Raw genomic sequence first — 230,686 nt, 5'->3', positions numbered from 1 at the left:
GGCATGCCCGCCAAATAAAGCAGTATTAAGTAGCCTTTGCGACACACCTTGCCGGTTCTGCAATAACCTGGCGGGAACACAACACTGCCGGTCGGCCCGAATTTGCCCCAAAATGCGGCAAAACCCGGCCGTCTGCTCCCGCCCGGCCTGACGTTGAATACGGGTTTTGGGGCTAGGCCCCGTGCGATATAACCCCCGCCATGTCGTACAAGGTCGCCGCATTTTATCAGTTCGTCGCGCTCCCGGATTTTGAGGCACTCAGGGAGCCATTGCGCAACATGTGCGTGGCACTCGATATCAAGGGCATCATTCTGCTGGCGGCGGAGGGCATCAACGGGACCGTCGCAGGCCGCGAGGCCTCTATCGATGCCCTGATGAACCAGTTGCAGAATGGCGCGCTTTTCAATGGCCGCCTCGACAATCTGGAACTGAAGTTCTCCAGCGCGAGCGAGATGCCGTTCAACCGGATGAAGGTCCGGCTGAAAAAGGAGATTGTCAGGCTCGGCGACCCGGAAACCGATCCCAACGCCCGGGTCGGCATCTACGTCGATGCCGCCGACTGGAACGCGCTCATCAGGCAGGACGACGTGCTGCTGCTCGACACCCGCAACGGCTTCGAAGTCGAGATGGGCACGTTCGAAGGCGCGGTCGATCCGAAGATCACCCGCTTTGGCGAGTTTCCCGATTTTGCCGGCCGCACACTCGACTCCAGCAAGCACAAGAAAATAGCGATGTTCTGCACCGGCGGCATCCGCTGCGAAAAGGCCAGTTCCTATTTGCTGTCGCAAGGCTTCGAGGAGGTCTATCACCTCAAGGGCGGCATCCTGAAGTATCTCGAGGAGATCCCCGAAGAGCAAAGTCTGTGGCGCGGCGAATGCTTCGTGTTCGACCAGCGCATCGCGCTCGGTCACGGGCTGAGCGAGCGTCAGGCCCTGCGTGGGGATGGAGCGGATCACACCGACGCGACAGAGATCGACATGAGCGAGCAAGCCGATGACTGAGCCCACCTCGCCCGCCACGCGCATCGACGCGCTGGAAATCCGCATCGCGTATCTCGACGAAACCATCGAGACGCTGAACAGTACCATTACCGCGCAATGGAAGCAGATCGACGCCCTGAGCCGGGAGATGCTGGCCCTGCGCGAGCGGCTTGATGACGCCGAGGCCAAATCGGGCTCACCCATCACGAACGAGCCGCCGCCCCATTACTGAGCGGCGTCAGGGCTGTGACACACGGCCGATCGATTACGGGCCGCAGGGAAATTTTCGCAAAAAAATTGGTAATTCCGATCCGTGTATGTATGGTCCGCCCTGAGGAAAATCGGGGAGGACAATAATGCGTAAAATTGCAATTCTCGCGGGCGTCGCCGCCGCGCTGGCCGTAGCACCGGCGTCAGCCGACGATCTCAAGATCGCGCTGATCTACGGCAAGACCGGACCGCTGGAGGCCTATGCCAAGCAGACCGAAAACGGCCTGCGTATGGGTCTGGAATACGCCACCAAGAACACGATGACGGTCGATGGCCGCAAGATCGTCCTGATCACCAAGGACGACCAGGGCAAGCCGGACCTCGCCAAGGCGGCGCTGGCCGAAGCCTATCAGGACGACAAGGTCGATCTCGCCATCGGCACCACCGCCTCTGGCGCGGCGCTGGCCATGCTGCCGATCGCCGAAGAAAACAAGAAGGTGCTGATCGTCGAGCCGGCGGTGGCCGACGCCATCACCGGCGAGAAGTGGAATCGCTACATCTTCCGCACTGGCCGCAACTCGTCGCAGGACGCGATCTCGAACGCGGTCGCTATCGGCAAGCAGGGCGTCACTGTCGCCACGCTCGGTCAGGACAACGCGTTCGGCAAGGACGGCGTCGCCGCGTTCAAGGAAGCACTCGGCAAGACCGGCGCGACACTGGCCGCGGAAGAATATGTTCCGGCAGCTACGACCGACTTCACTGCGGCAGCCCAGCGCCTGTTCGATGCGCTGAAGGACAAGCCCGGCCGCAAGATCATCTGGGTGATCTGGGCCGGCGGCGGCGATCCGCTGACCAAGATCCAGGACATGGACCCGAAGCGTTACAACATCGAGCTGTCGAGCGGCGGCAACATCCTCCCGGCGCTGGCTGCCTACAAGCGCCTGCCGGGCCTCGAAGGCGCAACTTACTACTACTACGCAATCCCGAAGAACCCGATCAACGACTGGCTCGTCGCCGAGCATCAGAAGCGCTTCAACGCGCCGCCGGACTTCTTCACCGCGGGCGGTTTCGCTGCGGCGATGGCGGCGGTGACCGCTGTTCAGAAGGCGAAATCGACCGACACCGAGAAACTGATCGCGGCGATGGAAGGCATGGAATTCGATACGCCGAAGGGCAAGATGATGTTCCGCAAGGAAGACCATCAGGCGCTGCAGAGCATGTATCACTTCCGCGTCAAGGTCGATCCGAACCTCGCTTGGGCGGATAACGAACTGGTCCGCGAACTCAGGATCGAGGACATGCAGATCCCGATCAAGAACAAGCGGTAACAAGCACGTCGTCATTGCGAGCGAAGCAATCCAATCTTCAAAAGCTGGATTGCTTCGCCGCTTCGCTCCTCGCAATGACGAACGACGAGACTCGAAACATGCCCCTCACCCTCGAGACCCGCGAGCTGACCATCCGTTTCGGCGGCCACGTTGCCGTCAACAAGGTGAGTTGCACATTTCGCCCCGGCGAACTGACCGCCATCGTCGGACCGAACGGCGCCGGCAAGACCACCTACTTCAATCTGATCTCGGGACAGTTACGGCCGACCGCCGGCGAAGTACTGCTTGCAGACGAGAACATCACGCGCCTGAGCGCGCCGCTGCGCACACGCAAGGGCCTCGGCCGCGCGTTCCAGCTCACCAATCTTTTCCCGAACCTGAGCGTCGAGGAAAATGTCCGCCTTGCCGTGCAGGCGGCCAGCGGCGTGCATTACGAGATGCTGCGTCCGTGGATGAAGCGCCGTGACCTGATCGAACGCGCCGATGCGATCCTCGATTCCATCGCGCTCGGCAACCGCCGCGCGGTCGCAGCAGCAGCCCTCTCCCATGGCGACCAGCGCAAACTTGAAGTCGCGCTGATGATGGCGCTGGAGCCGAAAGTCTTCATGTTCGACGAGCCGACCGCGGGCATGAGCGTGGACGAAGTGCCGGTGGTGCTGGATCTCATCGCGCGGCTGAAGCAGGACACCAGCAAGATCATCCTCCTGGTCGAGCACAAGATGGATGTGGTGCGCTCGCTCGCCGACCGCATCATCGTCCTGCACAACGGACAACTGGTCGCCGACGGCAAGCCAGCCGAGGTGATCGCCTCGCCGATCGTGCAGGAAGCCTATCTCGGCATCGCGCCCGGAAAGAGTGCGGCATGATGGATGTGGATAGCCTTGCCGACAATGGCACAGACCCTCGGCTCCATTGTTCTCTCCCCCCTTGCGGGGGAGAGACAGAGAGGGGGGTACAACGAACACAGCAGCGTGAGCTACCCCCCTCCCTAACCCTCCCCCGCAAGGGGGGAGGGAACAGACTGTGCTCGTGGCAAAGTAATGACCTAGCATCGCTTGAGGTGCACGCATGAGCGACATGCTGACCCTCACCGGCGTTCACACCCATATCGCGCAGTATCACATCCTGCATGGCGTCGATCTCAATGTGCCGGAAGGCCAGATCACCATGCTGCTCGGCCGCAACGGCGCGGGCAAAACCACCACACTGCGCACTATCATGGGCCTGTCACCGCCCTCCTCCGGCCAGATCAAACTTGCCCGGCAGAACATCGAAAAGCAGACGACTCCGGACATCGCCAGCCTCGGCGTCGGCTATGTGCCGGAAACCATGGCGGTCTTCTCGGATCTGACCGTGAAGGAAAACCTGATCCTCGCCGCGCGCGAAGGTCCACTCGACGACACGCGGCTGCAATGGATTTTCGGATTCTTCCCGGCGCTGAAACGCTTCTGGTTGTCGCGCGCGGGATCGCTGTCCGGCGGGCAGAAGCAAATGCTGTCGATCGCCCGCGCCATCGTCGAGCCACGCAAGCTGCTCCTCATTGATGAGCCGACCAAGGGTCTTGCGCCCGCCATCGTCGTCAACCTGATCGAATGTCTCGCTGAAGTGAAGAAGCGCGGCGCGACCATCCTGCTGGTGGAACAGAACTTCCGCGTGGCGCAGGAAGTCGGCGACAATGTACTGGTGATGGACAACGGCAAGATCGTGCATCGCGGCGCGATGGCCGACATCGCCAAGGATACCTCGTTGCAGGAAAAGCTGCTGGGTCTCAGCCTCGAGGCGCATCAATGACCGACACGACGACACCACCGGCTGCCGTTGAACCGCTGCCCCAAGCCAATCGCGATTTCATTCCGCTGTTGCTGCCAATCGCACTTGCCCTCGCCATGATCCCGCTGATCGGCTCGCCTTCGACCTGGGTGACGCTGACAATCGCGAGCCTCGCCATGGGCATGATGATTTTCATCATGGCCTCGGGGCTGACTTTGGTGTTCGGCCTGATGGATGTCCTGAACTTCGGACACGGCGCATTCATTGCGGTCGGCGCCTATGTCGCGACGCTGGTGCTGGCGCCGATGGCCGGATACGTCCAGGCCGACTCGCTGTGGCTCAATCTGCTCGCGCTGGCACCAGCCGCGCTGCTGTCGATGGCGGTCTCAGGCGCGCTCGGCCTCGTGTTCGAACGGGTGCTGATCCTTCCCGTCTACGGCAACCATCTCAAGCAGATCCTGATCACCATGGGCGGCCTCATCGTGGCTGAACAACTGCTCTATGCGCTGTGGGGCCCGGAGCGCATTCCGCTGCCGCTACCCTCGGCGCTGCGCGGGTCCTTCATTCTCGGCGACATTGCCATCGCCAAATACCGCGTGCTGGCGATGATCGTCGGCCTTGTGATGTTCGGCCTCGTGCTGCTGGTGTTGAACCGCACAAAGATCGGCTTGCTGATCCGTGCCGGTGTCGAAAATCGCGAGATGGTCGAGGCGCTGGGCTATCGCATCAAGCGGCTGTTTCTCGGCGTCTTCATGACAGGCTCCGCGCTGGCCGGCCTCGGAGGCATCATGTGGGCGCTCTATCGCGAGGAAGTTCACGCCTCTATCGGCGGCGAACTGACGGTGCTGATATTCATTGTGATCATCATCGGCGGCCTCGGCTCTATCGGCGGATGTTTCATCGGCGCGATCCTGGTCGCCATGGTCGCGAACTATGGCGGCTTCCTGGTGCCGAAGCTGGCGCTGATCTCGAACATCCTGCTGATGGTGGCAATCCTGATGTGGCGGCCGCGCGGACTCTATCCGGTGACAAATCGATGATGATCCTTTCCGGCGATCCGCCGCGCAGCCGCGTTCTCTCTCTCCTGCTCATAGTCATCGTGACGGTGCTGGCGCTGGCTCCGTTCCTGTTTCCTGGCGCCAAGGCGATGAATGTTGCCACCAAGATCTGCATCTTCGCGCTGCTGGTGGCGTCCTACGATCTGCTTCTCGGCTACACCGGCACGGTTTCGTTCGCGCATACAATGTTCTATGGCATCGGCAGCTACGGCATCGCCATTGCGCTCTACGCGATGGGGCCAACGTGGTCGGCGGTTGCCACCGGCATTGTCATTGGGCTGCCGCTGGCCGCGCTCCTCGCGCTTTGTATCGGACTGTTCTCGCTGCGGGTGCAGGCAATCTTCTTTGCCATGATCACGCTGGCCGTTGCGTCAGCGTTTCAGGTGCTGGCCTCGCAACTGTCGTGGCTGACCGGTGGCGATGATGGCCGCAGCTTCCGTTTGCCGGAGTTGCTGCGTCCCGGCACCGTGATCATTCCGAAAGATGTATTCGGCTTCGAATTCAACGGACGCATACTGACCTACTACATCGTCTTCGTGATCGCGTCTGCGCTGATCCTCACGCTGCTGCGCATTGTGAACTCGCCGTTCGGCCGCGTGTTGCAAGCGGTGCGCGAAAACCGTTTCCGCGCCGAGGCGCTCGGCTATCGCACCGTGTTTCACCTGACCTGGGCCAACGTGATTGCCGCTCTGGTCGCCGCCTGCGCCGGCGTGCTGAATGCGTTGTGGCTGCGCTATGCCGGACCGGAGACGCTCTCCTTCACGATCATGATCGACATTCTACTGATGGTGGTGATCGGCGGCATGGGCACGATGTACGGCGCGATCATCGGCGCGGCGATTTTCATTCTCGCTGAAAACTACCTTCAGGCGCTTATGGGTGCGGCCTCACAGGCGACCGCCGGTGCGGGCATTCCTGTGTTGCCTGCCCTGCTGCATCCCGACCGCTGGCTGCTGTGGCTCGGTCTGCTGTTCATCGCCAGCGTGTACTTCTTCCCGACGGGAGTGGTCGGCAAACTGCGCGGGAAAGGCTGACGAGAAAATGGCCGGGCGAGCCCGGCCATTTTCAATATCGTCCTCGCTACTTTCACCTCGCCGGGTCCGGATAAACCAGGCTGCGCCAGCCGCTGCGATCGAACGGCTTCCATTCGCCTTCCGCCTGCGCAAGACGATCGGCGACGGCATAAACGATCGCCGGATGGTGACCCATGCCGCAATGGCTGGCGCCCTGCACCTCGATGTTCTCGGCATACGTGCCCGGCTGCTCGATGCAGCTTTGCCACGCGCAAATGCCGTCGGTGCGGCTGAAGATCGCGGTGGTCGGCACCGGCGGTGTCCTCGCCATCTCCCCGCCGAAGGTCGTATCGTGCTGGTCGGCGCGGCGGCCGCTGACAGTCTCATAAGTGCGCCACGCATTGGTCGCCCGCGGACTCCCCGCGAACGGGCTGCCGAGCGTGATCACCGAGCGCACACGGTCCGGCATCATCTTCGACAACTGCCGTGCATAGATTCCGCCGAGGCTCCATCCCACAAGACTGACCTTGCGGCCGTGCGTCTCGTTGAGATCCTGCACGAGATTGATCATGGCGTCCTGCACACCGGCGCGCGGACCGAAGTTGCGGCCAAGGCCCCAACCGCTCACGGCATATCCGCGGCTCTTCAGGAACGAGCGCAGCGGACGCGTCGCGTTGTCGCTGGTGATCAATCCCGGCAGCACCAGCACGGGATGACCGTCACCCTTGGGCGCGAGGCTGAGCAACGGAAGCGCGCCGAGGAAGGCGCCGAATTCGCTAATGGCGCGCGCCTCCATCAGCATCAGCAATCTGGATGGTGGGCGAAGCGTCTGGGTAGCAACGGACATTCGATTTCCTTTTCGTCAGTACGTTTCCGGCTTTCGGCCGGCGCGACAAAATCAACTCCAATGCGAAACGAATCAGGACAACACGTCAATCAACGCACATTGATTCAAGCTATGGGTCAAATTCCGGCATTTCAAGCCGCCCTCGTCGCGTTTGAAACGAGTGTTGCAAATAGCCGACAGGCTGAATTTTCGCGTGGACTATCAGAGCGTTTTGACCACCACTTCCGCGGTGTGCAGTGCAACACCCGCGAGTCCTCCGATCAGTGCGCCATTGAATCGGATGTATTGCAAATCCTTGCCGATGTTGATCTCGATCAGGTTGATCAACTGCTTCATGTCCCACGACTTGACCTGATCGGCGATGAAACGCGACACGCCGCTCTTCTGGTCGGCGATGAAGCTGCGAAGCACAGCAACGATGCCACCGTTGATCTCTGCGCGCATTTCGCTGTCGGCAGCGAGTTGCCGGCCCGCCTCCAGGAACACGTTGGCGAGATGATGCTGCAGCACGTTGCTCTCGCCGCTCGCGCTTCGGTCAATGAATGCCTTGACGTTGGCCCAGATGTCGCGCGTCAGCGCAGCAAGCTCGGGACGCGCCAGCAGATCGCGCTTCAATCCGTCGATGCGATCTGCGTAAGTCTTGTCGTTCGCCAGCTTGTCTGGAAGTGTCAGCAGGATGCGATCGACCTCGCCGCGAAACGGATGCTGGGGATCAGAGCGCACTTCTTCAAAGAACGATGTGGCCGATGCCGCAACCCTCTTCAGCAGGAACTTGTCGGCGCGATAAAACTTCAGCAGCGTCGGAAGCTCGTTGCGGATTTTCTCCCGGATCAGTTCAAGCGTCTCCGGCTTGTTGATGGACTCGTGAACCGCCTGCAGCAGATCGTCGAGCATGCCCTTGTGGCGTCCCTCGGCGATAAAGCCGCGGAGCGTTCCCGCGGCTAATGGCGCGAGATCGACAGACTGAAGCTGCGTCACGATGCGGCGTGTGAAATACGACTTCAATCCCGAGGTTTCCGCGGCCGCAAGCGCCTCCGGCAACAGACGCAGAACGAAACGCGCCAGATCCGAACTTTTCTTCTGATCTGTCAGCCAGGCTGAAATGAACGATGCGAAATCGACCTCACGCAACTTCGCGTCGACCGGCGCGGGGCTCAGAAAATGCACCTCGATGAATTCGCCAAGTTTGTCAGCGATTCTGTGCTGATTTTGCTGGATGATGGCGGTGTGCGGGATCGGCAGCCCCAGCGGACGCCGGAACAGTGCCACCACGGCGTACCAATCCGCCAGCCCGCCGATCGTCGCTGCCTCCGCGAAGGCTGCGAGAAATCCGAATCCCGGATGCACGCGCTCCATCGCCTTGGCGATGATCAGCACGACGACACAGCCCGCGAGCACGAGCGTGGCGAGCATCTTGACCCGGCGCAGTTCCGCGGCGCGCGCGATGTCGCCGGTATCCGCGACCAGCACGAATTTTCCGTTGTCAGCCATGATCGATCCCGGTCAACCGACATTGCATCGCGAACCCGCTCCCGTCAAAGGAAGGAGGCACGCGGCAAACAAAGGCCCGCTCGAAGCGGGCCTTTGGTCGTCGAATTGTAGGGTGGTCGAGGCCGGCTATCAGGCCGACTTGGTGTAGGACGCGACCTTCGCGAAGTTGTCCTGCGCGGTCTTGGCACCGTCGGCGATCAGCTTGCCGAAGTATTCGGTGGTGGCCTTGGCGCGCGACATCACGACTTCGCCCTGAGCGCGGAGCAGATCGCCCTGGATCGTGACGGCTTCGTTCAGCGACTTCGCCGACGCCAGCTTGTCGATGCCCGAGAACAGCGCCTGCGCGTCTTCGTAAACGGCCTGCTGGATGCTGCGGGAGATCTTCGCGGTCTCGCTGACCGAACCGGCGACAGCGGTTTCGATAGCCGAGGTGACCTTCTCAGAACCGGTGTGGATTTCAGCAGCACGGTCCTTGGCGGTGCCGGCGGCCTTCTTCACGAACTCACGAGCAGCTTCAGGAACTTCCACGTTCGGGAAATTCTTCAGCGCGTCGGTGACGGGCGCGAAAGCGGTCTTCACGGTGTTCAGCACGGACTCGGTGTTGAAAGAATTCGTCATTGTCTGTCTCCATCCTCAGGGTTGCGAGCTATGGGCTCATCCCCGTCCGGTATGGCCCGGGGCAAGGTGGTTATGCCAAAGTCTTAGATGCACTGCAACAGAAATGTTGCACTGCGCCATCACGAGCCCGTGATAAGATCAAATTTAAGCTATTTCAATGGCTTAACCGACAGCTTCGGAGACCCCATAGGCCTCGAGCTGGGCACGGACCTTGGAGACATTGTGACCGAGAACCACGATATCGTGGGTTTTCCCGGCCAGGTCCCTCACCTGATCGTGCAGCAAGGCCTCCGCCTTGAAGCCGAGGCTCTCGAACAGGGCGATGGCGCCGGTCTGATCGACCGTCATCTGGGCCACGATTTTTTCCAGCCCTGATCCCAATGCGAGCGCGAAGGTTTCCTGCGATAGCGCACGGCCTACACCGAGACCGCGGACGTCCTTGGACACCACCATGCGGATTTCGCCGACATGCGGCGACCACGACAGAAGATCCCGGACGATGGTGCCGCAGCCCACCACCGTACTCCCCTTCACTGCCAGAAGACTCACCAAACCGCCGCGCTCGAGCTCCTTGATCCAGGCGGAGAGCACCTTCGGCTCGCTGATGTTGCGCGGAATGAAGAGCAGGTCATGAACCGGGAGTTTTTGCGCGAACGCAAGGACAGCCGCCTCGTCCGCCGCCGTCATGTGACGAAATTCGATCTCGCCGCCTTCGGTCATGACGCGACGCGGATAGGAACGCATTTCAGTGCTGCTCATGTTGATCGCTCACTTAACCAGGAATCGAGTTTGGGCCAAAGGCGCTTGATGGCATTCGCGCCGGCGACGAGACTGACATGACCACCCTTGAGAATGATCTCGGTCTTGTCAGTCGATCCGATCATCTGCATCAGATGCTTTGCCGCATCGTAAGGCACAATGTGATCGTGCTCAGCGACGGCGTGAAGCAACGGGACTTTGATCTTTGAGATGTCCGCGGGACGCCCGCCAACGGTCATCGTGCCGTTGAAGAGCTTGTTGTCCCACATGAGATCTTTCGTGGTCTGCCGGAAATATTCACCGGCCAGCGGCAGCGTATCCTGCCCCCAACGATCGAACATCTGGAAGGATTTCACGTACTCATCATTCCAGATGTTTTCCCAGAGCTGTATCTGCCCGACAGCGCGCGACGCCGGCCGCAGCATTTCAAACGACGACCGGATCATTTCGGGCGAGACATTGCCGGCTTTGTCGATCAGTCCATCTACGTCGAAATAACGCCGGTCGGCGAAATTCTGGAACAATTTCATCTGGCGGAAATCGATCGGCGTGGTGAAGCATACGAGGTTCTTCATTGGCCCATCGTTGAAAATCGAGCCGTAAAGCAACGACAGCACACCGCCGAAACAATACCCGATGACGTTGACATCGGTCTCGCCGGAATCCTCCTGCACGCGCTGAATGCACTCCGGAATGAAGCCGAGCACATAGTCTTCCATGCGCAGCGACTTTTCTTCCGGACGCGGCGCGTTCCAGTCGAGCATGTAGACATCGTAACCCTGCTTCAGCAGGAATTCGATAAAGCTCTGACCCGGCACCAGATCGAGGATGTAACCGCGGTTGGTCGTCGCCATCACGATCAGGATCGGGATGCGATAGATCTCATCCGCCAGCGGCCGATAGTGATAAAGATTCATCGTGCCTCTGGAGATCAGCACATCTTTCGGCGTCGATCCGAGCGAAGGGCCGGACGATGCGAAATACTCCACACCCTTGATGCTGCGCTGAATTGCACGCTGGACTTCGGTCTGAATGCGCTCTCCGATCTGCGCGACGTCCGGCAGAGCGCTTGCGTTGGCCTGCGCGTTCATGGCGTGCCTCCCTTGGCCGCAGATGGAGGCTGCTTGGTGCGCGGAGGCCGTGGCGCGGCCATCCCGTTGCTCTGGGCGACAGGATCACCATGCACGCGATTGAGAAGCGCCCTGATTTCGCTCAGTTGCCCTTCGATCGATTGCAGCCGGTCAGCCATATCGGTCATCTGCGCACGGCTGGGCAGGTTCATACTGACCAGATAGCGCTCCATCAGGTCGCCGACGGTTTTTTGCGCACCGACCGAAGCGCCGGTGAGCTGATGCGTGACCCGGCTGAACTGCTCCGAACCCATGACCTGATTGGCCATGGCGTTGAAACCTTTTTCCATCTCGGCAAGCATGGTGTGCCACACCTGCACCGGATCGGTGGGTTTGTCGGACATATAAGGCGCCCCTCCGGAAGCGTTAACGAATAGCCGTTGGGCCAGCTTTTTTTGCTATTCCATACCGTTGCGGGGGTTCGGTCAACCGACCCGTCGTTTAAAACAGGCGCGACACCGTTCCCGGCTTCTGCAAGGCCCAAAAGCATGTAATAGGGGTTTTAACTTTATTTCATTTCGAGAGGGACGACGTGGACGCAATTGCACACCAGCCTCCGCAGATGGCGAAGACCAACGGAATCGAACTTTGCTACGAAATCTTCGGTGCGCCGGATGCAGAACCGCTGGTCCTCATCATGGGTCTTGGCGCGCAGATGATTCACTGGGATGACGAGTTCTGCGAGCAGCTCGCCGGGCGCGGCTTTCGCGTGATCCGCTTCGACAACCGCGATATCGGAAAATCGACCAGGCTTTCGGGCGGAAAGCCGCTGCGTCCGATGGAACTGATCAAGCTCCGGCTTTTCAAGATCGCTCCTGAAGCGCCCTATAAGCTGTGGGACATGGCCCGTGACGTCGTAGGCCTGCTCGATACACTCGGAATCAGAAAGGCGCATATCGTCGGCGCGTCGATGGGCGGCATGATCGCGCAGGAAATTGCGATGCAGCATCCTGACCGGGTACTGTCGCTTACATCGATCATGTCATCGACGGGCAATCCCAAGCTGCCTCAGCCGACCCGTGAGGCGTCGGCCATTCTGTTCGCACCTCCGCCGACTTCCAAAGAGGAATATATCGAGCGTTTCGGCAAGACGTGGAAAGTTCTGCGCGGCGGTTCATTCCCGCAGGACGAAGCAAAAGACCTTCACCGCGCCGAGGCAACATATGCGCGCGGCCTCAATCCGGCGGGCGTCGGACGGCAACTGCGCGCCATTCTCGCCTCTGGCAATCGCAAGCATCGGCTGCGGTCGGTCAGGGCGCCGACGCTGGTCATTCACGGCACCATCGATCCGCTGGTGCGGGTGGAAGCCGGAAAAGACACGGCCGCGTCCATTCCCGGCGCGAAGCTGCTGCTGATCGACGGCATGGGCCATGCACTGCCGATTCCGATGTGGCCGACAATCATCAATGCGATCGCCGAACACGCGCGCGGAATCAACAGGAACTAACAAGAAAGCGTGCGGAGGCGGCCGGCAGAGATCCGGCCGGCGGAAATCTCAGCTCCCCGCCCAGACGTCGAGTACATAGCGGTTCTGCGTCCCCATGGTGTCGATCCATTGCAGGGCGGCGGCCTCGTCGGCTCCGGTCCGCTCGCGGTAGATTGTCGTGAGCACGCGCTTGACGTCCGGCTCCATCTTGCTGCCGTCACCGCACACGTAAATGATCGCGCCGGCCTCGATCAGTTTCCAGACCTTGTCCTTCTGGGCGGCGATCAAGTCCTGCACATAGCTCTTCGGCGTGTCCGCGCGCGAGAAGGCGACGTGAAGATCGGTGATCCCCTTCTCGGCATAACCCTTGAGTTCATCCGGATAGAGGAAATCCTGCTCGGGATGGCGGCATCCGAAGAACAGCATCGAGGGGCCGAGCGTCTGCCCCTTCTCCTTCATCGCCGCGCGTTCCTGCAGGAAGCCGCGGAACGGCGCGAGACCGGTGCCCGGGCCGATCATGATGATCGGCGTCAGGGGATTCTCGGGTAGCCGGAAGCCGGCCTTGGTTTCGCGAACGATGGCGTGAACCACATCGCCCGGACGCCGGCTGGCGAGATAATTCGAGCAGACGCCCTTGTAGATGCCGCGTCCGGAGGTCGCGGGCGCATCGACCACACCGACGGTCACGCTGCACTTGTTGCTACCGAGCGCCGCCGGCGACGACGAGATGGAGTAGTAGCGCGGCGACAGCAGCGAGAGCATTTCCAGATAGGTGTGGAACGGCAGCTCGCACGCCGGATATTCCTCCAGCAGGCTGTAGACCGACCTGCGCTTGCCCAGGATTTCCGAACGGTAGAGTTCGGTCGAGACAGGATCGTCACCGATAAAAGCTTCCAGCTTCGGTTTGGTCCTCGGGCAGCGCGTATTCTCCGCCATGATCTGGATCTGCTTGCGGGTCGCGATCTGCTGCAATTCCACGAACTCGGTCAGCAGCCGCCCGACCGACACGGCATTGTCGACCGGCAACTGCGCCCGGCGTCCGGCGGCGACATGCAGCCGCACCTGATCGGCAGGCAGGAAGCCGAAGCGCCGCGCCACGGCGTCCACCAGAACCGGGTCGTTCCGCGGAATGACGCTGAGGTGATCGCCGACGCGGTAGCTGATGCCTTCAGGCAATTCCACTTCGATATGCCGCGTCGAGCGCGTAGACGGATTGGCGCCGGATTGGTTCTGCAATTCGTCGTTGATGAGAAGCTTGACCGGCACGGCGCCGCCGGAGACTGCGATCGTGTTGACCGCACTATGCGCCACCGGTTCGATCTTGTAGAGCGGCTCATCGTTGGCTTCACGCGTGAACCCCGTCTCGATACCGGCTTCCTTCCCGGCAAGCTCGCGCACCGATTTGAACCATTTCTCGAATTGTCCATCGAGATCGTCGCGGGCATCGCCCTCTCCGCGCGGCAATCCAGCCTTCGCGCCATGGGCGGAAAGCTGCTCGTCAATCAGGCGCGGGATAGACTGGTAAGTCGCCAGCCAGTCGCTGTTGCCGCAACCGAACACGGTATAACGAACGCCCTCGAAGGCATCCTTCGGAAGATCGCTGCTGAGCCAGTTGACGAACTTTGTCGCATTGTCCGGCGGCGCGCCATTGTAGGACGCGCAGAAAATGATGACGTCGCCTTGATCCTTCAGGTTGCCGACATAATCGTCGAGCGGCGCAAGCTTGGTGGCAAACCCGTTGACTTCGGCCAAATCCGCAACGCGATGGGCCAGTTCCTCGGCGGTGCCGAGATTGGAGCCGTAGAGAATGAGCAGCGGCGTGTTGTGACCGGGACGAACGCGCGCCGGTGCGGCAGTCCCGGATGCATCTGCGACCGCAGCCCCGGGACGGTTGGCGACGATGGTGCGGTCCTTGTCCGAACGCGCCCGCACCTTAATCTTGAAGCCGTCGGGCTTGATCGTCAGCGTTTCTTTCAGATGCATCTGATAGCGCGTGTGGTCCAGCAGCTTGAAGCGCTGGAGGATCATGCCGAGCGCCAACGCGGCCTCATGCATCGCAAACCCGCGGCCGATACATGCACGCTGGCCGTTGCCGAACGGCTTCCAGGCATTCGGCGGACGCTTGGTCTCAGCCTCACGGCTAAAATTTTCCGGATCGAATACGTCCGGGTTAGGTCCCCACACCGAAGGATCGCGGTGCAGCGCCATCACCAGGATCGTAATGAAGGTGCCTTTCCGCAGCTTGTACTTGCCGCCAATGGTTTCATCCTTGAGCGGTGTGACGCCGTACGCCGGCGCCGGCGGCCACATACGCAGCGACTCTTTCAGAATCTGCGAAATGTATTGAAGCTGAGTGACCTGCTGGAACGTCGGCTTGGCATCAATGTCAGCACCGAGAACGCGATCGACTTCCTCGTATGCTTTCTTGAGCACCTCGGGGTGCTTGAGCATGGCATAGATCGCGCAGGATAAAAGGCCGCTCGTGGTTTCGTGGCCCGCAATCAGGAAGGTATTGATCTGGTAACGGATGTTGACGTCGTCGAGTTGTTCGCCGGTCACCTTGTCGACGCCGGTCAGCATCGCATTGAGCATGTCTTTCGTGCTCGCAGCGGCCTCGGCGTTCTTGCGGCGTTCGGCGACGATTTCGTCGACCATGTTGTTCATGAACGCAACGTCTGCCGCCATGTCGGTCCGGCGGGCGCGCATGAACAGCCCTTCCAGCGGAAGGCCGCGCGTCATCATGATCGTTTCCAGCGAACGCACCAGCGCGCCGACAAACGGGTGATAATCCTCCCGGTAAAATGAATTGAAACGATAGTCGAAACCGCACAGCCCAATGGTATCGAGCGTCAGCGCGGTCATGTCGTGCACGACGTCGATCTCGTCGTCGGCGTTGAGCCGTTCCCATTTCTTGACGAGCTGTTCGGCGATATCCACCATCATCGGGTGGTAGGACTGCATCGCCCGACCGCCGAACGGCGAGAGCAGGATGTTGTGCGCCTTGTTCCAGTTCGGCTCGGTCGTGTCAGCCGTGAACAGGCCATCGCCGCCGATCGCGCGCACCCGGCGCAGCGCTCCGCGTACCGCCTTGTCGAACCGCTTCTCGTCGCTCAACTCGTTGACAAGTTCGAAGCCCGAAACGATCACCAGCGGCTGGCCCATCATGTCGAGCCAGAAGATCGGACCAAGCTCCTTGGTCTTGCGTACCAGATCCTGCACAGGCGCTGTCGAGTCCAGCGACAGCATGTTGCCGACGACCGGCTTCTTCGGCGGATGCGGAATGGGATTCAGCTTGTTCTGAGACGCCATCGCTCGGATATCTCCTGCCCACGTGACTTATTGATGCCCGGCTGGCCCGGAGCTTTTCTCCGAAGCTACTGTTCCGGCGCATGTTTTGCAAAGAACTTATACTGCAAGGGCTTTGGCTGGCTCCCGGCGGCGTTACCCGAAACGCCGCCTCCGCCATTCGAGGATTTTGGTGCTGACCTCGCCGGGCTGCTCCTGCTGGGTCCAGTGGCCGCTGTCTCTGATCAGGTGTTTTTCGAGATCAGGAACAATATTCTCCATCCCGTCGCATGACGAGGGCGGAAGAACCGCATCGTTCTCCGCCATGATCATCAGCGAGGGCACGCGCACGGTGTGGTCGATATGCGCCGAACGCTCCCAGTTTCGGGTCATGTTGCGATACCAGTTGATCCCGCCAGTGAAGCCCGAGCCTTTGAAAGCATCCACGAACACCTGCATTTCCTCGGGCGTCAGGATTTTCTCGCGAGGATCGAGCTTGCCATCGTAACCCGCGACCATCTGCGGAAACGCCATGTTCAGCTTCGGTGACGCACCGAGACCCGCCGCTGGCGGCCCTTCGCCGGCTTCCGGCGCTTTCTTTTGCGGCATCGGCTTGCGCATGAAGAAGTCGAAGGTCTGCTCGACACGGCTGTCGAATATCTTGTCGGCGCGGCGTTCAGGGTCCTGAAACTGCGCGATATAAAGATGGTCGCCGTACCGCTGGCGCAGAAGTCCGATCGGATCGCTTGCCGTTCGCGGGGTGTGCGGCGTGTTGACGCCGATGACGCCTGCGACACGGGATGGATGCCGCAGCGGCATCTGCCAGACGATAAACCCGCCCCAGTCGTGGCCGACAAAGATCGCCTTGTCGATGTTGAGATGATCTAGCAGGCCGACCAGATCGCCGGTGAGGTGTTCAATATCGTAGGCTTCGACCTGGTCCGGACGGTCCGTCGCGCCGTATCCGCGCTGGTCTGGCGCAATAACCCGGACACCCGCCTCGCTCAGCGCCTTGATCTGATGCCGCCAGGAAAATGCGATCTCCGGCCATCCATGGCACAGCACCAGCGGCGGCTTGTCTGACTTGGGACCGGCTTCATAGAAGCCCATGCGTATGCCATTGACCTCGGCATACTGAAGCGGCGGCATTTCCATCATTGCAGGTGCCACGTCTCAGCTTGCCGCGCTTGCGTGATTGCCGGGCGCTACTGCTGCGGCGAGCAGCTCGAACTCCTTGGGCAGCATGTTTGCCAGCACTTCCACATGCGGAATGATGTTGGCTCCGGCGATGAAGCCGAAATCGAGCTGGTCGCGATAGCTTTGCACGGTAATGTTCAATGCGAGGCCATGGGTCGCGATCGAGACCGGGAAAATATGAAGCAATTCCGCGCCCACCGCATAAAGCGTCTGCCGCGGACCCGGCACATTCGAGATCGTGACGTTTGCACTCGGCGGAAGCACATCGGACAGATTCGAGCGGCTGTAGAGCAAGGCCAGCACCTGAATCAGGATCGGCGCGCCCAACATCGAAATGTTGGACATCGAGGGCATCAGCGCCCGCAACGGATGCGACATTTCCTTCGATTTGGCCGACTGGGCGATGATCGCCTGAAGGCGCTCCTTCGGGTCCTCGATATTGGTCGCCAGCGAGCAGATCATCCCGAACACCTGATTGTTGGCTTCAGTGTTGCCCTCCTCGCGCAGCGAGATCGGCACCGCTGCCGTCAGTGACCGGCTCGGCAATCCGCCATGCTCGAGCAGATACCTTCGCAGCACGCCGCTCGACAGCGCCATCACAACGTCATTGAGTTTGCCGCCGGCCTGCTTTGCGATCGCCTTGGCTTCAGGCAGCGAGACCGAGACGCCGGCGAAGCTGCGTTCCGACGAAATCGTCTTGTTCAGCATTGTCGATGGCGAGACCATGCTCGCCAGACTGTCCCGCGATTTCGGGTCGGAAACCTTCGCGATCATGTCGCGGATGCTCTTGACGGTTTCCGGCACTCCGCCAAGCATCCTGATGCCGCTCTCGATCTGGAACATCGCGTTGTCGAACAGAACGGACCCGAGATCGCTTTTGCCGCTGCGTGGCAGGTCGAAGCTTTTGGCCTTTGACGCATCGAGCGGCTGACGCCAGAGCTGGGTATAGGAATCCAGCATGTTGGCCGCGATGTCCCGCGGCTCGTTGGCGGGCTTGTTCGGAACGACCTTCGGAAATTCACGCGGCACCGGTGTGATGTCATAGATCATGTTGGTGAGCGCAGCGCCGGCGCCGCCATCGATGCAGGCATGGTGCATCTTGGAATAAAGCCCGATCTCGTTGTTCTCCATGCCCTCGAACACGTAAAACTCCCAGAGCGGACGCGCCCTGTTGAGCAGCTTGGCATGTATCCAGCCCACCGTTCGTTCCAGCATCGCCCGGTTATGCGGTGCCGGCAAACTCGCCCGGAAGATATGACGGTCGATGTCGAACTGGTCGTCCTCGACCCAGCTCGGATTGTCGATGTCTAGCGGAGCTTTCTCCAGCCGCGCTTTGAGGATCGGGGCAACATGAATCCGGTCCGCGATCATCTTCTTGAAGTCTTCGAAGAAATCGCCGTGATAACCGTCCTTCAGCTTGAAGATCGCCATGCTTCCGACATGCATCGGCATCTCGGGCGTCTCGAGATAAAGGAACGACGCGTCCATCGAGGACAGCTTCCTGGCGTGACTCATAGTACCCTCCCGTTTCAGGCGAGATCACGACGCCCCGGAAATTCGTTTTCCGTTCTCCTGCACCGTGCTCCGACGGCCGCCGTCGCCTTTCCGGCGATCTCATCCGGCAGTATTCTCTTTCTCCGGTCGTGCATAGGCCAGCGCGAACGGCCCCGAGCGATCGAACGGATGAAATTCCCCTTCTTTCTGCGCGAGACGATCAGCAACCGCCCACAGCGCAGCAGCATTCACGCCGATGCCGATATGGCTCGCGAGAGTGATCTCGATGTTTTCCGCTGTATCGGCTTCACGCACAAGGCAAGTCCGCCAGTTCACGATCCCGTCGGTGCGGGTATAGAGCGATGACGTCGGCACCGGCAAATCGCCGGACAACGCCTGAATATCCTTGATGTCGGCGTCTTCAATGGTTTCGCCCGACACCATCTCGTAGACGCGCTTGGCATTGGTCGCGGAGATGTCACCAGCGAAGGGACTGCCCAGCGTCACGACATAACGAACCATCTCTGGCATTCGGAGCGCGAGATCACGCGCGTAAACGCCGCCAAGGCTCCAGCCGACCAGGCTGACCTTGCGGCCGGTTGCGTTGTGAACGCTGGCGAGCAGCTTGCCGAGCTTGTCGCGCATGCTGTAGACGCCCCCGGTGTTCCGGCCGAATCCCCAGGGATGGGTCGAGAACCCGAGCAGATCGAGATAGCGCCGCAGGATGAGTGTCGAGACATCGCTTGCCAGCAGGCCTGGCAGGACCAGCACGGGATGCCCGTCGCCGCGGGGAGCCGTCAAAAGCGCGGGCGCCATCAACAACGTGGCGTTCAGTTCGAACACCCCTCGCCCCTCGGCAAGAAACAGACCGAGATTTGGCGGCCGTAATCGGCCCTTTGTAGCGAGGTGGCTCTCGTTAACTGTCATTGCGACCTGCCCGGGCAAACAGCTTCATCACACAACGCTCTTACTGCTTCGCACTGAGGCAGTCCGCATAGTCTAGAAGCATGTCGGGCCTCATGCCAATCGGGTTTCGGTGAAAACGGCTGCGTGGTGAATTTTATTGCTCTGCACCATGTTCTGTAACAAGGTGGACGCGGCGGCCGCCTGAGGAATCGCGGCATGCGACCTCATGCCCTTGGACCGGCACCGGCGCATTTGCCGCCCAATTGCGATAGCCTGTGACGACGATGGCCCGAGACCTTCCATGAGCACGTACCGCCTCGACCACCTGTTTTCGCCACGTTCGATCGCAATCGTCGGCGGAAGCTCGAAGCCCGCGTCCGTTGGCGGCGCAACGTTGCGCAACCTGCTCGCTGGCGGTTTCAGCGGACCGATCTACATCGTCAACCGCAAGCATTCCGAAATCGAAGGCATCAAGACGTTCCGCGACATCAAGGACATTCCAGAGATACCCGATCTCACGATCATCTCGACGCCGCCCTCCGCCATTCCGGATATCGTGAAAACCGCAGGCGCCCGCGGACACCCGGCCGCGATGGTGCTCTCCGCCGGCCTCGGCGTCGGCACAGGATCTTACACGGAGGCGATCGCACAGGCGGCTCGAAAAACCGGCTTGCGCCTGATCGGACCATCGCTCGGCGTTCTGGTGCCTCGCGTGAAGCTGAACGCCAGCTTTGGATCGCGTTTGCCACAAAACGGCGATCTCGCTCTGATTTCGCAGTCCGGCGCGATTTCGACCGCACTGGTCGAATGGGCCGCGAACCGTAATGTCGGTTTCTCCGCCATCGTTTCGACGAGTGAAAATCTCGACGTCGATTTTGGCGATCTGCTCGACTATTTCGCACTCGACTCCGACACGCGCGCCATCCTGCTCTACGTGGAGTCGATCAGCGACGTGCGAAAATTCATGTCGGCGGCGCGCGCCGCCGCGCGCGTCAAACCCGTGGTCGCCATCAAGTCGGGGCGTCATTCGCAAGGCGCGCGCGCGGCTGCAACCCATACCGGTGCGCTTGCCGGGTCGGATGCCGTCTACGATGCCGCGTTTCGACGCGCCGGCCTGCTGCGCGTGCTTGACCTCGACGAGCTTTTCTCCGCCGCTGAAACACTGGGACATTTGCAATCGTCCCATGGCCACCGCCTTGCGATCGTCACCAATGGTGGGGGCCTTGGCGTGCTCGCGGTCGATCGGCTGATCGACCTCGGCGGTGAGCTTGCGGGCTTGTCCGAAGACGTCAAGAAAAGCCTCGACAAGGTTCTGCCTGAGCGATGGTCCGGCGCAAATCCTGTCGACATTCTGGGTGATGCGGATGGCGAACGCTATGCGAAGGCCTGCGAGCTTGTGCTTGGGGATACGGCGAACAATGCGGTCCTGATCATGAACTCGCCCAACACGCTGGCCTCACCGGTCGAGTGCGCGAAGGGCGTGGTCGCCGCCGTGAAGAAGTTCCGCGCCGAGACCTATTCCCGCAAACCGGTCTTCGCCGCCTGGGTCGGTGACAACGGGGCCGCCTCCGCAGTGTTCGGGGAAGCGGGAATTCCGCATTTTCCCAGCGAAGCCGATGCCGTGCGCGGCTTCATGCACATCGTGCGCTATCGCGAAGCTCTCGACGTCGCGATGCAGACGCCGCCCAGCCTGCCGGAGGACTTCGTGCCGGATGTGGCGGCGGGGCGTGAGATCATTCAGAACGCGTTGCGAGACCGGCGCAGTTGGCTCAATCCGATCGAAATCAATGACCTGTTCGCAGCCTATTCGATCCCCATCGCATCCGCAGTGCTCGCGCAGGATCCGGATCAGGCGGCGCGTGCCGCGACACCTATCCTGGCAGAAGGCAATACAGTTGTCGTCAAGATCAGCTCGCCGGACATCTTAAACAAGTCCGATGTCGGCGGCGTGCGCCTGAACCTGACCAGCGAGCGCGCGGTTCACGACGCAACCGACGATATCCTGCAACGGGCCCGCAAGATGCGGCCGAAAGCCCGCATCGACGGCGTGACGATCCATCCAATGATCTTGCGTCCGCGCGCGCGAGAGCTGATCGCGGGTCTCGCCGACGACCCGACCTTCGGACCGGTGGTCGTGTTCGGACGCGGCGGTACGGCAGTTGAGGTCATCAACGACAAGGCGCTGGCGCTTCCGCCGCTGGACCTCAATCTGGCAAAGAGCCTGATTGCCCGCACCCGTGTCTCGCGGATCCTCAAGAGCTACCGCGACGTTCCTGCAGCGGACGAAGGCGCGGTCGCGCTGATCCTCGTCAAGATCGCGCAAATGGCAGCAGACCTGCCGGAAATCCGCGAACTCGACATCAATCCGCTGCTGGCCGACAAGGATGGCGTCATCGCTGCGGACGCACAGGTCTCGATCGCGCCGCTGAGCGAAGCGCTCCGCGGCTCAGGTCACTACCGCTTCGCGATCCGGCCATATCCGAAAGAATGGGAACGGCACACCACGCTGAAGGATGGCCGGCACATCTTCGTGCGTCCGGTCCGGCCCGAGGATGAGCATCTTTATCCAGAATTCTTTTCGCATGTTAGCCAGGAAGACATCCGGCTGCGGTTCTTCTCCGCGATGAAGGAACTCTCTCACCCGTTTATCGCGCGCCTGACGCAGCTCGACTACGCTCGCGCAATGGCCTTCATCGCTATCGAAGAAACCACCGGCAAGATGCTCGGCGTAGTGCGGCTTCACACCGAGGCCGACTTTTCCAGCGCCGAGTTCGCCGTGCTGGTCCGGTCTGACCTCAAGGGCGTGGGGCTTGGCCTGCTATTCATGAAAATGATTATTGAATACGGGAACGCGGAAGGCGTGCGTGCGATCCGCGGCCAGGTCCTGAGCCGGAACACCAGAATGCTCGATATGTGCCGGCGGCTCGGGTTTCAGATAGGGCCCGATCCGCAAAACTCGGACATCTCGCTTGTCGTTCTGCCGCTGGCGGAACGGGCCAAGTAGTTTGCGTCAGGGAACGAGCACAGCGCGGCCGACAAGCTTGCCCTTCTTCAGGTCGTTGAGCGCGGCATCGGCGTTCGTCAGCGGCATTCTGGTAACCGGAATCGGTGCGATCTTCTTCTCTCGCACCAGATCGATCAGCTCCTGCGTCTCACGCAGGTTGCCGACGTAACTGCCCTGAATCGTGATTGCCTTGATCGGAATCAGCGGCAGGGCCCACGGCGCGCCGCCGCCGAACAGCCCGACCATGACAAGCTTGCCGCCCTTGCTGAGACAATCGAAACCAAGCTGAGCCGTCGCGGCGTTGCCGACCAGATCGATTGCGCCAAGAACGGGCCTGCCTGCCTTCGCTGCAATCTGCTGCAAGGCATCCGGTGCAGCGCCATTGACGAATCCGAGCGCACCGGCGTCCTCGGCAGGCTTCCGCTTGCTCTCATCGATATCGACAACGATAGCGCCCTTGCCGCCCATGGCTTTCAGGATCGACAGCGCCATCAGACCCAGCCCGCCCGCACCGAAGATCACGATGGGCTGGTCCAGAATCGATTCAAGCTTCCTGATCGCACTGTACGTCGTCACGCCTGAGCAGGCATACGGCGCAGCCGTTACCGGATCGAGCCCCTTCAGATCGAGCAGATAACGCGGATGCCGTACCGTGATGTGATCCGCATAGCCGCCGTCGCAATACACACCGATCGAATTCGGCTTGACGATGCACATGTTTTCATCGCCTGCCTTGCAGGTCGCGCATTCGCCGCAGCCGAGCCAGGGATATACCAGCCGCACGTCGCCGATGGACACGCCCTTCGCGTCGGGCCCGAACGCAACGACTTCGCCAACCGTTTCATGTCCCATGGTCAACGGCAGCGATACTCCGCGATCCTTCAGGGACAGCGGCTTGCGGCCATGCCCCAGATCGTAGCCGCCCTCCCAGATATGCAGATCGCTGTGACAGACGCCCGCGGCTTTGACCTTCAGCAGAACCTGTGTGCCTTCAGGCTTCGGGGTCGCGATGTCCACTTCCGTCAACGGTGCGTTGAATTCAGTGACCTTGAAACTCTTCATCGCGTCTCTCCCTTTTCTTATGCAGCCGTCTGCGGCGCGGATGCTGTTCGGGCGCGAGTAGAGGCGAGCCAAGGTAACCCTGTCAATATGGCGCGGCACCCTGCCCGTCCCACTGCCAGATGAACCTTGGCCGCAGGCTCCTTATGGATTACCCAAGACTGGCCGGCACAACGCTTTAGTCTCGCCGGCGGCGACCGAGAGTAGCTGCAATGACCGACCAGTTTGACTGGAATCTTGTGCGATCATTTCTGGCCATCACGCGCACCGGCAGCATGACGGCGGCAGCGAAACGGCTGAAGATCGATTATTCGACACTCAGCCGGCGTATCGCCGCACTGGAAACATCGCTGGGCTCGCAATTGTTCGACCGCCGCACCAGCGGCTCGTCGCTGACCGAGGCCGGTGAGCGGCTGCTCGAAATGGCCGAGCAAATGGATCAGCTTGCGACCTCGGCCGCGCAATCGATCGGCGACTCGAAAGCGCAAGCCACCGGCGCGGTACGCATCGGCACGCCCGATGGTTTCGGAACCAAATTCCTTGCGCCACGGCTCGGCGAACTCAGCGATCGCCACCCGGATCTCACCATCGAACTCGTGGCGATGCCGCGCGAATTTAATCTCTCCCGCCGCGAAGCCGACATCGCAGTGAGCCTGACGCAACCGACCGAAGGACGGCTGCATGGGCGCAAGCTGACGGATTACGAACTCGGTCTCTACGCGTCGCACGACTATCTGGCTAACCATCCTGCCGTGGAGACGGCCGCAGACGTGCCGACTCATCGATTCATTTCATACATCGACGATCTGATCTTCTCGCCCGAACTGGAATACGCGCATTTCGTATCGCCGGATTTGCGCCCGGCGATCAAGAGCTCGAACCTTATCGCACAGCTCAACTCCACCCTCGCCGGCGCAGGCCTGTGCGTGCTGCCGTGCTTCATCGCGCAAACCGAGCCGGAGCTTGTGCGGGTGCTGCCCAATTTTCGTCTGATCAGGACATTCTGGCTGTTGCTGCACAGCGACCTGCGCAATATCGCGCGCGTGCGGGTCACCGCGGATTTCATCGCCGAACAGGCGAGCAAGGCTCAGGCGCTGTTCATGCCGAACGGGCAGAAGTAAACCGGCCGGCGTTCGTCCTGCGGTCTAGTAGCAATATCCGTAACAGCCGCCCGGATTTGTATTCGGGGGCGGGTTGACCTGATTGGTCTGGTTCGACTGCGACTTGTTTTTCGCGATGGCGTTGCCGCCGTCGAAGATCGAGAAATATCCGAGCGGATCCGTGCCGGGCGGCTTCGCAGGGTCAGTGACGATGGTCTTGCCGAAGCCGAGCCGCGCGGCCATCTGGTCGGTCGGCAGATCGGACACGCCGCCGGTCTGGCCGGGCCCGCTGGTCAGCGCGGCCATGATCTTCTGCAGCAGGAAATCTGGAATCGGGAACGGCTCAGGAATCGGATCATTCGGACCTGACACCCACGTCATGTATCCGGGGCGAACGATCACTGAGCCGACATTGTTCTTGATGACCACCGAGCCGACGTGGCCGATGACGATCTCGCCCTTCGCCTGTGCGAGCTTCGGATCGGAGCCGGCGAACCCCGGCGGGATCGGATAAACCACCGTCGCCACGCCGCCGCGGATGCCCAGCGTCGCAACCGGGGTGTTCACCGTAACGCCTGCGGTATGACTGATCTGCCCGCCGACGAAGCGCATCACGCCCTTGGAGACTGTCGCCACCATCTTGCCGGTCCCGGCAGCCGGATCGTAGACGTACTCGTCGATCACGATATTGCTGTTGCGGCCGACATTCAGGGTCGAGGTGTCGGGAAACATGATCTGCGTCGATCCCTGTGCCGACGTCTGAACCCGCTCCTTGTAGATGATGTTGGTGCCGATGGTGAGCGTGCGCGTTCCGGCGCCCGGCGGCGTCCCGGTTGCATCGAGATTGACGGCACCGACCCGTCCCGAGTTTTGTGCGTTAGCAGCCGGAATAAGCGCCGTCGTGGAGAGCAGCACCGTCAGAAACGACGTTAGATATGTCTCTTTGGAAAATAACATCTGCTGCTACCCTCAGAAACGAGCGGTCGGACCGAACATCACGGAGAAATTATCCAGGCGATAGTTCGGCAGCGAGGAATTGGTCTTGTCGTACTGAACCGCGGCCGAGATGCCGAAATTCTTCGTCACTGGCGCGTTGAACAGCGCACCGACCGACCACTGATGATCGGCGCGCGCGACCAGCGGATCGATGAATGGATTTGCCGCATCGAAGCGTGTGTCGATCCATCGTGCGAACGGCGCAATGCTCCAGTTGCGCGACATCCAGACGAACGGCGGCGCGAACTCCAGCGTCAAGGCCGCTTCAATCGCCCACTGATCGAATGACTGATACACCAATAGAGAGTCGCCGCGCCGGTAGAGTCCGCGCGCGTCGAGCTTGATCTGTTGCGCGATGTTCCAGCTCGCCGAAAGGCTGGTCGTATACCAGTCGCCGGAGTTGAAGCCCGCGACAGGATCAATGGTCCTGAAATCCGCACGGCGCCATTCGAAATCGGGGGCCAACGTGAATTTGTCGTTCACCGGAATTTTCAGGCCGACGCCGGCGCCGGCGGTCGAAAAGTACGAGGCCCCGCCAACCCAGGTGTTTCCGCCGACAACATAAGGCTTGATGGTCACGCCCGGCAGAAGTTCCGGCGCGAGCGCGAGCCGCGGACCAAAGCTGACATCGACGAAGCCGACGTTCAGATCCTTCAGGCGCGATTGCTCGGTGAGATATCCAATGGCGCGCGTTTCGAGAATGTCGCCGCGCTGGTTTTGCAAATCATAGTCGTGGCTCAGGCCGACCAGCCCGAACCAGTTGATGTCGGCCTTCCGCTGCGCGGTCGGCAGCAACGCCAGATCCTGACCGCCGAGGCGCAGGACACCGCCGCCAGGCGCGAAGCTCGCATTGCTCTGCGAGCGGATGCCGGTCTGCGCAAATCCGGAAAACCGGCTCGGTTGAAGCTGCTTCTCGGTGTCGGGCAGATAAGTTTCGATGCGCTCCTTGGTGATCGCATCGATGTCCGGGCTCGCGAGAGCTTCCTTGAAATACCGCTTTGCCATCTCATAGGAGCCGAGCCGGAAATAAAGCGCGCCAAGTTCGTATTTCACGCGCGTCAATCTGGTATTGTAGAACAGCAGCCGCTCGAGCGCGCCGATCGCGGCTTCGTAATCCCCGCGCGTGGTCGCAACCTTCACATAGGCAAACGTAATTTCGTGGTTGCCCGGATTGCGGACCATCTGCTGAAACAGGTTCTGCTGCTCAGACGCATCCTGCGCGCGTGCAAGTCCTGCATGGGCGAAAAAGACTAGTGCGCAAACAGCCCAGATGCTGCGGGCCGGCACGGGGTGCATCCGCGAAGCTGTCAAAAAAGGAAATACTCGAAACCACATTTCAAAAATTCCCGCCGTCAATGACTACGGAAAAACCATAAAAGCAGTCTTTGATCAACGCTGTACGGCCCGTATCCAGTGGCCGAATTGATACAGCCGGAAGAAAAACAGGCCGTATGGAACCAGGTTAATCCTGCCTCTGACGTACGCATTGGTACATGTGCGCCGTCCATCGGTTCAATTCGCGGAAAGAAATTTTCGCCGGGAAATCAGCGCCTAGGCCGTATTTCCGGATTTGGCTATCGAGGAAAGAGGCTTCGGGCGGAGCAAGATCGTGCGGTATCCCGGCACGCCGCCATGCGTCATCGTGAAGATGCAGGAACTGAAAATCGTTGCACAATCGACTCAATTTCTCGGCCCTGTCCGGATTGAACAAATCCGGCACGTCGAACCACGAGACGGGACCGAGAGGCATCCTGCCTAAAATTTTACCGTTCAGCTTATGCCGCTCGATGAGCAACGTGAGCAACGCCGAACCTGATTCTTCCCAGCCGTCCCATGAATCCGAAAGGCGTTCAGTTTCCGCGAGCGCTTCGGTGAGCAATCCATGTCCCACAGGAAATTTCAGAACACCTGTCGGCACGCGCCCGAAAACATCGAGCCCGGCGAAGAAAACATCGCCCGCTGGAAGATCTGCCTTGAGAAGAAGAACATCAGGATCAATCCACCATCCGCCCATCTTCCGAAGCAGCGCATACCGGAGGAGATTCGCGTGAATGGCGAAGGCGCCCTCCTCGCCTAACGGCCTCAGGACGAACTCGCGCGGGAGAATTTCCGCCGCATCCTCCACGGATATCCAGCTTGGGGCGTTCAGGTCGCGATTGTAGGAAAACACCTCAACGCGATGTCCACTCGCCGCAAAGCTCTTCAAACACATCAACTGATAGGGACTGATCGCGTCGCCATGCCAGAAAGTTCTGACCGTTTGCGGATCGGCGGCACACGGATGATCCGCCTGCTGCGAAATCCGAGTATGACCGAAGGGGCGCTGGCCCGGTTGCCAGCCGTTGATCTGGATGGATCGGGCCAGTTCATCCAGCGCATCATAGGGCACGCTTTGGGTAGAAAGCTTTTGCTTGAGCTCCTTCATCACCCAGAACTCGCGAAACCATCCTTCAACGGCCTCATATGATAGCCGTGCGCCCTGCGGAACATCGATTCCAAAGCGTTTGAACAGCAAATCCAGGAAACTGTCTTCGGGCGGCCCCAGATTTTTGGGGATGCGCAGCGCACGCCACAGATCATTCCAGAGATGCACGAAGTCGCTTGAAGCCAATCGTGCCAGAGCCGCCTCGCATTGAGCGGGATCGAAGAACATCAGGACTTCGTTGGGATGAATCTCGTACGCGCTGACTTTCGGGCGAACCAGATGATCGATCGCATACTCGGTCGAGAGGCGCGTGATGAGCTTCGGTCCGACGATGCCGTGATCGGCTCCCGGTGCGGCCGTACCTGCCGCCGGCAGCAACCTCATCGCCTCATCGATCGCAGCCGTCATGATCGGTGACCCTGCGGGAAACTTCATGACAGCGGCGTTGACGATGCCGTCCTCCTGATATGCAAGATAAATCTTGTCGTCGGGCAATGCTGCTTTCATCACCACGATGTCGAGATCCATATACCAGCCGCCAAATTTCTGGATGGCGAGATACCTGAACAGATCGGAATGCAAAGCGAGCGAAAGATCCCCGTCCTTGTGATGGAATTGATAGAGCGGGCCGGACAGAACCTCGCGCGCGTCAACAAGTTCAACGCCTTCAGGTACGATCAGATTTTTATTGTAGGTGTACAACAATACACGCGCACCCGACGCGACCGCGCTCCGCAGCGACAACTCTTCGTAGTAGCTGGGATTTGGTCCCGTCCAAAAAGTTCGCACTTCCTGGCGGGGCTTCATAGGAGAGGACGGCTGCATGCGATGTTCGATTGCCTTTTGATGCTCAGTCATTATAGCCAGTATTCCGGCCTGCGTTGTCAACGCAAAGTGGAAAGCAAAGCGCCGCTATGAAGACCGTTCTGTTTGCCTGGGAGCACGGCGGCGGGTTTGGCCATATCGCTAATCTGGGACGCTTCGCTGCGCTGCTGAAGCGGCCCGATGTGCGCGCGGTCTTTGCGCTCAAAAATCCGGAAGCAGCATATCTGCTGGATGCAAATGCAGAGGTTCTTCAGGCTCCGCCGTGGCCGACGGCACAATCATTCCGCTCAACTGCCACGATGCACGATCAACTGGCCTCGGCCGGTTTGAGTGATGAGCATGGCCTGCGATCGCTGCTGCAATCGTGGGACAACATCCTGAAAGCCGTCTCTCCCGATCTTGTCGTCGCGGACTATGCACCCGCTGTGAGCTTGATGGCGCGCGGCCGGATTCCGCTGATCATTGTCGGGAATGGATACACAGCGCCCCCTGGTGGCATGACCAGATTTCCGCCGCTCCATCGCGTTCATCCGCCGCGCTGGCGCGAGGAAGAAACGCTGGAGACGGTCAACCGCGTGCTGCAATCCCTGGCCCGGCCACCGCTCGAGCGGCTGCCGCAGATATTCGCCGGCGACGCGCAGATTGTTCTGACGTTTCCGGTGCTCGACCCCTACGATCTGCAAAGATCGGAACCTCTCGCGGGCCCGATCATCGACAGTCCGCCGCTTGAACCCAAGAAGAATGCAGATGACATCTTCGTCTACCTGTCGCGAGCCGTGTTATCCGCGCTACCCTTCGATCTTGTTTCGGCATTGCTCCCCGTTGCTGAACGTCTGGTCATTTCCGCTCCAGACCTCGCGAGCGAGCGGTCCGAAAATCTGTTGCGTCGCGGAGCACGTGTCTTCACGCAGCACCTGCCGCTCAGCGAAACACTGGCATCGGCGCGGCTTGCGATTCACTTCGGTGGGGGCGGACTGGCGGCGCATGCCATCGCCGCCGGCGTTCCTCAGCTGGTCGTTGCGACCCATATCGAACAGCTTCTGAACGGACTTCAACTCGAGAAGGCAGGCCTCGGAAAAGTCATCGACAGTTTCGTGCCGCAGGTCGACATCTCGAAGCCGCTGGAAGCGATCCTTACTGACGATCATATCCGACAGCAGACCGCGAAGGCCGGTCACGAACATCGCGACATGCTGAAAACAATGAAGCCGCTGGAAACATTTGAAGCCGCTGCCTTGAGACTTCTCGGCAATAGCTGAGCGCCGCTCAGCAACCCTGCATGCCCGCCCTTATTTTCCGGCGCAGGAAGGCCACTTGCCTCGGCGGGGAATACCTGCATAAAGTTAATCGACCAATTAACAAAAGCAAACGATCAGGGAGAGACTGCAGATGGCTGCACCTTCGCGCGCCTTGCCGGTGCCAACGCCCGAAACCCAGCATTTCTGGGACGGCACACAGTCAGGGGAACTTCGTCTGCAGCGCTGCGACGATTGCTCCAACGTCTATTTCCCGCCCCGCCCGTTCTGCCCGTCCTGTGCGTCGCGCAAGGTAAGCGTCTTCAAGGCCAGCGGCAAAGGCAAGCTCTACAGCTACGTGATCAATCATCGCCCCGCCGCGCCGGGATTTACGCCGCCTTACGCCATCGCCGTGGTTGAACTCGATGAAGGTCCGCGGATGATGAGCAATATTCTCGATTGCCCGCAGACGCCCGAAGCGCTCGTGCTCGACATGAAACTCGAAGTCGCATTCGAGAAAGTCAGCGACAAGATCACCCTTCCCCAGTTCCGCCCGGCGAAGGGTTAAGACCATGCGCAGAAATCAGGTTGCCGTCGTCGGCGCGGCCGAAACCACCAAACTTGGCGTCATCCCCGACATGTCGCAAATCCAGTTGCATGCGGACGCCGCGCTCAACGCGCTGGCGGATGCGGGACTGAAGCTGTCGGACATCGACGGTATCGCCACTGCGGTCGAAACGCCGCAACAGCTCGCACACTACCTCGGCATCACGCCGACCTGGGTTGACGGCACGTCGGTCGGTGGCTGTTCGTTCATGCTGCATGTCCGCCACGCCGCGGCGGCGATCGAGGCCGGCCTGTGCAAGACGGTCCTCATCACCCACGCAGAAAGCGGCAAGTCGATGATAGGCAAACTGCCGCGCTCGATTCCTCCCGACAGCCTGCAGGGCCAGTTCGAAGCCCCCTTCGGCGTCTACGGTCCGCCCAGCATGTTCCCGATTCCCGTGCTGCGCTACATGAAGACCTACGGCATCACCCACGAGCAGATCGCGATGGTGTCGGTGGTTCAGCGTGAATGGGCCGCGAAGAACCCGCGCGCGATGATGAAGGACCCGATCACGGTCGAGGATGTACTCAACTCGCGGATGATCGCTTACCCGTTCCGCATTCTTCAGTGCTGCCTCGTCACCGATGGCGGCGGCGCGCTGATCCTGACCAGTGCCGACCGCGCCAAGGATTTCCCGCGAAAGCCGGTCTACATCCTCGGCACCGGCGAGAGCGTTGAGACGCCGATGGTCAGCCAGATGGAAACGTTCAACTCGTCTCGCGCGTTCAAGGTGGCGGGCCCGACGGCGTTCCGCGAGGCCGGCATCGCCCACAAGGACGTCGATCACCTGATGATCTACGATGCCTTTGCGCATCTGCCGCTGTTCGGCCTCGGCGATCTCGGCTTCATGCCGCATGAGGAAACCGGCAAGTTCATCGCCGACCGCAACACCGCCATCGGCGGCAAGCTGCCGATGAACACCAATGGCGGCGGCCTCAGCTACATGCATTCGGGCATGTATGGAATGTACGCCTTGCAGGAAAGCGTGCGGCAGATGCGCGGCATTGCACCGGCACAGGTCCCGGGCGCGAAGATTTCGGTCTGCCATGGCGTCGGCGGCATGTTCGCCGCCAGCGGCACCATCATTTTCACCAACGAACGCTGACAGCGAAAACAGGAGCCAACATCATGTCGAACAAGAAATCGCTGGACGGCAAGGTCATCGTCGTCACCGGCGCAGGCCGTGGCATCGGCCGTGAGATCGCGCTGCTCGCCGCCGCCGAGGGCGCCAAGGTCGTGGTCAACGATCCCGGCGTCGCCGCCGACGGATCGGGCACCAACGCGGCACCCGCAGAGGAAGTCGTTGAGGAAATCAAGAAACGCGGCGGTACCGCCGTCGCCAACTTCGAGTCCGTTGCCGAAGCGATCCCCGCCAGCAAGATCATCAAGCAGGCCATCGACACTTACGGCAAGCTGGATGGCGTGGTGAACAACGCTGGCATCCTGCGCGACGCAATCTTCCATCGCATGAGCGTCGAGGCGTTCGAATCCGTCATCAAGGTCCACCTGCTCGGCTCATTCTACACCTCGCACGCGGCTGCCCGCATTTTCCGCGAACAGGAGAGCGGCGCGTTCGTGCACTTCACGTCGACATCGGGCCTGATCGGCAATTTCGGCCAGGCGAACTATTCCGCCGCCAAGCTCGGCATCGTCGGCCTCTCGAAGTCGATCGCGCTCGACATGGAGCGCTTTAACGTGCGCTCGAACTGCGTGTCGCCGTTCGCATGGAGCCGTCTGATCGGCACCATTCCGACCGAAACCGAGGAAGAAAAGGCCCGTGTCGCGCGCATGCAGCAGATGGGCCCGGAGAAGATCGCGCCGTTGTCGGTGTTCCTGCTCAGCGATGCCGCCAAGGACGTCACCGGGCAGATTTTCGCGGTCCGCATGAACGAAATCTTCCTGATGGGTCAATCGCGCCCGCTGCGCTCGATCCACCGCGATGGCGGCTGGACCCCGCAGACCATTGCCGAACACGGCATGCCCGCGCTGAAATCGTCGTTCTACAAGCTCGACCGCTCCGCCGACATCTTCTCGTGGGACGCGATCTAGGAGAACGGGCGGCCGGCCTTACCTGAAGGACCCGTGCCGCCCCTGTCCGCTGGCGAACCGTTTGGCGCCTTCCAGCGTTTCGCCGGAACCGATCACACCGAGACCACCCTGCATCTCGTCGTTGATCGCATCCTCTTCTTCGAGATCCCATTGACGCAGCGCCGAACGCTTGTCGTTGCGCAGGCAGGCCTGGGGAAACCGCGCCAATTCCTGCGCCAAAGCGACCGCATGCATCCGCGCCTCGCCTTTCGGCACAAGCCGATTGGCAATCCCGATGTCGAACGCTTCCTTGGCATCGACCGGCCGTCCGGTGAGGATCAAATCCATCGCGCGTGAATGGCCGATCAGACGCGGCAGCCGGATGGTGCCGAGATCGATCAGCGGCACACCGAAGCGGCGGCAGAAGATGCCGAAGGTCGCGCCCTCACCGACCACGCGCATGTCGGCCCATAGCGCCAGTTCCATGCCGCCAGCGACGGCGTGCCCCTCGACCGCCGCGATCACCGGCTTGCTGAGACGCAGACGGCTCGGCCCCATCGGCGCGATGGTGTCGTGGCCGCCAAGCTCCCGCTTCTTCTCGCGATCACCGATCGCCACAGCTTTAAGGTCCGCGCCGGCGCAGAACGCGCCGCCAGTGCCCGTGAACACCGCGACTGACGAATTCGGATCGGCATCGAAAGCGCGAAAGGCATCAAACAGTCGGCGCGCCGTGGCGCCATCGACAGCATTCTTGCGGTCCGGCCGATTGATGGAAACGATGGTAACGGGTCCCTCGTGCTCGACAAGAATGGTGTCAGTCTCGGTCATCGATACCTCCCGTTGTTATTGATTTTAGCCGCTGTTGCGCAGCCCCGCGGAAATTCCGTTGATGGTGAGCTGGATGCCGCGAAGCACCTGTTCGTCGGTGCTTTGCGACCGGTGCGCCTGTAACAGTTCGACCTGCACATGGTTCAGCGGATCGAGATACGGGAAACGATTGCGGATCGAACGCTCTAGCAACGGATTTCCCTGCAACAGCCGGTCGTGGCCCATGATGGTCAGCAGCGTCTCGATCGAACCATGCCACTCGGCGCGGATACGACCGAAGATCATGGTGCGCAGCTTCTCGTCCGGCACCAGGTCAGCATAGCGCGACGCGATGGCGATGCTACTCTTGGAGAGCACCATGTCCATGTTCGATAGCAGCGTCTGGAAAAACGGCCACTCGCGATAGAGTTCCTGAAGAAACGCGATGCCCTTGTCCGGATGCTGCTTGACCCATGCATCCACCGCGCTGCCGAAGCCATACCAGCCCGGCAGCATTAGGCGGCATTGCGCCCAACTGAAGACCCAGGGAATCGCGCGCAGGTCTTCGATCCTGCGCGTTTTGGTGCGCGAGGCCGGACGGCTGCCGATATTGAGCGTCGAAATCTCGCTGATAACGGTGGAGGCCCAGAAGTAATCCTCAAAGCCTTCGGTTTCATAGACGAGATTGCGATAGGCCGCATAAGCGAGATTGGATAGTTCCTCCATCGCGGCGATGTATTCGTCACGCGGAGCGGAATGCTTCGGTTGCAACAGACTCGCCTCCAGCGTCGCAGCGGCGAGAATTTCGAGGTTGTGGCGCCCGACATCGGCGTTCGAGTACTTGCTCGAAATGATTTCGCCCTGCTCGGTGATGCGGATCTGCCCGTTCACCGCTCCGCCCGGCTGCGCCAGGATCGCGTCGTAGCTTGGACCGCCGCCGCGGCCGACGGAGCCGCCGCGCCCGTGAAACAGCCGCAGGCGCACGCCATGACGTTCGAACACCTCGACAAGGCTGATCTCGGCTTTGTAAAGCTCCCAGCCCGATGTGACGAAGCCGCCATCCTTGTTGCTGTCGGAATAGCCGAGCATGACCTCCTGAAGACCGCCGCGACTGTCAACGAGACGGCGATATTCCGGCAGCGAGAACAGGCTGTCCATGATCTGCGCGCACTGCCGCAGATCGTCGATGGTCTCGAACAGCGGCACGATGTTGAGACGGCTGGTGCCGTCCGGCGCGACCAATCCCGCTTCCTTCAGGAGAACCGCGACCTCTAGCAGGTCCGACACGCCCTCCGTCATCGAGATGATGCATTGGGGAATGACCCCGCTGCCGAATGTCGCATGAGCTTCCGCCGCCGCGCGCAGCACGGCGAGTTCCTTGATCGTTTCCTCACCGTAAGCGACGAACGGCGAAGCCAGCGGACGCGCGGTGTTCAACTCGCGCGCCAGCAACGCGATGCGCGCGTCTTCCGGCATCTCTCGGTAGCTGGTGCCCGGTGCCGCGGCCTCAAACAATTCGGCGATGGTCCGCTCGTGCACGGCAGAATTTTGCCGCATGTCGAGCGTGGCAAGGTGAAAGCCGAAACAGTCCACCGCCCGGCGCAGATGCCGCAGACGTCCGCGCGCGATCACCAGCGAGTTGTTGGCAACCAGCGACGCATGCAGCACGTCGAGATCGCGCGCAAGTTCATCCGGACCGGCATAGGCCATCGCGGCACCAACCGGCGGCCGGCTGGTTTCGATCTTCAGTTTCAGCGCCGTTGCCGCCAGCCGTGCGTAGATGCCGGAGACCGCGAGCCGGTAAGGCTCGCCGCTGCGATGGGGCGACGGGTCCGGGGATTGCCCCGCAAGGGCACGCAGTTCGGGCGACACGTCCGCAAGGTGGGCTGCGAGCGACAGTTCCGCGCCGAGTTCATGCAGTTCCGCAAGATAGAAGCGAAGGATGCGCGTGGCGTGCAGATTGAGCGCACCGCGCATAACCTCCGCCGTTACGAACGGATTGCCGTCCCGGTCGCCGCCGATCCAGCTTCCCACTTTCAGGAATGTCGCAAGCTCCGGGACATCGTGCGCATCGACGGCAGTGCCGCCCTCTTCGGCCAGACGATCCTCCAGCGAACAGTGCAGCCGAGGCACCTCACGCAGGAACGTGTAGTCATAGAACGAAAGACCGTTGGAAACCTCGTCCAGCACCGTCAGCTTGGTGCGCCTCAAAAGATTGGTCTGCCACAGCGTCACCACGGCGCGGCGCAACTGCTCGTCGCTAGCCGCGATCTCGTCCGCGGTCATCTGGGTCCGGTCGCGGATATTGAGGACGGACGCGATCTCCATCTCGCGATCGATCGTGCTCTTGCGGCGGACTTCGGTCGGATGCGCGGTGAGAACTGGGCTGACCTGCGCCTTGGCAAAGAATCCCCGCAATGCATCGGCATCGATGCCCGCGTCCTGCGCGCGCATGAGCGCCCGCGTCAGGGTGCCCGGGCGCGCGGCGGTGCCCGCCATGTCCTGTGCGCGGCGCTGACGGATGTTGTTCTGGTCTTCGGCGATATTGGCCAGATGCGAGAAATAGCTGAACGCGCGAACGATACGGACGGTGTCGGCGATCGACATGCCGTCGAGAATGGCCTCAAGCTCGCGGCGGGCCGGCTTGTCGTCGTCGCGGTGGAAACGGATCGAGGTCTGCCGGATGCGCTCGACCAGATCGAAAACGTCCGCCCCTTCCTGGTCTCGGACGGTGTCGCCAAGAATGCGCCCCAGCCGCCGGATGTCCGCGCGCAGCAGCGCGTCGTCGTCGGAAGCGGCCGGATCGCCGCCGCGAAACTTTGCGTCCCGGAGATCGGGCTGTTTCGCTTCGTACGACATGACGCCATCCCGTGAAAGGTGTTCCGGTCCTTCTCAAGTCGCAATTTTTCCTCGCGGGCGCAAGCGCCGGAATGCTCATGTCGGGTGCATTCCGCGCAACGATTTTGCGCCCGGCTTTTGATTTTGTCGTGTTTTCTTCACGCCGCCCAAGACCCGCCTGAAACGGCCTAGATTTTGCGCCCCGCCCGCTCCCAATACGGATCGCGTAGCCGCCGTTTGAAGATCTTGCCGGAGTCCTCGCGCGGCAGGCTGGCCTGAACTTCGATGTGCTTGGGCACCTTGTAACCCGCCAGCGAAACCTTGAGTTGCTCACGGATCGCCGCGACGTCGAGCGTCGCACCCGGTTGCGGCTCGACCACCGCCATCAGCGCCTCGCCGAATTCGTCATCGGGAATGCCGAACACGGCACAGTCGTGAACGCCGGGAATTCCGTGCAGCACCGCTTCGATTTCCGCGGGATAGATGTTGACGCCGCCGGAAATCACCATATCGCGCTTGCGGTCACAGATAAAAACATAGCCGTCGGCGTCGATATAGCCAACATCGCCGCTGGTGATGAAACCGTCGCGCTCGATCTCGGACCGCTTCTCGGGCCGGTTGTGATAGGTGAAGTCCGGATTCGTAGCGATGCGTGAGTAGATCTCGCCGATCTCGCCCTGCGGCAGAATCCGGCCATCCTCGCCGAGGAAGCGCAATTCAGCGCCGGGGGAAATCCTGCCCACAGTACCGGGCTTCTTCAACGCATCTTCCGAACTCGCGAACGTCACCGCGCCGGATTCGGTGCTGCCGTAGAATTCGTAGATCACCGGACCGAACCATTCAATCATCGCCCGTTTGACGTCCGCGGGGCATGGCGCTGCTGCATGGATGACGTGGCGCAGCGACGAGACGTCATAGGATTTGCGGACCTGCTCGGGCAGCTTCAGAAGCCGGGTGAACATCGTCGGCACCATGAAGACGTTGTCGATCTTCTGCTGGTCGATGATCCGCAGAAACTCCTCGGCCTCGAAGCGCGGCATCAGGATCGTCACATCACCGAGCCGCCCGGCGCGCAGGCCGAACGCGTTCGGCGCCGAATGATACAGCGGCCCGGGCAGCAAGGCGCGCACGCCCGGCTTCAGTCCATAGATCAGCGCGCGCATCGCTTCCATCGATGCGCTCTGCTCTGGCGTCGGCGCATGGCGCTTCACGCCCTTGGGATGCCCGGTGGTGCCGGACGTGTAGATCATGTTCTGCGGCTGGGGCAGCGCGGGACCGTCGTAAGGCGTTTGCTGCGCGAGCCACGTATCGAAACCGACCGCTCCGCGCGCCGATGCACGCAACGCAGGATCGATCCGGTAGGTGGCAACGATTTCCGGCGGCGGCGGCACGCTGAGCATCGTGACACCCGCAGGAACCACGCCATCGAGCCCATGCAACAGATCGCTGTGACCGATCAGAACGCCCGCACCGGAATCGCCCATGACATAAGCGATCTCGTCCGCTTTGAAGTGCCAGTTGATCGGTACGGCATACGCCCCGAGCGTCATCACCGCATAAGCCGCTTCAAGGAACGCGATATCATTCCGCATCAGGATGCCGACGCTGTCGCCTTGCCTGATGCCGAGCCGCTCAAGCCCGCCCGCGATCAGGCGGGCGCGCTCATTGACCTCATCACGGGACTTGCGGCGATCGCCGCTGACTATCCCCGTCGCTAACGCCGGCGCTGACATGCCGCGTCCGTTCAGTTCGAGCCATCGGCAAATTTCGGCGCGCGCTTCTCGATATTGGCGCGTACCGCCTCGATCTGGTTAGGCGTTCCCATCACCTTCATCTGCTCAACGGATTCCGCCAGCAATGCCGGACCGGGATCGCCGCCAAGACCATTGAGCATCCGCTTGATGCCGCGAATGGCGTCCGGATTTTTGCCGGCGATCTCGCGCGCGGCCGCCAGAGCCTCCGTGCGCGGGTCGTCGCAAATCCGCGTCGCAAGGCCATAACTCATTGCCTCTTGCGCGGAGAAAATCCGGCCGGTGAAGGCAAGGTCGCGCAGGATGTCGTCGCGCACGAGACGGGCGAGGATCGGCGTTCCCGCCATATCAGGCACCAGACCCCATTTGATTTCCGTCACAGACATTCGCGTGTCAGGCGCGAGGAAACGCATATCTGCGCCGATCGCCAACTGGAAACCGCCACCGAATGCAACGCCATGCACGGCCGCGATCACCGGCACGGGCAGCTGCCGCCAGCCCCACACCGCCTGCTGCGAGTGATTGGCCAGACCGTGCGTCCGCTTGGCAAGATCGCGCAGATCGCTGGTGCCGTCGTTCATTGCGGCAAAACGCCCCATATCGAGGCCGGCGCAGAACGCACGGCCCTCGCCGGACAGCACCACAGCACGCAGATCTTTTTCGGTCCTGAACTGCTCAGCCGTGTCCACCAACGCATTGAACATCGCAGCGTCCAGTGCATTCATCTTGTCGGCACGGACCAGCCGGACATCGGCAACCCCCTCCGACATCGAAACCGTGATGCGCTCGCTGGTGGCTGTCATGGCGTTCTCCCTCAGTTTTTGATCTCTTCTCTTTACAGGGTTAGCCCACCCTGTTTTAATTAATCAACTAACTAATCAAACAATATCATTCAGGGCAGGATTGCACCATGTTCACAGATCGTCTTCTTGCGGGCCGCAAGATTCTGGTGACCGGCGGCGGCACGGGTCTCGGCAAGGCCATGGCGGCCAAATTCCTCAGCCTTGGCGCTGAAATCCACATTTGCGGTCGCCGCAAGGGCGTCTGCGAGGAAACCGCCGCCGAACTGATGAAACTGCATGGCGGCAAGGTTACGGCCCATGGCGTCGATATCCGCGACGCCGCCGCCGTCGACGCGATGATCGAGGAGGCGTTCAAGGACGGCCCCCTCACCGACCTGATCAACAATGCCGCCGGCAATTTCATCTCGCGCACGCAGGATCTGACGCCGCGCGGTTTCGACGCGGTCGCCAATATCGTGATGCACGGAACATTCTATGTCACCCATGCGGTGGGCAAGCGCTGGATCGCTGGCGGTCACCGCGGCAATGTCGTGTCGATTACAGTGACATGGGTGCGCAACGGCAGCCCCTATGTGGTTCCCTCGGCCATGAGCAAGTCCGCGATCCACGCCATGACCATGTCGCTTGCCGCCGAATGGGGCCGCTATGGCATTCGTCTCAACACCATCGCTCCGGGCGAAATCCCGACCGAAGGTATGAGCAAGCGCATCAAGCCCGGCGATGAAGCCGGCGCGCGGACCATCGCCATGAATCCGATGGGCCGTGTCGGCTCCATGGAAGAACTGCAAAACCTCGCGACTTTTCTGATTTCCGGGGGCTGCGACTGGATCAACGGCGAGACCATCGCGATGGACGGCGCCCAGGCGCTGGCCATGGGCGGCAACTTCTACCAGTTGCGCGACTGGAGTGATGCGGACTGGAAAGCCGCACGTGACGCCATCATGGCGCAAAACGAAAAGGACAAGGCGAAGCGCGCTTAAGCTCCGCCGCGTCTACAAAAATAATAGAAACAGGGAGACACCGAATGCGTTTGACGAAACCGCTATGCGCTGTTGTTACCGCAGGATTTCTGGTTGCCGCGACCGGAAGCGCCATGGCGCAGAAAAAATACGATACCGGCGCGACCGATACGGAAATCAAGATCGGCAACATCATTCCTTATAGCGGCCCGGCCTCGGCTTACGGCGTCGTTGGCAAGGCGATGGAAGGCTACTTCAAGAAGGTCAATGATGACGGCGGTATTAATGGCCGCAAGGTCAAATTCATTTCCTATGACGACGCCTACAGCCCGCCCAAGGCTGTCGAGCAAACGCGCAAGCTGGTCGAAAGCGACGAAGTGCTGCTGGTGTTCGGTGCGCTCGGAACGCCGTCGAACTCGGCGATCCACAAATACATGAACGCAAAGAAGACGCCGCACCTGTTTCTCGCCACCGGCGCGACCAAATGGAACGATCCGAAATCGTTCCCGTGGACCATGGGCTGGCTGCCAAGCTACCAGAGCGAAGCGCGCATTTACGCGAAGTATCTCCTGAAGGAGAAGCCGAACGCAAAGGTCGCCGTGCTCTATCAGAACGACGACTTCGGCAAGGATTACCTCAAGGGCGTCCAGGACGGCCTTGGCGACAAGAAGTCCATGATCATCGCCGAGGAAAGCTACGAACTATCCGAGCCGACGATCGATTCGCACATCGTGAAACTCAAGACCCTGAATCCTGATGTCCTGCTGATCTTCACCACGCCGAAATTCGGCGCGCAGACCATCAAGAAGGTCGGCGAGCTTGCCTGGAAGCCGGTGATGATCATTTCCAACGTCAGCGCTTCGACCGCCACGGTGATGAAGCCTGCCGGATTCGATAACGCGCAGGGCGTGATTTCCGCCGCCTACGCCAAGGATACGTCAGATCCGCAGTGGGACAACGATCCCGGCATGAAGGAATACAAGGCGTTCCTCGCCAAGTATGTCCCCGAAGCCAACGTCGCGGACAGTTCGGCCCTCACCGGCTATAACATGGCGCAGACCATGGCCGTTGTGCTGAAGCAATGCGGCGACAATCTTACCCGCGAGAACGTCATGAAGCAGGCGGCCAGCATCGGCGGAATCCAGCAAGGCGGCTTGCTGCCGGGCGTCCTGATCAAGACCGGCGAGGCCGATTTTGCCCCCATCGAGCAATTGCAACTGATGCGCTTCAAGGGCGAGCGCTGGGAATTGTTCGGTGAGGTTCAGGACGGCGAAGCCTCCAGCGTCAAGCGCTGATCTGCGTTCCGCGCTGACGTGATCTGATCAGGCGAGGCGGAATCCGTTTAATTTCGCCTCGCCATTCAGACGCCTCCCGTTATATTGGCATCAAAGCAGCCAACAAACGGGAGGCAATTTCGTGGGATCCAGTGAAGAACTCGTGCAGGCAACGGCCTGCGATATCGTCGAGCGGCTGCGCAAGAACGAGATTACACCCCACGACCTGCTCGACGCGCTGGAAACCAGAATTCGGAAAGTAGACGGCGAGGTCAATGCCCTCCCCATTCTCTGCTTCGATCGCGCCCGCGACCACGCCGACGAACTGATGAAAAAGCCGGTCGCCGAACGCGGCCTGCTCGCCGGTATGCCCGTCCCGATCAAGGACCTGACCGACGTCGCGGGTGTGCGGACCACCCAAGGCTCGCCGATCTTCAAGGACGTCGTCGCCAGCAAATCCAACATCGTGGTCGAAAATCTCGAGACCAACGGCGCGATCGTTTACGCCAAATCCAACACACCGGAATTCGGCGCCGGTGCCCAAACCTTCAATGAAGTGTTCGGCGCGACGCGAAACCCGTGGAATCTCTCCCGCTCGGCGTCCGGCTCGTCGGGCGGCGCGGCGGCCGCGCTCGCCAGCGGCACGGCATGGCTGGCGCACGGCACCGACGTCGGCGGCTCGCTGCGCAATCCCGCCAGCTTCTGCGGCGTGGTCGGCATGCGTCCCAGCATCGGCCGGGTTGCGCATTCGCAAGCGGCAAAAGTCGATCGCACGCTCAGCGCCGACGGGCCGATGGCCCGCAATGTCGAAGATCTGGCGCTGCTGCTGGATGCCATGTCCGGCGAACACATCGGCGACGCGTTGTCATTGCCACGCTTGCCGACCTCCTTTCTCTCTGCCGCACGTTCGGGCGCGAAACCGAAACGCATCGCCTACTCCGCCACACTCGGCATCTCGCCTGTTGACCCGGAGGTCGCCGAGAACACGCGAAAGGCCGCGCACCGCTTTGCAGAAGCTGGCGTGATCGTCGAAGAAGCGCATCCTGATTTCAGGGAAGCTGTGGAATGCGCCCATGTGCTGCGCGCCTATGACTATGTGCTGACCAAAGGCAAATTGCTCAAGTCGCATCGCGACCAGTTGAAGCCGGAAGTGATCTGGAACATCGAGGAGGGTCTAAAACTCACTCTTGGCGACATCGAGCGGGCAGAAGCACAGCGTGTCACCCTGATGAATCGCGCCATCGCCTTCTTCGAGACTTACGACCTGCTGCTCTGTCCGACCACCATCGTCGCACCATTCCCGGTCGAGCAGCGCTATCTCGCCGAATGCAACGGCGTAAAGTTCGACAACTATGTCGGCTGGCTCGCCATTGTGTCCGCCATCACGATTGCCTGCTGCCCGGGTCTTTCGATTCCCTGCGGGTTCACCCGCGAGAATCTGCCGGTGGGATTGCAGATCGTCGCGCCGCCGCGCGGCGAGGCTCGCGCACTTGCTGGCGGAAAGCTGCTCGAAACCATTCTCGGGCTTGGCGCCATCACCCCGATCGATCCGCGGCCGGGCAAGTGATTCCGGAGCGGCCTTGCAATCAACGGCTCTGCGTGAAAGATACGGCACCCGGCAACCAGAGAAGATAAATGGCAGCGCCCAAACCTCCTGCGTTCGACACGCTCAGCCTGCATGCGGGCCAGCATCCAGACCCCGTCACCGGCTCCCGCGCCGTGCCGATCTATCAGACGACATCCTACGTCTTTCAGGATGCCGACCACGCCGCGGCGCTGTTCAATCTGGAGCGCGCGGGCCACATCTACACACGCATCTCGAATCCGACCATTGCGGTGCTGGAGGAACGGCTCGCGGCGCTTGAAAACGGCGTCGGCGCGGTCTGCACCGCCAGCGGCATGGCGGCGCTACATCTGGCCATCGCCACGCTTCTCAACGCCGGCGATCATATCGTCGCATCCGCATCGCTCTATGGCGGAACGATCAACCTGTTGACCCATACGTTGCCGCGCTTCGGCATTACCACGACCTTCGTCAAGCCACGCGACCTCGACGGCATCAAGGCCGCGATCAAGCCGAACACCAAGCTTGTGATCGGCGAGACCATCGGCAATCCCGGCCTCGAAGTGCTGGACATTCCCGCCGTCGCGAAGATCGCGCACGATGCCGGCATTCCGCTGCTGATCGACAATACATTCGCGACGCCTTACCTCTCCCGCCCGATCGAGCTTGGCGCAGACATTGTGATGAACTCGATCACCAAGTGGATCGGTGGTCACGGCATCGCCATCGGCGGCGTGATCGTCGACGGCGGACACTTCGACTGGGAGAAGTCCGGCAAGTTCCCGACCCTGACGACGCCCTATGCCGGCTATCACGGCATTGTCTTCAGCGAGGAATTCGGACCGCAGGCGTTCATCATGCGCGCCCGCGCCGAAGGTTTGCGCGATTTCGGCGCGTGCCTGTCGCCGACCAACGCGTTCCAGATTTTGCAAGGCGTCGAGACCCTTCACGTCCGTATGCAGCGCCATGTGGAGAATGCCGTCGCCGTTCTGAAATTCCTGAAATCGAACAAAGCAGTCGAGTGGGTGCTGCATCCCTCGCTCGACAATCATCCTGATCATGAGCTTGCCAAAAAACTGCTGCCGCGCGGTGCGGGCTCGATCATCACCTTCGGCATCAAGGGCGGGCGCGACGCCGGCCGCAAGTTCATCGAAGCGCTGAAACTCGCCAGCCATCTGGCAAACGTCGGCGACGCCAAGACGCTGGTCATTCATCCCGCCAGCACCACGCATCAGCAGATGAACGCCGAACAGTTGAAAGTCGCGGGCATCGGCGAAGAACTGATCCGCCTGTCCATCGGCATCGAAGCCGCCGAGGACATCATTGGCGATCTCGGCCAGGCGCTTCGCTTTTCGCAGAAAGCTTGAGACATGATTCTGACGGTGGACGGCGCCAAGGTTTTCGCGACAACGGGCGGCAAGCCTTTCAATCCGGAACTGCCGCTGGTGGTTTTCCTGCACGGCGCCGGTTTCGATCATTCGATGTGGGCGCTGTTCAGCCGGTGGTTTTCCCATCATGGTTACAGCGTGCTGGCGCCGGATCTTCCGGGACATGGACGCTCCGAGGGACACCTCATTTCGTCTATCGGCGGAATGGCGGACTGGACAATCAAGCTGATCGAAGCGGCCGGTGCGAAGAAGGCCGGTCTTGTCGGTCATTCGATGGGCTCGCTGATCGCGCTCGATGCCGCGGCACGCTACCCGGACAAGGTCTCCTCTCTCTCGCTGATCGGGGTCGGCGGAGCGATGCCGGTCTCCCCTGACCTGCTCAACGCGGCGAAGGACAACAACCACGACGCCATCGACATGGTCTCGATCTGGGGTTTCGGATTCGCCGCGGGCCTCGGCGGCTCGCAGGCTCCGGGCCTGTGGATGCTTGGCGGCGGCATGCGCGTGCTGGAGCGCGATGCGCCCGGCGTGCTTCACAACGATCTTGCGGCCTGCAACGATTACAAGACCGCGATAGAGGCAGCCGCAAAGGTCACCGCCCCCACCACGCTCATTCTCGGAGAGCGCGATATGATGACGCCGCTCAAATCGGGCAAGCAACTCGCTGCCGCTATTGCGGGATCGAACCCGGTCGTGCTGCCCCGCGCAGGTCACATGATGACGGCGGAGCGGCCTGACGATGTGCTCAAGGCGCTGATCGCGTCACATGCCTAGATAGATGCGCCGCACTTCCGGATTGGACTTGATGTCGGCCGCGGGGCCGCTCATCACCACCTTGCCGGTTTGCAGCACATAGGCGCGGTCGGAGATTTCAAGACTCTCCGACAACCGCTGCTCGACCAGCAGAACGGTGACGCCGTTATTGCGGATCTGCTGCACCGCCTGGAAAATCTCATCGACCAGTTTCGGCATGATGCCCTGCGACGGCTCATCGAGCATCAAGAGGCGCGGCCGCGTCATCAGCGCACGGGCAATCGCCAGCATCTGCTGCTCGCCGCCGGACAGCGTCGCCGCTCGCTGCGACAGCCGCTCTTCGAGACGCGGAAACAGCTTGAACACAAACTCGAGCGGACTGTCGCGATCCGGGCTGCCGCGATGCAGATAGCTGCCGAGCCGCAGATTGTCGGCGACGCTGAGGCGCGGAAACAGCCGTTTGTTCTCCGGCACGAAGGCCAGTCCCCGCGCGGTGATCAGATGCGCCGGAATGGTATCGATCCGTTCACCGACGAAATTCACCGATCCTGACTTCGGCTTTTCCATCCCGGCGATGGATTTCAGCAAGGTTGATTTACCCGCGCCGTTCGCCCCCGCGACGGTGACGATCTCGCCGGAATCGACGTTGATCGAGATGTCGGAGATCGCGATCAGCCCGCGATAAGCCGTGGTGAGGTTCGCGACATCAAGCAACACGGTGACGATCCCCCAGATAGGCCGCGATCACCTTCTCGTCGCGCACGACTTCTTTCGGCAATCCCTCCGCCAGCACCTTGCCGAGATGCAGCACCACGGCGCGGTCCACCAGCGGCATCACAACCTCCATGACGTGCTCGACCATCACGACGGTGACCCCGGTGTCCCGTACCTTGCGTATCAGGTCGACGCCTGCCGCAGCTTCGCTGGGCGTGAGACCGGTCAGCACTTCATCGAGCAGCAACAGCTTCGGTTCAGTCGCCAGCGCACGCGCGACTTCAAGCCGACGCTTCTGCGGCGGGGTCAGGTCTCCTGCGGACGCGTCGGCATGCGCGGCAAGGCCAACGTAGTCCAGGACATCGAGCGCCTTGGCGCGGGCCTGCAACACGCCCGGATAGCGCACAAACGCGCCGACAGTGACATTCTCGACCACCGACATGGAATCGAACGAGCGCGGCACCTGATAGGTGCGCGCAATGCCGAGATCGCAGCGGTCGGCCGCAGGCAGCGGTGTAATGTCCCGCCCGTCAAATTCGATCACGCCGAAGGACACCGGAAACGCCCCCGCGATCAGGTTGAACAGCGTCGACTTGCCTGCGCCGTTCGGACCGATCAGCCCGAGGATTTCGCCGCGCCTGACATCGAGATCGATGGAATCATTGGCCACCAATCCGTCGAAGCGGCGTGTCACGCTACGGCAAGTGACAAGCGGCTTTTCGGTCATGCTGTCGCCTCGCGCTTTGCAGGCTTGATGATGCTGAGAATGCCCTCAGGCCGCGTGAGCGACACGATCATGACCAGCCCGCCATAGATCACGAGGTCAAGACCGGAGCCCGAACCGCCAAGATAGGAGCGCGTCAGCTCGGCCAGCGGAATCAGAATCAGCGCGCCGATCGCCGGCCCCCACAGCGATCCGACACCGCCGAGCACGGCAGGCAGCGCCATGAGCAGCGAGAAACGGAAATGCATCACGCTGTCCGGATCGATATAGGATACGAACGCGGCATAGAAGCCGCCGCCGACTGCGGTAAAAAATGCCGAGATCGCGGCGGCTGCCATCTTGGAGTGGAAGATCGTAACGCCGAGGCTTTCCGCCGCCTCCGCGTTGTCTTTCACGGCGCGCCACCAGTAACCCCACTTCGACTCGACGATGGCGAATGTCACCAGCCAGGTGACCGCGAACAGTGCGAGCGCGAAATAGAAGTAAGGCGCCTTGTCGCGCGCGAACTGCAACGTCCACCATGAGTCCGGAGTGAATGGCCACTGGATGCCGAGCGCGGCGCCGGCATAGTCCCAGTTATGAAACAGCAGGAGGCCAATTTCGGCGATGACGATGGTCGCGATCGAGAAATAGTGCCCCTTGAGCCGGAAGCACGGATAGCCGAGCGCCAGCGCGATCAGCGCGGCGATGATCCCGCCCGCGAGAAGTCCGCCCCATGGCGTGATGCCGAACTTCACATAGAGGATGCTGGTCGCGTAAGCGCCGATCCCGAAATACAACGCGTGTCCCAGCGACACCTGTCCGCAATAACCACCGAGCAGGTTCCAGCTCTGCGACAGCGCTGCGAACAGGAGCGTCAGGATCAGCACATTCATCATATAAACGTCGGTGACCAGACGCGGCACCAGCGCGATGACCACAAACACGGCGAGCGCTGTCAGAAGCTGCCGCCGCCGGCCACCGATGAACGAGGACATTGAGGATGTCGTGATGGTGTTCTGGGTCATCACAGCCTCCCGAACAGGCCGCTCGGCCTGACGAACAGAACCAGCAGATAGAGTGAATAGACGCCGACCGACTTCAGCGATGCCGGCAGGATCAGAGTCGTCAGCGCCTCGACCAGCCCGACGATCACGCCCGCGACCAGCGCGCCGAAGATACTTCCGAAGCCGCCAAGCGCAACGGTGACATAAGCGATCAGCGCAAAGGTGCCGCCCACCTGCGGATGGATGTAATAAAAGATCGCCAGCACCGCGCCCGCAATTCCGACCAGCGCGGCGCCAAGCCCCCAGCCAAGCGCAAACACGCGGTTGCGATCGATGCCGACCAGTGCCACCGCCCCCTGGTCCTCGCGCGTCGCTTCCAGCGCCTTGCCAAAGTCGGTGCGGGTAATCAGCCAGTACAGTCCGGCGAACACCGCCAGTGAGACCGCCCCGCCGAAAATCTGCGGCCACGGCAGAAACACACCGCCCACGTTGAGGGTCTTTCCGCCGAGCCAGGTGTTGGCGATGTTGCGATAGTCCGGCGTGAAGAAATACTGCGCCAGGCCCTGGATCAGCAGCGCTAGACCGAAGGTCGCGAAAATCTGCACCATGCCGGGATTGGCTTTGGCGCGCATCGCATAGCGAATGATGCCGGCATAGACCGACACACCCAGCACGAACATCAGCGCCACCACCAATGGCGCCAGCACGACGGGATCGAGTGCCGTCATGAAAACCAGCCCGAAGGTCGCGTACATCGCGAGCATCAGGAATTCGCCGTGGGCGAAGTTGACCACGTCCATCAGACCGAAGATCAGCGACAGGCCGACCGCAATCAACGCGTAGATCAGCCCCATCAGAAGGCCGCTCGCGATTACCTGAAGAAAGGCCTGTGTTGTCACCGGAAGCAATCCATCACGGGAAAGGTGCAAGGCGGCCCCGCCGCCGGGAACTACGGTCGCAGCATTCATGAAAAAGGCGCCGGCATGAAGCCAGCGCCTTGTCGCACCTTAGCCGTTCATCGGCCATTTCGGCTCAGCGATCGCGGCCTGTTCCGGAAACACGGTGACGAACTTGCCGCCGAGATATTGCAGCAGCACCGGATCGGCATCGTCGTTCTGGCCTTCGGCGGTGAACTTGATGCGCTTCCACGGCATGATCGTCTTCTCGCCGGGCGTATCGGTGGCAGCCAGCGCCGCGCGGATCTTTTCGCCGTCGGTGGACTTTGCACGATCGATGGCGTCGGCCAGAACAAGAATTGCGGTCAACTGCCGCGAGGTATTGTCGTTGAGATCGCGATTGGCGCGCGCCTTGAACATGTCGTTGACCTTGCCGACCGACGGGCGCTTGGCCGCAAGGTCGAGCGAGAAGCTGGCGCGCGAAATCATGCCGTTGAGCTTGTCGCCCACCGCGTCGAAGGTCGCCTTGTCCGAGAAGCCCGCCGCCTGCGCGAGAATGTTGTTCGGCTTGTAGCCGAGTTCGTCCATGGTCTTCATCAGGAGGATCGTATCGGTGGTGTAGCTCGACGGCAGCAGCACGTCCGGATTGGCGCTCTTGATCTGTTGCACCTCGGCGGTCAGCGACGGCGAAGAAGCGCGATACTTGATATCGACGGCGACCTTGTAGCCACGGTCGGCGGCGAGCTTGCGCTGCACGTTCGAGGAGTCGGTTCCGAAGATGGTATCCTCGTAGAACAACCCCACGCTGTCGATCTTCTTGCCCTTCTTCTTCAGCGCATCCATGAACTGGAACATCGCAAGCGAGAACATCTCGTCATGCGCGGCAGCCCGGAAGAAAAACTTGAGGCCGCGGCGATGCAGGCTGGGCGACGACGAGTCGGCCGCCAGATAGGGAATGCCGTAGCGCTCGCAGGATGCGCTGACCGTCGCCGACACCGATGAATGGAACGCGCCGCAGATGGCAACCACTTTGTCCTGGGTGATCAGGCGCTCGGCCTCGGCGCGGCCCTTCTGCGGATCCCCCTGATGGTCGGCGAAAACAAGCTTGATCTTGGCGTTGTCGAGGCCGGCAAGGCCCGCATTCTTCGCCGTTGGCAGGTCGAGATCGTGCGATCCGTTGACGATGTCCACTGCGGTTTCCAGGGCGTGGCGCGCATCGGCACCGATCTGCGCCGTCGGCCCCGTCAGCGGCCAGATGCAGCCGATCAGGATTTCCCCGCCCTGTGCGAAGGCGCGCGTTCCGACGGTACCGGCCAGAGACAGGGCAACACCGGACAACAATACTTCGCGACGATTCATCGACATTACTCCTGTGTGTGACGACGCCTTATTTCAGGCAAAGACTTTGTGGCTGGTTGGGCAAATTTCACTGAATCGAAAATTCCGAATTGCGGACGTCCGTCACCAGCATATGGCCCGGTGCATGAGTGATCGCGAAGTCAGGCCGCGATTGCAGAATGACCGATTGCGGCGTCACTCCGCACGCCCAAAATACCGGCACCTCGTCGGGCTGAATGCTCACTGCGTCGCCATAGTCAGGCTTGGAAATATCCTTGATGCCGATCATCTCCGGCTTGTCGAAATGCACCGGCGCACCGTGCACAGCCGGGAAACGCGTGGTGATCTGAATCGCGCGGATCGCTTCCGCAGGCTTGAACGGCCGCATCGAGACGACCAGTTGTCCCGCGAACGGACCCGCGGAGGCGCAGGGAACGTTGGTGCGATACATCGGGACGTTCCGCTTCTCCTCGATGTGGCGGATTTTCAGCCCGTCGGCGATCAGCGCTTCCTCGAACGAAAACGAGCAGCCGAGAACGAAGGCGACGAGATCGTCGCGCCAGTGCGCCATGATGTCAGTCGGCTCTTCAACCAGCTTCCCGTCGCGCCAGATCCGGTAACGCGGCAGATCGGTGCGCAGATCAAGATCGACGCCGAGCGCCGGAATGCGGGGATCGCCGATTTCGGACATACCGATGATCGGGCATGGCTTGGGATTGAGCTGGCAGAACCGGTGGAACGACGAAGCGAGTTTTTCCGGGAGGACGGCGAGATTGCCCTGAACGAAGCCCGGCGCAACGCCGGCCGTCACCCCCACCTTGCCGGACCGATAGGCCAGCCGCGCGTCCCGGCTCGGGAGATCAGCGCCCGAGCGCTGACCGGTTGGAGACGTCTGCTGGGCTGCCGAAAGCATAAGACCACTCCATTTCTCGCAGAAAAGAGTGGATCATTGCCGTTCGATAAAGTCTAGTCGTGTTTTCTTATAAGAAACGATAAGCTGAACTAATAGGTAGCGAGATAAACGGGCATGATCGATTTCAAGTCAATCGAGACGTTTCTCTGGGTGGTGACGCTTGGAAGCTTCGGCGGCGCAGCGCGAAAGCTCAACACCACCCAGCCAGCAATCTCTCAGCGCATCGCCCAGCTTGAAAGTGAGATTGGCGTGAAGCTTCTGCAGCGCGACAGCCGCACCGTGATGCCGACGCCGAGCGGACGGCAGATGATGCAGTATGCCGAGAAGCTGATCGCGCTGCGCTCCGAGATGCTGGCCGCGGTGATGGATCGATCCGCGATGCGCGGCATCCTGCGTCTCGGCGTTTCCGAGACGATCGTTCACACCTGGTTGCCGCAACTGATCGAACGCGTCGCAAGCACACATCCAAATCTGTCGCTCGAAGTCGAAGTCGACATCACGCCGAATCTTCGCGCGCGGCTGCTGGCGCAGGAGATCGATCTCGCCCTTTGTCTCGGGCCGTTGTCGTTCTCGAACGTGCGCAACCGCGTGCTGTGCGATTATCCGATTTCGTTTGTCGCCAGCCCCATGCTTGGTCTCGGCGACCGCGTGCTGACGGTGCATGATCTGGCGCAGTTCGCGATCATCACATTCGCACGCAAGACGCAGCCATATGAAATCGTAAGATCCTTGTTCAATCGGCCCGATCTGCCGCACACACGGCTGCACGCCAGCGCCTCACTGGGAACAGTGATCCGCATGGCGACCGATGGTCTGGGAGTCGCAGTGATCCCGACAGCGATCGTCGAGCGTGAACTGGCGGAAGGCCAGCTTCGTCTCCTGTCCACCGATCTGCATGTGCCGACGCTGACATTCGCGGCAAGCTGGTTGGCTTCACCGGACACACTAGCGGCTGAGCTGGTCGCCGATGTTGCCGCCAAGCTGGCGCAGGGCGAAGACGACCCTGCGGCGTCCCAGCGCGGTATCAGTGCCGCGACTGTGGCTCGTCCGGAATCTCAAGCGCTTCGCTGAACGGAAACTCAAGCACGATTTCGCCGGCTTCGTCGGTGACTTCGAGTGACGCCGACAGCAGGCTCGGTTCCTTGCCCTCTTCCTGAAGGATCTGCCGGATGGTCGCACGCGCGACCTCCCAGGCGTGATCCGGGTCGCGCAACTCCTCGCCCTCGGGGTCCGGAATAAGCGTCTCGCCAATACGGGTGTTGAAGAAATAGCGGGGCATGGCCGAGATGTATTGTCGCCATGGCAAACCCACAAGGGCGTCCTGCATTTCTGCGCGGCGATAGCAGTTGATCTGGACGGGCTTTTTGAGGCCTAAGTGAAAGCTATCTGACGGAATCATGACGTGCATACCATCATCACCGAGCCGTTGTTCTATTTCGTGGCGGTTCCGGCGGTGATCCTGCTGGGGCTGGCCAAAGGCGGTTTCTCGGGGCTTGGCATCGCGTCGACGCCGCTGCTGGCTCTTTATCTTCCGCCGCTGGAAGCCGCTGCGCTGATCCTGCCGATTTTGATCACGCAGGACGTGATCTCGATTTACGTCTACCGGCGCGATTGGGATGGATGGAATCTGAAAGTCATGCTGCCCGGCGCGATCGCCGGCATGGCGCTCGGCTGGTTGCTGGCCTCACATTTGTCCGACGCCCTTGTCCGCATCATCATCGGCCTCATCGGGCTCGCCTTTGTTGCCAACACCTGGCTGCGCCGCGGCCGGATCGAACCGCATCCGGCAACGGCGGTCAGCGGCGTTTTCTGGGGCGGGGTTTCGGGGTTCACCTCATTCATGACCCAGGGCGGCGGCCCGCCGTTTCAGGTGCACGTTCTGCCCCAGCGTCTGCCGAAGCTGACGCTGGTGGGCACGACCACGATCTTCTTCGCGGTCGTCAATGTCCTGAAGATCGGCCCCTATTTCATGCTCGACCAGTTCACCACGAAGAACTTCGCGACGTCGCTGTTGCTGCTGCCGATTGCGGTTCTCGCGAATTTCGCGGGCATCTGGCTGGTCCGCAAGACGCCGACCGGACTGTTCTACAACATCGCCTATGTGCTGCTGTTCATCATCTCGCTACTGCTGCTCTGGCAGGGCGTCGCGGCAGTGATCTAGAGCATTAGAGCATCGGCAGGCTGCGCGGTTCACGACCCAGGGGAAACGCCTTGTCGAGCGCCGCGATATCGCTTTCCGTCAAAGTGATGCTCCCCGCGCCGGCATTCTCGGCCGCATGGCTTGACGACGATGCCTTGGGGATCGCGAACATCGGCGGCTGCCGCGTCAGGAAACTCAGCGCCACCTGACGCGGCGTTGCATTGCACCTTGCAGCGATCTGTTGCAGGACCGTGCCGCCGGCCGACTGCGGAGCCGGAAAATCATCGTGTCCGAACGGCGAATACGCCACCACGGCCACGCCATGCGCCTCGCACCACGGGATCACCGAATGTTCGATGGCGCGTTCGTTCAGATGATGGAGCACCTGATTGCAGGCGATACGTCCCTCGCCCGCGACATCGGCCAGCTCCGCAAGGTCGCCCGCATCGAAATTGCTGACACCCCATGAGCCGATCTTTCCCGCACTGACCAGTTCTTCGAAGGCAGCGACCGTGTCTTCCAGCGGATACGATCCGCGCCAATGCAGCAGATAGCAATCCAGACGGTCGGTCTTGAGCCGCTTCAGCGAACGGTCGCACGCCTGGATCGTCCCCTTGCGCGAAGCATTGCTGGGCAGCACTTTTGAGACCAGAAACACCTCGTCGCGCCGGCCGTCGATCGCCTCCGCGACCACAAGTTCGGCATCGCCGTACATCTCTGCGGTGTCGATATGGGTCATGCCAAGATCGAGGCCGCAGCGCAGCGCCGTCACCGCCGATTTGCGGTCACCTTGATCGATGTACCAGGTGCCCTGGCCGATGACTGAGGTTTGCTGTCCCGTTTGGCCGAATGGCTTCTGCTTCATTCTGTGTTCTTTCTCAGTAACCCGTCATTTCAAGATAGCCGATACCTGCATGGCTGCCTTTGAAATTGATCGGGCCTTCCCAATAGGCGAAGCGCGTTCCCATCCAGCTTTTGGCATTGAGCGGCACGCTCTCGATCTTCAGCCCGCGATCCGCGATCGCAACAGTCCATGACGTCGGCAGCTTGCGGCTCTCGATGGTGGTAAATCCGGCCGGTGTCATGATGATCGAATCCGGCGCCAGCGGCACCGACCGTCCATCGTGTTCAATCCAGTTGCCGGCGAAGTAGTTCCGTCCGTCTTTCTGACGCAGACGAAACAGCATGACTTTCTCGCCTGAATTGAGATGCAGCGAGAACCAGTCCCAGCCGGTCTGATCGGACGCCAGCGGCTGACTGCTCCATTCACGGTCCATCCACGCGCCGCCGGTGACGGCGATCTGTTTCCCGCCAAGTGTGATTGCGCCGGATACAGTGAAATATGGCTGGCTGAAATAATACGAGGCCTGACCGCGCTCTGATTTCTTGCTGTAGCCGCCCTCGCCTTGCAGCACCAGCGGACGATCCGCCGCCAGATTCAGGGCGTAACTGAAATCCGCACCGGATGCCGAGACGGCGAGCGGCGCAACAGTCCGCGCGTTGAAACCATCGAGCCCGCGCATCTCCCAGGAATCGATCCAGGCATGAAACGGCGATGCGTCGGCGCCCGCCTGCCCAACGCCGCCACGCGCGAATTTCTCGGTGTAGCGGTGGACTTCCGCGCTGGTGATCGCCGCGTGACCCATCCAGATCTGCTGATTGGCCCAGCCATCTCGCTGTGCGCCCGGCGCCGTTGCCTGCCGGAACAGTGTCCATTGCGCGCCCCACTGCGCGCCGTTTGTGTCCTTCAGATTCGCCGTGAGATACCACCACTCGATCCGGTAATCCGGATGCGGACCGTGTTCGCGCGGAAACTCCAGCACCTTGCCGGGCACGACGGCTGCAAAGCCTTCGCTCTCACCGCCCAGTCCTGCAAACCCCTGCGCACGCGCGAGCGAGCCACCAAGGGTGGTGAACAGGCCGCCGCCGAGGAATGCCCGGCGGCTGGTGCGGAGATCAGCGCTCATTGGCGAATATCTTCGCAAGAGTTGCAGGTTGCAGGCGCATCAGACGCAGGATCGGCAAGCACGTCGCAAGCAGTGCGGCCAGCATGGCGATGACAAGCAGTTGCGCCAGTTGCGCCGGAAAGACATGGAACGGCAATCGCCATCCGAACGCCTTGACGTTCACCACCGCCACCAGACACCACGCCACCAGCAAACCGAGCGGCAGCGCCAGCAGCGCCGTGATGAACGCGACCGACATGGTTTTCAAAAGTTCGATCGCTGCGAGCCGCCGCCGCGTCAGCCCGAGCGCCCACAGCGGCGCCAACTGAGGAAGCCGGCTGTTGCTCAGCGTCAGCAGGCTGGTCAGCAGCGCCACGCCGGCCACACCGAGGGTGAATGCGTTCAGCGCGGTCGTGACCGAGAATGTGCGGTTGAAGATGCGCGTCGACTCGGCCTTGAGTGTCGCCTGATCCAGCAGGCGGCTGGTATCGAGACCGAATTTTGCGCGCATGACACCGACGAGTTCAGGCACGTTTGCCGGCATCACGCGCAGGCCGAACCGCGTCCGCGCAATGTCCGGCCAGTGCGTGGCGAGCGCATCGATGTCGATGCCGATCTGCCCCTTCGGGTTGCCATAGTCGGGATAAATCCCCGCAATCGCGACAGACCATTGTCCTGTCACCGCCGGAAGCACGATGTGATCGCCGAGACCGGCCTTCAGCCGCCGCGCGAGTTGTTCGCTGACCAGCAGGCCCTTGCCTGCCCGCACCTTGTCCCAAACGCCCGGCACTGACTCCAGCAATGGCCAGCGTTCGCGATAGGTGGCATGATCGGCGAAGCCAAGAACCTCGACCGGCAGCGTGTCCAGCGTCACATCGGTACGCCAGGCTGGGAGGATCGCCTCAACCTCGGGCCGCTGCCGCAGCCACGTTACGATCTCTGCAGCCTGCGCGTCATTGTTTGCGTTCAGATAGACCTCCGCCGCAAGCCGGTCATCGAGCCAGGTGGTAAACGTTCGCGAGAAGCTCTGCACCATGGTGCCGACGCCGACGTTCACCGCGAGCGCAAGCAGCAAAGCCATCAGCGCCAGGGACAGTCCGGGCAGTTGCTGCCGGCTGTCGGCCCAGAACCATTTCACGACAGGCTGAACGGTGCCGCGCTGACCGAAACTCAGCACCGCGCCAAGCAACACCGGCAGCACCAGCGCCGCCGAGAGCAGCATCCCCGCAAGCACCAGAAATCCCGACGTGAGCGAGTCACCGAAATAAAGACAGGCTGCAGCGACGAAAGCGACTGCCACGGCCATTGCGCCCTGCCGCATCAGCCATCGGTGCTGCGCCTGTTGCCAGGCATAAGGCTGCGCCGCGGCGAGAACCGGCAGACGATAAACACGATAGAGCCCCGCCGCTGCCGCAAGCAGCGCACCGAGCACGCTCATGCCGAGGCCCGACAGCCACCAGCTTGGCTGCAGCGACAGATGTCCGGGAATTTGCGCGCCATAAAGTCCGCGCAAACTGACCGCGACATCCGGCAGCAGAAACGCCGCGACGACATACCCGCAGATCAGTCCGATAACGCCGGACAGCAGCGCAAGCGACACCAGTTCGGTGATGAGCACAATGGTCAGCGCCCGCGCCGAGACGCCACAGGCGCGCATCGTGCGCAGCATCGGCAGCCGCTGCTCGAACGCGAGCCCGATCGCGGAATGAACGATGAAGAGACCGACCACGAACGACAGCAAGCCGAACGCCGTCAGATTGAGATGGAAGCTGCTGGTGAGGCGTTCGAGGTCGCTCGGCGCGCCTGCTTCGACCAGCAACAGTTTATTGCCGGTGACCTGCTCAAGCGGGGGGCGTTTGCTACTGCGCATGTCGCCGACCAGAAGCCGCGAAATCTGATCCGGCATTTTGAGACTGCGCTGTGCGACACCGATGTCGACCACCAGCACACCCGGCGCGAGACTGTCCTGGACTGCAAGTGGCGGCAGCGAGATGCCGCTCATCTGCGGCGATGCGCCCTCGGACAGCTTCAGGTCCGCAAGCGTTTCCGGCGCGACCAGCGTTTGCCCCGGTGGGGCGATAAATTTCTGCAAGTCCGCCTGCCCGAGCTCCGGCGCCGATCCCGCACCCGCGGGCAGCGAGAGAGGCTCGATCCCGAGCAGCCGGAATGAGCGGCCGCCGATAAGTACGCGGCCTTCGACAACAGGCGACACCGGCCAGTTGGCACGGCGCAGATCGACAAAGAGTTGTTGCGGGAATGCCGGGCTGTTGCGCCCGACCAGCATCGCGGTGTTGCCGCCGCCGAACGTCGCGGCCGCCCGATCGTAGCTGTTGCGCGCCTGCTGATTGAGCGCCTGCACTCCGCTCCACAGCGCCGTGGCGGAGATCAATCCGACCAGCAAGGTGGCAAGCTGCATCCGGTGACGTTTCCAGTGGCTCAACAGACCCACGAGAATCCAGAACGGACGCGTCATGTGATCCGCCCCGCGCTGAGATGCACCCGCCGGTCGAGCGTCGCGGCAAGCCGCTCGCTGTGCGTCACCATCAGGAAGCCGCAGCCTGTCCGCGCGACCAGATCGCGCGCCAGCGCCAACACATCGTCGGCGGTAGCTTCGTCAAGATTTCCGGTCGGCTCGTCAGCCAGCAGCACAAGGGGCTTGATCGCCAGGGCGCGTCCGATCGCGACACGCTGTTGCTGGCCGCCGGACAATTGCTCGGGATAGCGGTCGAGCAGCGTACGCAGGCCAAGCCGCTTCACAAGTTCGTCCTGCCATGCCGGATCGTGCCGGCCGGCGATGCGCGCCTGAAACGCGAGATTGTCACCGACCTGAAGGCTCGGAATCAGGTTGAACTGCTGGAACACGAGGCCGAGCCGGTCGCGCCGCATGGCGGCGCGGTCGCTATCGGACAGGTCGGACACCAGCGCGCCGTCGAGCCAGACCTCGCCGCTATCCGCCTTGTCGAGGCCTGCAATCAGATGAAGAAGGGTGCTCTTGCCGCTGCCGGACTCACCGGTGAGCGCCACGCTCTCGCCTGCGGCCAGCGCAAGATCGACGCCGCGCAAAACCGCAAGCTGCTCTTCCGACGTCCGATAGGATTTGGTGAGATTGCGAACGGTCAACATCATTGTGGCGATCATACACTCCGGCGAACCGGGCGTACAATCGCCACACCAAACCCTATTGACCCTGTCAGGTCATACTGAGTTCGTATTTCTCGATGTCCTTGGCACGCTGATTCTGCGCCGCCGCCCTGTGATCGGTCGCGAGCCAGGTGTAAACCGCCGGCAGCACAAACAGCGTAAACAGCGTGCCGACCGACATGCCCGCGACCACCACGATGCCGATCGAGAACCGGCTCGCTGCGCCGGCGCCGCTCGCGGTGAGCAGCGGCAGCAGGCCGGCGACCATCGCCGCGGTCGTCATCAGGATGGGCCGCAGGCGGACGCGCGCCGAATGCTCGATGGCGGTGCGCCGGTCCACACCCTCGTTGACCTGCATCTCGTTGGCGAACTCCACCATCAGGATGCCGTGCTTGCTGATCAGGCCGACCAGCGTCACCAGACCCACCTGCGTATAGATGTTGATGGTCGCGAGGCCGAAGAACAGCGGGATCAATGCACCCGAAATCGCCATCGGCACCGAGATCAGGATGACCAGCGGATCGCGCAGACTTTCAAACTGCGCGGCCAGCACCAGGTAGATGATGATGAGCGCAAATATGAAAGTCACGGTGAGCTGATTGCCTTCCTGCACATACTGACGCGAGTCCGCGAGATAGTCGCGCGTGAAGCCCGCAGGCAATTGCTTCGCCTGCGTCTCGAGGAACTCCACCGCCTTGCCCATCGTCACGCCCGGCATCGCCACGGCCTGGAATGTAGCGGAGTTGAGCTGGTTGAAATGGGTCAGTGCGTTCGGGTTCGTCATCGTCTCGATCGTAACGACGGTCGAGAGCGGCACCTGCCGGCCGGTATTCGTCGCGACGTAATAGTTGGCGATCGATTCCGGCGTCAGGCGAAGGTCACGCGGCACCTGCGGAATCACCTGATACGAACGTCCTTCCAGATTGAACCGGTTGACGTAGTTGCCGCCGAGCAGCGTCGACAGTGTATTGCCCAGCGCAGCCATGTTGATGCCGAGGTCGTTCGCCTTGGAACGATCGACAACCACGCGGACCACCGGCTGGTTGAACGCGAGATCGCTGTCCGCCACGATGAAGAGTCCGCTGGCGCGCGCGGCCTTCTTCAGATTTTCCATCTGCTCGAACACGGCCTGGAAGCCGCTCGTGCTGCTGATGACCATCTGGATCGGCAGACCGCCCGGGCCGCCCGGCAGCGCCGGCAGATTGAAGGCAAACGCATTGACGCCTTCGACCTTGCTCAGTTCGTTCTGCACCAGGGGCTTCAGTGCCAGCGAGGACCGCTTGCGCTCATCCCATGGCTTCAGGATCATACCGGCAATACCGTTGGCGGGGCCATTGGTGCCGTTGATGATGAAACGCAGATCGGTTTCCGGGAAACCCGCAAAGACCTTGTCGAGCTTCTCGCCGTAGAACTTGCTGTAGTCGATGTTGGCGTATTGCGGCGCCTTGGTCACCGAGAACAGAATGCCCTGGTCTTCCTCGGGCGCCAGTTCCTTGTTGGTGTTGACGAACATGAAGCCAACCAGAAACAGAATCGTCAGAGCGAAGAGACCCGTAATGGGGCGATAGTCGAGCGAGCGATCCAGCTTGCGGCCGTACCAGTCGGTCACGCGGGTAAACACACGATCGACCAGCTTGGCGAAACGGCCCTGATCGTGCCCACCCTTGAGCAGCACGGAGCACATCATCGGGGATAGCGTCAGCGCGACGATACCCGAGATGATCACCGAGCCTGCCAGCGTGAATGCGAACTCACGGAACAGGGCACCGGTCAGACCGCCGAGGAATCCGATCGGCGCATACACCGCGGCCAGCGTGATGGTCATGGAAATGACCGGACCGACAATTTCGCGCGCGCCGATCAGCGACGCTTCAACGGGCGATTTACCCTCCTCCAGATGCCGATGGATGTTTTCGACCACGACAATGGCGTCGTCGACCACGAGTCCGATGGCAAGCACCATCGCCAGCAGCGTCAGCAGGTTGAGCGTAAAGCCCATCGCCAGCATGAGAATGCAGGCGCCGACCAGCGACAGCGGAATGGTGACGACGGGAATGATTACCGAGCGGAACGACGCCAGGAACAGGAAGATCACGACGACCACGATCACCACCGCTTCGAGCAGGGTGTCCCGCACTTCGTTGATCGACGACTGAATGAACTTGGTTGAATCGTAAGCCACGCGCATTTTCAGCGACGGCGGCAGATTGCGCTCGATTTCCGGGAACAGACCGCGCACACCCTTGACGATGTTCAGGGGATTGCCCTGCGGGGTCGACTGGACGCCGATGAAGATGGCCTGCTGGCCGCTCATCGCAACGCTCGAGTCCGTGCTCTGGGCGCCGAGTTCGACCGTCGCGACGTCTTCAAGCCTGACGAAGCCGCCATCCTTGGCCTTCACCGTCATCCGCTTGAACTGCTCGATGCTGGTCAGGTCGGTATTGGTCGTCACGTTCGATACGGTGAAGTACCCCTTCGACTGACCTGCGGCGGCCTGGAAGTTGTTCGCCCTGATCGCCGCGGCGATGTCGTCGGGCGACACGTTGCGGCCGGCCATACGCGCCGGGTCCAGCCAGATGCGGGTTGCCAGCGTCTGCGCGCCGAGAATATCCGCCGATGCGACGCCATCCACCGTCGAAAGGATCGGCTGCACCACGCGGGCCAGGTAGTCCGAAATCTGCGGCCCGCTCAGCTCGTCGCTGGCGAAACCGAGATACATCACGGCCGTGGTCTGGCCGGTCGATTTGGTGATGACCGGGTCGTTCGATTCACGCGGGATCAGGTATCTGACCGAACTGACTTTCGAACTGACTTCGGTCAGCGCGGAGTTCGGATCGACATTGAGCTTGATGTAGACCGAGATCGTGCTGGTGCCCTGCACCGACGACGACGTGATGTAGTCGACGCCTTCCGCCGACGCCACCGCCTGCTCGATCGGCTGGGTGATGAAGCCCTGCATCAGATCGGGCGACGCGCCGGGATACGACGTCGTGACGGTGACCACGGTGTTCGACAGCTTGGGATACTGACGAATTCCAAGATGCGTCGCCGCCTGGAAGCCGATCAGCAGGATCAGCAGGCTGACGACAAGGGACAGCACGGGCCGCTTGATGAAGATATCAGTGAAGGCCATGAGTGGCGCTCCGTTCAAAAATCAGTAGCGCGGCGGCTGCGCGGGAATCTGCGGTGGCTGGTCAGGCGAGATCGTAACAGCCGAGCCGGATTGCAGCTTGAGCTGTCCGACAGCAACCACGCGATCCCCCGGCTTTATGCCGCTGGCGATGACGACCCGTCCGTTGACACGCTGTCCGGTCTTCACGAAGGTCCGGTCGGTTTTCAGCGACTCCTTGCCGTCCGTGCCCTTGGTCTCGGTGATGAGCCAGACGGAATCGCCGTAGAGGGTATAGTCCACAGCAGTCTCCGGCACGGTAATCACCGCAGGCTTCGGCGGCAGTTCGACCGTGGTCGATGCGAACATGCCCGGCTGCAGGATACGGTTCGGATTATCCAGCGTCGCCTGGACCCGCACGTTTCGGGTGTCGGCGCTGATCTGCGGCTCGATGGTGGTGATCTTGCCTTCGAAGGTGCGATCCGGATAGGCGTCCACCTTGATGCGAACGGTCTGGCCGACGTTCAGAACGGCGCGGTCCTTTTCGGTCACCGTGAAGTTGAGATACAGGCGAGAAAGATCGGTCAGCGAGACGATCTGCGTTCCGGCGCTGAGATACTGACCAAGCTGGACCAGACGCACGCCGAGCACGCCACTGAACGGCGCGGTAATGCGCTTCTGCGAAATAATGGCTTCGGTCTTCGCCACCGCAGCCGCGCCCTGATCGTAAGCTGCCTGAGCCTGATCGACCGTCGCCTGCGGGCCGAACGACTTGGCGAGCAGCGTCTTGGCGCGGTCGAGCGCGAGCTGCGCCGCCAGCGTCTGCGCCTTGAAGCTGGCGAGATCGCTCTGCTCCGGCGCGTCATAGATCTGGAGCAGCGGATCGCCCGCCTTCACTTCCGAGCCTGGCTGGAAGAGAATCTCGGTGACGCGGCCGTTGACGTCGGTGGTGACGTTGACCTGATTGATCGCGGCGAGATCGCCGACGGCAGTCAGGAGATTCGGCAACACTTCCGACTTGGCTTCGGCCACAGCCACCACGGTTGGAGGCGGCTTATTGTTCTTGAAGAACTCCGCAATCATGTGACTGCGGAAGGCGTTGAAGCCCCAGATGATACCGACGAGCAGCACGAGAACTCCGCCGATGATGATCATCCAGCGGCGCATGCGTACCGGCGGACGAGGCTTCTCGGCCGGTGAAGGAGTGTGCTGAGGCTGAGGTGAGCTCTTGGCGTCCATGTTTATGCACTTTCCGCAATCCGGACCGACGCTTCAGAGAGCGATGGAACGGTATCCAAATAAGAAGCGATAGCCCGGCCGTTCATTCCGATACCCCGAAGAATGAACTGGCAAATCTGCCGTTCGAAGTCCGGCGCGTTTGGATAGTCCAGCGATGGAGTCGCGGGAAGTCTTGTCAGGGCGATCATGTGAACAACTTGATGCGCGAACCAGAAAAGATTGAGCGGTTCACCTTCCACGCGCTCCGCGTCACCTGTTGCGATGGCGCTTTCAAGCGATGCGCTGAAGATGGGACCGATCAGGTCTCCGATTTTGTCATAGAGCACCCTTGCGAATTCGCCGTCAGTCAATTGGCTGGAGATCAAAAGCCTGACCCGCTGCGCATCTTCCTGGTCCGGTTCTTCGGTCGCGCGCATGAAGTGTGCGACCATTTCGCGGATCAGAATGACCAGCGTCTCCGTCGATGGCTTCAGTTCGCGCAGCCGAAGCAATTCCGGATCAGCCTCGCAGGCCTCCACAAGTATTTCTGCATAGAGTGCGGCTTTAGTAGGGAAATGCTTGAACAGCAGTCCCTCCGAGATGCCCGCAGCCCGCGCGACACTTCGCGTCGTCGTCCCCGCAAAACCGTACAGGGCGAAGCAACGTTTGGCCGCCTCCAGGATCTGCTCCCGGCGGAGATCGCCCGTGAGTCTGAGGGTACTCATGTGACGTGAGTAAGCACTCACTTAGCCCAAAGTCAACTGGGATTTGCTGCGGCGCAGCGCGTTTTTCGGCCACAATCGCGGCATGAGCGCGCCGTTCCGCTCAGTCCCAGGATCATGCCACGCCCTTATCAAGGCGGCGAACGCAAGCCGATCGCGCGAGGATCGCATCATCGCCTCCCGGGAGGCGAACGGTTCCGCGTCTTGCATCATCCGCAAGCGCCAAAGCCGGCGTTCATTCCGGTTGTTGATCTCTCGACACGCCCAGAACGAAGTCTTGCCTAAATCGGGCAAACCCGCCTCAATGCGCATCAACGAATGGTCCCCGCCTCAGGCGGGAAGACCGCTAAGGCCCGGAATAAATCGGGACCAGGGGGAGGCAGCATGACGACGGTAAATACACCGCCGGGCAATGACCCGACGGTCATTTCCGACGAGGCTTTGCGCAAAGCCGAGGAATTCATCGAAGCCGATGAAGGCGCGGCCAACAGGCTGGGCGGGCTGGCAGGCCAGGCCGTCACCACCATCGCCATCGCGATGAGCCTGTTTCATCTTTATGCAGCCTACGCAATCGTTCCGACGCAGGAGCTTCGCTACACCCACGTCGCCTTTACGCTGGTCCTGAGCTTCCTGCTGTTTCCGCTCGCCGCGCGTTTTCGCAACCGCGTGCGCTGGTGGGATATCATTCCCGGCATTCTCGCAGTCGCGACTATTGCTTACGCGCTGTCGGGCGGCGACGATTTTACCGACCGAGCCACAACACCCGATCGCTGGGACGTCATCGTCGGCGTGATCTTCATTGTTCTCGTGCTTGAAGCAACGCGCCGCACCACCGGCGCGATCATGCCAGTGGTCGCCGTCTTCTTCATCGCCTATGCGATGCTCGGTCCGCACCTCCCTGCTCCCTGGACCCACCGGGGCTATGATCTGTCACGGCTGGTCGGTCACCTCTTCATTACGCTCGAAGGCATCTTCGGTGTCGCGGTCGATGTATCCGCGACGCTGATCATCCTGTTCACGATTTTCGGCGCGTTCCTTCAGCAATCAGGCGCCGGAAAATTCTTCATCGACTTCTCGCTAGCACTGATGGGCGGCAAGCCGAACAGCGCCGGACGCACCGTGGTGCTGTCGTCGTTCCTGCTCGGCGGCCCGTCAGGATCTGGCGTCGCCACGACCGTGATGATCGGCACCGTCGCCTACCCGATGATGAAGAAGGCCGGCTTCGAGAAGAACGCAGCCGGCGGCCTTCTGGCCGCGGGCGGCCTTGGCGCGATCCTGTCGCCGCCGGTGCTGGGTGCAGCGGCGTTCCTGATCGCGGAGTTTCTCAAGATCAGCTATCTCGACGTGATCTGGATGGCCACCATCCCGACCTGTCTTTATTATCTCTCGTTGCTGATCATGGTGGAACTCGACGCCAAGCGCTTCCATGCGCGCGACGTCAATTTCACACCGGAAATGTCGCTCGGCACGATGACCAGGCGCTACGGCTTCCACTTTATCTCGCTGGTCGCCGTCGTCATCTTCATGGTGATCGGCTATTCGCCGGCCTTGTCGGTGTTCTATGCGATCATCACGACGTTCCTGCTCAGCTTCCTGCGCAAGGACACTGCGTTGATGCCGCCGAAGCTGAAGCGCGCGCTGGCTGACGGTTCGATCGGCGCGTTGAATGCTGCGACCACCTGCGCATGCGCGGGCATCGTCGTCGGCATTGTGACCCTCACCGGCCTTGGCCTGAAGTTCTCGTCGATTGTGATCGCTTACGCCGGCGGCAGTCTGCTGCTGACGGCGATCTACACGTCATTGATCGTCTGGATCATCGGCCTCGCCGTCCCCGTCACCGCGTCCTACATCATCTGCGCGGTGATCGCGGCCCCTGCCCTGATCAAGCTCGGGGTGCCGGACTACGCCGCGCACATGTTCATCTTCTATTACGCGGTGCTGTCGGAAGTCTCGCCGCCGACTGCGCTCTCGCCGTTCGCGGCAGCCGCCATCACCGGCGGCGATCCCTACAAGACCACGCTGCAATCGTGGAAATACACCCTCCCCGCCTTCCTCGTGCCGTTTGTGTTCGTGCTCGATCCGCAGGGCGTCGGCCTGCTGCTCAACATTCCGAAGGGCGGTTCGTGGGTCGATGTCTTCGAAATCACGCTCAAGACCACGCTCGGGCTGATGGCGCTAGCAGCGGCGGCACAGGGCTGGGCACTGCGGGCGACCACGCTGATCGAGCGCGGACTGCTGGTGCTGTCCGGCCTCCTGCTGGTGTTTCCGAGCCTGATCGAGGCGGTGATCGAAGCGGCGATTGGTCGCGACATTTCTTATACCTATGTACCCGGCGTCCTGATCGGATTGGGGGTAGTGTTATGGCAGGCAAAAGGACCGGCGCTTCAACGACCGGCCTGAGAACTCAAATGGGAGGACAATCGATAATGAAGAAAATCACGAAAATGACTGCGGTGCTGGCTCTCGCACTGTCCGCCGGATTGATAACGGCGCACGCCCAGCAGAAGACCATGGCGATCGGAACGGGCGGCACCGGAGGCGTGTATTATCCGCTCGGCGGCGCCATCGCGAACGTGCTGTCGAAGAACCTGCCGAACGTGCAGGCCACCGCCGAAGTCACCGGCGGCTCGGTCGACAACCTCAAGCTGATCGGCACGGGCCAGAGCGAGATGGGCTTCACCATGGCCGACGCCGCGCTCGATGCCTACAAGGGCGAGGACAAGTTCAAGAGCGGAAAGATCCCGCTGCAAGCACTGCTCGTGGTCTATCCGAACCGGATGCATGTCGTGACCGTTGAGAGCACCGGCATCAAGACGATGGCCGATCTCAAGGGCAAGCGCGTCTCCACCGGCTCGCCTGGCGGCGCGACCGAAGTCATGGCCTTCCGCGTCATCGAGGCTGCCGGTCTCGACAAGGACAAGGACATGAAGCGCGAGCGCCTCGGCGTCGCCGAGTCGGTCAACGCCATCAAGGACGGCAAGATCGACGCATTCTTCTGGGTCGGCGGCATTCCGACCGCATCGGTTACGGACCTCGCCGCCACACCCGGCGTCAAGCTCAGGCTGATCGACCACGCCGACGTCGTCGAGAAAATGAACGCCAAGTATGGAAAGCTCTACAGCGCGGGCGTCATCAAGGCCGGATCTTATCCGGGCTATGACGTCGACAACAAGATGGCCGAAGTCTGGAACATCATCGTCACTGGCAACAAGATGACCGACGACGAAGCCTACAACATCGTCAAGACGCTGGTGGAGAAGAAGGCCGACATCGTCGCCGTGCACAAGGAAGCCGAGAGCTTCTCGCTGGATAACCAGGTGCAGGAGCGCTCCCCGGTGCCGTTCCATCCCGGCGCGATGAAGTACTTCAAGGAAAAGGGCAAGGGCGGCTAGGCCCAAGCCGCATAACCTGGACGAACCCCGGCCTCGCGCCGGGGTTTTTCGTTTCGGTTATGGAGTTGCCTTGGGTGCGTCGCGATCGATGGCGAAATCGTCGAACCACGGCTGGTAGTTGCCGGCAATCGACGCCGCGATGATCCGGGACGCCAGGTAACTGTAGGTGATGCCGTTGCCGCCGTAACCGTAGGCGGCGTGAATGCGCGGATGACCGGGCACGCGCCCGATCAGCGGGAGACCGTCGGTCGTGGTTCCGAATGCGCCCGACCAGATAAACTCCGCGACAGGCTCCGCATGCGACCACAGCCCGTTGAGCCGATGCAAGAGAGCTTCCGACTTCGCCGGCATCAGCCGGTCGCGTGCTTCGGGTTCGATCACCTGATCGTCATCCTCCCCGCCCATGATGATCCGGTTGTCGGTCGTCGTGCGCGCGTAGCTGTAATTCTCCGAGGCTTCCCAGATCAGCGCGCCGTCGCGCCACAACCCGCCCGCCGGCTGCGGAGGCGTCGCAATGGCCCAGCTCGACGAAATCTTGTGCAGACTTGAGTTGACAAAATCCGGCATCACATAACCGGTCGCAAGAACGACATGCTTGGCCTCAATGATATGACCATTGTCGAGTTCGACAATCACGGCCTGCCCGCTGTTGTCGTAGTTTTCCGCGCTTGCATTGAATATCCTGACGCCCTGCATTGCCGCCGCGGCCAATAACGCCTGACACAGCAGTAGCGGATCGGCGTCAGCCGAACCGATCGAGTGGAGTGCCGCCTCGCGGTAAAGGCCGAACTCCTCCAGCAATGTCAGGTGGTCCAGATAGTCGCCGGGCAGCCCGGCGCGCATTCGGAGATCATGCTCCGCTTTCAATTCGCGCGCACCCATGTTCCCCGCCGCCAGATACAGTGAGCGTTTGTGGCGCAGGCCACATGCCAGCCCACGCGTGTTCACAAGCTCCGCCAATCCGCTGACCGCGCCAAAACTGCGCCGATAGATGCTGGCGGCGCGATCGAATCCGTACATCGCGGTGAGATCGTTCAGCGAGCGGTCGATCTCCCAGAGCAGCATCGCGGTACTCGCCGCCGTGCTGCCGAAGCCGGGACGCTGCCGGTCGATAACGCAAACCTCATGGCCCTCGGCGGCGAGATGTTCGGCCACCAGCGAACCGGTGACGCCCGCACCGACCACCAGAATCTCGCAGCGGAAATCCTGATCGACTGACGACCGTCCGGGCCGCACGAGCCGCTGGCTCCACGGTGACGTGCCTCCGCGCAAGTCGTTTTGCCGGACTCTTTCAGGATCGAACATCATTGGCTTCAATCATGGCTGGAAACGGTCCCCGTACCGCAACCATGATGACGCCCAAACGTCGCAAAAGTTCCCGCGTCAGGCCCCCTCGTCCAACGCGACCAGCTCACGCTTTTTGCGCAGCGACGGCAGCAGCGGCCCGATCAACAGGATCGCGGCGATCACGAGACAGATCGCGGAGATCGGGCGCTGCACGAAAGTCATCAGGTCGCCCTGCGACAGGATCAGCGACTTGCGCAGATTGTTCTCGAGCAGCGGCCCGAGCACGAAGGCGAGCACCAGCGGCGCCGGCTCGTAGCCGAACTTGCGCATCAGGTAGCCGATCACGCCGAACCCGACCATGACGTAGACATCGAAGACATTGTTGCTGCTGCAGTAGACGCCGACGATGGTGAAGAGCAGGATCAGCGGGAACAGCACGTTGTAAGGCAGCTTCAAGAGCTGCACCCACATGCCGATCAGCGGCAGGTTCAAAATCAGCAACATGATGTTGCCGATATACATGCTCGCGATGATGCCCCAGAACAATCCGGGATTCTGCGTAATCATCAGCGGCCCCGGCTGAAGGCCGTGAATGACGAACGCACCGAGCAGCAACGCCATCACGACATTCGGCGGAATGCCGAGCGTCATCAACGGAATGAAGGCACCGCCCGCGGCCGCGTTGTTGGCCGCTTCCGGCCCCGCGACACCTTCGATGGCGCCCTTGCCGAAACGCTCCGGCGTCTTCGACAACCGCTTCTCCAATGCATAGGACGCAAAGGACGCCACCACCGCGCCGCCGCCCGGCAGAATGCCGAGAAAGAATCCGAGCAAGGTGCCGCGTCCGACGGGGCCGGCGCTAGCCTTCCAGTCGTCCTTGTTGGGCAGAAGCTGCGTGATCTTGGCTTCGATTACATCGCGCTTGATCACCTGCTCGATGTTGATGAGCACTTCGGCGACACCAAACAGGCCCATCACCACCGGCACCAGGCCGATGCCGTCGATCAGTTCGAGACGGCCGAATGTCAGCCGCGGCTGCGCGGTGATGCTGTCGAGGCCGATCAGTCCGAGCACGACACCGATGCAGGCCATCAGCAGCGCCTTTGCCATCGAGCCCTGGGTCAGGAACGTCAGCACCACGAGGCCGAGCACCATCAGGCTGAAATATTCCGCCGGCCCGAACGCAACCGCCACGTTCGCCAGCGACGGAGCGATCAGCATCAGCGCGATCAGCGAGAAGGTGCCTGCAATGAACGAACCGAGGGCGGAGATGCCGAGCGCAGGTCCTGCGCGCCCCTGCTTCGCCATCTGATGACCGTCGAGGCAGGTGACGACCGATGCCGCCTCGCCCGGAATGTTGACAAGGATCGACGTGGTCGAGCCGCCATACATCGAGCCGTAGTAGATACCCGCCATCATGATGATGCCGGACTCCGGCGTGCCCGACAGTGTCACCGGCAGCAGCAGCGACATCGCCGAGATTGGGCCGATGCCCGGCAGCACGCCGACCAGCGTGCCGATGAACACGCCGATGAAACAGTACAGCAGGTTGACCGGCTGAAGAGCGACGCCGAGACCGTGCGAGACGTTGACGAGAACATCCATGAGCCTGCCCGATCAGCCGATGTTGAACATGCCCGCAGGCAACTGGATGAGCAGCGCACGTTTCAGCACCCACCAGACGCCGATCGGCGCCAGCACCGCAAGCGGGATCGCCAGCGTCCAGCGCACCGGATCGATCACCCGCAGCAGCAGCAACAGCAGCGGAATCGACGCCAGCAGAAAGCCGAGCGGCTGAAGGAGGAAGGAAAATCCCGCGAGGCACGCAATGACGACCACCGGCTTGGTCCAGCGCGTTCCGGCCCACAGCGACGCAACACTCGGGCCGCCTTCAGTGATCGCCGCGACGATGATCGTACCTGCGAACAGGCACATCAGGATGCCCGTGTAGAACAGCACGAAGCCTGAGCCCGGATCGTTGATGCTACCGATCTTGAGCTTCTGGCCGGCCCAGATCACGAAGATGCCGAGGGCAAGGCCGACGAGCCCGCCCCACAGTTCGGAATTGCCCAGTCTGAATTTCTCGCTAGCATCATTGCTCATGGACTGTTCTTTCATGTCCCTGATGTGATCCCGCCGTCACCCTGAGGTGGCGGAGCGAAGCGTAGCCCTCGAAGGACGACGGCGGATATCGCACTCATCCTTCGAGGCTCGCCGCAAACGCGACTCGCACCTCAGAATGACGTTCTTTGCGAAAAGCCCATTCAGTTGGTTTTCTTCGCCAGCCCCAGGGTATCGATGACCTTGCGCTCGGACTCGGTGACCTCGGCGACGAATTTCTTGTAGTCCTCGGTGTTCTTGTAGTTCGCCACCATGTCGAACTTCGCCAGCGTTGCGATCACCGCCGGGTCCTCGATCGCCTTCTTGAAGGCGTCGTGAAGTTTGGCAACGATCTTGGGGTCCATGCCTTTCGGACCGGCGATGCCAAACGGCGAGTCATACACCATCGAATAGCCGAGTTCGTTGAGGGTCGGCGCGTCCGGGAAGTTCGGCGAGCGCTTCGAGGTCCACACCATCAGCAGGCGCAGCTTGCCGGCATCGACCAGCGGCCGCCATCCGGTGGAGTCCGCCTGAAGCATGGTGTGATTGCCGAGCACGGCGGCATTGGTTTCCGCGCCGCCCTTGAACGGCACCTGCGTGAGCTTGATGCCGGCCTTGGCCGCGATCTGCTCCATGCCGATATGCAGCGAGGTGCCCGCGCCCGGCGTCGCATAGGTCACCTTGCCAGGATTTGCCTTGGCGAAGTTGACCACGTCTTTCCAGGTCTTGAACTGCGAGTCCGCGTTCGTGGTCACGCCGAAGGTGTACCCCGTTAGATGCACGATGTAGGTGAAATCCTTGTCGGCGTTCCAGGACACGTCCTGCATCAGCGGCAGACGAAACACCGTGATCGGTATCTGCGAAATCGTGTAGCCGTCGGGCTTCGCCGTCGCCGCCATGGTTGCCGGCCCGACGGTGCCGCCGCCGCCCGCCTTGTTGTCCACGACAATGGGCTGGCCGAGCACCTTGGACGCGCTTTCGGCGATCGCGCGCATGGAGATATCGGTCGAGCCGCCCGCGGGCCACGGCACGATCAGCGTGATCGGTTTGGTGGGATAATCCTGCGCCACTGCAACACTGGACAAAACGGCCAGCGCCGCCGCCGCGAAAACGGTTTTGAATCCGGATCGATAAGCCATTGAATGTTTCTCCCCTTGGCGGTCCGTGACGATGTCCGAACCTGTCTTGTTCTATTTTTATGACACGATGATCCCCGAAATCGGCGCGAAAGAAAAGCAAGGAGACGCGTGCGGGACGCAGTTATTGCGACGCATCCGGCAGATGCGTCATTAGGCCCCAAAATATCCCGTCTCACGGCGGCCTTGCGTTCGCCCTGCGAAACGGCGAGTTGTGAATGAACAAGCCCTGCCCGTCCCCATCGGGAAATCTGCCCGTTTTGAACACATCAAATCAGCCCAACAGTCCGGATGGATCGGTTATGCTCAGGGAACCATCAGCCGCGGCCGGAACGGAGCCCTCTCAATGCAGCGCGTGACCATCACCCTCGACGACGATCTCATGGCCGAACTGGATCGCATGATCGAGGAGCACGGCTACCAGAACCGCTCCGAGGCGATCCGGGATTTCGCCCGCGCCGGCATGCAGCAGGCGGCGCAGGATGCCGGAAAAAGCGGCGGCGATTGCGTCGCCGCGCTGGTCTATGTCTACGACCACGCGGCGCGCGATCTTTCCAGCCGCCTTGTCAACAATTTTCATGACCATCACGACCTGTCGCTGGCGACGCTTCACGTGCATCTGGATAACGATAACTGCATGGAGATCACCGCGCTCAAGGGCCGAACAGCAGATGTGCAGCATCTGGCGGACCACGTCATCGCCGAGCGCGGCGTGCGCTACGGCCGCGTGGTGATGATCCCCACCGAAGCCGGCGCCAAGCCTTCAGGTGCCCGGAAAAAGCACGTCCATCGGCACACCTGACCCTCCTTTTCCGGAGATGTTTCCGGCGCGAACCTGCGGTATCGGTCCATCATGACAAAAGCCAGATCCAATCTTCAGATCGATTCCGCGCGCCTCTGGGGCGACATTCACGAAACCGCGAAATTCGGCGCAACGCGCAAGGGCGGCGTCAAGCGGCTGACGCTCGGGCCCGAGGACAAGCAGGTGCGCGACTGGTTCCGCATCGCCTGCGAAGCCGCCGGCTGCGAAGTCAGTGTCGATGCACTCGGCACCATGTTCGCGATCCGGCCCGGCCGCGACATGTCGAAGCCGCCGATCGGGATCGGCTCCCATCTCGACACTCAGCCCACCGGCGGCAAGTACGACGGCATCCTCGGCACCCTCGCCGCGCTCGAAGTCGTCCGCGCCATGAACGACGCCGGGATCGAAACCGAGTATCCCATCTGCGTGTGCAACTGGACCAACGAAGAAGGCTCGCGCTACGCGCCGGCGATGATGGCGTCCGCGGCTTACGCCGGCGACTACACCACCGACGATATTCTGGGCCGCAAGGACGCCGACGGCATCACGGTCGCGGAAGCACTCGACACCATCGGCTATCGCGGCGCAGATGCGGTCGGAAAGCAGAAGTTCAGCGCCTTCGTCGAACTGCACATCGAGCAGGGCCCGCTGCTGGAAGCCGAGAACAAGACCATCGGCGTGGTCGATCGCGGCCAGGGCATCATGTGGTACAACGGCTCGATCGCCGGTTTCGCCAGCCACGCCGGGACCACCCCGATGCCGCTGCGCAAGGATGCACTTGCAGCGTTCTCCGAAGTCGTGCTTGCGGTGGAAAGGATCGCGCGCGATCTCGGGCCGAATGCGGTCGGCACCATCGGCGAAATCAGGATCGATAATCCCTCGCGCAATGTCATTCCCGGCGACCTCACCTTCACCGTGGATATTCGCAGTTCAGAGTCAGCCACGCTGGACCAGTTGCATGACGCGCTGCAACGCGCGGTCGCGGAAATCATCGCACGCCGCAACGTCAAGATCACGGTCGAGCAGATCTGGCGCAAGGAGCCGACGGTGTTCGACACAAAACTGGTCGATGCTGTCGAAACCGCAACCAAAGAGATGGGCTACAGCCACCGCCGCATCACGTCCGGCGCGGGACACGACGCCTGCAACCTCGCAGCCGTGGTTCCGGCAGCGATGATCTTCGTGCCCTGCAAGGACGGTGTCAGCCACAACGAACTGGAGGATGCGACGCAGGCCGACTGCACTGCGGGCGCAAACGTGCTGCTGCATACGGTGCTCTTGCTGGCAGGCGTTGCGACGGAGTCGAGGGTAGACTCCTAGTAATGTGTCACGTTGCATGATTTATCGTCGTCCCCGCGAAAGCGGGGACCCATAACCCCTAGACCCTCAAGAAGACACGTCATACATCCCGCATAATATTCCGCGACAGGGAGTATGGGTCCTCGCTTTCGCGGGGACGACCCGGAATTTTCCGTCGATTGAAAGCCCGCACCGCATGACTTCAAAAGTTGCCACTCCTCCCGTCGCGCCGCGCCGCCCCCACAGTTTCACGCATCACGGCATCACCGTGACTGACGACTATGCGTGGCTGAAGGACGACAACTGGCAGGAAGTCCTGCGCGATCCGTCGGTGCTCAAGCCGGACATCCGCGCCTATCTCGAAGCCGAGAATGCCTACGCCGACACGGTGATGGGCCACACCGAACCGTTGCAGAAGAAGCTGGTCGCGGAAATGCGCGGCCGCATCAAGGAGGACGATTCCAGCGTTCCCTCACCCGACGGGCCGTTCGCCTATTTCCATAAGTACAATGAAGGCGGTCAACATGAGCAGATCGGCCGAACCGCGCGGGATGGCAGCGGCGAAGCCCGTTTCATCATCGACGGCGATGAACTGGCCAAGCAGACAGAATATTTCCGGTTCGGCGGCGCGCGTCACTCGCCCGATCACAAGCTGGAAGCATGGAGCGCGGACGTTCGCGGCTCGGAGTATTTCACTATCCGCGTGCGCGACTGGGCGAGCGGTAAGGATTCAGCCGACGTCGTCGAGGAAACCGACGGCGGCATGGTCTGGGCGGCGGACTCGAAGTCGTTCTTCTATGTCAAGCTCGACGACAACCACCGCCCGATGCAGGTCTATCGTCATGTTCTCGGCACCTCGCAGGCGGAGGACACCCTGGTGTATGAGGAACAGGATTCCGGCTGGTTCACGCATATCCATGAAAGTGCCAGCGGCCGTTTCTGCGTGATCGCAGGCGGCGATCATGAAACGTCCGAACAGCGGCTGATCGATCTGAGCGCACCCGAGGCCCCGCCGCGCCTGATCGCGAAGCGCGAGGAAGGCGTGCAGTATTCGATTGCCGACCGCGGCGATCAGCTTTTCATCCTGACCAATGCGGACGAGGCCATCGACTTCAAGATTGTGACCGCGCCGCTCGCATCGTCCTCGCGCAAGAACTGGCGCGACCTGATCCCGCATCGGCCCGGCACCTACATCATCGACATCGAACTTTATTCCGGTCATCTGGTGCGGATGGAGCGAACCAATGCGCTGCCCTCCATCGTCATCCGGGATCTCGCGACCTTGCAGGAACATGCCATCGCCTTCGACGAGGCGGCCTATTCGCTCGGCACCGTCGGCGGCTACGAGTTCGACACCACGCAGATCCGGTTTTCCTATTCGTCGATGACCACGCCGTCGGAAGTGTTCGACTACGATATGGTCAGCCGCGCGCGCACCCTGCGCAAGCGCCAGGAAATTCCCTCCGGCCACAACCCAGCCGACTACGTCACCACCCGCATCATGGCGACGTCCCATGATGGCGCGCAGGTGCCGGTCTCAATCGTTCATCGCAAGGACCTCAAGCGCGACGGCAGTGCGCCGCTGCTGCTTTATGGCTACGGCTCCTACGGCAGCTCGATGCCGGCATCGTTCTCGGCGAACCGGCTGTCATTGGTCGACCGCGGCTTTGTGTACGCCATCGCGCATATCCGCGGCGGCGCGGACAAGGGCTGGGGCTGGTATCTCGACGGCAAGCGCGAGAAGAAGACCAACACCTTCGACGATTTCGCCGCCGCAGCCCGCGCACTGATCGACGCGAAATATACCTCGGCGAAAAAGATCGTCGGCCACGGCGGCAGCGCCGGCGGCATGCTGATGGGCGCGGTCGCGAACCGTTCGGGCGAACTGTTCGCGGGCATCGTCGCCGAAGTCCCGTTTGTGGATGTACTGAACACCATGCTCGACGGCACGCTGCCACTGACGCCGCCGGAATGGCCCGAGTGGGGCAACCCGATTGAAAGTGCGGCCGATTTCAAGACCATCCTGTCGTACTCGCCGTACGACAACGTCGCGGCGAAAGAGTACCCCGCGATTCTGGCGATGGGCGGCCTCGCCGATCCGCGCGTCACTTACTGGGAGCCGGCGAAATGGATCGCGCGGCTCCGCCCCGTGATGACGGGCGGCGGGCCGGTGCTGTTGCGCACCAACATGGGCGCAGGTCACGGCGGCGCGTCCGGCCGCTTCAACCGGCTCGATGAAATCGCAATTGTTTACGCGTTTGCGTTGTGGGCGGTGGGACTGGTTGGCGGCGAAAGCTGAAGCTTTCCTCTTACTTTACAGGTAATTTGATCGCGGCCGTCAGCCGGGCATCATGCAGTTCGATTCCGTTGCAGCGCGTCATGACGCGCCGCCGTTCTCCGCTCATACTCCAATGCCTCTGACTCGCCTGTGCCCGGAAGTCCTGCATGCGCCGCCTGCCCTTCTATTACGGCTGGATCATTGTCGCCGTAACCTTCATCACCATGGGCATCGGCGTGAACGCCCGCACCTCGTTCTCGCTGTTCTTCTCGCCGATCGTCGACGAGTTCGGCTGGGATCGCGGCATTACGGCGGGCGCCTTCTCCGTCGGCTTTCTGGTCTCCGCGCTGCTCAGCCCCTTGATGGGCAAGCTGATGGACCGCTCCGGCCCGCGCACGGTGATGGAGCTTGGCGTCGTGCTGATGGGAGCCGGGCTGCTTCTCGCACCGCTGACGACACAGCCCTGGCATCTTTATATCACCATCGGATGTCTCGTCGGCGCGGGCAGCATTTGCCTTGGTTACTCCGGCCAGTCGCTGTTTCTGCCGAACTGGTTCGTCAAGCGCCGCGGCCTCGCGGTCGGTCTTGCTTTTGCCGGTGTCGGCATCGGCTCGATCATTATCCTGCCGTGGGTGCAGTTCCTGATCGACAGGAGCGGCTGGCGCGCGGCGAGCTGGGCGATGGGCATTCTGGTGCTGGTCGCGCTGATCCCGCTCAATCTGCTGTTGCACAAGCGCCCCGAGGATATCGGACTTCGGCCGGACGGAGACGCAGCGCCGACCGCCACGACCGTCGCACCTCCATCGAACATCGTCGATCCGGCATGGGCCGCGACCGACTGGACGCTCGGCCTCGCCGTGCGCACCGCGCGCTTCTGGTGGATTTCGCTTGGTTACTTTTGCGGTCTCTATGTCTGGTACGCCGTTCAGGTTCATCAGACCAAATATCTGGTCGAAATCGGATTCAGCTCCACCTCAGCCGCATGGGCGCTGGGCATGGTCAGCCTGATCGGCATTCCGGGACAGATCGCGCTCGGCTATCTCTCCGACCGCATCGGCCGCGAATGGATCTGGACGATTTCGTCGTTCGGCTTTGCGATCTGTTTCGCCATGCTGATCGCGCTGCAATACACGCCAACGCTGCTGCTGGTTTACGTCATGGTCGTGGCGCAGGGCGCGCTCGGCTATGGCTTCACCTCGATCATGGGCGCGGTGGTCGCCGAGATCTTCCAGGGCAAGCACTTTGGAACGATCTTCGGCACCATCGGCTTCACCGCGCTGGCCGGCGGTGCAGCAGGCCCATGGGTGACCGGAATCCTGCACGACATCTACGGCGATTACACGCTGGCCTTCGTCATCGGCATCGCCGTGAGCGCTTTGTCTTCCGCCGCGATCTGGCTCGCATCTCCCGGTAAGATTCGCGCCGTCGCGGGCCGCATGGACCGGATCGCGAAAGCAGCCTAAAGCCCGATCTGCACAGGATAACCCTCGCGCAGCGCATTGACGATCGACGGCGGTGTCAGGAGCCTGGCATCGGCGAGACTTGCCGACGCGCGGCTGTAGCCCGCAAACGACCAGCGCCATGCCTCGCCGTTTACGATCATGTAGCTCTCGCCGCCGCTCGTCACCGTCGTTCCGCTCGGCAGCTTGAGCGCGGCGATGTGCAACGGATGCAGCCGTTTCTGACGGCCATCGAGCCGCTCGCCATGAAGCACGGCGTCCATCTCGGTCGCATATGGCTTTACGCGGCCATTGCCCTTGGCCCACGCGTCACGAAACGCCGTCGCGTCATCCCGGCGGCAGTAGAAGCATGGGCGATGCCCCGCCGCGAAAGATGTCGCTTCATCGAGAAAGAACAGCTCGGTCCAGCTTCGTCCGCCCATCACCCTGCGCCGGCGTCCGCGAAATTCGCAGACGCAGGTGATCCATGCCTTTGACGACCAGCGCCGGTTCAGCAGCGTCCTGGTCGCCGGATCGTGGATGATGCCGCGATTGCCGGTGAAGCGGCCCCGATGCGCGGTCGCAACGATATCACCGAACGGCGACACGCGGTTCTGCAGCGGCATAGGCTCATCCCTTTCCGTCATTGCGAGCAAAGCGAAGCAATCTACCTTGAGAAGAATGGATTGCTTCGTCGCTAGCGCACATCGCAATGACGAACCACGGAATATCAAGCCACCCGGAAACCGATGAACCGCTGGAAGCGATCAGTTCCCTAGCTCAGCACATCCTGATTGATGACATTCTCGCGGATCGGTTTGCCGTCGAGCGCGCTGAGAATGTTCTTCGCAGTTTGCAGGCCCATGCGATCGAGCGCTTCGCGGGTCACGCCCGCCAGATGCGGCGCGGTGATGACGTTGTCGAGCTTGAACAGCGGATGATCCGGTCGCGGCGGCTCCTGCGCGAACACGTCAATGCCTGCGCCTGCAATCTTGCCCGAGGTGAGCGCCGCATGAAGCGCGTCCTCATCCACGATCCCGCCACGCGCCGTGTTGATGAGATAGGCCGTCGGTTTCATCAATTGCAACTGCGCCGTGCCGAACATATTGACGGTCTCTGGCGATTTCGGACAGTGGATAGTGACAAAATCGGCGCGCGGCAGCGCCGTGTTGAGATCGGTCACATATTCCGCGCCCGCCGCCTCGACTTCGGCTGCGGACTTGAACGGATCGTAGACCAGGACATTCATCTCCATCGCCACCAGCCGTTTGACCGTCCGCGTACCGATGCGGCCGAAGCCGACCACCAGCGCGGTCTTGCCGAGCAGGTCATACGGGATCGCGCCGAGCCGCTTGGTCCAGTTGCCGCTCTTGACGATGTGGTCCAGTTCGGTGGAACGCTTCGCCAGCCACAGCATCATGAACAGCGCGCATTCGGCGACCGACGGCGAATTCGCGATGCCGGTGGTCATCAGGGGAATTTTCTTGCCGCTCAAGGCTTTCACATCCACCGCGTCGTAGCCGACGCCGATCCGCGCCACCACCATCATCTCACCGGAAGACGCGATCTCGTTGGCGCCGAAACCGGTGCCGCCGAGCGCCACGCCGTTGACCGGCGCGTGCTGCCGCAGCATTTCATTGAAATCCGGCGCGGAGATCGTGTTTGGAAACTCGATGGCCTCGATGTCGCTGCGTTCCCGAAACAATGCCCAGCCGCCGGGCGACATGGTTTCCACGATCAGCAGTTTCTTCTTGTTGGTCGCCATTTCATCCCCTGATGTTTGTTGATTTTCGTTCAGCGCGAGGCTAGCCGCCCATCATCGCCTTGTTTCGCCTCTTCCCGCAAGCCGGGAAGGCCGCGAGCCGCGCACTTGCCGCCTGCAATTTGCGCAGGCAAACTCGCGCCGCGCCGCATCGTTCGGATCAGCAGAAATAACAACAGGAGATCAACCCGTGACCCAGTCCGCGCCCCACCCCGCATCCCTGCTCGAAACACTGGCGCGCTGGGACACGCCCACGATCTGCAACGCGCTGGAGGTCGTCGCGCCCGAACGCCGCCTGATCGGTTTCACCACCAAGCCGCTGGTTTGCCCGTTCCCGGACCTGCCGCCGATGGTCGGCTATGCCCGCACCGCAACGATCCGGGCTACTTCGGCGTCAAAGCTGTCGGCCGCGGATCAGCGCGCCCAGCGCGTCGCCTATTACGAATACTGCGGGACCGGTCATGGCCCGCGCATCAGCGTCATTCAGGATCTCGACGGCGCGAATATCGGCTTCGGTGCATTCTGGGGCGAGGTCAATAGCTCGGTCCACAAGGCGCTCGGCTGCCTCGGCGTTGTCACCGATGGATCGATCCGCGACATTCCGGCGTGGGCGCCGGGATTCCAGGCGCTGGCCGGCAGCATCGGCCCTTCACATGCTTTCGTTCATCTCGCAGGCTTCGGTGAAACAGTGTCCGTCGCTGGCATGACGGTGAGTTCGGACGATCTCATTCATGCAGATCGTCATGGTGCGGTCGTGATTCCGGCCAATGTTGCAGCGAAACTTCCGGATGCGGCGAGATTGTGCGAACGCCGCGAGGAGCCGATCCTCGGCATCGCCCGCGATCCCGGTTTCACCGTGGAGAAACTCAAGGAAGCGCTGGCCAAGGCCGCGGAGATTCATTAACGCGAGACGATGGCGCAAGCCTCCTCGCAACACGCAATCAAAGGAAGGTTTGTGCCATGAAAGTCGCGCTCGGAGTCATCGTCGGACTGGTGATCGGATTCCTCGCCATGACCTGGTTCAAGACCGGTCATCTGCCGTTCTAGCCGTTCGTCCTCAGACCGCTTCGTAAGCGAACAACACTGCGATAACGGTGATGCCGAGCAGGCCGGCCAGGAAAAGGACGTCCGCGATGCGCTCATAACGCTCGCTTGCGCCGCTCCGACCCGCATAGCGGATGGACAGATAGGACGCCGCCGCGCTGACGAGAAACAGAATCGCGGCGAGCGCGGCATACTCGTCGACATGGCTCGGTCCGCTTCTGCTTTCCACGACCTTGACAAGGCCGACCAGCGTCACGCAAACGCCGATCATCGTCGCGGAGGTGGGCAGAATGTGACGGGAGAGCTCCTTGCTCGCGCGCGGATCTTTCTGCTGCCGGTCGGTCATGTTCGACTTTCTTTTTGAACCCGAACGCTGCGTGGTCCGTTATGCTGTACTTTCCCGCCGCATAAATTACCCGAGTCCTGAATGCCTGTCTCACCCCATTACCGCGCATCGACCAGCCATGCCGCGCTCGGTCCCGAGTTCTACGATGTCGTCGCGGCGGCGGAATTTCCCGATCACATCCTGCGCTATCGTAATCAGCGCGCGGCGAAAACCGTCGGGCTCGACATGCTCAGCGACGAGGAATGGATTGCGCATTTCGGGCGATTCCAGCCATTGGCGGAGAATTTCAAAGAGCCGCTGGCGCTGCGCTACCACGGCCATCAATTCCGAACCTACAATCCGGAACTCGGCGACGGGCGTGGCTTCCTGTTCGCGCAACTGTACGACGACAGGGGCCGCCTGCTTGATCTCGCCACCAAGGGCAGCGGCAAGACGCCCTGGTCGCGCACCGCAGACGGGCGCCTGACACTCAAGGGCGGCGTGCGCGAGGTGCTGGCGACCGCCATGCTGGAAGCGCTCGGCGTCGATACCTCGAAAACCTTCAGCTTGATCGAGACCGGCGAGGCGCTGGTGCGCGGCGACGAGCCCTCGCCGACGCGATCCTCCGTGATGGTGCGGCTGAGCCACTCGCACATCCGGATCGGCTCGTTCCAGCGCCAGGCGTTTCTCCGTAGCACAGAAAATATCCAGAAGCTGCTCGACTACACGATCAGGACTTACATGCCCGAGGTGTGGCGCGACGATGTAGCGGCGCGCGCCATCGCATTTCTCGAAGAGGTCTGCCGCCGCGTCGCGCGGGTCGGCGCGCAATGGATGGCCGCCGGATTCGTCCACGGCGTGCTCAACACCGACAACATCAATGTCACCGGCGAGAGTTTCGACTACGGTCCGTGGCGGTTTCTTCCATTTCTGGAACCTGCATTCACCGCTGCGTATTTCGACGAGACCGGGCTCTATGCTTATGGCCGGCAGCCCGATGCACTGTTCTGGAATGTCACGCGGCTGGCAGAATGCCTGCTCGGCCTTGCGGATCAGCCAAGTCTTGAGAAAGCGCTGGGGGTTTTTGAACCGGCCATCCGCCAGGAGTTCACCGATGCGATGCTACGGCGGCTCGGCGTCCAGCCGCGCGATGCCGTGAGCGACAATGAACTGGTGCGCGCACTATGGATATTCCTGTCGGAGACGAAAGCTCCATTCGAGCAGACCTTCTTCGACTGGTTTGGCGGCCTTGCGAGCACTGAGCGCGCGGCGAATAGCCCGTCGAAGGATCACTATGTAAATCCGGCGTTCGCTGCCGTCCGCGACGCATTGAAAGACTTCGTTCCGCGCGACGGCGTCGATCTCAATCAGGCCTTCTTCAGCAGGCCGGCCGCATGTTCCATGCTGATCGAAGAAGTCGAAGCGATCTGGAAGCCGATCGCGGACAATGACGACTGGTCGGTGTTTCACGCCAAACTTCAAGCCATCGACGAGATGCGCGAGGCTTATGGGCTGGGATAAGGTCTATCCGATGTCATTCCGGACAGCCCGCGCAGCGGGCTGATCCGGAATCCAGAGGTTCATCGGAAATCACTTCGAGATTCCGGGCTCGCTCGCAACTGCTCGCGCCCCGGAATGACGTGCTGCCTCACGCCACCTTCTTGCGCGGCGTAGCGGCAACGTAATTGCCATCGAGGAATCCGACGAGGCGCTTGCGGATGAGGTATTCGGCATCTGCCATGATGCGATCGATCAGTTCCTTGACCGTCGGGATGTCGTGGATCAGGCCGACCATCATGCCGCAGCTCCATGCACCGGCGTCCATGTTGCCGTCGATCATGACCTTCGGATAAACGCCCGCGACTTCCTCGAGAATATCCTCGATCTTGATGCTCTTGCCCTTTTCCTGCTCGATCTGGATCAGCTTTTCGACGCCCTTGTTGGTGAGAACGCGCTCGGTATTGCGCAGGTTGCGCATCACAAGCCGGGTGTCGAATTCGGTTGCCTTGAGCAGCGCCTGCTTCACGTTGTCATGCACCGGGGCTTCCTTGGTGGCGATGAAGCGGGTGCCCATGTTCATGCCCTGCGCGCCCATCGCCAGCGCCGCAACGAGGCTGCGCGCGTCGGCCATGCCGCCGGAAGCGACGAACGGAATCGTCAGTTCTTCTTCCGCGCGCGGCAGCAGGATCATGTTCGGCATGTCGTCTTCGCCGGGATGACCGCCGCACTCGAAGCCGTCGACGCTCACCGCGTCACAGCCAATCGCTTCAGCCTTCAGCGAGTGACGTACCGAGGTGCACTTGTGGATCACCTTGATGCCGGCAGCCTTCAGTGCGGGCATGTACTGCTCGGGGCTGCGGCCGGCAGTCTCGACCGCCTTGATGCCGGCTTCCTTGATGGCCGCGATATATTCGGGATACGGAGGCGCCGAAAACGTCGGCAGGAAGGTGAGGTTCACGCCGAACGGCTTGTCGGTCATGTCCTTGCACTTGGCGATTTCCTTCGCCAGCAATTCCGGCGTCTTCTGCGTCAGGCCGGTGATGATGCCAAGGCCGCCGGCGTTGGACACTGCCGCCGCGAGCTCGGCGAACCCAACGTAGTGCATGCCGCCCTGAATGATCGGATGCTGGATGCCGAACAGTTCCGTAATTGCCGTTTTCATGTGTTCCCTCTCCTTGGTGCCTTCAATCCCACGTTCATTGCATCGCTTCTGCAAGCGGGCTGCTCAGTTTACACCGTTACCGCAGGTGCTCGCGGCGCGACAATGGTTCGGCCGGGCAAGGCTGCCATGTCTTCCGTTCTGAAAAGGAACGTATCAGGATGAACCGGACCGTCAACTGGTGGTCAAACGCTGAGACAGCGTGTATCAGGGCGGCGATAACTCCATTATCGCGCAACGGAATTTCCGCTTGAACAAGCCGCAGCCCGCTAAACCATTCCTCGACGTTCTCTCCGGAAGCCGCCGGGCCGTGCCGCCGGTCTGGATGATGCGGCAGGCCGGCCGTTACCTGCCCGAGTATCGCGAACTGCGCGCCACGGCTGGCAGTTTTCTCGACCTCTGCTTCAATCCCGAATGGGCCGCCGAGGTGACGCTGCAGCCGATCCGGCGCTTCGGTTTCGATGCCGCGATCATCTTCTCCGACATTCTGGTGATCCCGCATGCACTCGGACGCTCGGTGCGCTTTGAGGCCGGCGAAGGCCCCCGCCTCGATCCGCTCGATACGCCGGACAAGATCGCGACGCTGGCGACAACCGCCGACTTCACAAAGCTCGAACCCGTCTATGAGGCGCTGCGCCGGGTCCGCGCCGAACTCGATCCGAAAATCGCGCTGATCGGTTTCTGCGGCGCGCCGTGGACGGTCGCAACCTACATGGTCGCGGGCCAAGGGACGCCGGATCAGGCCCCGGCACGGATGCTGGCCTATCGCGCGCCCGATGCGTTTGCGAAAATCATCGACGTGCTGGTGGAAAACTCAATCCAGTATCTGCTGGGACAGCTCAAAGCCGGTGCCGACGCGCTGCAGATCTTCGACACCTGGGCCGGCGTGCTGCCGCCGCGCGAATTCCAGCGCTGGTCGGTTGAGCCGACGCGGCGGATCGTCGAAGGCGTGCGCGCAAAGGCGCCGAATGCGAAGATCATCGGCTTTCCGCGCGGCGCAGGCGCTCAACTGCCGATGTATGTCGGGCGCACCGGTGTCGACGGCGTCAGCATCGACTGGACGGCGGACCCGTCGCTGATCCGCGAGCGGGTGCAGAACCACGTCGCCGTGCAGGGCAATCTCGATCCGCTGGTCTTGATCGCAGGCGGCGCGGCCCTTGACCGCGCGGTCGATGACGCGCTGGCGAGTTACGCCAGCGGCCGATACATCTTCAATCTTGGCCACGGCATCCAGCCGGAAACGCCCATCGCGCATGCCGAACAGATGCTCAAGCGCGTACGGGATTATAAAGGCTAGACAGGCCGCGATCGCTCGATGATCGCCGCCGCGCCCTGCGCCAGCAGATCGAACGCCACCGCGCGGCCAAGCTCGCGCGGTTTGTCCGCAGGTCCGGTGCGGGTTGCCTCAAGCAACTGATCGCCCTCCAGATCGAGCACTGACGCAGTCAGCGACATTTCGCGGCCGTTGATCGTTGAGAACCCGGCGATTGGCGAATTGCAGTGGCCGTTGAGCACCCAGAGCACTTCGCGCTCGGCATCGGCAGACAGATGCGCGGCGGGATCGTCGATCAGCGCGAGATATTGGCGCGTCCGCCAGTCGTTCGCTGCACATTCGACTGCGACGATGCCCTGCCCTGCGGCCGGCAGCATTTCAAGCGCGGTGAATTCGTGCGCGATGCGGCCTGCAAGCCCGACACGCTCCAGTCCCGAACGTGCCATGATCAGCGCATCGGCCGGGCCGACTTCGCCGCCGTCCGCGAGCTTTTGCATTTCGCCGTTGTCGAGCTTTCGCACCCGCGTATCGGCCGCGCCGCGGAAATGAATCACCTCGATCTCGGGAAACAGCCGCCGCGCGTAGGCCGCACGTCGCACGGCATTGGTGCCGAGCTTGAAGCCCTTGCCTTTGGTACGCTTCAGATCGTCGAACGTTACGCCTGCGCGCAGCACCAGCGCATCGGTCGGCGGATCGCGCGACAGCGTCGCACCGATCACAAGGCCCGGCGTGTCTTCGTTGCCCGGCATGTCCTTGAGCGAATGCATCGCCGCGTGCAGCTTTCCGGCGATCACGGCCTCGCGAATTTCGGCGACGAATGCGCCGCCCTTGCCTCCGTGCGGCAGCAGCAAACCGGTCTGATCCTGATCGCCGCGCGTCTCGAACTTGACGATCTCGACGTCCAGATCCCGCGCAGCAGCGGTGAGCTGGCGTGCGATTTCCTCGGTCTGCGCAAGCGCCATGGTACTTTTGCGCGTTCCGATACGCATGGAAATTGCTGCCACGTCTGCTCCATCTGGGGGCGAATTATTCGAGCACGATCCGGAAAAACGGAAACCGTTTCCGGCCGGTTCATGGTCATATACAGGATGGCGCACAATACGGCGAGCGGTCCCCCGAATGCAACGCATGGGCATCGAAAATGACGGGCAGCGATGCTTTCAGGCTCTGGACGCCGGGCTCATCATTCGGTCTTGATGCGGGTATGATCCAGCGTGCCCCGTCATCCACCGGCGAGAAGCCGCGTGTCGTCATTATCGGCGGCGGGTTTTCCGGCGCTGTGCTGGCGTGGCATCTGCACCGCACCGCGCCCCACCGCCACGACATCATCGTCATCGAGCCGCGCGATGAGATCGGCCGCGGCCTCGCCTACGACAGCAGCGATCCGGCGCACCGGATCAATGTGCCGGCGCTGAAAATGAACCTCGACTTCGATGAGGAAGGCCATTTCGAACAATGGCTGATCGCAGCGGGATATCCCGCGCGCGATCCTAAATCGATAATCGCCGACGTGCACCTGTTCCCGACACGCGCGGCCTTTGGCGATTATGTCAACGCCCATGTCCGTGAACTCGGCGACGCGGTGACGCACCACAAGACAAAAGCCCGCACTGTCGTTCAACTTGAGAGTGGCTACCGCGTCCCGTGCGAGAACGGCGACGACGTTTACGCCGATGCCGTGGTGCTCGCCGTGTGCCACACCCCGCCGCAAGTGCCGTCGTCGATCACGTCGCTGCGCCATCATCCGCGATTTGTCGCCAACCCGTGGCAGACGGACGCGCTGCGCAGCATCGCGCCGAACGATCGCGTGCTGATTGTCGGCACCGGACTGACCATGGCGGACATCGTCGCCTCGCTCGATCGCCAGGGCCATCGCGGCAAGATCACCGCAGTCTCGCGGCGCGGCCTTCGCTCGCAAACACATGCGGCACAGTTCACCGACCCGTTCGGCGATTTCGCCAGCGAACCTTCGCGCACCGCGCTGTCGTTGCTGCGGCATGTCCGCCGCTCCATTGCGCAGGCCGCCCGCCAAGGATTGTCATGGCATCCGGTGCTCGATCAGTTGCGGCTGCAAGGCTTCGACATCTGGCATGCGCTGCCGCTGCCCGAACGTGCCCGGCTGATCCGCCATCTACGTCCGTTCTGGGACACCTCTCGGTTTCGGATCGCGCCTCAAGTGGATGATGTGATCGTGCGGCGGATCGCGGACGGCACCCTGACAATTCAGGCCGCGTCGGTGCGTGCGGGCAAAAGCGCGGGGCACGACATCGCCGTCGATCTACGCGCGCGGCGCAGCCAGACGTGGGAGCCGGCATCGTTCGACGCCGTCGTGATCGCAACCGGCCCGGCCCATGGCACGGTGTTCGAGAGCAATCCGCTGCTCCAACATCTCGGCAGCAACGGCCTCGCCCGCCCCGATCCGCTTGGTCTCGGCATCGATGTCGATCTTCAGGGCCGCGCCATTGGACGAGACGGAGGGATCGCCGAGCACCTGTATGTAGCAGGTCCGCTGGCGCGCGGCACCTTCGGCGAACTCATGGGCGCGCCGGATCTGGCGCGGCATGCCCGCAGCATCGCCGAAACCATCGCGCACGCGGATATCCGCGCGGCGCGGTTGCCTCCGCATCCCGTCCAAGCTTAAAACAGGCTCATCATGCGCAGGCGCGCTCCGCGCCGCGCACCTGCCTGCCGGAGATGCAATGACGTCCGCCCTCGCGCGCATCGGTTTTCTTGCGCCCTTGTTCGTTCCAGCCACCCGGCCCGACCGGTATTTCAAGGCGGCCTCGTCCGGCGCCGACGGCGTCATCATCGATCTTGAGGATGCAGTCGCTGCAAACGAGAAGGAAGCCGCGCGCGCGACTCTGGTTGCTGCGTCCCTGCCGCCCAATTCCATTGTCCGCGTCAATGCGTTCGGGACCCGCTGGCATGAGGCGGACGTCGTGGCGATGAAAGGTCTCGGCATCGCCGGGATCATGCTGCCGAAAGCGGAAACCGCCGGACATTTGGAGAGCGTGCGCGCCGTGCTGGGCGATCTGCCGGTGATTTCACTGATCGAATCCGCGCAGGGCGTCGCGGGCGTCCGCGAGATCGCCGCGCATTCCGACCGGCTCGCGTTCGGCTATATCGACTTCAGCGCCGATGTCGGTTGCAGCATGGAGCGCGATGCACTGCTGATGGCCCGTGCGGAGATCGTACTCGCATCAAGGCTGGCCGGATTGCTGCCGCCACTCGAAGGCGTGACGCCGTCGTTCGACGATCCGGCGCTGGTGGAAGACGACGCGCGTTATGCGGCATCGATGGGTTTCGGCGGCAAGCTCTGCATTCATCCCAAGCAGATTGCGCCGACGCTGGCGGGATTCCGGCCGTCGCAAACAGACATCGACTGGGCGACGAAGATCGCAAACTCGGGAGATGGTGCAGTGTCGGTCGACGGCATGATGGTCGATGCACCGGTGCGCCTGCGTGCTCAGCGCATTCTTGCGGCGGCAAAAGCCTGCGACGCCGCCGGGGGCTAGGCTTCCATCTATAGGTAGGCTCAGGCCGCGACCGGCGGCCAGGTCATCAGAACCATCTCGACGATCTTCTTGAGTTCGTCGCGCTTGGCTCCGCCGACGGCCTGCACCGCAAGCCCCTGCGAAATCGTCGCGATGTAGCGCGCCAGCGCCGCGGGGTCCGCCGCGTGGGGGAGATCGCCTTCAAATTTGGCGCGCTCGAATCGCGCGCGCAAATCGCTTTCGAACTGGCTGCGGCGCACGCGCAACTCCTGCTTGATCGATTCAGCCGCATCACCACCGGTCAACGCGCCATTGATAGAGAGACATCCTGCGGGGCATTCGGGATCGGTCACGGCATCCACTTCGCTGTAGAGCAAGTTCTCCACAACGGCACGTGCGGTCGGCAGCAGCAGCGCACGCTTGGTGTAGCCCGCCGGGCCGTCGATATAAGAATCGAACGCTTTGCGGAAAAGTTCTTCCTTGTTGCCGAACGCGGCATAAAGCGACGGTTTGGTAATACCCATCGCTTCGGTCAGGTCCGCCATCGACGCGCCCTCGTATCCCTTCTCCCAGAAAACGTGCAGAGCGTTTTCCAGAGCCTGGTCGAGGTCGAATTCGCGGGGTCGTCCGATCGCCACAATAAGAACCTTTCTGATTTTGTACCTTTCGTTAGATATGTCCCTTGACGGCGAAAGTCCAAGTCCCATTTATACCGAGCGTTACAGTTGCAGCGCAGCAATAAAACACTGCAACTTGGGGGCAAATCGGAACTTTATTCTCTCGTCAGATGACGATCCCCCGCAACGCATTGAAATAACAGCGATTTGCGTTTGGGGCGCGAAGCGCAAAAGTGGGGTCGATAATGAAAAGCCTTTCAAAGAGAACGAGCCTGATTGGAGCCAGCGTTGGTCTGGTCATTCTGGCAGCCGTTGGAGCCCTGATCTCAACCACCTCGAACAACCGGGCCAAGGCGGATGCTGCGGCCCCACCACCGGCGACTCCGGTTTCGGTCGCGGACGTCAGGGAACGGGAAACGGCGATCTGGGACGAGTTCTCTGGACGCCTCGAAGCCGTCGAGCAGGTTGAAGTCCGCTCGCGCGTCGCGGGCGCCATCCAGGAAATCCGTTTCCGCGAAGGCGCGCTGGTTCAGAAGGACGACATTCTCGTCGTGATCGATCCGGCGCTCTATGCCGCCGAGGTTGCCCGCGCGGAAGCTCAGGTCGCCGCCGCGCAGTCGCGTCTCGTCTTCACCAAGAGCGATTACGAGCGCGGCCAGCAACTGACCGGCTCCAACACCATTTCGCAGCGCGATCAGGATAACCGCATCAACGCCTATCGCGAAGCGGAAGCCAACCTCAAGGCCGCACAGGCCACCCTAAAAACCGCGCAGCTCAATCTCGGCTACACCGAAGTCCGCGCGCCCGTCACGGGCCGGGTCGGCAAGCGCGAGATCACCGTCGGCAATCTGATCGCCGCCGGTCCAGGTTCGCCGCTGCTGACCACCATCGTCTCGACCTCGCCGATCTATGCCAGCTTCAACGCCGACGAGCAGGTCGTCCTGCGTGCGCTCGACGCGCTCGGCAAGGACGATGCGGCATCGAAGACCGGCCGCATCCCCGTCAAGATGGGCACCGCCACCAGCAATGGCCTGCCGTTCGAGGGCCAGATGCAGCTGATCGACAACCAGGTCGATGCACGCAGCGGCACAGTGCGGGTCCGCGCCATCTTCGACAACAAGGATGGCCGCCTGATCCCGGGACAATTCGTCCGCCTGCAGATGGGTCAGCCCAAGACCGAACGCGCCATGATGATCAACGAGCGCGCCGTCGGCACCGACCAGAACAAGAAGTACGTGATGGTCGTGAACAAGGAGAACAAGGCCGAATATCGCGAAGTCTCGCTCGGCGTCGCTGTCGACGGCCTGCGCGTGGTCACCGCCGGCCTGAAGCCGGGCGAGCAGATCGTCGTCAAGGGAATGCAGCGCATTCGCCCCGGCGCGCCTGTCGCACCCGAAGTGATTGCGATGGACGCGAACTGACGCAGAGCGTTCCCCATCAACAACGTTATTGCGAGCGAAGCGAAGCAATCCATCGCTGAGAAAAGAAAAGCTGGATTGCTTCGTCGCTACGCTCCTCGCAATGACGGCATCAGACAGTCGACTGCAACAAAAACAATAATGAGATGACGTCATGAATATCTCGAGATTTTTTATCGACCGGCCGATTTTCGCCGGCGTGCTGTCGGCGCTGATCCTGCTTGCGGGTTTGCTGTCGCTGCCTGCGCTGCCGATCTCCGAATATCCGGAAGTTGCGCCGCCCATCGTAACGGTACGCGCGCTCTATCCCGGCGCCAACCCCAAGGTCATCATTGAATCGGTCGCGACGCCGCTCGAAGAGCAGATCAACGGCGTCGAGAACATGCTTTATATGAACAGCCAGGCGACCACCGACGGCGTGCTGACCCTCAACGTCACCTTCCGTCTCGGCACCAATCCCGACCTTGCGCAGCAGATGGTTCAGAACCGCGTCTCGCAGGCGGAGTCGCGGCTGCCGGCGGTGACGCGCCAGCTCGGCATCACCACGGTGAAGAGCTCGCCAAACATCACGCTGGTGGTGCATCTGCTGTCGCCGAACGACCGCTACGACACCACCTACCTGCGCAACTTCGGTGTGCTCAATGTGAAGGACCGCCTCGCCCGTATCCGCGGCGTCGGTCAGGTCCAGATCTGGGGCGCCGGCGATTACGCCATGCGCGTCTGGCTCGACCCGCAAAAGGTGGCCGAGCTCGGTCTGTCACCCGGTGACATCACCCGCGAAATCCAGGCGCAGAACGTCGAGGCCGCGGCCGGCACCGTCGGCGGCGCGCCGAACTCCGCTGACGTCACGTTGCAGATGCCGCTCAACGCGCAGGGCCGCCTGAAGGACGAGCAGGAATTCGGCGATATCGTCATCAAGACCGGGCAGAACGGTGAAATCACCCGTCTGCGCGACGTCGCACGGATCGAGCTTGGCGCGTCCGAATATGCGCTGCGTTCGCAGATCGACAACAAATCCGCGGTCGGCATCGGCATCTTCCAGGCACCCGGCGCCAACGCGCTCGCGATCGCCGACGAAGTCCACTCGGTCATGAAGCAGATCAAGGCGAACATGCCGGAGGGCGTCGATTATCGCATCGCCTACGATCCGACGCGGTTCATCCGCGCGTCGATCGAAGCCGTGATCCACACCCTGCTTGAGGCCATCGCGCTGGTGGTGCTGGTCGTCATCCTGTTCCTGCAGACCTGGCGCGCGTCGATCATTCCCCTGATCTCGGTGCCGGTCTCGATCATCGGCACCTTCGCGGTGCTGCTGCTGTTCGGCTATTCGATCAACGCGCTGAGCCTGTTCGGGCTGGTGCTCGCCATCGGCATCGTGGTCGACGACGCCATCGTCGTGGTCGAGAACGTCGAGCGCAACATCGAGGAAGGATTGTCGCCGCGCGATGCGACCTATCGCGCCATGAACGAGGTGTCGGGACCGATTATCGCCATCGCGCTGGTGCTGGTCGCGGTGTTCGTGCCGCTCGGCTTCATCAGCGGCCTCACCGGCCAGTTCTACAAGCAGTTCGCCATGACCATCGCGATCTCGACGGTGATCTCCGCGATCAACTCGCTGACGCTGTCGCCGGCACTCGCAGCCCTTCTGTTGAAGGGCCACGATCAGCCGAAGGATGCGCTCAGCCGCGGCATGGACAAGGTCCTCGGCGGCTTCTTCCGGCGGTTCAACAACCTCTTTCAGAAGGCTTCGGATTCCTACAGCGGCGGCGTCAAGCAGGTGATCTCACGCAAAGCCGCGGTGATGGGCGTCTATCTGGTGCTGATTGGCGTCACCGCGGTGCTGTTCAGGGTCGTCCCCGGGGGTTTCGTGCCGTTGCAGGACAAGCAGTATCTGATCGGCTTTGCCCAGCTTCAGGAAGGCGCCACGCTCGACCGTACCGAAGAGGTGATGCGGCGAATGTCCGAGATCGCCATGCAGCAGCCCGGCGTTGAAAGCGCCGTAGCCTTCCCGGGCCTGTCGATCAACGGCTTCACCAACTCGTCCAGCGCAGGCATCGTGTTCTCGACGCTGAAGCCCTTCGGGGAACGCAAGGACCCGTCGCTCAGCGCCAACGCCATCGCTGCGGAGCTGAACAAGAAGTACACGGTCATTCAGGATGCCTTCGTGGCCATGCTGCCGCCGCCGCCGGTCGACGGCCTCGGCACCACCGGCGGCTTCAAGCTCCAGCTCGAAGATCAGGTCGGCCTCGGCTACGAGGCGCTGGACGAAGCCAAGAAGGCCTTCCTCGCAAAAGCGATGCAGGCGCCGGAGCTGACGGGATTGTTCTCGAGCTACAAGGTCGACGTCCCGCAGCTTTACGCGGACATCGACCGCACCCGCGCGCGTCAGCTCAACGTGCCGATCACCAGCATCTTCGAGACGCTGCAGGTTTACCTCGGCTCGTACTACGTGAACGACTTCAACAAATTCGGCCGCGTCTACTCGGTGCGCGTGCAGGCCGACGGCAAGTTCCGCGCAAGGCCGGAAGATGTCGGTCAGCTGAAGGTCCGCTCGACCACCGGCGAAATGATTCCGCTCTCGGTGCTGTTGAAGCTGCAATCCGCCGCCGGTCCTGAAAGCGCGATGCGCTATAACGGCTTCCTCGCGGCGGACATCAACGGCAACAACGCGCCGGGCTATTCCACCGGCCAGGCCCAAGCAGCGGTCGCACGCATCGCCAACGAGACGCTGCCCAAGGGCATCGGCTTCGAGTGGACCGACCTGACCTATCAGGAGATCATCGCAGGCAACACCTCGCTCTACATCTTCCCGATCGTGATGCTGCTGGTGTTCCTGGTGCTCGCTGCGCAGTATGAAAGCCTGATGCTGCCGCTGGCGATCATCATGATCGTGCCGATGTCGCTGCTGGCCGCGATGTTCGGGGTCTGGATCACCGGCAACGACAACAACATCTTCACCCAGATCGGCCTGTTCGTTCTGGTCGGGTTGTCGGCGAAGAACGCGATCCTGATCGTGGAGTTCGCGCGCGAACTTGAGTTCGCCGGGCGCACGCCGATCGCCGCGGCGATCGAGGCCAGCCGTCTGCGGTTGCGGCCGATCCTGATGACGTCCATCGCCTTCATCATGGGTGTGGTGCCGCTGGTGACGTCTGTCGGCGCAGGCGCGGAGATGCGTCACGCCATGGGCATCGCGGTGTTCTCCGGCATGATCGGCGTCACGGCGTTCGGTATTTTCTTCACGCCGGTGTTCTACGTCCTGCTGCGGGGCCTCACCGGTAACAAGCCGCTGGTCCAGCACGGCGACAGCCCGATCGAGCCAGTCCCGGTCGCTCATACCGCACCTCATGCGCTGAAGGACGCGGCTGAATAGCCTGCCATGCCCGGCAGGCCACACGATGGCGCAAAGCTGCATTGCCCGTGACAGCGATGTGCCCGCGACGAAGCGATCCGGTCCTTGCCCCTCCAAGCCGGATCGCTTCAGTCGCACCTTCTGCAAAAGAAAATGGCCGGGAATCACCCCGGCCATTTTTATTCTTCAGATCGCGAAGATGGTCAGCTCAATTTCTTCGCCAAAGCGCGAAACTTCTCGAGCTGGTCTGTCTTCAGCGCGCGATTCTCGTCGCGGCCGACGAACACCTTGAACATCACGCCGCCGTCGACGTTAAGAAACGCCGCAAAGGCCGACGGCTTGCCCATGAACGGGCGTTCGACGAAGGCGATGCCGCCGCAGCGCTCATGGCGCAGATGGCCGTGCATCCCCTTCGGCTTCATGATGTTGTAGTAGCCACGCCCGATCTCGCCGCCGCCCACCGGCTCGGTGACCTCGAAGATGCCGTCCTCGGTGTGGATGATCAGCGTCACCTCGCCCCATGTCGCGATGTCCTGCATCGCGGGCACGAAGGCCGAGCCCGGCGCAAAGCTGCGCATCTCGTCCGGCAGCGCCTCGATCACGGCACGCGCCGTGACGTTCTTCTCCCGTGCGACGTCTTCGATGACGCCGCCCGGATTTTCCGCCATGTGCTTTTTCAGATCGGCCAGATCAGTGCTCAGCATGGATCAGGCCGCCGCACTGGACTTGCGCTCGGTCTGGATCACCTCGAAGCCCTCGAACTTCGGATGGCCGAGATAAAGGCTCTCGCCGGTCTGGTTGTCGGCGCGGGCATGCGCCTTGCGGAATTGCTCAGACTTGGTCCAGGCCTCGAACGCCGCCTTGTCCGCCCACAACGTATGAGTTGAATACAGCGTGTGATCGTCAGCTTTCGGCCCGCGCAGCAGATTGAATTCGATGAAACCCGCGAGTTCGCTGAGATAGGATTCGCGCGTCGACCACACGGTCTCGAACGCCTGCTCGGAGCCTGTCTTCACCTGAAAACGGTTCATCGCGATAAACATTGGTCTTCTCCTGTTTGTCTCATTGTAAGGCCGAATGGCCGGTTATCAAAGTGTCGTTCACGAGAGCCTGCGCTGAAACGCAGCGAGCCGCGCAGAAAAGCTCTGCGCGGCAACCTCTTTTGCTTTTCAAAAAGCAGTGACTGATCGTTCTGCGTTCAGCTTCCTCCGAAGTGGTATTTGAGCCCGGCCTTGTAGACGATGCCCGCGCCGGCGCTGGCCCACAGCACGTCGTTCTGCGGAGACGTGAAGTCGGCGGCGCGCGGAATGGCATAAGGCCGGTAGTACTGGTTCAGAAGATTCTCGACCGAGAAGTTCAGCGCGAAATCCTTGGTCGGCTTCACTTGCAGATAGAGGTTGACCAGATCGTAGGACGTGCCGGGCAGATACGTGACCGGGATGTCGGTATTGCTCTTCACCGACGTCCACATCGCCGACAGTACGACCTGATTGTCGAGGAAGCGCAGGCCCGCGGTCGTCGTCACCTTCTGCGGCTGGATGCTGTACAGGCCGATGTTGGTCTGGGTGTTCTTGCCTTCCTGCAGCGTCACCGACACACCGACGAAGAAGTCGTTGGCATCGTACATCGTTTCAGCTTCGAAGCCCTGGATCCGGGCATGTGCGATGTTCTGATACTGAAGATACGTGGTCGGAAACACGCCCGGAATCGGCGGGAAGGAATTGAACGGAGGCCCGGTGAACTGGACGCTGTCGATATAGTCATCGACGTCGTTGCGGAACACGTTGAACTTGCCGCGGAAGCTGTCGCCGGCTCTGAACAGACCGTTCTGCTTGATGTTGACGCCGACCTCCTTGGTCTTGCCGACTTCAGGACGCAGATTGGGATTCGGCAGGAAGCAGAAGAAACCGCGCGTGCCATCGGGGCAGATCGAAAAGTCGCCTTGCCCGGCGCCGGTCGCGACGTGAGCACCGTTCACGAGCGTCTCGGTGATCGAAGGCGCGCGATATCCCTCGGCGTAGCTGATGTAGGGCGTCATCACGGCAGCGGGCATCAGCCCGACAGTGATTTTCGGCGAGAAGCGGTCGCCGCTGGCGGACCCCGCCGACGAGTTTAATTGATAGTTGTCGTAACGGACCGCACCTACCATCTCGAGCAGCGAGGTGTAGTTGGTCTTCCACTGAACGAACGCGCCGGTGACCGTGCGTTCACCGCCGGGCGTGGTCTTGTTGGAGTTGCCGCTCTTGTCGAAGGTTGAAACGTCGTCGCGGAAACCGTCACCGCCGTAAGTCACGGCATGACGCCAGTCGCCGGTTTCAAAGCGGGACGTGTTGTGAACATCGAAACCGAAGGTGTCGATCAGATAGCCGCGCTGGTCGCCGACGCAGCCGGTGATGCTGTTGCCCGGTTGACCGCCGGTGCAGTTGCCGGTGGCCAGTGCGGAGTTGTGCAGGGTCTTGACCTGCTGGCTGTCGGTCCGATTCCAGTAGATTTTCGCATCCCAGTCGAAAATCTGATCGTCAGGCCGGGAGTACTTCCAGCCGAGCGTTGTCGTGTAGTTCTTCAGGTTGGTCGCATACACCGAGGTGCCGTTGCCCGCAGAGCCCGGCTGCGCGAAAGGCTGTCCCAGCGGGCGGCGCGGCTGGCCGACATTGTAGATGTCTTCCTGGAAGATTCCGCCGAGCTTGATTTCATGACCGTCGGCAGGACGAACGGTCAGCTTTGCGATACCGCTCGACAGCCGCTGCGCGGTGTTCTCGACCGGAATGCCAAGACCGTCCTTGTAGTTGTCCTGCGTCGAGTAAGTGCCGCCCGCGAACACGTCGACATTCGGATTGACGTGGACGCCGCCGAAGATCGAGCCCAGCGCGCGGCCGTGGTTGGTGCCGAAGATCGTATTGGTATCGACGCCCCAGCGCTCCCCGGGACGCACCACATCCTGGATATCCTTGGTGCGGAACGACGCCACGCCGCCGATCGCGCCCGAGCCATAGATGTTGGCCGTCGGGCCGCGCACGATGTCGATGCCGCCGATCAGTTCTGGATTGAGGAAGAACGAACCGTTCGAGTTGTGGCCGGTGCGCTGATAGTTCTGGCGTGCGCCATCGACGACGACCGCAACGCGGCCGAAGTCCTGCAGGCCGCGAATATTGATCGATGTCGATGGATCGTCGCCGCGATCCTGTATCCAGACACCTGGCATGGTGTAGACGAGATCGCCGATGCGCGTGGCCTGACGTCCCTGAATCTGCTCCAGCGTCATGACGCTGACCGGCGCCAGCGCATCGATCGCGCGCTCCTGGGTTTTGGATGCGGCAACCGTGATTTCATCCAGCGACTGATAGACCGGCTGGCCGATCTGCGCGTTGGCATTCATTGGATTGCTCGGCACCGGCACTTCCGCCATCGGCGCGCCCGCGCGTTTGCGCTTGATCGGTTTCGGCTTGGCAGGTTGCACGGAAGCATCGGCAGATTGCGCATGCACCGGTGTGGCCGCGACCACTCCCCCCAGCGCAACAACAGACACGGATAATAGCAGCGCGCACGCGCGCGCATTCAGCCCCAGCATGACAGCCCCAAATCTCAACTTGTTTTTGCGTGATGCGGCTGGCGGGCATCGCCCGAAGGCGGCTGGCTGGCTGTCGTAGAATCCCGTTGGTCTGCGCCAACGCGTTGCCACTTTTCGTAAAATGATCGGGCTGGGTCAAGCCGACGAACGATCAGTTTAAACCTATTGTAAACTGGAGTGTTGGAATTCGCGCGCCGACAAACCTAAGAACAACATGACTTCCAAAACTGGACGCGCAAAACGTATGAATGCTGGCTCTCCTCACGATCCCGACGGCTCCTCGGGCAAAGATGCCGGCGATAAATCTAGAACGACTCTAATTGAGCGTTCGATCCCTTTGACGGATAACCATATCAACAGCCGCGACCTGTTCCTCACCTCGCGCGAGATCATGATCGTGCACGGCGAGGACACGTATCGTCTGCGGTTGACTGCGCAAAACAAGCTGATCCTGACCAAATGAAAAGCAGAACGCCGGCTTCCCGAACGATTGGCGCGACGTTTGGCGTCACATTCGCCCTCACTGCTGGCCTTTGCGTCAGCGTCGTCTCGTTTGCGGCGGCGCGCGCCGAAGGTATCATCATCCACGACGCACGCGGCCGCGACGTAACCATCGGCAACACGTCGCGCATCATCTCGATCGGCGGCGCGATCACCGAGATTCTGTATGCGCTCGGTCTTCAGGACAAAATCGTCGGCATCGACAGCACGAGTCTTTATCCGCCGAAGGCGCTCGGCGAAAAGCCGAATGTCGGATACATGCGGCAATTGAGCGCAGAAGGCGTGCTCGGCCTTAACCCGCAATTGATCCTTGCGATCGAAGGCTCCGGCCCGAAGGAAACTCTCGAAGTTATCGAGGCGGCAAAAATTCCGTTTGTGTCGTTCCCCGAGACTTACACGGAGCAAGGGCTGATCGATAAGATCAAGCTGGTTGCGCATGCGATGGATGCGGACGCACGCGGCGCCTGTCTCGCTGCCGCAGTCAGCAGCGACCTCGCCGAACTCAAGAAATTGCGCGACGGCGTCAAGCAGCCCGCGCGCGTGATGTTCGTGATGTCGTTCCTCAACGGGCGGCCGATGGTCGCCGGACACAAGACCGCGGCGAACGAGATCATCAAGCTCGCCGGCGGCGTGAATGCGGTGGATGGCTTCGACGGCTACAAGCCGGTCAACGACGAAGCCATCGTCGCGGCCAGGCCGGACGTCATTCTCACCATGCAGCGCGGCCGCGAGCAGCTCGAGGCGGAGGCTGTGTTCGCCAATCCGTCATTCGCGCTGACGCCTGCCGCCGCGAAGAAATCATTCGTCGCGATGGACGGGCTGTACCTGCTCGGCTTCGGACCGCGCACCGCCGCCGCAGCCCGCGATCTCGCGCTGTCGCTTTATCCCGGCCTCAACGAGAAGGCTGCGACGTGGAAGCCGGCGGCGCTTTCCGTCGACTGCCATAAATGACGGTGACAGAAACGACGCCATTGGCTTCTGCCAGACCCGGTGGGTCCATGCGCCCCTCCGCAATTGCCGTATACGCTGTTCTGACCGCGGGTGTACTCGCAGTCGCGCTGCTGGCGACCACCGTCGGCGCGGCCGGCATTCCGCTGCACCGTCTTGCGGCTGCGCTCGGACTGAATATCGCCGGCGCCGATCCCGCGTTGCTCGCGCGTGACGAACTCGTGCTGTGGTCAATCCGGATACCGCGCATCGCGATTGCCGGCATGATCGGAGGCCTGCTCGCACTGTCCGGCGCCATCATGCAGGGCCTGTTCCGCAATCCTCTTGCCGATCCGGCGCTGGTCGGCGTCTCGAGCGGCGGCGCGTTTGCCGCCGCATCAGCCATCGTGATCTCGGACAGTGCGTGGGGCGCGAGCTTCCGCTTCATGCAACTGGAGTTGTTGCCGGTCGCAGCGTTCGCAGGCTCGCTGCTGACCACCACCATCCTCTACAAGATCGCCAGCCGCGAGGGCCGCACCTCGGTTGCGATTTTCCTGCTCGCAGGGCTCGCCATCGCGGCCATTGCCAACGCCGGCATCGGGCTTCTGGTGTTCGTCGCCGATGACCGCCAGTTGCGCGACATCACCTTCTGGCTGCTTGGTTCGTTGAGTGGCGCGACCTGGCCGAAAGCCGGGATGGTCGCACCCGTCGCGTTGCTTGCGGTGCTGGCGATCCCGCTGATAGCGCGCGGTCTCGATGTGCTGGTGCTGGGTGAAGCGGAAGCCTTTCACACCGGCGTCGATGTCGAGCGGCTGAAGAAGATCTCGATCGTGCTGATTTCCGCGATGACCGGCGTCGCAGTGTCGATCTGCGGCGTGGTCGGCTTTGTCGGCATCGTGGTCCCGCATCTGTTGCGCATTGTCATCGGGCCAGGCCACCGGCTGCTGCTGCCCGCCTCGGTTTTCCTTGGAGCCATTCTCCTTATATTGGCCGATACCATCGCGCGCGTATTGGCCGCGCCCGCCGAGGTGCCGATCGGAATTCTCACCGCTGCGCTTGGCGCACCGTTCTTCCTATTTATCCTGCTGCGGCAACGAAAGCTGATCGCGTCGTGACCTCCTCTCGCCCCGCGCTGATCGAGGCCGATGCGGTCTGCATGAAAGTCCGGCAGGCGACGCTGCTCGATCGCGTGAGCGCACGGGTGCATGGCGGCGAAACCGTCGCCATCGTCGGACCCAACGGCGCGGGAAAGTCGACATTGCTGCGGCTGTTGTCCGGCGATCTTCGCTGCACGGGCGGCGGTGTCCGTCTCAAGGGCCGGGACCTCGCGTCGTTCTCCTCGCGCGATCTCGCGAACCACCGCGTCATGCTGTCCCAGCACGTCAATGTCTCTTTCCCGTTCACGGTCGAGGAGATCGTCGCCATGGGCGCCGGCGATCGCCCACGCTCCATCGCAGCACCGCTGGCTGATGCCGCCATTGCCGAACTGGATCTGACACCGTTCCGCCACCGTGAATTGCCGACTCTGTCGGGCGGCGAACAGCAGCGCGCGCATTTCGCACGTGTTCTTGTTCAGCTTGCCTGCGGCGAAGCCGAACAGGGCCCCGGCGTTCTGCTGCTGGACGAGCCGACCTCCAGCCTCGATCTGCGCCATCAGATCAATCTCGTCGAAACTGCAAAGCGCCGGGCGCGCACCGGCACCGCGGTGGTCGCGGTGCTGCACGATCTCAATCTTGCCGTGCGCTTCGCCGACCGCATCATCGTTCTGCGCAAGGGAACGGTCGCCGCCGACGGCAGCCCTGCCGAGACGATCACCAACGAAATGATCCGCGACGTGTTTGATGTCGAGACCAGCATCGGCTCCGAAGACGGCCAGCCCTACGTGCTGCTTCAGCGCATGCAGTAATGCCTTTACGGCGACCGCTCACCGTGCGTTTTCATATTCCGCACATCGAATTCAACACGCTGGATACTGCGCCGCACGCGCGGCCGATTGCCGTTTCGGCTCGCATCCGTTATGTCTGATCGAGATACAGCTCCGGCCTCCTGCATTGCAGCACGCACAACATCGGATGTTTAACATCGGATGATTGTAGCCATGAACGCCGGTGTGCTAGCGTCCCTGCATGAAGTCGCCGGTCAAGCCTCGCCCGAAAACCGCCAGCAAGCTCGTGAAGCCCGGCCGCATCCAGGCCGTGCTGCGCACGCTCGGCAGCGAGATCGCACAGGATCTGATTCCGGTCGGCTCGACGCTGCCGCCAGAGCACGATCTTGAAAGCCGCTTCGGCGTCGGACGCGGCGTGGTGCGCGAGGCGATCAAGACGCTCGCCGCCAAGGGACTGGTCAGCGTCCGCCCCCGCCACGGCACCCATGTGCGGCCGCGCGGCGACTGGAGCCTGCTCGACCGCGATGTGCTGAGCTGGCTGATCAGCAAAGACGAGCCCAATCGCGATCTGCTGCTTGCGCTTCAGGAAGTGCGCCTGATCATAGAGCCGGCAGCCGCCGCTCTCGCCGCCGAACGCGCAACAGCCAAAGACCGCCGTCGCATCATGACCGCGCTCGCCGCGATGGAAGCCTCGCACGACGTGCCGACCGCCATCATCGCGGACAAGGCCTTTCATCTCGCGATCATCGACGCCACGCATAATCCGGTGCTTCAAGGGTTTCGCGGCGCCATCGACACCATCCTGAGCGCCGTGTTCATGGTCGCCACCGGCAGCCCGGGCTGGTTCAACGAGAATCTGCCGAACCACGCCATCGCCGCGCGCGCCATTGATGAGGGCAATGCCGAGAAAGCCCGCGCAGCGATGCAGCAGGTGCTCGGCTACACGCAGTTCAAGCTGTCGACGAAGAGGAAATACGGACGCAACGCGAAAATCTCGCCGCGCCAACAGACGGTCAACGGCAAGCTCAGGAAGAAGCGCGTCGCATGATGCGACCGCAGACCCGCGCCTGTGACACCCGGTTCGCGGTACGAACCGGCACGCCGCGGCGCGCCTGCGAGGGCATGCTCAACGCGCGGTTGGCATTGATGCAAGTCCTTTGTGCAAATTCTGCAACGCCTGTTCGCATCAACTCCCGTGCACGCTTTCGTCGCACGCCTGGACAACCGGAATCGTAGACGCGCGCCAAAAGCCCGCTTAAGCTGGCATCGAACCACTGACATCCGGCAAACGGATGCGGACACAAAGAACCGGCACGACCGGACAATTCGGGAGGAACAATATGAAGCGCTTCACGCGAACACTTGGGTTGCTGACGGCCTGCTCCGCCGCTGCTTTGGCTTTCACCGGCCCGTCATCGGCACAGGAGACCTTCAAGGTCGGCATCGTCACATTCCTGTCGGGTCCCGCAGCCGAGAGCTTCGGCGTCCCGGCCGGCAAGGCTGCCGAATTCGTCATCGGCGAACTGAACAAGGGCGCCGGGCCGGCTCCCTACAATAAAGTCGGCTTCGGCGGCATGAAGATCGAGCCCGTCGTCATCGACGAGAACGGCGGCGCGACCAAGCAGGTGCAGGAGCTGCGCAACCTCTATCAGCGCGACAATGTCGATGCCGTCATCGGCTATATCGGCTCCGGCGACTGCCTTGCGGTTGCTCCCATCGCGGAAGAACTGAAGAAGCCGCTGTTCCTGTTCGACTGCGGAACGCCGCGTATCTTCGAGGAAGCGAAATACAACTACGTCTTCCGCACGGCTGCCCACGCCACCCAGGATAACGTCGGGCTGATCCGCTACATGAAGCAGAAGAACATCAAGATGGATACGTTCTCGGCCATCAACCAGGATTACGCCTGGGGCCAGGACAGCCGGGCCGACTTCGTCGCGGCCGCGGCCCAGCTTTATCCAAATGCGAAGCTCAATGCCGATCTGCTGCCGAAGTTCGGCGCCGGCCAGTACGGCACCGAGATCTCGGCGCTGGTGTCCGCCGGCTCTGATGTCGTCTATTCCAGCCTTTGGGGCGGCGACCTGCAGGCCTTCATTCTGCAGTCGGTGCCACGCGGCCTCGCCAAGCGCAGCCAGCTCGTCCTCAGCGCCGCCGACCACGTCCTGCCGCCGCTCGGCGACAAGATGCCAGATGGCGTCATTATCGGCGCACGCGGTTCCTATGGTCTGATGTCGCCGAAGACCCCGCTCAACGAGTGGTTCTTCAACGGCTATGAGAAGGCCCACGGCACCTATCCCGTGCAGGCGTCCTATCGCGTCACGCAGTCGATCCTCGGCGTGAAGAGTGCGGTCGAGAAGGCGATGGCGAAGAACGGCGGCAAGAAGCCGAGCGCTGATGAACTGGTCGCTGCGATGACCGGCTCCGAGTGGGAGAGCCCAGGCGGCCTGATCCAGATGAAGAACGGCGACGGCCATCAGGCCATCCAGCCGATCTCGTTCAGCCGCACCAAGTACAACGCCGAAAAGAAGCGCGTCGATCTGGTGGATATCGTCAACTTCGAAGCCGAATGCGTCAACCCGCCTCCGGGTGTGAAGGCGATCGACTGGATCAAGGGCGGAATGAAGAACGACAAGTGCAAGTAATCTCCTGCGCTTGATGGCCACCGGGCGGCGCGACGATGTGAATCTCGCGCCGTCTATCTCTTCGCTGCAACTCCGGCCTGAATCACGTTCATGAATACGTTTCTTACGGTCATCCTCGACGGCCTGATCCAGGCATCATGGCTCTTTATTGTGGCGCTGGGCCTGACCCTCGTTTTCGGCGTGCTCAAGATTCTCAACATCGCGCATGGCGGCTTCTACGCGCTCGGCGCCTATCTCGCCGCGACCGTCGTCACGATGGCCGCGGCGCACAAGGTGCCGCCGGGGCTCGGCTTTGTCCTGATGCTGGTGTCGGTGGCCGCTATCGCCGCAGTCATCGGCCTCCTGATGGAGCGCGGGCTCATCAAACTTTTCTATGGCCGCGATGAAGTCGTGCTGCTGCTGGTGACCTACGCGGTATTTCTGATTTTTGAGGACGCGACCAAACTGATCTGGGGCGTCAATCCGATCTATGCGAACCAGCCCTATGAACTGTTCGGCAATGCCGAGTTCGCCGGGTTGTTCTACGTCGGCTACGATCTCATGCTGATCCCGTTTTCGGCTGTGATCGGTTTCGCGGTGTGGTTCGCCCTCAACCGCACCACCACCGGAAAGATCGTCACCGCCGTGATCCATAACGCCGAAATGAGCGCGAGCATGGGCGTGAAGATCAATCGCGTCTACGCGCTGGCCTTTGCCTTTGGCGTCATGCTCGCGGCGCTGGCCGGCGGCCTGACTGCGCCGAAGATTTCGGTTCAGCCCGGATTGAGCTCGGAGATTATCATCCTGAGTTTCGCCATCGTGGTGATCGGCGGCCTCGGCAGCATCGAAGGCGCCGCCGTCGGCGCCATCCTCGTCGGCATGGCGCGGGCCGCCTCGGTCCACCTGCTGCCGCAGGCCGAGCTGTTCATGATCTATCTTATCATGGCCGCGGTGCTGATGTTCAGGCCGGAAGGTCTGTTCCGCCGTGAAGTCGCGAGGCGCATCTGATGAAGTACGCCACGCACCCTCTCGCTCTTCTGGGCGTTGTCGTTCTCGCCGTGCTGTTCGGCCGCATCATTCCGGCATGGACGCTGTCGCTCGCGACCGTCGCTGCCTCCAAGGCGCTTGTCGCGCTCGGCATCGTGGTGCTTGCGCGGACAGGCAACGTCTCATTCGGACAGGGCCTGTTCTATGCCGGCGGCGGCTATGGCGTCGCGCTGATCGCCATCACCTTCGGCGTCACAGACGCCGTCGCGCAGGTGCTGATCGGCGCGGTGTTCGGGGGCCTGCTTGGCCTGATCATCGGCCCGCTGATTGCGCGTTACACCGGCATCTTCTTCGGCATGCTGACGCTGGCGCTGTCGATGGTGCTTTACGGCGCGTTGGTCAAGACAACCATTCTCGGCGGGTCGGACGGCTTCAATGTCGGCCGCCCCACCCTGTTCGGCGCGGTGTTCAACGATCCGCGCGAGGCAGACTTCATGCTTTATGCGGTGTCGATCGTCGCCACTGGCCTTGCGGGCATCTTCGCGACCATCCTGTTCCGCTCGCAGTTCGGGCTGACAAGCCTTGCGGTGCGCGAAAACAACCTTCGTGTCGAGTATCTCGGCACCTCGGCGAACCGCATCGTCACCATCAACTTCGTGATCGCCGCGACCTTCGCAGGCGCCAGCGGCGCGCTCGCTCTGATGGCGCAGCGGCATATCGATCCTGAATTTGCCTACTGGACCACGTCCGGCGAATTCGTCTTCGTCGCCGTCCTTGCCGGAACGCAGAGCGTCGCGGCGGTATTCGTGTCAGCGCTCGCCCTCGAACTGGTGCGCTCGTTCTCGAACCTCTACCTTCCGAACACATGGCAGCTCGTGCTTGGCGTGTTCCTGCTGGCGGTCATCCTGTTCCTGCCGCGGGGCATCGGCTCGCTCTGGAGCGGGAAAAAACGTAAAGTGTCCGAACCGCGACCGGACGCGGCCATCGCCGAGAAAGGATCGGCGTCATGAAGCCCGTCCTCTCCGTGCGCGGACTCCAGAAGCGTTTCGGCGCGGTGGTCGCCGCCGACAATGTCAGCATCGATATCCCCGCCGGTCAAAAGCTCTGCCTGATCGGCGCGAACGGCGCCGGCAAGACCACCTTCGTCAACATGGTGACGGGCTACATGAAGCCCGACAGCGGGGCGATCGAACTCGACGGCTCGCCGATCGGCCGGCGTTCGCCGCGCGATGTCGCCAGGCTCGGAATCTCGCGCTCGTTCCAGATCCCGCAGCTTTTCATCGAACTGACTGCTGCCGAAAACCTCACTGTCGCGGTTTCCAGCGCCGCAGGCGGACGGCTGTCGTTGACGGTTCCGGCGGAAGCCGGCGATCGGCATGACAAAGCGCTGGCGTTGCTGGATCGCTTCGGTCTCAAGGGGCACGCCGATCGGCCGGTGTCCGAACTGGCCGGCGGCGTCCGCAAACTGGTCGACATCGCCATGGCGCTGGCGCGGCGTCCGAAACTGCTGCTGCTGGACGAGCCGACCTCCGGCGTTTCGGCCGAAGAGAAATTCGCCACCATGGACCGCGTCATCAACGCCGTCTCGGAAGAGGCCGCCACCATCGTCTTCGTCGAACATGACATGGATATCGTCAGCAAATATGCCGACCGTGTCGTCGCCTTCTACAACGGCCGCATCCTGGCCGACGGCGAGCCGTCAACGGTGCTGAAAGACAATGAAGTCCGCCGTTATGTGACAGGAGGCGCAAAATGACCGCTTCCCGCTCCCTGCTCGAGATCGACAATCTCGCGGTCGAAATCCAGTCGATGCCAGCGCTGCGCGGCTTCACCATGCATCTCACAGAGGGCGGCATGGTCAGCCTGGTCGGCCGCAACGGCGCCGGCAAGACCACCCTGATGCGCTCGATCATGGGTCATCTCACACCGAAGCGCGGCACGATCCGTTTCGGCGGCGAGGATCTGGCGGCCTTGCCGCGTCACGCCCGCGCGGGTCTCGGCATCGGCTACATGCCGGAAGACCGCGGTCTGGTGCCGCAACTGACGGTGGAGGAGAATATTCTTCTGCCGCTGTGGGTCGCGAAGGATGTCGACCGCAAGGCGCGGCTGGATTTCGTCTACGAGGTGATCGGCGAGCTCGTCGCCATGCGCGATCGCAAGGCGCTGCTGCTCAGCGGCGGGCAACAGAAGCTGGTGGCGCTGGGCCGCGCGCTGGGCATTGGAACCAGGTGCCTGCTGCTCGACGAGCCATTCGAAGGAATCGCACCTGCCCTGTCCGAGAGAATCTCCGACGTGCTTGCCTCGCTCAAGGGCAAGGGTTTAACTGTGTTGATGTCGCAATCCGATTTGAATCATTCGCATAGTTTGTTCGATGCAGAATTTGTGATCGAGCGCGGGGCTAATTTTTCAACCTGACGCGCCGATCAGGACAGGTAGCTTAAATCCATGGACTGGTCGAAATACCCGATTCCGGCAATGCGGCTGGAAACCCGCTTCGGCGACCGTATCGTGCCCGCCTTCGAGAGCCGCCCGGCGAACATCTGGGACATGGTCGCTGAAGCCGCAGCGCGCAATCCGGATGGCGAGGCGCTGGTCTGCGGCGATGAACGGATGACATGGCGCGAGGTCGCGCAGAAATCCGCGCAGGTCGCAGCCGGCTTCAAGGAGATCGGGTTGAAGCCCGGTGACCGTATCGCGCTCCTGCTCGGAAACCGCATCGAGTTCGTGCTCGCGCTTTATGGCGCGGCGCATCTGGGTCTCGTCAGCGTGATGCTGAGCACGCGGCAGCAGAAGCCCGAGATTGCCTATGTTCTGGCAGACTGCGGCGCGGCGCTGATTATCCATGAAGACGGAATGGCGGACCGGCTGCCCGATCCCAACGAGATTCCAACCCTGCTTCACCGCGTCTCGATCGGCGTAACCGACGGCTCGCTGGCGTTTCAGGATCTGATCGCGACTGAGACGTCGCAAGTACCGGTGGCTGTCGGCGAACAAGACACCGCGATGATTCTCTATACATCGGGCACCACGGGCAAGCCGAAGGGCGCGATGCTCGCCCACTGCAATCTGATCCATTCGGCGATGATCTACGAGGCCTGCCTCGAACTGACACCAGCCGACCGTTCGATTGCGGCCGTTCCACTGGCGCATGTCACCGGCATTGCCGCCAACATCATGGCCATGGCCCGCTGCGCCGGTGCGCTCATCATCGTTGCGGAATTCAAGGCCGCGGAATACCTCAAGATCGCAGCGCGCGAACGCGTTACGCAGACCGTGATGGTGCCTGCGATGTACAATCTCTGCCTGTTGCAGGCGGACTTCGATAGCTACGATCTTTCCGCTTGGCGCATCGGCGGCTATGGCGGCGCGCCGATGCCGGTCGCGACCATCGAGAAGCTGGCGCAAAAGCTTCCCGGACTGAACCTCGTCAACGCCTACGGCTCGACCGAAACGTCATCGCCATCGACGATCATGCCGCCGGCATTCACCGCGAGCCACAGCGACAGCGTCGGCCTGCCCTGTCCCGGCGCGCACATTATCGTTGTCGACGCGACCGGACGCGAACTGCCGCGCGGCGAGATCGGCGAAATCTGGATTCACAGCGGCTCGGTCATCAAGGGTTACTGGAATAACCCGCGCGCGACGGCGGAAAGTTTCACCGCCGGCTACTGGCATTCGGGCGATCTCGGATCGATCGACGAGCAGAATTTTGTTCGCGTGTTCGACCGGCAGAAGGACATGATCAACCGCGGTGGCCTGAAGATCTATTCCGCCGAGGTCGAGTCGGTTCTCGCCAGTCATCCCGACGTGGTGGAAAGCGCCATCGTCGCGCGGCCGTGTCCGGTGCTCGGCGAGCGCGTTCACGCCGTCGTGGTCGTGCGCTCGAACATCGACCAGCCCACCCTGCGTGCGTGGTGCGCCGAGCGTCTGTCTGACTACAAAGTCCCCGAGACTATCGCGATCAGCACCGATCCGCTGCCACGTAACGCCAACGGCAAGGTGATGAAGAAAAATCTGCGCGACGCGCTGGTTGAGTCCTGAGCGAAAACGCCAGACACCGTTTCGCCTTTTGCATCCGGGTTTGCCGCCGTTTCGCCTTTTGCGAAATCAGGACCTTGCGCGGACGCCCTTCGCCCTGGGTGGCTCGGTGGCCTCCGTGTCCCCGGCTGTCTCCTTGATCCGCGCCTTCATCTCGACTAGCGTTTCCAGCGTTGATTCAAGGGCAGCTTTCGGGATGTCGTGGAGCACATCGGTGGCGATGTCGTCCCGCAGACTGTCGAGATCGTCCACCAGCCGCCGTCCTTTGGCAGTCAGAAACAGCCGGTTGGCGCGGCGGTCATTTGGATCGACCCTGCGTTCAAGCAATTTTTGCTCAACCAGTCTATCGAGCAGCCGCACAAGCGAAATCGGCTGAAGCTCAAGCACATCTGCGAGATCGACCTGCATCAGTCCTTCCTGCTGCCGCAATCGGAACAGCACAATCCACTGCGCACGGGTGGTTCCACGGTCCTTCGCCCGCTGATCGATGTGGTTACGCAGGAGGCGCGACGTCTCAACCAGTTGCGCCACCAGTTGCCGTTTCAGATCGAGCCACTGGACGGAGCGCGACATCGAACCTTGCCAATAATTAATGATGCGCCTGCATACTAAGTGCAGGCTTATTAGTTTATGATAGAGGCAGGCCGGCGGAAAAAGCAATCGGGATCTGATATGACAAGGCGTCGCATTCCAGTGTGGGCGTACGTTCTCGCAGCATTACTCCTGATTGGAGGCGTCTGGTTCGGCTGGCCTCGTCAGCAGAATGCGAATGTTGCAAAACCCGCCGCGCCTCCATCGGTTCCGGTCACCGTCGCCAGCGTCACGAAAGTAGACTTTCCGGTTTATCTCACCGGGCTCGGAACGGTGCAGGGCTTCAACACCGTGACCGTGCGGACGCGCGTCGATGGCCAGATCAACCAGATCGCCTTCAAGGAAGGACAGTTCGTCAAGGAAGGCGATCTGATCGCACAGATCGATCCCCGTCCCTTCCAGGCCGCGCTCGATCAGGCCAACGCGAAGAAAACCCAGGACGAGGCTAACCTCGCCAACGCGCAGCGCGATCTTGCACGCTCCACCAAGCTGGGCGAATTCGCCACCAAGCAAACGGTCGATACGCAGACCGCGAATGTCGAACAGCTCAAGGCGCAGATCGCCGCAGATCAGGCCGCGATCTTCAACGCCCAGACACAGCTTGATTACGCCAGCATCCGCGCACCGATTTCCGGCATCACCGGCATCCGTCAGGTCGATGTCGGCAATATCGTCAACGCCGCGACACAGACCGGGATCGTCACCATCGCGCAGGTCGAGCCGATCTCGGTGATCTTCACCGCGCCCGAAGAACAGCTTCCCGATATCGCCGGTGCGCTTCGCCGTGGCGAAACGAAAGTCACCGCGCTGACCACCGACGGACGCAAGGTTCTGTCACAAGGCGTTCTCTCGCTGATGAACAACCAGGTGGACAGCACCAGCGGCACCATCCGGCTCAAGGCGACGTTCGATAACAAGGATCATGCGTTATGGCCCGGCCTGTCAGTATCGACACGCCTTCTCGTCAATACGATCAAGGATGCGACGGTGATGCCGGACGATGCCGTTCAGCATGGCAACGATGGCCTTTACGTTTATGTCGTGACCGATGGCAACAAGGCCGGCCTGCGCAAGATCAAGATAGGGCCATCCACTGACGGCAAAACGCTCGTCGATAGCGGCGTCACGGCCGGCGAACAGGTCGTCACGGCCGGACAGTATCGCGTCCAGCCGGGCTCGGCCTTGACGGTGAATGTCGCAAGCTCGGACCAAACTTCGGCGAAGGCGGATTGACATGAGCGACGGCATCTCCGGTCCGTTTATCCGCTATCCGATCGCAACATCGCTGCTGATGGCCGGCATTCTTTTTGTCGGTCTGGTTGCTTACCCGCTGTTGCCGGTCGCGCCGCTGCCGCAGGTCGACTTTCCGACCATCCAGATTTCGGCCAGCCTGCCCGGCGCCAGCCCGGAGACCATGGCATCCTCGGTTGCGCAGCCGCTGGAACGGCAGTTTGCGCAGATTCCGGGCGTCGCGCAGATGACGTCGACCAGTTCGCTGGGTTCGACGTCCATCACCATCCAGTTCGATCTCAACCGCAGCATCGACGGCGCGGCCAACGACGTTCAGGGCGCCATCAACGCCGCTGGCGGCCAGTTGCCGAAAACGCTCCCGAGCCCGCCGACCTATCGCAAGGTCAACCCGGCGGATTCGCCGATCATGATCCTGTCGGTGACCTCCGAGACGCTGCCGCTGATCGACGTCAACGACTATGCCGATACGCAACTGGCCCAGCAGATGAGCCAGATTTCCGGCGTCGCACAGGTCACCATCGGCGGTCAGCAGAAGCCGGCCATCCGTATCCAGATCGATCCCGCAAAGCTGGTCGCAAAGGGCGTGCAACTGGAGGACGTCCGCAGCCAGATCGCGATCACAACCGTCGATAATCCGAAGGGCAATATCGACGGCAAGACGCGCAGCTACACCATCTACGCCAACGACCAGTTGCCGAAATCCAAGGACTGGAACGACGTCATCATCGCCTACCGCAATGGCGGGCCGTTGCGCATTCGCGACATCGGCCAGGCCGTGTCCGGGCCCGAAGACGCCAAACAGGCCGCATGGGCGAACGGCCAGCGCGGCGTTTTCCTCGTCGTGTTCAAGCAACCCGGCGCCAACGTCATCGACACGGTGGACAAGATCAAGGCGCAGTTGCCGCGGCTGATCGCGGCCATTCCGCCGACGGTCAAGGTCGAGGTCCTGAGCGACCGCACGCAAACCATTCGTGCCGCCGTCGAGGATGTGCAGTTCACCCTTCTGCTCACGATCGCCCTTGTGGTGATGGTGATCTTCGTTTTCCTGCGAAATGTCTGGGCGACCGTCATTCCGAGCATCACGGTTCCCCTTGCCTTGCTGGGCGCCTGCGCCCTGATGTGGGTGTTCGGCTATTCGCTCGACAACCTCTCGCTGATGGCGCTGACGATTTCGGTCGGATTCGTGGTCGACGACGCCATCGTCATGCTCGAGAACATCAGCCGCTATATCGAACAGGGTGAAGACCCGTTTGCGGCCGCCCTGAAAGGCGCCAGCGAAATCGGATTTACGATCGTTTCGATCAGCATCTCGCTGGTCGCGGTGTTGATACCCCTGCTTCTGATGGGCGGCATCATTGGTCGCCTGTTCCGCGAATTCGCCGTCACGCTGGCGATGGCCATTTTCGTGTCGCTGGTTGTCTCGTTGACGCTGACGCCGATGATGGCGTCGCGCTTCCTCAAACCGCATAGCCGCGAGGCCGAGCACGGCAGGCTCTACCAGCTCAGCGAGCGCTTTTTCGACACCATGCTCCGGGGATATGAATGGGGCCTCGACCTCGTGATGCGCTGGCGCTTCACCACGCTGTGTGTGTTCTTCGCGACTGTCGGCCTGTCCGTCTATCTGTTCGTCATCATTCCGAAGGGCTTCTTTCCGCAGCAGGACACTGGCCTGATCACCGGCATCACCGAAGGCGGCCAGGACATCTCCTTCGCCGAAATGTCCCGCCTTCAGGCCCAGATCGGCGGGATCGTCCAGAAGGATCCCGCCGTCGCCTCGATCGCCATGGCAGTCGGTGGCGGCGGCAGCGCCCTCAACAACGGACGCATGTTCATTACGCTCAAGCCGCGCAACGAGCGCGACGTGAGCGCGCAACAGATCATCGCGCGGCTGCGGCCGCAATTTGAAAAACTCGAAGGCGCACGCGTCTTCCTTCAGGCCGCGCAGGACGTCCGCCTTGGCGGCCGCGCCACCCGCACCCAGTTCGAATACACCTTGCAGGACCCCAATCTTGCCGAGCTGAACACCTGGGCGCCCAAGATCCTCGAAAAACTGAAGACCCTGCCCCAACTGCGTGACGTCGCCACGGATCAGCAGACCAACGGCACCACCCTGACCCTGACCATCGACCGCGACACCGCCTCGCGCTACGGCATCCAGCCGCAACTGATCGACGACACATTGAACGATGCCTTCGGTCAGCGGCAGGTCGCGCAATACTTCACGCAGGTGAACAGCTACCACGTCATTCTGGAAATCCTGCCGGAACTGCAAGGCGACACCAAGTCACTTGATAATATCTACATCAAATCGCCGACCACGGGCGACCAGGTGCCGCTGTCGGCTTTCGTCAAATGGACGACAGTCCCGGTCCGTCCGCTCTCGATCAGCCACCAGGGGCAATTCCCGGCGACAACGATCAGCTTCAACCTCGCACAAGGCGCAGCGCTGGGTCAGGCCACCGACGCAATCCAGAACGCCGTCGCGGAACTTGGCGTGCCGCCCACCGTCAATGGCAGCTTCCAGGGCACCGCGCAGGCGTTCCAGCAATCGCTCGGCACCGTTCCGCTGCTGATCATTGCGGCGCTCATCGTCGTCTATCTGATCCTCGGCATTCTTTACGAAAGCTACATCCATCCTCTCACGATCATCTCCACCCTGCCCTCGGCCGGCGTCGGCGCGCTGGCGATGCTGATGCTGTTCGGGTTCGACTTCAGCCTGATCGGCCTGATCGGCATCGTGCTGCTGATCGGCATCGTGAAGAAGAACGGCATCATGCTGGTGGACTTTGCCATCGTCGCAGAGCGCGATGAGGGCCTGTCGCCGGAAGACGCGATCCGCAAGGCCGCCCTGATCCGCTTCCGCCCGATCATGATGACCACAATGGCGGCGCTGCTCGGCGGCGTGCCGCTGATGCTCGGCACCGGAACGGGCTCCGAAATCAGACAACCGCTGGGTTATGCCATGGTCGGCGGTCTGGTGGTCAGCCAGGCGCTGACACTGTTCACGACGCCGATCGTCTATCTCTACCTCGACAAGCTCGCGCACCTGTTCTCGCAGGTTGGCCGCTCGAAACAGCAGCCCCCGCCACCGCGTCTGCCGGACGAGGTTTCAGAAGCTGCGGAGTAATCCCTCCGTCATTGCGAGCGAAGCGAAGCAATCCATTTTGAGAAGAGTGGATTGCTTCGTCGCGAACGCTCCTCGCAATGACGAGTCTTCCTAAACAAAAAAAAGCCGCCGGCATCGCCAGCGGCATTTTCATTTGAAGCGATCCGTGTGATCAACGCTCGGCGAACGCCTTCTCGACCACGAAGTCCGCCGGCTCGCCATGGTTGCCTTCGACAAACCCGCGCTCTTCGAGCAGCTTCTTGGTGTCGACCAGCAGCGCCGGGCTGCCGCACATCATGACGCGGTCCTTCGCCGCATCGAGCGGCGGCAACGAAATATCTTCAAACAGCTTGCCGGAGGTAATCAGGTCGGTGATGCGGCCGCGGTTGCGGAACGGATCGCGCGTCACGGTCGGATAGTAAATGAGCTGGCTGCTCACCATCTCGCCGATCATTTCGTCCTGCGGCAGCTTCTCGGTGATCAGTTCGCCGTAAGCCAGTTCGCGGACATGGCGGCAGCCGTGCAGCAACACGACCTTTTCGAAACGCTCATAGGTCTCAGGGTCCTTGATGACGCTGAGGAACGGAGCGAGGCCAGTGCCGGTGCCGATCAGATAGAGGTTGCGGCCGTCGGTCAGGTTGTCGATCACCAGCGTGCCGGTCGCCTTGCGGCTGACGATGATCTGGTCGCCCTCCTTCAGATGCTGGAGGCGCGAGGTCAGCGGCCCGTCAGCCACCTTGATCGAGAAGAATTCGAGATTCTCCTCGTAGTTCGCGCTCGCGACACTGTACGCGCGCAGCAGCGGCTTCTCATTCACCTTGAGACCGATCATGGTGAACTCGCCATTCCGGAAACGGAACGAGGAATCACGCGTGGTCGTGAAGCTGAAAAGGTTGTCGGTCCAATGATGGACGCTGAGAACCGTTTCCTGATTGAAGTTGCTCATAACCGGACCCATGCTCTTGCAATCGGTGAGCGCACAATCGCCGGACTTGCGGGCGGTCACGCCTCACGCAGAACTTCTCGCCGATGAACTTTGCTGGATGGCCTGCCTTGCAGGCGAAGACGGCGGCAGCATTCACGACGCCGGTGAAATAGCCGAATTTCCGTTTTTGGTCAATTACATACCGCGCCTGCGTCATGCCCCGAAGGCAGACCGGCGTTGCATTCTAAGATCATGTTCGAAGAGAGAAATTTCCTCCCGTACGGAGGCCGCCGGGAGGAAATTTACACTCGATCTAAACGCCCCGATAACCACGGCGCACCTGCGCGGCGTTGGAAACCGGCCTTACTTTTTCACCATCGGGCAGTTGCCCTCGGCGATCGGCCGGAAAGCGTCCTTTGCCGGGATCGTCTCCACCAGCTTGTAGAAGTCCCATGGCGCCTTGGACTCGGCGGGAGTCTTCACCTGGAACAGATACATGTTGTGGATGTGACGGCCGTCCTCGCGGATCGTGCCGTTGCGCGGCTCGCCGATCTCAAAATGATCACCCGCGCCAACAGCTCGGGCTACATCGAACAGATCATCTACGACCTGATCACCAGCGGGCGCTATCGCGGACATCTCAAACGGCTCAGTGGGCGCATCGAAGCTGCCACCCGTCAGGCGAAAGATAGCCTGGCGCGGCTCGGCCTGCCGGTGGTCGGACAGCCGCGCGGCGGGTTTTACATGTGGTGCGAACTGCCGCCGCATATCTACGACACGCAGTTGTCGCGCGTTGCTGCCGAACGCAGCATCCTGCTGGCGCCCGGTTCGGCCTTCAATCCGGAAGCCACCCCAGCCACCCCCGCGATGCGCGTCAATATCGCGCACGTCGGCGATCCGCGGTTTGAAAGCTTCATGGCCGAGCATCGCAATCCATAACGCTCTACCGCCGAACCGCCTTGTAAAAATCAAACAGGCCACGATGAATTCGTGGGCATCTCGCGATTTCGGCATCGCAACATTAACGCGTGGCAACAATGTTCCTGCCGCGCTGAAGCGAAATCCGTTTCAAACAGATCCACGCTGCAAACATCCGATCTTTGCTTGACTTGAACTTGTCCGGCCAGCAGTCTAGCGCCGCAAAGAAAAAGCATCGAACACGAATTCAGATGCATTTGGGAGAAACGCATGAAGTCATTTCTCAGCCTGCTCGCAACTGCGAGCATTCTCGGCACCGGCGCCCTTCTCACTCCAAGTTCAGCGTCAGCCCAGCAACCCATCAAGATCGGCGTTCCGACCTCGGTCCAGCTTCAGGTCGGCCGCGACACACAGAACGCCATCAAGATGGCGATCGAGGATATCAACAGCAAAGGCGGACTCGTCGGGCGCAAGCTTGAGATGGTTGTCGCAGACGAAACCGAAAACCCCGAACAGGGCATTGCCGCGATCAAGAAGCTCACCGCCGATGAAAAGGTCGATGTGCTGATCGGCGGCTACACCAGCGGCGTGACGCTGGCCCAGTTGCCGCACATCTCCAATGCGAAGACGATCTATCTCGGTGTCGGCGCGGCGTCGCCCGCGATCACCGCGAAGGTGAAAGCCGATTACGAGAACTACAAGTACATTTTCCGTGTCTCCCCGATCCACGCTGGCCATCAGGCGCGCGCGCTGGTTGACTTCATCAACGGCAAGCTCAAGGGCGAGATGGGCCTGAAGAAGGTCGCCATCGTCGGAGAGAACGCCAAATGGGTGCAGGACCTCGTGCCGATCCTGAAGAAGGGCGCGGTCGAGGGCGGCACCGAAGTGCCGATGGCCGAATTCTTCGACACATCGACTTCGGACTTCTCGCCGCTGTTCGCAAAGGTGAAGTCGAGCGGTGCGCAGTATCTGATCGTGATCCTGTCGCACGCCTCCTCGGACATCTTCGTCAAGCAGTGGCATGACGCGCAGGTGCCGATTCCGATCGGCGGCATCGATGTGAAGAGCCAGGATGCGGACTTCTTTACCCGCGTGAGCGGCAAGGCCCTGTCCGAAACCGTCGGCCTGTTCGCGACCCGCGCCGAACTGACGCCGAAGACGATCCCGTTCTGGGATGAGTTCGTCAAACGCTTCGGCACCGCCCCGGTCTATACCGGCGTCGGCGCTTACGATGCGATCTACGTCTACGCGGAGGCCGTGAAGCGCGCCAACTCGGTCGAGCCGAATGCGGTGATCAAGGAACTCGAGAAGACGGACTATGTCGGCATCGCCGGCAAAATCCAGTTCGACGAGGTCCATGATGTGAAGACCGGACCCGGCCTGCAAAACCTGCTGTTCGCGCAATGGCAGAAGGACGGCGCACGCATCGTCGTGTGGCCGAAGGCGTCCGAAACGGGAAAGATGATCCCTCCGCCCTGGATGAACTGAACTGCACTTGACGTCGTGAGAACAGCAGCCGGTAACGATATTACCGGCCGCTGTCCCCGAAGGTTTGCCTTCTTGTGACGAATAAGACCAGCAGGCGGTTATGCTCGAAATCCTGATCTACGGCGCTGTGTCCAGCGCAATCTATGCGCTGCTCGCGGTGGGCTTCACGCTCATCTTCGGCGTCGCCCGCATCCTCAATCTGGCCCACGGCTCGTTTTACGCGCTCGGCGCCTATGCAGCCTACGTCTTCACATCGCTGCTGAACTTCCCGCTGATCATCGCGGCGCCACTGGCCGTTCTGCTGGTTGCAGGCTTCGGCGTGCTGATGGAGCGCTTCCTGGTCCGGCCGCTGCGCGCATCGCAGCTCGCCGTGCTGATGATCACGCTGGCGGTCTCGCTGGCCGTCGAACAGGCGCTGTTCATCACCTTTGGCTCCGAATACCGCAACGTTCCCTCCTTCGTAGCCGACAAGATTTCGATCGGCGGCGTCGACATCGGCGGACAACGGCTTCTCGCGCTGGTCATGAGCGTTCTGGTGCTGCTGCTGCTCTGGCTGTTTATTCAGCGCACGCGGCTCGGCGCGGCCATTCTGGCGGTGTCGCAGGATCCGGAAGCCGCGCAATACATGGGCATCCCCACCAACCGCATCTTCTCCATCGTGATGGCGATTTCCGCAGGCACCGCCGCATTCGCCGGCGTGCTGGTCTCACCGTTCCTTACGGTGCAGCCGACCATGGGCCTGCTGCCGATGGTGAAAGCCTTCGCCATCGTCATCGTCGGCGGCCTCGGCTCGATCCCCGGCAGCATCATCGCCTCGCTGATCCTCGGTTATTCGGAGACTATCGTGGCCTATCTGATTTCGACATCCTGGACCGAACTGGTCTCGCTGGTCGCAGTCGTCATCACCCTCATGATCAGACCGTCCGGCATTCTCGGGCGGCGGGCGGCGTTCTGACATGCGGCAGGTTTCACTGATCGATATCGCCGGCGGCATCGTGGTCGTCGCCATTCTGGCGCTGGCCCCGGTGTTCGCGGCAAGCAACTATCTCACCGGCGTGCTCACCGTCTGCGTCATCTACGGCATCTGGGCCTCGAGCTGGGATTTCATGTCGGGCCTCACCGGCCGCGAGAACTTCGGCCACTCACTCTTTATCGGCGCGGGCGCCTATACCGCGGGCTTCCTCGCGACGATCTGGTTTGCGAACCCATGGTACAGCCTGCCGGCGGCGGTCGTTATCGCGGTCGCATTCAGCCTGATCGTCGGCTTTCCGACATTGCGCCTGCGCGGACCTTACTTCGCGCTGGCGATGCTGTCGGCCTCCGCCATCCTGCAACGCCTGTGTCTGATCTTCTGGGAGCAGACCGGCGGCGAGGAAGGCCTTTACGGCCTCGAACCGCTGATGCGCAATCCGCTTCACTACTACTGGCTCGTGCTGGCGATCCTTGTGGTCACCGTCATCGTGCTGGCGCTTCTGGCGCAATCGCACTGGGGCCTGTTGCTCCGCGCCATCCGCGGCGATGAGGCGACCTGTCAGGCGGCAGGCATCAATGTGACGTTCTACAAGATCGCGTCGCTGGCGATCAGCGCGGCCTTCGCCGGGCTCGGCGGCGCGCTCTATGCGCACTACCAGCTTCAGGTCTCCCCGCCGCTGTTTTCGGTCGTGGTGTCGATCACCGTCATCATCATGTGTTACGTCGGCGGCATCGGCTCGATCTATGGCGCGGCGGTGGCGGCGATCCTGCTCACGCTGCTCACCGAGATGCTGCGCGGCTTCGGCGAGTATCGCCTGTGGATCTATACCCTCACGCTGATGCTGATCCTGTTCTTCCTTCCCAATGGCCTGGTCGCGCCGCTGTGGCGCCGGATGACGGAGCGCTTCCGATGACGGCGCTGCTCGAAGTCAACGACGTCACCAAGCGGTTCGGCGGCCTCACCGCCGTGAAGGGCGCGACCTTCACCCTGCAAAAGGGCGAACTCACCGGCATCCTCGGCCCGAACGGCGCGGGCAAGACCACGCTGTTCAATATGCTCACCGGTTTTATGGCGCCGACCTCCGGGAGCGTGACATTCAACGGCGCACCGCTGCGTGGCCTTGCGCCCTACAAGGTGGTCAACAGCGGCATGGCGCGCACCTTCCAGCTCTGCCGTCCGTTCGTCGGCATGAACCTGCTGGAGAATGTTCTCGTCGCCTGCATGTCGCCGCGCGCGCATCAGGACCATGACAAGGAAGAGCGCGCGCGCCACCTGCTCGAACAGGTCGGTCTCGGCGGCCGCGGCTTGGAGCCGGTCGAGACGCTTCCCTACGGCGATCTGCGGCGGCTCGAAATCGCCCGCGCGCTGGCGACCCGGCCGGACCTGCTGCTGCTCGACGAGCCGTTCGCCGGCCTCGGCTCCAGCGAGATCGAGCCGCTGGCGCAACTCATCAAGCGTCTGCATCGCGAGGAGAACCTGACCATCCTGCTGATCGAGCACAAGCTGCGCGAATTCATGGCGCTGGTGTCGCGCGTCATCGCGATGAATTTCGGCGAGATCATCGCCGTCGGGCCGCCCGAGGACATCGTGAAGAACCCGAAAGTCATCGAGGCGTATATCGGCAAGACGGAGGATGCACATGCCTCTGCTTGAAGTCTCCGACCTGCGTGTCAGCTACGGCAAGGCGCTTGCCATCGAATCCGTCTCGATCAAGGTCGAAAAGGGCGAACTGGTCGGCGTGCTCGGCCCCAACGGCGCCGGCAAGACCACGCTGCTGAAGGCAATCTCACGCTCCATCGGCTCGCAAGGCACGCTGAAGTTCAAGGACCGGACGCTCGACGGCGTCGCGCCTTACGATGTGGTCGCGCGCGGCATCTGCCATTGTCCCGAAGGCCGCAAGCTGTTCTCGGAACTGTCGGTGCTGAAGAACCTTCAGCTCGGCGCCTATCTCCGCAGCAACAAGGCCGAGATCAACGCCGACCTCGAACGCGTCTTCACGCTGTTTCCGGTGCTGCGCGAGCGGCAATGGCAGCAATCCAGCACGCTCTCCGGCGGCGAACAGCAGATGGTGGCCATCGGCCGCGCACTGATGGGGCGGCCGGAACTGCTGCTGCTCGATGAGCCGTCGGTCGGCATCGCACCGCGGCTGAAAGGCCTGATCTTCGATTCGATCCAGCAGATCAGGAAAGACGGCACCGCGATCCTGATCGTGGAGCAGGACGCGACCTCGACGCTGAAGATCACGGACCGCGTCTATGTGCTCGAACACGGCCGCACCATCCGCGAGGGCACGGCCAAGGAAATCGCTGGCGACAAGTACATCCAGCAGGTTTATCTGGGAGTGTGAGCGACCACTGTCATTGCGAGGAGCGCAGCGACGAAGCAATCCAGCTTTTGCCTGATGCTGTGGATTGCTTCGCTTCGCTCGCAATGACGAGAGGAACTACTTCTTCTCCAGCGCGCCTTCGGCCTTGAGCACTTCGTGCGCCGCCTTGAACGCCTCAAGGCCCGCCGGAATGCCGCTGTAGACAGTGGCGTGCAGCAGCACTTCCTTGATCTCATCCACGGTCACGCCGTTTGTCAGCGCGCCTTTGACATGGAGCTTGATCTCGTTCGGCGCCTTCAGCGCCGTCAGCATGGCGAGGTTGAGCATGCTGCGGGTCTTGCGGTCGAGGCCCGGCCGGGTCCAGGCGTAGCCCCAGCACCATTCGGTGGTGATCTCTTGAAACGCCATCATGAAGTCATCGGCCTTGGCGATGCTGCCGTCGACATAATCCTTGCCCAGAACGTCGCGACGGACGGCCAGACCTTCTTTGAATTGTTCGCTTTCACCGCTCATGACGCTCTCCAAAACTTCGATTGATGATGGGATAATCCAACAGCCTTTAGCGGCTGGGCAATGATCCGACAATCGCCGGTTCTGCCGCGCCGGTATGACCCACGCAATGATATCAGCTAGTTCGCTTTCGCACCCGACGCCTGGATGACCGGCGACCATTTCGCCACTTCGGCCTTAAGGTGGGCGGACAGCGCCTCCGGCGTCGCCTGCTCCGGCTTCACCGGCTCGATGCCGAGTGCCGCCAGACGCTCGATGACCTTCGGATCTTTCAGCGCGGTCTGCAAAGCATCGCTCAGCCTTTTCTGGACGTCAGCCGGTAATCCCTTCGGCGCCCACATCGCATGCCATGCGGCGACCTCGAAATTCTTCAGCCCGGCTTCGTCGAGCGTCTGAAGATCGGGAAGAATTTTCAGCCGCTCTTTTGTCGTTGCAGCATAGCCCTTGATCTTGGCGTCCTTGATCTGCGCGGTGGTGGTCGTGGTCTGGTCGCACATCATGTCGAACTGGCCGCCGAGCAGATCCGACATCGCGGGCCCCGTTCCGCGATAGGACAAGGCCGTCATCTGGGTGTCGATCGCGCTCATGAACATGATCGCGCACAGATGCGATGCCGAACCGATCCCGGCATGGGCATAGGTCACGGCGGCCTTCTTCTGCTTGATCCAGTCGATCAGGTCCTTGGCGGTCTTCGGCTCAAGGCCGCTCTTGCCGACGATCGTCATCGGCACGTCCGCGATGCGGCCGATGGAGTCGAAATCGTCGATCACGTTATAGCGGAGGTTGTCGTAGAGGGACGGCGCGGTGGCCTGCGCGATATGCCAGACCGTCACCATGTAGCCATCGGCGGGGGATTTCGCGACGCGGGTCATGCCGATGGTGCCACCGGCCCCGCCGACATTCTCCACCACGATCTGCTGACCCAGCGTTCGTCCCATCGACTCCGCGACAAGGCGGGAGACCGCGTCGGTCGGCCCGCCCGCAGCGGCCGGAACGATGAGGGTGATCGGACGCGACGGAAAGCTTTGTGCTGCGGCCGATCCCATCGCCGATATCGATAGCAGGATCGCGGCAACCGGGCCTGCAACCCCAACAAACAGCTTCCGCATGGCGGCCTCTCCCTGACTTTGTTTCCTTGTCTTCTGTTTTTATTTTTGGTGTTGGTCCCCGGCTCTCCGGCCAAGGTTTGAGTCTTGTCTAGTTAGCCTGATTGTCGCCGGCCAATGCATCGCACACCGCCTTGGTGACATCGGCGGTTCTTGCCTTTCCGCCGAGATCCGGCGTGTGCAGCGATTTGTCGGCTGTCACCTTCTCAATCGCCCGCATCAGCCGCGCCGCGGCCGACGGTTCACCGAGATGCTCCAGCATCATCACGCTGGACCAGAACGTGCCGACCGGGTTCGCGATCCCCTTGCCGATGATGTCAAAAGCCGAGCCGTGAATCGGCTCGAACATCGACGGGAACGTGCGCTCGGGATTGAGATTGGCCGTCGGCGCGATGCCGAGCGAGCCCGCCAGCGCCGCGGCGAGATCCGACAGAATGTCGGCGTGCAGGTTGGTGGCGACAATGGTGTCCAGCGTTTCCGGCTTGAGTGTCATCCGCATGGTCATGGCGTCGACCAGCATCTTGTCCCATGTCACATCCGGGAATTCGCGCGCGACCTCTGCGGCGATCTCGTCCCACATCACCATGGCGTGGCGCTGCGCGTTGGACTTCGTGACCACCGTCAGGAATTTCCGGGGCCGCGAACGCGCCAGCGCGAAGGCAAAGCGCATGATGCGGGCAACGCCCGCGCGCGTGAACATCGAAACGTCGGTGGCAACCTCCTCCGGCAGCCCGCGATGCACGCGGCCGCCGACGCCGGCATATTCGCCCTCGGAATTCTCGCGCACGATCACCCAGTCGAGTTCCGGACCGGACACATTGCGCAGAGGGCTGACGATGCCCGGCAGGATGCGCGTCGGACGGACATTGGCGTATTGATCGAACGGCTGACAGATTGCGAGCCGCAGCCCCCACAGCGTGATGTGATCCGGCACATCAGGCGCGCCGGCGGAGCCGAACAGGATCGCATCGTGCTTCCTGATCAGGTCCAGTCCGTTGTCCGGCATGAACGCGCCGGTCTTCTTAAAGCGCTCCGACCCCCAGTCGAAATGATCGAATGCGAAGGTGAAACCGCCATCGCGTTTGGCGCAGGCATTCAGCGCTTCCACGCCGGCGGAGATCACTTCGGAGCCGATGCCGTCGCCGGGGATGGCTGCAATTCGATAGGTTTTCACGCTGAATCCGCTTGTTGGTTGAACCGTAAGGCGCGAGCGGCCTTGGCTGGACGGCTGGCTGGACCACCAGCCGCTGTCTCTCGGCAGCGCGCTGTGGCTACCTTCCATGGAAGATGGTATGGATGTCAAGGCATCTCGCGCCGGCCGCCGGCTTGCCGCTATAAGGAACCCGCAGTCAGGAACGAACATGAGTCGCCTCAAAACGCCCGCCGCAGAGCCGCTTGCCAAGGCGCCCTCGCTCGTCGCCGACGCCTATCAGGCGCTGAAGAACGCCATTCGCGACAACGCCTTCGCACCCGGCTACCAGGGCTCGGAGCAGGAAATCGCGCTCCGGCTCGGCATGAGCCGTACCCCGGTCCATGAGGCCCTGATCCGGCTTCAGGAAGAAGGCCTGGTGCGGGTTCTGCCCAAGCGCGGTGTCACCGTTCTGGCGCTGTCGCCGGACGACATGCGCGAGGTCTATGACGTGATTATCGCCCTTGAGGGCATGGCCGCCGAACTGATCGCCGGCATGAGCCCGAAAGACCGCCGCCCGATCGTGACGGCTCTGGAGAGCATCAACGCCGAGATGAAAGCCGCCTTGCAGCGCGATGAACTCGACGCCTGGGCCCGTGCGGACGATCGCTTTCATCGCGCCCTGATCGACGGCAGCGGCAATACCCGCCTCGCCCGCCTCGCCAACACCATCATGGACCAGTCGCACCGCGCCCGGATGATGACGCTGCGCCTGCGGGCCAAGCCGACAAAATCGCTCAAGGAGCATCAGGCGCTTATCGCCGCGCTCAAGAGCGGCGATGCGATGCTGTCGTGCAGCGAAGCCCAGAACCACCGGCGGCGCGCGCGCAGCGAACTCCTGCCGCTGCTGGACCAGTTCGGAATGAAGCATCTCTGACCGCCGGGCGCGATTGCATAGGCGTATTCGGAAACTGCACCTGCTCCCGATCGCCGAATTGCGGTTCATAGAGACATGAACAGCAATCCGCTCTCCGGGCCTGCCCGATGAAGCCTGTGAAAACCGGCATGAAGCCGGTGCACATCGCACTCAATGTGCTGGCGCTGTGTTTCGCCCTGTCGGTGCTCGGGCGCGGGCTCGGTGAGAGCTTCACCGTCTTCCTGCTGCCGATCTCGCAGAGCTTTGGATGGGACCGCGCGGAGGTGATCTCGATCTATTCGCTGGCCGCGCTGGCGGGCGGCCTCGCCGCTCCGCTGATCGGCCGCCTGTTCGATCACTCCGGCCCCCGCATGGTCTACACGCTGGGGCTCGCGCTGCTGGGCGGAGCCTTCCTCGCCGCGGCCTTCGCGCAGCAGCTCTGGCAATTTCAGCTCACCCTCGGCCTCTGCGCCGGATTCGGCATCGCCTGCATCGGCAATGTTCCTAACTCGATCATGCTGGGGCGATGGTTCGGCCCGAAACTGCCGGCCGCGATGTCGGTGGTTTATTCCGCCGCCGGGGCCGGCGTGCTCATCCTGCTGCCGTTGTCTCAGGTTCTGATCGACCGCGTCGGCTGGCGCGGCGCGTATCAGATCTTCGGCGGCACAGCGCTGATCCTGCTGCTGCCGCTGGTGCTGCTGCCTTGGAAGCTGTTCGCGTCGGGATCGGCGACCCTCGCCCGGAGCGCGGCAACCGGCCTGATCGACGAAGGCTGGACGCTGGTCAGCGCCATGCGTCATCATGCCTTCTGGGCGCTGTTCTCGACATTCTTCTTCACCGCGGTCGGCATGTTCGCGCTCTCGGCACAGATCGTCGCCTATCTGGTCGATGCCGGCTTTCCGCCGCTGCAGGCCGCCACCGCGTGGGGATTCAGTGGCGTGGTGCTGCTGTTCGGCATGCTCGGCGTCACCTGGCTCGACGGCGTGATCGGCCGCCGCCGCTCGGTGCTGTTCAGCTACGCGATGTCGATCATCGGCATTGGCCTGCTCTGGCTGCTGAAATCATATCCCAATGTCTGGCTGCTCACCGCGTTCGTCGTGACATTCGGCAGCATGATCGGCTCGCGCGGTCCGCTGATCACCGCAACCGCGATGAAAATCTTTCGCGGTGAACGGGTCGGCACGATTTACGGGACGATCACCATCGGCAGCGGGCTCGGCTCCGCGTTCGGCTCGTGGGCAGGCGGCCTGATCCACGACATGACCGGAAGTTACGACGCGCTGCTGCTGTTTGCCCTCATCAGCGTGATCCTCGGCATGATTCCGTTTCTCGTCGTCCCTGCGCTGCGGCAATGACGGGTTGCGTGACCGCGATCCAATTGCGATCATCGCCTGAATGAAACCGGAGACGATCTCATGAGCGCGCCTGTCGATGCACCGGATTGGCGCAAGCTGACACAGGAGCAGCTCGATCTCGGCTTCAACAACACGCTCCATGTGCCCGAGACGCCCTCCATCGTCGCGGAGTGGGATCGCCTCTCCGCCGAGATGCGCGCCAGGCATCCGCAGTCGCTCGACCTTCGCTACGGGCCGCGCGAGCGCAACCGAATCGATTTCCTGAAAGCCGGGGATGACGGCCCGACGCTGGTCTTCATTCACGGCGGCTACTGGCAGACGCGGGCGAAGGAGAATTTCACTTTCTGCGCTGCGGGTCCGATGGCCCACGGCATCAATGTCGCGCTGATCGGCTATACGCTCGCGCCCGATGCCACACTCGGCCAGATCGTCGACGAAGTCCGAACCGGAATCGACTATCTGGTGACCGAGCTTCCTGCGCTGGGCGGTGATCCGGACAGGATGATCGTTTCGGGCTGGTCCGCCGGCGGACATCTGTCATCGATGTCGCTCGGTCATCCGCACATCAAGGCCGGGCTTCTGATCAGCGGCATCTACGATCTCGAACCGATCAGTCACAGCTATCTGAACGCCAAGCTCAATCTCGACGACGCAACGATCCAGCGCAATTCGCCGATGCGCAATCCCGGCGGCGTGAACAAGCCGCTCGTCATCGTCGCGGGCAGCGGCGAACTGCCGTTGCTGCGCAAGCAGTCCGCCGACTACGCCGCGCACCGCGCGGCTTATGGATTGCCGGTGATCTACGAAGAAATCCCGAAAGCGAATCATTTCACCATGATGGATGAACTGGCTTCCCCCACGGGTCGGCTGACGACACTGGCGCGGCAGTTGTTCGCCCGGTAGCTGCTCACGCCACCAGCGGCATCCGCTGCTCGATGATGCGCGAGAACAGGCTCGCGCCGACAGGCAGGATGCCGTCGTCCAGAATAAAGCCCGGATTGTGCAGCGGCACCGATCCCTCGTGGCCGAGCCAGAAATAGGCGCCCGGCACCTTGAGCAGCATGTCGGCGAAATCCTCGCTGCCCATTTTCGGCGTCGGCGTCGTCAGCACGTTGTTGTTGCCGACAACGTCCCGCGCCACGTCGGCGACGAAATGCGCCTGCTCTTCGTGGTTGATCAGCACCGAGAAAATGTCGCGGATCTCGACCTTGATCTCGACCTGAAACGCCGTAGCCATGCCGGCCGCAATGGTGCGCATCCGGTTGCGGATCTGTTCGCGCACCTTTTCGGAAAACGTGCGCACGGTGCCGGCCAGCGTCGCCTCGCCCGGGATGACGTTATACGCCGACCCGGAATGAATCTGCGTAATCGACAGCACCGCGGATTTGAGCGGATCGACATTGCGGCTGACGATGGTCTGCAGCGCCTGCCCCAGCGTCATCGCAATCACCACGGGATCGCGTGACATTTCCGGCATCGCACCGTGGCTGCCGTAGCCGGTGATGGTGATGTCGAAGAAATCCGCGCAGGCCATGCTCGGCCCCGGAAAGATCGCGACCTGACCCGGATCAAGCTGCGGCGCGTTGTGCAGCCCATAGACCTCATCGAGCGGAAATTTCTCGAACAGGCCGTCCTTGATCATCGCGCGCGCGCCGCCGAGCCCTTCCTCAGCGGGCTGAAAGATGAAAGCCACCGTGCCGTCGAAATTGCGCGTCTCGGCGAGATAGCGCGCGGTGCCGAGCAGAATGGTGGTGTGGCCGTCATGGCCGCAGCCATGGAAGCGATCGGGAATCGTCGAGCGCCAGCTCAGGTTGGTCTTCTCTTCCATCGGCAGCGCGTCCATGTCCGCGCGCAGGCCGATCCGCTTCTTGCCGTTGCCCTTGCCTTTCAGCAGACCGACGACACCGGTGCCGCCGAGGCCGCGATGCACCTCGATGCCCCAGCCGGCGAGCTTTTCCGCGACGATGCCGGATGTGCGATGTTCCTCGAAACCAATTTCGGGATGGGCATGAAGGTCGCGGCGGATGGCAATGAGTTCGTCAGTATAGCTTTCGATCAGCTCAATATTGGGCATGCGGCGTTATCCCGTTTCGTATGGTGACTATGACAAGGCCCGATCGCGCGGCCTCATCTTGGCAAATCATTGCAGGCTGGCCAAGAGACCGGCCATCAACCTTCCGCGCTCAACCAGGCTATCGACTTCGATATGCTCGTTCAGCGTGTGGTAATCGCCACCGCGCAATCCGAGACCGTCAAGGGTCGGCAGACCCATCGCCCCGGTGAAGTTTCCATCTGAACCTCCGCCCGAACTGCCCTGGATCAGATCGAGGCCGATTTTCGCACCGACCGCACGTGCCTGTTCATACAGCGCCATGGTGCCGGCACTCGGTTCCCAGACCGGCCGCGTCACGCCGCGCGTGACCCTGAATGTGACGTCGTTCGCCGTGCCGTTCAGCGCCAGCATCCGCTCAACACCACGGTCGAGATCGGCCTGGCGCTTGGCCATGCTCAGCGCTTCGCCTCGGCAGGATGAGGCCACGCAATTCACCCACTGCCCGCCATGCACGACGCCGACACTGAAGGTGCAGTCGTCGCCGGTCATGCCGTCGATGGCGAGGATCTGCCGCGCCATCTCACGGATCGCGGATCGCCCGGCGGCGAGCGTCGCGCCCGCGTGGCTCGGCTTGCCTGCCGCCTCCAGATTGAAGCGGGCAATCGCGTAGCGGCCGGTGATGACGCCGGCATTCTTGAACGCCGGCTCCGGCACCAGCACGTACTTGTTGCGCGCGGCTTCCGCTTCGATGATGTCGCGCGTGGACGGCGTTCCGACTTCCTCATCCGGCGTGAACAGCACCGTCACCGGCAATGGCGTCGCGACCGAGGCTTTCGCGAGTTGCCTGATCGCCTCCAGCGCGGCGTAGTTGCCGCCCTTCATGTCGAGAATGCCCGGGCCGTAGCATTTGCTTCCCTCGCGCCGCCACGGCAGCTTTGTTAGCGTCCCGATCGGGTGAACCGTGTCCATGTGTCCGGCGATCAGGATGCCGGGCTGCCCCTGTTTGGGATGCGGAAATCGCGCACGGATGCAGCCGCCAAAGCCCTGTCGTCCGGCAATGTACTCGATCGTGGCGCCGCCGATCGCCATGTCGCGCGCCGCAAGTTCAAGCATGCGGTTGACCGCTTCAGCATCCCAGGTCGGGCTCTCGCATTCAATCCACGGGCGCAGGCCCGTCAGCATGGTCTCGGTATCGAACGGCAAGGAGGCGGGATCGATCAAGGCGTGTCCTCTCGTTTTGCTTGTTTTACGGCAGGAACTGGCGCCCCGCTCGCTCCGATGCTCGCAGGTTCGGCACCCGATTCACAATGCAAACTTGACGGGCCTGCTGCGAGTTTCGCGATATTGCAGGCTGAAAACAGATTGCGTAAGCAGACCGTCGATCAAGTGGGGAGCAGCAACAATGATTTGCGGTGCAGCATGGGGGCGCAAGTGACGCAATCGGTCATTGCGATGCAGCCCTCCAACGCGAAGGCCGCTGGCTGGATGGCCGGCTGGCTGACCTTGATGCTGGTGCTGCTGGTCGCCGGACGCGAAGCCACCCGTGAACTCGACGTGTTCCAGATCATGGAAATGCGGTCGGTCATCGGCCTTCTGATGCTCTATCCGCTGATCCACGCCAACGGCGGCTTCTCGCGCATGAAAACCTTGCGGCCGCTTACGCATATCGTCCGCAACATCGTCCACTACGCCGCGCAGTATGGCTGGTTTCTGGCACTGACGCTGATCCCGCTGGCGCAGGTGGTCGCCATCGAATTCACCATGCCGATCTGGACCGCGCTGCTCGCTGTGAGTTTCATCGGCGAGCGCCTGAACGTCTGGAAAGTGCTGGCGATCGTGCTGGGGCTGATCGGCGTGATCGTCATCGTGCAGCCCGGCGTCGCGCAGATCAGTCCGGGTCAGTTGATCATGGTGCTGGCCGCGATGGGTTTCGGCGCTGCCATCGTCATGGTGAAGTCCCTTACCCGCACCGATACGGTTCTCGTGATTATCTTCTGGATGCTGGTGATCCAGTCGGCCATCGGGCTGGTCCCGGCGGTCTACACCTGGCACTGGCCATCGGCTCACATCTGGCCGTGGATCCTCGTGATCGCGTTCTGCGGAACGTATTCGCACTACTGCTTCGCGCAGGCGATGCGTTATGCCGACGCCACGGTCGTCGTACCGATGGACTTTCTGCGCGTGCCGCTTTCGGCGACGCTCGGCTGGCTGCTCTATTCCGAGCGGCTGGACGCCGCGACCGTTATCGGTGCGGCGCTGATCCTCACCGGCAACTTGCTCAACCTGAAGCGGTCGTAGACGAGACCTCTTGTCATTGCGAGGAGCGAAAGCGACGAAGCAATCCACTCTTCAATGGATTGCTTCGCTTCGCTCGCAATGACGCCGGAAATGTTTAAGCCGCGCTCTTCTTGTCCACCGACAGCACGCCGCGCCGGATCTGGTCTTCTTCAATCGACTCGAACAGCGCCTTGAAGTTGCCTTCGCCGAAACCGTCGTCGCCCTTGCGCTGGATAAACTCGAAGAAGATCGGGCCGATCGCGTTGGCCGAGAAGATTTGCAGCAGCACCTTGGTGTGGCCGCCATCGACCACGCCCTCGCCGTCGATCAGGATGCCGTTCTTCTGAAGGCGCGCAACGTCCTCGCCATGCTTCGGCAGGCGCGTGTCGATCTTCTCGAAATAGGTATCCGGCGGCGGCGGCATGAACGGCAGGCCATCCGCGCGCAGCTTTTCGATGGTGTGATAGATGTCCTTCACACCGCAGGCGATGTGCTGGATGCCTTCGCCGCGATAAATGTTGAGATATTCCTCGATCTGTCCGGAATCGCCCGCATCCTCGTTGATCGGAATCCGGATCTTGCCGTCGGGACTGGTCAGCGCGCGCGAAAAGAGACCGGAGGCCCTGCCCTCGATGTCGAAGAAGCGAATCTGCCGGAAATTAAACAGCTTTTCATAGAAGCCGGTCCAGACGTCCATGCGGCCGCGATGCACGTTGTGGGTCAGGTGGTCGATGTAGAACAGCCCTGCGCCATCGGGATGAATGTCCTTCAGCCCGAGCCAGTCGAACTCGGTGTCGTAAGCCGACCCCTTCGCGCCATAGCGATCGACAAAGTACAACAGACTGCCGCCGATGCCCTTGATCGCGGGCACGTCCAGCGCCTTGCGGGATGACGTCTCATCAGCGGGCTCCGCACCAAGCGACAGCGCACGCTCATAGGCGCGCTTCGCATCGACCACTCGGAACGCCATCGACGGCGCGCACGGGCCATGCGCCGCAACGAAATCGTATCCATGAGTGCCGGGCTGCTCGTTGACGAGATAGTTCACGTCGCCCTGGCGATAGACTGTGATCGCCTTGGTCTTGTGACGCGCGACCGCCGTGAACCCCATCAGGCGGAACAACGCGTGCAGCTTTTCCGGCTCGGGATGGGCATACTCGACGAACTCGAAACCGTCGGTGCCCATCGGGTTCTGCTCGGAAATGACGGCGGCCGGTGCATCGTGCGGAAACGGACCCATGGCGTTCTCCCTTGATTCTTCTGTCAGGAGTGCATCGTGCGCCGCTTTTGATGCAACAGGCGTGCAAAATAGGGCGCTATATGCCAATATCATGCACATATCGTGCATCTTGGAAGGTTTTTGCGCATGACTTCGCTGGACGGTTTCGACCTCAAAATCCTCGCCGCGCTCCAGGACGACGGCCGCCTAACCAATCAGCAACTCGCCGACCTCGCGGGCCTGTCGGCGTCGCAATGCTCGCGCCGCCGCACGCGGCTGGAAGACGAGAAAGTGATCGCCGGTTATCACGCCGACCTTGCCAGCGAGGCGCTCGGCTTCAACGTGCTGGCCTTCATCCAGATCACGCTGGCGACGCACTCCCCGAACAACGCCAAGCGGTTTCGCGACCTGATGCGGCGGGTGGATGAAATTCAGGAAGCCTATTCGCTGACCGGCGATGCGGATTATCTGCTGAAGGTGGTGCTGAGCGATCTCAAGAGCCTGTCCGACATCGTCAACAACGTCCTGATGCCGCACGAGAGCGTCGCGCATGTGCGCTCGTCCATCGTGCTCGACCGGCTCAAGACGACCAGAAAATTGCCGCTGAAGAAACTGGGTTAAAAGGCAGGACGTTCCACATCTGCGATCGGCCCCCTCTCCCGTGGGGAGAGGGTTGGGGTGAGGGCGTAGAATCCATCGAGAGAGCGTACCCCTCACCCGCCGCGCCATAGGGCGTCGCAGGCGCGCGTAAACGCGCTGATGGCGCGTCGACCTCTCCCCATGGGAGAGGTGAAGAAAGGCCGCTGCGGGTATTGCGAGGAGCGCTGCGACGCAGCAATCCATATCTTCTGAAGAATGGATTGCTTCGCTTCGCTCGCAATGACGAGATTTCAAACCGACGGCAAAATCGTCCCCTCGACCTCGCCAAAACCGATGCGATAACCGTCGCCCTGACACCAGCCGCGCATCGTGAGCGAGTCGCCATCCTCAAGGAACGAGCGCTGCACGCTGTTGCCAAGATCGAGCGGCTCGGTGCCGCCCCAGCTCAGCTCCAGCATGCTGCCCCGTTCGCTTTTCTCAGGGCCGCTGATCGTGCCGGAGCCTAGCAGGTCGCCGACATTCATCGCGCAGCCGGATGACGCATGATGCACAAGCTGCTGCACCGAGGACCAGTACATGTATTTGAAATTGGTGCGGCAGATACCCGCCGCCTCCTTCATCGTCTCGGTCTTGAGATCGACGGCAAGCTGAACGTCGTAATTCTGCGCGCCCTTCTGCTGCAGATACGGGAGCGGCGCCGGGTCCTGCGCCGGACCCTTGACACGGAACGGCTCCAGCGCCTCGCGCGTCACAATCCATGGGCTGATCGAGGTGCCGAACGCCTTGGCCTGAAACGGACCGAGCGGCACATATTCCCATGCCTGTATGTCGCGCGCGCTCCAGTCGTTCAGCAGCGTAAAGCCGAAGATCATCTCCTCGGCCTCCTGCTCGGTCAGCATCTCGCCCATGGGGGACGCCTGCCCGATCACGACACCCATTTCGAGTTCGAAGTCGAGCCGCTTGCATGGGCCGAAGGTCGGCGCGTCCGCCGTCGGCGGCTTGAGCTGTCCGCGCGGACGGCGGATCGGCGTGCCGCTGACCACCACGGTCGAGGCCCGGCCGTTGTAGCCGATCGGAATCGACAGCCAGTTCGGCATCAGGGCGTTGTCCTTGCCGCGGAACATAATGCCCACATTGGTGGCGTGTTCCTTCGACGAATAGAAATCGGTGAAACCCTGGACGGCAATCGGCATGTGCATGTCCGCGAAATTCTGCGGAACCAGCGCACGCTTGCACAGATCCGCATTGTCGCGCAGTTCCGGATTGTCATGCCGCAGCAGTTCGCTGATCCGCGCGCGGGTCCTGCGCCAGACCTTCGGGCCGAGCGCCATGAAGGCATTGAGCGATGGCTTGGCGAAAACATTCGCTGCGCCATCAATGCGCAGCAAGCCCGCGGCTTCCAACACCGCCAGGTCGAGAACGAAATGGCCGATCGCCACACCCACCCGAAGGTCCGGCTGCTCCGGCGTGAAGAACACGCCATACGGCAGGTTCTGTATCGGAAAATCCGATGACGGATCGACAGCGATGAAGGAGCGCAGCTTGGGATCGTTCGGGTGCATCATGTCCATCCGTTATTCGGCGTCGGGCTGGCGGCCCGGTTCGGCGGCGGCGAAGGCATCGAGTTTCGCGGCGGCGGCATCGAGCGCCACGATACGCTTGTAGGGCGCGAGATCGACGCCGAAACGGCGCGCGTTAAAGACCTGCGGCACGAGGCAGATGTCCGCCAGCGTCGGCTTGTCACCGAGCGCAAACGGTCCCGGCAGATGCACCAGCCGCGCTTCGACGGCATCGAAGCCGGTCTCGATCCAGTGCTTCGACCATGCCCCGCGCGTCGCCTCATCGACACCCATGTCGATCAGCCGGTTCAGCACGCGCAGATTGCCGATGGGATGAATATCGGCGGCGACCACCAGCGCGATCTCGCGCGCGATCGCCCTTCCCTTCGCATCCGGCGGCAGCAGCGGCGGCTGCGGATGCGTCTCGTCGAGATATTCGATGATCGCAATCGACTGCGCCAGTTCGAGATCGTCGTCGATCCAGTACGGCACGAGGCCCGCCGGATTGATCTTGCGGTAGGCCGGCTGCGTCTGCTCGCCCTTGCGCAGATGCACGAAGCGGTGATCCGCGCTCAATCCTTTCAGGTTGAGCGCGATGCGCACGCGATAGGCCGCGGTCGAGCGAAAGTAGCCGTACAGAACAGCGTCAGTCATATTGGTGTTCCGAATTCGATTTCAGCGGTCTGCCCACCTCTCCCGTGGGGAGAGGTCGGATCGCGCAAGCGATCCGGGTGAGGGCGTAGAATCTCTCGATGAATCTAGATCCCCTCACCCCAACCCTCTCCCCACAGGAGAGAGGGAGTGACATTGCTGCCGTTTCAATACCGCTCATCAATTCAACGACGTTAAGGCTTCGACGGGTCGAAGCGGCGCTCCAGCCCCTGCCAGCAATCGGCGTAGTCATCCTGCAATGCGCTGGTTGTCGCGGCATATTCGGTGACGCGCTGCGGAAACCGCGTCTCGAACATGAAGGCCATGGTGCCGGTCAGCTTCACGGGCTTCAGTTCGCTGTTGCTAGCGTGATCGAACGCCTCACGGTCCGGGCCGTGCGGCAGCATCATGTTGTGCAGGCTGATGCCGCCTGGCACGAAGCCATGCGGCTTGGCGTCATAGGCGCCATACAGCAGTCCCATGAACTCGGACATGATGTTCATGTGGTACCACGGCGGACGGAAGGTGTTCTCCGCCACCATCCAGCGTTCCGGGAAGATGACGAAGTCGATATTCGCGGTGCCCGCCGTTTCCGACGGCGAGGTCAGTACGGTGAAGATCGACGGATCGGGATGATCGAAGCCGATGGCGCCGATCGGCGAGAACGTGCGCAGGTCATATTTATACGGCGCGTAGTTGCCGTGCCACGCCACCACATCGATGGGCGAGTACGGCAGCCTGGTCACGAACAGCGAACCGCCCCACTTTACATAAAGCTCGGTCGGCGTTTCCTTGTCCTCATAGGCGGCCACCGGGGTCAGGAAATCGCGCGAGTTGGCGAGGCAATTGGCGCCGATCGGCCCGCGCTCCGGCAGCGTGAAGGCGCCGCCATAGTTCTCGCAGAGATAGCCGCGCGACGGACCGCCCGGAATTTCAACGCGGAACTTGACGCCGCGCGGGATCACCGCGATCTCGCCGGGCTCGATGTCGATGATGCCGAACTCGGTGACGAGGCGCAGGTTGCCGTCCTGCGGAACGAACATCAGTTCGCCGTCGGCATTGTAGAAATTCTGGTCCACCATCGATTTGGTGATGAGATAGATGTGCGCCGCCATGCCCGCCTGGGTATTGGCATCGCCCGCCGTGGTCATGGTGTAGACACCTTGGAGAAAGGTCTGCTCCTCCTTCGGCATCGGCAGCGGGTCCCAGCGCAACTGCGCGATCGGCATGTCGTATTCGGTGCACGGCGCGGTGCGCCAGTATTTCGCGTCGACCTTGGTGAAGCGGCCCGAGTGCTTCACCGACGGGCGGATGCGATACAGCCAGGAGCGCTCGTTGGTGCCGCGCGGCGCAGTGAATGGCGATCCTGACAACTGCTCGGCATAAAGCCCGTAGGCGCAGCGCTGCGGCGAGTTGCGCCCGATGGGCAGCGCGCCGGGCAGCGCTTCGGTCTCGAAGCTGTTGCCGAAACCGGACATATAACCCGGCGTGACGCCATGCGAGCCATGACTCATAACCTTGGGTGCAGTGTTGATGTTCATCTCACTCTCCATCAGCGCGAGATTCAAGTTCCTGAAAACGTCATTGCGAGCGAAGCGAAGCAATCCACTCTTTCTATATCGCTCTATGGATTGCTTCGTCGCTCTCGCTCCTCGCAATGACGGACCTACTTCTCTAGATACATTCGCCCTGCTTCATCCTTGCAAAGCAGCCCACATTTCGCGGTCGCGCTTGTCGGTCCAGATCACCGGATCGTCGATCCCGGATGCTTCATCGAATGCGCGCGAGACATTGAACGGCAGACAATGCTCATAGATCGCGAAGCTCGAGAATTTCGGGTCCATCACCTCGCGGGTGGCGGCCATGGTTTCCTTAAGGGTACGTCCCTTCGCCACCGACAGTTCCGCCGCGCCGTACAGCGAGCTGACGAAGTCGCGGGTCATGGCGATAGCCTCGTTCACGGTCGCAGCGCCCTTCAGGGCATCGCCACGGCCCGGCGCGACCGCCTTGGGATTGAACTCGCGGATTTCGTTCAGGGTCAGCGGCCATTCGCGCAGCAACGCGTCGCCGCAATAGCAGGCCGAGTGATATTCGATCAGATCGCCGGAACACATCACCTGCGCATCGGGCACCCAGGCGACAATGTCGCCGGAGGTATGGCCCGCGCCAAGATGCATCAGTTGCACCTCGCGCTTGCCGAGATAAAGCGTCATGCCGGTGTCGAAGGTGATGGTCGGCCAGGTCAGGCCGGGAATGCTTTCGGCGTCGCGGAACAGGCGCGGAAACCGGCCATATTCGGAATCCCAGTCCTGCTTGCCGCGCTCCACGATCAGCCGCTGGGTTTCGGACGAGGCAACGATGCCCTGTGCCTTGTAGGCCGACGCGCCGAGCACACGTACCGCGTGATAATGCGACAGCACCACATACTTGATGGGCTTGTCGGTCACGGTCTTGACGCGCTCGATTACGCTGTTGGCCATCGCCGGCGTTGCCTGCGCATCGAACACGATGCAGCCGTCATCACCGACAATCACCGCCGTATTGGGATCGCCCTCCGCGGTGAAAGCGTAAATGTCCGGGCCGATCTCGGAGAAGGTGATCTTCTTTTCCGTCATGTCGCCGGTCGATGCGAAACCCTTTGCGCTCATTTTGCGTCCTTTTCTGAATTGGTCTTTCCGCTTTGGCCAAGTTGCCGCTTCGCCAGCGCGATCGCTTCGCGCAGCACCTCGACATCGCCGATATGGTTGGCCAGAATCAAAACCAGCGCCGTGTCCAGCGATACACTGTCCTCGTCGCGCAGGCCGCGATGGGCTTCCACCACCAGCCGATAGGCGGCGTCGGGATCGGCGAAATTCGATTGTGTCGAGAGTGTCATGCTTAGCTCACGTTTGTGCACTTGCGCGGGCGATGGCGGCCTCGACGGTCTTGCGCGTCGGCTTCCTGAAGCGCGCCGCGACATAACCGTCAGGGCGCAGCAGATAAGCCGCGCCTTCGGAGACATCGTACCGCTTCGCAAACAGTCCTGCGGCATCGCGCAGCGGAGCTGTTTCGCCGATATGGATGGAATGACAGCCCGGTTGATCGCCGCCGTTGGCCCCCGCTTGCAGCAGGACGAAGCCGCCCCCGCCTTGTCGGAAGGCCTCGGTGAGATAGACCGGCTCGCCGTTCGCCGCCGCCAGCGGTGCGTCGATCATCTGCGCGCCGGGGCGCGGGCCCGCCGCCCAGACGTCGGTGTCCGGCGTCGACAGCGGCGTCTCATACACCGACGGCGTCGAGAGCCGCCCGCCGTTGACCATGCGCTTGGCGAATTCGGCTTCCTTCGCAAGCCGCAGTATCGCTTGCCGCATCCGCCGCTCCTGCGCCGAATGCGGCGCGATGAAATCAGTCGAGCGGGTCGACGCACGGATGTTCTCATCCGCGGCTGCGCTGCGCTCGATCTCGTAACTGTCGAGCAACGTGGCCGACGCATCGCCGCGCAAGATCAGCGACAGCTTCCACGCAACGTTTTCCGCATCCTCAAGTCCGGAATTCGCACCCCGCGCGCCGAACGGCGAGACCTGATGCGCCGAGTCGCCGGCGAAGATCACGCGCTCATGCACAAAGCGCTGCATGCGGCGGCACTGGAACTTGTAGATCGAAATCCACTCGAAATCGAAATTGGCATGACCCAGCATGCGCTCGATCCGCGGCCGGACATTTTCCGGCAACCGCTCGACGGCGGGATCGGCATCCGGTCCCAGTTGCAGGTCGATACGCCAGACATCGTCGGGCTGACGATGCAGCAGCGCGGACTGGCCTGAATGGAACGGCGGATCGAACCAGAACCAGCGCTCGGTCGGAAACTCGGCGGTCATCTTGACGTCCGCGATCAGGAACTGATCCTCGAACACTTCTCCGGAAAATTCCGCACCGACAAAGCCGCGCAGCATTGAGCGCGCGCCGTCGCAGGCGACAACGTAATCCGCCTTGAGGTGATAGCGTCCATCGGGCGTATCGATCGCGAGCACAACATGATCGTTGCGCTGGTCGAGGCCGACGACCTTGTTGCGCCAGCGCAGATCGACCTGCGGCAGTTCGCTGGCGCGATCGACGAGAAAAGCCTCGGCGTAATACTGCTGCAGATTGATGAAGGCCGGCATCTTGTGGCCGTCTTCCGGCAACAGGTCGAAGCGGTAGAGCATGTCATCGTTCAGGAAGATCTTGCCGACTTTCCACACGACGCCCTTCTCCACCATGCGTTCGCCGACCCCGAGACGGTCCCACAGTTCCAGCGAACGTTTGGAGAAACAGATCGCCCGCGAGCCGTCGCCGATCCGGTCGGCGTTATCCAGCAGGACGACATCGTGCCCGCGCTGCGCAAGATCGATCGCCAGCGTCAGGCCGACGGGGCCCGCGCCCACCACCACGACCGGGTGGCGCGCGGCATCCGCCGCCGTCCGGTCCTGATCGGGATGGCGGCGATAGCCGAACTGAATAATCCGTGATACCGGCACGTTTCGTCCCTGCTTGACTGACGGGCCTCTTGATCGAGGCCTCTGACGCGGTGGTTTGCACGTCTGCATTTGACGCTGGCCATCAGGATAGACCAAGGCTATGATCGTTGCAACTGCAACCAACTGGACCGGGCTGGCCCCTGGCCAAAATGGACGTTTTCCTTGACCAAGCTCGATCTTTTCAAATTCGTGCCGTTCCGGCTGAATCGGCTGGCTGCGGAGGTCAGCGCGGAACTCTCCAGCGAGTATAGCGAGCGCTACGGCCTCGATATTCCCGAATGGCGGGTGCTGGCGACGCTCGGTTTCCGCGATGACGCCTGCACGGCGCAATACATCGCCTATTGCACGCGGACGCATAAATCGACCATCAGCCGGGCCGTCGCCCATCTGCTGGATAAGCAGTTGATCGAACGCGTCGAGAACGTGGATGACCGCCGCGAGCTGGCGTTGCAGCTCACCCGCAAGGGACACGCGCTCTATGAGGAGCTTATTCCCCGCCTGCTCCGCAAGGAACAGGACATCCTGTCATGCCTCACGGCGGCGGAGCGAAAGGAATTCGCGAACGCGCTCGGCAAGATCGAGCAGCAGCTCAATCTCGTGCAGACCGCGAAAGACGCCCGCGCCAAGAAGGATGCGTACTAGGAGGAGAACGGGGCGAGGTTGCAGCAAGCCATCACGCCGCCCGGATGTTCGCCATGAAGCGATCGAGCTCCTGACGCAGCCGCGTGCTTTCGACCGCCAGCGTCTGGGCCGAATTCAGCACCTCGCCCGACGCCGTGCCGGTTTCGCTCGCGCCGCGGTTGACCTCGGAGATGCCTTCCGCGATCTCCTGCGTGCCGCCGGCGGCGCTCTGGACGTTGCGGGCGATCTCGGTGGTCGCATTGCTCTGCTGCTCGATGGCGGCGGCAATGTTGCCGGCGATCTTCGAGATCTGGCCGATGGTCTGGCCGATTTCCTTGATGGCGAAAACCGATTCCTGCGTCGCGCTCTGCATCCCGGCGATGTGCGACGAAATCTCGTCGGTCGCCTTCGCGGTCTGGCTCGCCAGCGATTTCACCTCGGACGCGACAACGGCAAAGCCGCGTCCCGCCTCCCCCGCCCGCGCCGCCTCGATGGTGGCGTTGAGCGCCAGCAGGTTGGTCTGCTCGGCAATCGCCGTAATCAGCTTGACCACGTCGCCGATTTCCTGTGCCGCGCGCGACAGCTTGGCGATGCGCGCGTCAGTCGCTTCGGCCTGCGACACCGCCGCCGCGGCGATGCGGCTCGATTCCTGAACCTGGCGGCCGATCTCGACAACCGACGCCGAGAGCTCTTCCGTCGCCGCCGCCACCGATTGCACGTTGGACGATGCTTCCTCGGATGCGCCGGCCACCTTGCCCGACAGCATCTGGGTCGCCTCGACGGTTCGCGTCAGGGTCATCGCGGACGCTTCAAGCTGGCTGGCCGAGGCCGATACGCTCGACACGATCCCGCCGACCGCGGTTTCAAAATTGTCCGCGAAACGATGAAGCTCGGCGCTGCGCGCGGCGCTGGCGGACTTGCCTTGCTCTTCGCGTTCCGCCGCCTCGCTCTGCGCCTTGGCGACGGCCCGCATCTTGAACTCTTCAACCGCGCCGGCCATCTCGCCGATTTCATCCTTGCGGCCAAGGCCCGGCAGGACGACATCGAAATTGCCACTGGCAAGCTGACGCATCGCATCGCACATGCCGACCATCGGGCGTGAAATTCCCCGGCCCAGCATCCAGGCGAGCAACGCGCCGAACGCGATGCCGCCGCCGCCGAGAATGGTCACGAATTTGCCGGTGCTGTGCGCAGCCTCGGCGGACTCCTTCGCGAGCCGGGTCTGCTGTGCGAGCAGACCGTCCTTGATGGTCTTCGCTTCCTGCGTCACGCTCGCCGCCGCCTCGTTCATCTTCGTGGACAGCGCTGCGATCTTCGCGGTGTTCTCGACGAACTTGGTGAAGGCCACCTTGTAGGCATCGAGCTCCTGGGTGATCTCCGAAATCTTCGATGTCAGTTTCGCGTCGTCGGCGGTCAGTGTGCCGAAGCTGTTCTTCAGAAGCTGCATGCGGGCATTGACGCTGTTGGCGACGGCGGCGTCGGGGCGCAGCACATAGTTGCTGATGTTGGAGGTGATGGACGCGGAGTGGGTCGCCAGTTCCTTGGCGTTCTGCTGGATCGACGTCAGACCCGCAAGGATCGCAGTATCCGCCAGATCGTCGAACTTGTAGCGGATGACGTTGCCCATCCGGAGCAACTGGTTCGACGCGATCGCGGCGTTATCGGTCTTGAGCTTGATGACCTCACCGAACAGACCGGCGAACTCGCTGTAGCTGGCCGAAAGATTGAGAACGCTCTTCCGGTTGCCGGCGGTGGCGACCCGGGCGGCGCGTTCGATGGCGGCGCCAAGGGCAGTCTCCGCAGCGCGTGCAGCCTCCTCGTCGGCTGGAAGGCCGGTCGTCACATAATAACGTGCGAGAAGCTGATAGGCCGCGAGTTCGCGGTCGATGTCACGCGCGCTGTCGGTCTCGGCGACAATGCCCTGATAGGACTGGACGCCCTCGGCGATCCGCTCAAAGCCGAAATAGGCGACGCCCATGTTGATGGCGGAGATGCCCAGCACGGTGATGAAACCGAGCATGATCTTGGTTCGGAATCGCAGGTTGGAAAGAAAGCTGACGTTGACCTTCTGCTTTGCCGGAGTGCTCTTGAACCAGCCCATTCCCAACCCCCAAAAATTCTTTTTGCATGCCAAACCCGCCGGACAGCCAACCGGCGCAAAGTGCCTCAAGGTAAACAAAATTGAATAACACCCCGTAAATTGCTACCTCACGCAGCAAAAAACGCCCGCTCAGCAGGCGTTTCTTGCAACGTTCGTGTGCAGACGCGGGATTTGCACCGTATCCCGGCACCGCGAGGCGCCAAAGATTAACGCTTTATTCCCAGCTCAGCGCGCCGCCGTTCTGGTACTCGATCACGCGGGTCTCGAAGAAGTTCTTCTCCTTCTTCAGGTCCATCGCCTCCGACATCCACGGGAAGGGATTGTCGGTCTCGTCGAACACGCGGGTCAGCCCAAGCTGGGCGCAGCGGCGGTTGGCGATGAAGTGCATGTACTGTTCGCACAGCGCTGCGTTCAGGCCGAGGAACCCGCGCGGCATGGTATCGCGGCCATAGGCAGCTTCCAGTTCGGCCGCTTCGCGGATCATTCCGCGGACCTCCTCCTGGAATTCGGCGGTCCACAGATGCGGATTCTCGATCTTGATCTGGTTGATCACGTCGATGCCGAAGTTCAGATGGATGCTCTCGTCGCGCAGGATGTACTGATACTGCTCGGCGATGCCGACCATCTTGTTGCGGCGGCCGAGCGACAGGATCTGCGCGAAGCCGGTGTAGAACCACATCCCCTCGAAGCAGACATAGAAGGTGATCAGGTCGCGCAGCAGCGCCCGGTCGGCTTCCGGCGTGCCGGTCTTGAAGTCCGGGTCTTCCAGATTCTGGGTGTGCTTGAGCGCCCACGCCGCCTTGTCGGTGATCGAAGGCACCTCGCGATACATGTTGAACAACTCGCCCTCATCGAGGCCGAGGCTTTCCACGATGTACTGGAAGGTGTGGGTGTGGATCGCTTCCTCGAAGGCCTGACGCAGCAGGTACTGGCGGCACTCGGGATTGGTCAGGTGGCGATAGATCGCCAGCACGATGTTGTTGGCGACGAGGCTTTCCGATGCTGCGAAGAATCCGAGGTTGCGCTTGATGGCGCGGCGCTCGTCGTCGGTGAGTCCATCGCGCGATTTCCACAGCGCGATGTCGGCCTGCATCGACACTTCCGTCGGCATCCAGTGATTGTTGCAGCCGGCGAGATATTTCTCCCATGCCCATTTGTATTTGAGCGGCAGCAATTGATTGACGTCGGCGCGGCAGTTGATCATCGCCTTGTCGTCGACCGAGACGCGGCCACCCCTTCGGTCGATGGTGCCGAGGCCGGTTGCGTCGGCTTGCTCCGATACGACAGGCTGACCGGTCAGAATGGGCGGCAGGTTGGTAGCGGGTTTGGCAGGTGCGGGTTCGGACCAGTCGAGCATGAAGATCGTCTTTCTTGTCTAACGTCGGATGTTGCCAATTTCGTCATTGCGAGGAGGCGAAGCCGACGAAGCAATCCGTGACTTTTCAAAGGTGGATTGCTTCGCTTCGCTCGCAATGACGGCGAGGCTGCTTACTGGCACGCCTCGCAATCGGGATTGTCGATCGAACACGCCACCGCATCGGACAGATCCGGCGCGGTCGAGGCCTGCGATATGACGATGGGCTTGTTCACCGGCAGTGACGCGAGAGGCGTTGACGAGACCGCGTTGAGCTTGCCGTCGGTGCCCTTGAGCGTGGATTTCTCTACATGGGTGGCGCTGCGCGAGCGCAGGTAGTAGGTGGTCTTCAATCCGCGCGTCCATGCGAGGCGATAAAGCTGGTCCAGCTTTTTGCCCGACGGATTGGCGATGTAGAGATTGAGCGACTGCGCCTGATCGATCCATTTCTGCCGCCGTGCCGCAGCCTCGATCAGCCACGCGCTGTCGATCTCGAACGCCGTTGCGTAGAGCAGTTTCAGATCGTCCGGCACACGGTCGATGGAGCCGACACTGCCGTCGAAGTACTTGAGGTCCGACACCATCACCTCGTCCCAAAGGCCGCGGGCCTTCAGATCGCGAACCAGAAACTCGTTTACTTCGGTGAAATCGCCGGACATGTTCGATTTGACATAGAGGTTCTGGTAGGCGGGCTCGATCGACTGCGCCACGCCGCAGATGTTGGAAATGGTCGCCGTCGGCGCAATCGCCATCACGTTGGAGTTGCGCATGCCGACCGACTGCACCCGCGCGCGCAGTGCAGTCCAGTCCAGCGTTGCCGACCAGTCAGCATCAAGACCACCGCGCGCATCGGCCAGAATCTCGATGGAATCGATCGGCAGGATGCCCCTGCTCCACAGCGATCCCTTGAACGACGGATACTGACCGCGTTCGGCGGCGAGATCGACCGACGCCGAGATGGCATGGAAGGAGATCGCTTCCATGCTGGTGTCCGCAAATGCGACAGCCGCATCCGACGCCATCGGGATTCGCAGCGCATGCAGCGCATCCTGGAATCCCATCAGGCCGAGGCCGACCGGGCGATGTTGCAGGTTGGAGCGGCGCGCTTCCGGGATGGTGTAGAAATTGATGTCGATGACATTGTCCAGCATCCGCATCGCGGTCGAGATCGTCCGCTTCAGCCGCGCGTGATCGATGCCGCCCTCACCCACGTGGTTGAGCAGATTGACCGAACCGAGATTGCACACCGCCACCTCGTCGTCCGACGTGTTCAGCGTGATTTCGGTGCAGAGATTCGACGAGTGGATGACGCCGACATGCTGCTGCGGCGAACGAAGGTTGCACGGGTCCTTGAAGGTGATCCAGGGATGTCCGGTCTCGAACAGCATGGTCAGCATGCGGCGCCACAGATCCGTGGCGCGCAGCGTCTTGAACACGCGCATCTCGCCGCGCGCAGCCTTCGCTTCATAGAAAGCGTAACGCTCGGCGAACGCCTTGCCGTAAAGATCGTGCAGGTCCGGCGTCTCGTCCGGCGAGAACAGCGTCCAGTCGCCATCCGCCTCGACGCGCTGCATGAACAGATCCGGCACCCAGTTCGCGGTGTTCATGTCGTGGGTGCGGCGACGGTCGTCACCAGTGTTCTTGCGCAGGTCGAGGAATTCCTCGATGTCGACATGCCATGTCTCGAGATAGGCGCAAACCGCGCCCTTGCGCTTGCCGCCCTGATTGACCGCGATCGCGGTGTCGTTGGCGACTTTCAGGAACGGCACCACGCCCTGGCTTTCGCCGTTGGTGCCCTTGATGTGCGCGCCGAGGCCGCGCACGCGGGTCCAGTCGTTGCCGAGACCGCCGGAATATTTCGCCAGCAGCGCGTTGTCCTTCACCGACTTGAAGATGCCGTCGAGATCGTCGGCCACCGTGGTCAGGAAGCAGGACGAGAGCTGCGGCCGCAGCGTACCGGAGTTGAACAGCGTCGGCGTCGACGCCATGAAGTCGAACGACGACAGCAGGTTGTAGAACTCGATGGCGCGTGCCTCGCGGTCGATCTCGCGGATCGCAAGGCCCATCGCCACGCGCATGAAGAAAGCCTGCGGCAGTTCGATGCGGTTGCCGTCCTGATGCAGGAAGTAGCGATCGTACAGCGTCTGCAAGCCAAGGAACTGGAACGACAGATCGCGCTCCGGCTTCAGCGCCGCCGCGATCCGCTTCAGGTCATAGCGCGCCAGTTCAGGATCGAGCAGTTCGGCTTCGATGCCTTTCTTGACATAGACCGGGAAGTACTCGACGTAGCGCGCCGCCATGTCCGCCTGCGTGGCGCTGATCTGCGCGGCATGTACGAACGAGAGAACCTCGGTGCGCAGCTTGTCGAGCAGCAGACGCGCGCTGACGTAAGCGTAGTTCGGCTCCTGCTCCACCAGCGTGCGCGCCGCCATGATGCCGGCCAGCGCAAGCTCGTCCTGGCTGATGCCGTCGTAAAGATTGCGCCTGGTTTCAGCGAGCACAGGCGCGGCATCGACGCCGTCGAGATTGGCGCACGCTTCCTGAACAATCAGGGTCAGGCGCTCGACATCGAGCGGCACGCGCGTGCCGTTACCGAGCGTGACATGCAACTGCGGCTCGGAGGATGCCTTCACCGGCTTGGCGGCGGCGGCTTCGGCGCGCTGGCGCTGGCGTTCGTCGCGATAGAGCACGTAGGCACGGGCGACCTTGTGGTGCTCGCTGCGCATCAGCGCCAGTTCGACCTGATCCTGGACATCCTCGATGTGGAAGGTGCGGCCCTCGCCGATCCGGCGGGTCAGCGCGCTCACCACCTCGGCCGTCAGTTGCTCGATCACCTCGTGAATGCGGCGCGACGCCGCCGCGGTGTGCCCCTCGACGGCGAGGAACGCCTTGGTCATCGCGATCGAGATCTTGCTGGCATCGAACGGCGAGACCGTGCCGTTGCGGCGGATGATCTGGAGCGCCGGCTCCGCCGCAGGGACAGCCAGTGACTCGGAACGCAACTGAATGAGAGGAGCGGATTTGGCGGCTTCGCGTTCGATCGAGAGTGACATCGGCAGACCCCGTGCGTGTTGCAATTGGGGCTTGGGCCGAAGGCGCATGGTCACGGCGCGCGAACGCACCGAAGCACGCGACCGCCGGACACCCCGCCCGTGGACGTTCTTTGGTGTCGCGGCAGGTCTCCTGGCTCGCAGTTCGGCGCTGAATCCGGTCTTCCCGATGCGAAAACGCATCAGTGACATCGGTCGGATTCAACTCACTGCTTACAGTTGCGGGGGCAGCGCCGGATTTATTGCATCGGAGTGCAACTCACCGGCTTCCCATCTTCGCCACCAAGTCTTGCGACCCGGCGGAACCGTGACACCCACATCTGGTAGCGTTCGAGGCTGACTGTCAAGCACCGGTGGGTGTGAATAACGGGACCAAAGCGGCAAACGCGCGAAATGCTCAGCAAATCGCGCGAGATTTTTTTCGACGTCGCCGAGACTGCGGCCGCGCAACACGCACGCACCGTACCGCTGCCTTACGAATCGTCTCCACGATTCTCGCCGGATCGCTGCCCACTGGCCACGGGGACGCGGTCCACGCCGCCGCAGTGGGAAGCTTTCCCTTTGACCCGGCGCGAGCCGCTTCACATAACGTGACCATCGCGGTTCTGCGGGCACGTTGCCCGGAGCCAAGAGGGAATGCGGTGCGCGCGGTTTTGGATCGCGCAAGTCCGGAGCTGCCCCCGCAACTGTAGACGGTGAGCCTGTCCATCGACGCCACTGAGGCGACAACCTCGGGAAGGCCGGACATAAGGCGTTGAGCCGTGAGCCAGGAGACCTGCCGCGATCACATTACGTCCACGGGCGGGGTGCCCCGGTGTGTCGCTTGCGAGAGAACGGCGCCGCCGTCTCTGTTGTTCGCGCATGTCCGGCCCCTGCCCCAACATCACGGGGTTTCCGATGTCGAATTCGTCTTCCGTTACTTCCATTCCCGTCGCCACGCTCGGCACGCCGCGGATCGGTCCGCGCCGCGAGCTGAAAACCGCGCTGGAGAGCTACTGGTCCGGCAGGATCGACGAGGCTTCGCTCGTCAGAACGGCGGCGCAGCTTCGCGCCGACAACTGGGCGCGCCAGAAAGCGCGCGGCGTGACCGTCATTCCCTCGAACGACTTCTCTTTCTACGATCAGGTGCTCGACACCAGTGTGATGGTCGGCGCCATTCCGGATGTCTACAACTGGACAGGCGGCGAGGTTTCGCTCGCAACATATTTTGCGATGGCGCGCGGCTCGCAGGGCGAAGACCCTGCATGTGAACACGGCCATGCGCATCATCACCACGGTCATGGCGCGCCGGCACAGGAAATGACCAAGTGGTTCGACACCAACTATCACTACATGGTGCCGGAATTCTCGAAGGATCAGACCTTCGCACTGTCCTCGACCAAGCCGATCGACGAATACAGGGAAGCCAGGGCGCTCGGCTATCGGACACGGCCGGTGCTGATCGGCCCGGTGACATTCCTCAAGCTCGGCAAGAGCCATGACGCCTCGTTCAGCAACCTGTCGCTGCTGGACAAGCTGTTGCCGGTTTATATCGAAGTGCTCAACAAGCTCGCAACGGAAGGCGCGGACTGGGTGCAGCTTGACGAACCCTGCCTCGTACTCGACCTCGATGCGGACGAAAAGGCTGCGTTGAAGACGGCCTATAGCGAACTCGCGCTCAAGGTGCCCGGCACCAAGATCATGCTGGCCACCTACTTCGGTGAACTCGGCGACAACGCCGATCTCGTCGCCAAGCTGCCCGTCGCGGGCGTGCATCTCGATCTGGTGCGCGGCAAGGGTCAGATCGATACGGTCTTGAGCAAGATGCCTGCGGATCGCGTGATTTCGGTCGGCGTCATCGACGGACGCAACATCTGGCGCGCGAACCTGCCGGCCATTCTCGATCGCATTGAGCCAGTCGTTACCAAGCGCGGCGCGCATTTGATCGAAATCGCCCCGTCATGCTCGCTGCTGCATGTGCCGATCGACCTCGATCAGGAAACCGCGCTCGATGCGGATCTCAAGAGCTGGCTCGCCTTCTCGTTGCAGAAGATGAGCGAGCTTTCTGCGCTCGGACGGGCGCTCGCCGTCGGACGCAGCACGGTGAAAGACGAACTCGCGGCCTCGGCCGCCGCCGCCGCCGCGCGCAAGGCCTCGCCGAAAGTGCACAACAAGGCGGTTGCCGAACGTGTCGCCGCGATCACGGCGGACATGGCCAACCGCCGCAGCACCTTTGCCAAGCGCGCACAGATTCAGCGCGCGAGGTTCAAGCTCCCGGCCTTTCCGACCACGACCATCGGCTCGTTCCCGCAGACCAGCGACGTGCGCAAGGCGCGCGCCGCGTTCACCAAAGGCACGATCAGCCAGGCCGATTATGAGGGCTTTCTGCGCGAGGAAACCAAGCGCACAGTGGCGTGGCAGGAGGAAATCGGTCTCGACGTGCTGGTGCACGGCGAGTTCGAGCGCAACGACATGGTGCAGTATTTCGGCGAGCAGCTCTCGGGCTTCGCCTTTACCAAGAGCGCGTGGGTGCAGAGCTACGGCTCACGCTGCGTGCGCCCGCCGATCCTGTTCGGTGACGTCTCGCGGCCGAAGCCGATGACGGTCGAATGGTGGAAATATGCCCAGTCGCTGACCAGGCGCCCGATGAAGGGCATGCTCACAGGTCCTGTGACCATCCTCAACTGGTCGTTCGTGCGCGACGACATTCCGCGCAGCGAGTCATGCCGCCAGATCGCGCTCGCGATCCGCGACGAGGTGACCGATCTCGAAAAGGCCGGCGCGACCATGATCCAGATCGACGAGGCGGCGCTTCGCGAAGGTCTTCCGCTGCGGCGGTCCGAGTGGAAAACCTATCTCGACTGGGCGGTGGGCAGCTTCCGCATCACGGCCTCGGGCGTCGCGGATGAAACGCAGATCCACACCCACATGTGCTATTCGGAGTTCAACGACATCATCGACGCCATCGGCGCGATGGATGCCGACGTGATCTCGATCGAGACCTCACGGTCGAAGATGGAACTGCTCGACGCCTTCGTGACCTACAGGTATCCGAACGAAATCGGACCGGGCGTCTACGACATCCATTCGCCGCGCGTGCCCGATGTCAAGGAGATGACCGGTCTGATCGAGAAGGCCCGCAGCCATTTGACGGCGGACCAGATCTGGATCAATCCGGATTGCGGCCTGAAGACCCGCGGCTGGCCGGAGGTCAGGTCGGCGCTGACCAACATGGTCGAAGCGGCCCGGCAGGCGCGTGGGGCGGCTTAGAAGCTGTCATTACGGACAGCCCGTTTTGCGGGCTGATCCGGAATCCAGACATGATGACAACTGATGAAGATTCCGGGCTCGCGCAAAAGCGCGCCCCGGAATGACGGGCTCTTACTTCTTCTTCCCGTCGGCGCCGAACTGCTTGAGATATGCGGTGAGATCCTTGATCTCATCGTCCTTCTTGATGCCCGCGAAGGCCATCTTGGTGCCGGGGATCTTGGCCTTCGGGTCCTTGATGTATTCGGCGAACACAGCCTCGTCCCAGGTGATGCCGGAATTCTTGTTGGCTTCGGAATAGTTGTAACCCGCGACGCTGCCCGACTTGCGGCCGAACAGGCCGTTCAACTCGGGACCGACGCTGTTTTTCGCCGTTTCACCAACCTGATGGCAGGCGCGGCACTTGTTGAAGGACTTCTCACCCGCGGCGACGTCCTGAGCGTTGGCGGTGCCGGCGAAACTGACGGCGGCGGCAAAAGCGAGGGCAGCGGCAAACGAACGAGCAATCATATGTTTTGACCTTTGAAGCGGGCTGGAAGGCTGGCAGGAGGAGACGTAACCGAAACCCGCCGCGTCGCGGCGGGTTCCGTCGGCAATGGACATATCACGCAAACATATCGGCTGTAATTCCGGCGTACCAGCCCATGTTTTCGGCTTGGGTTTGTTTGCGCAGTTCGGCATCCTCGCCAGTCTTGGACACGAAGGTGGATGACGCCGCGATCTTACCGTCCTTCGGCTCATAGGCCCCGCCGATCTTCACGCAGTCGTCGGTGTCGATCAGGCTCCAGCAGGTGTTGGTGTAGCGCGCGGGGAACGTGCGCGCCGACACCAGTTCGCCCCGGATCATCATGGCCGCGACCTTGGCCTGGCTGTTGGCGGAGAACGCGGATTTCGGCATGTCGCCGGCGATGCAGGCATCGCCGAGCACGTAGATGTTGGGATCGGCCAACGACTTCATGCTTGCCGGATCGATGGCGCAGTAACCGGTCGTGTTGGCAAGGCCGGCATCCCGCGCGATGGCGCCCGCCATCTGCGCCGGGATGACGTTGACCAGCGCTGCGTTCTTGTAGGTCTCGAACCCGGTGACAACGGTGCCCGTCTTGGGATCGACCGATTTCAACCCGTCATGCACCTTGGGCCCGAGCCATTCGACCAGGCCCTTGTAGTGTTTTTCCCAGCCTTCCTGGAAAAGCGCCTGTTTCGAGAAACTTTCCTTGGGATCAATCACAAAAATCTTGGAGCGATCCTTGCGCGCCTTTTTCAGCGCATGCGCCATCATCGACACGCGCTCATAAGGACCGGGCGGGCATCGATAGGGATTGGGCGGCGCAATCATCACAATGACGCCGCCGTTCGGCACCGCATCGAGCTTTTTCTTGAGCAGCAGCGTCTGCGCGCCCGGCTTCCAGGCGTGCGGCATGGCATCCTCCGCCGCCTGCGACCAGCCCGGAACGGAATCGTATTTCAGGTCGATGCCTGGCGAGACGACCAGCCGGTCATAGGGCAGCTTCTTGCCGCTCGCGAGGACGACCTCCTTCTTATCGCGGTCGATCTTGGCGGCGCGGTCGGCGACCACCGTGACGCCGAGTTTCTTCAAGCCGCCGTAGCCGTGAGTGATCGAGGGATAATCCCTGAAACCGCCAAGATAGAGATTGCTGTGGAAGCAGGTCTGATACTTAGCCAGCGGCTCGACCAGCGTGATGGCAATCGCGCCCGCGCTGTCCTTGGCGAGGTATTTGGCGGCTGTCGCGCCGCCCGCGCCGCCGCCGATCACCACCACGCGCGGCTTGCCTTGTCCGAGCACAGCAGGCGCGCCGAACATCATGACGCCCGCGAACGATGCCGATCCCGAAATCAACTGCCGACGATTGATGCTCATCATGCCCCCAATGTTCTATTGAAAAACCGGATTCAGCCGGCCGGTCCGATCAGCCGACCTTGAGATAGGCAAAGCCTTTCGATTGCAGCGCTGCGACGGTGGCAACACCCGACGGCACGAAACTGATGAACGGCGCGTCCTTCACCTTGGCCTTGTCGAGCTTCAGCCGCTGGAACGTGATCTCGCACAGAAGAACCTTGAGGCCGTTCTTGGCGAGCGCGGTGACACGCTCGAACAGGGCCGGATCGATGGTCTCGTCCTTCCAGGGCGTTCCTTCCAGCGTGCTCAGGAAATACTTCACCGACACGCTATGGGCGACGATCACCAGTTGGAGGCCGAACGGATCGGAGCCGTAAGCCGAATAATGGTTCGAGATGTTGTTCAGCGTCTGGGCGAAGCGCGCGTTGTCGCCGTAGTCGCAGTGATAGAGGCATGCGACATCGCCTTCCTTCTTCAGGTCCGCCATGGCGACGGACTGCGGTGCCGCCTGCGCCGTTGCCGCGGCCAAACCGCCCGCAGCAACTCCGATAATGAGACTGCGCCGCGTTGCCGAGCCATTCTGGTCTGTCATGACACCCTCCGGAATTTTTGAAACAATTACTTCTGGGTTCTGAAATAAGCTGCCAGCGCCGCAATGTCACCTGCCTCGAGCCGTCCGGCGATGGTCTGCATCACGGGGTTATCGCGCTGCTTGTCCTTGTAGGCGTTCATCACCGCGATGAACTGGTCCTCCGGCCAACCGGCGATCTTCGGAATGCCCTGAGCCGCGCCCGAAGCGCGGTGACAGGTTACACATTCCGTCGATAAATACTCTCCAAGTTCCCGGTCTCCCGCAGCAGCATTTTCCGGCGCCGCGCCCGCCGCCAGAACAAAAAGCATCGCACGTGCCGGCGGGCGTTTCATCAATCGACTTTCGGTCCTGCCTTGCTGTCGGGCGTCACGTCCACCGAGATCGCCCGGCCGGTGACTTTTGGTGCAGCACGGCAGTCTTTCATGCACGGGTCCTTCTTCCAGAACTGCTTTTCGGCAGTCTCGCGGTCATCCTCATAGAAGGCCGCGGCATTCGGCATCTTGATCGAGGTGAAGTTCTTGTCGCTGAGTTCGAAGTTCTCGTCCTTGACGATATCATTCATGCTGAGAAGGTACGCCGTCAGGGCATAAACGTCATCGTCGGACAGCGAACGTGCATTGCCGTATGGCATCGCGCGCTTGATGTAGTCGAACGCGGTCGACAGGTCTGGCCAGAACGAGCCGATGGTCTTGTCGGGACGGTCCGCCTTCAGCGTCCCCGCGCCCCCGGCGAGCACCGGCCAGCGGCCCGCGCCTTCGCCGAATTCGCCGTGACACGAAGCGCAGCGCTCCTGAAACAACGCATCCCCCTGCTTCACCGTGCCCTTGCCCGGTGGCAATCCCTTGCCGTCCGGCCGCACATCCGTATCCCACGCCTTGATTTCTTCCGGCAGCGCGGGACGTCCGAGTCCAAGCTTAGACGAGGTCTTCGTTGTCGCCTGTGTGGCAATTTGCTGCGCATGGCCCTGCGGCGTGGCGGCGACGAGCGCCACGCCAGCAAGCAACGCGAACGCCGTGGCCTTAGCCGATCTCGACATTTTCGGTCTCCCCGCCTGAACGCACCAGCCAGGTCTGAATGCCGTTGTTGTGGTAGATCGAATTGACGCCGCGCACCTTGCGCAGTTCGTCCTTGGTCGGCTGCACATAGCCCGTCGAATCCATCGCTCGGGACTGGATCATCAGCTCCTGCCCGTTCCAATCGAAGTCGACATAGAAACGCACCAGCGACTTGTCGAACACCGGCCCGTCGATGCGGGCGGTCTGCCAGTTGCGTCCGCCGTCCATCGTCACATCGACGCGCTTGACCGTACCGCGGCCGGACCAGGCAAAGCCGCTCAGCACATTGCGGCCCTTGTATTTCAATGGCGCCTGCGGCGACGGATTGGTCACCACAGATTTCGCATCCATGACGAAGGTGTGCTTGCGCGAACGCCCGTCGGCCAGAAGGTCGGTGTATTTCGACGTTTCCTCGCGGGTCTGCCATGGCTGATCGCCGACCTCGATGCGGCGAATCCATTTCACCCAGAGATTGCCTTCCCAGCCGGGGATCACCGCGCGCAGCGGATATCCCTGCTCGGGCCGCAGCGCCTCGCCGTTCATGGCAAACGCGAGCATGCAATCATTCAGCGCCTTCTCAATGGGGAGCGAGCGATTCATGGCGGCGGCGTCCGCGCCTTCCAGCATCAGCCACTTCGCGTTCGGCTTGAGGCCAGCTTCATCCAGCACGGTCTTCAGCGTCACGCCGGTATACATGACGTTGTGAACCATGCCGTGAGTGAACTGGCAGCCGTTCAATTGCGCGCCGCGCCACTCCATGCCTGAATTCGCGGCGCATTCGAGGAAGTAAATCTTGTTCACGCGCGGCATGCGCCTGATGTCGTCCATCGTGAACACCAGCGGCTTGTCCACAAGGCCGTTGATCATCAGGCGATGATCGGCGGGATTGATGTCCGCGACGCCGGAATGATGCCGCTCGAAGCAAAGCCCCGACGGCGTGATGATGCCATCGAGTTCGTGCAGCGGCGTGAAGTTCACCGAGGATTCCGGCGATGCCGTCAGCCACGACACATCGCGGCGGATGACGTTCTTCTCGAACTTCGAGGGCATGCCATACGGCGTCTTCTGCACGCCATCGCCGAGATAGCGGTTCCAGTCCTGGATCTCGGTGATCAGCGGATCGGGCTTCGCCTCTTGCGCCAGCGCAGGCATCACGCCGAGCGCAGCACCTGCGCCGGCGAGACCCGCTGCGCCGAGGAATTTGCGGCGGCTGAGAATATCCGCAGATGATATGTCACTCATGCGGCATCCTTTCTATTTATCTCGATACGTGAATATGTTGGGCGTGAGTGTGCATGCGAACTCTCTCGCTTACGCGCCTGAGACTTTGACTGCGGTGTTCGGCTCGACCTTCACGGTGCCGCGCTTGGAAATATGCGCCGACACCACATCCCAGATCGGCGGGCCCTGCGTGCCTTCGTTGACACTGGCCCAGCCCGCGACACTGTAGCTCTTCGCCGCATCGATCGGCTTGCCGGATTTCAGATGGGTGAGATCGGAAATGCGCGAGCCCATCGGCTTCGACACATCGATGGAATAACCCATGCCGCCGATGCGGACCATGTCGCCGCCGCCCTGGAAGTACGGATCGGGATGGAAGATGTTGTCGGCGACGTCTTCAAGGATTTCCTTGAGCTGCGCGCCGGTCATCTGGTTGCGATAGCAATTCGGATAGGTGATGGCCGTGGCGTTGGTGACGTCTTCCCATGTGATCGGGCTGTCCGGAACGAGCGTCCCGCCCCAGCGGAAGCCCGGCGACAGCGCGATCTCGGCGTCGCGCTCAGCAAGCATCGCATCGCAGATCAGATCGTCGAACGTGCCGTTGAAGTTGCCGCGGCGATAGAGCAGCGAATCCGTCTTGCCGATCAACTTCGCCAGATCCTTGGCGAACGGCGCCCTCACCTTTTCCACCAGCGCGCTCATCGCGGCATCCGGCTTGATCGCATCGGTGAACACCGGCATCAGCTTGAAGCGGACGCCCGCGACCTTCCTGTCCTTCACCTCAATGTCGAGGCGCGAGACAAACTTGCCGTGCGAGCCGGTCGCGACCAGCACGGTGTCGCCGACGCGCACGAGACCCGGCATCGCGTCATGGGTATGCGCGGTCAGGATGACATCGAGGCCCTTGACGCGGCCTGCGAGCTTGCGGTCGACGTCGAAGCCGTTATGCGAGAGCAGCACGACGATCTGCGCGCCCTCGGCCCGCGCCTCGTCGACCTGCTTCTGCATGTCCTCTTCGCGGATGCCGAACTCCCATTTCGGGAACATCCAGCGCGGATTGGCCACCGCCGTGCGCGGCAGCGCCTGTCCGATCACGGCGATCTTCGCGCCGCCCTTCTCGAACATCTTGCGCGGCTCGAACACCGGCTCCTGCCATTCGTTGTCGCGGATGTTCTGCGCAAGGAATGCGAACGGCGCCTTCTCAGTGATTTCTTTGACGCGCTCGGCGCCGTAGGTGAATTCCCAGTGACCGACCATGGCGTCGACCTTCAGCGCCGACATCACATCGACCATGTCCTGCGCCTTGGTCTGCAGCGAGGTCCAGCTTCCCTGCCAGGTGTCGCCGCCATCGAGCAGCAGCACCTTGTCCTCGCCGCGTTCGGCGCGCACCGCATTGATGAGGGTCGCAACACGATCCATGCCGCCCATGCGGCCGTAGTTGCGCGCCAGCGATACGAAATCATCCGCGGTGAGCGCGTAAGCATCCGCCGACCCGGCAGCGATGTTGAAATATTTGCGGAACGCCTCGTCGGTGAGATGCGGCGGCAGGCCCTTGTCCGCGCCGACGCCGAGATTGACCGACGGCTCGCGGAAATACAGCGGCATCAGCTGCGCATGATTGTCCGCGACATAGAGGATGGTCACCGTGCCGAGCGGATCGAACTTGAGAATGTCCGCCTGCGTCAGCTTCTGCTGCGCGGCCACGCGCCCGAGCGGACCCAGTCCGCTGCCGATCGTGAGCGCAGACGCAACCGCGCTCGCCTGCAGGAATTCCCGCCTCGATATCATCAGACCACCTACAATAAAGCTGTCATTGCGAGCGAAGCGAAGCAATCCACTCCTGAGAGAGAAGCTGGATTGCTTCGTCGCTCACGCTCCTCGCAATGACGGTCCCGCCTCAGGCGACCGTCAGCTTGTTCTTGGCGGTATATTCCGAACCGTCGTCATCCTTCCAGGTGAAGGTGAACTCGCCGGTCTCGGACGCCTTGTAGAAGAACGACTGGTACGGATTCGCCGAGATCGCCGGATTCCAGTCCGCTTCGAACACCGGCTTGCCGTTGAAGGTCGCGGTGAACTTGTTGAGGATCTTGCGCGGCACGACCTTGCCGGCCGAATCCTTGCGCTGGCCGGATTCCATTTCGTGCGAAATGAGGGTTTTGATTTCGATCAGTTCGCCCGCCTTCGCAGTGGCAGGAACGCGAACGCGCGGTGTGGGTGCATTGGCCATGGAAATGTCCTCGCCTGAATTTTTTCTTGAGTGATTCGATCAGCCGCCGCAGCCGCCGATGGTCACTTTCACATTGGCTTTTGTGGTGTAGAGCGCGCCGTTCGACATCTCGGCGACGCACACGATGTTTTGCGTCTGCGCGAGGCGCATGCGGGTGGAGGCGGATGCCTTGCCGCAGGCCGGCGTGAACTTGTAGGTGACCACGCCCGGCAGCGGATTGCCGTCGGCGAATACATGCACCGCCTTCACGTAATCCGAATCTGTCATCGGGCTTTCGACCTCGACATTGACCGGTACCACGAGACCGTTCTCGGCGATCTCCGGCACATCGAGCTTGATCTTGCCGCTGTCCAGTTTCTTGTCGCCGTACAGTTTCTTGATTTCGGCGGCGACGGCCGCTTCATCCGCGAACACCATCTTCGGCGCGAGCACAGCGGTCAAACCCGCGATCGCTGCGAGCGTCAGCGCGTCACGGCGCGTTGGTTCAGTGAACTTCAAATTCATCAATGATTCCTCCTGCGGGAGTCTTGTGCATCCCTTGACGATAGTATCGCTTGACGATGCCAAGCCTGATCTATCATGATCCGCTCACATCATTATATTCTTTTTCTTGAATGTAAAGATGTTCTAGTGTGGCAATCCGAAAGCAGCATCGGCTTGGTGCATCAGAGCAATCCGGGAACCGACAAGACCGCGCAGACGGTCTGACGGAGGGAGGGACACAGAATGAGACGGACCACGATTCGGTCAGCCATCGCCTTTGCGATTTTGATGTGCGCATCGAGCGCCCCTGCTCTGGCGCAGGACGCCAGCGAAAAGGAAATCGAGCGCTATCGCGCGATGATTTCCGATCCAATGTCCAACCCCGGTTATCTCGCGGTCGATCGCGGCGAAGTGCTTTGGAGCCAGAAGCGCGGCACCAAGGACGTCTCGCTTGAGACCTGCGATCTCGGTCAGGGCCCAGGCAAGCTGGAAGGCGCCTTCGCCAAGATGCCGCGCTACTTCAAGGATGCCGACAAGGTGATGGACCTTGAGCAGCGCCTGCTGTGGTGCATGACCAACATTCAGGGTCTCGACACCAAGGACGTGATCGCCCGCCGCTTCTCCGGCCCGGGCAAGCCCTCCGACATGGAAGACCTCGTCGCCTACATCGCCAACAAGTCGAACGGCATGAAGATCGACATTCCTCTCAGCCATCCGAAAGAGCAGGAAATGGCCGCGGTCGGCGAAGCGCTGTTCTATCGGCGCGGCGGCGTGAACGATTTCTCCTGCTCGACCTGCCATGCGGAGGAAGGCAAGCGCATCCGGCTTCAGGGTCTGCCGGACCTGTCAAAGCCCGGCAAGCTGCCGCAGGAAACCATGGCGAGCTGGCCGACCTATCGCGTGTCGCAGGGCGCGCTGCGCACCATGCAGCACCGGCTGTGGGACTGTTACCGGCAGCAGCGCTGGCCGGTGCCTGAATATGCCTCCGACGCCCTCACCGCGCTGACCGTGTTCCTGCAGAAGCAGGCCGCGGGCGGCGAAATCAACGTCCCGTCGATCAAGCGTTGAGAGAGGAGCGCATCATGACAAAGACAATCAAGATCACCGCGCTGGTTCTCGCCGCTGGTTTTATCGCCCTGCCGTTCTGCGCATCCGCGCAGACCGCGCCCAAGGACGCACCTAAGACCATCGATCCCGCCATCGTCGATGCCTATGTGAAGGCAACCTTTGGCAAGGCGCCGCCGGAATGGCAGGAGCGCATCGTTCCCGACGAGACGCTGAAGACCTGCAACGCCTATCACAACAACGTGCCTTCGGCGGAAGCCGACAAGATCGTGCAGCGTGAGCTTGCCAAGGTCGTCTATCCCGCCGACGGAAAATTCCTCGGCGACTGGAAGGAAGGCCGCAAGGTCGCCAACAACGGCCGGGGCGGGCAGTTCTCCGATCCGCCGGACACGATCGCGGGCGGCAACTGCTACGCCTGCCATCAGTTGGAAAAGTCCGAAGTCTCCTTCGGCACGCTCGGGCCAAGCCTGACCAACTACGGCAAGGACCGCAAATACGCACCGGACGAGATCAAGAACGCCTTCACCAAGATCTACGATTCGCAGGCCGTGCTCGCATGCTCCAACATGCCGCGCTTCGGCGCGAACAAGGTGCTGAGCGAGCAGCAGATCAAGGATCTTGTCGCGCTGCTGTTCGATCCGGAATCGCCGGTCAACAAGTAGGCCGGCTGCAAGGCAGGCGGAGATAACGGGATGAAGACACACACTCTGCTGGCGATGGCGGCTGTCTGCGCCCTCGCCTCGGCTCCGTCGCGCGCGCAGGACGCGACCGTCGCCACCAAGTCGCTCAACCCAGAGATCGCGCTCGACGCGGCGAAGGCGGCGCTCAATGATTGCCGCAAGCGCGGTTATCAGGTGTCGGTTGCGGTGGTCGATCGTTCCGGCACGCCGCAGGTGATGCTGCGCGATCGCTTCGCGGGTGCGCACACGCCGCCGACGGCAACCGGCAAGGCTTGGACCGCGGTCAGCTTCAAGAGCAACACCACCGATCTTGTCGCTGCAACACAGGCGCCCGCGATGCAGGGCCTGCGTCAGCTTCCCAATGTAGTGCTGATTGGCGGCGGCGTGGTGATCGAAGCCGGCGGCACGATGCTCGGCGGCATTGGCGTCTCCGGCGCACCGGGCGGCGATGCCGACGAAGCCTGCGCCAAGGCGGGCATCGCCGCGATCAGCGACAAGCTGGATTTTTAAGGCGACGCACTCACCAAACATTCGATGTCGTCCCCGCGAAAGCGGGGACCCATAACCATCGCACGCCGTGGTGATGCAGGGACACAATCAAGCAGAGCGATACAGCTGTTGTTTCTGTCATTCCGGGGCGCGCCTCTTCGCACGAACCCGGAATCCATTTCTCCAACACCGCGATGGATTCCGGGCTCGCGCAACGCGCGCCCCGGAATGACGGCGGATAGTATCGCGCAGATGGCTGCAACATTTCGTGATGGGGATACGCGTCCCCGTGTTCTGAAGCGCGCTTAAGTTCGCCATGTCCTGGTCGTGAGGGGCGCTTCTCGAGGGCGCTTTTGAAGCGGAGCAGGATGCGGCGCCTGCGCGTGTGTCTCGCAAACACAACGTCCGGGAGGCTGGGGTCACCGTCCGGGCCAACTATGTGGCTCTGCCGTTCGCCGGCTGGACGCGGAGCGGACGAAGGCGGCGAAAGCCGTCCGGATCAGGGGTCGAGTAACCTCCCCCGTCCGCACCCGGAAGTACGGTCCCCTCGCCCAAAATCGCCGCAATGGAGCGCCGCAAGGCGATGCGCTTCCGGAAGACCATCGCCTCGCACGCGATGCCGGAAGCGAGACGATACAAAGGTGCGCCTCGCGGCGCTCCATGCCCCTCGTTGTCCGGGGCAACTAAGATCAACTCGCGCGATCAGGCGCGGGAGCGATGACGCTTGGCTGTTTAGAAGTGGCTGTTTGAAAATTGAATCGGAATGCGATGTGACGTACGCAAGTGCAACACCTACGATTGTCATCACCGGGCTTGACCCAGTGATCCACGCCTTGCTTGCCAACCTTGAGATAGTCGTGGATGGCCGGGTCAAGCCCGGCCATGACGAATTGAGAATGGTGCGGGATGTCCGCTGAACATCGAGTGCGATGGAAAAAAGTCACGCCTGCCGCTTGAGCCATTCCGGAAATGGCGCGGACTCGTAGCCCTTCTCGCGTACGTAACGGAACATCGAGAGAAACTCCGTCGGCTCCAGCAACCCCGGCATGCGTGCGACTTCCCGCGCCTGGCCGCTCCGTGCGGCAAGCCCGTCAACCTTCTCGGGAAAAAACTGGATGGTCGGCGTGAAGCGGATGCCGTAGGCCTCGCCGAACGCCTTCTCGCTGCGTTTGCGGCCGTCGAAGTCAGTCACTTCGCGCGCGCCGATATGATTGAGATGAAGGATTTCGAAATTGTCGCGGACGTAACCCTCGATCTTCGGGTCCATCATATGCACCTCATGCATCCGCTTGCAGGCCGGGCAGCCCTTGAGGCCCCACATGATCGCAAAGCGTTTGCCCTTCGCCGTCGCGCCGGTGAGATCTTCGGACACGTCGAGGAAGCTTTCGAGATACCAGTCCATATGATAGATGCCATCGTCACCGAGCGTCGCCTTTGCGAAGGCTGGCGCGGCGCGCAGGCTCAAGGCACCGATGCCAAGCGCGGCGATGGCGTGCCGCCGGGTGAGATGAGTCTTGTTATTGGGCAAGTAAGCCTCCCTCTGCCGCGTCAACCGACCGATCCAAACACCGGAAATGTTTCCAGCAGCCAGCCGGCGATGCGCGGCATGCCGCCAGTCAAAAACAGCACGCCGGTCAGCACAAGAGCGCCGCCGATCACCTTTTCGATAGTCTCCATGTGGCCGCGCAGCCGCGCCATCATCCGCATGAACGGCCCCGAGAACAGCGATGCCAGCATGAACGGAATGCCGATCCCGAGCGCGTAGGCCCCGAGCAACAATGCGCCACGCGCCGCCGATCCCTCGACACCGGCGACCACGAGGATCGCAGCCAGTACCGGCCCGACACATGGGGTCCAGCCGAACGCGAAAGCAAGACCGACGATATAAGCCCCGAAAAATCCCGCCGGCTTCGACACGGTCTGAAACCGTGCTTCGCGAAACAGAAGTCCGATCCTGAACAGCCCGAGGAAATGCAGACCGAGAATGATGATGATGACGCCTGCGACGATCGCGAGCGTGTCGAAATACGCGGTGATGGTCCTGCCGAGCGCCGAGGCCGATGCGCCGAGCGCAACGAACACCGTGGCGAAGCCGAGCACAAAGGCGAAGGACAGCGCCACCACGCGCCAGTCGGGCCGCCAGCCCCGCGCCTTGTCCTCGTGCGTCAGGTCATCGAGGCTGATGCCCGCCAGAAAACACAGATACGGCGGCACCAGCGGCAAAACGCACGGCGAGAGGAACGACAGCACCCCCGCCCCCAGCGCCCCGGCAATAGAAATGGAAGAAACCACGGATTTCCCGGCTCTGGCAGATACATGCGAATTCGTGTATATGTATCACATGCTCGGACAAACGCTCGCAAAAACCGTCGCCGCCGCTGCACTTTCGACAACGGTGCTGTGGTGTGGCATGGCGCAGGCCGCCGAACTCGTGATGTTCGAGCAGGCTGGCTGCGTCTATTGCCAGCGCTGGGAACGCGATGTCGGCTCGCTCTATGAAAAGACTGACGAAGCCAAAGCGCTTCCGCTCCGCCGCGTCGATATCCAGCAACAGAAGATGAGCGGCATCGCCCTCGCCTCGCCGGTCCGCTTCACGCCGACCTTCATCGTGGTGGACAACGGCCGCGAAATCGGCCGCATCACCGGCTACAGCAATGACAATGCGTTCTGGGGATTGCTCGACGCGCTTGCGGCGAAGCTGCAGACCGCGGCGCGCGAACTGAACCGAATCTGATCCACCGCTTGAAAGCCACGCCTATGACATCGATCCTTTCATCCGAACTGGAAACCGAGCTTCGCGACGGCGCGGAATATTCGCCCGAACTCGACCAGTTGATGCGCAAGGCGCGCAAGGCCAGCAACTTTCTTAAAGCTTTGTCGCATGAGAACCGGCTGCTGCTGCTCTGTCTGCTGGCCGAACGCGAACGGTCGGTCACCGAGCTTGAGAACATTCTCTCGCTGCGCCAATCGGCAGTCTCGCAGCAACTCGCGCGGCTGCGTTACGACGGCATGGTCGATACCCGGCGCGACGGCAAGACGATCTACTACAGCCTCGCCAACGAGGACGTCCGCCGGGTGATCTCGGTGGTCTACGATATTTTCTGTGCGCCGGTGGAGGCCGCAGACAAGAAATAGACCTGCCGCAATGGCAGGCGGACGCGACATGGCCCGCAAGGCTTCACGTCGCGCCGGTCCGGGAGAAACGCCATGCAGAACATGTCTGCCTGGATGCAAGCACTCGGCGGTTTCGCCATCGGCGTCATCGCGGGCTTCGCCGTGCGCCATGCGCGGCTGTGCACATTCGGTGCGATCGAAGATGCGCTGATGGGCGGTGACAGCCGGCGGCTGCGCATTTTCGGGCTGGCGCTTGGCATCGCCATTCTCGGCACCCAGGCGCTTGTTCTTGGGGGCGTGCTCGATCCTGCCCTTGTGACCTACACGCCCGCGGCCTTGCCGCTGGTCGCAATCCTGATCGGCAGCGTGATGTTCGGCATCGGCATGGCGATGGTCGGCACCTGCGGCTTCGGCTCGCTGGTGCGGCTCGGCACCGGCGATCTGCGCAGCCTTGTTGTGGTGCTGATCCTGGGTGCTGCGGCCTACGCCACGCTGCGCGGAATCCTTGCCGGCTTCCGCATCGAGTTTCTGGAATCGCTGTCGCTGCCGATGCCTGATGGCGCACGCGCCGACTTTGCATCGCTGTCGTCGCAGGTTCTCGGGATCGATATCAGCGCAGGTCTCGCCGTGATCGCAGGAACTGCCCTGTGCTGGCTCGCGCTGCGCGATCCTCGGCTGCGCCGCGCGCCGCGGCTTCTGTCCGCGGGAATCGTACTCGGCTTGTTGATTATCGCCGGGTGGATTGTCACGACATGTGTGGTGGATGAATTCGCAGGTCCGGCGAAGCCGCAGAGCCTGACGTTCGTCTCCACCGTGGGCAAGGCGCTTTACGCCGGCTTGCAGAGCGTCACGAACTTCGCCGATTTCGGTGTTGGAAGCGTGTTCGGCGTCGTCGCCGGATCTTGGTTCGCCGCATGGCGTTCAGCCGAACTGCGCTGGGAAGCATTCGACGACGATCACGAAATGCGCCGTCATCTCGGTGGCGGTGTGCTGATGGGCGTCGGCGGCATTCTTGCCGGCGGCTGCACCATCGGTCAGGGCCTGACGGCAGGATCGATGCTCGCGCTGTCCGCGCCGCTTGCCATTGGTGGCATGATTGTCGGTGCGCGGCTTGGCATCGCCATTCTGGTCGACGGCTCGCCCCGCCACATCATTCAGCGCCGCTGGGCCAGCCTGCTCGGGAAAAGCGATCCGGCGGAATAAGATCAGGGACGAATGACGGTGTAGCCGCCCTCGCTCAGGGTCAGCAATTGCCCGACGCCGACCTTCACTTCAATCGCATGCGGATTGATTTTCGGGCGCTGTCCGGTCTCGTGCTCGATGGTATCGAGCGTGTTGCCGCAGACATCGAAACGAACGCCCTGCGTGACGAGGCTATCGACCAGCGAGCGGTTCTCGCTTTCCGCGCGAAGCAGATCGATACCGGGGCCGAACGCGACGACCTCAATGGCGATCTTGTCCTGCCCGTAGGCCTTTTGAAGGTTGCTGGCCACACTCAGCACCAGCCGCTGCTTCTTCTGATCGGAATCGGAAATCTGCAGCGCGATGAAGTGTTCGGCGAACGGCTTGTCTTCGGGAGGTTTTGCCTTCGTCTGCGCACTGGCTGGATGCGAGATGGCCGAAGCCAGCGCGGCACATGCAGCGGAGTAGATCAGTTTGCGGCGATTCATGACGAGCCTCGTGCGACAACGCACCGGAGAATGCCGGAGCGATGCCGGGAGAACAAGCTGTTCGCCGTGAACGTTCCGGTGAACGCGCGTTCGTTAGCGCGTAGCAAGGGCCGGAATGACGACCGCACCGCGAATGCCGAGCGCAGCGCCCGACACGATTCCCGCAACCGCGATAAACGACGGCATGCCGAGCGTCGACAGGCCGGTCAGACCCTGGCCGATCGAGCAGCCGTAAGCCATCGCACCGCCGATGCCCATCAACGCTGCGCCGGAAATCGAACGCACCATGTGGCTCGGAGAGGTATAGCCCTCAAGCTTGAAGCGCCCTGTCAGAACTGCCGTCAGGACGCTGCCGGAGAGCACGCCAACCACCAGCGCGACGCCGAAGCTCAGCGTCAGGCCGGTCGACAGCATCGTGTACTGCAAGGTGTCGGCAATCGGCGAGACGAACGAGAGCGACGTCACCGGAATTGGATTGAAGTCATCGGCACCAAGCCAGCCGGTCGCGAGCCATCCGGCGGTGACCAGAAGACCCACCGCAAGACCGGCGGCGATCTGGCCATAAGCACGGCGGAACTGGCGGTCGGAAAATGCGAAGATCAGCAGCCCGCCGACCACAATCAGTGTCACGGCGATGCGGGCCACAAATTCATCAATGCCAACGGTGGCAAGCAGCGCCGGCGCCGAAACGGCGGCCGGCGTAATCTGGGTGGCCTGGAGAAAGGCGAGACGCGCAGGCGCGATCAGCCCCTTCAGGGTCATCTGCGCGGCAATGCCGATGATAGCAATCACAACCAGCGAACGGAGATTGCCCTTGCCGAGGAGCACGAGCGCACGCGAAGCGCAACCGTTGGACAGAACCATGCCGAAGCCGAACAGCAGGCCGCCCGCGAAAATCAGCGGTGCGGAGAATGACGGCTGCAGATAGATCGACTTTGCGATATCGACGAGGCCTACGCCTGCGACGAGCTGGGTTCCAAGGATCGCAATAGCCAGCGCCAGCGCGTAGCTGCGGACCTTGCGGCCATCGTTCGCGGTCCACCAGTCGCGAAGGCTGCTCATCAGGCAGAACCCGCTGAGAAGGCCGACGACGCCGAACGCGAGGCCAATCGCAAAACCAGCGGAGACCGGGATACCGGGCATGATGGAACTTCCTTGACCACAAGGGTGACGTTTGTAGAATAAATATCTATTCGCACCCCTCGAAATGGTCCATATCGCTGAAAAACTAAGGATATTGTTGCCCTAACGACAGAAAGTTGAGAGATTCCTTCCCCTCCTGGAAGCGGCAGGCGGAAATTCTTCTCCGGCGGCTGGGTAAGTAATCGGGCCGTCAGCGGCACTCTCTATGATACCGCCGCACAAGCGGTCTATTCTCGACGAATGAAACCTTCGGCACGCGAGATTCTTTGACAACAGCAAGCCTTGCAGCCGACAACATCCTCCCCTCCGCCAATTCCCAGAGACGGTATGAACCCAGTTAAAGCTCTCACGACCCATGGCCAGGCGATCTGGCTCGATTTCCTCGCACGCGGTTTCATCGCCAACGGCGAACTCAAGACGCTGGTCGACAGCGACGGAGTGCGCGGTGTCACGTCCAATCCCTCGATCTTCGAGAAAGCGATCGGCGGCAGCAATGAATATGACGAGGCGGTTTCCGCCCTCCTGAGCGAGCGCGACCGTTCGGCGAGTGATCTCTACGAAACGCTCGCAGTGGAAGACATCCAGCGCGCGGCGGATGCTCTGTATTCGGTCTATGACGACCTGAAAGGCGCGGACGGCTACGTCAGTCTCGAAGTCTCGCCATATCTCGCGCGCGATACCGAAGGCACCATCGCCGAGGCGCAGCGGCTCTGGACCAGCGTCGGCCGCGAAAATCTGATGGTGAAGGTGCCAGGCACCCCGGAGGGCGTCCCGGCGATCCGCGCGCTGATCTCGCAAGGCATCAGCATCAACGTCACGCTGCTGTTCTCGCAGAAAATGTACGCGGAAGTTCTCGAAGCCTATATCTCCGGCCTGGAGGAATTCGTCGCTGGCGGCGGCGATCCCAGGCGCATCGCCAGCGTGGCCAGCTTCTTCGTCAGCCGCATCGACACCGCCGTCGACAATCAACTCGATGGCAAGATCGCCGCAGCGAGCGGGGATGAAAAGGCCCGGCTCGAAGCGCTCAAGGGCAAGGTTGCCATCGCCAACGCCAAGCTGGCGTATCAGCACTACCTGAAAGTGATCGGTAGCGATCGCTGGAAGAAGCTTGCGGCGAAAGGCGCGCAAGTTCAGCGCCTGCTCTGGGCCTCGACCGGCACCAAGAACAAGGCTTACAGCGACGTACTGTATGTCGAGGAACTGATTGGACGCGATACGGTGAACACCGTGCCGCCCGCGACCCTCGATGCCTTCCGCGATCACGGCAAGCCGCGCAACAGCCTTGAGCAGAACATTTCTGACGCCGAGCGTGTTCTGGCAGACCTTGCGAAAAGCGGCATTTCGCTTGATGCCATTACCGACACACTTGTCGACGATGGCGTGCAGTTGTTCGCCGAAGCCTTCGACAAGCTGCTGGGTGCCGTCGCGCAGAAGCGGACGGCAATCCTCGCTTCGCGTATCGACGCGCAGACCATCAAGTTGCCGGCAGAGATCGAGAAGGACGCCAGGGCACTGTCGGAACGCTGGCGTGCAAACGGCACCATTCGCGCGCTGTGGCAGCGCGATGCCAGGGTTTGGACCGGTGGTGACGAAGCCAAATGGCTCGGCTGGCTCGATGTCGTCGCGCGCGAGCAGAACGAAGTCGAACGCTATGTCGCATTCTCCGGCTGGGTAAAGAGCAAGAATTTCACCGACATCGTCGTCCTCGGCATGGGCGGCTCGAGTCTCGGGCCGGAAGTGCTTGCCGAAGCTTATGGCCAGATCGACGGCTTTCCGAAGCTGCGCATTCTGGACTCGACGGACCCTGCACAGGTTCGCCGAACCGAAGCCGCGATCAATCTCGACAAGACGCTGTTCATCGTCTCGAGCAAATCCGGCGGCACCACAGAGCCCAACGCGCTGATGGAGTATTTCTTTGTTCGCGCCAGTGCAAAGGCCGCAGAGCGTTTTGTCGCGGTGACCGATCCCGGTTCATCGCTTGAAAAGGTGGCGACCGCGCGCGGCTTTGTGCAGATCTTCCACGGCGAGCCGACAATCGGCGGCCGTTATTCAGTGCTCTCGCCGTTCGGGCTTGTTCCGGCGGCTGCGGCTGGAATCGATGTTTCTGAGCTTCTCGGTCTCGCGAGCGCGATGGTGCGTTCCTGCGGTCCCGACGTGCCACCTGCGGAAAACCCTGGCGTTCAGCTTGGCCTCGCACTCGCCGCTTCCGCCAAGCACGGCCGCGACAAGCTCACGCTCACGGGATCGAAGCGCATTGCGGATTTCGGCGCATGGGCCGAGCAACTGATCGCCGAATCCACCGGCAAGAACGGCAAGGCGCTGATCCCGCTCGAAGGCGAGCCTCTCGGCAAGCCAGAGATTTACGGCAAGGATCGCGTGTTCATCGATCTGCGGCTGAAGGACGACAGCGACAGCGCTCGTGAAACAGCGCTGGCTGCGCTGGAAGCCGCCGGCAATCCCGTCGTCCGCATTACCGTGACGAGCCCCGCGCATATCGGACAGGAATTCTTCCGCTTCGAGATCGCCACCGCAGTGGCCGGGGCGGTGATGGGTGTCAATCCGTTCGACCAGCCGGATGTCGAAGCCGCAAAAGCGAAGACGCGAGAGCTGACGTCCGCATTCGAGACGTCAGGCGCGTTGCCGGCCGAGACGGCTGTCGCAACCGAAGGCGCGATTGCGATCTTTACCGATGCCGCCAATGCAGACGCATTGCGAAAGTCCGGGGCCGATGGCGATCTGGCATCATGGCTCAAGGCCCACCTCGCACGCATCAAGGCGGGTGATTATATCGCCGCCCTCGCCTATCTCGACCGCAACGCCGCCAACATCGCTGCGCTACAGAATATCCGCAAGACGATCCGCGACAGTAAACAGGCCGCAACCTGTGTCGGCTTTGGGCCGCGCTTTCTGCATTCCACCGGACAGGCCTACAAAGGCGGCCCGAACAACGGCATATTTTTGCAGATCACTTCGGATAACGCGGACGATCTGGACGTACCCGGCCAGAAGATCAGCTTCGGTGTCATCGAGGCAGCACAGGCGCGCGGCGATTTCGGTGTGCTGGCGGAACGCGGGCGGCGCGCGCTGCGGCTTCACATCACGGGCGATGTGGCGAAAGGACTCGCAGTCATCGATGCGGCGGTTCAAAGCGCCTTGAAATAAGTATCGGTCTGCGCGTCAGCGGTCCTGAATCGCTGACGCAATGAATCGATAGATGTCGGTGTGGTCGGCATTCTTGTCGAGCGCCGACTTGGCCTTCTCCCAAAACGCGGCGATGGTTTCCGCATTCGAGTTATCCAGCCCGACAAGCTTCGACAGATCGGCGGCGATGCGCAAATCCTTGGCCATCAAGGCCAGGGAGAAGCCTGACGCGAACGTCTCCGAGATCACGAACTGCTTCATCTTGACGTCGGTGGAGTTGTTCTTGCCGGTCGATGCATTGAGGACGTCAATGACCGTGTCCGGTTGCAGGCCGAAGCGTCGGCCGACCAGCAGCGCTTCGCAGGCTGCGACGAGTCCTGCGGCGGAGACGTAGTTGTTCAGCGCCTTCATCGCGTGGCCCGAGCCAAGCGGGCCGGTCGCGAAGACGGATTTCGCCATGGCTTGCAGCACAGGCTTCGCCCGCTCGACAAGCGCAGCATCACCGCCAGCCATGATCGACAGGGTGCCGTCGATGGCGCGCTTGACGCCGCCGGACACCGGCGCATCGATCAGCGCAATCCCGCGTGCGGCAAGATCCTTGCCAAGCGACTGCGTATCGACAGGCACCGATGAACTCATGTCGATGATCAGCGCATTCTTCGCAAGAACATCGGCGACGCCCTGCTCGCCGAGCACAGCCTCGCGCACGATTCGGCTGTCGGGCAGCATGGTAATCAGGATCGACGCATCTTTGGCGGCTTCGCGTCCGCCCGCAAAGACTTCTCCGCCCGCAGCGGCAAGCGCATCGCGCGCAGGCCCTGACGGATCGGCACCACGAACCTTGAAACCGGCAGCGATGCAGCGCTTCGCCATGGGCAGGCCCATCTGACCCAGACCTACAAAGACAACGGTGTCGCGTGTCGCCATGGTGCTTACCGATCCAGGTTGGCCTTAGAATAAAATATGCCGGCGCGAGCGATCCCGCGCCGGCAAAATCATAGCGCACAATCTCAGGCTGCGTTGAAGCCTGCGATCGCCTTGGCTTCGAGATACTCCTCGAGGCCGAACTTGCCCCACTCGCGGCCGTTGCCCGACTGCTTGTAGCCGCCAAATGGCGCGGTGCGCTCATTCGGCACGCCGTTGAGGTTGACGTTGCCGGCGCGAATCTGACGTCCGACCTTGCGCGCGCGCTCGACGGTACCCGCCGAGACATAACCTGCAAGACCATAGGGCGTATCGTTGGCGATCTTCACCGCCTCCGCCTCGTCCTTCGCGCCCATGATCACCAGAACCGGCCCGAAGATTTCCTCGTTGGCAATCGTCATGTCGCTGGTGACATCGGAGAAGATTGTCGGGCGAACGTAGAAGCCCTTGTTCACGCCTTCCGGCAGACCGGGGCCACCGGCGACCAGCGTGGCACCCTCGTCGATGCCCTTCTGGATCAAACCCTGAATCTTGTCCCACTGGATACGGTTGACGACGGGGCCGATCGTGGTGCCCTCGGCGCGCGGGTCGCCCGCCTTGGTCTTGTCCGCGACGGCCTTGGCGATCGCTGCGATCTCCTTGATCTTCGCCTGCGGCACGATCATGCGCGAAGGTGCATTGCAGGACTGGCCGGAGTTGTTGAACATATGCGCCACGCCGCCGGTCACAGCCTTGGTGAAATCGGCGTCGTCGAGAATGATGTTCGGCGACTTGCCGCCCAGTTCCTGGCTGACGCGCTTCACGGTGTTGGCTGCACGCTTGGCGACGTCGATGCCGGCTCGGGTTGAACCCGTGAACGAGATCATGTCGATCCCGGGATGTTCGCTCATGGCAACGCCGACATCCGGGCCGAGGCCGTTGATCAGGTTGAACACACCCTTCGGCACGCCCGCTTCGTGCAGGATTTCAGCGAAGATCAATGCCGACGACGGCGTATATTCTGACGGCTTCAGGATCATGGTGCAGCCGGCTGCGATCGCAGGCGCGACCTTGCAGGCGATCTGGTTGAGCGGCCAGTTCCATGGCGTGATCATGCCGATCACACCGACCGGTTCGCGAACCACGACGGCTGAGCCGATCGGCTCTTCGAACTGATAGTTCTTGAGAACTTCGAGCGTCGAAGCGAGGTGGCCGAGACCGGCGCCGGCCTGCATCTTCTCCGCCATCGGCAGCGGCGCGCCCATTTCGTCGGACACCGCAGCGCCGATGTCCTTCATTCGGGTCTTGTAGACCGCAATAATCTTTTCGAGTAGCGCGACGCGCTCCTCACGGCTGGTCTGCGAGAAGGTCTCGAACGCGCGGCGGGCAGCAGCCACAGCCTTGTCGACGTCCGCTTTCGATCCAACGGCAATTTCATACATCGCTTCTTCCGTCGCCGGATTGACGACGGGAATGGACTTCTTGACGGCGGGATCGACCCAGCTTCCGTCGATATAAAACTGCATACGATTGGTCATGACGTTTCCCTTGTACTGCCGCGTTCTTGCGTAAGGATGGATGGAATCGATCATACGATCGGTGAATTCATCTACCGGCCATCGCCGATATCCCTCAATCGTATCTTTGTTGTGGCAGCAGCGAAAGGGCACATTTCCCGATCACCCGAGATGCGGGGTTGGTGCATGCGGGGCATGCGGATATCGCCATGAAGACCAGCCTGTCCGGCTGTGGCATTTGCGAGAGCCCAATCTGATTTGACACCGTTCGGAGCGAAAGGATACCGTTCCTGACAGTGCTATTTCATTGCTTTCAGCCGCTGGCTGGCACTCCAATCCGACGCTCGTTGCGTTGCAAAAAATCAGTCCCGCCTCGACGGCTGGACCAAAAAAGTGCGGGACTTTGATGACTGACAGTCAATTGAACGGGTCTTCAGAACGGGCAGTAAGGGCATCCTAGCGTGACCGAGAACATCGTTGCGGAAACCGCCGAACGGATCTTTTCCGACCTCGCCGACGCTCAGAATCTCAACAACGCCACAAACGACGGCTGGAAAACACCACTCTGGGCTGCGCTCACCGATGCGGGGTTACCGCTCACATGGGTGCCGGAAGACTGCGATGGCTCGGGAGCCAGTCTCGCAGACGGCTTCAGCGTTGCGAGTTCGGTGGGCCGATTTGCAGTCCCTGTTCCGCTAGTCGAAACAATGCTCGCAGGCTGGCTGCTGTCGCAGGCAGGACTTCCCTCGCCCGCCGGTAAAATGACAGTAGCTCCCGCGCGGCCGCAGGACCGCGTCACGATCAGCGCGGATGGCTCTCTCAGCGGACGGGTTCGCCGTTTGCCGTTTGCGTCGGATGCCGCGCATATCGCAGTGATCGCACAAGACGCAAAGGGGTATTCCATCGCGCTGGTGGAAGCCTCCGCCTGCCGGATCGAGGCCGGCGAGAGTCTCGGCAGCGACGCGTCAAACACCGTGACATTCGATAACGTTAAACCTCTTTCGTCCAGGCCGGCATCACCCGGCACGACGCCTGCGTCACTGATGCTAATGGGCGCGACTGTGCGCAGCCTGCAGATTGCAGGCGCGCTCGAGACCATGCTCGACATGACGGTGCGCTATTCGAACGAACGTGTTGCATTCGAAAAGCAGATCTCGAAATTCCAGGCGGTGCAACACAATCTCGCGCGGCTCGCTGGCGAAGTCGCGGCCGCTGTGGCCGCGGCTGGATCCGCCGCCGACGCTATCGCGAACAGTTCGTCGTTCGATGATGCGGTTTTTCTGGAAGCGGCCTCGGCAAAGATCCGCTGCGCGGAAGCCGCCGAGAAAGGCACGGCCATTGCGCATCAGGTGCATGGCGCTATCGGCTTCTCGATGGAGCACATTCTGCACCGCTACACACTTCGTGCGCTGGGATGGCGCGACGATTTCGGCCATGAAAGTTATTGGGCAACCGAGCTTGGTAAATTCGTTGCCGCGCGGGGCGCGGACGAACTGTGGCCATTGGTCGCCTCGCGCTGACAAAGGAATTGATCATGACCGCAGCGCTTCGTTTTGACCAAATTCGTGTGCCGGAAGAATGCGAAAAACTGCGGCATGAGGTGCGCGCTTTTCTCGCGGAGGAAATCGCCGCCGGTACCTTCAATCCGCATGAGCCGCAGCGCGAAGACACCGACGTTCCGGAATTCAGCCGCCGGGTGGGTGAACGCGGCTGGATCGGCATGACCTGGCCGAAGAAATATGGCGGACACGAGCGCACGTTCCTTGAACGCTATGTCGTCACCGAGGAAATGCGTATCGCCAACGCGCCCACCCGCCGCTTCTTTGTTGCCGATCGCCAGAGCGGCCCGGTGCTGCTCAAATACGCCAACGAGCGGATCAAGATGGACATCGTACCGCGCATCTGCCGCGGCGAAGTCTGTTTCGCCATTGGCATGAGCGAGCCGAACTCCGGCTCCGACCTGTTCGCCGCCAAGACCAAGGCAACCAAAACCGACGGCGGCTGGCTGATCAACGGTACCAAGATCTGGACCACCTCGGCGCATATGGCCGACTACATGCTGGCGATATTCCGCACCTCTCCGCCGACCAAGGAGAACCGGCGCCACGGCCTGACGCAGTTTCTGGTCGACATGAATACGCCCGGCATCACCGTCAACCCGATCGAGCAGATCAGCGGGCTGAAGGAATTCAACGAAGTCGTGTTTCAGGACGCCTTCATGCCGGACGATCATGTCCTCGGCGAAATCGACGGCGCATGGAAGCAGGCGACCAGCGAACTGGCCTATGAACGCAGCGGGCCAGAGCGATTTCTGGAAACATATTACGTGCTGACCGAACTGGTGCGTGCGCTTGGATCGAAACCCGATACGCGCGGTGCAGAAGGCATCGGCCGGCTGGTAGCTCAGCTTCACACCATGCGTTGCATGTCTGTCTCTGTTGCAGGCATGCTCCAGGCTGGCAAAGAGCCGGTCGTGGAAGCATCGATTGTCAAGGACATCGGCACGATCTGGGAACAGCAGCTTCCGCATCGCGTGCGCGATCTGGCAGCCTTTATCGACGCCGACGCCTCCAATCACAGCACGCTTGAAGATCAACTCGCATTCGCCACCAAGATTGCTCCGAAGCTGACCATTCAGGGCGGAACGACAGAAGTGCTGCGCGGGATCATCGCGCGTGGACTTGGGTTGCGCTAAGCCAACAATAGAGAAAGAGGACCTAAATGAGCGGCTTTACCGACATCGGCGTGGAAAAGCACGGACACGTCACGCTGATCGAGATTCGCCGGCCGCCGCTGAATTTCTTCGATCTGTCCCTGATCCGCCAGATCGCCGACGCGCTCGGGCAGATTGACAACGATATGGACGCCCGCGCCGTGGTGCTTGCCTCACAGGGCAAAGCTTTTTGCGCCGGCGCAAACTTCAATCGGCCGGTCGATTTTGACGGCGATGCCGCGTCAGGCGACGGAACCACTGGCGACCTTTACCGCGAAGCCGTCCGCATCTTCAGCAACAAGAAGCCGATCGTTGCTGCAGTTCAGGGCGCAGCTATCGGCGGCGGATTGGGACTTGCGGTATCGGCTGATTTCCGTGTCGCCTGCCCCGAGGCACGCTTCGCTGCAAACTTTACCAAGCTTGGATTCCACCCCGGCTTCGGGCTGACCGTGACGCTGCCTGAGGTGATCGGGAAAAACAACGCGGCCTTGATGTTCTACACCAGCCGCCGCGTGACCGGTGAGGAAGCATTCAAGATGGGCCTCGCTAACATTCTGGTCCCGCAGGATCAGGTGCGTGCCGAGGCATTCAAGCTCGCTCACGAGATTGCCGAAAACTCGCCATTGGGATTGATGTCGACACGTGCGACAATGCGGGCGGGCCTTGCGGATCGAGTCAAGGCACAAACCGATCACGAACTCGCTGAGCAGACCTGGCTGCGCGAAACCGAGGATTTTCAGGAAGGCATCAAGGCGACCGCAGAGCGGCGCGCCGGAAATTTCAAGGGACGATGATCAGTAGTTGAAGGTACTGCGTAGGCCGAACACCGCAGCGTCCTTGATGCGCCTTGTCTGGGTCGGGTCGTTGGGATCGACCACGCCCCCTCCCGGATGAAAGACATACTGGAAAACGGGCTGAACGGTCCAGCCGGTTTGAATCTCCGCCAGGTAAGTCATCTCGAACACAGCTTCAAAATCGCGCACCGGATACGGTGTCCCCGTAAACGTCTGAGCGTCGCGATCGGCTGCGCGCGCCGCATCGGAAATGCGCGCATAGGTCATCGCAACACCGAACTTGTCGTTGGGACGCGCGTCACTGAAGCCTGAGAACTGGAAACCGCCGTCGATGTAAAAGCTGATAAGGTTGCGATCCGACGGACTGATGGATGTCCGGATGAAAAAGCCGACACCCTTGTCAGAACCCGGCGCCGCGCGCGACAGCATCTGCTCGTACACCCCGAAGATCCCTTGATTTCCGCGGCGTTTCAGCGGGACACCCGAGCCCAGAGGATCTGCTTGTAGAAAGCCACCCGTCGCATACCGCATGTCATCAAACTCGCCGAGATGCTTCCAGGCTCCTCCCGTGAGAGTGCCCGGCAGCTTGCTCTCGCCTATCTGAAAACCGTATTTGAGTTGCCCAATCATCCATGCCGGATCATTGACGCGAAACAGCAGTCCGTGCGGATTTGCGATCTGTGGATCAACCAGTCTGTCCGGCGGCGCGGCATCGCCGTCGAAAATCGCGGCATAGGCCGTGATATTGTCGGCCAGTTGCGCCTTAATGCGAACGCCCGGCACGGCCAGCGGTGGTGATGGACCGCCGCTCAGCAGATTGATGCCGGTGATACCTGGCCAGCCAAGCGCCGAGTTGGTGAAAATGTCGTCATACTTGCTGTCAATGAATTCGATGTCGGATGCCTGCTGTCCAACCCGGACCAGCAATGCGCCGCCGAACAGCGATTGCTCAATCCACAATTCATACAACCGCGTCGCGTTGAGCGCTTCGACGCCGCTAACCAGCATGAGATTGCCGACATAGTCGCGCGACAGACCCTGACCGTGAATCTGGAACATGTTGGCGTGGAACTTGGCGCCGGTCCAGCCGACGACTTTTTCGAGATCAATGTCGGTGCCGAGATCGAGACGTCCCGTGTAGATCGAGCCGCGCCGCATGCCGCCCGACGCATTGCCGAACACCTCCGATATATACGTCGCATTGAACTGGATGCCCCAATCGGCCAGAAGCTCGCGTGGGCTCTTCGTTATGGATGTGTCTGGCGCCTTTGCATCCGTCGCCCAGGCACCATGAAGTGAAAGCACACATATGATGCTCGCGGTCGCGACGGTCCGCAGCGTTTTCAACGAATGTTGCACGGCGATATCGAGTTATCTCAGGATGCCGAAGCGCTTCATGATGAAATAGGCGAGCGCGGATGACGAGACGATCAGAACGCTGGCCGTCAGAAATCCGGTCTCCACGTCGGTCAGCGGCAATCCCTTGGTGTTCATGCCGAAAACGCCGGTCACCAGCGTCGGCGGCAGCAGCAGCGCCGTCAGAACCGAAAGCAGATGGATGCTTTTGTTTGTCTGCTCCTCGATCTTGAGGTGCAGCTCTTCCTGAAGCAGCCGGCTCCGCTCGCGCATTTCCACGACCACGTGGTCGAGCGCATCCAATCTCTGCGCGAGCTTGCCTGCGCGCAGCCGCAATGCCGGCTTGAACGCCTCCGGCCCTTGCTGATCAAGGCGGCGGAACATCAGCAGAAGGCCCGACAACTGGCGATGCAGGCGGACACAGGTACGGCGCAGCCGGCCCAGATCCCTGCGAAGATCGGTCGAGTCGTCGGACAGAATCTTCTCCTCGATGCTGTCGAGTTTTGCTCCGACCTCCTCGGCAACGCGCTCCATCGTCTCCGCCACGTATTCGACGATGGTTTCGAGCAGAGCAGCTGCGCTGCTGATGCGCTGCTGGCCGCTTTCGAGAACGCGCCGCGTCGCATCGACGGCACATAGTGCGTGATGACGGCCGCTGACCAGCAACCGTTCGGTCATGACAAAATGAAGGTAGCCGGTTTCTTCGGTGACACGGTCAATGGCGCGCACCAGATCGGAAAAGACGCCATAGATACTCTCTTCAGCAGCGTGGATCTGCTGGAAATTGTCCCGCGACAGCAGCAGCGCCTTGCCTGCCTCCGGAATGTCGAGGTCGGCCGATGCTAGCCATTGATCGGCGCGCAAATCGCCAAGGTTGAAATGCAGCCAGAGCAACCCGTCACCGCGCAGGTCGACCGGCTCATCTACGTTCAGCGGTTCGGCACTTCCATTGGCATGAATCCGGAACGCCCATACCAGACCCGGAATCTGCGCCGCATGCGGTGAATGCTTGGCCGCGATGCCCTCAGCCGTCAACGCTTCTGCTTGCACGATAAGCCCCAACTACCCAAAGCTCACAACACTACCGGAGGCCCCAAAGCGAGCCACCTGGATACCGATCCGATATGACGACAGGTTTGTTACAGGCGCATGTCAGCGCCGGTTACTCCGCCGCCTCCGCCAGATCGTCCGCTTCCTTGTTGTAGTCGTGCACGACGCGGCCATACGGCAGCGTCAGATCGGCCAGAAAATGATGCGCCCCGATCACGCGCCTGACCGGGAAATCGGCCACCGGCGCATTGACGTGCGGGATGAGATGCAGCCGTCCGGGTCCAATCCATGAACCTTTGACATTGATGTCGGTCAGGTTGATCGCAACAAGCTGGCAGACCTCGGCGCGGCCATCGACCCCGGGGATCAGTTTGAGATTGATCTGGGTCTTGGACAGCGTCGCGCGCGTGATTTCGCCGTTGCCGGCCATGGATTCGTGCTTGTAGCCCATGGTGCCCATGGCCACCTGCTGACCGGAATATTCCAGCGTGCCGGTCAGCGTATCCTTCACGACCTCGAGCTTGGGGTGCGCATACTTCTTTGGAAATCCCCAGATCTCGCGCCCCGCTGCGATCGGCGGATCGTCATCGAGATACATCTGCGAGACGAAGTTGACCTCTTCACCGTTCAAACGCGCAGGAATGACCAGGCCTGACTCGGTATAGCTGCCGAAGCCGGAAGAATCCGGCATTTTGATCCACTCATAGTGGACGATTGGAGTGTCAATCGGCTCCAGTGGTTCAGGAAGCCCGGCACGGATCAGATCGGGATCGGTCTCATAGGTGATGACCAGAAACTCGCGATCGATGAAGCGATATGGGCCGGCCGGATAACTCGGACCGGCGGCAGGCATCGAAGGCAATCTGAGAATATCCGCTCTGCGCATGGAAGCATTCCTTTTCAGTGCGCGGTCCAGCCGCCATCAACAGGCAATGTCGTTCCGGTGATCGATTTCGCATTGTCGGTGCAGAGAAATGTCACCAGCGCGGCTAGCTCTTCCACGGTGACGAATTGCTTGGTTGGCTGCGCGGCCAGCAGCACGTCGGAAATAACCTGCTGTTCGGTGATGCCGCGCGCCTTGGCCTGTTCGGGGATTTGCTTTTCGACCAGCGGCGTCATGACGTAGCCGGGGCAAACGGCATTCACGGTAATGCCGTGCTCGGCAACCTCGAGTGCAACCGTCTTGGTAAGGCCGGCAATGCCGTGCTTGGCGGAGACGTAAGCCGACTTGAACGGCGAAGCCACCAGCGCATGTGCAGATGCGATGTTGACGATCCGGCCCCACGACTGCTTCTTCATCGCCGGAACCGCCAGCCGCGTGGTGTGGAAAGCGCTGGATAGATTGATCGCCAGGATGGCGTCCCACTTCTCGACCGGAAAGTCCTCGACTGGCGCGACGTGCTGAATGCCCGCATTGTTAACGATGATGTCGACGCTGCCGAACTCTTCCTCGGCGAACGCGATCATTTCCTCGATTTCCTGAGGGATCGTCATGTTCGCCGGACTGAACAACACCTTGATGTTGTGTTCGCCTGCGATGTCCTGACGGATTGTTTCGATCGCCGCGGGGTCACCGAAGCCGTTGAGCATGATGTTGGCGCCGCTGGCGGCCAGACCGCGTGCGATGCCGAGGCCGATGCCGCTGGTGGAGCCTGTTACGATGGCGGATTTTCCGGACAGCATGCTGTGGCCAATCTGAACTGCCGAAACAAAGGCCCGCGTCGTTACCGGCAGTACGGTTAAAGCGCGGTAGGAATTGCAATGCACAATAGCTAACGGCGGTCCTTGACATCGATGTGAGGAAATTTCTTCAGTCCGGTGACACCCATCTTTGCCCGCTCCGAGCTGCTAACCACGAAGCAGATTCTGCAATCAGACGAGCAGCCTGTCACGACAGCGTCACCGCTTCTCTGAAATCTGCACACCGGACTTTCGAGGCAAGAAAATCAACGGGGCAAAGTCATGGATGCGCGTACGCCGAAATCCGAAACGTTTGGATCTCAACACTGGCGGCCCGATCGCTGCGACCGCGTGGCGCTGGTTCTCCAGGGTGGCGGGGCGCTGGGTGCCTATCAGGCAGGCGTCTATCAGGCCCTGCACGAAAGCGGTATGGAGCCCGACTGGGTTTGCGGCGTTTCGATCGGCGCGATCAATTCTGCCATCATCGCAGGTAACCCGCCGGAGCGGCGGCTCGAACGGCTGCGGACCTTTTGGGACCGCATCACCAGCCGCAAGGTCTGGCACTACACGCCGGACGGCGACATTTACCGCAAGGCCCGCAACCTGACGAGCTCATTCCTGACGACCACCATGGGTCAGCCGGGCTTCTTCAAGCCGCATGACATCAATCCATGGTTCAGCCCGGCCGGTGCCAGAACGGCGACCAGCTATTATGACACCGCGCCGCTGCGCGCGTCGCTGCTGGAACTTGTCGATTTCGATTTGATCAATTCCCGCAAGATGCATTTCGCCGTCGGCGCGGTGAACGTCCTCACCGGCAATTTCTTGTATTTCGACAACAAGAAGGAAGTTATCGAGCCCGAGCATGTCATGGCCAGCGGCGCTCTGCCGCCTGCCCTGCCCATGGTGAAGATCGGCACCGACCATTTCTGGGACGGGGGCATCGTTTCCAATACGCCGCTACAACATCTGCTTGATCAGGAAGACAAGATGAACTCGCTGGTGTTTCAGGTCGACCTGTTCAACGCGCGGGGTGTCCTGCCGCGTGACATCCAGGAGGTGATGGCCCGGCATAAGGACATCATGTATTCGTCACGTACGCGCTACAACACCGACGTCTACAAGCGTATGAACAACCTGAAGACCGACTTCTACAAGGCGCTGCTGAAGGTTCCGGAAGACAAGCTGACCGATCACGAGCGCGCACTGCGCGACCGCTTCGCGGACCTGCCCGAAATCACCATCCTGCAGATGATCTATCAGCAAAAGGCCTATGAGGGCGATTCCAAGGACCACGAGTTCTCCGCCACCTCGATGCGCGAGCACTGGCTGAGCGGCCTTGAGGACACCCGCCGCACGCTGAAGCGGCGGGAATGGCTGGCCATGCCGGAAGCCGGTATGGGCATCGTCGTTCATGACGTGCACCGCGAGAAGGATTACTGAGCCTCTCGGTCCCGTCTCGCTCTTTTGGGCGGGTGCGTTGAAACAAAAAGAGCCCGCGCTCTTAGCGCGGGCCCTTCGTTGTCATTGCCGCTATAGCGGCAGTCGATCAGAACAGGTGCGAGAACAGCACGTAGAGGCCCGCGGAGAGGCAGATCGCTGCCGGCAAGGTCAGCACCCAGGCCATCAGCAGGTTGCGGATGGTGGCCATCTGCAATCCCGAGCCGTTGGCTGCCATGGTCCCGGCGACGCCGGACGACAGCACGTGGGTGGTCGAGACTGGAAGGCCGAAGATGTCAGCCGCACCGATCGTCCCTGCTGCCACGAGTTCAGCGGATGCACCCTGCGCGTAGGTCAGGTGTGTTTTTCCGATCTTCTCGCCGACGGTGATGACAATGCGCTTCCAGCCGATCATGGTGCCAAGGCCCAGCGCGATCGCGACCGCGATTTTCACCCAGGTCGGGATGAACTTCGTGGCACTGTCGAGCGAACCCTTGTAAGCGTTGAGCGTCGCGACCTCTTCCTTACTGAGGTCGTTTTCCTTGTCCTTCATCAGGAAGCGGATCGCCTCCGAAGTCAGGTACATGTCGTTGCGGGTGTTACCCACCGCTTCGGCAGGAACCTTGCTCAGCGTGCCATACTTCTGCACCTGATCCCCGACGTCCTTCACGAGAACCGCCAGCGACGGATAAGTGCCTTCGTTGATCTTGTGCAGCGAGACATACTGAGTCACTGCCGGACGGGGATCGCCGATGATGCTATGACCGGCGCCCTTGGCAGCGATCACCTTTGACGCGGCTTCTGACGTCTGCTGGAACTTGATGACCTGCGATTCCGGCAAGGCGCGGTTCAGCGCGTAGGCGGTCGGCACAGTGCCGATCAGGATCAGCATGATCAGGCCCATGCCCTTCTGACCGTCGTTTGATCCGTGCGCGAAGCTGACGCCGGTGCAGGTCGCGATCAGGATACCGCGAATCCACAGCGGCGGTGGCTTGTTGCCTTCCGGAGCAGCGTAAAGCGCCGGATTGCGAACAACGAACTTCAACACCAACAACAGAAGTGCCGCCATGCAGAAGCCGAACAACGGCGAGAGCAACAGCGCGTAGCCGATTTCCGTGGCCTTGGTCCAGTCAACGCCCGAGGTACCATCGCGTCCGCGCATGACCGCGTTGGCGATGCCGACGCCGATGATCGAGCCGATCAGCGTGTGGGAGCTGGAAGCCGGAAGACCGAAGTACCAGGTGCCGAGATTCCAGACGATAGCTGCGATCAAGAGCGCGAACACCATGGCGAAACCAGCGCTGCTTCCGACCTGAAGAATGAGTTCAACCGGCAGCAGCGAGACGATGCCGAAAGCAACCGCGCCGCTCGACAGCAACACGCCAAGAAAGTTGAAGAAGCCCGACCACATCACCGCAAATTCCGCCGGAAGCGAATGGGTGTAGATCACCGTCGCGACGGCGTTTGCGGTGTCGTGGAAGCCGTTGACGAATTCGAAGCCGAGCGCAATCAGCAGCGCAACAAACAGCAGGATGTAGGGAAGATAGGTCGTGACCTTGGTGCCGGTGGCATCGATATCGACGTAAATGCTGTAGGCTACGAATATTGCACCCGCGGCGAGGATGCCAAAAAACAGGATCATGGTCAGTGGGTTAAAACCTTTATCGAGATTGGGCCTTGAAGCCGGCTCGATGGTTTGCCCGTCGGCAATCCCGGAATTCAATGTAATGTCGCTCATCTCACACCCCTTATGAAACTCAGGGGTTCTTTTTGACCGTTTAACTTGAAGGTTGGATGACACCTTTCATATCGGCCCGACGACGCGCTTCGGTTTCAGATGAACTGTACCCCGCTGATATTCATGCGTTCCGCAGCTTTTGAAGCCTGCGGATAAAACGCCGGGACAAGATCTTGGAATTGTTCGGGAAACGCGGCGACCTAACGCAGTACTTCCGCTCTTTCTTTCTCATCCATCAGTTCAAGCAGCCAGGCCAGGCTGACACCCAGACCAAGACCGAGCAACAAGCTGATGAACAAGGTCCCGATGGGGAACGTTCGGCCGGTTTCCGGCGGGACCACTGCACGACTCAAGACCCGGGCACCCGGGTTGTCCGGCCGCTGTTGCTGAGATCGCGCGAGGACCGCTTGGTATGCAGCACGGTGTGCTTCGACGTCCCGCTCCAGTTCCTTGAGCCGCGCACTTGCTTCGCTGGTTTTGACGGAATTTTGCCTTGACGCTTCAAGGCGGTTCTTGAGTTGCGTCACCACTGCGCGGATACGTTCCAGATCGGCTGTAGCCGACTGAACGCCATCCTGAATCGCCTGTTCCAGCAGCCGTCTGGCTTCGGTCGCCCGCATCCTGGCGATCACGCGGTCGGGGTGACGCGGTCCGAGCGTTTCGGAAAGATCAATTTCCAGTTCCCGTGCGGCGGCGTAACGGCTTCTGAATGTCCCGATTGCTCCTCCCCAGACAGGGTCCGGAATTCCGCCGCCATCCAGGATTTTCCGGGCCCGCTGGAGTTGATTCAACGTCGAACGCAAACCGCCGGCTCTGGCCTCGGCAGTAGCGATCTGTTCGGATATCTCATTGGCTTGTTTCTCGGCGCTGGATTGACCACCATCCATCATCGCCAGGCTGTCGGTGCGATATTTCTCATATCGCTGTTCGGCTTCCCGCATGCGCGTCTGGAGTATTCCCAGCCTTTCGCCGAGAGGCGCCGCGGCCCCCGGTGCCGCGCCAGCGCCGGCGAGCCTCTGCTCCTCCACGTAGCTGTCCATCACCGCGTTGGCGACGCGCACCGACGTTTCTCTGTCGGGCGTGACGACATTGACGTTCACCGTGTCGGAGCCGTGATTGCCAACGATGCTGATCGCACGGTTCAGTTGCCGCAACGCCATGGCATGCGGCTCGGACGCCGGAACAAGCCCGACACCTGCAAGAAGCGTGAAGAGGAGCCCCTTCGACTTGCCGCCAAAAAGCGGATCGGTCCCGAGCTTTTCTCTTGCGATCACCTTGTCGAGGACACTGCGCGATGTCAGGGCGCTAATCTGGTTGTCGATGCCAACTGCCACTGTTTCCGAATTGGCGGGTTTGCCGGCATCGGCTGCCGCCTGGGCGGGCAGATCGAGCACAATCTGGCCGGATGCAACATGCTTGGGAGCCGACAACAATATCCAGACAAGGCTGAGCGCGACGCAGATAGCGGTGACCGCAGCAATAAATCGCACCCGGCGGCGCAATACCGCTGCAACACCTTCCACGTCCAGGGCAGTTGCCTGAATCCGGGACAGGTACGCATCGTGCCTGTCGTTGTCGGAAATCGCCATGCCAACGTCCCTACGCTACGCGTCCTGGGACCGGATAATCCGACAAATCGGCATCCGTGGCGAGGCCAATGCTCGTCTAAACGGCGAAAAATATGGCCATTTGCTAGCGTTCGACGAACGCCTTTTCGACGACAAACTCGCCTGGTTCGCCGTGGTTACCTTCGGTAAATCCCTTGTCGAGCAGCAGCGTCCGCGTGTCCTGAAGCAACGCCGGACTACCACAGATCATGACGCGGTCGTGTGCAGCCTCCAGCGGAGCGAGATCCGTATCGCCGAACAGCTTGCCCGACGTCATCAGGTCGGTGATACGGCCGCGATTGCGGAACGGATCGCGCGTCACTGTGGGATAGTAGATCAACTGGTTGCGGACCAGTTCGCCGATCAGGTCATCCTTCGGAAGGTGATCGTTGATCATCTCGCCATAGGCGAGTTCGGCGACATGCCGGCAGCCGTGCAGAAGCACCACCTTTTCGAAGCGGTCATAGGTTTCCGGGTCCTTGATCACGCTGAGGAACGGCGCGAGTCCGGTCCCGGTGCCGATCAGATAAAGATTCCGGCCGTTCTTCAGATTATCGATGACAAGAGTGCCGGTGGCCTTGCGCCCGACGATAATCTCGTCGCCTTCCTTCAAATGCTGAAGCCGCGAGGTTAGTGGACCGTCCGGGACCTTGATCGAGAAGAATTCAAGCCGGTCTTCGTAATTGGCGCTCGCGACGCTGTAGGCGCGCAGCAGCGGTTTCTCGCCGACCTTCAGGCCGATCATTGTAAATTCGCCGTTGCGGAAGCGGAATGACGGATCGCGCGTGGTCGTGAAACTGAACAGGGTGTCGGTCCAGTGATGAACGCTGAGGACGCTTTCCTGATTGAAATTGCTCATTTCGCTCGATCCGTGTGCAGGGCCAACGCGGGGCAAAATCAGAAACGCGGAGACAGATTGCCTCGCCAATTCATTTGTGTACCAATGAATAATCCAGCTTGATACGGCGGTCAACCCGCGCTCAAGTTGGAGCCGACCCGCTGAAAAGGCATTGCACGGAAAGGAAAAATCCATGGCCCACGATGCGCCCCAGGGCACCACCGGTCCGACCAAGCTGGTGATCCGGAATATCGGTCTGATCCTGAGCGGGGCTATGGAGCAGCCGATCCTGGATGCTGACACCATTGTCGCGGAAAACGGCAAGATCACCGCTATCGGGCGGGTCAAGGACATCGACGTCGAGGGCGCGACCACGGTCATCGACGCCAACGGAACGACGGTCACCCCCGGCCTGATCGACAGCCACGTCCACCCGGTCGCCGGCGACTGGACCCCGCGGCAGAACCAGATCGGGTGGATCGACAGCTTTCTGAATGGTGGCGTCACCACCATGATTTCGGCCGGCGAGGTTCACATGCCCGGCCGTCCGCGCGACGTAGTCGGCGTCAAGGCAATGGCGATTTTCGCTCAGCGTGCGTTCGACAATCTGCGCCCCGGCGGCGTCAAGGTTCATGCCGGTGCACCGGTGATCGAACCCGGGATGACAGAGGAGGATTTCAAGGAACTGGCGGCAGCCGGCGTCAGGCTGCTTGGCGAGGTAGGTCTTGGTGGCGTCAAGGATGGCCCGACCGCGCGCAAGATGGTGGCATGGGCACGCAAATACGGCATTCAAAGCACGATCCACACCGGTGGTCCGTCGATCCCCGGATCCGGCCTGATTGACGCGGACGTGGTGCTTGAAGCCGACACCGACGTCGTCGGCCACATCAACGGCGGCCACACCGCCCTGCCCGATGGACAGATCCGATGCATCTGCGAAGGCTGCAAGCGCGGCCTGGAGCTGGTTCACAACGGTAACGAACGCTCGGCGCTCTATACGCTGCGGATTGCCCGCGAGATGAAAGAGCTGAACCGCGTCATTCTCGGCACTGATGCGCCGGCAGGATCAGGCGTTCAGCCGCTCGGCATTCTGCGAATGGTATCGCTGCTGTCGTCACTCGGCGATGTTCCGGCGGAAATCGCGTTCTGCTTTGCCACCGGCAACACCGCGCGGATGCGCGCGCTCGACTGCGGCATGATTGACGTTGGGCGCGCCGCGGACTTCGTGATTATGGACAAGGCGCAGCATTCCGCTGGCAAGAACATTCTGGACAGCGTCCAGCTCGGCGATCTGCCCGGCATCGGCATGACGATCATTGACGGCATTGTCCGCACGCATCGCAGCCGCAACACACCGCCTGCAACAAAAGTGCCGGAGATCGTCGCGCACTAGTCAGCGGGACATCAGCGCAGCTTGTTCAGCAGCGTGACAAAGATTTCGCGCTCCTTGGCATCGAGCGGCGCGAGCGTTTCTTTCGAGATCGCCAGTGCGCTTGGAGCAGCTTTCTCCGCCATCGCCTGTCCCGCCCGCGTCAGGCTGACAAGAAGCCGGCGGCCATCCTGCGGGTCCGAGCTGGTTTCCGTTAGCCCCCGGGCGGTCAGCCGATCGATCACACCCTTGATGGTTGCAACGTCCATTGCGGTAAGGCGGCCGAGCTGGTTCTGCGAACATGGCCCGGTCTCGGTCAGCTTCGCCAACGCCGCCCATTGCGTCGGCGTAAGGTTGATGCCGATTTCCCTTGCGAAGATCGCCGCGTGACGCTGCCAGACCTGACGCAACACGAAGCCGATCTGGTCCTCAAGCACATAGGGCTGCTTTTTCGGACTTCTCCTTGGAGGAGCACCCTTGGTCGGCGCGGCGATCTTGTTCTGAGCGGCCTTGGCCATTCCCATTCCCCTAATATCTTGCCTTCATCTGGTGGACCTCGTGACCGCTGCGATCGTCACACCGCCAGATGGGCGTCGCGAATGTCGGGACGCGCCTCAAGCTCGCTCATGGTGCCGCTGAAACAGATGCGGCCGCGCTCGATGATATAGGCCCGGTCCGATATCAGATTCGCAAAGTGAAGATTCTGCTCAGACACAACGATGCTGACGCCTTCCTTCTTCATCGCCAGAATGGCACCCACCATCTGCTCGACAATTTTTGGCGACAGTCCTTCCGAGGGTTCGTCGAGCAAGACCAGAGAGGGATTGCCCATCAAGGTCCTGGCGATGGTCAGCATCTGCTGCTCTCCACCGCTCATGCGCCCGCCCATGCGGCCGCGCATTTCGCCGAGATTCGGAAACAGGGTGAACAGCTTCTCGCGTGTCCACTGCGGAGCGTTTTGGCGCGGCGGCTGACGGCCGACTTCGAGATTCTCTTCCACCGTGAGATCGGTAAAGATGCGCCGCTCCTCCGGCACGTAACCGAGCCCACCGCGCACAATGGCATGGGTCGGCTGAGCGGAAACGTCCTTCCCCTCGAATATGATCTGGCCTTCCCGCTGTTCGACCAGGCCCACGATCGATCGGAACGTGGTCGACTTGCCCGCCCCGTTACGGCCGAGAAGCGCAACGACTTCTCCATCACCGACCTCAAGTGCGACATCGAACAGGATGTGAGCCGGACCATAGTAGCTGTTGAGTCCCTGAACCGAGAGCTTCATGCCGGGGCTCCGTCGCGGTGACGCGCATCATAAACCAGTCCTTCGCCGAGATAGATCGCGCGGACCTGAGGATTTCGCCGAACCTCCTCGGGTGTTCCTTCAGCGATCAGCGTGCCGCGATTGAGCACGAGGATACGATCGGCATGCTCGAACACCACGTCCATGTCGTGTTCGGTGAACAGAACACCGATGGATTTCTCCCGGGCAATGCGCGCGGTCAGGCGCATCAGTTCGACGCGCTCGCGCGGCGCCATGCCCGCCGTCGGCTCATCCATCAAAAGAAGTTTTGGCTGATTTGCCAGCGCTATCGCAAGTTCGAGTCGCTTGAGATCGCCATAGGCAAGCTCGCCGCATGGACGCTCGGCATAACCGCTCATGCCGACAAGATCGAGCAGCCGGTTCGCTTCGTCCCGCTCGAATCCTGGTGTCGAGCGCCACATGTTGAAAAGCTGCGCGTTATAGGAAATCAATGGAACCTGCACGTTCTCGCGCACAGTCATTGTCGGAAACGTCGCAGTGATCTGGAATGTGCGGCCGACGCCGAGCCGCCAGATCGCGCGCGGTTTCTTTCCGGCGGTGTCTTTGCCCAGCAGATTGATACTGCCGCTGTCCGGGACATTCTGGCCATTGAGCATGTCAAAACATGTGCTCTTGCCGGCGCCGTTTGGACCGATCAGCGCAAGAATTTCACCGGCCACCAGGGAGAACGATACGCCGCGCACGGCGTGGACGCCGCCATAGGATTTGGTCAAGCCTTCGACTGAAAGAAGTGTGGGTGCGCCACTCATTCCGCGCTCTCGATCCGTGACGCCAGCATGGCAGGTTTCGATGTATCCGGATGACGCCGGGTGCGAATTGTTTCCAGCATGCCGACGATGCCTTTCGGAAACGCGACCACGATCAGCACGATAACCGCGCCGAGCACCAGCTTGGACCAATCCGTCTGACTGACCAGCCAGATGTTCAGTGCCTTGAAGACAATCGCACCGACAACAGCGCCGGATACCGTCTCGACACCGCCCAGCAGCACCATCACCAGAGCATCGACGGACAGCGAGATGCCCAGGCTATCGGGGAATACACTGCCCTTCAGATACGCAAACAGCGCCCCGGCCACACCCGCAACCGTGCCCGCGATCACGAATGCGGTCCATTGAATCCGCTTGCCGTCGATGCCGATCGCTTCGCTTCGCAATGCAGAATCTCGTGTCGCGCGCAACGCGTAGCCGAACGGCGAGAACACAATAACGCGAAGCAGCAGCACCGCGATCGTCGCGATACCGAGCGATAGCCAGTAAAAATGAGCCGGCCCCGCTGCCCACGCGTCGGGCCATACGCCAAGAATGCCGTTATCGCCACCTGTCACGCCGACCCACTGGAATGCGATCGACCAGACGATCTGGGCGAAAGCCAGCGTCAGCATGGCGAAGTAGACGCCTGATAGCTGAACAGCGAAAAATCCGAAAATGGCCGCGCCGACCAAACCAAGCAGCGGCCCCAGCAACAGGCACGCAATCATCGGCAGGCCCGCAGCCTTGGCGAAGAATGCGACTCCATAGGCGCCGAGACCGAAATAAGCTGCATGCCCGAATGATGCGAGCCCGCCGACCGACATCAGGAAGTGCAGGCTGGCCGCGAAGATTACGAAGATCGCGATCTCCGCACCGACAGTAAGCGCGTAATTGCCGCCGAACAGCGGTAGCGTCGACGCCACGATCACGACAGCAAGCATCGCGAAGCGCTCGTTGATGGTCAGGGGCCGCCATGGACGAACGGTCAGTCCTGGCGTCTTCCGAGCGACCGCCTCCGGCTTTCCGAACAGCCCCCACGGGCGAACGATCAGCACGGCGGCCATGACGAGGAATACAAGAATGATCGAGATTTTCGGAAATATCAGAATGCCGAATGCGTTGAGTTCGGAGACCAGCACGGCAGCGACGAATGCGCCGGTGATGCTGCCTAGACCGCCAATCACGACCACAACAAAGACGTCGACGATGATGCGAAGGTCCATCGCGTGATGAACGGCGTCGCGCGGAATTTGCAGCGCGCCACCGAGCGCGGCGAGAAACACGCCGACCGCGAACACACTGGTGAAAAGCCACTTCTGATTGACGCCCAGCGCCGCGACCATATCCCGGTCCTGCGTCGCCGCGCGAACCAGTACGCCCCAACGGGTGCGGCGGAACAGCAGCCACAGCGCTCCGAGCACCGCAGGGCCAAGCACGATCAGAAAAAGATCATAGGACGGAATATTCTGGCCGAAAAAATCGACCGCGCCGCGAAATCCTGGAGCGCGCCGGCCGACCAGATCGTCCGGTCCCCAGATCAAGACGACGAGATCTTCAACCATAAGCGTCAGGCCGAAGGTGGCCAAGAGCTGAAACAGTTCCGGCGACTTATAGATCCGCCGCAGCAACACCATTTCGACCAGCACGCCCAGAACAGCAACAATAAGCGCCGCAGCGACAATGCCGCCCCAGAAGCCAAGCGCGCCGGACAGGCGCTCTGTCAGCGTGAACGCGACGTAAGCGCCCAGCATGTAGAACGCGCCGTGCGCAAAATTCACAATCCGGGTAACGCCAAAGATAATCGACAAACCCGAGGCAACCAGAAACAGCGACGCCGCGCTCGCGAGACCGGTCAGGAACTGAACAAAGTAGAAGCTCATATGCGATCCACGGCTTGAGAATGCCGCGGGCGCATGGCGCGCCCGCGGTCGTCAAACTCAGTCTTTCGGACGCAGTTTCTCGACTTCCGCATCGCTTGGGAGGAAGTCCTCACCCTTGCGATAGGCGGACTCGAACATCACGCCCTTGCCGTCCTTGAGCGCGGTCCTGCCCACGAATGCGCCGAGCGTCGATTGATGATCGATCTTGCGGAACGTGATCTGCCCGAACGGTGACGGCATCGACAGGCCTTCCGCCGCGGCAATCATCTTTTCCGGATCGGTGGAATTGGCCTTCTTGAGAATTTCGGCCGCCGCCTTGATGGTCTGATATCCGACGATGGAGCCCAGCCGCGGATAATCGTTGAACTTGCCTTGATAGGCATTCAGGAACGCATCGTGCTCGGGTGTCTTGATGCTGTACCAGGGATAGCCGGTGACGATCCAGCCCGACGGTGTTTCTTCCTTCAGGGGATCGAGATACTCTGGCTCGCCGGTGAGGAAGCTCACCACCGCACGATCCTTGAACAGGCCTCGTGTGTTACCTTCGCGCACGAACTTCACCAGATCCGCGCCGAAGGTCACATTGAGGATGGCTTCCGGATTGGAATTCGCAAGCGCCTGCACGATCGGGCCTGCATCGATCTTGCCCTGCGGCGGCCATTGCTCATCCACCCACTGGATGTCGGGCCGCTTCTCGGACAGCAGCTTCTTGAAAACCGCGACCGCCGACTGGCCATACTCGTAGTTCGGTGCGATGGTCGCCCAGCGTTTGGCGGGCAGCTTCGCTGCTTCTTCCACCAGCATCGCAGCTTGCATGTAGTTCGACGGGCGCAGGCGGAATGTGTAGCGATTGCCCTTCGACCAGGTAATCGCGTCGGTCAGGGGCTCCGCCGCGAGGAAGAACACTTTTTTCTGTTTTGCGAAGTCGCTCACCGCGAGACCGATGTTCGACAGGAACGTGCCGGTCAGCATGACCACGTTCTCGTTCGATACCAATTCATTCGCCGCGGTCTGCGCGTCGGCAGGCTTGCCGCTGTCGTCCTTGGATACAACAACCAGCTTCTTGCCGTTGATGCCGCCTGCGGCGTTGATCTCTTCGACCGCCAGTTGCCATCCTTTGCGATATGGCTCGGTGAATGCCGGCAACAGCGAATAGCTGTTGATCTCACCAATCTTGATTTCGCCACTCTGCGCTGTGGCAGTTGTCGCCAGGGCCGCGCCAGCCAAACTAAAACCCGCGGCAAGCGCAAGCCCGGATAGACTGCCGAAAAGATGTTTCCTTCGTTGCATCCCAACCTCCATTTGTATCGGGAGACCCACGTCCCCGTTCAATTCCCGTCCGTTCCTTATCCCGGTGGAGCGGTTCAGCTCTTCTTTCGCATCAAGCGCAAACGGATCGCTAGCGCAGTCCGTCCTCGCCTTCGATCTCGTCAACTGTCAGACCGCCGACGCGCGGGAGTGGCCGCCCGCTGTCAGTCACGGCAACCGCCACCATGATTTCGTTCGCGCGCGGTGCGTCATTGATCTGCACTTCCATTCCGTCGAAATGACTCCGCACGAATGCCGCATCCTTGTGGCCCAGCGGAATGTCGAGCACGGTTCCCAATCCGCCGCGCTTTTTTGAAGACGGGATCAGCGCCGCCCCCTTGCTCAGCACCTTGCGCACCGGCGCACCCATTTTCGGATGCAGGATTGCTGCCGCGTGCTCGAGTTCGCCGTTCTCACCGACCGCCGCCGCCTTCCCATAACTCTGCGCCTTGCTGCCTTCGATGCCGAGCGCCGCAATCGCCTTCGAAGCAAGCAGTTCACCGAGTTCCTCGCCAATTGCGATCAACGGCGACAGATCGTCGACGAACCTGCCGGCAAACGGATTCTCGATCACAGCGATGGCCGCCGCGCGCCGGGTCGGCGGTGAAACATTCCGCCCGCCCTCCATGAGCGTCTCCTCGACGACCATTACGATCTTGCGAATGACCGCACTCATCGCAATCCATCCTCCCCCTTGATCTCGCCGGCCTTCAGGCCGCCAACCCGGGCGTGAATCCGCGAACCCGTGGTCATGACTAGCGCGAGAAGCAACTCGTCAGCACGTGGCGCGTCAGGGATACCGACTTCCATGGCATCGAAATGTGACCGTACATACGACGCGTTGATATGCGTCACCGGAACATCCAGCCGCGCGCCCGGTCCGCCGACCTTCTTGGCGGACGGCACAATGGCTTTGGCCTCGCCGAGAATTTCGCGCATCGCGTAGCCGCCGGGCACATGCCACAACGCCCCATGCTCGAGTTCACCGGACGCGCCGATCACTGCGCCTTTGCCATAACCCTGTATTGCTCCCGGATCGCCACCAAGAGCCTTCAGCAGCGCGCCCGCCATGGCCACCCCGAGCGGCTTCAGATCGTCCATGAATCCCGCAATATCCTCGACGTAACGTCCGGCGAATGGATTGCGGATCGCGCACAGGATCGCGCCACGGCGCAGCGGCTGCGCTGCCGGCTTTCCACCTTCGTGAAAAATCTCCTCAATCAAGGTGACGCGTTTCCGGATCACGATTTCAGACATGCGACAGACTTTCGGTCCCGATTTTGGCGACGACGTGCGGCAGGGGCCGCAGCATAACACTATCGATGCTCTTCAACGCGACAACGCGGGTTTCGCCTTGCAGATGCAATGCTGCGCCGTCGATCAAGCCGGACCTAAGAAGCAAACGCGCCACGTCAGCCCCTGAATCAAGCGCGATTTTGATGTCGCTCAACGGCAATTCGCGGACCTCGCGCGTTACCAGGCGTGCGCCAAGATCGTTATCTGGTTGAATTTCGTTTGCCGGGCGGCGAACTACTGAAGGATGATCCGGCAAATCGACCGCATTGGCGATAATGGTCGCCGCGGCATCAGCCTGCGCGGCGGTTCGCGCCAGAACCGTCACTGCGTCAGCCATCCCGAGCGAAAAGCTGCGGCCAAGCCATCCGCTGGTTGCGATGCCGCGGGTGGGATCGTTCGATTCGACCACAGTCTTTCCAATCGGCTCAGGCCTGTCGGGACGATCGACCAGGCCCACGGTAAAACACTCACCATCGGCAAGATGCAGGGCGATATCACCACCGTTGTTCACGTAGGCACGCCTGAGATCGGCCGCCCGCACCATCGTGCCGAGAATTTCTTCGGCAACGGCACCGGCGACGGCCGCCATCGGTGTGATGAAATGATTTGCGGCAAATGGAGCGACCGCATCATGCATCCGGCGGGCGACAGCCCCCTGCAGAACACAGACGGCAGGCCGCGCCGGTTTGCGCAGTTCCGGCAATTCGACGCAGAGTTCATCGAGTAGACCGGTGAAACGCTCCACGGCAGCAGCGTATGCCGCACGAACATTCGCTGCAGATCCACGCGCCTCCACAATCAGATCGATCGGACCGTCATGCAGGTGAATCCGCCTGCCGTCCGCGAGCCATCCGATTTGCGGGAGGCGTTTCATTTGCGCGATCTCGGCTCGGAAAGTTGTTTCGGCAACTGACGGATTTCTGTGTTGTTCTTCAATGACGCCAATGGACGCACGTGATCCATGTGCCCGCCCATCGCTGCATAGTCCGATAGCCGCAAGGTAAACTCGATTGGCGCGACCAGCGCCGGCGTCGGCACATAGCCAAAGGCTCCTTCCGGCACCTGCGTCACGTCGACCATGAAGGTGATACCGCCACCCGGCCATACATAAACCGGCGCACCACCGCAGGTCACCGACGTCAAAGCATCCTTGACCGAACGTGTGAGCCGCACCGGGTTATCGGTGACGCCAGCTCGAAGCGATCCGCCTGCCCCACCCATAAACAGTACGGTGCACAGCGCGGGCTCGCAATTCTCCTGAATGCGTTCGACGGATTTCCTAAGATCGGCCGGCATTTCCTTTTCGACCGGCTTCAGCGCCTCATCGAGCTCGAAATACGCGGCATGTTCGCCGGTCGTACTCACCATCATCATCCGCAGACCGGGCCGCGCTGTTTTGGGATCGAACGGACCAAGCACAGACAACGGATCGGAGATATTCGTGCCACCCCAGCCAATGCCAGGTTCGGCGACCTGAAAATATCGGCCAGGTGTTGAGCGCCGACCCTTCAGCTTGATGCCGGTGTCCGGAATATCGAGCAGCTTGCCTGCCTGATGTTCGGAGAGAACACCGGTGATATGATCGTCCACCACCACGACTTCATCTATCTTGCCATGCCATTGCTTGGCGAACATACCGATGGTCGCCGAACCGCAGCCGACACGCATCCGCTCTTCAAGCACGCCGTTGACGATGGGCGGATGACCGGCCTGCACAACGACTGTCACTCCGCCGTCGACCGTCATTTCAACAGGCTTACCGTTGGACAGATCCATCAGCGCGTCGCACGTGACACGGCCCTCCTTCTTGGAGCCGCCTGTCAGGTGGTGAACGCCGCCGAGCGACAACATCTGCGAGCCATATTCGCCGGTGGTGACATGACCCACCGCTTCACCCTGCACGCGTACAGTCGCGGTTTCAGGACCGAGATAGCGGTCGGTGTCGATCTTCACCTTGACGCCGCAATAGCTGAAGATGCCCTCGGTCACCACTGTGACCATATCGACACCGTCGACCTCGGAAGAAACGATAAATGGCGCTGGCTTGTAATCTGGATAGGTCGTGCCGGCGCCGATAGCGGTCACGAAGACGCTTGGCTCGTGAACAATCTTGCCATCCCAATCACCACCGGCCTGAAACGGAACGAGCCGCCCGCCATGGGAGACCGTACGCTCCAGCACGACATGCGGGTCGACACGGACAAGTTCGCCATTGTTGTTGGCGTAGCGGTCACAAGCGCCCGCAGCGCCCGGCTTGATGTAACACATCACCGGACATGCATCGCAGCGGATCTTGTCCGAGCTGACGGCAGTGGCGACATTTGTTTCAGTCAGCATGACCAAACTCGAGTCCGAGCCAAACTGAACTGACGAGCGGCACCGATGCCGCGAGGATAAAATTCCGTCCGTCCACATCCGGCATTTTGTTCGTACACGAACGATGTTGCGCGCAGACCCGAAACCTGTCAAGCGCCGCCGCGCGCGAAATTCTGGACTGCCGAATAAAAACTCAATTGCCTACCGTTCGTGTTCACAAATCGTGCAATGCATCATGCCGCAGGGAGTGCGGCGTTTCCGTTCCATCGCTTGGCTTGCACGTTTGTATACAAACGGTATCGTCGGGCAACGCGTTGCTGGTGTTTGCAGCGCAGCAGAGCGGGCCGCGACGATGAGCACAACGCAAACAACGATCCGCCTGACCGTCAACGGCAGAATTCATGATGTCGATGCCGCGCCGGACACCGCCCTGCTCTACGTGCTGCGCAACGATCTCGAATTGAATGGGCCGAAGTTCGGCTGCGGACTTGGGGAATGCGGCGCGTGCACAGTCATCATCGACGGTGTGGCGGCGCGTTCATGCGTCATTCCAATCAGCGGCTGCGTGCACCGAGACGTTATCACGCTCGAAGGTCTTGGATCGCGCGATCACCTTGATCCGGTACAACAGGCGTTCATCGAGGAGCAGGCCGCGCAATGCGGCTACTGCCTCAACGGCATGATCATGACGACTAAGGCGCTGCTGATGCAGAATCCACATCCTTCCGAATCTGAAGTGCTCAGTACATTGCAGTACAACCTTTGCCGTTGCGGTGCGCACGTCGAAATCCTGCGCGCGGTGATGCGCGCTGCCGGCCACGTCGCTGAGGGACACAAGTAATGGCGGTCGATTCGGAGATGGACCGCCAGCCCCTGCTTTCGGGAACGCTGTTCGTTGTTCGCCCGGCTTTTTCGGGTGCGGATGAACCGGCTTTCGAGACTTTTATCAAGATCGCGGCGAACGGGACTGTTACGGCCTTCAACGGTCACGTCGATCTCGGAACCGGCATCCGGACTGCCCTTGGTCAAATCGTCGCGGAAGAACTCGACGTCTCTTTTGCGCGCGTGGTCGTTGTGCTGGGCGATACCTCGGTTGTGCCCAATCAGGGCGCCACCATCGCCAGCGAAACCATCCAGATCACGGCCGTCCCGCTGCGCAAAGCGGCCGCGCAGGCACGCCATTTTCTGATGGCGCGGGCTGCGGAGAAACTCGATCTTCCGGTCAGCGATTTGTCGATAGAGGACGGCTTGGTTCGCGGTCACGACAACCGCAGTGTCAGCTACGGTGAACTCATCGCGGACGAAAGCATCCGGCTTGAACTCGCCGACGATGTCCCGGTCAAGCCGGTGGATGCCTACAGGATTGTCGGACAATCGACGCGGCGAGTAGACCTTCCGGCCAAGGCAACCGGTGAACTGGTCTATGTGCATGACGTGCGCGTGCCGGGAATGCTGCATGGCCGTGTGGTCCGCCCGCCCTATGCCGGGGTCGATGCCGGAAACTTTGTCGGCACCAGCCTCATCGCCGTCGATGAATCGTCAGTCCGCGATATCCCCGGCATGGTCTCGGTGGTGCAGATCGGTGATTTCGTCGGGGTCGTTGCCGAGCGCGAAGAAAATGCGATCAAGGCGGCAGCCCAGCTCAAGGTCACCTGGAAGCCGACACCAACGCTGCCCGATCTTCAGGACATTGAAACCGCGCTCCGTGCCAATCCCGGCACGCCGCGCACGTTGATCGATAAAGGCGACGTCGATGCCGCCATTGCATCCGCTGACAAACCTATCAAACGAACCTATGTCTGGCCGTACCAGATGCACGGGTCGATCGGGCCGTCCTGCTCGGTCGCAGACGTACAGGACGGCATGGTGCGGGTGTGGTCCGGCACGCAAAATCCTCACATTCTCCGGTCCGATCTCGCATTGCTCCTGTCGCTGCCCGAATCGCAGATCGACGTGATCCGGATGGAAGCTGCGGGTTGTTATGGCCGCAACTGCGCAGATGACGTGTCCGCTGACGCCGTCCTGCTGTCGCGAGCCGTGGGCCGCCCGGTGCGCGTGCAACTGACACGCGAGCAGGAGCATGCCTGGGAGCCGAAGGGCACCGCGCAACTGATGGACGTCAACGGCGGCCTGCGTGCGGACGGCAGCGTTGCGGCTTACGACTTCACCACGCGTTATCCATCGAACGGCGCGCCGACGCTGGCGCTGTTGCTGACCGGGACAATTCCTCCGGTGCCCGCTGTCTTTGAGATGGGCGACAGGACCGCAATCCCGCCCTACGATTACGATGCCATCCGCGTTGTCGCGCACGACATGCCGCCAATCGTGCGCGCATCATGGTTTCGCGGCGTATCGGCATTGCCGAATACTTTCGCGCATGAATCCTACATTGATGAACTGGCCACCGAAGCCGGTGTCGATCCGATCGAATACCGGCTGCGCTATCTGAAGGACCCGCGCGCAGTCGATCTGGTTCATGCCGTTGCGGAACGCGCCGACTGGACTCCCCGCCCGATCTGGAAAGAACCGGAAGCCGAAGGCGACGTGGTCCGCGGACGCGGCTTTGCCTATGCTCTTTACGTCCACAGCAAGTTCCCTGGATATGGCGCGGCATGGTCGGCCTGGGTCGCCGATGTCGCGGTCAACAAATCAACCGGCGACGTGAGTGTGACGCGCGTGGTTGCGGGGCAGGATTCCGGGCTGATGATCAATCCGGACGGTGTGCGCCACCAAATCCACGGCAACGTTATTCAGTCCACCAGCCGCGCGCTAATGGAGGAGGTCTCGTTTGACCGGACCACGGTGGCGAGCCGGGAATGGGGCGCCTATCCGATCATCAAGTTCCCGGACGTCCCGAAAATCGACGTGCTGATGCTGCCGCGTCAAGACCAGCCCCCTCTTGGTGTCGGTGAGTCGGCCTCCGTCCCCAGTGCAGCAGCCATTGCCAACGCCATCTTCGACGCAACCGGCGTTCGGTTTCGCGAACCGCCGTTCACTCCCGATCGCATCCTCGCCGGATTGCGCGGTCAAGGGCCTGCACAACCAAGTGCTTTGCCTGAACCCTGGCTGAAGCAGCAAGAACGGCCGACGCGACGTCAAAGAGACCCGTTTCTCAAACGCCGCACCGTATTTGCAGGTGCCCTCGCAGCATGCACCGCTGTTGTCGGCGTCGCCGCTACGGTGCTGCCGTGGCGTTCAATCGCACCAATTGCACGGCCGGACGCATCGACCTATTCGGTGGCGACCATCGCTCGGGGACAGCGGCTCGCCGCACTCGGCAATTGCGCGGTATGCCACACCGAGGCCAACGGCGTCGTCAATGCCGGGGGGCGCGCGCTCGAGACGCCATTCGGCGTCATCTACAGCACCAACATCACCCCCGATCCCGAAACCGGAATCGGCGCATGGTCTTATCCAGCCTTCGAACGGTCGATGCGCGAAGGCATCCATCGCGATGGCCGGCAGCTCTATCCCGCGTTTCCCTACAATCACTTTGCCAAAACGACTTATGCCGATTTGCAAGCGCTCTACGCCTATCTGATGGCGCAGACGCCGGTGCGCGCGACCAACCGGGAAAACGCGCTGACGTTCCCCTTTAACCTCCGCCCTCTGCTGGCGGGCTGGAATGCACTGTTTCACAAGCCAGTCGTCTTCGAGCCCGACCCGAAGCAATCGCCGGTCTGGAATCGCGGAGCCTATCTGGTCGAAAGCCTGGGTCATTGCGGCGCCTGCCATACCCCGCGCAATGCATTGGGCGCAGAGAGAACCACCAAGACCTATCTGGCCGGTGGAATGGCGGAAGGCTGGGAAGCGCCGCCACTCACCGGCCTGTCGCATGCGCCGATCCCCTGGAGCGAGGACGAGCTCTTTGCCTATTTGCGAACAGGGATATCCCGTTTCCACGGCGTTGCTGCCGGGCCGATGGCGCCGATCGTCAGGGATCTTGCATCCGTGCCCGACAGCGATATCCGCGCCATGGCGGTCTATCTTGCCTCCTTTAACGACACGGCGCTCACCCCGTCGGCTCAGGAAGCATTGGCAGCACGGCTGGAAGCGTCGACAGGCGTGAAATCAGCTTCCGCATCGTCAGCCGGCGCGCGCATCTATGACGGCGCCTGCGCCGTGTGCCATCAAGTGGGTGGTCCCGTGCTGTTCGGCAGCAAACCCTCACTGGCGCTGAACAGCAACGTTCACAGTGCCTCCCCCGACAATCTCGTTCAGGTTATTCTGCACGGCATCGAACAGCCGGTCTCCAGCGATCTCGGCTACATGCCCGCATTCAAAAACAGTCTTAATGACCAGCAGATCATGGAGCTCGTCTCATACCTGAGACAGCAGTTCGCCCCCGATAAGGCGCCGTGGGCCGACGTGGCCGCGGCGATAGGCCGGGCACGCCGTGCAGGCAGGCCATAAAATAGCCCCCGGTGACTGGCTGCCCGCAAGGGAGCCGGATATGATCCCCGCATGGCTATTACAGATATCGCTTCACGAACCTACAATCACGGCTGGCGGCTGGATCCGATCGTCCGCAGCCTGCTCGACACCGATTTCTACAAGCTCCTGATGCTTCAGATGATCCGGGAATTCTATCCGGACGAGCATGTGACGTTTTCGGTGATCAACCGCACCCATCACGTCCGCCTTGGCGAGGTGATCGACGAGGGAGAACTTCGCGCGCAGTTGGATCATGCCCGTACAGTACGCTTCGCCAAGAAAGAACTGATCTGGCTCGCGGGTAACACCTTCTACGGCAAGACCCAGATGTTCTCGCCGGATTTCATCAACTGGCTCGCGACCTTCCAGCTTCCGGAATACGAGCTCCGTACAGTCGACGGCCAATACGAACTGCATTTCCACGGCCCGTGGACCCACACCACGATGTGGGAAATTCCCGCTCTTGCGATCATCAATGAACTGCGGTCGCGGCAAGCGATGAAGGGCCAGGGGCGCTTCGTTCTCGACGTGCTCTATGCACGCGCCAAGGCGAAACTCTGGTCCAAGGTCGAGCGGCTGCGCAAACTGGAAGGCTTGCGGCTCTCGGATTTCGGAACGCGGCGGCGGCACGGCTTTCTCTGGCAGCGCTGGTGTGTGGAAGCCGTCAAGGAAGGATTGGGGCCGGCGTTCACCGGCACATCGAATGTATTGCTCGCGATGGACAATGACCTCGAAGCTATCGGCACGAACGCACATGAACTACCGATGGTAGCGGCTGCCCTGGCGAAGGACGACGCCGAACTTCGCTGGGCGCCCTACCTCATCCTCGATCAATGGCGCCACACCTACGACGGAAACCTTCTTATCGCCTTGCCCGATGCGTTCGGCACAAAAGCATTTCTGCGCGACGCTCCGGATTGGGTGGCGGACTGGACCGGCTTTCGGCCCGACAGTGCCCCGCCGATTGCTGCGGGCGAAGAGATCATCAAATGGTGGAAGGAGAAGGGCCGCGATCCGAAAGAAAAACTTCTGATCTTCTCCGACGGGATGGATGTCGGATCGATTGAGGAAACGCATCGATATTTTGCCGGGCGCGTCAGAACGAGCTTCGGCTGGGGCACAAACCTCACCAACGACTTCGTAGGATGCGCGCCGGACGGGACTGCCGATCTCGATCCGATTTCGCTGGTTTGCAAGGTGACTGCCGTCAACGGTCGGCCAGCCGTCAAGCTTTCTGACAATCCTGAAAAGGCGACCGGCAATCCTTCCGAGATTGCACGCTATTTACTCGTGTTCGGCAACGCAGGCCGCATCCGAAGCGCGGTTCACGTGTAGCTGCGCGCTTCGCGGCCAATTTCCATTTGAGATTCATCGCGTATACGTTACGCACAAGGCCACGATCCTATGACACGTGGTCACCTGTTGAGGGCGAACTCATGAAAATAACGGTCAACATTGACTGCACACCGCAGGAAGCCCGCGAGTTCCTTGGACTTCCGAACATTCAGCCGATGCAGGAAAAAGCCATGAAACAGATCGAGGAAAGGCTTCTTGCCGGTGTTGCCAGCATGTCGCCCGACGCGATCCTGCGCAACTGGATGTCGTTCAACCCCGAACAGGTCGGCGATATGTTCAAGATGTTCGGCGGACTGGCCGGCGGCGGGACCAAAAAGTAGAACGTACCGAGATCCGCACTCTACAGCGACACCGCGTAAACTTCGTATTCCTCGCGAACAGTTTCAATGTGATCGCGCATGGCGTTCGCAGCTCCCGTCCTGTCGCCGCGCATGATGGCCACAACGACCCTGTCGTGCTCCACGTAGGATTTCGCAAGACGGCCGAGATTACGGAACTGCGCTCGCCTGAACGGCTGCACACGAACCCGTGTCGCTAAAGCCATTTCAGCGACATACCCATTCTGGGAGCCGGCATAGATTGCGTTATGGAATGCCTCGTTGGCTTCATGAAATAACTGCGGATTGCCATCATAACTCAAGAGCCGCAGCCGCTCATGGAGCACTTCCAGCTCGTTCCGCTGAACAATTGGCATCCGTTCTGCGGCAAGGCCAGCACATAAAGCTTCAAGTTCAGCCATCGCCTCGAACATGCTGTTGAGCTGCTCGATGGTCGGTCTCGCCACCACCGCGCCGCGGTGGGCGCGCGAATTTACCAGGCCGCTAGCCACCAACTGCCGAAGCGCTTCACGAACCGGCGTGCGCGAAACATTGAAACGCCTCGCAATCTCGGATTCGTCAAGCGACGATCCCGGCTCCAGTGCCCCGCGTACAATATCGTCGGCCAATTGCAACCGCAGTTCTTCCGCGAGCGTGCGCTTGCCTGTAGCCGCAGTTCCGCGTGCTGCCCGTGCTTCACCTGCCGACATTTCCGGTTCAATGATCATGGCTTTTCATTCGGTGTGTCGATCAGGCTTACATGGGCAGCCACGATCCGCCAGCCGTCCGCGAAACGCACCCATGTCTGCATCTGCCGCCCCACTCTGCCAGGCGCAGATGTCCGACTGAATAGCGTGGAAGCGACCGCAGTATCGCGGCCATAGGCGGTGATGACTGTTTTCGACAGCTCTCGCATCAGACCTGCCGGATTGCGCGCCGCACGAAATGCGGCGATTGCCTCATAGCCGTAGAGGTTTTCGCCAATGCCGTAGCGAATGGTATTCGGGTCCTTGCGGAATAGCGCGTCGAGCGTTGCAACATCGTTGGACGTCAGGGCTTTCTCGTAGCGCGCGAAGGCCTCTGTCACTTCGGCAACGACGTCCGGCAAGTTGACCTCGATTGCCATTCTCAAAATTCCTTTGGCCGTGGCGCACGGACCACCCCGGCCTGTTCGAGGGCATATGATACGCGCAGGACCACATCCTCTCGCCAGGGCGCAGCAATGATCTGGACACCGATCGGCATCGGGTTGAGTGGGACCGGCACGGCGGCGACCGGGAGCCCGATGAACGAAATTGGCTGGGTGTGAATTCCAATGTTAGGCCGAACCAGCATCTCGACTCCATCCAGAACGAAAGTCGTTTGACCAAGCTTTGGCGCAACACACGGCGTCGATGGCGCCAAAATCACATCGACCATCTCGAACAATTCCATGACTTTTGTCCGGTACCAACGGCGAAATTTCTGCGCGCGATCCACGTATGCTGACGGAATCATTGCCCCCGCGAAAAGCCTGTCCCGGACCGCTGGATCGAAATCGCTCGGCCGGCTCCGCAACCGGTCGAGATGCAGTGACGCTCCTTCGCTTGTGGTGATCACGAAGGCCGCAGCGCGAGCCCGCGCGGCTTCCGGAAGTTCAACCTCCCGCGTCACCGACAATGCGTTTGCGACGCGAGCCACGGCTTCCCGCGCTTCGGGTGAAAGAGAGCTCCTGAAGTAACCTCCCGCGACAGCGATCCGCAAGTTACCAATGCCCTGCCCTAGCAACTGGGTCAAAGGCTCGGTCGGACGATCCACGCACGCCGCATCGTCAGCATCGGGTCCTTGCATTGCATCGTAAGCGATCGCCAGATCCTTGGTCGTTCGCGCAAATGGTCCGAGATGATCAAAACTTGCCACAAACGGAAACGACCGGGCGCGCGACAATCTGCCGTAAGTCGGCTTCAAGCCGAATATCCCGCAAAATGATGACGGCACACGGATCGATCCATTGGTGTCTGAGCCGAGCGCCAACGGGACGAGGCCACCGCCCACCGCGCTGCCTGAACCACCGGATGAACCTCCAGACATCCGCGTGATATCATGCGGATTGCGCGAAGGACCGTCGTGAACATTCTCGCCAGTGAAGTCGTAGGCATATTCGCCCATGTTGAGCGCGCCAACCAGAACCGCGCCCGCGGCCTCCAGACGTTCAATCAGAGTCGCATCGCGGCTTGAAACAGTACGGTCGCGATTGATCTTCGATCCGGCACGGGTCGGCAGGCCTTCGATGTCAAAGAGATTCTTCACCGCAAACGGCACACCCGCAAGCGGGCCAGCTTCACCGCCGGCAGCAATTGTCGCGTCGACCCTACTCGCTGTCTCCCGTGCGCGGGCGGCAACGAGATCGGTGAATGAATTCAGCCTGGAGTCGTGCGCCGCAATCCGCCTCAGGGCTCCATTGGTTACATCGATGGCGGACACCCGGCCAGACGAAACCGCATCGGCAATCTCCGATGCCGATGACCAGTCCATTTCGACGGGTAAGACGGCATCAGGCTTCATAGACGCTCGCCGGCTCGATTTCGTCAGGCAGCGGAAACTCCTGAATCATGCGCGCCATCTTCAGCGAGACGTCCAGATTGGCGCGAACAGCAGGCTTCCAGACCGGCTCAATGGGCAGGCCAAGGACTGCCGCGGCGGCATCGATGTAAGTTTCAAGCGGATCAGATGACATGTCTGTCTCGGCAACCTTCAATGCACGGGAAGCGGTGGATGTGGAATCGCCGATAACAACTCGCGTGTATAGGCATCCTGGGGTGCGCCAAGCACTGTCTCGGTTTGTCCTTGCTCGACGATGCGCCCGCTGCGCATCACGATGACCCGATCACACAGGAGCCGCACCACATTCAGATCATGTGAGACGAACAGGTAACTCATACCCATCGACTGCTTGAGATCCTGCAAAAGATTCAAGACCACCGCCTGCACCGACACGTCGAGCGCGGCGGTGGGTTCATCGAGTATGATCAGGTCGGGCTTCAACGCAATCGCGCGGGCGATGCCGACACGCGCCTTCTGACCTCCAGACATCTGATGCGGAAAGCGATCGAGCAGCGATAGCGGCAAACCGACCTGACACGCCAATTCCTCGCAGCGGGCACGCAACGCAGCGCCCCCCTTGATGTCACCCAGTTGGATGATCGGATCGGCAATGGCCCGCGCTGCCGTGAACCGCGGATTGAGACTGTCGGTGGGATCCTGAAACACCATCTGGATGCGCTTGCGCAGCGGCAATCGCGCAAAGGCATTGGGCGCAATCGCGCTGATGTCTTCGCCGCCAAACACGATCCGCCCCGAGGTCTGGTCGAGCAGGCGCATGACCATCATGGATGTGGTGGATTTCCCGCAACCGGATTCACCGACGAGGCCGACGCTTTCCCCGCGATTGACCGAGAAACTGATGCCATCAACGGCCCGAAACTGTTCCGGCTCGACTGGCGGCTTACGGCCGAACAGCGAAGACAGGGTTTTTGACACACCCTGACGTGGATATTCCTTGACGAGTTTGTCGACGACCAGAAGCGGAGCCGCATCCACTTGCGCCGACTCGATTCCTTCCCGTGGAACGGGCAACGCAGCCCTGTCCTCATCGGACAGCAAATCCCGCAGCGAAACGCCGAGTCTCGGGGTCGCCCGCATCAGCTTGCGCGTATAGGGATGCTCGGGTTTGGCAAAAATATCCTTTGAAAGCGCGGTCTCGACGACGTTTCCTTTTTCCATCACCATGACGCGGTCGCAATAAGCCGCCGCAAGCCCGAGATCGTGTGTGATGAGGATGGTGGACATTCCGCGGCTTTTGGTCAATTCCACGATCAGGTCCATCACCGCCTTTTGGGTGGTAACATCAAGACCAGTGGTCGGCTCGTCCGCGATCAGAAGCTGGGGATTGCATGCCAATGCGAGAGCAATGACGACGCGTTGGCACATGCCGCCGGACAACTCAAATGGATAGGCATGGTAGCGTTCGCGCGGGCGTGCGATTTTCACCTGTTCCAGTGCTTCAATTGCCTTTTCGCCACGGTCATTGGATGTCGCCTGAACGTGCTGGCGCAGCACATCCTCGATCTGGTCGCCGACCTTTCGGATCGGATTGAGCGCGGCTCGCGGATTCTGGAAAATCATCGACATCTCGCGCCCGCGCAAATCGCGCATCTCGGTCTCGGACGCATTCTTGACGTCGATCCCGGAAAACATGATGGAACCGTCGGCAATCTTGCCGGCGCGGTCGAGAATCCGCATCACCGCATAAGACGTCACCGATTTTCCGGAGCCGGATTCCCCGACAATGCCCAGCGTCTCGCCCTTGGCGACACTGACATTGACCTTCTGAATGGCGCGAACGATGCCGCGCCGGGTCGCAAACTCGACCGTGAGGTCATTGACGTCGAGCAACGGCATCGCGGTCATCCGTTATGTCCTCCGCTGCGGATCGACGATGTCGCGCAGTCCGTCGCCGAGCAGATTGAAGCAGAACACCGCGATCATCAGCGCGAGACCGGGAAAGAATGCGATCCACCATTCCCCCGAGACCATGAAAGTCGCGCCTTCAGCAACCATGATCCCCCACTCCGCCGTCGGCGGACGCACACCAAGCCCGATAAAGGAGAGGCCCGCGGCGTTGAGGATCGCGTATCCCATAGTCAGCGACATCTGGACGATCATGATCGGCATGATGTTGGGCAAAATGTGCCCGAGCAGGATTCGATACTCGCCATTGCCGGACAATCTGGCCGCTTGCACGAAACCCGCATCACGGCGGACGTTAGCTTCGGCACGCGCCACGCGCACGTAGAGCGGGAAGTTCACGATCGCCGTGGCAATAATGATATTCTGCACTGTGTTTCCGAGTGCAGCGACGATGCCCATCGCAAGCACGAATAGCGGAAATGCCATTATGGTGTCGGCGATACGTCCCACAATGCGATCGGTCCATCCACCGAAATAGCCTGCAGCAATTCCCGCAATGCCGCCCATGAAGAACACAAGCACAACTGAAGCGGCTGCGATGAAGAAGTCGAGCCGGGTCGCAACAATCACCCGGCTCAGGATGTCACGCCCGAGCTGGTCGGTGCCGAACCAGTGTGCCGCCGAGGGCGGTTTCAACGCCTGGGCAGTATTACTGGCCAGCGGATCGTAAGGCACGATCGAGGGACCGAACACCGCCGCAAAAACAATCAGAACAAGAAGTCCGAAGGCGAACGCCGTGACGAGGTTCTCACCCAGGATATATCGTGCGTGCTGGAGCGTGGCCTTAAAGCCGGAGGCCTGGGTGGTTGATGCGATTTCGGCAACGGGTGCGACAGTGCTCATCCTTCCAACCTCACGCGCGGATCGATGACGCCATAAAGAATGTCGATGACCAGGTTAAGCAGCACATACATGACTGCCATCGTCAGAACAAAGCCCTGTACCGGCGCGAAATCAGACGAGATCAACGCCTCAACCGCGTAGGAGCCGATTCCGGGCCACGCGAAAACTTTCTCCACCAGCACGTTGGCGCCGAGGAGGAATGAGAAGACCATGCTCAGCGTGGTAATCACCGGCAGCATCGCGTTGCGAAACGCGTAAGTGACGATGACCTTGGACGGAGATAATCCGCTTGCCCGCGCGGTTCGGACAAAGTCCGACGCCAGAACGGCCAGCATCGAGGCGCGGGTCATGCGTGCAATCGGCGCGAGTGAGAAGATCGCGAGCGTAGCCGCGGGCAGGATCAACTGACTCAGCGCCGAACGAAACGTCTCAAAGTTTCGTGCGAGCAAGCTGTCTATCAGGTAAAATCCGGTAACCGCAGGCGGCGCGCTGGCAAATACATCCAAACGGCCGAGTGGCGCCGGTGACCAGCCAAGCTTGAAATAGAACACATAGACAAGCACCAGACCCGTGAAAAACACCGGCAGCGATACGCCGGCAGTTGTCAGAACGCGGCAGAGATGATCGATCCATGAGCCCGGCCGCGTCGCAGCCAAAATACCCAGCGGAATCGCAATCGACACGGCAATCAGCAACCCGGTCAGGGTCAATTCTGCTGACGCGGGCAGCCGATTGCGGATTTCCGTTGCGACCGGCTGGCCGGTGGTGAGCGAATTCCCGAAGTCGCCTTTCGACAAATCCACAGTGTAGCGCACAAACTGCTCGATCAGCGGCTTGTCGAGACCGAGTTTCTTGCGAATTTGCTCAATGGCCTCCTTGGTCGCCGCAGGTCCTGCGAAATAAGCCGCCGGATCTCCCGGCAACGCGCGGGTCAGAAGAAACGTGACAATCACGACCCCGATCAAACTCGGGATCGCAAACGCCAGCCTTTTTCCGATCATTCCGAGCATGGAACGTCCCCGCCCTGACCGTTACGCCTTCACCAGTGCGCGATAATCGAGACGGCGATGGAACCAGTACTGATAGCCTGAGACATTCTTCTGCATCGCGACGTTGACGTAGGGCTGATACAGCGGAATGCGCGGAATGTCCGTGTAGGCGAGATCAACAAAGCCCCTTACGTCCTTGTCGTAGGTGGGCGTGTCGCCGATCGCGGCGGCATCGACTGCGCCGTTGATGAACTTGTCCATCTCCGGCGATTTGTAACTCATCGTGTTGAAGATCGAATTCTTGCCGCTGTAGCACCAGATGAAGAAGTATTCGGGATAGTCGAGCCATCCGGAGAATACGTTGGTATAAAGCGGCAGCACCTTCTTGTTTAGCTCTGTACGCCAGTTGGCGCCGGGGATCTTGTTAATGGTAGTCTTGATGCCGATCTGGCCAAGGCTTTCCTGAACCAGAATGCAAAGCGGCTCGTTGACACCGGCAAAACCGAGATCGAACGAGAGCGTGGTTTCAAAGCCGTTCGGGTAACCAGCCTCCGCGAGGAGAGCTTTGGCCTTTGCGATGTCGGTGTTGAACTTGTGCGGCTGGGGCCAAGCGACTTCCGTCCCGCCGGTGCCGCCGAACATTGGCTTCGCGAGCCCGAACAACACTGCATCCATAATCTTCTGGTAAGGCAGCGCATAGGCGACGGCCTGGCGCACCTTCGGATTGTCGAACGGCGGCTGGGTGACATTCATGCCGATGTACTGAACGCCGTTTGAGTATGGCGTCGATACAATGTTGAGCTTGCCGGAATCCTTCAGCTCGACGAAGTCCTTGTTGGGCAGATCATAGGAAATGTCGGCATCGCCGCGTTCCAGCAGTGCCCGCCGGTTGCCGGACTGCGGGACCATGCGCCATATAACGCGCTTGATCTTCGGCATCGGTCCGCCGACCCAGTTTTCGTTGCGCTCCATCACCACTTCGGTCCCGGCGGTCCAGCTCTTGACCTGATAGGCGCCGGAGCCCGCGGTGTTCTGTTTGGTGTATTCGAGGCCCCACGGATCTTTCTCGGTCGCGCTTTTCTTCACCAGTTCGGAATTGACGATGCAGGGAACGATCACCGCGAGATCAGGAATCGTGAGGCGATCCTTCTTCGCGAAATCCACGCGCACCGTATTGTCGTCGACGATAACGAACTGCTCGGGCTTGGTGAGCGAGCCTGCGCTCATCTGAAAAGTCGGGAAGCCACCGACGCTCACGGCACGGTCAAGCGACCATTTCACATCCTTTGCCGTCACCGGCGCGCCGTCATGAAAGGTGGCCTTTTTCTTCAGTTTGAACGTCACCGACATATCGCCGACGTTCATGTCCTCAGCCAGTTCAGGCTTGAACTTGTCGCGGTCGTAATACGGAACGCCGTTGGCGCCGGTTTTCATCTCATGGGTGATGAGGCGGTCGTAGCAATTCCAGGATACTTCGTATCCAGGCACATTGGTGCCGACACCGTGGATATCCAGATTGTTGGGGCCGCTTTCGGATACGATCAGCAGCGTTTCAGACCGCGCGTCCGCCTTTGCGGCAGACCAGATCGCCGGTCCCGGTAGCGCTGCACCCGCCGCTGCTCCGGTGACCGTCTTCAGAAAATCGCGACGCTTCATGATGTTCTCCAACGCGTTGAGACTTCGCTGGAGATGACTTCGCAAGCTTCGTGCCAAATCTTAAGAAGGTACTAAAACCCGACTAAGATGCTGTCTTATTGATGGATTTCAGAAATCAAGAAGGGCAAGCCGGCTATTTGCAACTATCAGATTGCATACAAAGATGATCGTATGCATATTTTTTGTGCTCATTTTCGCAATGCACAGATTTTGTCCGAGCCAACGCACAGCATTATCGCGGTCCAATGTGAGCAATTTCGATCAGCGATCTCGGTGCGTAACGCACCTGCTTAGCTGCGCAGATAGGTCAGGCGCCACCGGACGAGATCGTCAGCCCCGGGACCCGCTTGCGGCTGCAAGTCGTTCAGTTGAACGGTTTCGCCTGTGTCCTGGTCAACCATCGCAAGCTTCACGGCCCCGCCGGTCTTTCGATTGGTAAACTTGAGCGGCGGCCCAGCCCTTCCGGACACCTCCCACTTGTCCCCCACCTGAATCAGCGCCTGGGTCAACAGGATCGTGTCCCTGCCCTTTCGCGTCAGAATGTATTCGTAGCGCTCTGGGTTCACCTGATAGCGGCGGCGCTCAATCAACGCGTTTTCTTCGAGGTGCTTGAGCCGATCGGACAGCGTCGCGTTGGTCACTCCGGTCGAGCGGCGCAAATCCTCATACTTGCTCAGACCGAATGAGAGGTCGCGCAAAATCAGCACGGCCCATCGATCGCCGATCGCGGCCAATACGCCGGCGATCGAGCACGCCATTCCCTCAAAGCCTTTTGACTTCATAAAAGTACTTGCCTCCTATTAACTCTTATCATTAGAGTAACTGACCGTCCAGTCTTCTCGGGACCGGACTGAGACGGCGCGAAAACAACGACATCGCAAAAGCGGTCTAGGGACGGCAACCATGAGCAAGCTTCGGCGCGCGCTGCGCCGCAACCCGGATAGCACTGCCGTCCCTGCACCTGTCGCTATCGATATAGCGAACATCAGCTTCTCCTGAGGCAGCGGCGGTATCCGCCCAATCAAACAGCCGTCGAACGGCAACGCGTATATCGGAGGAACAAGTGCCAGAGACCAACGAAAAACAACACACGGTGACGTTGACCGTCAACGGCATACGCCAGGCCGCGTCGGTGGAGGCGCGCAAGCTGCTGGTCCATCTGCTTCGGGACGATCTGAATCTGACCGGAACGCATGTCGGCTGCGACACCTCGCAGTGCGGCGCATGCACGGTGGATATCGATGGACAAGCGGTCAAATCCTGCACCGTTCTCGCTGTAATGGCCGATGGGTCGTCCATCACGACGATCGAGGGCCTAGCACCGGCTGGCGGCGCTCTGCATCCCATTCAAGCAGCGTTTCACGAACATCACGCCCTGCAATGCGGTTTCTGCACGCCGGGAATGATCATGAGCGTTCGCCAGTTGCTCAAGCAACACCCGAATCCCACGGAAGACGAAATCCGCCACAACCTCACCGGCAACATTTGCCGCTGCACCGGCTACCACAACATCGTGCGGGCGGTTGAATCGCTTGCAGCGGGAGCACATCATCATGACTGAAGCAGCCGCCATCAGGTACATGGGTCAGCCGTTGCGGCGACGCGAAGACTTCAAGTTCATTACCGGTAAGGGGCGCTATACGGACGACATGAAGTCGCCAGGCATGCTCCACATGGCGATTCTCCGCTCGCCGCATGCCCATGCCGTCATCAAGCATGTTGATCTTTCTACGGCTCAGAGCGCGCCAGGTGTTCATCTTGTTTTGTCCGGTGCCGACCTCATCGGAAAAATGGGCTCGATAGAACCCAACTGGGTCATTCCGGGGACCAAGGTCCCAGATCGTCCGGTTGTTGCGGTGGATCGCGTCCGCTTCGTCGGCGAATGCGTTGCGGTCGTCGTCGCCGAAACGCAGGCCCTGGCTCACGACGCTGTCGGATTGATCGAAGTTGATTACGAGACGCTCCCTGCCGTCATCGATGAAGAGGCCGCCATCCGCGAGGGTGCGCCGCAGCTTCATGATAACGTACCGAAGAACATTACGACGCTCTATAAGATTGGCGGTGGTGACTACAAGAAGGCCGCCAGCGAAGCGGACCACGTGATCAAGCTTCGTGTGATCAACAACCGCCTGATACCCACCTGTATGGAGACGCGCTCCATCCTTGCGGAGCCGAACGTCGATGGAACGCTGACCGTCAACATTCAGAGTCAGGTTCCTCACATGCACAGGCGCTGGATCGCCGATACGGTCCGCATTCCTGAGCACCAGATCCGGATCGTCGCGCCGGACATCGGCGGCGGGTTCGGCGCAAAGATGCATCTTTATCCCGAGGAACTGCTCTGCCCTTATCTTGCGCGCCAGCTCGGCGTGCCGGTGAAATGGTGGGAGTCGCGCTCGGAGAGCCATCAATCCACCAACCACGGGCGCGCCCATACCGAGACCATCGAGGTTGCATTCCGCAACGATGGAAAGATTCTCGGACTGAGAGTTGAAACGCTCGGCAACGTCGGTGCCTACCTGTCGAACATGGCGTCCGGCGGCCCCACGGTAAACACGGTCAACTTCGGCACAGGCACGTATAAGATCGACAACTACGAGGCATTCTCCCGGGTCGTTGTCACCAATACCGTGCCGGTCGATGCCTACCGCGGTTATGGCCGCCCCGAAGGCGGATACATCGCTGAGCGTGCCATCGACGCGGTCGCACGTCATCTGAAGCTCGATCAGGTCGAAGTGCGCAAACGGAATTTCATTCAGCGCGCCGACTTCCCTCATCGGCCTTATAACGGACCGGCTGTGATCTACGACAGCGGCAACTACCAGGGCTTGCTGGCAAAAGCTCTGGAGACTTTCAAGTACGATGAGCGGATCGCCGAACGCGATCAGTTGCGCAGTCAGGGCCGTTATCGCGGTATTGGCGTCGCCGCTTACACTCATATGTGCGGCATGGCCCCATCGCGCCGCCTGTCACTGATGGGATTCAATCGCGGAGGCTGGGAAAGCGCCCGTGTAAGCATCGACTCGAGCGGGCGCGCCACGATCTTCTCCGGCTCCATGAGCCAGGGCCACGGCCACAACACGTCACTTGCCCAGATCGCCGCAGACGTTCTTCAGATTCCGATCGAAAGCATCGACATCGTGCAGGGCGATACGCGGCAGGTTCAGGCCGGCCACGGCACTTTCAATTCTCGTTCCATGGCAGTCGGCGGATCGAGCGTTCACGTCACATCGCAACGGATCGTCGCCAAAGCCCGGAAGATCGCAGCAAGCATGCTGGAGGTCGACGAAAAGGACGTTTCGTACCGGGCCGGGGAATTCAGCGTGCCGGGTACAGACATCGCACCACTCAGCTTCGGCAAGATCGCCCGCATGGCCTATGTCGGTCACAAGCTGCCTGACGGGATGGAGCCGGGTCTTGACGAAACGACGTTTTACGATCCGGCTGGTATGGGATCGCCTTCTGGAATCCATATGGCCTATATCGAAGTCGATCCTGAAACCGGCATGGTCGATATCCTCGATTATGTCGCGGTGGATGATGTCGGTACGATCATCAATCCCCTGCTTGCAGCTGGACAAATTCATGGTGGCGTTGTGCAGGGCATCGCCCAGGCTCTGTACGAAGAGGTCAGTTACGATCCGGACACGGGGCAATTGATGACCGGCTCATTGCTGGACTATGCAGTTCCGCGCGCGGAGCATGTTCCCAATATACGGTCATCGTTTCAGGAGACGCCGTCTCCAACCAACCCGATCGGCGTCAAGGGTGTTGGCGAAAGCGGGTCCATCGCAGCCCCGCCATGCATGGTTCACGCGGTGCTCGACGCACTGTCGCCGTTCGAAATTTTGCATTTGGATATGCCGATGACGCCACCGCGTATCTGGTCCGCGGTTCAACAGGCACGCGCAGGAGTAACTCAATGATCCCGGCATCCTTCGACTACGTCCGCGCGACTTCGCTCTCTGAGGTGATCGGCCTGTTGCAGAAGGACCCCGATGGCACGAAGCTCGTTGCCGGGGGCCATACGCTGATCCCGACATTGAAGCTGCGGCTGGCATCGCCGGCGTTGCTGATCGATATCGGAAGCATCGCAGAACTGAAAGGAATCGAGGTTAGTGACGGGATCAGGATCGGGGCGCTGACCAAACATGCTGAACTCCTGGCATCTCGGGAGTTGCACGACGTACTGCCGATCTTCCGTCAGGCCGCGGACATCATCGCCGACCCCCAGGTGCGCAATCGCGGCACCATCGGCGGTTCGCTGGCCAACGCTGATCCCGCGGCCGACTGGCCAGCCGTCGTTATCGCGCTGAAGGCAGAACTGGAGATCGCAGGTCCCAGCGGCTCCCGGCGCATCGGCGCAGCAGATTTCTTCGTCGACATATTCACAACTGCGCTTGAAACTGACGAAGTTCTGGTGGCGGTCCATATTCCGCATCCTGAAACCGGAACTCAGTTCAGGTACCGCAAGATCCGGCATCCTGCGAGCGGCTATGCCGTGGTCGGCATTGCGGTCGCCGCATCCCTGAATGATGGCGTCGTCTCGAACATCGCCATCGGGATCACCGGCGCGACTGGTCACGCCTTCGCGGCCGATACGGCAACTGGGTATCTGGCCGGTAAAGCCCTTGGGCGAGAAACGATCGAAGCAGCCGCGCGGCTTGCGAGTGAGCAAGCCCCATGTCTGTCCGATCACTATGCATCAGCAGAGTATCGCCAACACCTCGTCAAGACTGAGGTCGCAAGGGCGCTGACGTCGCTGGCCGGGACCGCATGATCGCAGATGTGTGTGACCCGCAATGGGGTCGCACGCGGTCTATTTGCTCTTCCGTCTCGAAGATGAGCCACGGGGCTTTGCGGCTGTCCTGCCCCGGTCAGCCGCGGGACTAGCAGCGGCCGCACCAAATCTCTTCCGGTTAAACGGGACGGCACCGGAGCCGGCAACAATCTCGATATCTTCAAGACGTAGGGGTTTACCGCGCGCTGTCAACAACTGGGGATACTGCACCTCCTGACCATTGGACCGGTCGTGGAAAACGACCTGCGGTCCCGCAGGCTCGGCTAGCCAGTCGTCACCCCATTTTTTGAGCGCCAGATAGGTCGGAAAGAAATCCCGGCCCTTTTCGGTCAATACATACTCATATCGGCCGGCATGTTCAGACAGAGGAACACGGGTCATGATCCCGGCGTCGACGAGTTTCTTCAGGCGGGTACTGAGAATGTTCGGAGCTATTCCGATATAGTATTGGAATTCATCGAAGCGCTTGACGCCGTAATAGGCCTCGCGCAGCAGCAGGATCGACCACCGGTCTCCCACAGCTTCCATGGCGCGAGCCACCGAACACTCCTTATTGGCAATACGGCTTCGCTTCACATCGGCCATTGCAGGTCTTTCAATCCTCGAATCTTGCCGCCGCACAATATCGGAGGCCTATGTTCGTCTGTCCAGCACCCTCATGCCCGCTTTTAGTAGGGTTTTGAACCGCCTCGATGTCTTGCTGCCCCGCACTGTCAAGGACCGGAAGTAGCGTCGATGACGGTGCCGAACGGCTGCCACCGTTCTCCCACCAAGCGGCGGAGTTGCATGGATTTTATGGGGGCAAGATCATCTACCTGTCGGTTGCACCGGTATCGTATTTCTTCTCCGCGGCGCTGGCATCGCCGCAGGCGAGTATGGCAATCGCCATTGCACAGGCCATGGATGTGATTGCGCGCATCTCGGCGTCCTCCAGACACAATCTCCCGTTTCGGCCGCGCATGACGCGCGGCCGACGATCTCGATCCGTGAAACAGGATAATCAGGCCGCCTGGCCGGATTCCTTCGCCTTTACAGACGGCTCCGGCTGCGATGCGCGAGGATGCGAAACGAGCACACCTGCCTCTACCAGACGCTTCAATTCCGACTCGGGGATGCCGAGTTCGCTGAACACCGCATAGTTATGCTCACCCTGGAAAGCCGGTGTTCCGATCGGCGTCAGCTCATCGCCGGAGAAATGCCACGGCCGACCAGGCAGACGATATTCGCCACCGTTACGATCCGACACGTGTTGGACTGCACCCCAGTATTCGCTCCACTCCGATTTGATGAGATCCTTGGTCGAGCGGATCTCGCCCATCGCGATCTTGGCTTCATCGAATTGGGCATCGAGGGTCGCCATGTCGGGGAACGTCAGCATCCACGACTGGATGATTTGATGCAACGCACCGAAATTCAGACGACGGGCCGCGGCCGACGAGAACCGCGGATCGTCCATCAGATCGACCCTCCGCATGGCGCGCAGCCATGACGGAAACGTGCGGCTTCCGACGATGCTGGTCGCCACCGTGAAATGCTCACCGTTCGGCCCGGTGAAGAACGAGCAATCCGTTGCGCCAAGGATCGCGGGCTCCGCGCCGATATCGTCATCGGACATATCGAGATGGGCACGCTCATTGATCGCCAGCAGCGTTGCCGCCATGGCCACATCGATGTATTGGCCCTTACCCGACTTCTGACGGCTGTTGAGCGCGGCGAGAATGGCGATGACCGCTTGGAGCCCTGTGTAGACGTCGGCATGCGACAGGCTGTCGGTGCGCGGCTCCGCAAGCGCTTCGCCGTAGTGCCGCACGCTGTTGTGCGTGAATCCCGCCTCGGCCTGCACCGTCGGTGCGTAGGCCATGCGGCTGCGCCACGGGCCACTCTGGCCGTAGCCTGTGATGGACGCATAGATCAAGCGCGGATTGCGCTTCGACAACGTTTCGTAATCGAGGCCGAAGAAGCCGAGCGTTCCCGCGCGAAAGTTCTCCACCACAATGTCCGCTGTGTCACACAGCTTAAGCACCAGTTCATACGCGCCCGGCAGATTCAGATTGATGCTGACGTTCCGCTTTCCGGCGTTCTGCTGGGCGTAATAGCCCGACATGCCATCCGTCGATGGAAACGCAAAGCGCGACACATCGGGGCTCGGCGGTTCGATCTTAATGACCTCGGCACCGAGGTCCTGCAACGTACGTGCACACAAGGGACCCGCCAGCACGCGGGAGAAATCGACGATGCGGATTCCGCTAAGAGGGCCACTCATGTCAGCGCCCCGCGAATTTGGCGAGACCCGGACCGTTCTTGCGGAAGGATGCAAGACCGGCCTTGAGATCTTCGGATGACCAGATCGGCGCCTGAATACGGGCCATGGCCTCGTCAGCAGCGTCAACGCCTTCATTGACTGCAATATACACGAGCTGCTTGGTGGCCGCGTGAGCCAATGTCGGCCCCTGCGCGAACTCTTCCGCAACCGACATCGTCGCGCTTTCCAGCGACTCCTCAGGCACGGTGAGATTGATCAAGCCCCATTTCTCCAAGGTCGGTGCATCGTAGCGCCGCGCCAGCATGGACATTTCCTTGGCGCGCTGTGCGCCGATGCGCTGGACCTGACGCTGGATTCCACCCAGCAGCGGATGAAGACCAAGCGTCGCCTCCACCGAACCGATCTTCGCCGACGAAGCCGCAATGATGTAGTCGCAGCTCAATGCGAGTTCGAGCCCGCCGCCAAGGCAGACACCGTGCACGCTGGCGATCAGCGGGATCGGCAGTAATTCCATGAACCGAAGGAATTCAACACCGGTGAGCCGCCGATTCTCGTTGGTCTGATCGCCGCTGCCTTCCGAAACACGCTTGTCGAAGATGTCGAGATCGGCGCCCGCGGAAAAATGCCGCAAGCCGCTGCGGATCACGATCGCACGGCTGCCGTCTTTCTGCGCTTCTTCAACCTTTTCAACAATGGCATTGATGAGCTTGGGGCCCAGCAAATTATAGGGCCGATAAACCATGGTCAGTATTGAGATATTGCCGCGCTGTTCGCGCGTAACCAGTGCATCCTCAGACAAGACGACTCTCCCGTTTTTCGCAGGCGCATTCATCCGCGCCAATGCCTTTGATAAATCAAGCCTAGCTAACGACTTTCAGTTTGCAAGTTTAGATTGACGCAGGTCAGCCATCCTGCCGCTCGACGCGGTTCTTCAGCACGCCGATGTTCTGAACCTCGAGCTCAATCTCGTCGCCATGCTCAAGGAACCAGCCAAGTTCGAGGCCGCATCCATTTCCGACCGTACCGGAGCCGATGAACTCGCCCGGCATCAAGGTCTCGTCCTGGGTGACATGCTGGATGATCTCTTCAAACGAGAAGAGCATGCCATCGCTCACACCTTTGGAGCGAACCTCTCCATTGACGCGAACTTCCATATTCAGCTTGTAGGGATCGCCGATTTCATCGGGCGTAACGATCCACGGCCCGAGCACATTGCCGCCATCGAAGCTTTTGCCCTTTGCAGGGCCAAGCCGGCCTTCCATCTCGACACGCTGGGCATCGCGAGCAGAAAAGTCGTTGAAGATCGTATAGCCGAAAATATGATCCCGCGCCCTTGCAGCCGAGATGTTCGCACCCTTGCCCTTGGTGACGACGCCGAATTCAAGCTCATAGTCCATGACCTTGCTGTAGCGCGGCCATTTGACGGTCGTGTTGGTACCCTTCACACTGAACCGATTGGTGATGTAGTAAATCGGCTGCTTGCGGTAGATTTCAGGAAGTTCAGGCAGTGGCTCTGCTTCGAGGCGGGCCAATTCGGCTTTGTTGCCTTCCGCTCGGGCCTTAAGCTTCAGTTGGCCGCGAGGCGACTGGCGGATGTGTAGCGGAAACGACATGCCGTCCCGCATCTGACGTGGCTCCGGAAGAGGCGCCAGGATTTCGGCACCGGAAACAGCCGTCGACAGATCCGCGTCGCGGCCATAACGCTCGAACAACGCTCTGGCCTGATCGAGCGCAGCCTCGCCGCCGTCAATCAGCGCGATCATGGAATTGAATGCCGGGTTGGCATTTCCGGCGCGTGAAGAGGCCGCAGCGATATCGAACAAACTCGTGTCGCCGTGATGCACAATCGCGACGCGTTCCTTGTCATTCAGACGGCATGTTGCAAGCTTCACCAGCCCATTCCTCCGAGATTTTTTGGCAGGAGCTGCAATTTCCGCTCCGTTTCGCTCAGAATAGATAATGACTTGCATTTTGCAAGTCATTATCTCCGCGAACCGCGCGTCGGAGAACGGCCGATGTCTCTAAAGCCAGAATCGCAGCCGCCGTACCCGCGCGCATCTGCTTGAGACCATTCGTAGTCTCCGCAGCGAGATCGTCAGCAAAGTCCTGCGGCAGGGCAGCTATGCAGAGGCCGGCGCAAAACCGGCGCGGGTTATCCCAAGGCCTTCAGCCAGTTGCCGATTTCGCGCAGCGCGTCATTCGCCTTGGGAAGGAGTTTGCCCATGGTGATAAAGCCGTGGAATTGACCGGGATATGTCCGGTGCGCGACTGGCACGCCCGCATCGCTGAGCCGCCTGGCGAACTCATCGCCTTCGTCGCGCAACGGATCAGCTCCGGCCGTCAGCACAATTGCAGGCGGCAAACCTTCAAGCTGCTCTACGACCGCCGGAGAAGCCCGCCAATCTCCGGAGTCGGCTTCATTGCTCAGATAGTGCCCGCGAAACCAGCGGACCACGGAATGCGTCAGCAAGGCGTCGGTCTCAGGTTCGCTGTGAGAGGGATGGCTCATTGAAAAATCGGTCGCAGGGTAGATCAGAACCTGACCGGCGATTTTCGGTCCTGCAGCCCGCGCATGGATGGCTACGATTGCAGCGAGGTTACCGCCGGCACTGTCGCCGCCCACCATCAGCCGGCTCTGGTCTATCTTCAACTCACGGGCGTTCGCAGAAATCCACTCCGTCGCGGCAATGGCATCATCGACCGCCGCGGGAAATTTGTGCTCCGGTGCGAGCCGATAGTCGATCGACACCACAATGAGCTGCCCCTCATCGGCAAGCGTGCGGCAGACCACATCATGGGACTCGAGATTGCCGATGACCCAGCCGCCACCGTGAAAAAAGACGAGGCATGGTGACAGCCCCTCTGCCTGTCTCAAGGTCAGCGGCTTGTAGAGGCGCGCCGGAATCGCTCCACCCGGCCCAGGTATCGTTATCGATTCCGCTGATGCAATACGGGGCGGTTCGGGATTGGAAACAACGCGGCTCGCCAGATACATCTGGCGGGCTTCAGCCGGAGAAAGCGTTTCATACGGCGGGCGGCGAGCTTCACGGAAAGCGTTAAGGACAGCAGCTGCATCCGGATCAAGAACAACTGGCATACAACTCCCCGTGGGCCAGGACAGACCGTTATCTTACTTGCGGGAATTGTTAACGTGCGGCCTTTCCGCTGTCGATGCTGCCCCTTGAAGTGTCGCGTTTGGAATGAGCGACTGTCAGATTCCGCCCATACAGAGGTACTTGATTTCGAGATAATCCTCGATGCCGTACTTGGAGCCCTCGCGGCCATTGCCGCTTTCCTTGACACCGCCGAAGGGGGCGACCTCGGTTGAAATGATGCCTTCGTTGATGCCGACCATGCCGTACTCAAGCGCCTCGGCGACGCGCCATACCCGGCCGATATCGCGGCCGTAGAAGTAAGCGGCCAGCCCGAATTCGGTGTCGTTGGCGAGGCGGATAGCCTCTTCTTCATTCTTGAACCTGAACACCGGGGCCACCGGACCGAACGTCTCCTCTCGAAAGATCAGCATATCCGGCGTCGTGCCGGTCAGCACTGTCGGCTCGTAAAAGGTCCGCCCGAGAGCATGACGCTTACCGCCCACCGCCACCTTGGCACCCTTGCCGGTCGCGTCGGCAATATGCTCTTCGACCTTCTCGACCGCAGCCATGTTGATCAGCGGTCCGATGGTGACACCGTCGCCAAATCCATCGCCGACCTTCAGACCACGAACCGCCTGCGATAACTTTTCAACAAACGCGTCGTAAATCTTGTCCTGCGCGAAAATACGATTCACGCAGACGCAGGTCTGCCCGGCATTGCGATACTTTGACGCCATCGCACCCTTTACGGCAGCATCGATGTCCGCGTCGTCGAACACAATGAACGGCGCATTGCCGCCGAGTTCCATCGACGTTCGTTTCACGGTGGACGCGCTCTGCTCCATCAGTTTCTTGCCAATCTCGGTCGAGCCCGTGAAGGTGACCTTGCGCACGATCGGATTGGACGTCATCTCGCCGCCGATCGCAGAGGCCGATCCCGTCACCACGGAGAACACGCCCTTCGGCACGCCCGCCCTTTCGGCAAGTACGGCCAGGGCCAGTGCGGAGAGCGGCGTCTGGCTGGCCGGTTTCACCACCATCGTGCAGCCTGCCGCAAGCGCCGGTCCCGCCTTGCGGGTAATCATTGCGGCTGGGAAATTCCACGGCGTAATCGCAGCGCATACACCGATAGGCTGCTTCAGCACAACGATGCGTCGATCCGAAGTGAAAGGCGGAATCGTATCACCGTAAATGCGCTTACCCTCCTCTGCGAACCACTCGATAAAACTCGCCGCGTAGGCGATCTCGCCCTTGCTCTCCGCCAACGGCTTGCCCTGTTCGGCCGTCATGATGGCTGCAAGGTCATCCTGATTGGCAATCATCAGGTCGAACCACTTGCGCAGAATTGCGGAACGCTCCTTAGCGGTCTTTGCCCGCCACGCTGGAAGCGCGGCATTTGCCAGTTCAATCGCGCGCCTGGTTTCCCCGGCGCCCATGTTGGGGACGCTGCCAACCAGATCGCCGTTCGCCGGATTATCGACGTTGATCGTGCCGCCGCCGTCCGCGGCAATCCACTCGCCACCGATAAAGCAGGCATCTCGCAGAAGAGAAGGGTCTTTCAGCGTCAATTTCGAAGCCATTTTTATGATGCCTTGTTAACGGATGTGACGAGCGTTTCGCGCAATTTAAACCGGATAATCTTACCAGATCCCGTGCGCGGAATCTCGTCCACGAAATGAACCGAGAACGGAACCTTGTAGGACGACAGATGTCCACGGCAATGATTGAGGATGTCCTTGGTTCCTAAATTCGTGCCGGTCCTGGCAACAACGAACAATGCCGGCGAAACAATCCGGACGGCAAGACCCCAAAGCGGCAGGCCGCACGACCCCATCACCAGCGTCCCGGTTTGCCAAAGGTCGCTGGGTGAGAGACGCCAGACTCAGACTTCGATCACACGCTCCGTGTGCACGCGGCGGCAATCCATTTCGTATTCGAGATCCTGCACCGGCGGCCGATTCAGATGCCAGGTGAGCCCCTGCCTGAAAATGCCGCGCTTTCCGAGTTCACTTTCAATGAACGGAAAGATGTCGTGAACGGTATAGAGTTGCGTTGCAGTCACCTGACTCCAGTCCCCGCTGAACGCACTCATGCGCCGCTCCATCTCTCCCAGAACCCACTTTGCTTTTTCCAGCATTGCTGCTGGTGAAGTATCGCCAAGCCGGACGGCATGATCGCGATAACTTCCTTTTCCTTCCGGCGCTTCACCACTACCCGCGATCACAAACGACGTCGGCGCTCCCGCCGCAACCACCGTATATGAAAAAGCGTGAAAGCCCGGTTCCGACGGAGGAGTTATCTTTGGACATACGTTGCTGCGCGCCACGGGATTTTCGGTGACATCCTGCATCAGCCCCCATGCCTTCAAGGTGCCGATGTATTCCTCGTTGAACTTGACGAATCCGCTTTCCGTAAAAGGCGCAGGTGAACGCAATTCACAGGCCGCGAACGCCGACAACGGGCGGCCCGCTTCCTTAAGAATCTGCGCGATCTTCTCAAATCCCTGCCGCAGCGGCACGGGATTCGCGAACCGCACTCGCTCGAGGGCAAAGCCAGGAAGCGCAGCAACGCCGGCGGAATACTGACTGACACCCGGCATGAAACGATAGCCACCATTCGGCGCCTCAACAGTCTTGATCATATTGCCTCTTCTTGTTTTTCGAGAATGGAATTTTGGTCGGTTGATGAAAGCTATTCTTCAAGAACGCCGAGATAGGCGTCGCGAATAATCGGATCTGCGAGCAACTCCGTGCCCGATCCAGATCTGACAATCCGGCCCATATCCATGACGAACGCGGCATCGCATAAATCCAGGGCCGTCGTAACATCCTGCTCCACCAACAGGATCGACATGCCTTCAGCATTGAGCGCACGCAGCGCGGCAACAAGCTGCTCGACCAGCAGCGGCGAAAGGCCGAGTGACAGCTCGTCGATCATTAGCAGCTTCGGCGCGCTCATGAGGCCACGCCCGATGGCACACATCTGCTGCTCTCCGCCGGAGAGCGTTGCGGCGGCTTGATTGCGGCGTTCGGACAATTTCGGGAACGTCGTGTAGACCCTGTCAATGTCGCGGCTGATTTCGGCACGCGATGCTGTTCGCGAATAGGCCCCCATCAAGAGATTATCTTCGATGCTCATCGCGCCGAACAACCGACGCCCTTCCGGCACATGGACGATGCCACGGGAAAGAATTTTTGCCGCGGTCGCGCCTGCGAGATCCTCGCCATCGGAGCGGTAGATACCCGACTGAACAGGAATCAGGCCCGATAGGGCACGCATCAGCGTGGTTTTGCCCGCGCCGTTGGAACCGATCAGCGCGGTGATTTCACCTCTGCGTACCGAAAGATCGATACCCCACAGCACCTGAACCTCGCCGTATCCAGCGCGAAGGCCCTGCAATTCGAGAATGGACGCAACATCAGCCATGGGCGCCAGCTCTCTGGGCATATTGCTGACCGAGATAAGCCTCCACGACAGCAGGGTTTTTGATTACATCGCGCGGCAAACCATCGGCAATCAATCGCCCATTGTGCAGAACAACGATCCGCGTGCACACATTAAGCACGACCTTCATGAGATGTTCGATCATCACGATCGTGATCCCGCTGGCCGCGAGTTCGTGAATAAGCCGGGTCGCACGCTCGACTTCAGCGCTGTTCAACCCGGCGTTGACCTCATCGAGAAACAACAGTTTCGGACGCATCGCCAGCGCCTTTGCCAGTTCCAGGCGTTTGCGCATCGCCAGTGTAAGTGTTGCCGCCGGCTGATCGGACTGTGCTTCGAGACCAACGAAAGCCAGACGTTCCCGGGCTGACTCCCGCGCAGACTTCAGGCTCTCATTCGGCTGCGAAAACAGCGCCGCGGCAGCCACATTGTCGAGGGCCGAGAGCTCGGCGAACGGCTGCACGATTTGAAAGGTACGGGACAGTCCAAGGCGTGCAGACTGATAGGTCTTTACGCGTGTGATGTCCTGACCTGCGAACGTCACCGTGCCCGAACTGGCCGGCGTGACGCCGGTCACCACATTGACGAGTGTGGTCTTCCCGGCACCATTCGGTCCGATCAGACCGAGCACCTCACCCTTGTTGATGCTAAGCGAGACATCACTCAACGCCTTGAGGCCACTGAAGTGACGGGAAACAGATTGTAGCTTGAGGATTTCAGACACGCTTCGGCCTCCAAGCAAGAAGTCGATCGCGCAACGACATCAAGCCATGTGGCAGGAACAGCAGAAGCGCCACAATGAGAACGCCCAGTACACCGCTATGAATCTGGATGTAGTTGCGCCAGACCACCTCTTCCAGTCCGAGATAGACCAGCGCGCCGATAACCACTCCAAGCGGCGAGCCGAGCCCGCCAATCAGCGCCATCACGATTGGCTTGACCGAGTAAAGAATGTCGAACACATCGGATGGATCGATGTAGTGAACCCACGCGGCGTAGATGCCACCCGCCGCGCTGACAAAACATGCCGAGAGGCCGAATGCGATGCTCTTGTAGAGCGTGGCATTGAGCCCGATCATGTTTGCAGCTGTCTCATTCTGGCGGATGCAGACCAGCCCGAAACCAAGCTTCGATCCGGCAACAACCATGACCATAACAGCCGTCCCGAACAGCAGCGCCCACATCGCATAAAAGAAGAATGTCGCATCCGACAGAACGCCTGCGGCAGACGTCAGCGGAATGTTCAGTCCCATCCCCCCGCCTGTCAGATCGGTGGCGTTGTTGACGAGTTCGCGAAACACTTCGATCAGCGAGAGGCTGGCGATGGCGAAGTAATGCCCGCGCAAGCGCAACAGCGCAGCCCCAAGCAAACCCGCAAGAACGAATGACGCGACCCATGCGGCAGCGACGGCGACGCCAAGAGGCACGCCACGTGACATAAGCACACCAGTTGTGTACGCGCCGAGCCCGAAGAATGCCGCTGTCGCAAACGACGGATAGCCCGCGAACCCGCCGACGATATTCCATGACAACGCGAGGATCGCATACATGCATGCGATCGTTCCAAGCCTCAGCGCATACGCACCGCCGAACAGCGGCAGCGCGGCGATGCAAGCCACCAGTACAAGCAGGATCAGATTCGATCGGGTCATTCGAAGCCCTTTCGGCCAAGCAGACCCTGAGGGCGGACGATCAGGAAAATGATGAGCAGCACAAACGACAGCGTCGTCGCATGCGCCGGGCCAATTAGGGTGGAGCCGATGCCTTCGATCAGCGCCAGCAGAATCCCTCCTGCCAGCGCGCCTGACACACTGCCGAGGCCACCGAGCACGCAGACAACGAATGCTTTTCCGAGATAGGCCGTTGAGGTCAGCGGCGAGATCGGGAAAATCAGCGCCATAAGCACACCGGCGCACCCGGCCAGCGCTGCACCCAGACCGAACGCTATTGCATAGATCGAATTGACATCGACACCCATCAGCGTCGCTGCGTCGCGATCTAGTCTCACCGCAACAATGGCTCGCCCCACCCGCAGCCGCCGCAGGATGAGATAGAGCAAGCCAGTTAGTGCCAGCGCGGACGCCGTTGCAATCAGCCGATCTACTGGAACGACGACGTCGAACAGCGAGATCGATCCCATTGGCGGCGTCAGCGTCAGCTTCCGGTAATCAGCCTTGAAATAGTAGATCATCGCATTGTTGAGGATCAGATCGAGACCGAAGGTCAGCGTCAGCGTCACCAGCACCGGAGCGGTGATGACACGGTTGAGAATAAGACGCTGAATGAGGTAGCCGAATGCGAAGAATAACGGCGCCGCGATCGCCAGTGCGTACCACGGCGAGATGTGAAGCGACTGATAAAGTCCCCACGCCAGATAAGCGCCGAGAACGATAAACGAGCCATGGATGAGGTTGATGACGTTCAGAACGCCCCAAACCAGCGAGAAGCCAATCGCAATACATGCGTAAAGGCAGCCCAGCACTAAAGCATTGATCAGAACCTGGGCCGCCAGCATGTGGTGTCCTCGCCTCCCCGCGGTCGATCAGTTAACGCCGAGCTTGAATTCGCCCTGCTTGATCAGCGCTGGAGAGAGGACCACGGGCTTGCCGCCCTGAAGCTGGAATACCGGCGGCTCCAGCGAATTGATTTGCCCGGTCGGCCCGAACTTCACCGGCCCGAAGAACGTCATCACGTCCATCTTGGCGAGTTCATCGCGCACCTTGTCCTTGTCCAGCGATCCGGCTTTCTCGATCGCCATCTGGAACAGCGCACCCGACACGGAAGCCGAAGCCTGCGCGTAATCAGGTTCGGATTTGTACTTGTCCTTGAACAGCTTCACGTAGTTCGCGGTGGTGCCGAAAATGTCCTTGCCAGCATACTGCGCGGCAGGATGCCACCAGGCAGCGCTGGTGATGTTCTCGCCCCCTGCACCCGCGGCATCAATGAACTCCTGGTAGGCCGGGCCCGCGATCATCGAAACCACCGTGGCCTTGATCTGCTGGTCAGCCATCTGCTTCTTCACCAGCAACAGGTCATTGATGTAGCCGGTCACGAAGATCCACTGTGGCGCCAGCGACTTGATCTGCGACAGCGTCGCTGAATGATCGAGCGTTCCGATCGCATACTTCTCGAAATACACGACTTCGAGGCCATTGCCCTTTGCAGACTTCTCCATCTCCTGCGCAATGGCCAGCGGGAACAGATCATTTCGCGCCAGAATCGCGACCTTCTTTACATCCGGCGCCTTCGCCTTGACCATCTGCGTGAGTGGCGTAGTCAGCGTATCGTTCGGCGTGAAAGTCCCGAACAGGTACTTGTAACCCTGGTCGTAGACCTGAGACGACGATGCGGTCGCGGCGATGGTCGGCACCTTGTACTTCTCGGAAACGCTGCTGCCGGCCTTTGCCGCACCAGATCCGAACGGCCCAAACAGGAAGTTGACGTTGTTCTGGGTGATCATCTGCTCGGTGGTCTGCACCGCACGCGGCGTATTCGACTGGTAGTCGGCGTAGACGATCTCGACCTTGTACTTCTTGCCACCAACCGAAATTCCACCTGCCTTGTTGGCCTGCTCGGCCCACAAGTCGTAGCCCTGCTGCTGCTTGATGGCCTCAGGGGCAAGCGGCCCGGTGAGCGGAAGCGGCGCGCCGAAGCGGATGACGTCCTGTGCCGACACCACCGAGGCGGACAATCCCAAGGCAGCAACAACCAAAGCAGCAACAACCAAAAATGAATTCAAACCACGTGAGACGAGCCGGGAGCGAGCCATCCAGATTCTCCATCAGGGACCGAAGGTGTGACCTGATTGAAATCTTGGCAAAATAAGAGATCGAATAAAAGCATTGAAATTCGAAGCAAGCGGTCTGAATATTCGAACACTATGCACAGCCTGCCTGATTTCGAGCATCCCTCCACCCCAACGATCGGCCTGCAAAACATGATTGAATCCACCGCTATCAGGTATTTTCGCGAGGTCACGGAGCGCGGCTCGATCAAACGCGCGGCAGAATCTCTTCGCATTGCACCAAGCGCGATCAGCCGGCAGGTCCAGGGGCTTGAAGACGAGCTCTCGGTCAAATTGTTCGAACGCGGCGCACGAGGAATGAATCTGACCAATGCCGGCCACCTGCTCTATCGCTATGCACAAGAGAGCCAGGCGAAACTGGATCGTGTCCGTGCCCAGGTCGAGGAGTTCGATTCGCTACAGCGCGGGCACGTCAAGCTCGCAACCGTCGAGGGACTAGTGGCAAGCTTCGTGTCGGATTTTGTGGTCGACCTTTCGAGAGACTATCCCGGTATTTCAATCGCGGTGACCACTGTGGGATCACGCGGCGTGGCCGAAATGGTCGGACGGCACGAGGTCGATCTCGGGCTGGTCTTCGGTCGCGCGCCCCGACGCGATCTGATCGAACTGGCCCGCATGCGGCAATCGCTATGCCTGATGGTCGCGCCGCACCATGCGATGGCCGGCAAGGACCACTGTACCATCAAGGAACTGGCTGGACTTCGTGTCATCTTGCCTGATTCATCGTTTGGCATTCGCCAGGAAATCGATCGCGCCTGCGCAAAGGCAAACGTGGAGCTCGATCTCTACAGCGAAACCAACTCCATCGCCTTCGCACGAACGATGGCTGCCAAGACCGGTCTCGGGACTTTCCTGCCGCGGAACGCGGCGATGCCCGAACTGGTCGCGGGCACCTTGGTCGCGATCCCGCTGCGCGATAAGCGGCTGGAGGCAACGCAGGTGACGCTGGTGCAACTCGCAGCCCGCAACACCACGCCTTCCAGTCTCCGCGTCGCGGAGTTGCTCGTCGATAGAATGAAGCAGCAGACGGACTAGCCTGGAACGCTTTCCGTGGTCCTCGGCTCCATTACGACACTGCCCGGGAACAGCCTGCGCACCAAGATGTAGAATATCGGCGTAAAAACCAGACCGAACAACGTGACGCCAAGCATGCCGAAGAATACAGCCACGCCGACCGCCTGACGCATTTCCGATCCCGATCCCGATGAAATCACCAGCGGGAGCACACCGAGAATGAATGCGAACGAGGTCATCAGGATCGGCCGCAATCGGAGCCGGCACGCCTCAACAACGGCCTCGAGCTGGTTGCGTCCCTCACGTTCGATGTCGCGCGCAAATTCCACGATCAAAATGGCGTTTTTGGCCGCCAGCCCGACCAACACAACGAAACCGATCTGGGTCAGGATATTAATGTCCTGGCCCATAATGCGCACGCCGACGGTTGCGGCAAGCAAGCACATCGGCACAATCAGGATCACGGAAAATGGTAGCGTCCAGCTGCCGTATTGTGCGGCAAGCACGAGATACACAAACAGCACGCAGATCGGAAACACGTAGAGACCTGAGTTTCCACCCTTCACCTGCTGATAGGAAAGATCGGTCCACTCGAACGCGAAGCCGCTCGGCAACGTCTCTTTCGCAAGCTTCTGCATGATGTTGATCGCGGTCGTCGAACTCGTTCCCCGTACCGTATCACCCTGGAGTTCAGCGGCCGGATACAGATTGTAACGTGCGACCCGATCAGGGCCGGCGGTGTCCTTGAAGTTCACGACGCTTCCTAACAGCACCATGTCGCCCGCCGAATTTCGTGTTTTCAGGCGGGCAAGATCCGACGTTTCCTTGCGGAACGGTAAATCAGCCTGGGCTGTGACGTGATAGGTGCGTCCGAGGATATTGAAGTCGTTCACATAGGACGAGCCGAAATACACCTCAATCGCTTCCGTCACATTCTGGATGGGCACACCAAGCATCTGTGCCTTCTGACGATCGATTTCGACGAAGACCTGCGGAGTATTTGCGGTGAACGGTGAGAACACCGCTGTCAGCCCTGGCTCCTTGCGTGCCGCCGCCACGAGTTCATCGGTTGCCGCCGCCAGCAATTCAGCCCCTCGGCCCTGAATATCCTGGACGCGCATGGAAAATCCGCCGCCGGTGCCAATGCCCGGAACAGCTGGCGGAGGAATAACGATGATAAAAGCACTCTGAATGCTGGACAGCCGTTTGCGCAACTCGGCAGTGATAACGTCCGCCGTGAGTCCCTTCTTCAGCCGAATTTGAGGCTCTTCGAAAACCGGAAATAGAGCCGCGGCATTGCTCGATTGAGTTCGTGTCGCGCCCGACAGACCGGCGAGCGCTGGCACACGAACAACGCCGGGCGTATCGAGTGCTATTTTTTCAATCTGACGAACAACTTCGGTGGTGCGAGCCAATGAGGCGGCCCCCGGGAGTTGCACCGCGACAATCACATATCCGCGATCCTGCGCCGGGATAAAGCCCTGTGGTGTACTAACAAGCAGCCACCCCGCAGAAGCAATCAAGGCAACATACACAAGCAGCATCACAACGGAATGCCGAATAACGAAGTCAGCCAGATGTCCGTAGCTGTGCGACAGCCGATCGAACCCGCGATTGAACACGCCGATCGCAGCTCCCCAGCCCCGCGCGACCAGGTTCCAGCTCGCTGGTGGTTTCTTCTCGTAATGCGGCTGCAGGATCAGCGACGCCAGCGCCGGCGACAGCGTTAGGGAACAGAAGCACGAAATCGCCGTGGCGACAGCTATGGTGACGGCGAACTGCTGAAAGAACTGACCGGAGATACCCCCCAGGAATGCGGTAGGCACGAACACCGCACACAGCACCAGCGCAATCGATACCAGTGCACCACCAACCTCCTGCATTGTGAGAAGCGCTGCCTCACGTCTGCTTAAGCCTGCAACCAGATGCCGCTCGACATTTTCAACCACGACGATCGCGTCGTCGACCACAATGCCGACTGCGAGCACAAGCCCGAACAGCGTGAGATTGTTGATCGAAAATCCCAGCGCTGCCATCACCGCAAAGGTGCCAACAAGCGATACCGGGATCGCGATGATGGGAATGATCGCTGGACGCCAGCCTTGCAAGAATACAAGGACGACAATGACCACCAGAACCATCGCCTCGTAGATGGTCTTGATCAGTTCGTGAACCGACTCAGCGATGAACTCGGTCGGATTGTAACCGATGTTGTATTCCAGGCCCTTCGGAAACTCGGTTTTGAGCCGCGCCATCTCGTCAGAGATATTCTTTGCGGTGGAAAGCGCATTCGAACCGGGGCGCTGGAAAACCAGCATTGCGACGGCTGATTTCCGGAGCAGGAAACCATTGGTCGTTGAGCTCAGCGCACCAAGCTCAATACGCGCGACGTCGCGCAGCCGGACGATGCGACCATCGGCTCCCGCCTTGATCACGATATTCTCGAATTGCTGAGGATCTTTCAGGCGGCCGGTGAAGGTAAGATTCGGCTGAAAAGCGCGATCCGTAATGGGCGGTTCGGCGATCTGACCGCCTGCGATCTGAAGGTTCTGCGCCCGTATAGCGGCAATCACGTCGCCTGCCGTCATACCCAGCGTCGCAATCTTGTCCGGATCGAGCCACAAGCGCATCGAATAATCGCGCGCTCCGAAAATCTGGATGTCGCCGATGCCGTCGAGCCGCAGCAACTGGTCGCGCACCTGCCGCAAAGCATAGTTGGAAATATAGAGCTGGTCGTAAGTGTCATCGGGCGACAGCATGAACACGACCATCATGAGGTCGGGGCTATTCTTGCGAGTGACGACACCGTTGCGCTGAACTTCCTCAGGCAGGCGAGGCTGTGCTATCGCCACCCGATTCTGAACCAGCACCTGAGCCTTATCGAGATCCGTCCCCAGCTTGAACGTGACGGTGATGTTCAACTGGCCGTTCGATGTCGCCTGACTGTAGAGGTACTCCATATCCTCGACGCCGTTGATCTCCTGTTCGATTGGCGTCGCAACGGTGTCCGAGACGGTCTGCGCGGAGGCGCCCGGATACTGCGTGGTGATGACAACCGTTGGCGGCGCCACCTGCGGATATTCCGCCACTGGCAAAGTCGTGTATGCAATCGCACCGATGATAAGCAGCACGATCGACAAAACCATCGCCAGAATCGGCTGGTTTATGGAGAGGCGTCCAAGATTCATGGCTTGGCCCCGCCACTCGCAGCTGGCGGATGCGGCGTAACCTTGGCCCCGATCCTGACGCGCTGAAGTCCGTCGATGACGACCTTGTCGTCGGGTTTCAACCCCTCACGAATAACACGCAGACCATCATCAAGAGGACCAAGAACGACGGGACGCGCTTCGACAGTATTATCGGCTTTGACGACAAAGACGATCTTGCGCGACTGGTCCGTTGCGATGGCGGTGTCGGGTAGCAGCAACGCCTCATAAGGCGCGCTGCCAAGCACCCGAACGCGCGCAAACTGACCGGGAAGAATTGACAGATCCTGATTCTTAACTAGCCCTCGGCCTCGCAACGTGCCCGTACCGATGTCGAGTCGATTGTCGAGGAAATCAACAAAGCCCTCGTGCGAGGGCTTCGTCTCGCCGGAGAGGATCACCTGAACCGGATTGGCTGTGTCGCGCGAACTCGGCCGTTTTCCTTCAAACCACAATCGACTGTTCTTGATGTAAATCGACTCATCCATATCAAAATAGACGTGGATCGGATCGAGCGAGACAATGGACGTCAGCAGCGTCGCACCGCTTTCGCTTCCCTGTACAAGATTACCCACCGTCACAAGGTGGCGACTGACGCGGCCGTCGATCGGGGCGACCACCCTGGTATACTCAACATCAAGAAGCGCTCGCTTTAGAGCACCCTCCGCCTGCATGGTTGCGGCCTGGGCCGCAGACAGCGTCTGGCGACGCTGATCAACAACGCTCTCGGAGACGGCTGAAGTCTTCACCAGCGTTTCAGCTCGCGTCAACTCGCGCTCTGCCAGGTCGACCTTGGCCTTGGCGTCCGCAAGCTGACCACGAGCCTGCTCGGCTGCCGCCTCATACTGCCGTGGATCGATGACATAAAGAAGATCGCCGGTCTTGACGATGGCGCCATCCTTGAAGTCGACGCTCATGACAAAGCCTGTCACACGAGCGCGGACCTGAACCTGCTCAATCGCATCAAAGCGGCCGGTAAACTCGTCCCAGTCCGTCACCGTTCTTTGTGTCGGATTGGCGACCGTGACAGCGGGCGCACTGGCAGCGGGCGCTTGAGCCGGCTTCTCGCAGCCGGCCAGACCGATCCCAATTGCAACGGCGACAAGCGCCAGGAGAAACTTGTTTCGTCCGGAGCTCCAGAAACGATCAGATAACACCTTCGATTGCATCGCTAAGCCCCCGACGTCATTGTCCAAGCACTCGCTCAGTGTTTCATTCCTGTCGAGCCCCTACGTTAGCCCGCATTTATGGAGACCGCCAGCGCCATACAAGTCTCCGAGACTTACCCGCAACCAGACAATTCGGTACTTGTACTGGAGAATTCATGGCTACGCATATCTGACCTGACGAGCCAGTTGCCTTTCCAGAGTCCTGGAAAGCGTCGGACAGACCGCGTCTGCCGTCGTTCCGCGATCAGATGCGCGTAAACATCGCGTCGCTGACGCCACCCACAAAGACTCTGCCCGGTCTCTTGCGAGCACGAGTTCTTGTCATTGATATACTACGAATATATGCTTGGGCTCATCGGATCGATTTACGGCGCATGGTGAGTGAATTGAAATCTAAAAAGATTGCAAAGCGCGCGGCGCAGAATCCGGAAGCCGATGACGGAACGCTGACAGATCGTGCCTATCGAGAACTCGAAGAAATGATCGTCACCCTGCAGCTAACTCCCGGCACCATACTGTCCGAACACACCCTTGCACTAAAACTGAAGATCGGCCGGACTCCGATTCGTGAGGCGCTGCAACGTCTCGCGCGGGACGGTCTCGTGGTGATTATGCCGAGGCGCGGCATCATGGTCTCGGAAATCAATCTCAGGCTGCAATTGCGGCTGCTCGAAGTGCGTCGCGAGCTTGAGCGGCTGATGGCGAAACTGGCAGCAGAACGCGCCACCCCCGAAGAACGTCAGGAATTCGCCGAAGTGGCTCGCGGAATGCTCAAGGCGGCGGCTCAGGCGGACGACATCGAATTCATGCGCCTCGATCAGAAATTCAATCTCCTGATCGCAACGACCGCGCGCAATGAATTTGCGCGGCGATCGATGGGCCTTATGAACGCTCTCTCCCGCCGCTTCTGGTATCAGCACTATCAGGAAGTTGCAGATCTGCCGTTGGCCGCCAAGCTGCATGCCGCGGTCGCAGAAGCTGTCGCCGGGAAGAAGCCCAAAATCGCGGCCGCCGCCTCCGATAAACTGATCGATTACATCGAGGATTTCGCGCGCAAGACGCTCGATACCTGATCCGAGATCAATCGAACATCACGACGCTGCGAATGGATTCGCCACGTTTCAGCGCGTCGAATCCCGCATTGATGTCGTTGAGAGAGAGACGGCGCGAAATCAGATCATCTAACATCAGCGATCCGTCGAGATAGGCGCGCGCCAGCATCGGAAAGTCGCGGCGCGGCCGTGCGTTGCCATAACTGACACGGCGGATGCGTTTTTCCTGCATGAGGGAACCCCACCGGAACGATACATCCTGCTGGACGTCGACCTTGCCAAGCCAGATTACGTTGCCGCCTGGCCGAACCGCTTCGGCGGTGACACGGAAAGCCACGAGGCTGCCGGCGGACTCGATCACGGTGTCAACACCGCGGCCGCCCGTCTCACTCTTTGCCGCAGCGACAGGATCGTCATTTGACGCATTGACGGTGTGGGTTGCGCCCAAGGTTAGCGCCAATGCAAGCTTTGCAGGATCGAGGTCAACAGCGATGATCGTACCAGCCCCTGCCAGCCGCGCACCCTGCACCGCCGCCAGACCCACCGCGCCACAACCGATCACCATGACCGCGTCGCCATGTTTGATGGCATCCAGATTCAGGGCAGCGCCAACGCCGGTCATTACGCCGCAACCGATCAAGCATGCACGATCGAACGGAATCTCCTTTGGCACTGCAATCGCCTGCTGATCCGGTATGATGCAATATTCACCAAACGATCCCAGAAACATCAGCTGCTGCAGGTCACGGCCGTCAGCAAGCCTTGCGCGACTCTCTCCATCGAATGACCTCGCCTTCGGACCTGCGCCGAGATATTCCTCGCAAAGGATCGGCAAGTCGCGATCGCAATAGAAGCAATGGCCGCAGTGCGGGTTCCACGACAAGACGACGTGATCGCCCTTCCTTACACCCCGCGCGGCTGAGCCGACCTCCTCGACGATGCCAGCTGCTTCGTGGCCAAGCACGATCGGCATCGGAAAGCGCAACGATCCTTCAATTACTTCAAGATCGGTGTGACACAATCCCGCCGCACGAATTCGCACCAGAACGTCTGTGGGCTTTAAAGCGGCTGCGACGACGGTCTCGATAACGAGTGGCGCCTTCGCTGCGTGGAGAACTGCCGCGCGGTACTGAAGCGGCATCTATGCGACTGCCTTCCCGGAACCACCCAGCGCCTTGAGCGCCAGATCGATATCGGATGACGTCATCTCCCATTCGTTGCCGAAGTTAGCCACAACGGCGCGCATGAACGGATCGACTGCCGTTCTCGCAGCAGCCGCGTCACCAAGATGGTCGGCGAGCAGCGCCAACGCGAGCTGGCGCGGCT

Annotated in this window: 202 protein-coding genes, 1 pseudogene and 2 riboswitches (1 of these 205 cut by a window edge); of the genes and pseudogenes, 82 read left to right on the top strand and 121 right to left on the bottom strand. The window is 61.2% G+C overall.

Going from position 1 to position 230,686, the window contains the following annotated elements; translation table 11 throughout:
* The first annotated feature begins 200 nt into the window (after positions 1–200).
* The 7 genes from ACP7AL_RS18390 to ACP7AL_RS18360 all read left to right on the top strand — a co-directional run bounded on the left by ACP7AL_RS18390 (position 201) and on the right by ACP7AL_RS18360 (position 6,380).
* The gene (locus tag ACP7AL_RS18390) at positions 201–1,001 is read left to right on the top strand and encodes a rhodanese-related sulfurtransferase (RefSeq protein WP_024920608.1); all 801 of its coding nucleotides are present in this window, start codon (positions 201–203) and stop codon (positions 999–1,001) included.
* Positions 994–1,212 carry a SlyX family protein gene (locus tag ACP7AL_RS18385; RefSeq protein WP_006019725.1) on the top strand — a complete coding sequence of 73 codons (219 nt, stop codon included), beginning with the start codon at positions 994–996 and terminating at the stop codon, positions 1,210–1,212. The genes ACP7AL_RS18390 and ACP7AL_RS18385 overlap by 8 nt, the downstream gene beginning before the upstream one ends.
* Before the next feature lie 124 nt (positions 1,213–1,336).
* Positions 1,337–2,518, top strand: a complete 1,182-nt coding sequence (locus ACP7AL_RS18380; protein ID WP_425993391.1) for a substrate-binding domain-containing protein — start codon at positions 1,337–1,339, stop codon at positions 2,516–2,518.
* 98 nt (positions 2,519–2,616) lie between these two features.
* Positions 2,617–3,384, top strand: coding sequence for an ABC transporter ATP-binding protein (locus ACP7AL_RS18375; protein ID WP_425993390.1), 768 nt, complete (start codon positions 2,617–2,619; stop codon positions 3,382–3,384).
* 202 nt (positions 3,385–3,586) lie between these two features.
* Positions 3,587–4,309, top strand: a complete 723-nt coding sequence (locus tag ACP7AL_RS18370) for an ABC transporter ATP-binding protein (RefSeq protein ID WP_425993389.1) — start codon at positions 3,587–3,589, stop codon at positions 4,307–4,309.
* Complete coding sequence (locus ACP7AL_RS18365) at positions 4,306–5,328, top strand: branched-chain amino acid ABC transporter permease (RefSeq protein ID WP_425993388.1); 1,023 nt, start codon at positions 4,306–4,308, stop codon at positions 5,326–5,328. Before ACP7AL_RS18370 ends, ACP7AL_RS18365 begins: the two co-directional genes overlap by 4 nt.
* Entirely contained in the window at positions 5,325–6,380 is a 1,056-nt protein-coding gene (locus ACP7AL_RS18360; RefSeq protein WP_425993387.1) for a branched-chain amino acid ABC transporter permease, read from the top strand. The genes ACP7AL_RS18365 and ACP7AL_RS18360 overlap by 4 nt, the downstream gene beginning before the upstream one ends.
* A 52-nt stretch (positions 6,381–6,432) precedes the next feature.
* Here ACP7AL_RS18360 and ACP7AL_RS18355 read toward each other — a convergent pair whose 3' ends face one another.
* From ACP7AL_RS18355 to ACP7AL_RS18330, 6 genes are all read right to left on the bottom strand, one after another.
* Positions 6,433–7,206 carry an esterase/lipase family protein gene (locus ACP7AL_RS18355; RefSeq protein WP_425993386.1) on the bottom strand — a complete coding sequence of 258 codons (774 nt, stop codon included), beginning with the start codon at positions 7,204–7,206 and terminating at the stop codon, positions 6,433–6,435.
* 201 nt (positions 7,207–7,407) lie between these two features.
* Positions 7,408–8,697, bottom strand: a complete 1,290-nt coding sequence (locus ACP7AL_RS18350; RefSeq protein ID WP_425993385.1) for a DUF445 domain-containing protein — start codon at positions 8,695–8,697, stop codon at positions 7,408–7,410.
* A gap of 129 nt (positions 8,698–8,826) precedes the next feature.
* Positions 8,827–9,315 (bottom strand): phasin, encoded by a 489-nt coding sequence (locus tag ACP7AL_RS18345; protein ID WP_024573868.1) that lies wholly within the window; start codon positions 9,313–9,315, stop codon positions 8,827–8,829.
* Between the two features lie 162 nt (positions 9,316–9,477).
* The gene (locus ACP7AL_RS18340; protein ID WP_006019715.1) at positions 9,478–10,074 is read right to left on the bottom strand and encodes a GNAT family N-acetyltransferase; all 597 of its coding nucleotides are present in this window, start codon (positions 10,072–10,074) and stop codon (positions 9,478–9,480) included.
* Entirely contained in the window at positions 10,071–11,165 is a 1,095-nt protein-coding gene (locus tag ACP7AL_RS18335; protein WP_425993384.1) for a PHA/PHB synthase family protein, read from the bottom strand. The genes ACP7AL_RS18340 and ACP7AL_RS18335 overlap by 4 nt, the downstream gene beginning before the upstream one ends.
* Complete coding sequence (locus ACP7AL_RS18330) at positions 11,162–11,548, bottom strand: hypothetical protein (protein ID WP_006019713.1); 387 nt, start codon at positions 11,546–11,548, stop codon at positions 11,162–11,164. The genes ACP7AL_RS18335 and ACP7AL_RS18330 overlap by 4 nt, the downstream gene beginning before the upstream one ends.
* A gap of 188 nt (positions 11,549–11,736) precedes the next feature.
* Between ACP7AL_RS18330 and ACP7AL_RS18325 the strand changes: the two genes are divergently transcribed.
* A complete protein-coding gene (locus tag ACP7AL_RS18325) occupies positions 11,737–12,651 on the top strand; it encodes an alpha/beta fold hydrolase (RefSeq protein WP_425993383.1) in 915 nt (304 codons plus the stop codon).
* 48 nt (positions 12,652–12,699) lie between these two features.
* On the opposite strand, the gene ACP7AL_RS18320 is transcribed toward ACP7AL_RS18325, so the two are convergent.
* From ACP7AL_RS18320 to ACP7AL_RS18305, 4 genes are all read right to left on the bottom strand, one after another.
* Positions 12,700–15,939 carry a bifunctional cytochrome P450/NADPH--P450 reductase gene (locus ACP7AL_RS18320; RefSeq protein WP_425993382.1) on the bottom strand — a complete coding sequence of 1,080 codons (3,240 nt, stop codon included), beginning with the start codon at positions 15,937–15,939 and terminating at the stop codon, positions 12,700–12,702.
* 132 nt (positions 15,940–16,071) lie between these two features.
* Positions 16,072–17,073, bottom strand: coding sequence for an alpha/beta fold hydrolase (locus ACP7AL_RS18315; RefSeq protein WP_425993597.1), 1,002 nt, complete (start codon positions 17,071–17,073; stop codon positions 16,072–16,074).
* A 15-nt stretch (positions 17,074–17,088) separates the two neighbouring features.
* Positions 17,089–18,627 (bottom strand): WS/DGAT/MGAT family O-acyltransferase, encoded by a 1,539-nt coding sequence (locus tag ACP7AL_RS18310; RefSeq protein WP_425993381.1) that lies wholly within the window; start codon positions 18,625–18,627, stop codon positions 17,089–17,091.
* A 99-nt stretch (positions 18,628–18,726) separates the two neighbouring features.
* On the bottom strand, positions 18,727–19,533 hold the full coding sequence (locus tag ACP7AL_RS18305; protein ID WP_425993380.1) for an esterase/lipase family protein: 807 nt from the start codon (positions 19,531–19,533) through the stop codon (positions 18,727–18,729).
* Between the two features lie 280 nt (positions 19,534–19,813).
* Between ACP7AL_RS18305 and ACP7AL_RS18300 the strand changes: the two genes are divergently transcribed.
* Positions 19,814–22,516 (top strand): bifunctional acetate--CoA ligase family protein/GNAT family N-acetyltransferase, encoded by a 2,703-nt coding sequence (locus tag ACP7AL_RS18300; protein WP_425993379.1) that lies wholly within the window; start codon positions 19,814–19,816, stop codon positions 22,514–22,516.
* A gap of 6 nt (positions 22,517–22,522) precedes the next feature.
* Here ACP7AL_RS18300 and ACP7AL_RS18295 read toward each other — a convergent pair whose 3' ends face one another.
* Positions 22,523–23,578, bottom strand: a complete 1,056-nt coding sequence (locus ACP7AL_RS18295) for an alcohol dehydrogenase (RefSeq protein ID WP_425993378.1) — start codon at positions 23,576–23,578, stop codon at positions 22,523–22,525.
* A gap of 209 nt (positions 23,579–23,787) precedes the next feature.
* On the opposite strand from ACP7AL_RS18295, the gene ACP7AL_RS18290 reads away from it, so the two are divergent.
* Complete coding sequence (locus ACP7AL_RS18290) at positions 23,788–24,696, top strand: LysR family transcriptional regulator (protein WP_425993377.1); 909 nt, start codon at positions 23,788–23,790, stop codon at positions 24,694–24,696.
* Between the two features lie 24 nt (positions 24,697–24,720).
* On the opposite strand, the gene ACP7AL_RS18285 is transcribed toward ACP7AL_RS18290, so the two are convergent.
* The 3 genes from ACP7AL_RS18285 to ACP7AL_RS18275 all read right to left on the bottom strand — a co-directional run bounded on the left by ACP7AL_RS18285 (position 24,721) and on the right by ACP7AL_RS18275 (position 28,921).
* Positions 24,721–25,632, bottom strand: a complete 912-nt coding sequence (locus ACP7AL_RS18285) for a FecR family protein (RefSeq protein WP_425993376.1) — start codon at positions 25,630–25,632, stop codon at positions 24,721–24,723.
* 12 nt (positions 25,633–25,644) lie between these two features.
* Positions 25,645–26,967, bottom strand: a complete 1,323-nt coding sequence (locus ACP7AL_RS18280; RefSeq protein WP_425993596.1) for a tetratricopeptide repeat protein — start codon at positions 26,965–26,967, stop codon at positions 25,645–25,647.
* Positions 26,968–27,133: 166 nt separating this feature from the next.
* Positions 27,134–28,921 carry a glycosyltransferase gene (locus ACP7AL_RS18275; protein ID WP_425993375.1) on the bottom strand — a complete coding sequence of 596 codons (1,788 nt, stop codon included), beginning with the start codon at positions 28,919–28,921 and terminating at the stop codon, positions 27,134–27,136.
* Positions 28,922–29,010: 89 nt separating this feature from the next.
* On the opposite strand from ACP7AL_RS18275, the gene ACP7AL_RS18270 reads away from it, so the two are divergent.
* From ACP7AL_RS18270 to ACP7AL_RS18255, 4 genes are all read left to right on the top strand, one after another.
* Positions 29,011–30,180 (top strand): glycosyltransferase, encoded by a 1,170-nt coding sequence (locus tag ACP7AL_RS18270; protein ID WP_425993374.1) that lies wholly within the window; start codon positions 29,011–29,013, stop codon positions 30,178–30,180.
* Positions 30,181–30,310: 130 nt separating this feature from the next.
* Positions 30,311–30,724, top strand: a complete 414-nt coding sequence (locus tag ACP7AL_RS18265; protein ID WP_425993373.1) for a Zn-ribbon domain-containing OB-fold protein — start codon at positions 30,311–30,313, stop codon at positions 30,722–30,724.
* Between the two features lie 4 nt (positions 30,725–30,728).
* Positions 30,729–31,868: a thiolase C-terminal domain-containing protein gene (locus ACP7AL_RS18260; protein WP_425993372.1), complete on the top strand. Its 1,140-nt coding sequence runs from the start codon at positions 30,729–30,731 to the stop codon at positions 31,866–31,868.
* Positions 31,869–31,891: 23 nt separating this feature from the next.
* The gene (locus ACP7AL_RS18255) at positions 31,892–32,812 is read left to right on the top strand and encodes an SDR family NAD(P)-dependent oxidoreductase (protein ID WP_425993371.1); all 921 of its coding nucleotides are present in this window, start codon (positions 31,892–31,894) and stop codon (positions 32,810–32,812) included.
* An 18-nt stretch (positions 32,813–32,830) separates the two neighbouring features.
* Here the strand turns inward: ACP7AL_RS18255 and ACP7AL_RS18250 are convergent, their stop codons facing one another.
* From ACP7AL_RS18250 to ACP7AL_RS18235, 4 genes are all read right to left on the bottom strand, one after another.
* On the bottom strand, positions 32,831–33,619 hold the full coding sequence (locus tag ACP7AL_RS18250) for a crotonase/enoyl-CoA hydratase family protein (RefSeq protein ID WP_425993370.1): 789 nt from the start codon (positions 33,617–33,619) through the stop codon (positions 32,831–32,833).
* A gap of 24 nt (positions 33,620–33,643) precedes the next feature.
* Positions 33,644–36,457, bottom strand: coding sequence for a phosphoenolpyruvate carboxylase (gene ppc, locus ACP7AL_RS18245; RefSeq protein WP_425993369.1), 2,814 nt, complete (start codon positions 36,455–36,457; stop codon positions 33,644–33,646).
* A 167-nt stretch (positions 36,458–36,624) separates the two neighbouring features.
* A complete protein-coding gene (locus tag ACP7AL_RS18240; protein WP_425993368.1) occupies positions 36,625–38,169 on the bottom strand; it encodes an acyl-CoA synthetase in 1,545 nt (514 codons plus the stop codon).
* A gap of 11 nt (positions 38,170–38,180) precedes the next feature.
* Complete coding sequence (locus tag ACP7AL_RS18235; protein ID WP_425993367.1) at positions 38,181–38,990, bottom strand: crotonase/enoyl-CoA hydratase family protein; 810 nt, start codon at positions 38,988–38,990, stop codon at positions 38,181–38,183.
* 107 nt (positions 38,991–39,097) lie between these two features.
* Between ACP7AL_RS18235 and ACP7AL_RS18230 the strand changes: the two genes are divergently transcribed.
* The 5 genes from ACP7AL_RS18230 (at position 39,098) to ACP7AL_RS18210 (ending at position 44,949) form a co-directional block, all read left to right on the top strand.
* Entirely contained in the window at positions 39,098–39,970 is an 873-nt protein-coding gene (locus ACP7AL_RS18230; protein ID WP_006019693.1) for an SDR family oxidoreductase, read from the top strand.
* 44 nt (positions 39,971–40,014) lie between these two features.
* Positions 40,015–41,244 carry an ABC transporter substrate-binding protein gene (locus tag ACP7AL_RS18225; RefSeq protein WP_006019692.1) on the top strand — a complete coding sequence of 410 codons (1,230 nt, stop codon included), beginning with the start codon at positions 40,015–40,017 and terminating at the stop codon, positions 41,242–41,244.
* A gap of 121 nt (positions 41,245–41,365) precedes the next feature.
* Positions 41,366–42,790 (top strand): amidase, encoded by a 1,425-nt coding sequence (locus ACP7AL_RS18220; protein WP_425993366.1) that lies wholly within the window; start codon positions 41,366–41,368, stop codon positions 42,788–42,790.
* Between the two features lie 68 nt (positions 42,791–42,858).
* Entirely contained in the window at positions 42,859–44,154 is a 1,296-nt protein-coding gene (locus ACP7AL_RS18215; protein ID WP_425993365.1) for an O-acetylhomoserine aminocarboxypropyltransferase, read from the top strand.
* Positions 44,155–44,157: 3 nt separating this feature from the next.
* Positions 44,158–44,949 (top strand): alpha/beta fold hydrolase, encoded by a 792-nt coding sequence (locus tag ACP7AL_RS18210; protein WP_425993364.1) that lies wholly within the window; start codon positions 44,158–44,160, stop codon positions 44,947–44,949.
* Here ACP7AL_RS18210 and ACP7AL_RS18205 read toward each other — a convergent pair.
* The 6 genes from ACP7AL_RS18205 to ACP7AL_RS18180 form a co-directional block, all read right to left on the bottom strand.
* Positions 44,938–45,645 carry an ABC transporter ATP-binding protein gene (locus tag ACP7AL_RS18205; protein WP_006019688.1) on the bottom strand — a complete coding sequence of 236 codons (708 nt, stop codon included), beginning with the start codon at positions 45,643–45,645 and terminating at the stop codon, positions 44,938–44,940. The genes ACP7AL_RS18210 and ACP7AL_RS18205 overlap by 12 nt on opposite strands.
* Positions 45,635–46,369 carry an ABC transporter ATP-binding protein gene (locus ACP7AL_RS18200; protein ID WP_006019687.1) on the bottom strand — a complete coding sequence of 245 codons (735 nt, stop codon included), beginning with the start codon at positions 46,367–46,369 and terminating at the stop codon, positions 45,635–45,637. The genes ACP7AL_RS18205 and ACP7AL_RS18200 overlap by 11 nt, the downstream gene beginning before the upstream one ends.
* Entirely contained in the window at positions 46,366–47,373 is a 1,008-nt protein-coding gene (locus tag ACP7AL_RS18195) for a branched-chain amino acid ABC transporter permease (protein ID WP_425993363.1), read from the bottom strand. The genes ACP7AL_RS18200 and ACP7AL_RS18195 overlap by 4 nt, the downstream gene beginning before the upstream one ends.
* Positions 47,373–48,251 carry a branched-chain amino acid ABC transporter permease gene (locus ACP7AL_RS18190; protein ID WP_024920640.1) on the bottom strand — a complete coding sequence of 293 codons (879 nt, stop codon included), beginning with the start codon at positions 48,249–48,251 and terminating at the stop codon, positions 47,373–47,375. Before ACP7AL_RS18190 ends, ACP7AL_RS18195 begins: the two co-directional genes overlap by 1 nt.
* Positions 48,252–48,359: 108 nt before the next feature.
* Positions 48,360–49,613, bottom strand: a complete 1,254-nt coding sequence (locus ACP7AL_RS18185) for an ABC transporter substrate-binding protein (RefSeq protein WP_425993362.1) — start codon at positions 49,611–49,613, stop codon at positions 48,360–48,362.
* A 61-nt stretch (positions 49,614–49,674) separates the two neighbouring features.
* Positions 49,675–50,499 carry a putative hydro-lyase gene (locus tag ACP7AL_RS18180; RefSeq protein WP_425993361.1) on the bottom strand — a complete coding sequence of 275 codons (825 nt, stop codon included), beginning with the start codon at positions 50,497–50,499 and terminating at the stop codon, positions 49,675–49,677.
* A gap of 114 nt (positions 50,500–50,613) precedes the next feature.
* Here ACP7AL_RS18180 and ACP7AL_RS18175 point away from each other — a divergent pair, with 114 nt between their 5' ends.
* Positions 50,614–51,570, top strand: a complete 957-nt coding sequence (locus tag ACP7AL_RS18175) for a LysR family transcriptional regulator (protein WP_425993360.1) — start codon at positions 50,614–50,616, stop codon at positions 51,568–51,570.
* Here the strand turns inward: ACP7AL_RS18175 and ACP7AL_RS18170 are convergent.
* Positions 51,524–51,778 (bottom strand): DUF6894 family protein, encoded by a 255-nt coding sequence (locus tag ACP7AL_RS18170; RefSeq protein WP_425993595.1) that lies wholly within the window; start codon positions 51,776–51,778, stop codon positions 51,524–51,526. The two genes, ACP7AL_RS18175 and ACP7AL_RS18170, sit on opposite strands and share 47 nt — an antisense overlap.
* Before the next feature lie 123 nt (positions 51,779–51,901).
* Here ACP7AL_RS18170 and ACP7AL_RS18165 point away from each other — a divergent pair, with 123 nt between their 5' ends.
* Positions 51,902–52,660 (top strand): sulfite exporter TauE/SafE family protein, encoded by a 759-nt coding sequence (locus ACP7AL_RS18165; protein WP_425993359.1) that lies wholly within the window; start codon positions 51,902–51,904, stop codon positions 52,658–52,660.
* Positions 52,661–52,664: 4 nt separating this feature from the next.
* Here the strand turns inward: ACP7AL_RS18165 and ACP7AL_RS18160 are convergent, their stop codons facing one another.
* The 8 genes from ACP7AL_RS18160 to ACP7AL_RS18125 all read right to left on the bottom strand — a co-directional run bounded on the left by ACP7AL_RS18160 (position 52,665) and on the right by ACP7AL_RS18125 (position 63,090).
* Positions 52,665–53,504, bottom strand: coding sequence for an aldo/keto reductase (locus tag ACP7AL_RS18160; RefSeq protein WP_425993358.1), 840 nt, complete (start codon positions 53,502–53,504; stop codon positions 52,665–52,667).
* A 13-nt stretch (positions 53,505–53,517) separates the two neighbouring features.
* A complete protein-coding gene (locus tag ACP7AL_RS18155) occupies positions 53,518–54,606 on the bottom strand; it encodes a lipocalin-like domain-containing protein (protein ID WP_425993357.1) in 1,089 nt (362 codons plus the stop codon).
* Complete coding sequence (locus tag ACP7AL_RS18150; RefSeq protein WP_425993356.1) at positions 54,596–57,058, bottom strand: FtsX-like permease family protein; 2,463 nt, start codon at positions 57,056–57,058, stop codon at positions 54,596–54,598. Before ACP7AL_RS18150 ends, ACP7AL_RS18155 begins: the two co-directional genes overlap by 11 nt.
* Positions 57,055–57,708, bottom strand: a complete 654-nt coding sequence (locus ACP7AL_RS18145) for an ABC transporter ATP-binding protein (RefSeq protein WP_425993594.1) — start codon at positions 57,706–57,708, stop codon at positions 57,055–57,057. The genes ACP7AL_RS18150 and ACP7AL_RS18145 overlap by 4 nt, the downstream gene beginning before the upstream one ends.
* 67 nt (positions 57,709–57,775) lie before the next feature.
* A complete protein-coding gene (locus tag ACP7AL_RS18140; protein ID WP_425993355.1) occupies positions 57,776–60,859 on the bottom strand; it encodes a MexW/MexI family multidrug efflux RND transporter permease subunit in 3,084 nt (1,027 codons plus the stop codon).
* Positions 60,860–60,880: 21 nt separating this feature from the next.
* Complete coding sequence (locus ACP7AL_RS18135; protein ID WP_006019674.1) at positions 60,881–62,002, bottom strand: efflux RND transporter periplasmic adaptor subunit; 1,122 nt, start codon at positions 62,000–62,002, stop codon at positions 60,881–60,883.
* Positions 62,003–62,076: 74 nt separating this feature from the next.
* Positions 62,077–62,778, bottom strand: a complete 702-nt coding sequence (locus ACP7AL_RS18130) for a TetR/AcrR family transcriptional regulator (RefSeq protein WP_425993354.1) — start codon at positions 62,776–62,778, stop codon at positions 62,077–62,079.
* A gap of 21 nt (positions 62,779–62,799) precedes the next feature.
* Entirely contained in the window at positions 62,800–63,090 is a 291-nt protein-coding gene (locus ACP7AL_RS18125; RefSeq protein ID WP_425993353.1) for a hypothetical protein, read from the bottom strand.
* Positions 63,091–63,159: 69 nt separating this feature from the next.
* Here ACP7AL_RS18125 and ACP7AL_RS18120 point away from each other — a divergent pair, with 69 nt between their 5' ends.
* On the top strand, positions 63,160–65,175 hold the full coding sequence (locus tag ACP7AL_RS18120; RefSeq protein ID WP_425993352.1) for a TRAP transporter permease: 2,016 nt from the start codon (positions 63,160–63,162) through the stop codon (positions 65,173–65,175).
* 26 nt (positions 65,176–65,201) lie between these two features.
* On the top strand, positions 65,202–66,167 hold the full coding sequence (locus ACP7AL_RS18115; protein ID WP_425993351.1) for a TAXI family TRAP transporter solute-binding subunit: 966 nt from the start codon (positions 65,202–65,204) through the stop codon (positions 66,165–66,167).
* Positions 66,168–66,224: 57 nt separating this feature from the next.
* On the opposite strand, the gene ACP7AL_RS18110 is transcribed toward ACP7AL_RS18115, so the two are convergent.
* From ACP7AL_RS18110 to ACP7AL_RS18095, 4 genes are all read right to left on the bottom strand, one after another.
* The gene (locus ACP7AL_RS18110; protein ID WP_425993350.1) at positions 66,225–67,475 is read right to left on the bottom strand and encodes an NAD(P)/FAD-dependent oxidoreductase; all 1,251 of its coding nucleotides are present in this window, start codon (positions 67,473–67,475) and stop codon (positions 66,225–66,227) included.
* 75 nt (positions 67,476–67,550) lie between these two features.
* Positions 67,551–69,059 carry a tripartite tricarboxylate transporter permease gene (locus tag ACP7AL_RS18105; RefSeq protein WP_006019669.1) on the bottom strand — a complete coding sequence of 503 codons (1,509 nt, stop codon included), beginning with the start codon at positions 69,057–69,059 and terminating at the stop codon, positions 67,551–67,553.
* A gap of 12 nt (positions 69,060–69,071) precedes the next feature.
* A complete protein-coding gene (locus tag ACP7AL_RS18100; RefSeq protein ID WP_425993349.1) occupies positions 69,072–69,557 on the bottom strand; it encodes a tripartite tricarboxylate transporter TctB family protein in 486 nt (161 codons plus the stop codon).
* A gap of 161 nt (positions 69,558–69,718) precedes the next feature.
* A complete protein-coding gene (locus tag ACP7AL_RS18095) occupies positions 69,719–70,693 on the bottom strand; it encodes a tripartite tricarboxylate transporter substrate binding protein (protein ID WP_425993348.1) in 975 nt (324 codons plus the stop codon).
* A gap of 343 nt (positions 70,694–71,036) precedes the next feature.
* Between ACP7AL_RS18095 and nikR the strand changes: the two genes are divergently transcribed.
* The 4 genes from nikR to ACP7AL_RS18075 all read left to right on the top strand — a co-directional run bounded on the left by nikR (position 71,037) and on the right by ACP7AL_RS18075 (position 76,532).
* The gene (nikR, locus tag ACP7AL_RS18090; RefSeq protein ID WP_425993593.1) at positions 71,037–71,492 is read left to right on the top strand and encodes a nickel-responsive transcriptional regulator NikR; all 456 of its coding nucleotides are present in this window, start codon (positions 71,037–71,039) and stop codon (positions 71,490–71,492) included.
* Positions 71,493–71,543: 51 nt separating this feature from the next.
* Positions 71,544–72,812, top strand: coding sequence for a Zn-dependent hydrolase (locus ACP7AL_RS18085; protein ID WP_425993347.1), 1,269 nt, complete (start codon positions 71,544–71,546; stop codon positions 72,810–72,812).
* A 175-nt stretch (positions 72,813–72,987) separates the two neighbouring features.
* Positions 72,988–75,090 (top strand): S9 family peptidase, encoded by a 2,103-nt coding sequence (locus ACP7AL_RS18080; protein WP_425993346.1) that lies wholly within the window; start codon positions 72,988–72,990, stop codon positions 75,088–75,090.
* Between the two features lie 146 nt (positions 75,091–75,236).
* Positions 75,237–76,532 carry an MFS transporter gene (locus ACP7AL_RS18075; RefSeq protein ID WP_006019663.1) on the top strand — a complete coding sequence of 432 codons (1,296 nt, stop codon included), beginning with the start codon at positions 75,237–75,239 and terminating at the stop codon, positions 76,530–76,532.
* On the opposite strand, the gene ACP7AL_RS18070 is transcribed toward ACP7AL_RS18075, so the two are convergent.
* A complete protein-coding gene (locus ACP7AL_RS18070) occupies positions 76,529–77,134 on the bottom strand; it encodes a hypothetical protein (protein WP_425993345.1) in 606 nt (201 codons plus the stop codon). The genes ACP7AL_RS18075 and ACP7AL_RS18070 overlap by 4 nt on opposite strands.
* Before the next feature lie 149 nt (positions 77,135–77,283).
* Positions 77,284–78,273 (bottom strand): hydroxyacid dehydrogenase, encoded by a 990-nt coding sequence (locus tag ACP7AL_RS18065; RefSeq protein ID WP_425993344.1) that lies wholly within the window; start codon positions 78,271–78,273, stop codon positions 77,284–77,286.
* Positions 78,274–78,460: 187 nt separating this feature from the next.
* Between ACP7AL_RS18065 and ACP7AL_RS18060 the strand changes: the two genes are divergently transcribed.
* Positions 78,461–79,174, top strand: a complete 714-nt coding sequence (locus tag ACP7AL_RS18060; RefSeq protein WP_024920663.1) for an RraA family protein — start codon at positions 78,461–78,463, stop codon at positions 79,172–79,174.
* Between the two features lie 153 nt (positions 79,175–79,327).
* Here the strand turns inward: ACP7AL_RS18060 and ACP7AL_RS18055 are convergent, their stop codons facing one another.
* Positions 79,328–79,660 carry a hypothetical protein gene (locus tag ACP7AL_RS18055; protein WP_006019659.1) on the bottom strand — a complete coding sequence of 111 codons (333 nt, stop codon included), beginning with the start codon at positions 79,658–79,660 and terminating at the stop codon, positions 79,328–79,330.
* 81 nt (positions 79,661–79,741) lie between these two features.
* On the opposite strand from ACP7AL_RS18055, the gene ACP7AL_RS18050 reads away from it, so the two are divergent.
* Complete coding sequence (locus tag ACP7AL_RS18050) at positions 79,742–81,160, top strand: protein adenylyltransferase SelO (RefSeq protein WP_425993343.1); 1,419 nt, start codon at positions 79,742–79,744, stop codon at positions 81,158–81,160.
* Between the two features lie 127 nt (positions 81,161–81,287).
* Here ACP7AL_RS18050 and ACP7AL_RS18045 read toward each other — a convergent pair whose 3' ends face one another.
* A complete protein-coding gene (locus ACP7AL_RS18045; protein ID WP_006019657.1) occupies positions 81,288–82,301 on the bottom strand; it encodes an NAD(P)H-dependent flavin oxidoreductase in 1,014 nt (337 codons plus the stop codon).
* Between the two features lie 247 nt (positions 82,302–82,548).
* On the opposite strand from ACP7AL_RS18045, the gene hemE reads away from it, so the two are divergent.
* Complete coding sequence (hemE, locus tag ACP7AL_RS18040; protein ID WP_425993342.1) at positions 82,549–83,595, top strand: uroporphyrinogen decarboxylase; 1,047 nt, start codon at positions 82,549–82,551, stop codon at positions 83,593–83,595.
* On the opposite strand, the gene hemC is transcribed toward hemE, so the two are convergent.
* Entirely contained in the window at positions 83,592–84,560 is a 969-nt protein-coding gene (gene hemC, locus ACP7AL_RS18035; protein WP_425993592.1) for a hydroxymethylbilane synthase, read from the bottom strand. The two genes, hemE and hemC, sit on opposite strands and share 4 nt — an antisense overlap.
* Before the next feature lie 152 nt (positions 84,561–84,712).
* Here hemC and ACP7AL_RS18030 point away from each other — a divergent pair, with 152 nt between their 5' ends.
* The gene (locus tag ACP7AL_RS18030; RefSeq protein WP_425993341.1) at positions 84,713–86,212 is read left to right on the top strand and encodes an FAD/NAD(P)-binding protein; all 1,500 of its coding nucleotides are present in this window, start codon (positions 84,713–84,715) and stop codon (positions 86,210–86,212) included.
* 58 nt (positions 86,213–86,270) lie between these two features.
* A complete protein-coding gene (locus ACP7AL_RS18025) occupies positions 86,271–87,086 on the top strand; it encodes an HpcH/HpaI aldolase/citrate lyase family protein (protein ID WP_425993340.1) in 816 nt (271 codons plus the stop codon).
* Between the two features lie 20 nt (positions 87,087–87,106).
* Here the strand turns inward: ACP7AL_RS18025 and ACP7AL_RS18020 are convergent, their stop codons facing one another.
* Positions 87,107–87,703 carry a TetR/AcrR family transcriptional regulator gene (locus ACP7AL_RS18020; RefSeq protein ID WP_425993339.1) on the bottom strand — a complete coding sequence of 199 codons (597 nt, stop codon included), beginning with the start codon at positions 87,701–87,703 and terminating at the stop codon, positions 87,107–87,109.
* A gap of 224 nt (positions 87,704–87,927) precedes the next feature.
* Between ACP7AL_RS18020 and ACP7AL_RS18015 the strand changes: the two genes are divergently transcribed.
* Both ACP7AL_RS18015 and ACP7AL_RS18010 read left to right on the top strand, forming a co-directional pair.
* Complete coding sequence (locus tag ACP7AL_RS18015; RefSeq protein ID WP_425993338.1) at positions 87,928–89,103, top strand: efflux RND transporter periplasmic adaptor subunit; 1,176 nt, start codon at positions 87,928–87,930, stop codon at positions 89,101–89,103.
* A 151-nt stretch (positions 89,104–89,254) separates the two neighbouring features.
* Positions 89,255–92,470 carry an efflux RND transporter permease subunit gene (locus ACP7AL_RS18010; RefSeq protein ID WP_425993337.1) on the top strand — a complete coding sequence of 1,072 codons (3,216 nt, stop codon included), beginning with the start codon at positions 89,255–89,257 and terminating at the stop codon, positions 92,468–92,470.
* 182 nt (positions 92,471–92,652) lie between these two features.
* Here ACP7AL_RS18010 and hutX read toward each other — a convergent pair whose 3' ends face one another.
* From hutX to ACP7AL_RS17995, 3 genes are all read right to left on the bottom strand, one after another.
* A complete protein-coding gene (gene hutX / locus ACP7AL_RS18005) occupies positions 92,653–93,153 on the bottom strand; it encodes a heme utilization cystosolic carrier protein HutX (RefSeq protein WP_425993336.1) in 501 nt (166 codons plus the stop codon).
* A gap of 3 nt (positions 93,154–93,156) precedes the next feature.
* A complete protein-coding gene (locus ACP7AL_RS18000; RefSeq protein ID WP_006019647.1) occupies positions 93,157–93,492 on the bottom strand; it encodes an antibiotic biosynthesis monooxygenase family protein in 336 nt (111 codons plus the stop codon).
* Between the two features lie 155 nt (positions 93,493–93,647).
* On the bottom strand, positions 93,648–96,017 hold the full coding sequence (locus ACP7AL_RS17995) for a TonB-dependent hemoglobin/transferrin/lactoferrin family receptor (protein WP_425993335.1): 2,370 nt from the start codon (positions 96,015–96,017) through the stop codon (positions 93,648–93,650).
* A 244-nt stretch (positions 96,018–96,261) separates the two neighbouring features.
* On the opposite strand from ACP7AL_RS17995, the gene ACP7AL_RS17990 reads away from it, so the two are divergent.
* The 11 genes from ACP7AL_RS17990 to ACP7AL_RS17940 all read left to right on the top strand — a co-directional run bounded on the left by ACP7AL_RS17990 (position 96,262) and on the right by ACP7AL_RS17940 (position 106,979).
* The gene (locus tag ACP7AL_RS17990; protein ID WP_024920675.1) at positions 96,262–96,480 is read left to right on the top strand and encodes a hemin uptake protein HemP; all 219 of its coding nucleotides are present in this window, start codon (positions 96,262–96,264) and stop codon (positions 96,478–96,480) included.
* A complete protein-coding gene (locus ACP7AL_RS17985; RefSeq protein WP_425993334.1) occupies positions 96,477–97,469 on the top strand; it encodes a heme/hemin ABC transporter substrate-binding protein in 993 nt (330 codons plus the stop codon). The genes ACP7AL_RS17990 and ACP7AL_RS17985 overlap by 4 nt, the downstream gene beginning before the upstream one ends.
* A gap of 47 nt (positions 97,470–97,516) precedes the next feature.
* Positions 97,517–98,560 carry a FecCD family ABC transporter permease gene (locus ACP7AL_RS17980; RefSeq protein WP_425993333.1) on the top strand — a complete coding sequence of 348 codons (1,044 nt, stop codon included), beginning with the start codon at positions 97,517–97,519 and terminating at the stop codon, positions 98,558–98,560.
* Positions 98,557–99,351, top strand: a complete 795-nt coding sequence (locus ACP7AL_RS17975) for a heme ABC transporter ATP-binding protein (protein ID WP_425993332.1) — start codon at positions 98,557–98,559, stop codon at positions 99,349–99,351. Before ACP7AL_RS17980 ends, ACP7AL_RS17975 begins: the two co-directional genes overlap by 4 nt.
* A gap of 220 nt (positions 99,352–99,571) precedes the next feature.
* Positions 99,572–100,378 carry a FadR/GntR family transcriptional regulator gene (locus tag ACP7AL_RS17970; protein ID WP_006019641.1) on the top strand — a complete coding sequence of 269 codons (807 nt, stop codon included), beginning with the start codon at positions 99,572–99,574 and terminating at the stop codon, positions 100,376–100,378.
* Between the two features lie 292 nt (positions 100,379–100,670).
* Positions 100,671–101,972, top strand: a complete 1,302-nt coding sequence (locus tag ACP7AL_RS17965) for an ABC transporter substrate-binding protein (RefSeq protein ID WP_006019640.1) — start codon at positions 100,671–100,673, stop codon at positions 101,970–101,972.
* A 90-nt stretch (positions 101,973–102,062) separates the two neighbouring features.
* Entirely contained in the window at positions 102,063–102,959 is an 897-nt protein-coding gene (locus tag ACP7AL_RS17960) for a branched-chain amino acid ABC transporter permease (RefSeq protein WP_024920679.1), read from the top strand.
* Complete coding sequence (locus tag ACP7AL_RS17955) at positions 102,959–103,948, top strand: branched-chain amino acid ABC transporter permease (RefSeq protein WP_425993331.1); 990 nt, start codon at positions 102,959–102,961, stop codon at positions 103,946–103,948. The genes ACP7AL_RS17960 and ACP7AL_RS17955 overlap by 1 nt, the downstream gene beginning before the upstream one ends.
* Positions 103,945–104,694, top strand: a complete 750-nt coding sequence (locus ACP7AL_RS17950) for an ABC transporter ATP-binding protein (protein WP_006019637.1) — start codon at positions 103,945–103,947, stop codon at positions 104,692–104,694. The genes ACP7AL_RS17955 and ACP7AL_RS17950 overlap by 4 nt, the downstream gene beginning before the upstream one ends.
* Entirely contained in the window at positions 104,691–105,353 is a 663-nt protein-coding gene (locus ACP7AL_RS17945) for an ATP-binding cassette domain-containing protein (RefSeq protein WP_024920682.1), read from the top strand. Before ACP7AL_RS17950 ends, ACP7AL_RS17945 begins: the two co-directional genes overlap by 4 nt.
* Positions 105,354–105,383: 30 nt before the next feature.
* Entirely contained in the window at positions 105,384–106,979 is a 1,596-nt protein-coding gene (locus ACP7AL_RS17940; RefSeq protein ID WP_425993330.1) for a class I adenylate-forming enzyme family protein, read from the top strand.
* 66 nt (positions 106,980–107,045) lie between these two features.
* Here the strand turns inward: ACP7AL_RS17940 and ACP7AL_RS17935 are convergent, their stop codons facing one another.
* On the bottom strand, positions 107,046–107,549 hold the full coding sequence (locus tag ACP7AL_RS17935) for a MarR family winged helix-turn-helix transcriptional regulator (protein ID WP_425993329.1): 504 nt from the start codon (positions 107,547–107,549) through the stop codon (positions 107,046–107,048).
* Positions 107,550–107,648: 99 nt separating this feature from the next.
* Here ACP7AL_RS17935 and ACP7AL_RS17930 point away from each other — a divergent pair, with 99 nt between their 5' ends.
* Both ACP7AL_RS17930 and ACP7AL_RS17925 read left to right on the top strand, forming a co-directional pair.
* Positions 107,649–108,800 carry an efflux RND transporter periplasmic adaptor subunit gene (locus ACP7AL_RS17930; RefSeq protein ID WP_425993328.1) on the top strand — a complete coding sequence of 384 codons (1,152 nt, stop codon included), beginning with the start codon at positions 107,649–107,651 and terminating at the stop codon, positions 108,798–108,800.
* 1 nt (position 108,801) lies between these two features.
* A complete protein-coding gene (locus ACP7AL_RS17925) occupies positions 108,802–111,945 on the top strand; it encodes a multidrug efflux RND transporter permease subunit (RefSeq protein WP_425993327.1) in 3,144 nt (1,047 codons plus the stop codon).
* A 151-nt stretch (positions 111,946–112,096) separates the two neighbouring features.
* On the opposite strand, the gene ACP7AL_RS17920 is transcribed toward ACP7AL_RS17925, so the two are convergent.
* Complete coding sequence (locus ACP7AL_RS17920) at positions 112,097–112,870, bottom strand: ferredoxin--NADP reductase (RefSeq protein WP_425993326.1); 774 nt, start codon at positions 112,868–112,870, stop codon at positions 112,097–112,099.
* A gap of 342 nt (positions 112,871–113,212) precedes the next feature.
* Positions 113,213–113,383 (bottom strand): annotated as a pseudogene (locus ACP7AL_RS17915) (ABC transporter substrate-binding protein); the annotation flags it as partial.
* Positions 113,384–113,407: 24 nt separating this feature from the next.
* Here ACP7AL_RS17915 and ACP7AL_RS17910 point away from each other — a divergent pair.
* From ACP7AL_RS17910 to ACP7AL_RS17885, 6 genes are all read left to right on the top strand, one after another.
* On the top strand, positions 113,408–113,788 hold the full coding sequence (locus ACP7AL_RS17910) for an aminotransferase class I/II-fold pyridoxal phosphate-dependent enzyme (RefSeq protein WP_425993325.1): 381 nt from the start codon (positions 113,408–113,410) through the stop codon (positions 113,786–113,788).
* A 249-nt stretch (positions 113,789–114,037) separates the two neighbouring features.
* Positions 114,038–115,255 (top strand): ABC transporter substrate-binding protein, encoded by a 1,218-nt coding sequence (locus ACP7AL_RS17905; RefSeq protein ID WP_425993324.1) that lies wholly within the window; start codon positions 114,038–114,040, stop codon positions 115,253–115,255.
* Between the two features lie 100 nt (positions 115,256–115,355).
* Positions 115,356–116,210: a branched-chain amino acid ABC transporter permease gene (locus tag ACP7AL_RS17900; protein ID WP_006019625.1), complete on the top strand. Its 855-nt coding sequence runs from the start codon at positions 115,356–115,358 to the stop codon at positions 116,208–116,210.
* Position 116,211: 1 nt separating this feature from the next.
* On the top strand, positions 116,212–117,141 hold the full coding sequence (locus ACP7AL_RS17895) for a branched-chain amino acid ABC transporter permease (RefSeq protein WP_425993323.1): 930 nt from the start codon (positions 116,212–116,214) through the stop codon (positions 117,139–117,141).
* Complete coding sequence (locus ACP7AL_RS17890) at positions 117,138–117,881, top strand: ABC transporter ATP-binding protein (RefSeq protein WP_024920692.1); 744 nt, start codon at positions 117,138–117,140, stop codon at positions 117,879–117,881. The genes ACP7AL_RS17895 and ACP7AL_RS17890 overlap by 4 nt, the downstream gene beginning before the upstream one ends.
* Positions 117,868–118,575, top strand: coding sequence for an ABC transporter ATP-binding protein (locus ACP7AL_RS17885; protein WP_024920693.1), 708 nt, complete (start codon positions 117,868–117,870; stop codon positions 118,573–118,575). The genes ACP7AL_RS17890 and ACP7AL_RS17885 overlap by 14 nt, the downstream gene beginning before the upstream one ends.
* Positions 118,576–118,671: 96 nt before the next feature.
* On the opposite strand, the gene ACP7AL_RS17880 is transcribed toward ACP7AL_RS17885, so the two are convergent.
* The 3 genes from ACP7AL_RS17880 to ACP7AL_RS17870 form a co-directional block, all read right to left on the bottom strand.
* Entirely contained in the window at positions 118,672–119,067 is a 396-nt protein-coding gene (locus ACP7AL_RS17880) for a carboxymuconolactone decarboxylase family protein (protein ID WP_425993322.1), read from the bottom strand.
* Between the two features lie 116 nt (positions 119,068–119,183).
* The gene (locus tag ACP7AL_RS17875; RefSeq protein WP_425993321.1) at positions 119,184–120,173 is read right to left on the bottom strand and encodes a tripartite tricarboxylate transporter substrate-binding protein; all 990 of its coding nucleotides are present in this window, start codon (positions 120,171–120,173) and stop codon (positions 119,184–119,186) included.
* An 88-nt stretch (positions 120,174–120,261) separates the two neighbouring features.
* A complete protein-coding gene (locus ACP7AL_RS17870; RefSeq protein ID WP_425993320.1) occupies positions 120,262–121,344 on the bottom strand; it encodes a tartrate dehydrogenase in 1,083 nt (360 codons plus the stop codon).
* 187 nt (positions 121,345–121,531) lie between these two features.
* Between ACP7AL_RS17870 and ACP7AL_RS17865 the strand changes: the two genes are divergently transcribed.
* The 3 genes from ACP7AL_RS17865 (at position 121,532) to ACP7AL_RS17855 (ending at position 124,473) form a co-directional block, all read left to right on the top strand.
* Positions 121,532–122,236 (top strand): GntR family transcriptional regulator, encoded by a 705-nt coding sequence (locus ACP7AL_RS17865; protein WP_425993319.1) that lies wholly within the window; start codon positions 121,532–121,534, stop codon positions 122,234–122,236.
* A 107-nt stretch (positions 122,237–122,343) separates the two neighbouring features.
* Entirely contained in the window at positions 122,344–123,570 is a 1,227-nt protein-coding gene (locus ACP7AL_RS17860; protein WP_024920696.1) for an MFS transporter, read from the top strand.
* A gap of 60 nt (positions 123,571–123,630) precedes the next feature.
* A complete protein-coding gene (locus ACP7AL_RS17855) occupies positions 123,631–124,473 on the top strand; it encodes an alpha/beta hydrolase (protein ID WP_425993318.1) in 843 nt (280 codons plus the stop codon).
* 4 nt (positions 124,474–124,477) lie between these two features.
* Here the strand turns inward: ACP7AL_RS17855 and ACP7AL_RS17850 are convergent, their stop codons facing one another.
* The gene (locus ACP7AL_RS17850; RefSeq protein WP_425993317.1) at positions 124,478–125,644 is read right to left on the bottom strand and encodes a M20 aminoacylase family protein; all 1,167 of its coding nucleotides are present in this window, start codon (positions 125,642–125,644) and stop codon (positions 124,478–124,480) included.
* 66 nt (positions 125,645–125,710) lie between these two features.
* Positions 125,711–126,841: a M20/M25/M40 family metallo-hydrolase gene (locus ACP7AL_RS17845; RefSeq protein ID WP_425993591.1), complete on the bottom strand. Its 1,131-nt coding sequence runs from the start codon at positions 126,839–126,841 to the stop codon at positions 125,711–125,713.
* A gap of 201 nt (positions 126,842–127,042) precedes the next feature.
* Here ACP7AL_RS17845 and ACP7AL_RS17840 point away from each other — a divergent pair, with 201 nt between their 5' ends.
* Entirely contained in the window at positions 127,043–127,921 is an 879-nt protein-coding gene (locus ACP7AL_RS17840; RefSeq protein ID WP_425993590.1) for a DMT family transporter, read from the top strand.
* 94 nt (positions 127,922–128,015) lie between these two features.
* Here the strand turns inward: ACP7AL_RS17840 and hppD are convergent, their stop codons facing one another.
* Entirely contained in the window at positions 128,016–129,140 is a 1,125-nt protein-coding gene (gene hppD / locus ACP7AL_RS17835) for a 4-hydroxyphenylpyruvate dioxygenase (protein WP_425993316.1), read from the bottom strand.
* Between the two features lie 126 nt (positions 129,141–129,266).
* On the opposite strand from hppD, the gene ACP7AL_RS17830 reads away from it, so the two are divergent.
* Complete coding sequence (locus ACP7AL_RS17830) at positions 129,267–129,740, top strand: Lrp/AsnC family transcriptional regulator (protein WP_006019607.1); 474 nt, start codon at positions 129,267–129,269, stop codon at positions 129,738–129,740.
* A gap of 269 nt (positions 129,741–130,009) precedes the next feature.
* Here ACP7AL_RS17830 and fahA read toward each other — a convergent pair whose 3' ends face one another.
* The 6 genes from fahA to ACP7AL_RS17800 form a co-directional block, all read right to left on the bottom strand.
* Positions 130,010–131,284 (bottom strand): fumarylacetoacetase, encoded by a 1,275-nt coding sequence (gene fahA / locus ACP7AL_RS17825; RefSeq protein ID WP_425993589.1) that lies wholly within the window; start codon positions 131,282–131,284, stop codon positions 130,010–130,012.
* 9 nt (positions 131,285–131,293) lie between these two features.
* The gene (maiA, locus tag ACP7AL_RS17820; RefSeq protein ID WP_425993315.1) at positions 131,294–131,932 is read right to left on the bottom strand and encodes a maleylacetoacetate isomerase; all 639 of its coding nucleotides are present in this window, start codon (positions 131,930–131,932) and stop codon (positions 131,294–131,296) included.
* Between the two features lie 191 nt (positions 131,933–132,123).
* Complete coding sequence (gene hmgA, locus ACP7AL_RS17815; protein ID WP_425993314.1) at positions 132,124–133,470, bottom strand: homogentisate 1,2-dioxygenase; 1,347 nt, start codon at positions 133,468–133,470, stop codon at positions 132,124–132,126.
* 153 nt (positions 133,471–133,623) lie between these two features.
* Entirely contained in the window at positions 133,624–134,577 is a 954-nt protein-coding gene (locus ACP7AL_RS17810; protein WP_425993313.1) for an MBL fold metallo-hydrolase, read from the bottom strand.
* The gene (locus ACP7AL_RS17805) at positions 134,574–134,804 is read right to left on the bottom strand and encodes a DUF2783 domain-containing protein (RefSeq protein WP_006019602.1); all 231 of its coding nucleotides are present in this window, start codon (positions 134,802–134,804) and stop codon (positions 134,574–134,576) included. The genes ACP7AL_RS17810 and ACP7AL_RS17805 overlap by 4 nt, the downstream gene beginning before the upstream one ends.
* A 7-nt stretch (positions 134,805–134,811) precedes the next feature.
* Positions 134,812–136,422 (bottom strand): FAD-dependent oxidoreductase, encoded by a 1,611-nt coding sequence (locus tag ACP7AL_RS17800; protein ID WP_425993312.1) that lies wholly within the window; start codon positions 136,420–136,422, stop codon positions 134,812–134,814.
* A gap of 162 nt (positions 136,423–136,584) precedes the next feature.
* Here ACP7AL_RS17800 and ACP7AL_RS17795 point away from each other — a divergent pair, with 162 nt between their 5' ends.
* Entirely contained in the window at positions 136,585–137,064 is a 480-nt protein-coding gene (locus ACP7AL_RS17795; protein WP_006019600.1) for a MarR family winged helix-turn-helix transcriptional regulator, read from the top strand.
* Positions 137,065–137,095: 31 nt separating this feature from the next.
* Here the strand turns inward: ACP7AL_RS17795 and ACP7AL_RS17790 are convergent, their stop codons facing one another.
* The 3 genes from ACP7AL_RS17790 to ACP7AL_RS17780 all read right to left on the bottom strand — a co-directional run bounded on the left by ACP7AL_RS17790 (position 137,096) and on the right by ACP7AL_RS17780 (position 143,551).
* Positions 137,096–139,144, bottom strand: coding sequence for a methyl-accepting chemotaxis protein (locus ACP7AL_RS17790; protein ID WP_425993311.1), 2,049 nt, complete (start codon positions 139,142–139,144; stop codon positions 137,096–137,098).
* 214 nt (positions 139,145–139,358) lie between these two features.
* Complete coding sequence (locus ACP7AL_RS17785; protein WP_425993310.1) at positions 139,359–140,501, bottom strand: ribonucleotide-diphosphate reductase subunit beta; 1,143 nt, start codon at positions 140,499–140,501, stop codon at positions 139,359–139,361.
* A 131-nt stretch (positions 140,502–140,632) separates the two neighbouring features.
* Entirely contained in the window at positions 140,633–143,551 is a 2,919-nt protein-coding gene (locus ACP7AL_RS17780; RefSeq protein ID WP_425993309.1) for a ribonucleoside-diphosphate reductase subunit alpha, read from the bottom strand.
* A gap of 103 nt (positions 143,552–143,654) precedes the next feature.
* Positions 143,655–143,873: riboswitch (cobalamin riboswitch) on the bottom strand.
* Between the two features lie 258 nt (positions 143,874–144,131).
* Positions 144,132–144,345, top strand: a riboswitch (cobalamin riboswitch).
* 100 nt (positions 144,346–144,445) lie between these two features.
* On the opposite strand from ACP7AL_RS17780, the gene metE reads away from it, so the two are divergent.
* Positions 144,446–146,797 carry a 5-methyltetrahydropteroyltriglutamate--homocysteine S-methyltransferase gene (gene metE, locus ACP7AL_RS17775; protein WP_425993308.1) on the top strand — a complete coding sequence of 784 codons (2,352 nt, stop codon included), beginning with the start codon at positions 144,446–144,448 and terminating at the stop codon, positions 146,795–146,797.
* A gap of 111 nt (positions 146,798–146,908) precedes the next feature.
* On the opposite strand, the gene ACP7AL_RS17770 is transcribed toward metE, so the two are convergent.
* From ACP7AL_RS17770 to soxY, 9 genes are all read right to left on the bottom strand, one after another.
* Positions 146,909–147,304, bottom strand: a complete 396-nt coding sequence (locus tag ACP7AL_RS17770; RefSeq protein WP_006019595.1) for a c-type cytochrome — start codon at positions 147,302–147,304, stop codon at positions 146,909–146,911.
* Between the two features lie 94 nt (positions 147,305–147,398).
* Positions 147,399–148,673 (bottom strand): FCSD flavin-binding domain-containing protein, encoded by a 1,275-nt coding sequence (locus tag ACP7AL_RS17765; RefSeq protein WP_425993307.1) that lies wholly within the window; start codon positions 148,671–148,673, stop codon positions 147,399–147,401.
* Between the two features lie 49 nt (positions 148,674–148,722).
* Complete coding sequence (locus ACP7AL_RS17760) at positions 148,723–149,244, bottom strand: DsrE family protein (protein WP_425993306.1); 522 nt, start codon at positions 149,242–149,244, stop codon at positions 148,723–148,725.
* Between the two features lie 26 nt (positions 149,245–149,270).
* Complete coding sequence (locus ACP7AL_RS17755) at positions 149,271–149,576, bottom strand: c-type cytochrome (protein ID WP_425993305.1); 306 nt, start codon at positions 149,574–149,576, stop codon at positions 149,271–149,273.
* Entirely contained in the window at positions 149,576–150,280 is a 705-nt protein-coding gene (locus tag ACP7AL_RS17750) for a c-type cytochrome (RefSeq protein ID WP_425993304.1), read from the bottom strand. Before ACP7AL_RS17750 ends, ACP7AL_RS17755 begins: the two co-directional genes overlap by 1 nt.
* Positions 150,264–151,541, bottom strand: coding sequence for a sulfite dehydrogenase (soxC, locus tag ACP7AL_RS17745; RefSeq protein WP_425993303.1), 1,278 nt, complete (start codon positions 151,539–151,541; stop codon positions 150,264–150,266). The genes ACP7AL_RS17750 and soxC overlap by 17 nt, the downstream gene beginning before the upstream one ends.
* Before the next feature lie 69 nt (positions 151,542–151,610).
* Positions 151,611–153,308: a thiosulfohydrolase SoxB gene (gene soxB, locus ACP7AL_RS17740; protein ID WP_425993302.1), complete on the bottom strand. Its 1,698-nt coding sequence runs from the start codon at positions 153,306–153,308 to the stop codon at positions 151,611–151,613.
* A gap of 109 nt (positions 153,309–153,417) precedes the next feature.
* The gene (gene soxZ, locus ACP7AL_RS17735) at positions 153,418–153,747 is read right to left on the bottom strand and encodes a thiosulfate oxidation carrier complex protein SoxZ (RefSeq protein WP_425993301.1); all 330 of its coding nucleotides are present in this window, start codon (positions 153,745–153,747) and stop codon (positions 153,418–153,420) included.
* Between the two features lie 39 nt (positions 153,748–153,786).
* Positions 153,787–154,251: a thiosulfate oxidation carrier protein SoxY gene (soxY, locus tag ACP7AL_RS17730; protein ID WP_006019587.1), complete on the bottom strand. Its 465-nt coding sequence runs from the start codon at positions 154,249–154,251 to the stop codon at positions 153,787–153,789.
* Between the two features lie 222 nt (positions 154,252–154,473).
* Here soxY and soxA point away from each other — a divergent pair, with 222 nt between their 5' ends.
* The 4 genes from soxA to ACP7AL_RS17710 all read left to right on the top strand — a co-directional run bounded on the left by soxA (position 154,474) and on the right by ACP7AL_RS17710 (position 157,381).
* Entirely contained in the window at positions 154,474–155,298 is an 825-nt protein-coding gene (gene soxA, locus ACP7AL_RS17725; RefSeq protein WP_006019586.1) for a sulfur oxidation c-type cytochrome SoxA, read from the top strand.
* A 14-nt stretch (positions 155,299–155,312) separates the two neighbouring features.
* Positions 155,313–155,957, top strand: a complete 645-nt coding sequence (gene soxX / locus ACP7AL_RS17720; RefSeq protein WP_425993300.1) for a sulfur oxidation c-type cytochrome SoxX — start codon at positions 155,313–155,315, stop codon at positions 155,955–155,957.
* 30 nt (positions 155,958–155,987) lie between these two features.
* On the top strand, positions 155,988–156,485 hold the full coding sequence (locus tag ACP7AL_RS17715) for a GlcG/HbpS family heme-binding protein (RefSeq protein ID WP_425993299.1): 498 nt from the start codon (positions 155,988–155,990) through the stop codon (positions 156,483–156,485).
* 749 nt (positions 156,486–157,234) lie between these two features.
* Positions 157,235–157,381, top strand: coding sequence for a hypothetical protein (locus ACP7AL_RS17710; RefSeq protein ID WP_425993298.1), 147 nt, complete (start codon positions 157,235–157,237; stop codon positions 157,379–157,381).
* A 23-nt stretch (positions 157,382–157,404) separates the two neighbouring features.
* On the opposite strand, the gene ACP7AL_RS17705 is transcribed toward ACP7AL_RS17710, so the two are convergent.
* Both ACP7AL_RS17705 and ACP7AL_RS17700 read right to left on the bottom strand, forming a co-directional pair.
* The gene (locus ACP7AL_RS17705) at positions 157,405–157,992 is read right to left on the bottom strand and encodes a SoxW family protein (protein ID WP_425993297.1); all 588 of its coding nucleotides are present in this window, start codon (positions 157,990–157,992) and stop codon (positions 157,405–157,407) included.
* Between the two features lie 20 nt (positions 157,993–158,012).
* Complete coding sequence (locus ACP7AL_RS17700; protein WP_425993296.1) at positions 158,013–158,756, bottom strand: cytochrome c biogenesis CcdA family protein; 744 nt, start codon at positions 158,754–158,756, stop codon at positions 158,013–158,015.
* Here ACP7AL_RS17700 and ACP7AL_RS17695 point away from each other — a divergent pair.
* The 3 genes from ACP7AL_RS17695 (at position 158,743) to ACP7AL_RS17685 (ending at position 160,781) form a co-directional block, all read left to right on the top strand.
* The gene (locus ACP7AL_RS17695) at positions 158,743–159,198 is read left to right on the top strand and encodes a thioredoxin fold domain-containing protein (RefSeq protein ID WP_425993295.1); all 456 of its coding nucleotides are present in this window, start codon (positions 158,743–158,745) and stop codon (positions 159,196–159,198) included. The two genes, ACP7AL_RS17700 and ACP7AL_RS17695, sit on opposite strands and share 14 nt — an antisense overlap.
* Before the next feature lie 23 nt (positions 159,199–159,221).
* Positions 159,222–159,599 carry an ArsR/SmtB family transcription factor gene (locus ACP7AL_RS17690; RefSeq protein WP_006019580.1) on the top strand — a complete coding sequence of 126 codons (378 nt, stop codon included), beginning with the start codon at positions 159,222–159,224 and terminating at the stop codon, positions 159,597–159,599.
* A gap of 72 nt (positions 159,600–159,671) precedes the next feature.
* Positions 159,672–160,781 carry a YeeE/YedE family protein gene (locus tag ACP7AL_RS17685; RefSeq protein WP_425993294.1) on the top strand — a complete coding sequence of 370 codons (1,110 nt, stop codon included), beginning with the start codon at positions 159,672–159,674 and terminating at the stop codon, positions 160,779–160,781.
* 2 nt (positions 160,782–160,783) lie between these two features.
* Here ACP7AL_RS17685 and ACP7AL_RS17680 read toward each other — a convergent pair whose 3' ends face one another.
* The gene (locus tag ACP7AL_RS17680; protein ID WP_425993293.1) at positions 160,784–161,248 is read right to left on the bottom strand and encodes a hypothetical protein; all 465 of its coding nucleotides are present in this window, start codon (positions 161,246–161,248) and stop codon (positions 160,784–160,786) included.
* A 93-nt stretch (positions 161,249–161,341) separates the two neighbouring features.
* Positions 161,342–162,391: a YeeE/YedE family protein gene (locus ACP7AL_RS17675; protein ID WP_425993292.1), complete on the bottom strand. Its 1,050-nt coding sequence runs from the start codon at positions 162,389–162,391 to the stop codon at positions 161,342–161,344.
* Positions 162,392–162,718: 327 nt separating this feature from the next.
* On the opposite strand from ACP7AL_RS17675, the gene ACP7AL_RS17670 reads away from it, so the two are divergent.
* A complete protein-coding gene (locus ACP7AL_RS17670; RefSeq protein WP_425993291.1) occupies positions 162,719–165,553 on the top strand; it encodes a bifunctional transaldolase/phosoglucose isomerase in 2,835 nt (944 codons plus the stop codon).
* A 15-nt stretch (positions 165,554–165,568) separates the two neighbouring features.
* On the opposite strand, the gene ACP7AL_RS17665 is transcribed toward ACP7AL_RS17670, so the two are convergent.
* The gene (locus ACP7AL_RS17665; protein WP_425993290.1) at positions 165,569–166,459 is read right to left on the bottom strand and encodes an NAD(P)-dependent oxidoreductase; all 891 of its coding nucleotides are present in this window, start codon (positions 166,457–166,459) and stop codon (positions 165,569–165,571) included.
* Positions 166,460–166,542: 83 nt separating this feature from the next.
* A complete protein-coding gene (locus ACP7AL_RS17660; RefSeq protein WP_006019574.1) occupies positions 166,543–167,973 on the bottom strand; it encodes an aldehyde dehydrogenase family protein in 1,431 nt (476 codons plus the stop codon).
* A 440-nt stretch (positions 167,974–168,413) separates the two neighbouring features.
* Here ACP7AL_RS17660 and ACP7AL_RS17655 point away from each other — a divergent pair, with 440 nt between their 5' ends.
* The 3 genes from ACP7AL_RS17655 to ACP7AL_RS17645 are packed head-to-tail and all read left to right on the top strand — an operon-like array spanning position 168,414 to position 171,459.
* Entirely contained in the window at positions 168,414–169,472 is a 1,059-nt protein-coding gene (locus ACP7AL_RS17655; RefSeq protein WP_425993289.1) for an acyl-CoA dehydrogenase family protein, read from the top strand.
* A gap of 14 nt (positions 169,473–169,486) precedes the next feature.
* Positions 169,487–170,647, top strand: coding sequence for an acyl-CoA dehydrogenase family protein (locus ACP7AL_RS17650; protein WP_425993288.1), 1,161 nt, complete (start codon positions 169,487–169,489; stop codon positions 170,645–170,647).
* A 26-nt stretch (positions 170,648–170,673) separates the two neighbouring features.
* Positions 170,674–171,459: an enoyl-CoA hydratase/isomerase family protein gene (locus tag ACP7AL_RS17645; protein WP_425993287.1), complete on the top strand. Its 786-nt coding sequence runs from the start codon at positions 170,674–170,676 to the stop codon at positions 171,457–171,459.
* Here the strand turns inward: ACP7AL_RS17645 and ACP7AL_RS17640 are convergent, their stop codons facing one another.
* The 4 genes from ACP7AL_RS17640 to ACP7AL_RS17625 all read right to left on the bottom strand — a co-directional run bounded on the left by ACP7AL_RS17640 (position 171,460) and on the right by ACP7AL_RS17625 (position 175,548).
* The gene (locus ACP7AL_RS17640; RefSeq protein WP_425993286.1) at positions 171,460–172,818 is read right to left on the bottom strand and encodes a carbohydrate porin; all 1,359 of its coding nucleotides are present in this window, start codon (positions 172,816–172,818) and stop codon (positions 171,460–171,462) included.
* Positions 172,819–172,830: 12 nt separating this feature from the next.
* Positions 172,831–173,850, bottom strand: coding sequence for a CorA family divalent cation transporter (locus tag ACP7AL_RS17635; protein ID WP_425993588.1), 1,020 nt, complete (start codon positions 173,848–173,850; stop codon positions 172,831–172,833).
* A gap of 127 nt (positions 173,851–173,977) precedes the next feature.
* Positions 173,978–174,751 (bottom strand): acetoacetate decarboxylase, encoded by a 774-nt coding sequence (locus ACP7AL_RS17630; RefSeq protein ID WP_425993285.1) that lies wholly within the window; start codon positions 174,749–174,751, stop codon positions 173,978–173,980.
* A 14-nt stretch (positions 174,752–174,765) separates the two neighbouring features.
* Complete coding sequence (locus ACP7AL_RS17625; RefSeq protein ID WP_425993284.1) at positions 174,766–175,548, bottom strand: 3-hydroxybutyrate dehydrogenase; 783 nt, start codon at positions 175,546–175,548, stop codon at positions 174,766–174,768.
* Between the two features lie 279 nt (positions 175,549–175,827).
* On the opposite strand from ACP7AL_RS17625, the gene ACP7AL_RS17620 reads away from it, so the two are divergent.
* Positions 175,828–176,988: a patatin-like phospholipase family protein gene (locus ACP7AL_RS17620; RefSeq protein ID WP_425993283.1), complete on the top strand. Its 1,161-nt coding sequence runs from the start codon at positions 175,828–175,830 to the stop codon at positions 176,986–176,988.
* 106 nt (positions 176,989–177,094) lie between these two features.
* On the opposite strand, the gene ACP7AL_RS17615 is transcribed toward ACP7AL_RS17620, so the two are convergent.
* The 3 genes from ACP7AL_RS17615 to ACP7AL_RS17605 all read right to left on the bottom strand — a co-directional run bounded on the left by ACP7AL_RS17615 (position 177,095) and on the right by ACP7AL_RS17605 (position 181,189).
* Entirely contained in the window at positions 177,095–178,723 is a 1,629-nt protein-coding gene (locus tag ACP7AL_RS17615; RefSeq protein WP_425993282.1) for an inorganic phosphate transporter, read from the bottom strand.
* Positions 178,724–178,923: 200 nt separating this feature from the next.
* The gene (locus ACP7AL_RS17610) at positions 178,924–180,312 is read right to left on the bottom strand and encodes a GumC family protein (RefSeq protein ID WP_425993281.1); all 1,389 of its coding nucleotides are present in this window, start codon (positions 180,310–180,312) and stop codon (positions 178,924–178,926) included.
* A 103-nt stretch (positions 180,313–180,415) separates the two neighbouring features.
* Positions 180,416–181,189, bottom strand: a complete 774-nt coding sequence (locus ACP7AL_RS17605; protein WP_425993280.1) for a ferredoxin--NADP reductase — start codon at positions 181,187–181,189, stop codon at positions 180,416–180,418.
* A 172-nt stretch (positions 181,190–181,361) separates the two neighbouring features.
* Between ACP7AL_RS17605 and ACP7AL_RS17600 the strand changes: the two genes are divergently transcribed.
* Positions 181,362–182,561, top strand: coding sequence for an amidohydrolase family protein (locus ACP7AL_RS17600; RefSeq protein ID WP_425993279.1), 1,200 nt, complete (start codon positions 181,362–181,364; stop codon positions 182,559–182,561).
* 11 nt (positions 182,562–182,572) lie between these two features.
* Here the strand turns inward: ACP7AL_RS17600 and ACP7AL_RS17595 are convergent, their stop codons facing one another.
* From ACP7AL_RS17595 to ACP7AL_RS17555, 9 genes are all read right to left on the bottom strand, one after another.
* Entirely contained in the window at positions 182,573–183,055 is a 483-nt protein-coding gene (locus ACP7AL_RS17595) for a MarR family winged helix-turn-helix transcriptional regulator (protein WP_425993278.1), read from the bottom strand.
* A gap of 56 nt (positions 183,056–183,111) precedes the next feature.
* Complete coding sequence (locus ACP7AL_RS17590; protein ID WP_006019560.1) at positions 183,112–183,816, bottom strand: ABC transporter ATP-binding protein; 705 nt, start codon at positions 183,814–183,816, stop codon at positions 183,112–183,114.
* The gene (locus ACP7AL_RS17585; protein ID WP_425993277.1) at positions 183,813–184,604 is read right to left on the bottom strand and encodes an ABC transporter ATP-binding protein; all 792 of its coding nucleotides are present in this window, start codon (positions 184,602–184,604) and stop codon (positions 183,813–183,815) included. The genes ACP7AL_RS17590 and ACP7AL_RS17585 overlap by 4 nt, the downstream gene beginning before the upstream one ends.
* Positions 184,601–186,487, bottom strand: coding sequence for an ABC transporter permease (locus ACP7AL_RS17580; RefSeq protein ID WP_425993276.1), 1,887 nt, complete (start codon positions 186,485–186,487; stop codon positions 184,601–184,603). The genes ACP7AL_RS17585 and ACP7AL_RS17580 overlap by 4 nt, the downstream gene beginning before the upstream one ends.
* A 57-nt stretch (positions 186,488–186,544) precedes the next feature.
* Positions 186,545–187,777 (bottom strand): ABC transporter substrate-binding protein, encoded by a 1,233-nt coding sequence (locus ACP7AL_RS17575; protein ID WP_425993275.1) that lies wholly within the window; start codon positions 187,775–187,777, stop codon positions 186,545–186,547.
* A 109-nt stretch (positions 187,778–187,886) separates the two neighbouring features.
* On the bottom strand, positions 187,887–188,471 hold the full coding sequence (locus tag ACP7AL_RS17570) for an amino acid synthesis family protein (RefSeq protein ID WP_425993274.1): 585 nt from the start codon (positions 188,469–188,471) through the stop codon (positions 187,887–187,889).
* Positions 188,468–189,052: an amino acid synthesis family protein gene (locus tag ACP7AL_RS17565; protein WP_425993273.1), complete on the bottom strand. Its 585-nt coding sequence runs from the start codon at positions 189,050–189,052 to the stop codon at positions 188,468–188,470. Before ACP7AL_RS17565 ends, ACP7AL_RS17570 begins: the two co-directional genes overlap by 4 nt.
* The gene (locus ACP7AL_RS17560) at positions 189,045–189,965 is read right to left on the bottom strand and encodes a UPF0280 family protein (RefSeq protein WP_425993272.1); all 921 of its coding nucleotides are present in this window, start codon (positions 189,963–189,965) and stop codon (positions 189,045–189,047) included. The genes ACP7AL_RS17565 and ACP7AL_RS17560 overlap by 8 nt, the downstream gene beginning before the upstream one ends.
* A complete protein-coding gene (locus ACP7AL_RS17555; protein WP_425993271.1) occupies positions 189,962–191,428 on the bottom strand; it encodes a 6-hydroxynicotinate reductase in 1,467 nt (488 codons plus the stop codon). The genes ACP7AL_RS17560 and ACP7AL_RS17555 overlap by 4 nt, the downstream gene beginning before the upstream one ends.
* Positions 191,429–191,759: 331 nt before the next feature.
* On the opposite strand from ACP7AL_RS17555, the gene ACP7AL_RS17550 reads away from it, so the two are divergent.
* The 4 genes from ACP7AL_RS17550 to ACP7AL_RS17535 all read left to right on the top strand — a co-directional run bounded on the left by ACP7AL_RS17550 (position 191,760) and on the right by ACP7AL_RS17535 (position 197,517).
* Positions 191,760–192,248 (top strand): (2Fe-2S)-binding protein, encoded by a 489-nt coding sequence (locus tag ACP7AL_RS17550; RefSeq protein WP_425993587.1) that lies wholly within the window; start codon positions 191,760–191,762, stop codon positions 192,246–192,248.
* The gene (locus ACP7AL_RS17545) at positions 192,248–195,820 is read left to right on the top strand and encodes a molybdopterin cofactor-binding domain-containing protein (protein WP_425993270.1); all 3,573 of its coding nucleotides are present in this window, start codon (positions 192,248–192,250) and stop codon (positions 195,818–195,820) included. The genes ACP7AL_RS17550 and ACP7AL_RS17545 overlap by 1 nt, the downstream gene beginning before the upstream one ends.
* A gap of 51 nt (positions 195,821–195,871) precedes the next feature.
* Positions 195,872–197,176 carry a nicotinate phosphoribosyltransferase gene (gene pncB, locus ACP7AL_RS17540; RefSeq protein ID WP_425993269.1) on the top strand — a complete coding sequence of 435 codons (1,305 nt, stop codon included), beginning with the start codon at positions 195,872–195,874 and terminating at the stop codon, positions 197,174–197,176.
* A 101-nt stretch (positions 197,177–197,277) separates the two neighbouring features.
* Positions 197,278–197,517 (top strand): DUF6489 family protein, encoded by a 240-nt coding sequence (locus ACP7AL_RS17535; RefSeq protein WP_425993268.1) that lies wholly within the window; start codon positions 197,278–197,280, stop codon positions 197,515–197,517.
* A gap of 20 nt (positions 197,518–197,537) precedes the next feature.
* On the opposite strand, the gene ACP7AL_RS17530 is transcribed toward ACP7AL_RS17535, so the two are convergent.
* The 9 genes from ACP7AL_RS17530 to ACP7AL_RS17490 form a co-directional block, all read right to left on the bottom strand.
* Positions 197,538–198,224 (bottom strand): GntR family transcriptional regulator, encoded by a 687-nt coding sequence (locus tag ACP7AL_RS17530; protein WP_425993586.1) that lies wholly within the window; start codon positions 198,222–198,224, stop codon positions 197,538–197,540.
* 14 nt (positions 198,225–198,238) lie between these two features.
* A complete protein-coding gene (gene hpxZ / locus ACP7AL_RS17525) occupies positions 198,239–198,640 on the bottom strand; it encodes an oxalurate catabolism protein HpxZ (protein WP_192824454.1) in 402 nt (133 codons plus the stop codon).
* Between the two features lie 2 nt (positions 198,641–198,642).
* A complete protein-coding gene (locus ACP7AL_RS17520; RefSeq protein ID WP_425993267.1) occupies positions 198,643–200,058 on the bottom strand; it encodes an AtzE family amidohydrolase in 1,416 nt (471 codons plus the stop codon).
* Positions 200,048–200,230 (bottom strand): DUF4089 domain-containing protein, encoded by a 183-nt coding sequence (locus ACP7AL_RS17515; protein WP_425993266.1) that lies wholly within the window; start codon positions 200,228–200,230, stop codon positions 200,048–200,050. The genes ACP7AL_RS17520 and ACP7AL_RS17515 overlap by 11 nt, the downstream gene beginning before the upstream one ends.
* 17 nt (positions 200,231–200,247) lie before the next feature.
* Positions 200,248–201,963: a dipeptide ABC transporter ATP-binding protein gene (locus ACP7AL_RS17510; protein ID WP_425993265.1), complete on the bottom strand. Its 1,716-nt coding sequence runs from the start codon at positions 201,961–201,963 to the stop codon at positions 200,248–200,250.
* Between the two features lie 3 nt (positions 201,964–201,966).
* Positions 201,967–202,866, bottom strand: coding sequence for an ABC transporter permease (locus ACP7AL_RS17505; RefSeq protein WP_006019543.1), 900 nt, complete (start codon positions 202,864–202,866; stop codon positions 201,967–201,969).
* Positions 202,863–203,876 (bottom strand): ABC transporter permease, encoded by a 1,014-nt coding sequence (locus ACP7AL_RS17500; RefSeq protein WP_006019542.1) that lies wholly within the window; start codon positions 203,874–203,876, stop codon positions 202,863–202,865. The genes ACP7AL_RS17505 and ACP7AL_RS17500 overlap by 4 nt, the downstream gene beginning before the upstream one ends.
* A gap of 21 nt (positions 203,877–203,897) precedes the next feature.
* The gene (locus ACP7AL_RS17495; RefSeq protein WP_425993264.1) at positions 203,898–205,511 is read right to left on the bottom strand and encodes an ABC transporter substrate-binding protein; all 1,614 of its coding nucleotides are present in this window, start codon (positions 205,509–205,511) and stop codon (positions 203,898–203,900) included.
* A gap of 290 nt (positions 205,512–205,801) precedes the next feature.
* Entirely contained in the window at positions 205,802–206,269 is a 468-nt protein-coding gene (locus tag ACP7AL_RS17490; protein ID WP_425993263.1) for a winged helix-turn-helix transcriptional regulator, read from the bottom strand.
* A 305-nt stretch (positions 206,270–206,574) separates the two neighbouring features.
* On the opposite strand from ACP7AL_RS17490, the gene ACP7AL_RS17485 reads away from it, so the two are divergent.
* From ACP7AL_RS17485 to ACP7AL_RS17475, 3 genes are read left to right on the top strand one after another with little or no spacing between them, the layout of a single operon-like run.
* Positions 206,575–207,072 (top strand): (2Fe-2S)-binding protein, encoded by a 498-nt coding sequence (locus ACP7AL_RS17485; RefSeq protein ID WP_006019539.1) that lies wholly within the window; start codon positions 206,575–206,577, stop codon positions 207,070–207,072.
* A complete protein-coding gene (locus tag ACP7AL_RS17480; RefSeq protein WP_425993262.1) occupies positions 207,065–209,437 on the top strand; it encodes a xanthine dehydrogenase family protein molybdopterin-binding subunit in 2,373 nt (790 codons plus the stop codon). Before ACP7AL_RS17485 ends, ACP7AL_RS17480 begins: the two co-directional genes overlap by 8 nt.
* The gene (locus tag ACP7AL_RS17475; RefSeq protein ID WP_425993261.1) at positions 209,434–210,291 is read left to right on the top strand and encodes an FAD binding domain-containing protein; all 858 of its coding nucleotides are present in this window, start codon (positions 209,434–209,436) and stop codon (positions 210,289–210,291) included. Before ACP7AL_RS17480 ends, ACP7AL_RS17475 begins: the two co-directional genes overlap by 4 nt.
* 39 nt (positions 210,292–210,330) lie before the next feature.
* Here ACP7AL_RS17475 and ACP7AL_RS17470 read toward each other — a convergent pair whose 3' ends face one another.
* The 13 genes from ACP7AL_RS17470 to ACP7AL_RS17410 all read right to left on the bottom strand — a co-directional run bounded on the left by ACP7AL_RS17470 (position 210,331) and on the right by ACP7AL_RS17410 (position 222,883).
* The gene (locus ACP7AL_RS17470; protein ID WP_425993260.1) at positions 210,331–210,897 is read right to left on the bottom strand and encodes a winged helix-turn-helix transcriptional regulator; all 567 of its coding nucleotides are present in this window, start codon (positions 210,895–210,897) and stop codon (positions 210,331–210,333) included.
* Between the two features lie 415 nt (positions 210,898–211,312).
* On the bottom strand, positions 211,313–212,575 hold the full coding sequence (locus ACP7AL_RS17465) for a CaiB/BaiF CoA transferase family protein (RefSeq protein ID WP_425993259.1): 1,263 nt from the start codon (positions 212,573–212,575) through the stop codon (positions 211,313–211,315).
* A 1-nt stretch (position 212,576) separates the two neighbouring features.
* Complete coding sequence (locus tag ACP7AL_RS17460; protein ID WP_425993258.1) at positions 212,577–213,374, bottom strand: enoyl-CoA hydratase/isomerase family protein; 798 nt, start codon at positions 213,372–213,374, stop codon at positions 212,577–212,579.
* 103 nt (positions 213,375–213,477) lie between these two features.
* Positions 213,478–214,467, bottom strand: a complete 990-nt coding sequence (locus tag ACP7AL_RS17455) for a fumarylacetoacetate hydrolase family protein (RefSeq protein ID WP_425993257.1) — start codon at positions 214,465–214,467, stop codon at positions 213,478–213,480.
* A gap of 260 nt (positions 214,468–214,727) precedes the next feature.
* Positions 214,728–215,672 carry an alpha/beta hydrolase gene (locus ACP7AL_RS17450; RefSeq protein ID WP_425993256.1) on the bottom strand — a complete coding sequence of 315 codons (945 nt, stop codon included), beginning with the start codon at positions 215,670–215,672 and terminating at the stop codon, positions 214,728–214,730.
* A gap of 114 nt (positions 215,673–215,786) precedes the next feature.
* Positions 215,787–217,250: an NADP-dependent succinate-semialdehyde dehydrogenase gene (gene gabD / locus ACP7AL_RS17445; RefSeq protein WP_425993255.1), complete on the bottom strand. Its 1,464-nt coding sequence runs from the start codon at positions 217,248–217,250 to the stop codon at positions 215,787–215,789.
* Between the two features lie 2 nt (positions 217,251–217,252).
* Complete coding sequence (locus ACP7AL_RS17440) at positions 217,253–217,504, bottom strand: AMP-binding enzyme (protein ID WP_425993254.1); 252 nt, start codon at positions 217,502–217,504, stop codon at positions 217,253–217,255.
* Between the two features lie 48 nt (positions 217,505–217,552).
* Complete coding sequence (gene cnbZ, locus ACP7AL_RS17435; RefSeq protein ID WP_425993253.1) at positions 217,553–218,311, bottom strand: 2-amino-5-chloromuconate deaminase CnbZ; 759 nt, start codon at positions 218,309–218,311, stop codon at positions 217,553–217,555.
* Between the two features lie 50 nt (positions 218,312–218,361).
* Positions 218,362–219,096, bottom strand: coding sequence for an ABC transporter ATP-binding protein (locus ACP7AL_RS17430; RefSeq protein WP_425993252.1), 735 nt, complete (start codon positions 219,094–219,096; stop codon positions 218,362–218,364).
* The gene (locus ACP7AL_RS17425) at positions 219,089–219,838 is read right to left on the bottom strand and encodes an ABC transporter ATP-binding protein (RefSeq protein ID WP_425993251.1); all 750 of its coding nucleotides are present in this window, start codon (positions 219,836–219,838) and stop codon (positions 219,089–219,091) included. The genes ACP7AL_RS17430 and ACP7AL_RS17425 overlap by 8 nt, the downstream gene beginning before the upstream one ends.
* Positions 219,831–220,766, bottom strand: coding sequence for a branched-chain amino acid ABC transporter permease (locus ACP7AL_RS17420; protein ID WP_425993250.1), 936 nt, complete (start codon positions 220,764–220,766; stop codon positions 219,831–219,833). Before ACP7AL_RS17420 ends, ACP7AL_RS17425 begins: the two co-directional genes overlap by 8 nt.
* A complete protein-coding gene (locus ACP7AL_RS17415) occupies positions 220,763–221,629 on the bottom strand; it encodes a branched-chain amino acid ABC transporter permease (protein ID WP_425993249.1) in 867 nt (288 codons plus the stop codon). The genes ACP7AL_RS17420 and ACP7AL_RS17415 overlap by 4 nt, the downstream gene beginning before the upstream one ends.
* Positions 221,630–221,656: 27 nt before the next feature.
* Positions 221,657–222,883, bottom strand: coding sequence for an amino acid ABC transporter substrate-binding protein (locus ACP7AL_RS17410; protein ID WP_425993248.1), 1,227 nt, complete (start codon positions 222,881–222,883; stop codon positions 221,657–221,659).
* Positions 222,884–222,919: 36 nt separating this feature from the next.
* Here ACP7AL_RS17410 and ACP7AL_RS17405 point away from each other — a divergent pair, with 36 nt between their 5' ends.
* The gene (locus ACP7AL_RS17405; protein ID WP_425993247.1) at positions 222,920–223,954 is read left to right on the top strand and encodes a LysR family transcriptional regulator; all 1,035 of its coding nucleotides are present in this window, start codon (positions 222,920–222,922) and stop codon (positions 223,952–223,954) included.
* On the opposite strand, the gene ACP7AL_RS17400 is transcribed toward ACP7AL_RS17405, so the two are convergent.
* Together ACP7AL_RS17400 and ACP7AL_RS17395 are read right to left on the bottom strand one after the other, a co-directional pair.
* Entirely contained in the window at positions 223,951–227,121 is a 3,171-nt protein-coding gene (locus tag ACP7AL_RS17400) for an efflux RND transporter permease subunit (protein ID WP_425993246.1), read from the bottom strand. The two genes, ACP7AL_RS17405 and ACP7AL_RS17400, sit on opposite strands and share 4 nt — an antisense overlap.
* Positions 227,118–228,308, bottom strand: coding sequence for an efflux RND transporter periplasmic adaptor subunit (locus ACP7AL_RS17395; protein ID WP_425993245.1), 1,191 nt, complete (start codon positions 228,306–228,308; stop codon positions 227,118–227,120). The genes ACP7AL_RS17400 and ACP7AL_RS17395 overlap by 4 nt, the downstream gene beginning before the upstream one ends.
* A 374-nt stretch (positions 228,309–228,682) precedes the next feature.
* On the opposite strand from ACP7AL_RS17395, the gene ACP7AL_RS17390 reads away from it, so the two are divergent.
* A complete protein-coding gene (locus ACP7AL_RS17390) occupies positions 228,683–229,381 on the top strand; it encodes a GntR family transcriptional regulator (protein WP_425993244.1) in 699 nt (232 codons plus the stop codon).
* 7 nt (positions 229,382–229,388) lie between these two features.
* On the opposite strand, the gene ACP7AL_RS17385 is transcribed toward ACP7AL_RS17390, so the two are convergent.
* Positions 229,389–230,501 (bottom strand): Zn-dependent alcohol dehydrogenase, encoded by a 1,113-nt coding sequence (locus tag ACP7AL_RS17385; protein WP_425993243.1) that lies wholly within the window; start codon positions 230,499–230,501, stop codon positions 229,389–229,391.
* On the bottom strand, positions 230,502–230,686 hold the 3' portion of the coding sequence (locus ACP7AL_RS17380) for a DUF6166 domain-containing protein (RefSeq protein WP_111835275.1). Its footprint extends 130 nt past the window's final position; 185 of the gene's 315 nt are visible here — the last part of the coding sequence; its start codon lies beyond the right edge, outside the window; its stop codon occupies positions 230,502–230,504. It abuts the gene before it with no gap.

This window comes from Afipia sp. DC4300-2b1, from assembly GCF_049895725.1.
Classification (GTDB): Bacteria; Pseudomonadota; Alphaproteobacteria; order Rhizobiales; family Xanthobacteraceae; genus Afipia; species Afipia broomeae.
The sequence above is the reverse complement of the archived record's forward strand: the minus strand, read 5'-3'. Positions and strand labels throughout refer to the sequence as shown.

Bases quoted from the DNA above. Each gene is read 5' to 3' on its own strand.
- ACP7AL_RS18390 (WP_024920608.1), top strand. From the start codon at position 201: ATGTCGTACAAGGTCGCCGCATTTTATCAGTTCGTCGCGCTCCCGGAT.
- ACP7AL_RS18385 (WP_006019725.1), top strand. From the start codon at position 994: ATGACTGAGCCCACCTCGCCCGCCACGCGCATCGACGCGCTGGAAATC.
- ACP7AL_RS18380 (WP_425993391.1), top strand. From the start codon at position 1,337: ATGCGTAAAATTGCAATTCTCGCGGGCGTCGCCGCCGCGCTGGCCGTA.
- ACP7AL_RS18375 (WP_425993390.1), top strand. From the start codon at position 2,617: ATGCCCCTCACCCTCGAGACCCGCGAGCTGACCATCCGTTTCGGCGGC.
- ACP7AL_RS18370 (WP_425993389.1), top strand. From the start codon at position 3,587: ATGAGCGACATGCTGACCCTCACCGGCGTTCACACCCATATCGCGCAG.
- ACP7AL_RS18365 (WP_425993388.1), top strand. From the start codon at position 4,306: ATGACCGACACGACGACACCACCGGCTGCCGTTGAACCGCTGCCCCAA.
- ACP7AL_RS18360 (WP_425993387.1), top strand. From the start codon at position 5,325: ATGATGATCCTTTCCGGCGATCCGCCGCGCAGCCGCGTTCTCTCTCTC.
- ACP7AL_RS18355 (WP_425993386.1), bottom strand. From the start codon at position 7,206: ATGTCCGTTGCTACCCAGACGCTTCGCCCACCATCCAGATTGCTGATG.
- ACP7AL_RS18350 (WP_425993385.1), bottom strand. From the start codon at position 8,697: ATGGCTGACAACGGAAAATTCGTGCTGGTCGCGGATACCGGCGACATC.
- ACP7AL_RS18345 (WP_024573868.1), bottom strand. From the start codon at position 9,315: ATGACGAATTCTTTCAACACCGAGTCCGTGCTGAACACCGTGAAGACC.
- ACP7AL_RS18340 (WP_006019715.1), bottom strand. From the start codon at position 10,074: ATGAGCAGCACTGAAATGCGTTCCTATCCGCGTCGCGTCATGACCGAA.
- ACP7AL_RS18335 (WP_425993384.1), bottom strand. From the start codon at position 11,165: ATGAACGCGCAGGCCAACGCAAGCGCTCTGCCGGACGTCGCGCAGATC.
- ACP7AL_RS18330 (WP_006019713.1), bottom strand. From the start codon at position 11,548: ATGTCCGACAAACCCACCGATCCGGTGCAGGTGTGGCACACCATGCTT.
- ACP7AL_RS18320 (WP_425993382.1), bottom strand. From the start codon at position 15,939: ATGGCGTCTCAGAACAAGCTGAATCCCATTCCGCATCCGCCGAAGAAG.
- ACP7AL_RS18315 (WP_425993597.1), bottom strand. From the start codon at position 17,073: ATGATGGAAATGCCGCCGCTTCAGTATGCCGAGGTCAATGGCATACGC.
- ACP7AL_RS18310 (WP_425993381.1), bottom strand. From the start codon at position 18,627: ATGAGTCACGCCAGGAAGCTGTCCTCGATGGACGCGTCGTTCCTTTAT.
- ACP7AL_RS18305 (WP_425993380.1), bottom strand. From the start codon at position 19,533: ATGACAGTTAACGAGAGCCACCTCGCTACAAAGGGCCGATTACGGCCG.
- ACP7AL_RS18300 (WP_425993379.1), top strand. From the start codon at position 19,814: ATGAGCACGTACCGCCTCGACCACCTGTTTTCGCCACGTTCGATCGCA.
- ACP7AL_RS18295 (WP_425993378.1), bottom strand. From the start codon at position 23,578: ATGAAGAGTTTCAAGGTCACTGAATTCAACGCACCGTTGACGGAAGTG.
- ACP7AL_RS18290 (WP_425993377.1), top strand. From the start codon at position 23,788: ATGACCGACCAGTTTGACTGGAATCTTGTGCGATCATTTCTGGCCATC.
- ACP7AL_RS18285 (WP_425993376.1), bottom strand. From the start codon at position 25,632: ATGTTATTTTCCAAAGAGACATATCTAACGTCGTTTCTGACGGTGCTG.
- ACP7AL_RS18280 (WP_425993596.1), bottom strand. From the start codon at position 26,967: ATGCACCCCGTGCCGGCCCGCAGCATCTGGGCTGTTTGCGCACTAGTC.
- ACP7AL_RS18275 (WP_425993375.1), bottom strand. From the start codon at position 28,921: ATGCAGCCGTCCTCTCCTATGAAGCCCCGCCAGGAAGTGCGAACTTTT.
- ACP7AL_RS18270 (WP_425993374.1), top strand. From the start codon at position 29,011: ATGAAGACCGTTCTGTTTGCCTGGGAGCACGGCGGCGGGTTTGGCCAT.
- ACP7AL_RS18265 (WP_425993373.1), top strand. From the start codon at position 30,311: ATGGCTGCACCTTCGCGCGCCTTGCCGGTGCCAACGCCCGAAACCCAG.
- ACP7AL_RS18260 (WP_425993372.1), top strand. From the start codon at position 30,729: ATGCGCAGAAATCAGGTTGCCGTCGTCGGCGCGGCCGAAACCACCAAA.
- ACP7AL_RS18255 (WP_425993371.1), top strand. From the start codon at position 31,892: ATGTCGAACAAGAAATCGCTGGACGGCAAGGTCATCGTCGTCACCGGC.
- ACP7AL_RS18250 (WP_425993370.1), bottom strand. From the start codon at position 33,619: ATGACCGAGACTGACACCATTCTTGTCGAGCACGAGGGACCCGTTACC.
- ppc (WP_425993369.1), bottom strand. From the start codon at position 36,457: ATGTCGTACGAAGCGAAACAGCCCGATCTCCGGGACGCAAAGTTTCGC.
- ACP7AL_RS18240 (WP_425993368.1), bottom strand. From the start codon at position 38,169: ATGTCAGCGCCGGCGTTAGCGACGGGGATAGTCAGCGGCGATCGCCGC.
- ACP7AL_RS18235 (WP_425993367.1), bottom strand. From the start codon at position 38,990: ATGACAGCCACCAGCGAGCGCATCACGGTTTCGATGTCGGAGGGGGTT.
- ACP7AL_RS18230 (WP_006019693.1), top strand. From the start codon at position 39,098: ATGTTCACAGATCGTCTTCTTGCGGGCCGCAAGATTCTGGTGACCGGC.
- ACP7AL_RS18225 (WP_006019692.1), top strand. From the start codon at position 40,015: ATGCGTTTGACGAAACCGCTATGCGCTGTTGTTACCGCAGGATTTCTG.
- ACP7AL_RS18215 (WP_425993365.1), top strand. From the start codon at position 42,859: ATGGCAGCGCCCAAACCTCCTGCGTTCGACACGCTCAGCCTGCATGCG.
- ACP7AL_RS18210 (WP_425993364.1), top strand. From the start codon at position 44,158: ATGATTCTGACGGTGGACGGCGCCAAGGTTTTCGCGACAACGGGCGGC.
- ACP7AL_RS18200 (WP_006019687.1), bottom strand. From the start codon at position 46,369: ATGACCGAAAAGCCGCTTGTCACTTGCCGTAGCGTGACACGCCGCTTC.
- ACP7AL_RS18195 (WP_425993363.1), bottom strand. From the start codon at position 47,373: ATGACCCAGAACACCATCACGACATCCTCAATGTCCTCGTTCATCGGT.
- ACP7AL_RS18185 (WP_425993362.1), bottom strand. From the start codon at position 49,613: ATGTCGATGAATCGTCGCGAAGTATTGTTGTCCGGTGTTGCCCTGTCT.
- ACP7AL_RS18180 (WP_425993361.1), bottom strand. From the start codon at position 50,499: ATGCTTTCGGCAGCCCAGCAGACGTCTCCAACCGGTCAGCGCTCGGGC.
- ACP7AL_RS18175 (WP_425993360.1), top strand. From the start codon at position 50,614: ATGATCGATTTCAAGTCAATCGAGACGTTTCTCTGGGTGGTGACGCTT.
- ACP7AL_RS18170 (WP_425993595.1), bottom strand. From the start codon at position 51,778: ATGCCCCGCTATTTCTTCAACACCCGTATTGGCGAGACGCTTATTCCG.
- ACP7AL_RS18160 (WP_425993358.1), bottom strand. From the start codon at position 53,504: ATGAAGCAGAAGCCATTCGGCCAAACGGGACAGCAAACCTCAGTCATC.
- ACP7AL_RS18155 (WP_425993357.1), bottom strand. From the start codon at position 54,606: ATGAGCGCTGATCTCCGCACCAGCCGCCGGGCATTCCTCGGCGGCGGC.
- ACP7AL_RS18150 (WP_425993356.1), bottom strand. From the start codon at position 57,058: ATGACGCGTCCGTTCTGGATTCTCGTGGGTCTGTTGAGCCACTGGAAA.
- ACP7AL_RS18145 (WP_425993594.1), bottom strand. From the start codon at position 57,708: ATGTTGACCGTTCGCAATCTCACCAAATCCTATCGGACGTCGGAAGAG.
- ACP7AL_RS18140 (WP_425993355.1), bottom strand. From the start codon at position 60,859: ATGGCCTTCACTGATATCTTCATCAAGCGGCCCGTGCTGTCCCTTGTC.
- ACP7AL_RS18135 (WP_006019674.1), bottom strand. From the start codon at position 62,002: ATGCGCCGCTGGATGATCATCATCGGCGGAGTTCTCGTGCTGCTCGTC.
- ACP7AL_RS18130 (WP_425993354.1), bottom strand. From the start codon at position 62,778: ATGAGTACCCTCAGACTCACGGGCGATCTCCGCCGGGAGCAGATCCTG.
- ACP7AL_RS18120 (WP_425993352.1), top strand. From the start codon at position 63,160: ATGACGACGGTAAATACACCGCCGGGCAATGACCCGACGGTCATTTCC.
- ACP7AL_RS18115 (WP_425993351.1), top strand. From the start codon at position 65,202: ATGAAGAAAATCACGAAAATGACTGCGGTGCTGGCTCTCGCACTGTCC.
- ACP7AL_RS18110 (WP_425993350.1), bottom strand. From the start codon at position 67,475: ATGATGTTCGATCCTGAAAGAGTCCGGCAAAACGACTTGCGCGGAGGC.
- ACP7AL_RS18105 (WP_006019669.1), bottom strand. From the start codon at position 69,059: ATGGATGTTCTCGTCAACGTCTCGCACGGTCTCGGCGTCGCTCTTCAG.
- ACP7AL_RS18100 (WP_425993349.1), bottom strand. From the start codon at position 69,557: ATGAGCAATGATGCTAGCGAGAAATTCAGACTGGGCAATTCCGAACTG.
- ACP7AL_RS18095 (WP_425993348.1), bottom strand. From the start codon at position 70,693: ATGGCTTATCGATCCGGATTCAAAACCGTTTTCGCGGCGGCGGCGCTG.
- nikR (WP_425993593.1), top strand. From the start codon at position 71,037: ATGCAGCGCGTGACCATCACCCTCGACGACGATCTCATGGCCGAACTG.
- ACP7AL_RS18085 (WP_425993347.1), top strand. From the start codon at position 71,544: ATGACAAAAGCCAGATCCAATCTTCAGATCGATTCCGCGCGCCTCTGG.
- ACP7AL_RS18080 (WP_425993346.1), top strand. From the start codon at position 72,988: ATGACTTCAAAAGTTGCCACTCCTCCCGTCGCGCCGCGCCGCCCCCAC.
- ACP7AL_RS18075 (WP_006019663.1), top strand. From the start codon at position 75,237: ATGCGCCGCCTGCCCTTCTATTACGGCTGGATCATTGTCGCCGTAACC.
- ACP7AL_RS18070 (WP_425993345.1), bottom strand. From the start codon at position 77,134: ATGCCGCTGCAGAACCGCGTGTCGCCGTTCGGTGATATCGTTGCGACC.
- ACP7AL_RS18065 (WP_425993344.1), bottom strand. From the start codon at position 78,273: ATGGCGACCAACAAGAAGAAACTGCTGATCGTGGAAACCATGTCGCCC.
- ACP7AL_RS18055 (WP_006019659.1), bottom strand. From the start codon at position 79,660: ATGACCGACCGGCAGCAGAAAGATCCGCGCGCGAGCAAGGAGCTCTCC.
- ACP7AL_RS18050 (WP_425993343.1), top strand. From the start codon at position 79,742: ATGCCTGTCTCACCCCATTACCGCGCATCGACCAGCCATGCCGCGCTC.
- ACP7AL_RS18045 (WP_006019657.1), bottom strand. From the start codon at position 82,301: ATGAAAACGGCAATTACGGAACTGTTCGGCATCCAGCATCCGATCATT.
- hemC (WP_425993592.1), bottom strand. From the start codon at position 84,560: ATGCGTATCGGAACGCGCAAAAGTACCATGGCGCTTGCGCAGACCGAG.
- ACP7AL_RS18030 (WP_425993341.1), top strand. From the start codon at position 84,713: ATGACGGGCAGCGATGCTTTCAGGCTCTGGACGCCGGGCTCATCATTC.
- ACP7AL_RS18025 (WP_425993340.1), top strand. From the start codon at position 86,271: ATGACGTCCGCCCTCGCGCGCATCGGTTTTCTTGCGCCCTTGTTCGTT.
- ACP7AL_RS18015 (WP_425993338.1), top strand. From the start codon at position 87,928: ATGAAAAGCCTTTCAAAGAGAACGAGCCTGATTGGAGCCAGCGTTGGT.
- ACP7AL_RS18010 (WP_425993337.1), top strand. From the start codon at position 89,255: ATGAATATCTCGAGATTTTTTATCGACCGGCCGATTTTCGCCGGCGTG.
- hutX (WP_425993336.1), bottom strand. From the start codon at position 93,153: ATGCTGAGCACTGATCTGGCCGATCTGAAAAAGCACATGGCGGAAAAT.
- ACP7AL_RS18000 (WP_006019647.1), bottom strand. From the start codon at position 93,492: ATGTTTATCGCGATGAACCGTTTTCAGGTGAAGACAGGCTCCGAGCAG.
- ACP7AL_RS17995 (WP_425993335.1), bottom strand. From the start codon at position 96,017: ATGCTGGGGCTGAATGCGCGCGCGTGCGCGCTGCTATTATCCGTGTCT.
- ACP7AL_RS17990 (WP_024920675.1), top strand. From the start codon at position 96,262: ATGAATGCTGGCTCTCCTCACGATCCCGACGGCTCCTCGGGCAAAGAT.
- ACP7AL_RS17985 (WP_425993334.1), top strand. From the start codon at position 96,477: ATGAAAAGCAGAACGCCGGCTTCCCGAACGATTGGCGCGACGTTTGGC.
- ACP7AL_RS17980 (WP_425993333.1), top strand. From the start codon at position 97,517: ATGCGCCCCTCCGCAATTGCCGTATACGCTGTTCTGACCGCGGGTGTA.
- ACP7AL_RS17970 (WP_006019641.1), top strand. From the start codon at position 99,572: ATGAAGTCGCCGGTCAAGCCTCGCCCGAAAACCGCCAGCAAGCTCGTG.
- ACP7AL_RS17965 (WP_006019640.1), top strand. From the start codon at position 100,671: ATGAAGCGCTTCACGCGAACACTTGGGTTGCTGACGGCCTGCTCCGCC.
- ACP7AL_RS17960 (WP_024920679.1), top strand. From the start codon at position 102,063: ATGAATACGTTTCTTACGGTCATCCTCGACGGCCTGATCCAGGCATCA.
- ACP7AL_RS17955 (WP_425993331.1), top strand. From the start codon at position 102,959: ATGAAGTACGCCACGCACCCTCTCGCTCTTCTGGGCGTTGTCGTTCTC.
- ACP7AL_RS17950 (WP_006019637.1), top strand. From the start codon at position 103,945: ATGAAGCCCGTCCTCTCCGTGCGCGGACTCCAGAAGCGTTTCGGCGCG.
- ACP7AL_RS17945 (WP_024920682.1), top strand. From the start codon at position 104,691: ATGACCGCTTCCCGCTCCCTGCTCGAGATCGACAATCTCGCGGTCGAA.
- ACP7AL_RS17940 (WP_425993330.1), top strand. From the start codon at position 105,384: ATGGACTGGTCGAAATACCCGATTCCGGCAATGCGGCTGGAAACCCGC.
- ACP7AL_RS17935 (WP_425993329.1), bottom strand. From the start codon at position 107,549: ATGTCGCGCTCCGTCCAGTGGCTCGATCTGAAACGGCAACTGGTGGCG.
- ACP7AL_RS17930 (WP_425993328.1), top strand. From the start codon at position 107,649: ATGACAAGGCGTCGCATTCCAGTGTGGGCGTACGTTCTCGCAGCATTA.
- ACP7AL_RS17925 (WP_425993327.1), top strand. From the start codon at position 108,802: ATGAGCGACGGCATCTCCGGTCCGTTTATCCGCTATCCGATCGCAACA.
- ACP7AL_RS17920 (WP_425993326.1), bottom strand. From the start codon at position 112,870: ATGAGCAACTTCAATCAGGAAACGGTTCTCAGCGTCCATCATTGGACC.
- ACP7AL_RS17910 (WP_425993325.1), top strand. From the start codon at position 113,408: ATGATCACCCGCGCCAACAGCTCGGGCTACATCGAACAGATCATCTAC.
- ACP7AL_RS17905 (WP_425993324.1), top strand. From the start codon at position 114,038: ATGAAGTCATTTCTCAGCCTGCTCGCAACTGCGAGCATTCTCGGCACC.
- ACP7AL_RS17900 (WP_006019625.1), top strand. From the start codon at position 115,356: ATGCTCGAAATCCTGATCTACGGCGCTGTGTCCAGCGCAATCTATGCG.
- ACP7AL_RS17895 (WP_425993323.1), top strand. From the start codon at position 116,212: ATGCGGCAGGTTTCACTGATCGATATCGCCGGCGGCATCGTGGTCGTC.
- ACP7AL_RS17890 (WP_024920692.1), top strand. From the start codon at position 117,138: ATGACGGCGCTGCTCGAAGTCAACGACGTCACCAAGCGGTTCGGCGGC.
- ACP7AL_RS17885 (WP_024920693.1), top strand. From the start codon at position 117,868: ATGCCTCTGCTTGAAGTCTCCGACCTGCGTGTCAGCTACGGCAAGGCG.
- ACP7AL_RS17880 (WP_425993322.1), bottom strand. From the start codon at position 119,067: ATGAGCGGTGAAAGCGAACAATTCAAAGAAGGTCTGGCCGTCCGTCGC.
- ACP7AL_RS17875 (WP_425993321.1), bottom strand. From the start codon at position 120,173: ATGCGGAAGCTGTTTGTTGGGGTTGCAGGCCCGGTTGCCGCGATCCTG.
- ACP7AL_RS17865 (WP_425993319.1), top strand. From the start codon at position 121,532: ATGAGTCGCCTCAAAACGCCCGCCGCAGAGCCGCTTGCCAAGGCGCCC.
- ACP7AL_RS17860 (WP_024920696.1), top strand. From the start codon at position 122,344: ATGAAGCCTGTGAAAACCGGCATGAAGCCGGTGCACATCGCACTCAAT.
- ACP7AL_RS17855 (WP_425993318.1), top strand. From the start codon at position 123,631: ATGAGCGCGCCTGTCGATGCACCGGATTGGCGCAAGCTGACACAGGAG.
- ACP7AL_RS17850 (WP_425993317.1), bottom strand. From the start codon at position 125,644: ATGCCCAATATTGAGCTGATCGAAAGCTATACTGACGAACTCATTGCC.
- ACP7AL_RS17840 (WP_425993590.1), top strand. From the start codon at position 127,043: ATGGGGGCGCAAGTGACGCAATCGGTCATTGCGATGCAGCCCTCCAAC.
- hppD (WP_425993316.1), bottom strand. From the start codon at position 129,140: ATGGGTCCGTTTCCGCACGATGCACCGGCCGCCGTCATTTCCGAGCAG.
- ACP7AL_RS17830 (WP_006019607.1), top strand. From the start codon at position 129,267: ATGACTTCGCTGGACGGTTTCGACCTCAAAATCCTCGCCGCGCTCCAG.
- fahA (WP_425993589.1), bottom strand. From the start codon at position 131,284: ATGATGCACCCGAACGATCCCAAGCTGCGCTCCTTCATCGCTGTCGAT.
- maiA (WP_425993315.1), bottom strand. From the start codon at position 131,932: ATGACTGACGCTGTTCTGTACGGCTACTTTCGCTCGACCGCGGCCTAT.
- hmgA (WP_425993314.1), bottom strand. From the start codon at position 133,470: ATGAACATCAACACTGCACCCAAGGTTATGAGTCATGGCTCGCATGGC.
- ACP7AL_RS17810 (WP_425993313.1), bottom strand. From the start codon at position 134,577: ATGAGCGCAAAGGGTTTCGCATCGACCGGCGACATGACGGAAAAGAAG.
- ACP7AL_RS17805 (WP_006019602.1), bottom strand. From the start codon at position 134,804: ATGACACTCTCGACACAATCGAATTTCGCCGATCCCGACGCCGCCTAT.
- ACP7AL_RS17790 (WP_425993311.1), bottom strand. From the start codon at position 139,144: ATGGGCTGGTTCAAGAGCACTCCGGCAAAGCAGAAGGTCAACGTCAGC.
- ACP7AL_RS17785 (WP_425993310.1), bottom strand. From the start codon at position 140,501: ATGCTCGACTGGTCCGAACCCGCACCTGCCAAACCCGCTACCAACCTG.
- ACP7AL_RS17780 (WP_425993309.1), bottom strand. From the start codon at position 143,551: ATGTCACTCTCGATCGAACGCGAAGCCGCCAAATCCGCTCCTCTCATT.
- metE (WP_425993308.1), top strand. From the start codon at position 144,446: ATGTCGAATTCGTCTTCCGTTACTTCCATTCCCGTCGCCACGCTCGGC.
- ACP7AL_RS17770 (WP_006019595.1), bottom strand. From the start codon at position 147,304: ATGATTGCTCGTTCGTTTGCCGCTGCCCTCGCTTTTGCCGCCGCCGTC.
- ACP7AL_RS17765 (WP_425993307.1), bottom strand. From the start codon at position 148,673: ATGAGCATCAATCGTCGGCAGTTGATTTCGGGATCGGCATCGTTCGCG.
- ACP7AL_RS17760 (WP_425993306.1), bottom strand. From the start codon at position 149,244: ATGACAGACCAGAATGGCTCGGCAACGCGGCGCAGTCTCATTATCGGA.
- ACP7AL_RS17755 (WP_425993305.1), bottom strand. From the start codon at position 149,576: ATGAAACGCCCGCCGGCACGTGCGATGCTTTTTGTTCTGGCGGCGGGC.
- ACP7AL_RS17750 (WP_425993304.1), bottom strand. From the start codon at position 150,280: ATGTCGAGATCGGCTAAGGCCACGGCGTTCGCGTTGCTTGCTGGCGTG.
- soxC (WP_425993303.1), bottom strand. From the start codon at position 151,541: ATGAGTGACATATCATCTGCGGATATTCTCAGCCGCCGCAAATTCCTC.
- soxB (WP_425993302.1), bottom strand. From the start codon at position 153,308: ATGATATCGAGGCGGGAATTCCTGCAGGCGAGCGCGGTTGCGTCTGCG.
- soxZ (WP_425993301.1), bottom strand. From the start codon at position 153,747: ATGGCCAATGCACCCACACCGCGCGTTCGCGTTCCTGCCACTGCGAAG.
- soxY (WP_006019587.1), bottom strand. From the start codon at position 154,251: ATGAATTTGAAGTTCACTGAACCAACGCGCCGTGACGCGCTGACGCTC.
- soxA (WP_006019586.1), top strand. From the start codon at position 154,474: ATGAGACGGACCACGATTCGGTCAGCCATCGCCTTTGCGATTTTGATG.
- soxX (WP_425993300.1), top strand. From the start codon at position 155,313: ATGACAAAGACAATCAAGATCACCGCGCTGGTTCTCGCCGCTGGTTTT.
- ACP7AL_RS17715 (WP_425993299.1), top strand. From the start codon at position 155,988: ATGAAGACACACACTCTGCTGGCGATGGCGGCTGTCTGCGCCCTCGCC.
- ACP7AL_RS17695 (WP_425993295.1), top strand. From the start codon at position 158,743: ATGGAAGAAACCACGGATTTCCCGGCTCTGGCAGATACATGCGAATTC.
- ACP7AL_RS17690 (WP_006019580.1), top strand. From the start codon at position 159,222: ATGACATCGATCCTTTCATCCGAACTGGAAACCGAGCTTCGCGACGGC.
- ACP7AL_RS17685 (WP_425993294.1), top strand. From the start codon at position 159,672: ATGCAGAACATGTCTGCCTGGATGCAAGCACTCGGCGGTTTCGCCATC.
- ACP7AL_RS17680 (WP_425993293.1), bottom strand. From the start codon at position 161,248: ATGAATCGCCGCAAACTGATCTACTCCGCTGCATGTGCCGCGCTGGCT.
- ACP7AL_RS17675 (WP_425993292.1), bottom strand. From the start codon at position 162,391: ATGCCCGGTATCCCGGTCTCCGCTGGTTTTGCGATTGGCCTCGCGTTC.
- ACP7AL_RS17670 (WP_425993291.1), top strand. From the start codon at position 162,719: ATGAACCCAGTTAAAGCTCTCACGACCCATGGCCAGGCGATCTGGCTC.
- ACP7AL_RS17665 (WP_425993290.1), bottom strand. From the start codon at position 166,459: ATGGCGACACGCGACACCGTTGTCTTTGTAGGTCTGGGTCAGATGGGC.
- ACP7AL_RS17660 (WP_006019574.1), bottom strand. From the start codon at position 167,973: ATGACCAATCGTATGCAGTTTTATATCGACGGAAGCTGGGTCGATCCC.
- ACP7AL_RS17650 (WP_425993288.1), top strand. From the start codon at position 169,487: ATGACCGCAGCGCTTCGTTTTGACCAAATTCGTGTGCCGGAAGAATGC.
- ACP7AL_RS17645 (WP_425993287.1), top strand. From the start codon at position 170,674: ATGAGCGGCTTTACCGACATCGGCGTGGAAAAGCACGGACACGTCACG.
- ACP7AL_RS17630 (WP_425993285.1), bottom strand. From the start codon at position 174,751: ATGCGCAGAGCGGATATTCTCAGATTGCCTTCGATGCCTGCCGCCGGT.
- ACP7AL_RS17625 (WP_425993284.1), bottom strand. From the start codon at position 175,548: ATGCTGTCCGGAAAATCCGCCATCGTAACAGGCTCCACCAGCGGCATC.
- ACP7AL_RS17620 (WP_425993283.1), top strand. From the start codon at position 175,828: ATGGATGCGCGTACGCCGAAATCCGAAACGTTTGGATCTCAACACTGG.
- ACP7AL_RS17615 (WP_425993282.1), bottom strand. From the start codon at position 178,723: ATGAGCGACATTACATTGAATTCCGGGATTGCCGACGGGCAAACCATC.
- ACP7AL_RS17610 (WP_425993281.1), bottom strand. From the start codon at position 180,312: ATGGCGATTTCCGACAACGACAGGCACGATGCGTACCTGTCCCGGATT.
- ACP7AL_RS17605 (WP_425993280.1), bottom strand. From the start codon at position 181,189: ATGAGCAATTTCAATCAGGAAAGCGTCCTCAGCGTTCATCACTGGACC.
- ACP7AL_RS17600 (WP_425993279.1), top strand. From the start codon at position 181,362: ATGGCCCACGATGCGCCCCAGGGCACCACCGGTCCGACCAAGCTGGTG.
- ACP7AL_RS17595 (WP_425993278.1), bottom strand. From the start codon at position 183,055: ATGGCCAAGGCCGCTCAGAACAAGATCGCCGCGCCGACCAAGGGTGCT.
- ACP7AL_RS17590 (WP_006019560.1), bottom strand. From the start codon at position 183,816: ATGAAGCTCTCGGTTCAGGGACTCAACAGCTACTATGGTCCGGCTCAC.
- ACP7AL_RS17585 (WP_425993277.1), bottom strand. From the start codon at position 184,604: ATGAGTGGCGCACCCACACTTCTTTCAGTCGAAGGCTTGACCAAATCC.
- ACP7AL_RS17580 (WP_425993276.1), bottom strand. From the start codon at position 186,487: ATGAGCTTCTACTTTGTTCAGTTCCTGACCGGTCTCGCGAGCGCGGCG.
- ACP7AL_RS17575 (WP_425993275.1), bottom strand. From the start codon at position 187,777: ATGCAACGAAGGAAACATCTTTTCGGCAGTCTATCCGGGCTTGCGCTT.
- ACP7AL_RS17570 (WP_425993274.1), bottom strand. From the start codon at position 188,471: ATGAGTGCGGTCATTCGCAAGATCGTAATGGTCGTCGAGGAGACGCTC.
- ACP7AL_RS17565 (WP_425993273.1), bottom strand. From the start codon at position 189,052: ATGTCTGAAATCGTGATCCGGAAACGCGTCACCTTGATTGAGGAGATT.
- ACP7AL_RS17560 (WP_425993272.1), bottom strand. From the start codon at position 189,965: ATGAAACGCCTCCCGCAAATCGGATGGCTCGCGGACGGCAGGCGGATT.
- ACP7AL_RS17555 (WP_425993271.1), bottom strand. From the start codon at position 191,428: ATGCTGACTGAAACAAATGTCGCCACTGCCGTCAGCTCGGACAAGATC.
- ACP7AL_RS17550 (WP_425993587.1), top strand. From the start codon at position 191,760: ATGAGCACAACGCAAACAACGATCCGCCTGACCGTCAACGGCAGAATT.
- ACP7AL_RS17545 (WP_425993270.1), top strand. From the start codon at position 192,248: ATGGCGGTCGATTCGGAGATGGACCGCCAGCCCCTGCTTTCGGGAACG.
- pncB (WP_425993269.1), top strand. From the start codon at position 195,872: ATGGCTATTACAGATATCGCTTCACGAACCTACAATCACGGCTGGCGG.
- ACP7AL_RS17535 (WP_425993268.1), top strand. From the start codon at position 197,278: ATGAAAATAACGGTCAACATTGACTGCACACCGCAGGAAGCCCGCGAG.
- ACP7AL_RS17530 (WP_425993586.1), bottom strand. From the start codon at position 198,224: ATGTCGGCAGGTGAAGCACGGGCAGCACGCGGAACTGCGGCTACAGGC.
- hpxZ (WP_192824454.1), bottom strand. From the start codon at position 198,640: ATGGCAATCGAGGTCAACTTGCCGGACGTCGTTGCCGAAGTGACAGAG.
- ACP7AL_RS17520 (WP_425993267.1), bottom strand. From the start codon at position 200,058: ATGAAGCCTGATGCCGTCTTACCCGTCGAAATGGACTGGTCATCGGCA.
- ACP7AL_RS17515 (WP_425993266.1), bottom strand. From the start codon at position 200,230: ATGTCATCTGATCCGCTTGAAACTTACATCGATGCCGCCGCGGCAGTC.
- ACP7AL_RS17510 (WP_425993265.1), bottom strand. From the start codon at position 201,963: ATGACCGCGATGCCGTTGCTCGACGTCAATGACCTCACGGTCGAGTTT.
- ACP7AL_RS17505 (WP_006019543.1), bottom strand. From the start codon at position 202,866: ATGAGCACTGTCGCACCCGTTGCCGAAATCGCATCAACCACCCAGGCC.
- ACP7AL_RS17500 (WP_006019542.1), bottom strand. From the start codon at position 203,876: ATGCTCGGAATGATCGGAAAAAGGCTGGCGTTTGCGATCCCGAGTTTG.
- ACP7AL_RS17495 (WP_425993264.1), bottom strand. From the start codon at position 205,511: ATGAAGCGTCGCGATTTTCTGAAGACGGTCACCGGAGCAGCGGCGGGT.
- ACP7AL_RS17490 (WP_425993263.1), bottom strand. From the start codon at position 206,269: ATGGCGTGCTCGATCGCCGGCGTATTGGCCGCGATCGGCGATCGATGG.
- ACP7AL_RS17480 (WP_425993262.1), top strand. From the start codon at position 207,065: ATGACTGAAGCAGCCGCCATCAGGTACATGGGTCAGCCGTTGCGGCGA.
- ACP7AL_RS17475 (WP_425993261.1), top strand. From the start codon at position 209,434: ATGATCCCGGCATCCTTCGACTACGTCCGCGCGACTTCGCTCTCTGAG.
- ACP7AL_RS17470 (WP_425993260.1), bottom strand. From the start codon at position 210,897: ATGGCCGATGTGAAGCGAAGCCGTATTGCCAATAAGGAGTGTTCGGTG.
- ACP7AL_RS17465 (WP_425993259.1), bottom strand. From the start codon at position 212,575: ATGAGTGGCCCTCTTAGCGGAATCCGCATCGTCGATTTCTCCCGCGTG.
- ACP7AL_RS17450 (WP_425993256.1), bottom strand. From the start codon at position 215,672: ATGCCAGTTGTTCTTGATCCGGATGCAGCTGCTGTCCTTAACGCTTTC.
- gabD (WP_425993255.1), bottom strand. From the start codon at position 217,250: ATGGCTTCGAAATTGACGCTGAAAGACCCTTCTCTTCTGCGAGATGCC.
- ACP7AL_RS17440 (WP_425993254.1), bottom strand. From the start codon at position 217,504: ATGGGGTCGTGCGGCCTGCCGCTTTGGGGTCTTGCCGTCCGGATTGTT.
- cnbZ (WP_425993253.1), bottom strand. From the start codon at position 218,311: ATGATCAAGACTGTTGAGGCGCCGAATGGTGGCTATCGTTTCATGCCG.
- ACP7AL_RS17430 (WP_425993252.1), bottom strand. From the start codon at position 219,096: ATGGCTGATGTTGCGTCCATTCTCGAATTGCAGGGCCTTCGCGCTGGA.
- ACP7AL_RS17420 (WP_425993250.1), bottom strand. From the start codon at position 220,766: ATGACCCGATCGAATCTGATCCTGCTTGTACTGGTGGCTTGCATCGCC.
- ACP7AL_RS17415 (WP_425993249.1), bottom strand. From the start codon at position 221,629: ATGCTGGCGGCCCAGGTTCTGATCAATGCTTTAGTGCTGGGCTGCCTT.
- ACP7AL_RS17410 (WP_425993248.1), bottom strand. From the start codon at position 222,883: ATGGCTCGCTCCCGGCTCGTCTCACGTGGTTTGAATTCATTTTTGGTT.
- ACP7AL_RS17400 (WP_425993246.1), bottom strand. From the start codon at position 227,121: ATGAATCTTGGACGCCTCTCCATAAACCAGCCGATTCTGGCGATGGTT.
- ACP7AL_RS17395 (WP_425993245.1), bottom strand. From the start codon at position 228,308: ATGCAATCGAAGGTGTTATCTGATCGTTTCTGGAGCTCCGGACGAAAC.
- ACP7AL_RS17390 (WP_425993244.1), top strand. From the start codon at position 228,683: ATGGTGAGTGAATTGAAATCTAAAAAGATTGCAAAGCGCGCGGCGCAG.
- ACP7AL_RS17385 (WP_425993243.1), bottom strand. From the start codon at position 230,501: ATGCCGCTTCAGTACCGCGCGGCAGTTCTCCACGCAGCGAAGGCGCCA.